Below are 230,686 nucleotides of genomic sequence, written 5' to 3' on the forward strand. Positions count from 1 at the left end.
GCACCCGGTGAGGTGCTCGGCCGGGTCCGGGCCGTCCCCTTCGAGGAAGTAGTCGGTCTCGTCCTGCACCTCGCCCCGGAGGTAACGCTCGCGCGCCGCGGACCACGCCGTGCCGACGAAGCGGTCCTCCTTCTCCGGCATGTTGAGCCACGGCTGAAAGCCGGTGTCCGTCATGCCCAGCGGGGTGAAGATGTAGGTCTGCATCAGGTTCTGGAGCGAGTCGCCGCCGACCGTCTCCAGCACGTGGCCCAGGATCCGAAAGCCGAGATCGCTGTAGACGACCTTCGTCCCCCGCGGGCGGGCCAGCGGCGCCTCGAGCATCGAGTGCCAGGGGTCGGCGTCGTCGAAGAGGCCGTTCGGGTTGCTGTCGTCGAAGTAGTCGACATCCTCCCCCGATACATAGCTCATCAGATCCCTGATCGTGACAGAGCTCTTGTTGTTGACCGAGGAGACGGCGAACTCCGAGAAATACGTCGCGACCGTGTTGTTGATGTTGAACCCCGGGTAATTCCCGGACTGTTGCATTCTCATCGCGAGAAAGACGGTGAACGGCTTGGTCATGGACTCGAGATCGAAGATCCCATCGAGCGGCATCGGCACCGAGGGCATGCCCGGATCGTCCTCGTTCAGGCCGTCTCTCGTCCCCACGGCGGTGTGGAGCACGATCCGGCCCCGGCGGGCGACCAGGAGGACCGCGCCGTTGATATCCCCGTCGTCGACCGCGTCCTCCAGCTCGTTGACCGCCTGGTCGAGGAGGACGCTGGACAGACCCGCCGAAGCCGGTGTGCCCGTGCGGAGGGGGTAGATTCCCTGCGACAGAGGGTACGTGTCTTGGGCGTGAGCCGACGGCGACATGCCGACGAAGGCGGCGGCCGCGGCTGCACAGAAGATCAAGCTACTGGCTCTCATGTTCGCGATTCCTTCCTTCAATGGTGCTGCAGCCCAGCGCGGCGCGGGGCGGGGCGGGGCGGGGCGGGGCGAAGGGCTATCGGGGTCATGGGCTGCGGTCTCGGAGCGCCTCTTCGCCCGCGCCCCGTCAGGGGCTTATCCACCCTTCGTGCCAGCGGGCCGCACGGCGCTCCGGCGAGCAGCGCACCCGCGCGGCGCGCGCGCCGTGGTGGCCGCGACGACGGCCGGGCGCGCCTCAGTGGCGGCCGCGGCGCCGCCTGGAGCCCGCGGAAATGGACTGCATATCAGCCACTTGCGAGCTCTTGACGCCCCCGGCGGCGCCGCGCCGGGCGCCGCCTCCGCCTGGCGCCGCGCCGTGCGCGAGGAGGAGGGGGAGAGGCTCGGGGCGCCGCTGCGGCGCGCGAAGGCACGCCCGCGGGGGCGTGACATCGTGACATTGTCACATCGTGACATCGTGACATCCGGCGGGACACCGCTCCAGAGCGGCCCCGCTTCGCCCCCGGCAGGGCAGCGCCGGGGCGCCGCTCCGGGCGGCGGTGGGCGGGCTGCCGGATCGGCGAGGGGCGGTGGAGCGCTTTCCAGGGGGAGGCCGCGGCGCGCGCCATCGCGTGGCGCGGAGCGCCGACGGCGCCGGGGCAGCTACCGCGCGCACATCGCCATGGCGATGCCCGACTGCAAGGTGCTGTACGTGGTGATGCCGCGCAGGTCGACGCCGAGCTGCACCAGGACCTGAGCCATCGACGGTTGAATCCCGGTGACCAGCACGCGGGCCCCGAGGAGCCGCACCGCCTGAGCGGCCCGCACCACGGCGTCCGCGGCCTGCGTGTCGATCGTCTCCACGCCGGTGACGTCCAGGATCACCATCGTGGCGCTCTCCTTCACGACCCCGGCGAGCAGACCCTCCATGATCTGCTCCGAGCGTCGGGCGTCGAGCGGCCCGATCAGCGGCATCGCCAGCACCCCTTTCGCGAGGGGCAGGACCGGTGTGCCGAGGACCCGGATGGTCTCCTGCTGCGCCGCGATCAGCTCGGCGCTCTGCTGCAGCTCCTCGGCCCTGGCCTCTGCCGCCCGCCGCGCCTGCACCTGCTCGGTGATCTCGACGCCGTAGTGGCACACGCCGACGATCTCCCCCGCGCCGCCGCGGACGGGCGCGTACACGATGTTGAACCACCGCAGCTCGTCGCGGCCTTTCTCCGCGTCGTGCAGCTTCACGGGCACCTCGCTGCCGAGGAACGGGTCGCCGGTACGATAAACGCCGTTCACGAGATCCCAGAACCCTCGCGCCTCCTCCTCACCGAGCACCTCGCGGAGCACCTCGCGGAGCGACCTGCCGAGAAGCTGACGGCCGGCGAACGAGGCGGCGTAGGCCGGGTTCACGAGCGAGTATACGAGGTCTTCGCCCCGCCACATGCAGATCGGCGTGCGCGCGTGCATGAGCATGTCATGCAGGCTCTGATGCGTTGCGCGTAGCTCCGCCAGCGCCGCCTGCGACTCCGCCAGCGCTCTCTCCAGCGCCGCTATCCGCCGCTCCGCGCGCTCGGAGGTGGTGACGTTCGCAGGCACCCCCTCTTCAACCCTATCTTCCCCCGTGACGCCGATGCGATCTCTCATCCCGCGATCCGTTGGTGCTCGCTTCTTGTTTGTTGAGCGTGAGCCAAGGTGAACGGCGGTCACGCCAGCGATGGTGCTGTGTCGTGGCGATGGTATGCGAGCGCTCGCCAGGTGTAAATTCTGGCACGGCGCAGCGCCCCGTGTGGGAGATTCTGCTCCTCATCGGGGCCTGCAGCGCGACCAGCGCCGTCTCCTGCTCTCGTGATGACGCGACGCGACCATCCGCGCTCGACCCGTGAGCTGCGCGAGAATGTCGCGGCGGGCAAGCGGCAGGGCAAGTGTCGGGCAAGGTGCTGTCGGCTTTCTGCTCGACGGCGAACTCCTGAGTTTGCTAGCCTGCTTCAGTTGGCCCGCGAGCGCCCAGAGCGCTCGCGAGCACGAGAGCCCTTGGGGACTGGACAGCGCGCGTGGCGCCGGGGACGCGGCGCCGGCGAGCGAACCGCCATCTCCGCAGTATTCTACCGAGAGGAGCTTGTAATGAGAGCTACCACCAGCCTTTCGACCGTCCTCGCGAGCTGCATGGCCGCGCTGCTCTGGACAGGCCATGCGGCGGCAAAAGACCGCGCGCAGGGCGCCGCCGACAACGCGGCGCACAAGGTCGCGTGCCACGACGACACAGAGAGTGTGTTCGTGCTCACAAGCATCGGAGAGGACCAGGTTCTGAGCTACCAGCGGGTGCTGATCGACGCTCCGATCGGCGAGGTCTGGCCGGTGCTCCGCGACGTGGAGTGGTTCGTCGAGGCCGTCCTCCCCGACGTGGCGCCGACGTTCCTGTGGCTGGACGGCGGTGGCCCAGAGACCATCCCGTCACGCTTCCAGTTCTCCGCAGCGGGCAACACGCTCCTCGAGGAGATCATCTACCGCTCCGAGGCGGAGCACCAGATCCTCGTGCGCCTCGTCGAGCCGGTGCTCGGCATGCAGGAGTATTACGCGTTCGGGGACCTGACCCGGGCCTGCGGCAACAAGACCGTGCTGGAGTACACCCGGTATCTCGAGCTGGAGCCCGGCACCGATATCGAGTTCTTCAGAGCCCTGTTCACGCAGGAGTTCATCGACATCCCGGCGTACTTCGCCGAGTAGCGCCGCCGGGCACGGCGATCCGGATCGAACAATCGCCACGACGCCAGGACGGTCGAGGATCGTCTCCTTTCGTCCTCGCGGCGGACCCCCTCCTCGTCACGCCGCCCGCGGCGGGCAGCGCCGGATCGTCACGGAACGACCTCGACCGCCGTCCCCTCGCTCAGCTCCGCGCTCGCGAGCTTCACGATGCGCTCGCTGCCGTCGAGCCCGGTCGACACATGGATCGTCGCGCCCGTGTCGCGCTCGACGACGATCGGCGCGAAGCGGATCCTGCTCCCGGGGTCGACGACGGCCACGCGCAGCCCCTTGGCGTCGTTGTAGAGCGCCGTCGCCGGGATCTCGAGCACGCGGTGCGGCGTGGGCAAGGTCAGCGCGACCTCCGCGTACATGCCCGCGAGGAGCCGGCCGTCGGGGTTCGGCACCCGCACCTCCGTGTTCATCGTCCGGGTCGCCGCGTCGAGCGCGCCGGCCGCGCGCGCGATCGTGCCCTGGAACGGCTGCCCCGCGAACTCGCGCACCGTGACCTTCGCCGGCGCGTCGACCCGCACGCTGGGCGCGACGTCCTGCGGGACGCCCACGAAGACGCGAACGGGGTCGATCGCGGCGATGGTGAAGAGCGGCGTCCCGTTGCCCGCCGTGACCAGCGCCCCGCGCTCGATCGTGCGCGAGGTGACCGTCCCCGCGAACGGCGCGGCGACCTTCGCGAACTTCTTCTGGTCGAGGATGCGCTGGACGTTCGCCTGCTGCGCGGTGATCGCGGCGCGCGCCACGGTGACGCTCGCCTCGGCGACGTGCGCCTGCCCCTGCCGCTGCTCGAGCTCCTCCTGCGGCGCCACGCCCGCGGGGACGAGCTGCTCGTAGCGCTTCACGCTCGACCTCGACAGGTCGCGGTTGGCCTCGGCCTGCACGAGGCCGGCGCTCGCCTGCACGAGCTGCGCGCGGGCCTGCGCGAGCTCCTGATCGAGCTCGGGCGTGTCGATCTCGGCGAGGATCTGCCCCTCCTCGACCTTGTCGCCGATGTCCACGGTCCACTTCCGCACGTAGCCGCTCACGCGCGGGTAGACGACCGTCTCGGCGAGGGGCTGGATGCTCCCGGGCAGGACGAGCGCCCTGTCGCTCGACACCGGCTGCGGCGCGACGACCCCCACGCGCGGGGCCGCGCCCTCGGCGGCCCGCGCCCCCTGCTCGAGCGCGGCGCGGGCGTTCCGGCGGGGCAGGTAGGCGGCGGCGAAGGCCGCGCCGAGCACGACGACGAGGCCCACGCCGAGGGCGAGGCCGCGCGTCCTCGTCAGCACGGCGGGCGGCGGCAGATCGAACCCGAGGTCGTCGGCTGGGCTGCCCGGAGACGGGGGAGCAGACGTCGGGGGGACAGGGGCGCGGCGGGCGGGGGAGCTCATACGTCCTCTGCGAGCAGGTCTCTGGCCGGGGCCTTGTTCCGGAGGAGGCTGTACATCACGGGCACGAAGAAGAGCGTGCTCAGCGTCGCGACGAGGAGACCGCCGATGACCGCGCGCCCCAGCGGGGCGTTCTGCTCGCCGCCCTCGCCCAGGCCGAGCGACATGGGCAGCATGCCGAAGATCATCGCGAGCGCCGTCATGAGCACCGGCCTGAGGCGCGTCATGCCCGCGGCGAGGGCCGCGGTGCCCGCGTCGCGGCCCAGCTTGCGCTGGTCGTTCGCGAACGTCACGACGAGGATGCTGTTCGCCGTGGCGACGCCGACGCACATGATCGAGCCCATGAGCGCGGGCACGCTCAGCGTCGTGTGCGTCACGAAGAGCACCCACGCGATGCCGGCCACCGCGCCCGGGAGCGCCATCAGGATGATGAGCGGGTCGAGCCACGACTGGAAGTTCACGACCATCAGCAGGTAGACGAGCACGACCGCGAAGAGGAGCCCGTAGCCGAGCCCCGTGAACGAGGTGTCCATGCTCTCGGCCTGCCCCTTGATGGTCACCTTCGTCCCGCGCGGCAGCTCGGGCCTGAGCTCGTCCACGACGCGCGCGACGGCGCCCGCGACCGAGCCGAGGTCGGTGCCGTCGACGTTCGCCTGGACGTCGAACGTCCTCGCGACGTTGTAATGGGTGATGTTCGCCGGCCCGGTCGTGCGCGACATCGACGCGACGTTGGACAGGAGCTGGGGGCGGCCGTCGCCGGTCGACAGCGGCGTCGTGTTCACGTCGTCGATGGACCCCATCGCGTACTGGGGCGTCTGCACGGCGACGAGGTACTGCACGCCGCGCTTGTCCAGCCAGTAGGTCGGCGACGTCTGTCCGCTCGACGAGAGCGAGACCAGCACGTCGCTCGCCACGTCCCGCTGGCTGAGCCCCAGCTGGTCGGCCATGGTGCGGTCGACGTCGATGCGGAGCTGCGGCCTCGCCGGCACCTGCGCGAGGTGGACGTCGACGGCGCCGGGGATCCTCTCCATGCGATCGGCGATCTTCAGCGCGACGGCGTAGGTCTCGTCCTCCTTGCCGATCGGGCCGACGACCTGGACGTTGATCGGCGCCGCGAGGCCGAAGTTCAGCACCTGCGTCGAGATGTCGGGGGCGAGGAAGAAGAACGTCGTGTCGGGGTACGCCGCGTTGAGCTTCGCGCGGAGCGCCCGGACGTGGTCGGCGGTGGGCCGGTGGTGCTCCGCGAGCGCGATGAAGATCTGGCCGTCGGCCGACGAGATCTGCGCGCCCTCGCTGAGCGACAGGTTGATGCCGCTCGCCGGGATCCCGATGCTGTCGAGCATCGTGCGGATCTCGCCCGGCGGGAGCGCCCCGCGGATGGTCTCCTCGATCCGGGCGAAGCGCCGCTCGCTCTCCTCGAGGCGGGTGCCCGGCGGGCCGCGCACGTGGAGCTTGATGAGCCCCGCGTCGACGGTCGGGAAGAAGTCGCGGCCGAGGAGCGGGATCAGCGCGACCGAGGCGGCGACGAGCGCAAGGAACGCCCCGACGAACAGGGCGCGGTGCGCGAGCGCCCACGCGAGCCACCCGCCGTACGCCGCCCGCAGCCGGTCGAAGGCGCGGTTGAACGCGGCGAAGACGCGCCCGAAGAGGCCTTGGGGAGCGGCGTGGCCGTGCGCGTGCTCCGCCGCCTCGCGCTCGAGCAGCAGGCGCACGAGCGTCGGGACGAGCGTCCGCGACAGGAAGTACGACGTGAGCATGGCGAAGACGACCGCCATGGCCATCGGCACGAAGAGCGACCGCGCGGCGCCGGTGATGAAGGCGACCGGCACGAAGACGATGCAGATGCAGAGCGTGGAGACGAGCGCCGGGACGGCGATCTCCTGCGCCCCGTCGACGATGGCGCGGAGGAACGGCTTCCGCTGCGCGAGGTTCCTGTGGATGTTCTCGATGGCCACGGTCGCGTCGTCGACGAGGATCCCGACGGCGAGCGCCATCCCGCCGAGCGTCATCACGTTGAGCGTGTGGCCGAGGGCGTTCAGGGCAATGATCGAGACGAGGATCGAGAGCGGGATGCTGATGACGACGATGAGCGTGCTGCGCCAGCTCCCGAGGAACAGCACGATCATGAGCGCCGTGAGCCCCGCGGCGATCAGCGCTTCGTGCACGACCCCGGAGACCGCGGCGCGGACGAACACGGACTGATCGAAGAGCAGCGAGACCTTGAGCTCCTTCGGGAGCTTCTCCAGCGTGGCGGGCAGCATCGCGTGGATGCGCGAGGCGACGTCGAGCGTGCTCGCGCTCCCGTTCTTGAGGATGCTCAGGAGCACGCTGCGCTTGCCCTCGACGTGCACCATGTTCGTCTGCGGCGCGCTCCCGTCGCGCACGCTCGCGACGTCGCGGAGGTACACGGTCCTGCCGTTCACGGTCCTGAGCGGCAGCTTGCCGAGCTCCTCGAAGGCCGCGGGGCTGCTGTTCAGGATGACGGGGTACTCGTTCTCCCCCATCTTCGCCGTGCCGGAGGGCAGGATGACGTTCTGCAGCCCGAGCGCCGCGTTCACGTCGCGCGGCGACAGCCCCCAGGCGAAGAGGCGCTGGGGGTCGATGTCGACCATGATCTGCCGCTGCTTCCCGCCGTAGGGGTACGGGATCTGCGTGCCCCGGATCGTGGCGATGTCGGCGCGGATGAAGTTGACCGCGTAATCGAAGAGCTGCTGCTCGCTCAGCGACTCGCTCTCCAGCGCGGCCTGGAGGATCGGCACGTTGGAGGCGCTGTAACGGATGATGAGCGGCGGGCTGATCCCCGGCGGCATCTGGCGGATCGCGGTCTGCGAGATCGCCGTGACCTGCGCCGTGGCGGCCTCGATGCTGGCCCCGGGCTGGAGGAAGATCTTGATGATCGAGATGCCGGTGAGCGACTGGCTCTCGATGTGATCGATGTCGTTGACGGTCGTGGTGAGGAAGCGCTCGTAATTGTTGACGATGCGCTTCTCCATCTCCTCGGGGGGGAGACCGCCGTAGTTGAAAATTACAGACAGGACCGGGATGTCGATGTCGGGAAAGATGTCCGTCGGCATCCGGGCGACGGTGAACACGCCCAGGATGACGATCAGCATCGACATCACGATGAACGTGTACGTGCGTTGAAGCGCGATCCGGACGAGCCACATGGGCCAATTCCCGTCCCCCTCCGGAGCGCCCCGGCCGGGGGTGGCGCCTGAGGGCAGGCTCCGCATTTAGGGTGCCCGTGACGTTCGTCCAATCTATTCTTTCGTATCACACGATACCTTCAAGGTATGGATCTGCGCCACCTCCGGTACTTCACGGCCGTCGCCGAGGAGCGGCACTTCGGCCGCGCGGCGCAGCGGCTCGGCATCGCCCAGCCGCCGCTGAGCCGGCAGATCCAGGATCTCGAGTCCGAGCTCGGGTTCTCGCTCTTCGATCGCTCGCGGCGGCGCGTCGAGCTGACGCCCGCGGGCGCGGTGTTCCTCGCCCATGTCCGGCGGGTCTTCGACGCGCTCGATCTCGCGGTGCACGAGGCCCGGCGCGCGAGCGTGGGCGAGACCGGGCGCCTCGTGGTCGGCTACCTGTCGTCGCTCGCGTACAGCGGCATCACCGAGCTGGTCCGCACCTTTCGCGGGGAGCTGCCCGCGGTGGAGCTCGCGCTGCGCGAGATGCCGCCGCAGGAGCAGATCGAGGCGCTCAAGGACGGGCGCATCGACGTCGGCTTCGTGAGGGCGCCGCTCCACGACGCCCGGCTCGCGTCCGAGTGCGTCCGGCGCGAGCCGCTCCTCGTCGCCCTGCCGGCCGACCACCCGCTCGCCGCGCGGAAGCGCATCCCGCTCGAGCTCCTGTCGCGCGAGCCGTTCGTCGTGTTCCCGCGCCAGCGCGGGTCGGCCTTCTTCGACCTGGTGATGGGGCTCTGCCGCGAGGCGGGCTTCTCCCCGCGCATCGCGCAGGAGGCGCTGCACCTCGACATCCTGAGCCTGGTGGCCGCGGGCTTCGGCGTCTCTATCCTGCCGGAATCCATCAAGAATGTCGGGCGCAAGGGGCTCGCGCTGCGGCCGATCGTCGGCGCGCCGTCGACCGACCTGCTCGTCGCGTGGCGCGCCGACGACGCCTCACCCACGCTCCGGCAGTTCCTGTCGTTCGTGCGGCGGGTCGGCGTCAGCGTCCGCGTCAAAAGGCGCAAGCCGCGCGCTGCGCGCGGCGCGCCGGGGGAAGCGGGGGAAGGCAAGCGCGGCCGCCGCGCCCGCGGGGCCGCCGCGGCGAGGCCAGACGCAGCGGAATAGCGGAGCCGAGGCGCGGCGCGCGCCGGGGGCTCAGGCGCGGGGGCCCGGCGGCGCCTTGAGCGGCTGCCGCCTGCCGCGCAGCGCCGAGAGCGCGCTGCCGAGGGTCTGGTGGAGCGTCATGCCCTGGAGGTCGATGCCGAGGCGGATGAACCCCTGCGCGACCTGCGGCCGCATCCCCACGACGATGACCTCGGCGCCGAGCAGGAGGGCGGCGCGGGTCGTCTTCATCAGCGACGCCGCGACCTGCATGTCGGCGAAGGGCACGCCGGTGATATCCATCAGCAGCACCTCGGCTTCCTGGCGGCTGAGCTCCGCGAGCACCACCTCGAGCACGTGGCGCGCGCGCTCCAGATCGATGGCGCCGACGAGCGGCACGAGCAGCACGCCCTGATCGAGCGGGATGACCGGGCACCCGAGCTGGCGCACGTTGTCCGCGAGGGCGCGCTCGCGCTCGTAGGCGGCGCGCGCCTGCTGCTCCTGCTCGATCAGCGACTCGATCAGCGCCGCGCGCTCGAGCGCCGCGGTGAGCATCGCCACCCACATCTCCATGTCCCGGTGATCCAGCCCGAGCGGGCTGCTCACCGGGGCGCAGACGGCGAGGACGCCGCGATCCTCCCCCTCGCCGCGGAGCGGGATGAGCCGGAGGACGTGGTCGTCGCGCTGGGCGGCGGCAGGCAGCCACTCGCGGCGCGGGAACGCCTCGGCCGCGACGCGCGCGCCCGCTTCCGGCGAGGCGGCCGTCGCCCCGGGGGAGCAGCTCTCGACGACCCGCAGCGCGCGGCCCGTGTCCCCGGGCGCTTCCCACACGGCGAGGCAACCCCAGCTCATCTGCACGGCGGAGAGCCAGCTCAGCTTGCTCCCGCCGCCGCCCGCGTCCTCCAGGAGCGTCTCCCGGATGACGAGGTTGATGTCGAGCAGGCCGTTCAGGTAGTCGGCGCGGGCCGCCTCGATGGCCACCCGGCCCTCCATCATGGCGCGCCGGGCCGCCCGGATGTACGCCGCGACGCGCCGCTCTGCGGCGGCGTCCCCCGCGCCGCGGAGCATCCTCTGGCCGGCCCGCTCCAGCCGGTCGATCATCTCGAGGAGCTGGTCGATGTCGGGCATCTGCTCCGCGGCCTCTCGCCAGGCCCTCTCCAGCTCCGCGACGGCGGGGCCGGGCCTGCCCCAGACGGCTGCCTCGAGCCCGAGGACCACCTCCGTCGCCCCGGGCCAGGCCTCTTCCGGCGGCGAGCTCGGATCGAGGGACGTCGAGGCGCTCGCGAGCGCGGCGAGCTCCCGCGCGAGCGCGCCGGACGGCGCGGCGGCGCTGCGGGACGACGGGGGCCCGCTGGCCGGCGCGGCGGCGCTGCGGGACGACGGGGGCGCGTCGCGCAGCGCCGGGGCGGGCGAGCAGCCGCAGGAGCGGCGCAGGACCAGGGTCGTCGGCGCGATGTGCCCCGCGCAGGGGAGCTCCCGCCCGGCGAGGAGGTCGATGAGCAGCTCGGCGGCCGTCCTGCCGAGCCGGTCGAACCGCTGGCGGACCGTCGTCAGCGGCGGCGAGGCGTACCGGGCCGCCTCGATGTCGTCGAACCCGACGAGCGCGATGTCCTCGGGGACGCGGATGCCTGCCTCGGCGAACGCGTCGAGGACCCCGAGCGCCTCCTTGTCGGCCGACATGAACATCGCGGTGCAGGTGACGCCGTCTTCCAGCAGGCGCTGCACGGCGAGCCGGCCGCTCGCCCGCTCGTTGTTCGGGAGATCGAAGACGAGGTCGGGGTCGAACGAGATGCCGCGCTCCTCGAGCGCGTCCCGGTAGGCCTGGAAGCGCTGCCGGATGTCCTCGTGCGCCATGTGGCCAGCGAAGACGATCCGCTCGTGCCCGTGGTCGAGCAGGTGGCGTACGGCCGAGAGGGCGCCACCGTGGTTGTCGGGCAGGACGTAGGGACAGCGCGCGTCCTCGTCTGCGCGCGCGCTGAGGGTCACGACGGGCCGGCCGTCGTCGAGGAAGGGATCGAGTTCCGCCGCGTCGATGAGCGCGATCCACCCGTCGACCTGGTCTCGCGCGAGCCGCAGCCTGTGAACGTCTCGCGGGGACGCCCTGATGGCGAGCACCCGATATCCGGCGCGCGCGGCGGCCGACTGGATACCGCCGAGAAGCTCGCAAACATAGCTGCCCCAGATGTCGGGGCACATGATGCCGATGGCTCTATCGGGCGACATGGTGGCAGGATCCTCGGTGGTCCTCAGCGCCGGCGCTCCGTCGTGACGCGATCCCAAGCGGAAATGGGTAGCACGGTGCACCCGTGTGGCCATGCCGCTTCTGCGGCGCGCCCGCGGCGGGAGCGCATCCGCGGTGTCACGTCCGGCTCCCGGTCGTCTGCTGATGGCTAGCGGCGCTGTGCGGCAAGCAGCGAGAGTATCGGACGGACGGCTTCGCTTGTCAGCACCGTTCGGCGGGGGGTGAGGGCGGTAGGCGAGGGCACGTCGGCGGGCGACCTCATGGCGCCGGAGCCCTGCTGGACGATGTCATGGCCTCTCGTGTCCGGCCTCCGACGCGCACTTCTCGTCCTCGGACGAGCACACCTTGCCTGTGCGGAGATCCACGAAGTACCAGGCCAGCGTCATCAGCATCGGGGAGGTGTTGCACGGCGGGGCGAGGTGCATCCGGACGTGCGCGCTCGCCCTGTCGACGCTCTCGGGCCGGAAGGCGATGCAGGAGGCGCCGGCGGGCCCTCGTCGCTTCAGCGCCCAGGCCCTGGCCAGGAGGACGGCCCTTTGCCCCTTCCGCTCCAGGTCCTGGAGAAATCGCTCGATGGGCACGTAGGCCTTGCCGTCGTGCCACATCGCCGCGCCGCGCCGCATATCGACGCGGAATCGCTCCGTCGTGCACAGGGTGCTCGCCGGGGAGCAGGTCTCGTCGGCTCGCGCGATGAGATCGAAGACGTGGCCGTGGGATGCCTCCAGCGTGAGCGAATCGACCCCGGACCACTTCCATTCGAGCAGCTGGCCGAGCGCGATGACCGCCGGGTGATGGTCCCTGTACCAGCTCGCCTTGAACGCTCCGTAGCCGCGGAGCTCGCCGTTGTCGTCCCACGAGAGCTCGTGCGTGCGCCTGTCGACGCGGAAGCGCGCGAGCCGTTTGCGGCCGTCGGACGAGAGCACGGACACGTGGAGGTGCGTGGCCGTCTCGTCCTCGACGTGGAGCGCGGTCGTGCCTCCCCAGTCGATGGCGTCGTCGATGAAGCGCTTCTCCAGCGCCGAGACGGCCGCTCTCAGCGACTCCTCGCGCGCCGCGAGGAACTCGCGCATCGGCCGGGGCGTAGCTTCGTCCCACCAGCGCACGGTGCCAGCGCGCCTGTCGACGGCGAACGTGGCGAACGGCGCGAGGCGCGCGCTGAACGGAGCGCACTGGACGGGGCCGCGTTCCCGCCGATGCAGCGCGACCATCGCCAGCCCGGCTGCGTCCTGCTCCGGCGCCAGCTCCCAGCACTCCGCCGGCAGCTTCTCCACGCTCACCCGCGGCGTCAGCCACGTGTCCTGATCGCCGGCCGCGCCCGATCTCGGGGCGGCGAAGAACGGGGCGAGCGCCTCTCTCACGAGGTCCGTGGCGTCGTCCGCCGGGGGGGCCGTTGAGAGGGCCGTGGGAGCGCCGTGCGTCACGTGCCGCGCTGCCGGCCGAGGTCCCAGAGGTCCTCTCGCCTCGGGCGCGGGCGCCGCGCACGCCGTGAGCGCGAGCGACAGGCAGGCCGCGCAAGAGAGGGCCAGTCCGCGCAGGCGCCGCCACGCCGGCCGCGCGATCGCCGCGGTGAGCGTCCTGCTTTCGACCGAGCCGCTGCCCGGACCTCTCATGGCTTCACCCTCGAAAACACGCGCTCGACGCAGCGGTCCGCGCCCTGCTTCGCCAGGAGGACGTGGGTAGTCGCGGTCGACCGGGCGAGGCCCGGGCGCGTCAGCCACAGCTCCACGTCCTCGCACGTCGTGGGATCCTCCCCGTCGGGGCCCCCGCACGCGCCGAGCTGCGGTGTCGACGCGAGCCCTGGCAGCGCTGCGCGCAGCTCCCGGTGCCAGCGCTCGCCTGCGGACGGCGATGCCGCTGGACAGAGCCAGCGCTCGGCCTCTGCCCACTCGAGCCCGAGCCAAGCGTACACGAACGACTCCGCGTCAGGGGCGAGGGGCGGCGCTCGACGCACGCTGTCGCCTTCCACCGTGTAGCGCGCGGCGAGGGCGTCCCAGCGCGGGTACCATGGGAGGAAGGTCGGGTCGCCTGTCCAGCGCAGCGTGAAGCCCCTGGCCGACACCGCGAGGGTGTAGCCGGCCGGCATGTGGAATCGGAGGCTGTTCGCGAAGGCCGCGCGCGGGTGCAGCGGGTCTGTTCCCTCCAGCAGCACCCTCGTGGTCAGCGTCCTCCAGAGCGAGACACAGGACGACTCCGCGCTCGAGACGGTCAGCGCCCAGCGCCCCTTCGGTTGGTCCGTGAGGAAGCCATAAGACAGCCGGTTCCCCTCGGACGTCCACTCCGACGGATCGCTCTCGTGGGCGAGCGCGAGGCGAAAGCCCGCCCGGCCCTGCTCGAAGACGTAGAGAGACGAGTCCTCGCCGCACGGGACCGCGAGCGTGACGAGCGCGACCCGGAGCTCGGGGTGCGCCGCGGGCTGCTCGATGCGGACGTCGAGCAGGCTGCCCCACCGCCGTTCCTCGCCGGCGGGGCGGACGCCGAGCCGCTCCAGCTCCGCCATCGCGCGCTCGCGTGCGGCGGCCGGCGCGCCCTCGGCCGCGTCGAGCGCGCGCCCGACGACGCCTAGGAGCTCGGCCTTCAAGGCGCGGAGCAGCGCGGGAGCTCCCGCGGGGGGCGCGCTCAGCCCGATCCCTGCCGCGCTTGTGTCGAGCGCGGCGAGCGCCTGCATCGTGGCCACGACATCGGGTGGAACCGGCGCTTCACCCGGGGCGGGAAGCGTCGCTTGCCCTGGCGGGGGCGCCGGCGTCCTCTGGCGCTCCGCGGGCACCGGGCGCGGTGGTGTTGAGCCTTCCTGCCGAGGCGGCGCGAGTGGCCGGCGCGCTCCGGTCACGGGCGGAGTTCCGGGTGGAGCTCCTCCCGTGCAGGCGAGTTGCCAGAGCAGCGCGGCGGCCAGGACGCCGCCTCCGGCGCGCAAGCGAGGAGCTCGGGATGGGCTCGGGGACATCGGCGCAGCCTAACGCCGATCCCGGGTCTCCGATTCCTTCGGCAGCGCCTTGGTCGCGGGTCAGGTCCCGTGAGGCGACTCTTGCTCGGAGTGCGGCGACCCTTGCTCGGAATCGCTCGAGAAGAGAAACGCCTGCTGTTCGAGGACCACCCGCCCCTTGCGCTTTGGCCGGCGCGGCGGCGCCCCGGCCTCCGTCGGCTCGCCCTCGGTCCGCTCGGCGCAGCGCGGGCAGACGGCCGGCGGCGGAGCGGGCGGCTCCGGCGCCGCGATCTCGAGCCGGGGAGGCGAGGGGGGTTCCGGCGCCGCCTCGGGCTGCGGCGCTTCGACCGGATCCGCCCGCTCGATCTCGGCGCGACCGCGCGCGTGCTCGGCGGTGACCAGGGCGCGGAGGGCGCGGGCGGCGGCGCGGTGCTCGGCGGCGGCCCGGCGCAGGCGCGCGACGAGCTCCAGCGCTGCCCGCGGCGGCGCGTGGAAGCGGGCGCGCTCGCGGTGCGCGCAGCCGTCGTAGGCGCCGCCGCTGCTGCCGCAGTCGATGCAGATGAGATCGAGCGCGAGCGGCTCCCGGACGGCGGAGATCGGCTCGTCCGCCGCGGTGTCGTCGGGCGGGATCGCGTCGATGGGTTCCTCGGCGGACGGCAGCTCTTCGACGACGACGGCGGCGGCGGCCTTGCGGGAGCGCATGCCGATCGGCTAGCAGATCATTGAACGGATGTACAGGTGTAGCTGGTGTTCGCGGCGCGGTGGGCCGTCCGGGAGCGGCGGACGCCCGGGCATGGCGTACCAAGGAAACGCCTGTGTCCGCCGTGTCCTCTGTGGTTGAATCCCTGTTCATGGCTCAGGATGCGGTCACGCCGCTCGGCAGGGAGGCGCTCTCGCAGTACACCCGCGATGAGCTGATCGACCTGGCTGACCGCGAGCTGGCCCGCACGGCGGAACCGCTCGTGTTCCTCGCGGAGGCGTCGCGAAGTGAAGCCGCGCTCGACGACCGGATCGCGTCGCTCTACGAGCGCGCGCTGCGGTCTCCGTCTCCGCTGGTCAGGTTCCATGCGGCCTGGTGCGTCTACGACACCAGAGCTTGTTGGGCCCGGTTCATCCCCGTCCTGCAGGCCGCCCGCGAGGCCGAGGACGACGAGCCGAACCGGGAGAACATCGATGTCGTGATCGACCTTCTGCAGACCGAGCTCCGTGAGGAGGAAGAGGAGCAGATCCGGTGGGCGCACCCGGGGCTCGCTCGCATCGAGTACGACGTGACCAGGCGACGATCGCTGTCCAGCGAGGAGCGCGCGGCGCTCACGCAGGCCGTCGACTTCCTGCGCATGCCGTACGATATCTACCATTGGTACTCCGAGCGAAGCCTGAACATGTCACTGGAGCGCGCGCTCACGTCGCTTCGCCAGCTCGAGCGCTGGTGGGACGAGATCGCGCCTTCGTTCCAGTCCGAGGCCCCCTATCGACACGCGGATCCGTTCATGGACGAGGACGGCATCCACCCGCTCGGGGCCTACATCATCAGCAGCCAGTTCCTGTGGCATTATCACGAATCGGACCAGGCGGAGCGCCATCTCCTCCGCTCCTTCCACCTAGCGGAGACGCTCATGACGCGGGGGCGGGGCGGAGCGGCTCAGGTCATGCCGCGCGCGCCTCTGAAGGAGCGATATCTGGACAACGTCTCGCGGGCCTACCACGACCCGCGCCTCTACACGGTCAATCAATTCTACCTGGGAGAGCTCTACGAGCGCCGGGGCGCTCATGAGCAGGCCGCGCGGCACTACGCGCGCTTCGCCGAGCTCGAGCCCGATTTCTCCCCGAGGAACTCGTACGCTTCCCACCCGGATTACTACGACGTCAAGCGGTTCTATCCGGGGACGGTCGAGGCGTACGGCAGGCTCGGGAACCTGTACCGCGATCGGCTGGGCAATCCGGATCGAGCGCGGTTCTACTATGAGAAGGCCCTGCGGCTGAGCCCGTCGCACCACACCCCTCATCGAGATTATGCGCGCCTCCTGCAGGAGGCCGATCCTTGCGGAGCGCTCGACCTCCTGCGGCAGGAGATCGAGGTGTTGACCTCCTATCCGGATCCCGACCCGAGCCCGAACTCGCGCTGTCTTCCGTTCGAGCCTCGGGAGGTGGTCGAGCGGTTCCATGCATGGCGCTCTCACCCGATGGCGCCGCGCCACGACGTGGACGTCATGGCGCGGTCGGTCCTCCGGTTCCTGAAGCGCCTGTCCGTCGAGCCGTACCGGTTTGCGTACTCCGAGTGGAATGAGCTCGCGCAGCAGGTGGAGAGCGCCTCGTCTCCGAGCGCGTGACCCCCGGCGCCGTCGTGGCGCTGCGTCCTGCGGGGGGCCGACGTGGTAGCCTGCCGGCATGATCCTCCCGCTCGCGCCGCTCGTGCAGAGGAGCGCGCTGCCCCGGCCAGCCCGGGGCGTCCGGCTCGCGCGCGGGGCCTTCCTCGCCGGGGCGGCCGCGGCCTCCCTCGCGCTCGGCTGCCAGGGCATCCTCGGCATTCACGACGTCTCGCGCGACGGGGCCGGCGGTGAGGGCGGCGCCGGTGGCGCGGCCGCGTCGGGCGGAGGCGGGGGCGGCGAGGTGTCCGCGCACGGCAGCGGCGGCAGGGCGCCCCAGGCGGGCTTCTCGATCGCGCTCGACCCGGCGGCGGCGCGCGTGGTGCGCGGCGGCTCGGTATCGCTCACCATCGCCGTCACCCGCTCGGACGACTTCGCTGGCGACGTCGAGCTCTCGCTGTCGGGCCTGCCGAGCGGCGTTTCGGCGAGCCCGGTCGTGGTCCCGGGCGGCGAGGCCACAGGCGCGCTCACGCTGAGCGCGGAGCCGCTCGCGACGCTCGGCGGCGCCGCGCCCTCGCTCGTGGCCAGCGCGCCCGGGCAGGAGGACCAGGTGGTGCCGCTCTCCCTCCTCGTCGCCGATCCACCGGGGACGCTCGATCAGTCGTTTGATGGCGATGGAATCGCGACCAGCGGAACGCCCCACGAGGCGCGCGCCATCGTCGTCCAGGAAGACGGCAAGATCCTCGTCGCCGGCAACGACGGAGAGACCTGGGGGCTCATGCGCTTCCTGCCGGGCGGCGTGCTCGATCCGGAGTTCGGCACAGCGGGCCTCGTCGTCGGCCAGGAAGGAACGGTCAAGTCGCTCGCTCTCCAGCCGGACGGGCGCATCCTGGCCGTGGGGACGCGGAAGGACCAGCTCACGGTGGTCCGATTCAACGCGAGCGGCGGGATCGATCAGGCCTTTGGCGCCAGCGGGGTCGCGAGGCTCGATCCTGCCTCGATCAGCGGCTCCGAGGGCTTCGACGCCGCCGTCGAGAGCGACGGCGGGATCATCGCCGCCGGCGTCGGGAAGCCGGGCAACCGCGGCATCGTCGTGCGGTTCTCTTCCATGGGCGATGTCGATCGCGACTTCGGCGGCTCGGGCCTCGTCTCGTTCGAGAATCGCCCGCTGCACTCGGTCGCGCTCGGAGAGGACGGGCAGATCGTCGCAGGAGGGACCGAGCGGGACGCGGGCCCGACCTTCCTCGCGGTGCGGCTCGATCGCGACGGGGCGCTCGATCCCGACTTCGGAATGGGCGGCATCGCCTATCTCTCGCAGACGCCGTACAACGATAACGACCTCGCCCTCGGGAGCGACGGCAAGCCGATCCTGATCGGATATGCGCTCGACGGCGTGAACCACTACGCTTTCGCGCGCTTCAACGCGGACGGCTCGGCGGACACGACGTTCGGCGGGACCGGCATGGTGAACGCGAGCGGCACGGAGAAGCCGTATGTGCGGGGCTATGGCGTCGCCCTCCAGGCCGACGGCAAGATCCTCGGCGCGGTCGCGGGAGGCACCGGGGCTTCGGGCATCACGGCCTCGATCCTGCGGCTCCTGCCGGACGGCACCATGGACGCCGGATTCGGCACCTCGGGCGCGGTCGTGCTCGACGACCATCCGGACGAGAACTACCTCTACGCCGTCGCCGTCCAGCGCGACGGCCGCATCGTGGCCGCGGGGAAGCGGTCGACCCTGGGGCTCATGGTCGTGCGCGTCTGGGATTAGCCCTCTCGCTCGGCGTGGGACGGCTGGTCGCGGGCGCCCTGCTCGTGCGCTGACCCTCACTCCTTCCGCAAGAGCCCGTATCGCGCGAGCTTCCGGTACAGCGTCATCCTCGGGATTCCGAGGCTCCTCGACACCTCGCACACGTTCCAGCGGGAGAGCTCGAGCGCGGCGCGGATCCGCTCCTCCTCGGCGCCCTGGTGCTCGGCGCGCGACCGGCCGCGCGGCGCGGGCGCCGCCGCCGGCAGCTGGATGTCGGCGGCGCCGATCTCCGGGCCCGGCGAGAGCACGCACGCGCGCGAGAGCACGTTCTCGAGCTGCCGCACGTTGCCGGGCCAGCCGTACGACGAGAGCCGCCGGAGCGCGCCCCGGGACAGCCGGAACGCCGGGCGGCCCTGGCGCGCCGCGAGCTTCTCGACGATCGCCTGCGCGATCGCCGGGATGTCGTCCGGCCGGTCGCGCAGGGGCGGCAAGCGGATCTCGATGACGCTGATCCGGTAGTAGAGATCCTCGCGGAAGCGCCCCCGGGCGACCTCCTCCCGCAGATCCCGGTTCGTCGCGCAGACGACCCGCACGTCGGCCACCGAGACGCTCCGGTCCGACCCCACCGGGCGGATCGAGCGCTCCTGCAGCGCGCGGAGCAGCTTCGCCTGCACGCCGAGCGGCACCTCCCCGAGCTCGTCGAGGAACAGCGTCCCGCCCCGCGCCGAGACGAACAGCCCGCCGTGATCGCGGACCGCGCCCGTGAACGCGCCCTTCACGTGGCCGAAGAGCTCCGACTCGAGCAGCGCCTCGGGCAGCGCGGCGCAGTTGACCGCCACGAACGGCCCGTCCCGCCGGGGCCCGCCCGCGTGGATCGCGCGCGCGACGAGCTCCTTGCCGGTGCCGCTCTCGCCGGTCACCGTCACGGTCACGTCGCTCTCCGCGACGCGCTCGCAGAGCGCGAGCACCGCGCGCATCGGCGCGCTCCTCCCCGCGATCTCCGGGAAGTCGCGGCGCGCGTCCGCCCGCGTCCGCTCGAGCTCGTGCGAGAGCCGCTCGATCTCGTCGGCCTGCGAGCGCATGAGCTCCGCGACCCGCCGCTGCTCCTCCTCCAGGGCCCGCGTGCGGTCCCGGAGCTCGGCCATCAGCCTGCCGTTGTGCAGCGCGACCGCGATCTGGTCCGCGAACGCGCCGAGCAGATCCGCGTCGCCCTCCGCGAACTTGCCGCGCTGGAACCGGTTGTCGAGGTAGACGGCGCCGAGCACCGCGCCGTGCGCGCGGATCGGCACGCACACGATCGACCGGAGCCGCAGGCCGTGCACGGACGCGTTCCCGTGGAACCGCTCGTCGGCCAGCGCGTCGACCGTGAGCACCGCCTCCCCGCGCTCGACCACCCGCTTCGCGATCCCGTGGCTGAACTTGAGCTGGCTCTTGCCGACGCGCTCGCGATCGAGGTTCCGCGCGACCGCGACCTCGAGCTTGCCCTTCGCGTGGCCTTCCGGTCCCAGCGACGGCGACGTCAGGATCACGAACCCCCGCTCGGCGCCGGTCAGCTCGATGGCCGCGTCCATGGCGAGGCGCAGCACCTCCTCCGCGTCGAGCGTCGAGCTCAGGCGCCGGTTCACCTCGAGCAGCTTCAGCACGAGCTCCATGCGGGCCCCCGGCGGCGCAGGCCCGCCGCGGAGCGCGGCCCGCCGGGGGTGCCGCCAGAAGACCTCGGCGAGCTCGGCGGGGAGCGTGCTCCCGATGCGCTCCCAGCACTCGAGCGCGGCCGTGCGGTGCCGCTCCGCCAGCGCCGTCGCCGACCGGAGGCGGAGCACCTCGGCGGACGCCTCCTCGTGCTTCGCGTGGAGCTCGAGCTGCGAGACCCTCGCCACGAGGCCCGCGCCCCGCTGCACCTCCGCGAGGGCGGCGTCCGTGTCGCCGCGGGCCAGCGCGAGCTCCGCGCCCGCCGTCGCGTGGCGCAGCGCGAGATCCGCCGCGTCGGCCTCCCGGAGCAGCGCCGCGGCCTCGGCCAGCCGCGCGCCCGCCGCGGCCCTGTCCCGCGCCGCGAGCGCGACCTCCGCGGCGTGGATCACCGCCTCGCACGCCTCGCGCTTCGAGCCGCGCGCCGCGTGGCCGGCGCGGGCCTCCTCGAGCAGCCGCGCCGCCTCGCCGAGCGCGCCGCGCGCGGCGGCGATCTCCGCGGCGAGCCCGAGCGCCGCCACGGCGATCTCCTCGGGGGCCCTCGGGCCCTCGGGCGCTCGCATCCGCGCGACGGCGAGCTCGGCGCGCTCCAGGAGGCCGACGTCCGCGTGGATCTTGGCGAGGTTGAAGCGCAGGGTCGCCTCGGTCCGCTCCTTGGCGAAGGCGATCGCCGCCCGGAGCCCGCGCTCGTAGCAGCGCAGCGCCGCGCCCCAGTCGCCGAGCTGGTGCCTCGCCGTCCCCAGGTTGAGCGCGGCCGTCGCGAGCAGATCGCCGAGGCCCTCGGCCTCGGCCAGGTCGAGCGCCTCCTGGAACCCGCGCGCCGCGAGGGCCGCGTCGCCGGCGCGGTAGGCGTGGAGCGCGTGGTAGCTGAGCGTGCGGGCGCGGGCGCGGGGCGAGCCCGACGCCGGCCGAAGCGCGACGGCGCGCGCCAGGCTCTGGAGCGCCCCGGCCTGGTCGCTCAGGTACCCGAGCGCGAGGCCCAGCGTCTCGGCGAGCTCCGCGGCGGCCTCGCGCTCCTCGCCGCTCGCGAGCGCGCCGTCGACCTCGCGCTCCTCGCCGCTCGCGACCGCGCGGGCGACCTCGCGTGATCCGGGCGCCGCGAGCGCCGCGAGCGCCCCCTCCGCCTCGCGCCGGGCCTCGTCGTAGCGGCCGAGGCGCAGCAGGCAGCGCGCGGAGAGGCTCGCGAGCCGCCCGCCCCAGGGCCCGGGCGAGAGGGCCCGCGCGCGCCCGAGCTGCCAGAGCGCCCGCTCGACCTTCCCGAGCTTCTCGTAGCAGCGCGCCGCCCGGTACGAGAGCTCCGCGCCCACGTCGGCGGGCGGCCCCGCGCGCCTCGCCCGCGCGAGCAGCGAGAGCGCGCGCCGCGGGTCGCCGGCGGCCTCGATCGCGGACGCCGCGGCCACGAGCGTCCTCGGCGCCGGCAGGACCTCGCAGGCGGCGTCCGCCGCGCGCACCCAGGCGCGCGGCGCCCACTCGAGCATCGGCCCGGACGCGGCGAGCGCCCGCCGCGCCGCCTCGTGGTCGCCCGCGAGCACGAGCGCCCTCGCCCGGTCCGCCGCGCGCTGGCTGCGGAGCGCCGGGGCGAGGGCCGCCTCGTCGGCGCCGGCGAGGTGGGCCGCCATGGCGGCCGCGACCTCGCGCACGGCGCCCGCGTCGAGCCAGGGCAGGAGCGCCCTCGCTTGCCCGGCCTGACCGAGGCGGAACCCCTCGCCGTCGAGCCGCGCGAGCCCCGCGGCCTCGAGCGCGTCGAGCGCCGCGCGCCCCACGCCGAGCGCGGCGGCGGCCTCGGGCCCGAGCGGATCGGCGACCGCGAGCGCCGCGAGGGCGCGCGCCTCGCCGCGGTCGAGCGCCGCCACGCGCCGGCGCCAGAGCTCCGGGGTGCCCGTCGTGTGGACGAACCTGTCGAGCTCCGCCTCGCTCAGGCTGCGCTGCGCCAGCGCGGCGCAGAGCTCCTTGAGCGCGCGCGGGCGCCCGCCGCTCGCGCGCAAGAGGTCCGACGTGCGCGCCGCCGTGGCGAGGGGCGCGGTCCAGACCCGGACGGCGTCTTCCTCGAGCGGACCCAGCGGGAGCTCGACGACCGCGCCGCCGCCCACGTCGAGCCGCTCCGCGGAGGCGATCAGCCAGAGGACGGCGTCGGTCGGCTCGGCCGATCGAACGAGCGCCTCGAGCAGCGCCCGGTCGTGCGCGCCCAGCCTGTGCGCGTCGTCGATCGCGAGCACGCGCGGCCGGTGCGGCGCGGGCAATGCCTGCGCATCGCGCGCATCACGCGGGGCGCGCGCCGCCTCGCCCTCGCGCCCGCGCGCCCCCGCGAGCTCGCCGCGGGCCCCGAGCAGCGCGTCGACGCCGGCCGGGAGCGGCGCGCCGCCGAGCGCCCGGACCAGCAGCGCGCGCAGCGGATCGTCGCCGCGGGGCGCGCCCTCGACGACCTGCGCGCTGAGCTGCGCGCGCCACTTGAGCTCGCGGAACAGCCGCGATTTGCCCGCGCCTTCCTCGCCCGTGACGATCACCGCGCGCGGCCCGCGCTCGCCGCGGAGCAGCGCCTCGAGCGCCGCGCCGAACGCCTCGACCTCGCGCTCCCGCCCCACGATCTCGCCCGGCTCGCTCACGACGGCGGGCGCGCGCCGCGGCAGGCCGCCGGCGGAGAGGGCCTCGAGGACCTCCTCCACCCCCGAGGGGCGGCTGGCCGGATCGTCCGCGGTGAGCCGCCCGGCGAGGCGGCGAACGGCGGCGGGCGGCGCCCCGGAGAGGAGCGGGAACAGGGCCTCGAGCGTCCGCCCCACGGCGAAGAGGTCGGTGCGCGCGCTCGGCGGGGCCCCCCGGAGGAGCTCGGGCGCGAAGAACCGCGCCGTCCCCGAGAGGTCCCCCGCGTCCGCGCGCATCCTCCGCGCCGCGCTGAGATCGATGAGCACGCCCGCGCCGTCGTCCCGCACGAGGACGTTCTCGGGCTTGAAGTCGCCGTGGACGATGCCGGCGCCGTGGAGCCACCCGAGCGCGTCGAGCGCGTCGAGCAGGACGGGCAGGGCCGCGCGGAAGGCGCGCCCCCGCGCGTGCTCGGCCAGCGTCCGGCCCCGGATGAGCTCCGTCGTGGCGTACGTGAGCGGCTGCCCCGGCGCGCCGCCGGACGTCGTCCGGGCGAAGTCGTACGCGCGTGGGAGGCGCGGGTGAGCGCAGGCCGAGAGCAGCGAGAACTCCCGCCGGAACGCCTCGAGCGCGCCCGCGGAGCCGAAGCTCAGCGATTTCATCGCCACGTCGCGATCGAAGAGCCGGTCGCGCGCCTCGTAGACCGAGGCGAGCCCGCCGCGCCCGAGCGCGCGCACGACCTCGTAGCGGCCATCGACCACGGCCCCTGGCGCAATGCCGTGGTGTACCATCGGTACAATATGGTACAGAATGGTACAACAAGGGGCCACGATTTCCGCGGAACGCCGCGGACCGCATTGGCGCGACTCTTGAACAGAGGAGCGTCGTGATGCGCTGGCTTGCGGTCCTTCTCGTCGCTTGCGTCGCCGGGTGCGGGGTGAACCCCATCCCGGAGCCGCCCTTCGAGCGGCCGCCGGCGCTCGCCGGCGACGTCGTCGGCGCTGTGTGCGACGAGTGCGACGGCGCCCCGCTGGAGCTCACCGGCGCGCCAGGGAGCGTGACCGACGCCGACGTGGTCTGGGCGGTGAACCTCGATGGGACCGCGCCTCCGGTCGTCGCGCCGGTCGCGGCCGACGGCAGCTTCGCGCTCGACATCGACGGCCTCCGGGGGGACGAGCTGCGCCTCCAGGCCCGGCGCGGCGCGCTGCGCTCCGAGCCGGTGGACCTCATCGCCGGGGTCGGCGCCCTCGAGCCGTCGCCTCGCCCGCTCGCAGGCTGCTTCGAGGTCGAGCGGGAGCTCGCCCTGCCCGAGGCGGCCGTCGGCGCGATGTCCAGCAGCGCCATCGCGCTCGCGCACTCCTGCGGCGCGCCGCTCGCGATCGACAGGATCGCGCTGCGCGCCCCGGCCCCCGAGTACAGCCTCGAGGGAACGGCGGCTCCCGTGGTCCTCGAGGCGGGGAGCGCCGGAGAGCTCCGCGTGGTGTACCGGCCGACCGAGGCCGCCGCGCGCGGCGAGGAAGTGGCGCTGATCGAGGTGTCTTCACCGGAGGTCTTCCGGCGGGCGGTGACGCTCTTCGTGGCCGGCGCTCCCTGAGTCGATTCGAGCTCTCTGCTCCTCCGGGAGGCTCGAGACGGGCCTCGAGGGGGAGCGCATCTCCCAACCCACACGAGAAAGATACGGAGACCAATATGCGAGCCTGTGCCTTGTTGCTTCTTGCGGCCTCTTCGATCGTAGGAATGTTCGGCTGTAAACCTCCCACGGGCGGCGGGGGCGGGGCGTGCCCGGATCCGAGCGATCCTGGCGTCCACTACGTCTCTCAAGATCCGGACGAGTGCGCGCTCATCGACTTCGTCTGCGCGGAGGGACAGACGCTGATGAACGCGCCGGGGTGCGGCTGCGGCTGCATCGACGAGGAGCCGCCTCCCGCGTGCCCGGATCCGAGCGATCCTGGCGTCCACTACGTCTCTCAAGATCCGGACGAGTGCGCGCTCATCGACTTCGTCTGCGCGGAGGGACAGCGGCTGATGACCCAACCAGGGTGCGGCTGCGGCTGCATCGACGAGGAGCCGCCTCCCGCGTGCCCGGACCCGGGCGCTCCGGGCGTCCGTTACGTCTCTCACGATCAGAACGAGTGCGCCCTCATCGACTTCGCTTGCTCGCCGCCCGAGAGGCTCTTCGGCGGCGAGTGCGGCTGTGGCTGCGTCGGCCCCGCGCCGGAGACCTGCCCCGACGCCGCGGATCCGGACGTCCGCTACATCTCTCACGACCCGGAGTACTGCCACCTCGTCGACTTCATCTGCGCGCCGGGAGAGGCGCTCTTCTCCGACGAGTGCGGCTGCGGCTGCGTCGGCTCGGACCTCCCTGTCGGGCACGCTCGTCAAGGCAAGTGACCGCGCCCACGATCTGCCGCCCTGACAAAGGTGCTCGCGCGGTCGCCCTGCGCGCTCCGCGGGGAGAGCCCGCCGCGCCCTGAAGCGCTCCCATCACCGACGTCGCCTCCTGCGTGGGGCTCCTCACGAACATCGATGCACGGCCGCCCTGCGCAGCCTGCGCCGCGCGTAAACCTCGGCCGAAGCGGCCGCTCCGGATTGTTTACATGCGCGCACCTGTCGCGTCACGCCGGGTCACGTGGGATCGAGCGCGGCGGTCGACACACAGAAGTTCTTGAGTCGATCCATCGAGGACGGTGATAGGCTCGCCTGGGGGATGCGGGGGCGAACGCGACCGGGATGAAGACTGGGCCTGTCGATCAGCGCACATCGAAGGTGATCGGCGTCGCGTCGGTCTTCCTCGACAATTCCTTCAACACAACGGCTTTTCGTGGCATGCACCGCGCCGCGCGAGCGCGGGGCTACGAGCTCCTCCTCATCTACGCGACGCCTCGGCGCGTCTTGGAGCGCGGCGTGGCGCTTCGCCACGTGGCCGGCTGGATCGCGATGTACAACATCGACGGGCTGGAGGAGCTGCTCTCCGACGGGAAGCCTGGCGTCATCTTCTGCGCGCCCACGCTCGGGACGCGCTGCCCGGTCGTCCGCGCGGAGAACCACGATTCGATTCACCTGCTCGTCGATCACCTCATCCGGCTCGGACATCGCCGGATCGCTTACATCGGCATGACCGGGTCGGACGATTTCCACGAGCGGAGCAGGGTATTCGATCAGGCGCTGCGCGCGCGCGGGATCGAGGCCGACCTCAACCTGCTCTCCGAGTTTCACGAGTGTACGATCTTATATACCGAGCAGCGCTTCCATCAGCTGCTCGAGCGCAACGGCAAGTTCTGTACGGCGCTCGTGGCGGGCAACGACGAGATGGCGATTGGCGCCATCAACGCGATCCGGGCGCACGGCTACCGCGTGCCCGAGGACATCGCCGTGGTGGGGTTCGACGACATCAACGCCGCCCAGCACTGCGATCCGCCGCTCACCACGGTACGGCAGGACCCGGCGCTCCTCGGGAGCATGGCCGTCGAGCGGCTCATCGATTTGCTCGACGGCCTCCCCCCTCGTGAGCTCGTGACCCGCGGCCCGGCCGAGCTGGTGGTGCGTCGCTCGTGCGGAAGCGGCCGCGCGGCGTGGAACACCGCGCCTGTCGCGCCGGCGATCGCGGCGCCGGAGGGCGACTGGCAGCGCGTGCTGTCCCGGCAGATGAGCCTCCTCATGGATGGGTGGGAGCTCCCGCTGTCCGACGACGCGCCGCTCGGCTGGCCGGAGGCGGAGGTGATCGCGCAGGGCCTCGGCGCGGCGCTCGCCGGGGAGGAGCCGCTGGACGTGGGGACGCTCCAGCGCGCTTTCGCCGCCGGGGTCACGCGAAACGACAAGATCGAGGTCCTGCTCGCGGTGGTGAAGCTCGTCGAGCAGACCGCGGCGCGGCGGCTCGCCGTCGCGCCGGAGCCGGAGGCCGCGCGCCGGCTGGAGACGTTCCTCGACCGCGTGCGCCTCTCGCAGCAGCGGGCCCTCGCCGCGTGGGAGCGGCGGAACGTGAAGAGCCTCGAGCGGCTGGTCCGCGCCAAGGTGCACATGAGCAGGCTCCTCGCCTCGAAGCACGCATGGACCCAGGAGCGCCTGGAGTGGCTGGCGCAGACCTCCATCGGTGTGGGGTGCATCGCGCTCTGGGCGGATGCGTCGGGCTCGGCCGAGCCGGAGTTCGTCGTCCACTCCGTGTACCCGTACGACACGGACTTGACCACGCTCGTGGGTCAACGGTATCCGGCCGGCGACTTTCCGCCGCCCGCCCTGAGAGCGGCGGCCTTGCCGGACGAGCCGGGCGGCTATCTCCTGCTGGTCCCGCTCGTGAGCGCGAGGCGCGACTGGGGGACTCTGGTGCTGGGAGGGCTGCACCTGGAGAGCTTCGTGGGCAACCTCCATCCGCTGGCCATGTGGGTGTCGCTCCTGATCGCCGCGTTCGAGCACCACGACATGGAGGCCACGCTGCAGGCGGAGCGCGACATGCTGGCCGCCGCCTACGAGCGCGAGCGCGCGCTGGCGAGCACGGTGCGGGAGCTCGGCTGTCCGGTCATCCCGCTGCTGCCCGGGGTGCTGCTCATCTCGCTGATAGGCGCGATCGACGCCGCGAGGGCGCAGCAGATCATGGAAGCCGCGCTCTCTGGCGTCGCGCGAGAGGGGGCCCGGTGGGTGCTGCTCGACGTGACCGGCGTGCCGTTCGTCGACGAGGAGACCGCGGCGTCGCTGGTGCAGACGGCGCAGGCGACCCGGCTGCTCGGCGCGCGCGTGAGCCTCGTCGGCGTCGGGCCCGGGATGGCGCAGGGCATGGTCGGCCTCGGGATCGAGCTGCGCGACATATCCATCTTCCAGTCGCTGGCCGCCGCCATCAGCGACCTGACAAGGCCAGAAAAGAAGAGGAAGATGAGGCGGGCAGAGTAGCGCCGCACGGGCGCGCCGAGATCGCCCGAATCACTTCATCAGGAGCTTGGCCGCCGCGCGCCCCGCGGCCTCGGTCAGCCGCCGCATGTAGTCCCAGTTGAGCCGATCGACCCGGTCGCAGCGCTGGTGGTAGCAGGGGTTGCCGTCATCGCCGAAGAAGTTCTGCGATATGGCCACGGCCGGCGCCCCGTAGCGCCAGAACGCCGAGTGATCGCTGCGGTTCGTGCAGGCGTCCACCCGGGTCAGGCCGAGCTCGCCGCGCGACGCGGCCTCCTCGACCAGCGCGGCCAGATCGGACGACGTGTTCTCGTTGCAGTGGATGACGTGATAATGCCCGTCGTCGTCGGAGTCGTAGCCCGTCATCTCCAGATCCAGGACGCCGACCACCTGAGCCATCTGCCCGTCCCGGTAGAGCTTGCTCGCATAGGCCTTTGAGCCGAGGAGGCCGTCCTCCTCTTGATCGAAGGCGACGACGCGCAGCCCGATGCTCAGCTTCGTGTCCTTCAGCGCGCGGGCGATGGCGAGCGACGACACGATGCCGGAGCCGTCGTCGTCGGCGCCGGCGTTGCTCATGGAGTCGTAGTGCGCCGAGAGGATGAGGACGCGTGACCGATCCGCGCCGGGTTTGTCGGCCGTCAGGTTGACGCCCTGGCTCCAGCCGCTTTGATAGGCGTGCTCCTTGACGGTGAACCCGATCGCCTCGTATTGCTGGCGCATCCAGCGGCGGGCCAGCGCGCGCCCGTCCTCGGACCCGCGCTCGCGGATGACCGCCGTGCGGCCATCGACGGTCACCGGCGCGGCGCCGGAGAGCTCCTTGAGCCGCGCCTCGAGGAACGCGGCGTCGATGTGGAGCTCGGGGAGCTCGGCGGCGCCCCCGTCGCGCGGCGCGCGCGTCCCGGCCGGAGCGCGGGTCCCCTGTCGTTCCGGAGCGCGCGACAGGACCACGTCGTGCTCTCCGATCGGCTCTGCGTGAAGGCGAGGCGAGCCGAGCCAGTCATGGGGGTCGCGGCCCGTCGGGACGGCGACGGCGGCGATCCCGCCGACGCGCGCGCGCTCGCCCGGGAGCGCCGCGCTGGGAAGCGGCCCCTCCACGAGGTAGAGCGAGGTCCCGCGCTCTTTTTTCAGAGTGACGCTCTGCCAGGCGTCATCGACGCCGGCGCGGGTCACGACGACCTGGCCAGCCTCCGTCGCGAGCCGGTTCAGGAACGTGCTGACCGTATCCTTGCCCACGTGCGAGACGTGGATCTCTTCGGCCGCCGGCGCGCCCGGATCGCCGGAGGCGCACGACGTCGAGACGAGCGCAAAGCCGGCACAAAGCGCGGTGACGGCGCTCGAACGATTGCGGCAGGTTGCCATGGCGTCTTCCCCTTTCGGCGACACCGTACGGATCTCAAACGGATTATCCAAGCACTATCTCGCGAGGAGTCGAGCTTCGGATGAATCGCGTCAAATGCAATGAGGGACACATGAGCGCTCCATATCGGAGCTCTGGAGTCATGGCCCAGCTCGTCAGGCCGTGAGCGAGCGATGACGAGGCCGCTCGGCCTGTTCGGGCAGGCGGGCGGTGCGCTGGCCAGCGCTCCAGGTGGCCTGGAGCAGGAGAGAGGGAGAGGAAAAGAGGTAGGCGTTAACCAAGCTTCCCGCCGCGTTCTCCCACATTCGAATGTTTACGTGGTCGTTTACGTGGTCGTGGTCGTGGTCGTGGTCGTCAACGATAGGCCGTGAACGACCACGACCACGACCACGTAAACGACCACGTAAACGACCACGTAAACGTTCACGCAAAACGTTTACGTAGACGTTCACGTTCACCTTGGGCCGGATCACTCCTCGGGCGGGGTTCCATCTCGCAGCGACAGCTGGCCTCGACGGCAGGTATCGATGGCGGACGCGAGGATGCGCATTGCCTCCTGGGGCGCGTGGAAGCCGGACGAGTTCTCGGCCTCGGCGAAGTCGACGAAGAACTGGCATTTCCGCTGCGCCGCGCGCGGCCCCGCGAGCGCCTCATCGGCCATCCCGGCCTCCTTCGCCCGGCGGATGTCGCTGATGAGCGCGACCACGGCGTCCATCGCCCGGTTGCGCGCCTCGAAATGGCGCGACTGGATCGTCTCCACGCGCTGCCGGAGCTCGTCCTCGGGCCACTTGTGGCACGTCTGGCACGCGCGGTTCACGTTGAGGAGCGGGCTCTGCACGTGGTGATCGCTGATCTTCGTCGCGCCGACCCGCTGGTACGGCATGTGGCAGTCGGCGCAGGCCACGCCGGAGCGGGCGTGGATGCCCTGATTCCACATCTCGAACTCCGGGTGCTGCGCCTTCAGCACCTTCGCGCCCGACTCCGCGTGCGTCCAGTCCGAGTGGCCGTTCTCCTCGTAATAGGCGTAGATCTCGTCGACCTTGATGCCCTTCGCCCACGGGTACACGAGGCGCTTCTCCGGGCCCTTGAAGTAATACTCCACGTGGCACTGCCCGCAGACGTACGAGCGCATCTCCTGGCGCGTTGCCATCGTGTTGACGTCGTAATTGGCCTCGCCCGTCGACGCCTTGAGCGCGCGGATCCCCTCGATGAACCCGGGCCGCGTCACCCGGAGCTGCATCGACTCCGGGTCGTGGCAGTCGATGCACGAGACCGGGTGCGTCACAAGCTTGCGCGCCTCGGGGAAGGGCATCTGGTTCATCGCCTCCCAGCCGCGCATCAGATCGCCGCCGCCGAGCTTCTTGTACGGCACGTACACGGACGCATGGCAGTGAATGCACGTGCCCGGCTGCTTCGTCGCGATCTGCCGCTCGGTGTACACCTGATCCTCGAGCATGTGGGCGTGCCCGCGCTCCTCCCGGAAGTCGCGCGCGAAGGCGTAGCCGGCCCACATCGTCTTCAGCCGCCCGTCCTCCTCGAGCTTCGATTGCGCGACCACGCTGCGCGGATCGGCCTCCGTCGGCGTGCGCGGCACCGCCTCGCTCCCGCCGAAGCGCGTGCGCTTCTGGTCGACCGTGCGCCGGTAGCCGTCGTACTGGAGGGGGAAGTTCTTCCCCCATACGGCCGGGTCGTCTATCGTGTCGTCAAGCTCGACGACGCGATAGAACGGGCTCTTCGCCTCCTGTTTGTGCTCGAAGATGTTCACGAGCAGCGCGGCGATCCCGGCGGTCGCGGCCGCCGCGGCGAGCGCCGCGAGCGGCAGGTAGCGCCAGCGCGCCGGCGGCCTGCCGGTGCGCGCGCTCTTCTGCGTGGATCCTTCGTCCTTCGGCTCCGTCATCGGTCCTTTCCCTCGTGCAGCGGGCGCCCCTCAGTGCAGGTGGCCCACCGATTCATGGCAGCGCACGCACGAGAGCCCCGCGGCGCCGTGGTGCTCGCTGTCGATCGCATCCACGACGTCGCCGTGACACCCGCGACAGGCCTCCTCCGTGATGCGTAGATTGCTGGGCTTGATCCGGATCGGGTCCGGGAAGCGGCCCGAGGTGAAGGCGAACGAGTGCCAGAACCCGTTCGACGCCTTCGTGGCATATTTCCCCAGGAACGTGTGCGGCGCGTGACAGTCGTTGCACCCTGCCACCGCCCGGTGGCTGGAGCGCTGCCACCCGGCGAATTGCTCGTTCATGATGTGGCAGTTGGCGCACGCCGACGGGTCGCTGCCCAGGTACGAGGCGCCCTTCGCATAAACGAAGGTGTACCCGCCGAGCCCGGCGGCCACGCCGAGCGCGACGCAGAGCGCGAGGAGCAAGGCCCCCGTGGAGCCGCGCCCGCCGCGCGCTCGCCCGCGCACCGGCGGCTCCGGCGGTTCATCCCGCCGTTGCCCTTCCGTCATGGGATCTTGCTCTTGTGTCATTCGTCGCCGCACCGGTTCACCGGTTCATCGATCCTCGATAGACTGCTTTGCAAGGCAGGTGCCGCCACGTCTCGGCTGGACCGGCGACCGGCGGCCTGGCGGCGGGGGGAGCCGACTCGGCTCGAGGAGCGACCGCGGGACGCCCCGGCGGGCCGGCGCGCTCGGCTGCAAGGCGTGCGCATCGGTGCAGATTCCGCGCTGGCGGGCGCTCCCTGCGGCCGCTGTTCCCGCCGCGGCCCGTCTGCGCTAGGGACCTGGCAGGAGACGTCACGTGAACGCCCCGCGCGACACGCAGCCAGCCGCCGCCACGCCCGCGAGCGCCGGCCTCCCTCCGGCGAACCACCGTATCCGGCTGCCGGATTTCGAGCTCGGCGGCGCGCTCACGGCCGAGCAGCGGGACTTCCTCGACGAGCACGGGTTCATCCGCTTCCGCGGGTTCGCCGATCGCGGCGCGGTGCGCTCGCTCGTCGAGGAGGTCGAGGCCATGGACCGCCGGCTCGTCGGGGAGGGCAGGGCGCACATCAACGGCGTCCCGCTCCTCTTCGGCACGCGGAAGGACGGCTCCCGCTACATCCAGCGCATGGTGTTCGCGTCGCTCTTCGGCGAGCGCCTCCGCGCCTTCGTGCGCGACCCTCGCTTCGGCGCCATCCTCGATGTGGCCGGGCCTGGCTACCGGATCGGCGAGCGGGAGCGCGACGGGCTCGTCATCAACCATTACCGCCACGAGGAGGGGTCGACGTACCAGCGCCTCGGCTGGCACACCGACAGCCTGCGCGACCTCTTCTATCTCGAGAAGCCGCGCCGGTACCTGAACGTCGGCTTCTATCTCGATGACTCGCCCCTCTCGAAGGGCGGCGTGCGGCTGATCCCGTCCTCTCACCGACAAGGCCTCTTCGAGATGATGACCCGCAAGGCCTATTTCCTCGACCACCGACCCGACCCGGACGAGTACGCGCTCGAGGCCGCGGCGGGGGACCTCACGATCCACGACGGCCGCATCTGGCACCGCGTCGCGCAGGCCACGGCCACGGGCGACGCCAGCCAGCGGCGCGTGATGTACCTGCCGCTCATGAGCGGGCCGCTCAAGGAGAAGCACGAGGGCAGCCCCACGCCGCTCTATTTCCGGCTGAAGCGGCTCGCGGGGTACTGAGCGCCTCGATGTCGATCACCGTCGAGGAGGCGAAGAGCGGCGCGGATATCACCGAGATCCTCGACCTGCCGCTGCGCCTCCACGCGGCCGATCCTGGCTATGTCGCGCCCCTCCGCCCGCTCGTGCTGCGGCGGCTCGACCCGCGAAACCCCTTCTTCCGCGACGCGCAGCTGCGCCTGTTCCGGGCGCGGCGCGGGCGCGAGACGGTCGGGACGATCTCGCTCCTCCTCGACGGGCGCCACGATCGCCACAGCGGCGAGCGCGCGGCGTTCTTCGGCTTCTTCGAGTGCGAGCGCGACCCGGAGGCGGCGCGGGCGCTCTTCGGCGCGGTGAGCGAGCGGGCGCTGGCGCTCGGCGCCACGTCGCTGCGCGGCCCGCGCAACGTGACGCGGGTGGAGGACATCGGGCTCCTTGTCGAGGGGTATGGCTCCCGGCCGCCGATGCTCGCGGGCCATCACCCTCCGTATTACCGCGAGCTCGTCGAGGCCGAGGGGTTCTCGAAGCGTTACGACATGCTCGCTTACGACACCCCGCTCGTCGACGCGGCGGGGCGCCGCCGCGAGCTCCCCGAGGCGCTGCGCCGGAAGGCCGCCGCGGTGAGCCTCCCGGGCCTCGAGGTGCGCCGCGTCGCGGTTCACCGCGTCTCGCGCGACATGGAGATCGCCCACGCGGTCTTCACCGAGGCGTACCGCGGCGTGCCGGAGGTCGTCCCGATGTCGCGCGCGGAGTTCGTGAACCTGGGGCGCGCGTTCGTCGCCCTGGCGAGCCCGCGCCTCTTGCAGATCGCGACGGTGCGCGGCGAGCCCGCCGCGTTCGCGGCGTGTTTCCCCGAGCTGAACGAGGCGTTCGCCGCGGCGCGCGGGCGGCTCCTGCCGCTCGGCTGGGCGCGCGTCCTCGGGGCGCTCCGCCGCGTCAGGACGGCGAGCTTCAAGCTGATCGGCGTCGTGCCGGCGTTCCGGTCGACGGGCCTCCACGCGCTCCTCGTGCGGCACGTGGTCGACGGCCTCTTCGCGGCGGGGTACGAGCGGCTCGAGGCCTCCTTGATCCACGAGGACAACGCGGCGATGCGCCATATCGTGGAGTCGGCCGGGTGCGTGCCTTACCGGCGTTATCGCGTCTACGAGCGCCCGCTCGGAGGGAACAGGTGATATGACGACAGCTGCCCCGCACCAGAAGACGCCGTTCACGCCGTACCAGCGGCGGCTGTTCTGGTTCCTGAGCGTGGCCTCGTTCTTCGAGGGCTACGACTTCCTGGCGCTCACGCAGATATTGCCCAACTTCGGCGCGCAGATGGGCCTCGCGCCCCGCCACGAGGGGCTCCTCGTCGGGGTCATCAACTCGGGGACGATGATCGCGTATCTCCTCGTGCGCAAGGCCGACCAGTGGGGGCGGCGGCGGGTGCTATCGGTCACCATTGCGGGGTATACGATCTTCTCCGTGCTGACGGCGTTCGCGCCGAACGTCTATGTCTTCGCCGTCTTGCAGCTCATCGCGCGCATCTTCCTCCTCGGCGAGTGGGCGGTCAGCATGGTGTACGCGGCCGAGGAGTACCCGAGCGATCGGCGCGGGATGGTGATCGGCGTCATCCAGGCGTTCTCGAGCCTGGGATCCATCGTGTGCGCGGGCGTCGTGCCGCTGCTCCTCGCGACGCCGTACGGGTGGCGCAGCGTGTACCTCGTCGGCGGCGTCCCGCTCTTGCTCATCGCGGTCGCGCGGCGCGGCCTGCGCGAGACGGCGCGGTTCGAGCAGGCGGCGGCCGAGCGAAAGGGGGAGGGGACGCCGCCGTTCACGCGCATCCTGCGCACGCCGTACCGCGGGCGGATGCTGCAGCTCGCCTTGATCTGGGGGCTCACGTACGTCTGCACCCAGAACGCGGTGACGTTCTGGAAGACGTTCGCGCTCCGGGAGCGCGGGCTCAGCGACGGCGAGGTGGGCGGCAGCATCACGTTCGCGGCGCTCGTCTCGATGCCGCTCATCTTCGCCTCGGGCAAGCTGCTCGACGTGGTGGGCCGCCGCAAGGGCGCGGTGATCATCTATGTGCTGGCGGCGGCCGGCGTGCTCGGCGCTTACTCGCTGGGCTCGCGGGGCGGGCTCACGGCCGCGCTGGTCTTCGCCATCTTCGGCGCGAGCGGGGTGCTCCCCGTGCTGAACGCCTACATGACCGAGCTCTTCCCCACGCACCTCCGGAGCGACGCGATCGCCTGGTCGAACAACCTGCTCGGCCGGATCGGCTACATGCTGTCTCCGATCGCCGTCGGCTTCGCCGCGGAGGAGATCGGCTGGGGACCGGCGGTGTCCGCGACGGCGCTCTTTCCGCTGGTCGCGCTCGCGCTCATCCTGTGGCTCCTCCCGGAGACGCGCGGTAAGGAGCTCGAGGAGACGGCGCGGGTATAGCCCAGCTCCGTGTGTCAGAAATCCGGCCGAGGATCGCCGACACGCTACAAGACGTCAAGAAGAACACAAAAATCTCGGCGTCCTGTGGCGTTTGCGGCGTTTGTGGCGTTGTGGTGTCTCCAGCATCCTGGCAGGCTGGGGTAAGCACCACGCCACACCACCGCGCGGTGAGCGCAAACGAGCGGGATGAAACGTGGTCGCTGTCGGAGGCTCACAGGCTGCCGAGCCGACCCGGCGGGTGAGCGTGACATGACTGAGCCCGCCCGCGAGCCTCGAGCGATCGCCGCGGCGCCCGAGCGATTTCGCACCAAGCAACAGGTTTGGAGTTCCTGCGGTCTGGCGCTCGTCATCAATTAATTTGGTGGGAGCGTTGGGCTGAACTAGATCCGCCCCGTCGGAACGATCCCGATCGGTCTGTGGGGACGAGCCCCACCAACGCGTCGTCGCACGTTCGCGTGCGAGCGGCCGAGGTGCGTCCGGAATACGGACCGCCGAGACATTCAGGTCGCCCGCGTCGCCCAACTCGACGTCGCGCGCGAGAAGTCAGCGAACATGCAACCTTTCACGCTGCCCGACTTCTACATGCCGCATCCGGCGCGCCTCAATCCGCACCTCGAAGGGGCGCGCGCGCATACCAAGGCCTGGTCCTACGAGATGGGTATCCTGGAGGAGAACCCGCAGGGAAAACCCATCTGGACCGAGCGCGACCTCGACGCGCACGATTACGCGCTGCTCTGCGCGTATACCCACCCCGACGCGCCCGCGCCCGAGCTCAATCTGATCACGGATTGGTATGTCTGGGTGTTCTTCTTCGACGACCATTTCCTCGAGATCTACAAGCGCACCAAGGACATGCGCGGCGCGAAGGCGTACCTCGACCGCCTGCCGCTCTTCATGCCCGTCGTGCCCACGGGCACGCCGCCGGAGCCGACGAACGTGGTCGAGCGCGCGCTCGCGGACCTCTGGGCGCGGACCGTCCCGCTCACCTCGGTCCACTGGCGCGAGCGCTTCCTCGTGGCGACGAAGAACCTGATGCTCGAATGCATGTGGGAGCTCGCCAATATCCAGGAGAACCGCGTCGCGAACCCGGTCGAATACATCGAGATGCGCCGCAAGGTCGGCGGCGCGCCCTGGTCGGCGGGCCTCGTCGAGATCGCCGTGGGCGCCGAGGTCCCGGCCGCCGTCGCCGCGACGCGCCCACTCGAGGTCCTGCGCGACACGTTCTCGGACGGCGTCCACCTGCGAAATGACCTGTTCTCGTACCAGCGGGAGGTCGAGGACGAGGGGGAGAACGCCAACTGCGTGCTCGTCCTCGAGCGTTTCCTCGGCGTGCCCACGCAAAGGGCGGCCGATCTGACGAACGAGATCCTGACGTCGCGGCTCCAGCAATTCGAGAACACGGCGCTCGTCGAGGTGCCGGCGCTCTGCGTGGAGCACGGGCTGACGCCGGCGCAGGCCCTCGACGTCGCCAAGTACGTGAAGGGGCTGCAGGATTGGCAGTCCGGCGGCCACGAATGGCACATGCGGTCGAGCCGCTACATGAACGAAAACGCGGACAAATCCGCGGGCGTCCCCGAGCTCGTCGGGGCGCCGACGGGGCTCGGCACCTCGGCGTTCCGGATCAGGCTCACGCCCGGCGCCCTGGGTTTGCAGCGGATCAAGACCCTCACCCACGCCCCGTTTCAGCCTGTGGGCAGGACGCCGCTCCCGAAGATCACCATGCCGTTCAAGCTCCGCTTGAGCCCGCATCTGCCCGCGGCGCGCCGGAACACCCTCGAGTGGGCCCGCAAGTTCGGGATGCTCGACGTGGTGCCGGGCATCTTCGGGTCCGGGATCTGGGACGAGCGCAGCTTCATCGGCTTCGATTTCCCCATCTGTGCCGCGGGCATTCACCCGGACGCGTCCCCGCACGAGCTCGACCTGAGCTCCGCCTGGCTGACGTGGGGGACGTACGGCGACGATTATTTCCCGCGCGTGTTCGGCGCGACGCGGGACATGGCGGGCGCGAAGCGGTTCAACGCCCGGCTCTCGATGTTCATGCCCCTCGACTGCGCGGGCGCCCCGGTGCCCGAGAACCCGGTGGAGAGCAGCCTGCTGGATCTCTGGATCCGTACGGCTTCCCCCATGTCGATGAACTCGCGCCAGTCGCTCCGCCGCAGCATCGAGACCATGACCGGGAGCTGGCTCTGGGAGCTCCTGAACCAGACCCAGAACCGGATCCCGGATCCGGTCGATTACGTCGAGATGCGCCGCAAGACGTTCGGCGCCGATCTCACGATGAGCCTGCCCAAGCTCGCGCTGGGCGATGTGGTCCCGGCCGAGCTCTTCCGCACGCGGACGATGCGAGGGCTCGACAACACCACGGCCGACGTGGGCGGGTGGATCAACGATCTCTACTCGTACCGCAAGGAGATCGAGTTCGAGGGCGAGCTCAATAACCTCGTGCTGGTCGCCGAGCGGTTCCTCGAATGCGACGCGCAGCGGGCCAAGGAGGTCGTCAATGACCTGATCACGGCGCGCGTGCTGGAGTTCGAGCACATCGTCGCGACCGAGCTGCCCCGCATCCTCGACGAATTCGACCTCGACAAGGCGGCGCGCGAGGCCGTGCTCGGATACGTCGAGAAGCAGCGATCGTACATGGCTGGCGTCCTCAACTGGCACGTCGTGACGAGCCGGTACGTGGACGCGGAGCTCGAGCGCCACCCGATCGAACGGGCGATCGAGGGCGCGCGTGGGTTTGGCGCCTCTGCGGCGCGTATCAGCAGTCTCTTCGGCGCCGGAAAAGCCGGCGCCGCGGCTCCTGCTGCGAAGGCGGATCTTTCAATGGGTACGGCGCGGTCCGTGCCGGTGAAGCACGGGCGGCCCTAGCCGTCCGGGAAAGAGGGACTCATGTCTATCACAGGTAATCTGGGTTCGATCGATCAGCACCAGACCAGCCTCGCGACGGCGGCCGCGAGGCAGCTCGCGACGACGACCAAGTCGGCGCCGCAGATGCAGGGCATCTCGTCGCGGTGGCTGGTCAAGCTCCTGCCGTGGGTGCACGTCAACGGCGTGTACCGCGTGAACCGCCGCCTGAGCTATGCGGTCGGCGACGGGCGGGTGACGTTCACCAACACCGGCGCGAAGATCCAGGTCATCCCGCAGGAGCTCGGCGAGCTGCCGCTCCTCCGCGGTTACGATGACGTCGAGGTCCTCACCGCGCTGGCGAGCCGCTTCGTGCAGCGTGAATACAAGCCGGGCGACGTCATCACCGAGCGCGGCAAGGAGGCCGATCACATCTGCCTCATCGCGCACGGCAAGGTCAACAAGATCGGCGCGGGCAAGTACGGCGACGAGACGGTGCTCGCGGTCCTCGCCGACGGCGACCATTACAGCTACCAGGCGCTCCTGGAGACGCAGGATTACTGGACGTTCACGGCCAAGGCCGTCACGGCGGTCACGGTGCTGACGCTCCAGCAGAACGTCTTCGAGGAGCTCGTCGCCCAGCACCCGTCGCTGAAGAAGCACCTCGACAACTTCAAGGCGCTCGCCACGAAGAAGCAGGACAACACGGGCGAGGCGGCGATCGAGATCGCGGCGGGCCACTCCGGCGAGCCCGTCCTCCCCGGCACGTTCGTCGATTACGAGACCTCGCCCCGCGAGTACGAGCTCAGCGTGGCGCAGACCGTGCTCCAGATCCACACGCGCGTCGCGGATCTGTTCAACGAGCCGATGAACCAGACGGAGCAGCAGCTCCGCCTGACCATCGAGGCCCTGAAGGAGACCCAGGAGCACGAGCTCATCAACAACCGCGAGTTCGGTCTCCTGCACAACGCCGACCTGAAGCAGCGGATCCACACCCACAGCGGCCCCCCGACGCCGGACGACATGGACGAGCTCCTCGCCACGGTCTGGAGGGAGCCGTCGTTCTTCCTCGCGCCCCCGCGGGCCATTGCGGCGTTCGGCCAGGAGTGCAGCCGCGTCGGCGTCTATCCGCAGAGCATCGAGGTGAACGGCCATCGCGTCCCGGCGTGGCGCGGCGTGCCGATCTTCCCGTGCAACAAGATCCCGGTCTCGGAGACGCGGACGACCTCGATCCTGCTCGTGCGCGCGGGCGAGAAGAACCAGGGCGTCATCGGCCTGCACCACGCCGGCATTCCGGACGAGGTCGAGCCGAGCCTCAACGTGCGCTTCATGGGGATCAACGACAAGGCCATCATGTCGTACCTCGTCAGCCTCTATTACTCGGCGGCCGTGCTGGTCCCCGACGCGCTCGGCGTCCTGGAGAGCGTCGAGATCGGACGCGCCCACGAGTGAACCTCGAGCGGTAGGCGCTCCGCGTGTGCCCCTGCAAACGCGGGGGATACGCGGAGCGCTCTGCTCTCCGAAGCGCGCAGAAGGAAAGGTACATCATGGCAGACGCCGAAATACCTGGGATCGGGAACGATGGTGAGCGTTCGAGCCTCGGGACGCTGGGGGCGCGAAAGCTCGCGACGACGACCAAGTCGCACCCGCAGATGCAGGGGATCACGCCCCGGTGGCTCTTGCATGTCTTGCCCTGGGTCGAGGTCACTGGCGGCACGTATCGCGTGAACCGCCGCCTGAGCTATGCCGTCGGCGACGGGCGGTTGAGCTTCAGCAACGTCGGGGCGAAGGTGCAGGTGGTCCCGCAGGAGCTCGGCGAATTGCCGCTCTTGCAAGGCTTCTCGGACGACGCCGTGCTCGACACCCTGGCGAGCCGGTTCATCCAGCGGGAGTACAAGCCCGGCGCGCTGATCGCCGAGCGCGGAAGACCAGCGGAGACGATCTTCCTGCTCGCGCACGGAAAGGCCCAGAAGCTCGGCGTGGGCAAGTACGGCGCCGACACGATCCTCGACGTCCTCGCGGATGGGGACCATTTCGGGGATCAGTCCGTCATCGAGTCGAACGACGTATGGGCCTATTCGGTCAGGGCCGTCACGCCGTGCATCGTGCTCGAGCTCCCGCAGCGCGTCTTCGAGGAGTTGATCTCGCGATCCCCGGCGCTCCACGCGCACGTCGAGTCGCTCAAGGAGCGGCTGAAGAAGCCGCAGGACAAGCTCGGACAGGCGGCGATCGCCCTCGCCGCCGGTCACAAGGGCGAGCACGCGCTCCCGGGGACGTTCGTCGATTATGAGACCGCGCCGCGTGAATACGAGCTCAGCGTCGCGCAGTCGATCCTCCGGCTCCACACGCGCGTCTCGGATCTCTTCAATGATCCGATGGATCAGCTCCAGGAGCAGCTCCGCCTGACCGTCCAGGCCCTGCGCGAGCGGCAGGAGTACGAGCTCATCAACAACCGTGATTTCGGCCTCCTGCACAACGCCGACCTGAAGCAGCGCCTCCATCCTCGGAGCGGCCCCCCGACGCCCGACGACATGGACGAGATCCTCTGCCGGCGCCGCAAGTCGCAGTTTTTCCTGGCGCACCCGCGCACGATCGCCGCCTTCCACCGGGAGTGCAGTCGCCGCGGCGTCTACCCGACCACCGTCGAGCTCTCCGGCGTGCAGGTCGCGGCGTGGCGCGGCGTCCCGATCCTGCCTTGCGACAAGATCCCCATCAACGAGGACAAGACGAGCTCCATCCTCGTCATGCGCACGGGGCAGGAGCATCAGGGCGTCATCGGCCTCCACCGCACGGGCCTCCCCGAGGAGATCGAGCCCGGTGTCTCCGCCCGCAGGATGGAGACCGACGGAAAGGCCATTACGTCGTACCTTGTGAGCACCTATTACTCCGCCGCGGTGCTGGTGCCCGACGCTCTCGGCGTCCTTGAGAACGTCCAGATCGGGCGGTAGCCTCGACCGCATCGATGACTCTGCATCTCGACCTGCTCCTCCACAACCTCGTCGCGCTGTGCATCGCGATCGTGGCGCTCCTGCTCCTCTCGGAGCTCGTGGTCAGGCTGATCCATCGGGGCTACGCCTTCGTCTTGCGCTCGCCGACGCTGGAGCACGTCACGGCCGACGAGCGCAGGTCGTTCCGGCGTCGCGTCCGTCGCCGCGCGCTCGTCTGGGTCGCGCTCGTCGGGGTCGTGCTCGTGGGCGGCGCGGCGTTCGCCGTGGTCCGCGGGATTCGCGCCCTCGACGTGGCGAAGCGCGCGCTCGTCGGGCTCGTCGGAGACGAGCCCGCGCTCGCCAAGATGCGGTTGCTCACCGCGCTCGGCATCGCCGTCGGCGCGCTCTTCGTCGACGCCCTCGCCCGGGGGCTCGCCGATGGGCTGGGGAAGGCGGTCGCGCGCTCGGACTGGCTGGCGAAGCGGCGCGAGCCGGTCGCAGAGGTCACGATACGCCTGCGCAAGGCGCTCCGCGTGATTGTCCTCGGCGCCGCCGCGGTCCTCCTCGCCGAGAAGCTCGCGCTCGCGCCGGGGACCCAGCGCGCCGTATTGCTCGCCAGCTACACGCTGGGCGCGTTTTACGTGAGCCGCCTCGCGACCGGGATCGGATACCTCCTCCTCGACGTCATCTTCGACAACTCCACGAGGCTCGCCCATCTCGAGAGCCCGCTCAGGTACCTCGGGAACCTGTCGCACCTGCTCGGGATCACGAAGCGCGTCGTCGATTATTGCGTGTACATCACGGCGGCGACGTGGGTCGCGGACGCGCTCACGCCCGACACGTGGCTCTCGCAGGCGGGGCGGGTCGGGCTCCGGATCATCGCGATCGTTTATGCCAGCCGGGTCCTCGTCGAGATCTGCGTGCTCCTCATCAACGACCTCTTCCTCGGGAAGGTGGCGGAGGAGAACCCCCAGACGCTCCAGCAACGAAAGACCCTGGTCCCCGTGGCCATGGGCTTCGTGCGGTACGCGATTTACTTCTCGGCTCTCGTGCTGGGGCTGCGCGAGGCTTCCATCGATCCCACGCCGCTGCTCGCCGGCGCCGGCGTCATCGGCGTGGCCATCGGCTTCGGCGCGCAGACGTTCGTGGGGGACATCGTGGCCGGCTTCTTCATCCTCTTCGAGAACCTGCTCCTCGTCGGGGATCTCGTGGAGATCGGCGGCATCCAGGGGCGCGTGGAGGAGATCGGCGTTCGTATCACGAAGATCCGCGACGAGATCGGCGTGCTCCATTCGATCCCGAACGGCGAGGTGCGCAAGGTCGCGAACCATTCGCGATCCTACGTGAACGCGGTGGTCGACGTGCACGTGCCTTACGAGGAGGACGTGCAGCGGGTGCGTGAGCTCCTCGCGAGGGTCGCCGAAAAGGAGGTCGAGCTGCAGACGGGCGCTCCGGGGCAGGTGGAAGTCGGCGTGGAGGAGCTCAACGAGGGATCGATCGTCCTGCGTATCAGCGCGCGCGTGCCGCCCGGCAAGAACAAGGAAGTGAACGATGCGCTGCGCGGCCGCGTCGTCGAGGAGCTTTGCAAAGCTCAGGTCAGCGCGCCGCGCCCGCGTCGAGCCGTCCTCATCGACAGCACGCTTTCCGTCAAGAACCCGCCCAGGCGAGAGATCGAGGAATCCGCGCCCGTCACGCCTTTCTCGCCCACGAGCGACGACTGACGAGCGGTTCGTCCCGTGGCCCCACGAGTTCTAGGAAGAAACGAGGAGGACAAGGATGCCCACCATTGCAATCGTCGGCGCCGGCGTGGCCGGCCTGCACCTCGCGCTGCACCTCCAGAAGGAGGGCCTCGACGTGAGCCTCTACGAGGAGCGCACGCCGGACGAGATCCGGACGGGGCGCCTGCCCAGCACCGTCGGGCTCTCCCCGCCGACCCGGGCGCGCCAGCGGGCGCTCGGCGTCGCGCACTGGGAGGGGCCCGAACATGCCACCAGGACCATCCGGATCCGCGTGGCGGCCGCGCCGGCGCTCGACTTCGTCGGTCGCCTCGCGGATCAAGCGCTCTTCATCGACATGCGCGTCTATCTGCCCCAGCTGCTCGAGGACTTCGTCGCGCGGGGCGGCCGCGTGGTGAGGGCCTCGCTCGACGCGGCCGGCGTCCGCGGCCTCGCCGCCGGACACGACCTCGTGGTCGTCGCCACGGGCCGGGCGGGCCTCACGGAGCTCTTCTCGAAGGTCCCCGAGCGAAGCCCGCACGCCGCGCCCATGCGGCGGCTCTTCGCGGGCATCGTCCGAGGGCTCCGCATGCCGCCCGGGCCGATGGAGTTCATGTTCCAGCTCTCCCCGGGGCACGGCGAGATCTTCGAGAACCAGTACATCACGCTCGGCGGGATCGCGCCCTCGCTGCTCATCGAGGCGATCCCCGGCGGCGCGCTCGAGCCGATCACGCGGATGCGCTACGAGGACGATCCGGCGCGGTTCGACGCGGCGCTGCTCGACGCGGTGCTCGCGCACGCGCCGCTCACGGCCGAGCGCGTCGATCGGGCGAGCTTCGGCCTCACCGGCCCGCGCGACTACCTGACCGGCGCCGTGACGCCGGTGGTGCGGCGCGCGTACGCGCCCCTCGGCGGCGAGAGGTTCGCGCTCGCGCTGGGCGATCTCCACATCACGTACGATCCGATCACGGGCCAGGGCGCGAACATGGCCACGCTCGCGGCGTCGCTGGCCGCCGAGCAGATCGCCGGGCAGGCGGCCGCCGGCGCCGCGTTCGACGAGGCGTTCTGCGCGGACCTGGAGGATCGCCTCTGGAACGCGCTCCGGCCGGCCACGGAGTGGACGAACGCCTTCCTCCTGCCGCCGCCGGACCACGCGCTGGCCCTCCTCGCCGCGGCCGCGCGCAGCCAGCCGGTGGCCGACGCGTTCGCCACGAACTTCTCGTACCCGGAGCGCCAGTGGGCGATCCTCTCGTCGCCCGAGGCGACGGCCAGCTTCATCGCGAGCCACGCCTGACGATCAGCTGAAGCGCGCCCGGATCGGCGCCGGGCTCTCGCAGATCGGGCACGCGTCCGCGCGCTCGGCGATCTTGCCGCAGTCCTTGCAGTCGACGCGATAGCCGTGGAAGCCGGGGTCGTGCAGCTCGACGCTCGTCTGCGCCCTGTCCGCGCGCTTTCCTTCGTACTTCACGCGCATCGGCACGAACGCGATATAGCGCACCTCGATGTGCTCGCACCGCGAGCACCGCTCCGGCACGGCGTACGTGTTGGTCGTCGTGAGCCCGCGCGCGAGGCCGCCTCCGGCGTGGCACCGGGGGCAGCGGTCGTCGGTGAACAGGAGGTGCTGGCACGCGCCGCACGTGATCTCGTACAGCCCGTCGACGAACATCTCGCCTTTGTAGACCCACTTGACCGGCCCGACGGGCTCGCCCTCCATGAGCGGCACGAGCCCGTCGACATACGAGCGTAGGTTGAGCTGTCGTCCCCCGCACGCGGGACACCCCGCCTCGACCATCTCGGCAAACGCGCGTTCGGAGAGCCTGCTCATGATCGTCGCCTTCTAGCACGCCTCGGCTGCGGGAGGACCGAAATGGCCGGGCCGCGCCTGCCACGCCAGCGCCGGCCATTGCGGGCGCTCGCGTCGCGCTGGAGGGGCCAGCCTCCACAGATGGAGGCCCCGGCCTCCAGGGCATGGCCTCCGAGCGGGGCCCGGACCATTCCAACAGGCGCCCGGCATCACGCGAAGCCGGCGCTCGCTCCACGACCAAGCGCTGCGAACCCGGGGATATGCCGCCCAGCGCGCGGCCTCCGGCGGCGCGGCGCCGGGCCGCCCAGGCGTGCCTTCGGCGCATGGCCTGACGATTGCAATTCCGTAGAACTGTCGAACCGTTAATCCGTAGCTCGCACGGTCGGTCAGGCGATTCCCACCATGACGTCGAGGGGTGGGAAGAGCGCCTGCCCAGCATCCATGTCGCGCTCGCGTTAGACCAGCGCGCAGGCCTGCCGACGCGGAGGCGCTGCGACCGTGTGCGCCGTCGAGAGGGCGAGAGCGCCCGAGCACGAACCGAACCCGAGGTGAACCATGTCGTCGGTCTCCATCAGAACAACGATGATCTTCATTCTCATCGGCGCGGCCGCGGGCTGCGCCGTGCCCGCCGAGAAGGACGCGCCGGAGGAGACGGCGGTCGAGTCGCAGGCGGTCGAGTGCAGCAAGGAGTGCATCCTGGCGATGGTGAACAGGCAGCTCTCGCTGATGGGCGAGTTCGGGAACGAGGAGGAGTTCGTCCGTGCGCTCCGGGAGCTCGTGGCCGTCGGCCCGGCGGTCGTCCCCGTGGTCGCCGAGGTCTACAAGGCGTGGTCGGTCTCGGTCCCGCCGGACAAGGCCGAGTCGGCGAGGCCCGGCGAGATGCGCTGGCGGGCGGCTCACCTCCTTGGCCTGCTCGGCTCGCGCGACGGCATCAAGCCGCTGAACGAGATCGCCACGACGAAGCTCCCCGACCCCGAGGTCGACGAGCAGCTCTTCGCGGATGAATACCGCGTTCGCCTGCGCGCGATCGCCGGGCTCGAGGCGCTCGGCGCCGCGGAGCAGCTGAAGGCCATCTACTCCGCCGGCGACCTCCTGCGCAACCCGGCGGCGGCGAGCCTCTACGCCCTCGGGATCGACGTCGGCGGGATCCAGCTGATCGACGCGCGCAAGGCGCTCGCGGAGGACGTCGCCGACGCCAAGGATTACAACCCGAACAACGGTCGACCGGCGCAGCCGGAGAAGCCCGGATCACGGGCGTTCAAGGTGGCTCCTCGGACCGACACGCCTGCCATCACTCGTTGAGGGATCGATCATGAAAAGCACGATCAGCGCCATTCTTGCGTCTTGTTTGCTCCTCGGCGTCGCCTCCGAGGCCCGCGCCGACACCTGCGACACCGTGCGGGGGACCGATCCCGGGGTGATGACGAGCTTCTGGTGCACGCAGCCGTGGATCGACTTCTACTGGGATGCGTACGACTTCGACAAGGGGGACTGGGACGACGGCTTCGGCTGGGAGGCCGCGTGCGACCGGAGGCGGCCGCTGGCGCGCACGTTCCAGGCGATCCAGCTCCTCAACTATGCGTCGCCGAACGAGCCGCTCAAGACGAACGACTTCAACGGCAACATCCTGCGCTGGGGCGGCAACTACACCATTCGTGAGTTCGACGAGCTGGACGCGCGGTGCGGGGACGGGTCGAAGCGGGCGTACACGACCTGGGGCGGGTTCGATGACTACACGGAGCTCTACATCCCGTTCTTCTACAACGAGAACGTCGTGGAGCGCGCCGGGACGTTGATCCACGAGTCGCGGCACGCGGACTGGTGCGGCCACAGCGGCAACGACGGCAGCAACAAGTGCCCTGCCAAGAGCGAGTCGTGCGACGAGAAGTACCTGGATGGGTGCTCCGGGATCGGATCGCCCAGCGGGCGGGGCGCGGACGGCTACCAGGTCCTGTGGCTGTGGTGGTACGCTTTCGAGGCCGACGCGCAGCACAGCTCGTCGACGATGAAGGCCTTCGCGAGGGACGAGGCGAACCGGATCCTGAACACGATGTTCGACGTCAATCCCTGCTTCAACATCACGAGCAATGGCAGCAAGATCATCACGTGTTAGGAGGGCGGCGCTCGGCGCCTTCCTGTGGGGCGCGCTGTGCCTCGCGGGGTGCGCCGGGCACCCCGGCTCGGACATCCCGCCGGCGCCCTGGGCGCAGCTCGAGGTGAACCGCGGCGCGGGCGAGGAGACCGTCGTCTGGATCGAGCTGAGCGGCACGTTCGACGGGCACCAGGGGAAGGCGGCGCTCCGCGGACAGCTCAGCGCCGAGCAGATCTCGGGTCTTCGAGGGCTGTTCCGGGACGAGCGGCTCGCGATCTACCGGAGCGACGCGCTGCCCGCCGACGGCAGCGTCGACCTCGCGGGCACCGCCGAGCGGCCGATCTTCCGCGTCGTGGTGCGCGAGGAGAGCGACGCGATCCGGGCGGGCTCCGAGAAGCTCTCGGCGTATTTCGCCGAGGGGGCGCAGCGCGCCGAGACGACCGAGATGCTGCGGGAGGTCAAGGCGATCCTCGCCGCGGCGGCGCCGGCTCCCTAGCGCTGCCTCAGGGGCTGCGTCACTCCTCCCGGATCAGCGCCTCGATCGCCTCGAAGACGCGCGGCACGACGGGCAGGTCCGGATCGGTGTACGCCGCGGCCTGCGACTCGTTCGACAGCGTCGCCTCCTTGAGCGTGTGGCTCATTCCCTCGACGATGACGAGCGTCGCGTCCGGCCGCGCCTCCGCGAGCCGCTCCGCGTCCTCGACCTTGGTCTGGAGATCGGTCGTCCCTTGCAGGAGGAGGATCGGCGCCGTCACGGCCGCGAGCTCCACCGCGGGGTCGTGCTTCATCCAGGAGATGATGAACGGCTGCACGCTCGGCCGGAACAGGCTCATGAACAGCCGGGTTTGCGGGATGTCCGCGACGAGCTCTCCGGCCTCGAGCTGGCCGAGGATCGCGTCTGCCTTCTCGCGATCCTCGTTCGGAAGGCCCTCGAGCTGCTCGCGCAGGACGTCGCCGATGGGCCTGCCGGCGCCGGCGATCGAGACGAAGCCGTCGATCGCGGTCTCCCGGGCGAGCAGCATCCCGAGCAGCGAGCCCTCGCTGTGCCCCACCACCGTGATCGTCGCGAAGCGCCCGTCCTCGCGGAGCTTCTTCACCCACAGGCCGGCGTCGTCGGCGCCCATCTCGAAGAGCAGCTCCTGCTCCGTCGGGGGGGCCGCGGAGACGCTCGCGCCGATGCCGGCCTTGTCGTAGCGAATCGACGCGATGCCCCTGTCCCGGAGTCCATCCGCAAGGAGCCTGTACGTGTCCGGCTCGATGTCCGCGGCGAGCTGATTGCCGTCCCGGTCGGTCGGCCCCGACCCGGGGATGATCACGACAGCAGGGAACGGCCCGCACCCGGCTGGCACCACGAGCGTGCCAGACAGCGTGCCCCGCGCGTTCTCGACAGTGATCTTGGCGCTGGCCGCCTCCGGACACTCCGGCGCGTCCGGCGTCGTCGGCACCTCGGTGTCATCAGGGTGCGCGTCGCTCCCGCCGGCGGACGAAGCGCGCTCTCCGGCGCCGCAGCCCGCGCCGAGGGGCGACCACGCGAGCGCGGCGACACACGAGACGGCGAGCGCTGCGCGGCGCGCCGGGACCACGAGACACGATCGAAATGACATGACGAGCCCTCCGAGCATGAGAGAGAGGTGCAGCGCCGCCCGGGGCGCACCGATGCGCCCTCGCGGTCGCGCGAGCACCGCAGAGCGCGCCGCGCGAGCCGGGCGGCGCACCGGGGAGATCGATGACTCAGCCGAGGTGCGCGAGCGCGACCTTCGAGAGGATCTCCGACAGGAGCACGAGGCCGATGAGCCCCGCGATCAGAGGCGCGCCGCGCAGGCCGGAGGCGTTCCTGAAGCCCCGAACGAGGAGCGCCAAGGACCACACGAGACACACCGTTCCGACGATGGCGATGACGGCCAGCTCGGGCGTGAATGCGGGCACGCCCGCCGGCAGCCGCGGGGCGAGCAGGCCGAGCGCGGCGGCGGCGAGCGCGATCGGCGCGCGCGACAGGCCGATCACGCCGAGAAAATCGATGAGCCGCACGCGGCGCCGCAGCAGCCGCGCATACGTCCAGAAGAGCAGGGCGGGCAACGGCCACGCGACGACCTGCTCGAGGAGCGCCGTCCGGTACGAGATGACGGCGGGCGCCGCGTGCAGGTCGAGGAAGCCGTCAAAGCGGACTCCGAGCCTCGTGAGGGCGACGTTCAGCGCGGCGACGGCGAGCCCCGCCGCGGCGGCGGCGCCCCCGCCGAAGCGCTCGAACGGATTCAGCGCGAGCCGCCATCCGCGCTGGGGAGGCCGCGGCGACATCGTGGCCAGCAGCCGCTCGCCTTCCGCGGGGTTGATGACGTTGTCGCGCACGAGCGCGCGCACTCTCTCGTCGGGCGTGGTCATCATCATAATCCCACCTTGCGCAGAGCCTCCTCGGCCTCCTTCGCGGAGAGCCGCCCCTTCTCGAGCGCATCCAGGATCTCGTGCCGGCGCCGCGCGACGCCCTGCTCCAGCGCATCGAGCCGGCCGATGATCTCGTCGAGCCGATTTCGCACGGTCGGATAGCTGATCTGAAGGACCTGAGCCATCGCCTTCAGGCTGCCTGACGAGCGCACGAACGCGGTCACGAAGGCGAGATCGTCCGGCGACAGCTGGAGCAGCGCGGGGATCTCGAACTGGCCGTCCAGGTTGGTTCCGCAGCTCTGGCAGCCGAGCCGCGTCGCGCGCAGCTCCCCATCACAGCTAGGGCATCTGACGACAAATCTTGCCACGGGATGAGCTTAATATCCTCACCGAGGTCAATATTGTCAATGTTGAGATGATGAAAATTGATCCGAAAATCAATTTTGTTTAAGAACCGCCCCTGTCATGTGTTCGGCGCGGCTCTGGCCCGCCCGGGGCGCTGCGGCTCGCGCCGCTCGCGACGGCTCAGCGCCGCTCGCGACGGCTCAGCGCCGCTCGCGCCGCCGCGCGAACGCGAGCGCCGCGATGAGGCCGAGGCCGGTGAGGGCCATGGGCGTGGGGGCCGCGGGCGAGCCGGCGGCGCGGCAGCTGCAGCCGCCGTCGTCGCCCTCGTCGGCCTCCACCTCGTCCGTGCCGCCGGTCCCCGCGCTGGTGGAGCCGGCGCCGGAAGAGGCGGAGGAGGAGCTCGAAGCGCTGGGGCCGGGGGCCACGTCGCCGCCCGCGCCGTCGCTGCTGCCGCTGCCGCCCGCAGCGTCGCCGCCCGCGCCCACGGTGCTCCCGGTCCCGCCGGAGCCGCCTTCGCCGCCGGAGCCGCCGGCGCCGCCCGCGCCACCGGCGCCGCCTTCCCCGGAGGAGGGCAGCGCAGGGCGGACGTCGTCGAGGGTGTCCCCCTCCACGGCGTCATCGAGGACGATGACGGGGCTGTCGGTGAACTCGGACGGGTTGCGCAGCAGGCCGATCTGCGTGAAGTGCGCGTTGTTGTCGGCGAGCGTCTGCGCCTTCCCGCCGGTGACGACCTGCTTGCCGTCGAACCACACGTCGACGGAGCCCTGGCTCGAATTCGTCGACCACCGGATGTGCAGCGCGATGCGGTGCCACACGCCGGGCGTCACCGCGCCGTCCGCCTCCCAGTGCACCTTGTTGTCGGGCTTGCGGGTGGCGAAGCTGATGTGCTGTCCGACGACCTCGAACGACATCATCTGGTTGTAGCTATTTTCGGACTCCCAGTATCCGATCTGCGTCGGCGGGTCGGCCGCGAGCGCCTCGGGGAGATAGAAGCTCCAGGCGAAGTAGGTCTGGGCGCCCTCGGCCGTTCGCCCGGCGGCCGGCTTGTGGTTCAGCTCGACGCGCTTGATGCCGTTCGACCACCTCGCGTCGTTGGTGAGCTGGACCTTCCCGGCCCTCGTGCCCTGAAGGACAGGCGACGTCACCACGGAGATGTGCTCGCCGTTCAGGGTCGTGTTCCACTGGTTCAGATTGCCCGTCTCGAAGTCTCCGGTCCAGACCGGCGCCGCGGAGGCGCCCGCGGTGAGCGTCGTCGCCAGCGCGGCTGCGGCCAGGGTGGAGAGCGAGCGGCGAGGTCGCCGCCCGAGGAGCGCTCGGCAGGGGGCGAGCGGGGATCGATGTGGGGTAAGGAGATCGGTAGAAGTCATGGCGGGATTCGACGCGTGTTCCGGCCGGCAGTCAACCGAGAAGCCGCGCGTCGCCGCCGACGCGGCGCGGCTCCTCGGTCTCTCCAGCGCGCCCTCCAGCGCGTTGCGGGGGGAGCGCGGCCGTCATCGGTTCAGGCGGAGAGCTCGATCCAGAGCGCCCGAGTCTCGTTCGACCGGAGGTGGATGAGGCGCTCTCCGGTGTTGAGGGCGTCGCCGGGGCAGGTCCAGGGCTCGAGGCAGACGAAGTCCTTGCCTTGCAAGGTCCACACGACCCAGTGGGTGAACTCGGGCGAGCCGCGGACGGCGATGCGCACCCCCGGGGTGCCCTCGATCGACAGCGAGCTCTCGGTGGAGCCGTGATCGAGCAGGTGGAGGTCGACCTCGGGCCGGGTCAGGTCGAAGCCGGAGAAGGGCGCTTCCCGCTTCGTGGTGTTGTCGAACGCGCGCGTCGCCCGCGTCTCGATCGAGGTCCGGGCCTTGTCCGCCTGCGAGACGGCGAAGTAGGGGTGAAACCCGGCGCCGAAGGGCATGGGCGGGGCGCCTGCGCCTGTCTCGTTGGTGATGCGCAGATCGATGCGGAGCGCCCTGCCGAGCAGCGTGTAAGTGAACTCGGCGCGGAAATCCCAGGGGTACTGGGCGCGCGTCGTCTCGCTCGACCGGAGGACGAGGCGCGCGTATGCGCCGCCCGACTCGAGGGTGCCATGGTCGTCGAGCGACCACGGCAGGGTGCGGGCGAAGCCGTGCTGGCGCATCTGGCCCGCTGCTCCGGCGGCGGACCAGGCGTCGCCGGCGAGCTTGCCGGGGGAGGGGAAGAGCACGGGGTTGCCGCCGCGCACGTTGGCGCTGCGATCCTCGAAGGTGGCGCGATCGAGGTAGAGCAGCTCGCGCCCGCCGAGGGCCAGCTCCGTCAGGATGCCGCCGCGCGCCGGCGCCAGCACGGCGCGGCTCGCCGAGCCGCCGTCGACGAGCTCCACCGTGGGGATCGCGCCTTCGATTTGCTTCACGCTGAACATGACACCTCCGGTCTCTTCAGTTGCTTCGCAGCCACTCGAGCAGCCCGACGATCAGCGCGAGCGCCGCGATGGGCAGCGCGATCCACCCGAGGACCGTCGCCCAGCCGCGGCGGAGGGAGCGGCCGCCGCGATCCTCGCACGCGAGGCAGATCGCCCAGACGCGCGCGCCGCCCTCCGTGAGCACGCAGCAGTCGCCGCACACGGGCGCGCCGCAGCGCGCGCACGGCCCCGCCGCCTCGGCGCCGCAGCGCGTGCAGCGCGCGACGGCCCCGCCGCCGCCGTCGTGGAAGATCAGGCCGCCGGACATGGGGCTGCGCCCTTCGGCGGCGGAGACGAGCGCGTCGATGACCGCGGGCGCGCGTGAACAGGGGGCTCCTCGTGGACGGGCACGGACGTCTCCTCCGCCGCGATTCTGCAAGCTTTGGGGGCTCGAGACAACGCTGGAGACCGCGGGGCGCGCCGGGCCCTCGACACGGTACGCCGGGACAGGAAGTCCTGGGTCGTGTGGCAAGAGAACGGCAGGAGGCCGGATGTGGTGATCGAGCTCCTGTCGGAGAGCACGGAGTCGATCGACCGCGGCGAGAAGATGCGCATCTATGCGAAGGTGCTGCGCGTGCCGGAGTACTTTCTGTTCGATCCGATGAAGAACACCCTGGAAGGATATCTGCTCGACATCGCCTCTCGGGCCTACGAGCCGATGGCCTTGAGCGCGGAGGGTGAGCTGGCAAGCCAGCAGCTCGGTCTGCGCCTCGGCGTGCGGGATGGCTTGTACCTGGGCAGCAAAGGGAGATGGCTCCGGTGGCTCGACGCCGAGGGACGCGTGCTTCCGGCGGCGGAGGAGCAGGCCCGAGCGGCGGAGGAGCGGTCCCAGGCGCTTGCGGAGAAGCTTGCAGCTTACGAGAAGCGCTTCGGACCGCTCACGTGAGGTCCACTCACGCGAGGTCGGTCCGATCGGGCGGCTTCGGCGATGATGGGGGACCTCGCTCAGCGCAGCCCGCTGCCGCCCTCCTCAGCGCAGGCCGGGGAGAGGCAGGCCCGGGAGCGAGTTGCCGATCGCCGTGACGAGCTGCTCGTGCGTGATCGTCCCCGCGAGGCGGAACGGCACATCCACGTTGAGCGTCTCCCCGCCGATCGCGACGGTGCCGCTCACCTGGTACGGGATACCGCGGCTCTGCGCCGCCAGCGCGGCGATGCTCGTGAGGTCCTTCCACTTCACCGAGAGCGGCGCCTCGATACGGGTCCACTTCTTCGCGGGCAGATCGAGCGGCGTGAGCGCGGTGACGGTGCCGACGTCGTACTTGCCGTCGAGCAGCACGCTCGCCTTCATCGAGCGCGTCGAGAGATCGATGCTGTTCGGGTTGTACGCCTGGATCTGGACCCGCAGATCGATGCCCTGGGCGGTGACGGCGGTCACCGCCGCGAGCTCGGGCTTGAGCGTCGGCGGCTCGGGGCGCGAGCACGCGATCAGGGTGACGGCGGCGGCGAGGAGGGGCGATCGCACGGCGGGAGATGTGGCGCGGATCTCCATGGAGCTCAACGGAAATCGGGCGCGCCCCCGGACCTCGTCCGCAGCCCGCCGAGCGCTCGACAGCCCGCGCGCGCGCCCGTGCTTCCGCCCCCGCGGGAACCCGTTCGATCTGCTATGCCCGGCGCATGGGCATCCTCCCGCTCGCCGAACGCCTCGCCAAGAAGGCGCTGAACAGGTCCGGGGTGCAGAGCCGCTGGGTCGACACGTCGGTCTGCCGGCTGCACCTCTACGATGCTCCGGGCACGGGCCCGCTCCCGACGGTGGTCCTGCTCCACGGCATCGGCTCCTCGGCGCTCCCGTATGCGCCGGTGCTGCAACGACTCCGGCGGCACGCCCGCCGCGTCATCGCCGCGGAGTCGCCGGGGCACGGGTGGAGCGCGGCGCCGGCGTCGGCGTTCACGCCGGAGTGCCTCGCCACCGCGATGCACGAGCTGCTCGACCGCGAGCTCGACGAGCCGGCGATCGTCGTTGGCAACTCCCTCGGCGGCGCGGTCGCGGTGAGCTACGCGCTGAGCTCGCCTGGCCGCGTGCGCGCGCTGGTGCTCGCGTCGCCGGCCGGCGCCGGCATGGAGCAGGCTGAGCTCGCCGAGCTGCTCGCGGTGTTCAACCTGCGGTCACGGGCCGACGCCCACGCGTTCTTCGCGCGCCTCTACCACCGCGTCCCGTGGTTCACCCCGCTCATCGCAGGCGACGTCGTGCGGACGTTCTCGCGCGAGACCATCCTCTCCTTCAGGCGCTCGGCCCGGTGCGACCACGCGTTCACGCCCGAGCAGCTGGGCGCCCTCTCGATGCCGATCCTGCTGATCTGGGGCCGCTCGGACCGCCTGATGCCGAGCGCCAACCTCGAGTACTACCGGCGGCACCTCCCTCCGCACGCGGAGATCGAGGAGCCCGAAGGCATCGGGCACTGCCCGCAGGTCGACGACCCGCGCCGCTTCGCCGAGCGGATCGCGGCGTTCGCGTGGGCGGTGCGCTCCACGGCGTCACCTGGCGTCGCGCCGCTGCCCCCGAGCGCAGCGCCGGCGGCATAGGGGACGGCGCCGGCGCCGGGAGAGGCGCCGGCGGCATAGGGGGCGGCGCCGGCGCCGGGAGAGGCGCCGGCGTCAGGCGTCTTCGGGGAGCGCGCCGTGCCGCTTGAGCAGGGCGCGGGTCAGGCTGCGGCGCAGCGGCATGATGCGCTCGCCGTCGCTGCCTGCGCCGAGGAGCACGGTCGCGAAGAAGTAGGTGTCTGCCCCGCGCTCGACGTAGCCGACCAGCCAGCCGGTGCTCGATCGCTCGTCCATCTCCATCCCCGTCTTGCCGCGCAGCGTGTAGGCCGGCGTCTGCTCCAGCACGAGGATCCGCTTCACGATGTCCAGGCTCCGCGCGGAGCAAGGCAGCGCGCCGGCGTGGAGCCGCCGCAGGAAATCGATCTGCTCGTGCGGGGAGATGCGGAGCCCCCCGGTCAGCCAGAACTGATCGATGCCCCCCGAGATGTCGCGGTTTCCGTAGCCGAGCGCGTCCAGGTGCGCCTGCATGCGCTCGGCCCCGATCCGGCGCGCGACCTCCTGGTAGAACCAGACGACCGAGTGCTTCATCGCCGACGCGAGATCGTGATCGCGGTTCCAGTCGGGCACGCGGCGCTGCACCCCGTCCCACCGCAGCGTGAAGCGCTCGTCCGGGATGACCCCGGTCTCCAGGCCGATGATCGTGTTCGGGATCTTGAAGGTCGAGGCGGGCACGTACCGCGCCGCCGCGCGGTCGGGGTTCACGACGCGGGTGACGCCCCGCGCGGCGTCGAACAGGACGAACGCGCCGTCCACGCCCTCCGCGCGGAGGAGCGCCGCCCCGTCCTCGTCGATCTCGGTCGGCGTCGCGGCCGGCGCGCTCGCTCCCGGCGCGCTCGCTCCCGGCGTCGCTGCCGGCGGGGCCGCCCCGCCGCTCGCTGGCGGGGGAGGTGGTGGCGGTGGCGGCGCCGTGGCGCAGGCGCTCGCTGTCGCGACGATCGCGAGGAGCACGCAGGAGAGCAAGGGACGCGCCGAGACGAGGGCGCGGCGCGAGAGGCATCCAGGGAGCAGAGAAAGCATGGCGCCCTCAACGCGGGCGGGGGCCGCCCTCATTCCCGCGCCGCTGCCGCGGCCGGCGCGCTCGCTCCCGGCGCCGCGGTCGCTGCCGCCGCCGTCCGCTCCCCCTCCGAGAAGTCGACGTCGATCCCGACGATCTTCATGAGCCGCAGCGCGTTCGCGCTCGTCACCACGCCGGGCTTCAGCTTGTAATCGAAGGTCATCCTGTCCTCGACCACGAGCTCCTCGAAGTGCATGTTGCGCACCCGTCCCGCGGTCTCCTGCTCCAGCACGGCGAGCCCCATGTCGTGGGACGACACCGCGCCGATGGCCCCCCGCGCGACGAGGTGCCGCACGACCGCCCTCGCCCCGATCTGGCGCTCCCGCGCGTTCGTGCCGTGGAGGATCTCGTCGAGCAGGAACAGCACCCGCTCGCCGCCGTTCGCGCCGTCGACGACGCGCTTCAGGCGGGTCAGCTCGGCGTAGAAGTGCGAGACGCCGTGCTCGAGCGAGTCCTTGATCCGCATGCTCGTCCGCACGCGGACCGGCGACAGCGACAGCGACGACGCGCAGACCGGCGCGCCCGCGAGGGCGAGGGCGGCGTTCACCCCGACGGCGCGCAGCAGCGTGCTCTTGCCCGACATGTTGGACCCCGTCACGAGCAGCGCGGCGCCCGCGCCCTCCAGCGAGACGTCGTTCGTCACCCGCCGGTCGCGCGGGAGGAGCGGGTGGCCGAGCCCCGCCGCCGTGAAGCGCGGCTCGCCGTCCTTCACGTCGGGGTACGCGTAGTCGGGGTTCTCGTGCGCGAACGTCGCGAGGCTCGCGAGCGCCTCCATGTGCCCGAGCGTCCGCATCCACGCCTTCACGTGCCGGCCCGCGCGCAGCTTCCACCGCTCCAGCGCGAGCGCGCACCACACGTCCCAGAGCAGGAAGAGGTCGGCGAGGATGTGGATGAGCCCGCTGTGGCGCAGGTCCGAGTAGCCGACCCGGGTCTCGAGCGCCGTCATCTCCCGCGAGGCGAGCACGCCCGAGGGCCCGGCGAGCTCGGCCTTGAGCTCGCGGAGCAGCGCCGACGAGAACGCCTGCTCCTCGATGCGGGCGAGGAGCGGCCGGTACCGCGCGAACGGCGCCTCGCGCGACGAGGCCGCGGCGAGGATCGGCTCGAACGCGGGCCGCAGCAGGACCAGCACGAGGACCTGCGCGGCCAGCGGCAGGAGGAACGCGTGGCGGAGCAGCCCGAGCTGCTCCGCGGGGATGAACCGCGGCGCCGCGAGCAGCGCCAGCGTCAGCGGCACGAGCACCTTCGCCGCGGTCAGGAGCGCGCTCACCGGCAGGCCGCCGGAGCGCGCCTCCGGGCCGAGCAGCGTCGGGGGCGCCTCGGCCCACGCGATGAGCGGGCCGGCCTCGCGCCCGCGCGCCCCCGCCTGCATGCCCACCACCGCGAGATCCTCCCGGAACGCCCCGAGGCCGGCGAGCTCGCGCACCGCCTCCTGCCGCGCCGCCACGGCGGGCGCCGGGGCGGGCTCCGCGAGGAAGGCCGCGAGCGTGGCCTCGCCCTCGCCCGTCTGGGCGACGCTGAGCAGCTGGAACAGCGACGCCTGCCCGAACACGTCGAGATCGCCCGCATAATCGTGGTCCGGCGCGGCGAAGCGATCGCCGCGCTCCGGGAAATCGGCGAAATCGCCGGCGACCCGCCGCTTCCCGCGCACGTAGAGGCCGATGCGCTGCTCGAGCTCCGTCATCCGGGTGACGAGGCGCGCGTGCGCCACGAGCAGCCCGAGGAACACCGCGGTCACCGCCCCGGCGGCGTACGCGACCCACCGCGGCACGTCGCCGAAGAGCGCGTACCCTCCGGCCACGGCCGCCGCCACGAACGAGATCCCGCGCAGCAGCGAGAACGTCTTCGATCGGCGATCGAGCGCGCTGGCCTCGGCGCGCAGGACCGAGAGGCGGTCATCGTAGGCGGACAGGACGCGCTGCGCGGCGGCGTTGGGGGGCGGCTCCACGGGGCCCTCTCCATAGGCCACCGCCGGCCGTGCATCCAGCCGGAGGGGGGTCCTCACACGAAGGCCACGAAAGCTTTGAAGCGTCCTGGCTGGCTGCTCGTACAATGGCGCCCATGGACCAGAACCTGCTGGAGCGCCTCAAGGCGTACACCGTCGTCGTCGCGGACACCGGCGACATCAACTCGATCGAGAAATTCCGCCCCCAGGACGCGACGACGAACCCGTCGCTCATCACCGCGGCGGCCCAGATGCCCGAGTACGCCGACATCGTGAGCGGCGCGCTCGCCTGGGGCCAGAAGGAGGCCGGCCGGGGCAAGGAGCCGGGCGACGTCGTGAGCCTCGCGTTCGACCGGCTCGCCGTCGACTTCGGCCTGCGCATCCTGAAGATCATCCCCGGCCGCGTCTCGACCGAGGTCGACGCGCGCCTCTCCTTCGACACCCAGGCGACCATCGAGAAGGGCCGGAGCATCGTGCGCCTCTACGAGGAGGCCGGCATCTCGCGCGAGCGCGTCCTCATCAAGATCGCCTCGACGTGGGAGGGCATCCGCGCGGCGGAGGTCCTCGAGAAGGAGGGCATCCACTGCAACCTCACGCTGCTCTTCGGGCTGCACCAGGCGATCGCGTGCGCCGAGGCCGGCGTGACGCTCATCTCGCCGTTCGTCGGGCGCATCCTCGACTGGTACCTGAAGGACACCGGGCGCACGAGCTACGCGCCGGCCGAGGACCCCGGCGTCGTCTCGGTCACGAAGATCTACAACTACTACAAGAAGCACGGCTACAAGACCGAGGTGATGGGCGCGAGCTTCCGCAACATCGACGAGATCAAGGAGCTCGCCGGCTGCGACCTCCTGACGATCTCGCCGAAGCTGCTCTCGGAGCTCTCCTCCGCGCGCGGCGACCTGCCGAGGAAGCTCGACCCCGACGCGGCGCGCGCCATGCAGATCGCGAAGATCCCGATGGATGAGGCGGCGTTCCGCGCCATGCACACCGCCGACCGGATGGCGAGCGACAAGCTGAGCGAGGGCATCGACGGCTTCGCGAAGGCGCTCGCCTCGCTCGAGGTCCTGCTCCGCGAGCGCCTCCAGAAGGGGGCCGCCTCCTAGCGCTGGCGACGCGCGACCGCCACGCGCGGGGTGGATGGAGCTCCGGGGAGCGGGCCCGGGCGCCCCGCGCAGGCGCGGCGACCCCGCGCCGCGTGGGTGCGCCTGCGTGCGCCTGCGTTGAAGAACGCTGAAGAACGTTGAAGAACGCTGAAGAACGTTGAAGAGCGGAGGCGCGGGAAGAAGGCGGAGGGCCGGCTTGCATGTGAGCCGGCCGGTCCTTTAGGATTCGTCAAACTGGACGAATCTCGGGCAGCATTCGATCGCCCGCGCCGCGCGTGGTCGACTGCGGTTCTCCGGGAGGCTCCTCGTGGAGCCGCCCTTTTCGCGATGGCATCGAGGAGGCGACGTTGAAGCTCACGTCACAGGAGTACTGGGAGAACCACTGGAAGGGCTACATCGGCACCGACGATCTGGGTGGCGGCTGCGAGATCTACGACGACGTCGCTCCCTTCCTGCCGCGCGGGGAGGGGTTGTCGTTCTTCGAGATCGGCTGCGCGCCAGGCCGTATCCTGGTCGACTTCTGTGGGCGCCTGGGGTTCACGGCGTACGGCCTGGATTACGCCTGCGACCCGGAGGTCGTCGAGCAGGAGATCCGGAAGCGGGGCATCAAGGTCGGCAAGATCGAGAAGGGGGACTTCTTCAGCTGGAAGCCCCAGCAGAAGTTCGATATCGTCGCTTCCTTCGGGTTCATCGAGCACTTCGATGACGCGGCGGCGGTGATGGATCGGCACTTCGAGCTGGTGAAGCCGGGAGGCACCGTGGTCGTGGGCATGCCGAACTTCGCCGGCGGGCAGAGGGCGCTCCACTGGCTGCTCGATCGCAAGAACCTGAAAGGCCACAACACCCGCATCATGAATCTGCCGTTCCTGGAGGCCGCCGCCCGCCGCAATGGCGCCGAGATCGTCCAGGCCCGATACACCGGCGGCCACTTCGATTTCTGGCTGGACGATGAGGCGCCGCTCCTGGCGCGGCGTGCCGTATGGAAGCTCGTCGGGCCCCTCAAGGCGATCGCGCGCCGGGTGGTCCCCGGCGAGACGAACCCCTGGTTCTCGCCCTTCCTGTTCGCCATCTACCGGGCGCCCCTGGTGCCCGCAGGGACAGCCGACGCTTGATCCTTTCCCCGATGAGCGAGCCGAGCCAGAGCGTCGCCACCCCGCCGGCTGTCCGAGACGCAGACGCCGATCGCCGCTTCCGCGAGTGCGCGCGGCGCCACGGCTGGGATCCCGACGATCCGTGGGTCGGGGGGTATGCCACGTGGGAGTGGCGGCGCAGCCGCCACGCCTACGACGACCTCTTCACGTCGGTCCGCGGCAAGAAGGTGCTCGAGTTCGGCTGCCACTTCGGCGGGACGGCGATCGTGCTCGCCACCCTTGGCGCCGACGTGACCGCGCTCGATGTCGACCCCATGTACGTCGAGCTGGCGCAGCTGAACGCCGAGCGCCACGGGCTGTCGGACAGGATCCGTGTTCATCACGTCCCCGACACGACCGCGATGCCGTTCGCCGATGCGGAGTTCGAGCTCGTCTCCTGCAACAGCGTGCTCGAGTACGTCCCGCCTGAGCGCCTGCCGATCGTCCAGCGCGAGATCGATCGGGTGCTCGCGCCGTGGGGGTTCATCGTCATCCTGGGCACGAGCAACCGCCTGTGGCCGGTCGAGTGCCACAGCGGCCGCGCCCTGATCAATTATGTACCTCGGCTGCTGCGCCCGCTGTTCCCGGGCAGGTCGGTCTACAGCGTATTTCCCTGGCAGCTCCGGCGCGGGTTCGGCGATTATGTCGACATCTCGCAGCAGGATCGGGGCCGGCTGATCGTCGACCTGAAGGCCAAGATGGGGCTGTCGGGGCCGCGGCGCATGGCCTTCTCGGCAGCGAACCGGCTGCTCGGCCCGCTCGGGATGCACGTGGGCTTCGTGTCCCCGACGATCACGATGGTTCTTCAGAAGCGCGGTGAGGGAGGAGCTGGCGATGGCTGACGGGAGGACGCGGGTATACATCACCGTGGACGTGGAGTGCGCGGAGGAGCGCATCCTGGGCGATACCAAGTCTCCCGCGATGGGCTACGACCTCCGGATCTGGGGCCGCTTCGTCAACCAGCGCGAGCCCCTCGGGATCGAGCTCATCATGCGCGAGCTCGAGGCGTACGGCCAGCGCGGGACGTTCTTCGTCGAGGCCATCGGCTCGTACAGCTTCGGGATGGACGGGCTGACGAGCGTGTGCCAGGCGCTCCACAGCCGCGGCCACGACGTGCAGCTGCACGTGCACCCCGTGCAGCGGCGCGCGGACTGGCACACCCGGGGCGAGCCCCGCGTCTCCGACGACATCGCCGACTACCCGGTCGAGGAGCAGACGCGGCTCCTCCTGGAGGGGCGCGACCTGCTCGTGCGCGCGGGCGTCCCGGCGAGCGAGCTGCTCGGCTACCGCGCCGGCAATTTCGGCGCGAACAACGACACCTGGCAGGCGATGAAGCGGGCGGGGCTCGTGCTGAGCAGCAACTACAACCCCTGCTACTTCAGCAAGAACTGCAAGATGCAGTATCCGGGCGCGCGGCTCGGCCTCTTCGAGACGCCCGAGCCCGGGGTGTACGAGCTGCCGGTCACGAACTTCATCGAGCCCACGAAGCGCTTCAGGCACCTTCAGATCACGGCGGTGACGCTCGACGAGATCAAGCACTGCCTCCTCCGCTACCGCGCCCTCGGGGTGAAGGAGGTCACGCTGGTGACGCACTCGTTCGAGTTCTATTTCCTCGACTCGGCCGAGGCGCGCCGCGGCTTCCCGAACCGGCTGAACGTCGAGCGGCTCCGCGGGCTCTGCCGCTTCCTCGACGAGAACTCGAAGGACTTCGAGGTCGACACCGTGGGCGCCCTCGCGCGCCGGCTCTCGGACGCGGCGTCTTCCACGCACGGCGTCGACGAGGTCGCGCCGCCCTCGCTGCAGTTCCCCCACTCCAACCCGATCCACCATGCCCGCCGCGTCGTCGAGCAGGCGTACAAGCGCGTGGCGCAGCGGTTCACGTTCGGCTAGCTCCGTCGGCCATCGGGCAGGGGCGGCCGGGCTCCTGCGCCGCCGTACGCCGCGCGGCGCGCGGCGCGTCGTCGAACGCTCAGCCGGCGCTCGTGCCCCTGCTGCCCTCCACGCTCGCGAGCGCCGTCGGCGATCGCGCGCCGCCGCGGTGCTAAGTAGCGCGTATGCGGCTCATCGGACAGATCCACGTTTCGCTCAAGGGCAGCATCATCCAGCGCAACCCCACCGTCTGGGAGAAGCTGAAGCGCAGCTTCGGCGCCACGGTGGATCTCGACACCGATCGCGTGCGCGTCGAGCTCGAGGCCACCGCGGTGGTCGATCAGGTGCGGCGGGCGCTCGTCCAGCTCGGGGTCACGAACGCCCTCTCGCTCGTCATCGATGACACCGTCATCTTCCAGGACACCGACGGGAAGCCGGACGATCTTCCCGATCTCGTGCTCGCGCTGTCCGAGCATTCCGCCGTGTTCGGGCGCGGCTTCAGCGAGCTCCGGTTCGCCGCCGAGCACGAGGAAGCAGGGCTGCACCTCGTCATCGAGACGCGGGCGCGCACCGAGCACGCCGACGACGAGCCGGCGGGGCTCGTCTCCATCGGCGGGCGCCTGCGGGATCTCGAGCCGAGAGCCGGCGAGTCCGGGGAGGACTACCGCCGCCGCGTCGAGCCCCTGGCGAAGGATCCGGCGCTGTTCGAGGCGGCGCGGCTGCAGTTCGAGTCCTTCGTCGGTCGGGTCGAGGGCGCCCTCAAGGCCACGATGCCGGAGGCGCGCGTGGAGCATCACCACGCCGACGCGCGCGTCGTGCACGCGCCGGCGGCCGACGGCGCGGGCGACGCCGCGGGCGCCGAGCGGCCTCCCGTGAGCCCCACGCACCCGGGTTATGACCCGTTCGTCGTCTATTACCCACCCAGCCCGCTCGGGATGATGCTGGACGTGATGCTCATCACCTCGTTCATGCACATGCTCACGCCGCCACACGTCCTCCTCGTGAACCCGGCGGGAACGATGCTCGGCACAGCGCAGGAGGCCGCCGAGAATCCTGACCTCTTGAACGACGCGGATCGCGGCGGCGACGACGTCTCGGCGGGCGACGAAGGGGACGGGGCGGATGACGACGAGCCGTGGGGCGATGACGGCGGCGGGTTCGATGATGGCGGCGGGGTCGATGACGGCGGCGGGATCGACGGCGATTTCGGCGATTGAGCCGCTCGCGCCGGGCCGCGGCGAGGCGCCGCGGCAGGGCCTCGCGCGTCCGTCGCGCGTCTGTTGCGCGTAGGTTCCGGCGCGCAGCACGCCAGCCCGCCCGCGACGCGCTGACCTCGCGATCGAGCGGGCTCGTCCGGCCATGGACGACGACTGGCGATCATGGTACGTCGCGCTACGGCCGTGACCGGCGCTGGCATGAGCATCTATCGCGCTGGCGTGCTGAAGGTCGCGCGCGCCGAACCCTGGACTGGAGAGCGCGATGAACAAGAGCGAGGCGGCGCTTCGGAAGCAGCCGCAGGCGGCGGGCGGGGGAGATCCGGAGATCGCCAGAGAGGTCCGCACCATCATTGCAGAGCGATGTGGGATGAGCGTCGATGCCGTGACTCCCGACCTGTCGCTCGAGAGCGGCCTCGGCGTGGATTCACTGGCGCTCATCGAGGTCAACGTCGCGCTCGAGGAGCGATTCCAGATCGTGGCGCCCGATTTCGCGGCGCCCGATCAGGCGCAGATCAGCACGGTCGGTGACGTCATCGCCTTCGTCGAGGCGCAGATCGCGGCGCGAGGCGGCCGGGGAGGGGCGCCTTGATCGCCCCGCGCACGCGCGCCGAGCGCGAGGCCGCCGTCCGGACGCCCGAGGAGCAGCGGGAGCACGAGCGGCGCGAGGTCGCCGCGCATTACCAGAACGACCCGGAGATATTCTCCATGGTCCTCGACAGCCGGCTGGCCTACGCGACGGGCATCTTCCTCGATCCCGCCGAGAGCCTCGAGGCGGCGCAAGAGCGGAAGTACGACTGGGTCCGCCGCGAGCTCGACATCCACCCCGGAGAGCGCGTGCTCGACGTGGGGTGCGGCTGGGGCTCGAACCTCATCTATCTCGCCGAGCGCACCGGCGGGAGCTTCCAGGGCGTCACGCTGAGCGACAAGCAGCGGCAGGAGGCGCTCCGCCGCGCCGATCGGGCAGGGGTCGCCTCGCGGGTCCGCATCGATCTCGCGCATATCGAGGACATCGACCTCGCGCCCGAGTCGCTCGACGCCGTGCTCTTCGTGGGCAGCATCGTGCACATGCACAACCGCGAGCGGATCCACCAGAAGATCGCCGCCGCGCTGCGCCCGGGCGGCAGGCTGCTCATCTCCGACTGCTATTTCCCGGCGCGCGCCCGCGGGGACCGGGAGAGCGCCGCGACGCAGTACATCTTCGTCGAGGCGCTCGGCTATTGCCGCCTGATCTCGCTGGCCGAGGAGCTCGGGCTGATCGAGCAGGCCGGCCTCGATGTCCGGCGCGTCGAGGATCTCACGAGCTCGTACGTGCACACGGTCGCCCGGTGGATCGACAACGTGCGCGCGAACCGCGCCCGGATCGACGCCCGCGCGCCCGGCTTCTCGCGGCTGCTCCAGACGTACATGACCGTGGGCCGGCTCTCTTTCGCGCGACGCACCGCGCTCGAGTACATGATCGTGGCGACGAAGGGCGGCGGCCGCGAGCGCCTCGGCGTCGCGCCCTCGCCCGAGCCGAGGCAGGCGCCGTGAGCCGCGGGCTCGCTGCGCGGACCGTCGCGGGCCTGCTCAGGGCGCGCGCCGAGGCGACGCCGGATCGATTCGGGTTCTATCACAAGCAGCGGGGCGAGTTCGTCGGCTGGTCGTGGGCGGAGTACTGGCGCCGCGCGTGCGCGGCGGCGTCGGGCCTGCTCGCGGCGGGGGTGCGCCCCGGCGATCGCGTGCTCCTGCTCGTGACGGACGTGGAGGTGGCGGTGCCGTGCCTCTTCGGCGTCTGGGTGCTCGGCGCGGTGCCGATCCAGGTCGGGGTGCCCTATCGGCTCACGGACGTGCCGGCGTTCCTCGGCGAGCTCCGGCGGACGGCCGCCCGCGTCGGCGCGCGCGCGCTCGTTGTCTCGTCCGCGCTGCTCGGCTTCGCGCAGGGCGAGGAGGGGGCGGACGGCCTCCTCCAGCTCGCCGCCGAGCCGCTGCTCGACGCGCCCCTCACGGGCTCGCTGCCCGATCCGGAGCGCGCGCCCGGGCCGGCGCTCATCCAGCTCACGAGCGGCAGCACCGGGCACCCGCGCGGCGTGGTGATCCCGCACGAGCGGCTGATGTTGCACCTCGACGCGATGAGCCAACGGCTCCCGGTGCGCGGCGAGGGCGCGGGGGGCGTCTCGTGGCTGCCGCTCCACCACGACATGGGCCTCGTCGGCGGGCTGCTCTTCCCGCTCTTCAACGACTTCCCCGTCCACATGCTCTCGCCGCTCGAGTTCCGGACGCGGCCGTTCTCGTGGCTCGCGGACATGTCGAGCATCCGGGGCGCCATCTCGCTCGGGCCGCCGAGCGCTTATGCGATCTGCATCGGCCTCGCCCGCCGCGCCGTCGAGGCGGGCCTCGATCTCGGCGCGTGGCGGTGCGCGATGATCGGCGCCGAGCCGATCTCCCCCGCCTTGCTCCGCCGCTTCGCCGAGGCGTTCGCGCCCTGCGGCTTCCGCGTCGAGGCGTTCTTCCCCGTCTACGGGCTGGCCGAGGCGACGGTCGCCGTGACCTTCCCGGACCTCTACGCCGAGCCGCGCGCCCTCACGGTGGATCGCGGCCTGCTGGAGCGCGAGGGCCGCGTCGAGGAGGCGGCGCCTGGCCCGCTCTCGCTGGAGCTCACCGGCGTCGGCAGGCCGATCCCGCACACGGAGATCCGGATCGTGGACGCCCAGCGCAGCCCGGTTCCGGAGCGCACGGTGGGGGAGATCGAGGTGCGCTCGGAGACGGTGATGGAGGGGTATTTCAACGAGCCCGAGGCGACAGCCGAGGCGCTCGTGGGCGGGTGGCTGCGCACGGGCGATCTCGGGTTCATCGATCGCGGGACGCTGTTCGTCACGGGCCGGAAAAAGGAGGTGATCATCAAGGGCGGTCACACGATGATCCCCGCCGTGATCGAGGAGATCGCCTCCCGGGTCGACGGGATCCGGGCCGGCTGTGTGGTCGCGGTCGGGCTGTTCGTCGAGGAGCGCCAGACCGAGTCGGTCTATGTCGTGGCCGAGACGCGCGCCGAGGCGTCCGAGCACGCCGGCCTCGCGGAGCGCGTGCGGGAGGCGCTGCGGGCGAACGGCGTTACGATCGACCAGGTCGTTTTGGTTCCGCCGGGCGAGCTGCCCAAGACGACGAGCGGCAAGCTGCGACGGAGGGAGGTCGCTGAGCGGCTGCGCGCGGGGGGGCTTCGCTGAAGAGCGCGCCGGCCCCTCCACCCCACCATCCGTCACCAACGTGAACGTGAACGTGAACGTGAACGTTTACGTGGTCGTAGTCGTAGTCGTGGTCGTGGTCGTGGTCGTGGTCGTTCACGGCCTATCGTTGACGACCACGACCACGACCACGTAAACGACTACGACCACGTAAACGACTACGACCACGTAAACGACTACGACTACGACTACGACCACGTAAACGTTCGGATGTAGGAGGACGCGGCGCGAAGCTTGGTTAACGAGCTTCCGGGGGAGCGTCCTCCAGAGGTCTTTTCCGTTCGTCTCGACCATGGACAGACGCGGCGCGGCAGGGCCGATTTCGCGGGCGCTGCAGGGCTGTGCGCGATAGATCCCGGAATCGCTCTCCGGAGCACAACCGAACGGGACCGTCCATGTTGAGCAGCCTGAGAGACCACAAGTCCATCTGTCCCGCCCCGCTTTCGCCCGAGGCGCGCGCGTGGGAGCTGGAGCAGCTACGGGCGCTCGGCCTCGAAGACGACGACTGGTGCTCGGACGATCAATGCCCCTTCTGTGCCGGGCGGCCCCTGTCCGTGGAGGGCAAACGAGCGCACGGGTGAGCGGTGCGGCGCCCTCGGTGGGGGGCGGGTCACCGGCGCGAGCGCCCGGTGACCCGCGCGCGGATCACTCCGCCATCTGCCCCTTCACCCACTTGCCCGACTCGGTGAGGTCGTTGTCGCTCCAGTTGCCCATCGGGTTTGCGTTGGGCCTGAGCGCGGAGCACGCCTCGGCCTTGTCGCCCAGCGACCAGTTGGCCCAGCTGATGTTGTGCGCGTCCAGGAAGTCGAGCCAGGTCTGCGACTCGCCGAGGTTGAGCTGGCCGTTGCCGTCGGCGGAGCAGGTCCCCCACTCGGTCACGAAGAGCGCCAGCTTCTTGTTGATGGCTTTCTGGGCCTTCTCGCGGAGCGACGCCTTGTGCGTGTTGGCGTAGAAGTGGAGGGTGTACGCCACGTTCTGATCGCTGAGGGGATTGTCCGCGGCGATGTCGACGTCCTGCGACCAGTTCGGCGAGCCGACGATGATCAGGTTGTTGGCGCCCTGGCCGCGGATCTCGGAGATCACCGCCTCGGCGTAGGACTTCACCGCGGGCCAGGTGTTGGTGTTGAGGGGCTCGTTGAAGACCTCGAAGATGACATTGGGCACGTTCTTGTAGGCCTGCGCCACCTCGCGGAAGTAGTTCCTCGACTGATCCAGGTGCTGGTGCGCGTTGTGATCGTGCCAGTCGAGGATGACGTAGATGCCCTTGGCGATCGCCGCGTCGGCGATGGTCTTCGCCTTGGCCTTCTGGGCGCCCGCGTCCTGGAGGTACCCGTCCTCGCCCTCGATGCCCATGGCGGCGCGGACGACGGTCGCGTCCCAGTTGTCCGCGATCGAGTTGACGACATTGCCGTTGTAGTAGTTGCTCCACTGGCTCCAGAACAGGCTCATCCCCTTGAGCTGGACCGGGGACCCGTGCTCGCCGACGATGTTGCCGTTCATGACCCGGAGCCGGCCATGACGCTCGACCGGCGTGCCGTCCGTGGGCACCCCCCCGGTGCTCGCGCTCGTCGTGGACGAGGCCGAGGTCGTCGCCGAGGTCGTCGAGGCCGATGTCGTCGAGCTGGCGGAGGTCGTCGAGGCCGATGTCGTCGAGCTGGCGGAGGTCGTCGAGGCGCTCGATGTCGTCGAGCTGGCGGAGGTCGCCCCGCCGCCGCCCGCGCCGCCCGCGCCGCCCACGCCGTCGCCCGTCGCCGCGTCACCGCAGCCGATCAGCACGGTGGCTTGCAACGCAACCACCGCAAGGCCGAATGACCACCTCGACCTGCCAAGCACACCGCGAAGCAAAACACTTTTCATCATGTCCTCCAAGGAAAGTATCCGGATGGCGCGGCATTAAAAGGGCAGTTCCGCGCCATGGCAAGCCCTCTGCGTGCCCCGGAATAAGAGACAAACTCCATGCTATTTGTGTGATGAAATACAGTGCCAGTGCGTGCAGGGCCCAACTGCGGCCGGTGGTCTCCGGCGGGAGCGTGAGGCGAGGCCTTCACGGGCGCCGATTCGAGTGAGCTGTGCTGTGCGGGCAGCAAAAATTCCGCAAAAAATATGCCAGTTGGCGGAGCTCGTGGAGCGGGCGCTGCTGCGCTGCGTCTCTGGCCTGTGTGGGGGGCTGCCCCGCGCGGGTCCACGCAGGCTACGGTGCTCCCCTTGGTGGTCGGGTGACCACCCTGGGCAACCGCGTATCCATGCGCAGGGCGTCAATATCGCTCAGGAAATCGCGAGCGAGCGCCCCGGAATGTCAGGCCTCCAGCGCCGCGCCCGGCTCGTCTCGGCGCACGCCGCCGTGGTCCGGCTCGCCTGGCGTCCGGCGCCTTTTCGTCGACAGCCACCATGACCACTGCAGGGCCCGGAGAGGGAGCTCGCCGCGCCGTCGAGGCGCGCGTCACCTCGGCACGGGCACCGGCGGCGGCTCGTCGTCCGGCGCGATGCAGGCCGACAGGTCGAACAGCATGAAGAGCAGCGCCTTCTCCTGGGCGGTCAGCTCATGCGTCGCCCCGCCGCGGTCTTGACAGCCGCTCGGGAACGGCGCCCCGGCGACGTCGCTCGCCGCCACGTGGATGTCCGTGTACACGAACCTTCCGCACTGCTCCGCTTCCGGCGCGCCGATGGGCGTGTTGAACGTGAAGTACTTGACCCCCGCGGGCGCGTCGAAATCCGCGTTGGCGTCGTTGTAGAGCCACCGCGTCGCGATCTCCTCGTTCACCGAGTCGACCCAGTGCTGCGGATCGTTGATCTCGATCTGCCCGGGCACGGTCGACGCTCCCACGTTGGCGAGCCAGTCCCGGAGCGCCAGGCCCTTCGGGAACGTGGTGTCGACGAGCACGGGGAGCCCGTCGTCGGGATCGCTCTCCTCGTCCCATGTCGCCGTCTCCGGGAACCGCTCCGGGCCGAGCCGGAGCCAGGTGTTGTGCCAGTGCGACGCGAACACGCGGCCTCCCGCGGAGGCGTAGTTGAACATCGCGCGCCGCGCGGCCTCCGGCTTGTCGTCCCCGAACTCGGAGCCTTCACACGACAGGATCACCATGTCGTATTGCCTCAGGTTGTCGAGCGAGCTCCAGAACCCTCGCGCCGGCGAGAAGGGCGCGCCGTCGTTCAGGCCGTCTCGGTACCTGCTCGTCGCGCTGTCGCCCTCGATGGCGCGCCCGACGAACAGGTTCACCCGCCCGTCGCCCGCCTCCGGCGTGAACTCCGACGCGTCGATTCCCATCTTGTACAGAAGGCACTCCAGCACGTCCGAGCCGCCGGTCGTCAAGGCGATCTTCGGGAGGTGGCCCTCGGCCTTGCTGCGCGGCAGGCGGACCGTCCTGTCCACGGTCGGGTTGTCGACGCACCCCTCGACCTTCGGCAGCGTGATCTGGCGCCGCCATTTGCCGAGCTGGACGACCAGCGGGATGTCCTCCCCGACCGGCACGTTCTCCAGCACGAAACGCCCGTTCGTGTCGGTCAGCGCGGTCGCGATCGGATCGCCGGAGAGCGTGACATCGCACCGATCGCAGCTCGCGCCGTCGGTGATGGGCTCGAGCGCCCTGTTCGGGACGTACACCGTGACGTTGTACAGCGGGAGTTTGCCCCCGGGCTCGTACACGGTGCCGCTCACGGTGGTCTTGCCGCCGCCGGGACAGGCGATCTGCTGGCACTCGAGCCCCTCACACCCGCCGCCCCCGACCCCTGACCTGCCGCTCCCCGCCAGGAAGGGGATTCCCCCGGAGCCGCCGCCCCCCGCGCTCTGGCCCCCTGCGCCCTGGTCGGCTCCGCCGCCGGACGTGGCGCCGAGCGTCCCGCTGGCATCGCCGCAGGAGCATCCGCCAGCGACAGCCGGCGCCGTGGCCGCCACGGCCAGGAGCCATCGGGCGCTGCCGTGCAATATCCCCATTTGATCCTCCAGGCGCAGAAGGACGAGTGTGCCCTGTTCCGCCCATTCCCAGAGTAATCGATACGCAAGGATGCGGGAAGGGACAAGCATGCAAGGATGCGAGCGAGAACACGCTCTTGCGTGTGTTGCCGGAGGCCCTCCTCTCCGTCTGCGCCGCTGGGGGCGGCGCGGGGCAGTCGGGTGTCATTCTCTCGGTCTCGCGCGGTCTCGCGCGGTCTCGCTAGGTTGCCGCGCGATCGCGCGGGCCGTGAGGAGATAGGCGACAGCGGCACCAACCTTCGTTCCGCGTACGACGCGTACGACGCGTACGACGCGTACGACCACGGCCGCGCTGCGCGCGACGGCGCTCGCGTGGTCATGCTCCGTCGTGGCGAGATGCCTCTCGGCAGAGTAGGATGCGGCGCTTTGCAATCGGTCCTACCTGCCCCCGCTCTTCCTCGCCCGCGTTTGCTGGAGATCACCTGGCCCATCTTCAGCGAGAACCTGCTGCACATGCTCGTCGGCGTGTTCGGCGTATGGCTGGTCAGCCGCCTGTCGGACGAGGCCGCCGCCGCGTACGGGCTGTCCAACCAGATCATGTTGACCTTCATGATCACCTTTCGCTTCGTCAGCGTCGGCGCGAGCGTTGTGGTCACCCAGTATCTCGGCGCGCGGGACCGGGCCGGCGCGGAGCAGGTCGCGCGCGCGTCGCTCGCGGCCAACCTCTGGCTCGGCGTCTTCAGCTTCGCCGTCATCGCGATCGGCGCGAGGCCGCTGCTCGAGCTGATGCGGCTGCCGCCGTCCCTGTTCCCGATCGCGGAGCCTTACCTGATCGCGGTCGGCGTGATGCTGGCGTTCGACGCGGTGAATTTCTCGATGGGCTCGGTGCTGCGCGCGCACACCTACACCCGCGACACGCTGCGCCTCATCGTCGTCATGTACATCGTGCAGCTCGCGCTCAGCCTGCCGCTCATGTTCGGTGTCGGCGGGGCTCCTGGGCTCGGCATGATGGGGCTCGCGCTCGCCGCGGTGGTCGGACGCGCGCTCTCGTTCTGGATGCACCGGCAGCTGTGGATCTCGCGCCTCGGGATCCGCCCGACCTTCGAGGATTTCTGGCGCATTCGCCCCGATCGTCTCCGCGAGATGCTGCACATCGGCCTGCCGGGGGCGGGCGAGAACGTGGTCTATCGCATCAGCTTCATGATCATCCTGGCGATGGTCGCCAACATGGGGCAAACGGCGCTCACCACGCATACGTACACGATGCAGATCGTGCACTTCCTGCTCCTGTTCGGCATGGCGATCGGCTTCGGGACCGAGATCGTGGTCGGGCACCGCATCGGCGCCGGCGATCTGCAGGGCGCCGATCGCCTGGTGCGCGGCGGCCTGGCGATCGGGTTCTGCGTGTGCGTGAGCCTGGTGATCGCCACCGCGCTCCTCGGCCCCCACCTGCTCGGCTTTTTCTCGCGCGATCCCGAGGTGATCGCCACCGGCTCCCGGCTGCTCTGGCTGACCCTCCTCGTCGAGCCGGGCCGCACGCTCAACCTGGTCGTCATCAACGGGCTCCGCGCCACCGGCGACGCCCGCTTCCCGGTCGGGTTCGGCGTCTTCTCGATGTTCGCCGTGGCCGTCGGGCTGTCCTGGCTGCTCGGGGTCCACCTCGGCTGGGGGCTCGCCGGCGTCTGGGTCGCCTACGCTGCCGACGAGTGGGTCCGCGGGCTGGTCATGGCCGCGCGCTGGCACTTCCACGGCTGGGTGCCCCACGCGCGGCGCACCTTCCGCCGGGTACGGCTGAGCAGCCGCCCTGCGTGAGCGCTTGCGCTTGCTGACCGACCGCCCCGAGCGAGGGTGAAGCGCCGCCCCGCGGAGGGCGGGCGGGGAGGCCGGGCGCCGGTCATCCCGCGGGCGCGCTCACCTTCTCGGTGACGGCCATGCACAGCGCGGCCACGCCGCGCCTCGGGACGGTCACGAGCTTCTCGCGGAAGCTGGCGCGCTGATCGGTGTAGAGCTTCGACACCTTGTGCGAGAGGATCGTCGAGCTCCAGACCGCGACCACGTCGGCCCAGCGGAGATCGGCGTCGGCCTTCGCCGCATTGCGGTGACCCTCTCCGTCCACGATGCGGATGTCGACCTCGCCCGCGAGCAGCTGCCGCAGGTCCTCGGACGTGCCTGGTCCGCCGCCGACCACGAGCAGCCTCCGCAGCCCGCGCGCGCGGAACGCCCCGATCATCGCGAGCGCCGCCCGCTTGTTCGCGGAGCTGCCGCACAGGTCGCAGACGGCGTCGGCGCCGACCTCGACCACGCGGAGCCCGGCCTTCGCCGGGAGCTTCACGCACTCGGCGCAGCGGCGCTCGATCGGCTCCTCCGCCGGCGCCGACGGTGGGGCGCGGCCGAGCGCCTGCTGCGCCTGCCCCGCGAGCTCCGCCGGGAGGAAATCCGCGGGGTGGCGGAGCTCCGTCGTTGGCGCATGCTCCGCGAGCCAGAGGAGCAGATCGGTTTCTGAAATATTCAGAGATTTTGCGAGGTTGCGCACACGGACGGATCGCGCCATTGCGACGCGACTGTGACATGTGCAGCACCGCTGCGCCCTGTTCTATCGCAAGAGCGGCGGCCTCCGGTTGGCCCCGCTACAGCTGGCGCGGGTGGTGGCCGCCCGCGCGCGGTTCAGTCGAGGGCGGCGGCGCGGCGCAGCCCGTGGCGCTGGAGGAGGCGGTGGAGGTACATCCGGTCGAGCCCTGCCTTGCGGGCGGCGCGGCTCACGTTGCCGTTCGACCACTCGAGCAGGGCCGCGAGGTAGCGCCGCTCGAACTGGTCGATGATCGCGTCCTTCGCCTCCTTGAAGGGCATCTCGATGTTGGCGGCGGGCTCGCCGGGCGCGGCGCCCTGCGGCGCGGCGCCCGGCGGCGGCGCGGAGCTGCGCTCGGACGGCGCCGTCGCGCCCATGGCGGCGCCCTCGCCGAGCACGACGCGGCGCTCGACGTAGTTCCTCAGCTCTCGCACGTTGCCGGGCCAGTCGTAGCGCTTCATGTCCTCGATGACCTCGGGGGGGAAGAGGTGCACCTTGTCGATGGCGCCGAGCTCGTTCAGGAAGCAGTGGACGAGGAGGCCGATGTCCTCCTTGCGCTCCCGGAGCGGCGGGACGCGCACGGTGAGCACCGAGAGGCGGTAATAGAGGTCCTCGCGGAACCGGCCGCTGTTCACCTCGCGCTCCAGGCGCCGGTTCGTGGCGGCGATCACCCGGATATCGACCTTGCGCACCCGGCTCTCGCCGAGCCTGCGCACCTCGCGCGAGGCGAGGGCGCGGAGGAGCTTCGGCTGCATCTCCAGCGGCAGCTCGCCGATCTCGTCGAGGAAGACGGTGCCGCCGTCGGCCTCCTCGAAGGCGCCGGCGCGGTCGCGCGTGGCGCCCGTGAAGGAGCCGCGCACGTGGCCGAACAGCTCGCTCTCGATGAGGCTCGGCGAGATGGCGCCGCAGTCGACGATGACGAGCGGCTTGTCGGCGCGGGCGCCGCGCTGGACGAGCTCGGTGGCGATGACCTCCTTGCCCGTGCCGTTCTCGCCCTCGATTAGCACGTCGGGCGCGCTCTTCGCCACGCGATCGAGGACGGGGAAGAGGCGCCGCATGGGGACCGACACGCCCTGGAGCGCCCCGAAGCTGACCGCGCGCGCCAGCTCGGTCTCGGCGACGGCGTCGGCGTCGCGGATGCGCACGACCGACTCGCCGAGCTCGATGCGGCACTCCGGCAGGATGGCGTCGGCGTCCCGCACGCGGACGCCGGCGATGGTCGTCCCGTTGAGCGAGCCGACGTCCGTCAGCCGGAACGTGGACTTCACGCGCTCGAGGATGCAGTGGAAGCGGGAGACGGCGCGGTCGGCGAGCACGAGGTCGTTGCTCTGGTGGGAGCCGATGCGGATGAAATCGCCGTCGAGCACCATGACCCGGCTCGCGGGCTTGCCCCCCTCGCGCTCGACGCACAGCTCGATCCGGGGCACCGCCAGCACCTCGCCCTTCGTCATGCGGGGCTCCGTGGAGGCCGCGAGGCTCGGCGGGCCGGGGTCGTCGGGCGTGGCGGGGGGGCGCGGCATGCGCGCCATCTTACGCGTGAGCCTGGGGTCGTCCAGAGGAGCGCCGCGCTTGCAGGCGCGGGGGGCGTTTGCGCCGCTGCCGCAGCGCGATCACAGCTCGTCCCGACGAACGGGTGGTCCGCTCGCGGGCAAGCTCAGTCGGAACGTCGCGCCGTTTCCAGGAGGGGAGCTCACGGCCAGCGTGGCCCCGTGGGCGGCGGCGATCCTGCTCGCCAGGTACAGCCCGAGGCCGATCCCCGATGCGTGGCCGTTCGTGACGAAGCGGTCGAAGATGCGGGGAATGATCTCCGGCGGCACGCCGGATCCGCGGTCGACGATGTCGACGTGGGCGTACTCCATCCCCTTTATCAGCTCGCTGGTGAGCTTGAGGAGGACCCACGTCCCCGGGGGCGAGTGCTTGATCGCGTTGCTGACGAGGTTCTCCAGGGCCTGGCGGAGGCGATCCCTGTCCGCCACGATGACGAGCTCCGGCGGGCTCTCGACGCGGATCTCGACGCTGGGTGTACCGAGCGCAGCGGCGATGTCCCGCGCCAGCGAGGCGAGGTTCATGGGCGCAGGGGCGATCTCGAAGAGCCCCTGCTCGATGCGCCCCACGTCCAGCAGATCCGAGATGAGCTGGCCGAGCCGGGCGACGGAGCCGGTCGCCCGGTCGGCGTCGCGCATGTCGTCGACCCGACCGTCGAGCTCCGCGCGCCGGTGGAGCATACCAAGGCGGCCCATGAGCGGGCTCAGGTAGTTCCGTAGATCGTGCGCCAGCACGGTGATGAGCTCCTCCGCGGCCTGGCGCCGGCCCTGCGCGAGCGCGGCGGAGGTGACCTGCTCGACGAGCTCCGCCCGGTGCGTCAGGGCGCCGATCCAGTGCGTGACCGCGCCGAGGAAGCGGAGATCCTCGTCGGAGAAGAACTCCGGCGCGGCGGAGTGAGCAGAGACGACCCCGCGCCGCTCGCCCTCGACGACGAGCCGGACCGCGATGTGCGACCGCACGCCGAGCTCGTGGACAAGGCCGGGCAGCTCGCCGGGCTCCTGCTCCGAATGCCCGGTGATGTAAGGATCGCCGGTCGTGAAGACGCGGGCGATCGATCCGCCGTTGGCGACCGGGTGGATGTCGAGCCCGAGCGATCGCTGGAGCCGGCCCATGGGCGTCATGCTCGTCCCCAGGGCACGCAGCGTGTTCCTGCTGGGGTCGAAGAGGAAGATGTCGATCTTGTCGGCGCCGAGAGCGCCGGCGAGGAGGTCGCTCGCCTGGTTGAGCGACTGCCTCAGGTTGGCCGCCGGCAGCTCGAGCAAGCGCTCGAGCGTCGATATCAGCCTGCCTTCCTTCGAGGAGGCTTCCTTTCCGGACATGCTGTTTTCTCGCTCCGTGATCCGCTCGAGACCGTACGCTCGGCAGCAGAAGCGCGAGCCGGCGGTGGACGGTGGATTGGGTCGTTATGACGACGCTGTCGCCCGATCGGTAGATGTACGCGGCGCTGGCCGCTGCTCCGGCGCAGGGCAGCGCGCGTCTGCGCCGGTATCAGCCGCCCGCAGCGCGCCGTCGAGCTCACCCCGCCCGCGAGCCGGGCGCGCCCCCGTCCGCCCGGCGCCGCGCGCTCGGCTCTCCTCCCCGAGGTCGATTTCTACCGTGGCGCCGGCTGGCGGTGGGCCGGGAAGCGGAACAAACCGACATACGTGACGCCCGGCGCCTGCGCCTCGACGCCGAGCGGCACGGGCTTGCCGTCGGCCCCGATACGGAATGCCACGAGCTGACCGGAGCTCTGGTTGGCGGCATAAAGGAGGTGGCCGTCAGGCGATAGCGCGAAGCTGCGCGGATTGTGCGGACCGTCGCCGCGCCCCGACGGCACATCGGCGAGCGGCGAAAGCTTCCCGGACGAAGCGTCGACCGAGAAGACGGCGATGCTATCGCGCCCGCGATTGGAGCCATAGACGAACCTGCCGGTCGGGTGCACCGCGATCTCGGCCCCGGTGTTTCGTCCCGAGTACCCCTCGGGCAGGGTCGAGGCCGTCGCGATGGGTGTCAGCCGGCCCGAGGCTCGCTCGAATCGAAACGACGTGATCGTGCTCGCGGTCTCGTTGATTCCAAACGCAACCGCGCCCTGCGGATGAAATACGAGGTGCCGCGGACCGGAGTTTGCCGGAAGGCCCGCGCTCGGGACCGCGTTCGGCTCGAGCAGACCCCGGATGCTGTCGAACGCATACTGGGCGATCCGGTCTGCGCCCAGGCAGGGCACGAAGGCATAGGCGCCGCTCTGATCGGTGATCGCCATGTGGGCCCTCGCGCCTGGACTCTCGGTATCGGTGGCGTTGCCCAGAGCCCCGTTCCGCGCGACAGGGATCACCGATACGCTGCCGCCCTCGTAATTGGCGACCAGAAGCCAGTTCCCGGCCGTGGAGAGCGACAGGTGGGCTGGGCCGTCGCCCTGTGCGCTGACCGTGTTGATCGGGGTGAGGACGCCGCTCTCCGCGTCCAGCTCGAACGAGCGGATCAGCGCGTTGTCCTCGTCCACGGCGAACAGCAGGGCCCGCGCCGGATCCACGGCCAGGAAAGACGGCAGCCCGTCCGTGGCGTTGGCCTGGAGCAGCGCCAACCCGCCGCTGCGCTCGTCGACCGAGTAGACGCGGATCTTCCCCTCCTTGCCGCTCACGAAGGCGAGGAGCGAGCCTCCCGCGGCGGTGGTGGCCGGCGTCGCGTCAGGCGCGGACGCGATCTCCCCCGGGCCGCCGGCCGGCTGGTTGCAGGTGGTGCTCCCGCAGGCGGCTCCGAGGAGCGAGATCGCGCAGAGCGCGTACCCACCGCCGAGACGAGCCCTGGCAGGGGCATGGCTACGCGGCATGCCGCCCCGACGCGCGGCGTGGCGTCCCGCTTGCCGCGCGCGCTCCTCCACACCACATCCCCACGACCCGCATGGCCTCAGAACGCACGACCCACCGCGCCCTCACCGTCGCCGGGCTGATCCTGGCCCTCGCCATGGCCGCCCTCGAATCTACCGTCGTCGCCACCGCGATGCCCACCGTGATCGGCGATCTCGGCGGCATTCACCAGTACGCCTGGGTCACCACCGCCTACCTGCTCACCTCGTCGGTGCTGGTGCCCATCTGCGGCAAGCTGTCGGACATCTACGGCCGCAAGCCGATCATGCTCTTCGGCATCGCCGTCTTCCTGCTCGGCTCGATCGCGAGCGGCGCGGCGCGATCGATGCCGCAGCTCATCGCCTTCCGCGCCCTCCAGGGGGCCGGCGCCGGGGCGATGCAGCCGATGGCGATGACCATCTCGGGCGACATCTTCGATCTCAAGGAGCGCGCGCGGATCCAGGGCGTCTTCGGGGCCGCCTGGGGGCTGTTCGGCATCATCGGCCCGATGGTGGGCGGGCTCATCGTGCACTACTTCTCGTGGCGCTGGGTCTTCTACATCAACATCCCGTTCGGCGCCGCGTCCGTCGCGCTCGTGGCGACCTCGTTCCACGAGCGCATCGACAGGCGGCCTCACGAGCTCGATTTCCTCGGCGCGGCGCTCCTGACCGCCGGCGTGGTCGCGCTGCTGCTCGCCACGGGGAGGCTGGGCGGGGAGACGACGCTGCTCGCGGCGGTCGCGTCGGCGGCGCTGTTCGCCGTGTTCTTCGCGGTCGAGCGCCGGGCCCCCGAGCCGATGATCCCGCTGCCGCTCTTCCGGCGCCCGGTGATGCTCATCTCCAACGTGGCCGGCGCGATCCTCGGCGGCGCGATGATGGGCACGATCACGTTCGTGCCGCTCTTCGTGCAGGGCGTGCTCCGCGGCAGCCCGACCGACGCCGGCAGCGCCATCGCGCCGATGCTCATCGGCTGGCCGATCGCGAGCGCGATCGGCGGGCGGCTCATCCCCCGGGTCGGGTTCCGCCCGCTCATCTGGATCGGCCTCGGCGTCACGGCGGCGGCGGGGCTCGCGCTCGCGCTCGGCGGGACGCACGACACGCCGCTGATGCTCCGCGCGACGACGCTGGTCTTCGGCGTGGGCATGGGGCTGTCCAACGTCGCGCTGCTCATCGCGGTGCAGAGCAGCGTGGCGTGGGAGCAGCGCGGGATCGCCACCGCGAGCACGATGTTCTCCCGGCTGCTCGGCGGCGTCGTGGCGGTGGGCATCATGGGCGGCGTCCTGACGGCCCAGCTCGCGAAGGACCCGTCGATCCCCGCGGACGCGGCGAGCCGGCTCCTGACGGCGGAGGGGGCGCGCGGCCTCGATCCGTCGATCGTCCAGCACCTCGGGGAGGCGCTCACGTCCGGCCTCACGACGGTGTTCTGGATCATCGCGGCCATGGGCATCACCGGCTTCATCGCGGCGCTGTGGTTCCCCCGCGTGCCGATCGAGGCCGCCGGGGGAGACGCGGCCGTCGGGCCGCCCAGCGAGGCCGGCATCGGGTGAGGCGACCCGCCCGCGCCGGCAGGGACGGGGCTCGATCCAGCGCACGTGGGCGCGTATGAACGGGGGTGGATGAGGTGCCGGTCCCGGGGGATCGCGGTGGCGTGCGGGCTCTGGCTCGCGCTCGGCGGGGCCGGGTGCGAGGACCAGCGCTTCGTGATCGGCGTGCTCGCGCCCGGGCAGGGCGGGGGAGGGGGAGCGGCGGGCGCGCCGGAGCGGCCGAGGTTCGATGCGCCGGCGGCGGTGACGGAGCTGAACAGCGATTCCAGGGAAGAGGACCCCACGCTGACAGGCGATCTCCTCGAGATCTACTTCATGTCCGATCGCGCCGGAAGCCGCGATATCTGGGCGTCGCGGCGTGCTGCGCCGGGCTCGCCGTGGGAGGCGCCGCGGGCCGTGGAGGCGCTCAACGGCGCCGATAGCGTCGAGGACACTCCCTGCGTCTCCGAGGACGGGCTGAGGATCTGGTTCTTCAGCGAGCGCGCTCCGAAGGGCATCTGGCGCGCCGAGCGCGCCAGCCGGGACGACCCCTGGGGCGCGCCGGCCCGCGTGGACTCGCTCGTCGCCGGCGACGGCGAGGTGATGTCGCCCCACGTCGATCCCTCCGAGCTCCGCGTCGTGGTCGGCGTCGAGCCCCCGGCCGCCGAGACGTACATCGCCATCGCGTCGCGCGAACGCCCGGAGGACCCCTGGGGCGCGCTCGCCCCGCTCGCCGGGCTGGACGGCGCGGGCGACGAGCACGCTCCGTTCCTGTTCGACGAGGGCCGCCAGATCCTGTTCCGATCGAGCCGCGAGGGCGGAGGAGACCTGTTCTGGGCGCGACGGCCGTCGACCGACGCGGCCTTCGAAGAGGCGGAGTCGCTCGGTGAGCCGCTCAACCTTCCGGCGGAGCGCGACACCGATCCACACCTCTCGCCCGACGGGGCCGTCCTGTTCTTCGCGTCGACGCGGAGCGGGGTGGCTGACATCTACGAAGCTCGGCGCGTCGCACGATGATTCGAGGCAACGCCGTCTCGGTGTAAAATTTCTTCGAAGACGGTTTTTGGCGCTCCACGAGAAGCTCGAGCAACCCGTGATTGATCGTGGGCGCTCCGGCCCACGTGGGAGAGCGGGAAGACTCGGTGCGGAGGACATCGAGCCGACCCCATGGCCAGCACCTCGACGGACGATCCGCCCATGGAGCCTCAGGAGTCCAAGATGCGTCTCACGCTTTGCAGGTCACGGCGACGAAGGGTGTGCGCGCTCGCGTGGAGCCTCCTGCTCGGCGTCGTCGCGTGCAGCACGGAGACCTCGGTGCAGGGCTCCGGTTCAGGCGGCCAGGGCAGCGGCGCCACCGGCGCCGGCGCCACGACCACCACGTCGGCCACCACGGCGAGCAGCGGCGCGGGAGGCCATCCGAGCGCGACGGCCGGGGTGGGTGGCGCCGAGGGCGCGGGAGGCAGCGGCGGCGCTGGCGGGAGCGGCGGCGCGGGAGGCAGCGGCGGCGCTGGCGGGAGCGGCGGCGCGGGAGGGGCCGCGGACAGGTGCGCCGATGCCTTCTACGACCCGGCGAGCCCGCCCGAGGCGCTGCCCCTGTCCGGGAACCTGGGGACCCACGACCCGGCCATCATCCAGGCCGGCGACCGCTACTACCTGTTCCATACGGGGGACAGGCTCCCGATGAAGAGCTCGTCGAACCTCACCGCGTGGCAGGCCGCCGGTCGGGTGTTCGACAAGAAGCCCGCCTGGCTGGAAGAGAAGGTCCCGGGCGTGAGCGACCTGTGGGCGCCCGATATCTCACGCTTCGGGGACACCTACCATCTCTACTACTCCGCCTCCACGTTCGGCAGCAACCGATCGTGCATCGGGCACGCGACGAAGGCGTCGCTCGACTCGGCAGGTCCCTGGACGGACCGCGGCGCCGCCATCTGCTCCAACGACGGCGCGGCGCGGGACGACTGGAACGCGATCGATCCCAACGTCGCGATGGACGAGGAGGGGACGCCGTGGCTCGTGTTTGGGAGCTTCTGGAGCGGTATCAAGATGGTGAAGCTCGCCCCGTCGGGGGAGCGGGCCGACGAGGAGCTCCACGCCCTCGCCTCCCGCCCCGACGCCCGCGGGGCGCTCGAGGCGCCCTTCATCGTCCGGCGCTGCGGCTTCTATTACCTGTTCGTCTCGTTCGACACCTGCTGCCGTGGGGCGGACAGCACGTACAAGATCGCCGTCGGTCGTTCGACGAGCATCACCGGCCCGTACGTCGACAAGAAGGGGACACCGATGATGTCGGGCGGCGGCAGCATCGTCGTGGAAGGAGGCTCCCGCTGGCGAGGGCCCGGGCACAACGCCGTGCTGTTCTCCGGCGATCGCTCCTACAACGTCTATCACGCCTACGACGCGCAATCGAACGGCGCCCCCACGCTGCGGATCTCCGAGCTGGCGTGGGACACCGACGGTTGGCCGCGCTCCGGAGGGCCCTAGTCGCGCCACCGCCGCCGGGCTCCGCGCTGCGCGCCCTGATGATCGGGACTCATGGCCTCAACCCTCGTCGCCAGAATGCGAAACCCCGTGACTGACCTCCACGCGCCGCCGGAGGGAGCGCCTCCGCGGGCGGACGAGCTGCTCGGGCTCGCGCGCGCCGCGGCGGCGCGCGATCCGGCGGCGATCCGCACGCTCATCACCGAGCTCGGCGGCGCCATGCTGCGCAGCGTGCGGAAGGTGCTCGGCGCTCATCACCCCGACGTCGAGGACGTGACCCAGGAAGCCGTGCTCGCGCTGCTCCAGGCGCTGCCGTCCTTTCGCGCGGAGTGCACCGTGCTCCACTTCGCCAACCGGATCGCCGTGATGACCGCGCTCGGCGCGCGCCGGCGCCTCAGCGTGCGCGCGCGCTTCGACGAGCCGGACGCGCCGATCGACGTGGCGCCGGACGAGAGCGGCGCGTCCCCGTTTGCCGAGGCGGTCTCGAGCCGGCGGCGTAAGATGGTGCTCGAGGTGCTCGACAGGATGCCCGAGGCGACCGCGGAGGCGCTGGCCCTCCATTTCGTGCTCGGCTACACGGTCGACGAGATCGCGGCGCTCGCCCGCGTCTCTCCGAACACGGTCTGGAGCCGGCTCCGCCTCGGCAAGGAGGCGCTGCGGCGCGCCCTCGCCAACAACGCGAAGCTGGCCGAGCTCTTTCGGGGGAGAGAGCCATGACCGCCGACTGTCGGAGCGAGCTCCTCACGCGGGTGCGCCGCGGCGTCGCGACCGAGCCGGACCGGCTCGCCCTCGACGCCCACCTCGGCACCTGCGCGTCGTGCCGGATCAGCTGGGTGCTCGCGCTGGACTTCGACGCCGCGGGCGCGGCGGAGCCCGGGGACGCAGAGCTCCTCGCGCGCATCGCGAACGCCGCGATCGGCGGGGCCGTGATCGACCTGCCGTGCAGGGGAGCGCCGGCGCGGCGGCGGCGCGGAGGCGCGCCCGTGCGGCTCGCGAGCGCGCCCGTGCGGCCCGACAACGACGTCCGGCGCGGAGACGACGACGCTCAGCCGGGGACCCTCCTCCCGGGGCGGCGCTGGGCCCGAAGGACGCGGAGCGCCTGGCTCTACGCCGCGGCGGCCGTCCTCGTCGCCGGGGTGTCGCTCGCGACCTCGGCGCTCGTCCAGCCGCGCCCGGCGGCGCAGGTAGGGGCGTCCGCTCGCCCGCTCGAGCCCTCGCTGCGCGCGGCGGTGGCCCGTCCGCGCGCGGTCGCGCCCTCCGTGGCCGCTCCGTCCGAGGGCGAGGCCGCGCCGGCGCCCACCGGAGCGGCGTCGCCGGAGCTCGCGCCGGCCGCTCCGAAGCCGCACGAGGCCGCCCGCGGGTCGAGCGCGGCGGCGTCCTCCCCGAGCGCTTCTCCGAGCGCCTCGACGGCGGAGCAGCTCTTCCGGGAGGCCAACGACGCGCGGCGCGCCGGCCGCTCCCGGCGCGCCATCGAGCTCTACCGCGCGCTCCAGAAGGGGTTCGCGTCGTCGCCCGAGGCCACGCTCTCCCTCGTGTCGCTGGGCGGCCTGCTCCTGAGCAGCGGCTCGGCTGCCGCGGCGCTCGCGCAGTTCGACCGGTACCTCGGCGTCGCCGGCCCGCGCCCGCTCGCGGTCGAGGCGCTCTACGGCCGCGGGCGCGCCCTGCGGGCGCTCGGGCGCACCGGCGACGAGGCGCAGACCTGGCGGCGCCTGCTCCGGGAGCACCCGGGCTCGCCGTATGTCGAGCACGCCCGCCGCCGCCTCGCCGAGCTCGGAGGGTGATCACGGGGCGAGCGCCGATCTGGCTCGGGTTCGCCGCGGCGATCGCGCTCTCCGCGGCGCGCGCCCTGGCCATGGAGGAGGGGCCTCCGGCGGCGTCCGCGTCGCCCGGCGCGCCGCTGGTGGAGATCGTGCTGACGGGCCCCGCGCCGAACCTCGGCGTGATCCGGGCGGCGCTCGAGTCTCAGGCGCTCTCCGCGTTCACGCTCCGGTTCCGCGTCGCGCCGACGTTCGACGCGGCGGCGCTCTTCGCGGCGCGGGCCTCCTCCGGCGTGGCGCTCTCCTGCTGGATCGACGTGAGCGACCCGCGCCGCGCCGCGCTCTACTTCACCGACCCCGTGGCCGATCGCTTCCTCGTGCGCTCGATCGAGCTCTCCGGCCGCTTCGACGAGCTCGATCGCGAGTCCGTGGCCCAGGTCGTGGAGCTCTCGCTGCGGTCGCTGCGCGGGGGCGCGCGCGCGTCGCTCGATCGGGACCAGGCGCTCGCGCTCGTGCTCCGCCAGGCGGCGCCGGCGGGCCAGGCGGCGCCGGCGGGCCAGGCGGCGCCGTCGGGCGGCATGCCGGGCCAGGCGGCGCCATCGGTCGGCGCGTCGGGCCAGGCGGCGCCATCGGGCGGCGCGCCGGGCCACGCGGCGCCGGCGCTGCGCGGCGCGCTGGAGCTCGGGGCCTTCTACGGCGTCACGGTGCACTCGGCGGAGATCGGCTGGACGCATGGCCCCGGCGTTCGCGTCGCGCTCGGCGAGAGCTCGGGGCAGCAGCGGCTCGCCCTCGACGCGCGCTTCCAGTACCAGTTCGAGCGCCGCTACGAGGAGCCGCGCATCGGCCTCGATCTCCGCACGATAGCGCTCCGCGCGGACGCCTCCTGGCTCTACGCCCTCGCGCCGGGCGCGGCGCCGCTCGAGCTCGGCGCGCGGCTCGGCGCTGGCCTCGATCATGTCGAGGCGGCGCCGCGGCCAGGCAGCGCCGGCGCGCCGTCGTTCGTCCCCGCCGGGGCGAGCGCCTCGAACGCGCTCGTGCTCGTGGCCGGCGCCGTCGCCAAGCTGCCGCTGTGCCGCGATGTCCGGCTGTTCACGGAGCTCTTCGTCGAGCTCGATCCCGCGCGCGTCCGCTACGATCTCGCGCTCGAGCAGGGCACCGAGACCGTCCTTGCGCGGTACCGTTTCCGGCCTGGCGCGCTGCTCGGCGTCGAGCTCTGACCGGCGTCGCGCCGGACTGCGTCGAGCCGTCGAACGGTCATTCTCGTGAAAATTTGCGCTTTGGCGCGACGGCCCAGGCCCCCGCGAGAAAATCGAACGACGCGTGATTGATCGCAGCCGCCTCGGCGCACGTGGGGAGGATCGAGCGGTGCTCGGTGGTCGCTTCGCGCTCTCTCCACCCACGTTGGCCACGTACGTCCTTCCGGGCACGCAATGACGCGTGCTCGCCGTGCACTGTCTTCCTCCAGGAGCTCGTCATGCGAATTCGGCCCATCTTCATGATCGTCGTGCTTCATTCTTTCGCCGCCGGCATCGGCCTCGCGTCGGGCGGTTGCAGCTCGGGAGGCCCCGACGAACACCCCGCCGCGCAGACCACAGGCAGCGGCGGTGGCGGCGCCGGCACCAGCGCAAGCACAAGCGCCAGCAGCGGTGTGGGCGGAGCGAGCAGCGCTTCCGGCACCAGCGCCGCGGGGGCGGGCGGCGCGGGAGAGGGGGGCGCCGGCGGCGCGGCCGGGGGGGCGACGAGCGCTTCAGGCGGCTCGGAAGGCGGCGGCGGGAGCGCCGAGCTGCCCGACGTCACGGTGTACATCGCCGGCGACTCGACCGTTCAGACCTACGTGAACAGCGCCCTTCACCAGGCGGGCTGGGGCCAGATGCTGGGAGAGTTCTTCGACGAGCGGGTGCGCGTCGACAACCGGGCCATCGGCGGCCGGACCGCGCGCCGGTACATCGAGGAGGGCCGCCTCGACGACGTCCTCGAGGACATCCAGCGCGGAGACTACTTCCTCGTGCAGTTCGGCACGAACGACAGCAACAAGACCGCGACGTACGAGCATAACGGCGAGACCATTCCCTATTACCTGGACCCCGCGACGGACTTCAAATCGTACCTCGAGCAGTACATCACGGGCGCGCAGGCGCGCGCCGCGACGCCGGTGCTGGTCACCCCGCCCCCGCGGCGATCGTGCTCCGGGGACAGCCACGAGTTCGGCAACGGCCTGAGCGCCTATGCAAAGGCGATGCGGGAGCTCGGAGACGAGCTGGACGTGGCCGTCATCGATCTCAACGCGAAGACGCTCGCCCACCTGAACTCGATCGGGTGTGTGGCGGCGGGCGAGGACTTCTTCCTCGTCCGGGCGGACGGCTCGGTCGACGGCACCCATTTCAACGAGACCGGCGCCCGGGTCATGGCGGGCCTGGTGGCTGACGGCACCGAGGACGCCGGCCTGACGCTCGCGCAGTACCGGAAGTGACGGACTCGCGCCACACGATGGGAGGCGGCCTGAGCGACGCCGCCGACGACCTACGTCAGGACAGCGCGCGGATATCCATCGTGATGTCGCCCATGACGTCCGCGTAGCGGAGCGCGATGTCCTTGGCGTCGTCCAGAGACGGCACATCGACGATGACGTACCCGCCGATCAGCTCCTTCGCTTCGGCGAACGGCCCGTCGGTCACCTTGTGCTTGCCGCCGGTCGACACGATACGAGCGCCCTTCGCGCTCGGCTGCATTCCCTCGGTCGCGAGCAGCACGCCGGCCCGGGTCATCTCCTCGATGAGGCGACCCATCGCCGCCATCAGCTCCGGCGCGGGCGGCGCGTCGCCTCCCGCCTCGTCGTGGCAGTGGACCGCCATGTACCGCGTCGTCGTGAGCCCCTCGGGCTTCGGCGCCACCCCGAGATCCCACATCTCCGTCACAGGCCGGATGTCGATGTCGACGTCGCCGATCAGGGCCGCGAACCGCGACACCCAGTCGATCGCCTCGTCGAGCGACGTCACGCGCAGGGTCGCGAAGCCGGCGGGGACCGCCCTCGCGCCGCCGAAGGGCCCTCGGGTGATGGTGCGCCGGCCGCCGGTGAACTGGAGGCGAACGCCCTCGGAGCTGGGGCGGAGCCCTTCGCCGTCGCGCAGCACCCCCGTCTTCACCAGGTCCCCCATCATCTGCCCCACGCGCTCGATGAACTCGGGGCTCGGCATCGCGCCGGCTTCGGTTTTTGCGTCGGTCCTGTGCATGATCATGAAACGCATGTCCACATTCTCCTTGGGTTAGGCCGACAGGGAGCTCACGAGCTGCCGTCGTCCAGCTCGACGCTCTTCTCGATGTCTCCCGGAGCGGTGGCCCTCACGCGCCGGCGTGCTCGCTGCAGCCCTGCTCGTTCGTGCCCTCGCTCCGGTCCTGACGCTGTCTGCTTGTACACTCTCCCTACTACGGGGTCGTTACCGGGGAAGCCCGGCGCTCAGCAGGGCGACGAACGGAGGCGCGCCGGATCGACACGGGGGAGCGTTTTTTTTCGCGCCGCCGCGGGGGCGCGCCCGGGCGCGCCGGCCGTACCCTCACGGGCCGCGCGCCTCCGCGGCGGCGCTGGCCGCGGTCAAGCCGCCAGGCGGTGCTCGATCTCGATCGGCGTGAGCGGCGGTGGCAGCTCGTCGATGACGACCGCGCTGCCCGGGTGCCGGCGGACGAGCTCCTCCGTGGACTCGATCGCTTCCTGCACCGTGCCGTACGGGAGCGAGCGGGTGACGTAGCCCTCGGCCGCGACCACCCAGCCCCAGCCGTCGGGGTCCGGCATGACGTGGTAGGTGAGCCTCTGTGTCATGGTGTGTCCTCCCTCCGGGAGGGTGAGCTCGGCGCGCGCGAGCAGCAAGAGATCGGCGCTCGCGAAGGCCCTACCGCTGGCGGCGCTGCACCTCCTTGAGGGCGAGCTTCGAGATCGCCCTCAGGGTGTCGAACACGCCGCGGCCGCTCGCCGCCGCGGCCTCGAACTCGGGCGCCCCGTCCGGGTTGAGGAGCTCCCGGAGCTCCGCGACATCGGCGATCCCGTCGAGATCCCGCTTGTTGTACTGGACGACGAACGGCAGCCGGCCGGGCGAGCGGCCCTCCTCGGCGAGGTTGTCCCAGAGGTCCGCCATCGACTCGATGTTCGCGTCGAGCCGGGCGCGCTGCGAGTCCGCCACGAACACGACGCCATCCAGCCCCTTCAGGATGAGCTTCCGGCTCGCCCTGTAGAAGATCTGGCCCGGCACCGTGTAGAGCTGAAGGCGCGTCCGGAAGCCCGACAGGCCCCCGAGATCGAGCGGCAGGAAATCGAAGAACAGCGTGCGATCGCTCTCGGTCTTGAGCGAGATGAGCCGCCCCTTGGCGGCCGGCACCGTCCGGTCGTACACGTACTGAAGGTTCGTCGTCTTGCCGCAGAGACCGGGCCCGTAATAGACGATCTTGCAGTAGATCTCCCGGCTCGCATAGTTGATGAACGCCATCGGCGTGCTCCTCCAGAGTCGACGTTCGAGGGGAGGCAAGGCCGGCCCCCGCATTGAAAAAGAAGGCGACCGTCGTCCATCGCCTTGGAAGCGATGGCGGCCGTCGTGAAGCGCATTGGAAACGAAGGCGATCAGCGGCCGCCGCGCTCGACGCTGCGGCCGTTGTCGACTCCTGCGCTGGGAGGGGAGGCGGCGGCCGCTCTCCCCACGATTCCATGCGCCGCGCCGGGGGCGCCCCGGCTCGCCCACGGCGCGCCGCGCCCCGCTCGCTGCTCCCCGCGCTACGTCACGCGCGGCCGGCGGCGAGCGGGCGCGCCGCTGCTGCCGCCGCGAGCGGCGCCGCGCCGGCGGCGATCACGAAGACGCGTCGGCGATCGCGTGGAGGGCGGCCACGAAGCCCTCCAGGGAGGCGTCGCGCGCGTCGCTGTGCTTCACCAGCCGCTCGTTCACGGCGATGAGCTCCACCACGTCCGGGCTCGCGCCCGGGACCCGCCGGAGCTCGTGCACAGCGCGGCTCACCCGCGACGGCGGGTCGAGGCACGCGAGCGCCGACAGCGCCGCCGTCGCGCCCGCCTCGCGGCCCGCCGCGAGCGCCTCCCGCGCCATCCCGAGCAGCACCAGCGCGAAGGCGACCTGGATCGCCTCCAGGAAGCCGCGGGAGACCTCCTTGCCGCCCTGGCTGGCCTCGCTCCACGCGAGCGTCACGAGCTCGCCTATCTCCGAGAAGGCGCGCCTCGACATCAGCGTGGAGAGCGTCTCCAGGCCGTGTTTGTCCCACGCCGCCCGCGTCGTCAGCTGGCGCGCGAGCCAGGAGAGCGCGGCATACGCGTCGTCCCCCGCCCGGATCGCGCCGAGCGCGATGTCCATCAGCGTGGCCCGCCCCACGCCGTGCGCCTCGAGCCAGCCGAGCAGGTTCGCCCGCTCCGCGCCCCGCGGCGTCCGGCGCGCCTTCTCGAGGATCGCGTCCCGGAGCGCCGGGGGAAAATGGAGGATATCGACGCTCCAGTCCTCGTCCGAGCCGCGCGCGCGCTCCATCGCCAGCGCGGCCAGCGCGTCGTCGTCGAGCGAGAGCGCCCCGGCCCGCCTCGCCGCGAGGATCTTCGGGACCGGAAGATCGCGCAGCGCGGGGCGCTCCCCGTTCAGGCCGTCGAGCTCGTCCCCGTCGAGCAGCGGCGGCAGCCCCTTGTGGACCTTGGGCACGAGGATGAACTCCGAGGGCCACTGGACAGGCTCGCGCCGGCAACGCTCGAGCACGCGCTCGTAGATCCCCGCCGGGACCTTGCCGCGCACGAGGTCCGAGAGCTCGATCCACTCCTCCTCGTCGAGCACGAGGCGCGGCACGCCCAGCACCTCATGCTGGAAGTGCGCGGGATCCTGGATCGCGAGCCGCGCGAGCTGCCGGATCACCGGCCCGCTGAACCCGCTCTCGCAGCGCGCTCTCCAGCGCAGGAGATCGGATGTCCCGAGCTCGTCGATGTGCTCGGACAGGAAGGCATGATCGTCTGGCTCCAGCGACGGCTGACGGAGCACATGAAAGAACGCGACGGGACGGGCACGGCCTCGGTGCGCGCGCACCAGGGCCTCGATCTCCGCCTTTCGCATGGCGCGACCTCATCACCCGAGACCCCATGTGGGATCAGGGACGCTCTCAGGTCCATCGTCGCCAGGCGCTAGCGCGGCCCGTCATGACTCGTCGGTCGGTGGAATGACGGATCCTGTTCCTGACCGGTGTGCCCAGGGTAGCGCCAGCGCGCCCGCTGTCAACGCCCTCGTCGCTACTCAACTACTCAACTACGCTAGTCTAGCGCCGCCGCCGCGGCTCCCGGCCGCTCGTGGGTGGCTTGATGTCGCGCGAGAGCGGCAGCTCGACGGAGAAGGTCGAGCCCTCGCCGATCTCGCTCGCCACGCTCACCCGCCCTCCGTGCGCCTCGACGATGGTGCGCGTGATGTAGAGGCCCAGCCCGAGCCCGCCGTAATGACGCGACGAGACGCCCCGGCGATACCGCTCGAAGACCTGCTCTCGCACGTCGGCGGGGATGCCGATGCCATGATCGGTCACCGAGAGACGGGCGATCTCTCCGTCCGATGCGATGGTGAGCTCGAGCGGCTTTCCCCCGCCGAACTTGATCGCGTTGCTCAGCAGGTTGGTCACGACCTGCTCGATGCGCTGCGCGTCCCAGCGGCCGACGACCGGCCCGGCGGCGCGCACGTCGAGCGCGCAGCCTGCCCGCGCGAGCTGGTCGTCCAGGTACGTGGCGACCTCTCCCACGATCGCGCGGAGATCGATCTCGATCGGGTCGAGCTCCAGGCGCCCCGCCTGGATGCGGGAGACGTCGAGGAGCATGTCGACCAGGGCGACGAGGCGCTTGATCTGCCGCTGCGAGAGATCGACCGACGCGCGCGCCCGCTCGATGCCCTCCGCGCCTCGCGAGAGCTTCTTCTCCATCGAATGGACGGCGAGCTGCAGGCTGGTCAGCGGCGTCCGGAGCTCGTGCGAGGCGACGGAGAGGAACTCGTCCCGCGCGCGGACGGCCTCCTCCGCGCGGGCGCGCGCTCGCTGCTCGTCCGCCAGCAGGCGGTCCCGCTGCTGCTCGGCCTGCACGCGCGTGGTGACGTCGCGGAAGCTCCAGACCCGCCCGACGATGCGCCCGCTCACGCGCTGAGGCTGGGAGCAGCGCTCGAAGACCCTGCCGTCGTCGAACGTCAGGGTGTCGACGCCGCTCGCCTCGCGAGGATCATCGACGCTCGTCGTCGTCCTCGTCATCCTCGCTGTCTTCGCTGTCTTTCCTGTCTTCGTTTCTTGCAGGAGCTGCTCCGAGTCCGCGAGCTGATCGACGCAGAGCGCCAGGCGGTCGTCCTGCGAGAGGAGCACCTGCTCGGGGATCCCCCACATCTCCCTGAACCTTCGGTTGTGCCGCACGGGGCGGCCCGCGTCGTCGACGACGAGGATGCCGTCCGCCGTCGAGTCGAGCGTGGCCTCGAGCAGCGCGTGCGAGTGGCGCAGCATCTCCTCGGCGCGCTTGCGCTCGGTGACGTCCGTCGAGATCCCGCACACCGCATACGACGTCCCGTCCGGATGGCGCAGCGGGAACTTGAGGGAGAGGAACACGTGCATGCCGTCGGGCGCCGAGACGAACTCGTCCCTCTCGATGGGGTTGTCCTCCCGCAGCGCGGCGAGATCGTTGGCGCGCACCGCGTCGGCGATCTCGGTCGGGAACAGCTCGTGGTCGGTCTTGCCGAGGATGTCCTCGCGGCTCACGTGCACGACGTCCTCATAACGGCGGTTGACGAGCAGGTACCGCCCGTCCGGGGCCTTGACGAACACGACGGCGGGCGTGTTGTCGAGGATGGCCTGCAGGAGCGAGCTGCTGTCGTGCAAGGACGCCTCCGCGCGCCGGCGCTGCGCGTTCTCCAGCTGGAGCTCGCCGTAGAGCCGCGCGTTCTCGAGCGAGATGGCCGCCTGCGACGCGAGGACATCGAGGACGCCCAGCTCCGCCGTGGAGAAGGCGCCCGGGACCAGGTCGTTCTCCAGGTAGAGCAGGCCCACCGCCTCGTCCTGGCGCACGATGGGCACGCCGAGGGCCGAGCGCCGGGGGCGCAGCGCATCGCCGAAATAGGGATCCATCGCGAACCGGTGCGGCGCAGCCGCGTCGTCGATCGCGATGGGCTTGCGGGCGCGGACGACGGCCGTGCAGAGCGACAGGGGCACCTGCGACGGCGCCGCGAGGCGGCCGGCGGGGCCGAAGGCGCGCTCGCCGTCGCCGCTCGCGTCCGCCAGGACGAGGCCCTCCGGCGACGAGAGGAGCAGGCAGCCGCGCTGCGCGCCCACGTGCTCCATGGCCACGCGCAGGAGCCGCGCGTGCAGCTGGGGCAGGACCAGCGCGCTCGAGATCTCCTGGGAGGCCTTCAAAATGCCGAGCATATCCAGGTACTTGACGTCGCCAACCCCGGACGCGGGCCGCCTCGCGAGCTCGGGGTGCCGCTGGAGCAGGGCGCAGACCTTCGCCCGCGCGCCCCAAGCCTCGTAGCTGTCGCGGGCGCGCGCGAGGTAGGCGCTCGCCGCCGTGTCGAGCCCCCGCTGCTCGTAGAAGCGCGCGCAGAGCTCGCTGGCGAGCCCCTCGACCTCGAGGAACCCGCCGGCGCGGGCGTCCTCGAGGGCCTGCTCGTACGCGCGCTCCGCGGCGAGCTCATCGCCCGAGAGGCGCGCGAGCTCGGCCGAGACCAGGGCTGCCTGGTGTGCGAAGTTCGCCGGGGAAACCTCCGCGAGCGCCGTCAGGTGGGCGAGGTGCGCGCGCACGGCCTCGAGGCAGGCGGGCGGGGGCGCGCGAGCGTGGCCGGCAGAGCGCGCGACCGCCGCGTAGAAGTGAAGCTGGGCGGCCCCGAGGAAGCCGCGCGCGGCCTGCAGCAAGGCGCCCGCGCGCTCCGCCGCTTCGACGGCCCCGCCCGGATCGCCGAGGTGCAGGCGCGCCTGCAGCTCGAGGAGGTGGCCATGGAAGCCCCTGATCGGCGACCTCTGCGCGAGCTCCTCGGCGGAGCCGTCCGCAGGGCGATCGGGCGCGGAGGGGTCGCGCAGCCGCGCGAACAGGCGTAGCTGGTCGCGGAAGGCCTCCTGGTCGAGCCAGCCGCTCGTCCGCTCGGCGAACGCGAGGCGCCGGGTCGCCTCGTCGGCGACGTCGTCGAGGGAGTCGCCGACGAACAGCCGGAGCGCGACGAGCTGATGGCCGAAGTAGCACGCGAAAGGGTAGTTGCCGGCGGAGATCGCCGCGTCCAGCTCGCGCTGCATGAGCTCCAGACAGCGTCGGACCGGCATCTTCAGGTAGCCGAGCAAGACGATGAACGTGAAGCTCGCCCTGGGCCTGTACGGCGAGTGCTCCTCGCGCTGGGCGAGCCGATAGCCCGCCTCGCCGAAGGCGAACGCGTCCGCGGGGCGCCCGCGCCGCTCGGCCAGGACGAGCCCGAAGGTCGCGTAGGCGGCCGCGGAGCTGCCCGTGTTCCCGTGCGTCAGCGAGAGCTCCACGGCGACGCTGGCGGCGGCCGCCATGACGTCCCAGCTCGCGTGGTAAGCGGGCTGGTAGAGCGTGGCGGCGAGATCGCAGACGGCCCGGGTGCGCGGGTCGGTCATGGGCGGCAGGTCCGGGAGGGCGGAGATGGCGAGGGCGCGGCCCTCGAGGCGACCCAGGACCGCTGCGACGGCGGCGTCGACCGCGGCGGCCTCCGGGTGGCGCGGCAGGGGGAGCCCGCAGTGGCCGAAGCCTGCGACGCAGCTCTCGACGGCGGCGTCCATCGCGCCTTGCGCGACCTGGATCTCGGCGAGCAGGGCGTACACGGTCGCGGCCGCGCACCGCCCGGAGGCGCGCTCGCACAGCGACGCGCAGATGCGCTCCGCGGCCGCGAGCTCGCCGGTCGCGAACCGGCACTGGGCCAGCGCGAAGTCGAGCTCGAACGCGAGCTCGGCGCGCGCGCCCCCGAGCAGCTCGGCGCCCTGCAGGAAGAAGCCGATGGCCGCGGCGTGGTGGGTCGCGGCCTGGGCCTTCCGGCCCGCGCGCAGGTCGAGCTCGGCGGCCCGCGCGCGCTCCTCCGGCGACGTGATCCGTGACGCGCCGCGGGTGATCTGGCGGACGATCTCGAACAGCTGGGCCTCGATGCGGTCGGGCGGGAGGCCGTCGAGCAGGGCGCGCGCGGCGGCGAGGTGCGCCTCGGGCCGCTGCTCGGCGGGGGTGAGCTCGTAGGCGACCTGATGGATGCGGTCGTGAAGGAAGCGGATCTCGCGGTCGATCCGGACGATGAGCCGCAGGGCGAAGGCCGCTTGCAGGCGCTCGATGACGGCGTCTTCCGGGCAGCCGAGGAGGAGCGCCAGGGTCGCCAGATCCGCGGCGTCGCCGAACACGGCGAACCGCCGCAGCGCGTCCTGCGTGCCCGCATCGAGGCTGCGGAGGTTCGCGGCGATGATCTCGGCGACGTCGTCCGAGCACCGCTTTGCCCGGATCTTCTCGAGATCCCACCGGAACGCTCGGGCGGTGGTCGAGAAGCGGATCAGCCCTTCCTGGTAGAGCGTGCCCGCGAGCTGCGCGACGAACAGCGGATTTCCCCCTGTCTTCTCGTGGAGGCTCGCCGCGAGCGGGGCGACCTCCTCCCGGGGGGCGCGCAGCGAGTCGGCCACCCACGAGGTCACGGCGTCGGCGGACAGCGGGGCGATCGCGAGCTCGGTCACGGCGACGTCCTGCTCGCGGAGCCGGCGGATCATCCGGCGCACCGCGTGGGAATCGGAGACCTCGTTGCTCCGGTACGCGCCGAGGATCAGCGTGTCGCGGGCGCCGGGGTCGGTCGCCCAGCGCTCGACGACCTTCAGCGTATAGGCGTCTGTCCACTGGAGATCGTCGAGGAAGACGATGAGCGGCTTCCCCGGCCGCGCGAGCGCGCCGAGGAGCTGGCTGAGCGCCAGCAGGAACCGGGCCTCGGCCTCGGGGGGCGGGATCTCGGGCGGCGGGCTCTGCTGGCCGAGGATCCGGGCGAGCGCCGGGAGCATGCCGGCCAGCAGCGACGCGTTCGCGCCCAGCGCCCCCGCGAGGCCGTGCTGCAGCTCCGCGCGCGACGCCTCACCCTCTTCGAGGGCCTGGACGAGCGCGCCGTCCAGCGCCGCGAGGAGCGCCTCACACGGGGCATGGCGCGGGGCCGCCTCGCACCTGCCGCCCGTGAAGCGCGCCGCGGGCGCGCGGACGGACTCGCCCAGGCGATGGACCAGGCGCGTCTTGCCCACGCCCGGGAGGCCGGAGATCAGGACCAGCTCCGTCCGGCCATCGCTCCCGACCCGCGCCACCGCGCCCTCCAGCCGCGCGACCTCGCCGGCGCGGCCGTAGAGCCCGGGGGTCAGCCGCAGAGGGGGCGGCACGTCGGCGAGACCCGGCTGGAACGGAGCGATCCGCCCCTCGGTCCGGAGCGCCTCCCTGCACCGGACGAGATCGTGCTGGAGGCCGGCGGCGCTCTGGTACCTGTCCTCGGGGAGCTTCGCGAGCAGCTTCAGGACGAGCTCGGCGACGGTCGAGGGCAGCGCGGGCACGGACGCGAGCGGCGACGGGGGGACCACCGCGGCGTGGCAGTAGAGCCATCCCAGCAGATCGTTCGCGGCGAACGGCAGCCTTCCGGTGAGGAGCTCGAACAGGATCACGCCGAGCGAGTAGAGGTCCGACCGATGATCGATCGCCACGCCGAGGCGCCCGCCCTGCTCGAGGGACAGGTACGGCCAGGTGCAGGGGGCCGGACGGGCGGATCGGGGGCTACACCGGCCCGGCGAGAGCGACCAGGGGCTGAACCCGGTCAGCTTGATGTCGTCGCCGGGCATGAGCATCACGCGGTGCGGGGTGAGGCCGAGGTGGACGATCTGCCGCCCGTGGATCGTCGCCAGGGCGTCGGCGATGGCGATGGAGAGCCTCAGGAACCGGCCGAGATCCATGGGGGTGCCCACGAGGCGGGCGAGCGGCGTCGCACCGTCGTCCTGGATCACGAGCGCGGGCTGGCCATGGAACGTGCAGATCCGCACCGCCTCCATGGCCACGTCGCAGCCGACCAGCCGGGTCGCCTCCAGCTCGCGCCGCAGCGCCTCGTACTCGGCCGTCGAGGGGTGAGCGGCCTTCAGGGCCTTGACGAGGACGCTCCGCCCCGCCGGCTCGCGCGCCCGGTAGAGCGCGAAATCCGGTCCTTCGTCCAGCACGGCCTCCGCGAGGTATTCGGTCGCTGTCTGCATGGCTCTGGCGTGCTGGGCGTGACACACGTCTCCGGGGCGCAGCTGCGCTCGAAAGCGCCTGCGCTGCCGACCGGCAGGCAGGCAGGATCGGTACCAGAGGTGAGCGGTCGGCTCCGCGGCGGATCCAGGCATCCGGGCGACTCGATGCGCCGGCTGCGGCGTGACGGCCGGTCAGGGTGAGCCGCGTCGATCGCGGAGTCGTCGGACGCTGTCTGCCGAGCTCAGCCTTGAGCGGAACGCTCACCGTATCGTCCGCTGGCGCGCAAGTGCGCGAGTGACGGGGGGCGAGACGACGAGAGAGGCAGCGGAGGAGACGTCAGGTCACGAGCGCCCGCAACCCCGCCTCGCGGGCGCGTCGGGCGCCGCTGGTCTGGAGTCGATAGGACATGACAGCATGTCGGGGTCGGCCGGCGAAGGACGCCCGTGATCGGTGAGCCAGCCTCCAGACGAGCTCGGAACGGGGCGGAACGGAGCGGAACGGAGCGGTACGGAGCACAACGGGAACAGCTCGTTCATTCGTCCGCGGTCGTCCACGGTCGTCCAGGATGTCATCTGCTTGCGTCATCCCGCAATCGATTGCGCTTCCATTCCAGTCGTGCCAACTCCATTGGAGGGGACGCGCCGGACCTCTCAGCTGAAACCAGCGGCCAGGTGGAAGCTCTTTTTGGCGGTGCAGCTCGAAGGGGAGACGGCAGGTCACGCTGGCGTACATATTGCGAGCCTTCACGCCAGACGCCCACGCTGAATGCGCCTCCGGCCCTCCGGGGGGCAAACGCCGTGGAAGGATTCGTTCTTCATGAAAGCAAGGTTGGGAAGAGCCATGATCGATCAACCACGAGCGGTCAACCGCAGGACGTTCTTGCAAGGGATGACCCAGATCGCCTCGCTGGCCGCCGCGGCGCCCGCGCTCGGTTCGGACCCATGGAGAGGCGCCTGCTCGACCACGCTCACCACGGGGCGGCCCGAGGACGTGAACATGAGCTCGGAGCGGCTGGACGACGTCTTCGCGCGGATCCAGCGCCGCGTGAACGACGCCCTGTTTCCCGGCGCCACGGCGCTGGTCGCCCGGCACGGGGTCATCGTGGGTCACAGGGCCTTCGGCAGCAAGGTCGCCGGCGCCGACGAGCCGGTGACGCTCGATACGATCTTCGACGTCCAGTCGATGAGCAAGGTGCTCTCGACCGCGGCGACGGCCCTCGCGCTCGTGGAAGAGCGCGTGATCCGGCTGGACGCGCCGGTCGCCAGGTACCTGCCGGAGTTCGCCGCCAACGGAAAGGGGGCTGTCACCGTCTACGACATGCTCCGTTATTCGTCCGGTCTGCCGCTGGACAACCAGTGCTTGGATGAGGACGTCGAGACGGCCTGGTGCATCATGGCCGAGACCCCGCTCGAATACGCGACGGGCAGATCGGCGCTGTACAGCGATCTCACGTACCGCCTCCTCGGCCGCATGATCGAGGCCGCCGCGGGGGACGATCTCGACGCCATCGCGAGAGAGTGCATCTGGCGTCCTCTCGGCATGAGCGACACGATGTACAACCCGCCTCCGGAGCTCGTCGAGCGCGTCGCGGCCACGGGGTACTCCGCCCGCCGGGGCTGCCTCGTGCGGGGCCAGGTGCAGGACGAGCAGGACTTCGCGCTGGGCGGCGTCGCCGGCTGCGACGGCGTGTTCACCACGGCGCGCGACGTGGCCGTCTTCTGCCAGATGATCTTGAACGGCGGCGCCTACGGCAACGCCGAGGTCTTGCGGCCCGATCTGGTCCGGCAGATGAAGAAGAACAACACGCCCTACGTGACGGAGGCGGCGACCGACACGTCGCCCATCAACAACCTGCTCCTCGCCCCGAAGGGCCTCGGGTGGGAGCTCCGGACACGGCGCTTCTCGAACGGCGGCATGCGCCTGTCGCCGCGCGCCTACGGAAAGGCGGGCGGCGCCGGCACGTTCATGTGGGTCGATCCGGATCTCGAGATCATCGGCGTCCTCCTGACCAACCACGGCCTGCCGCAGCCGTTCGATGAGCTCGGCTGGAACCGCATGCTCGACAGCGTCGGTTGCACCGAGTTCTTCGACGGCATCATCAACGCCGTGCACCACTGATCGCCGTCGCGGCCGAGCGGCGCTTCTCCAGGTCGTTCAGGCGGCTTCCACGGGGAGCGGCTCCTCCGGCTCGGCGGCGGCGGCGGCGAGCGTCCGGCGCAGCAATGGGCCGATGGTCAGGCCCTGCACCACGATGGAGACGACCACCACGACATAGGTGATGGTCAGCACCATCTCGCGCTCCGGAACGAGCGTGCCGTCCGCGAGCTTTCCGGGGATGGAGAGCGCGAGGGCCACCGAGACGCCGCCGCGCAGGCCGCCCCACGTGAGGATACGGATCGCCCCCGGGGTGAAGACCCTGCGCCTCTTCATGAGGCTCACCGGCAGCGCGACCGCGATGAACCGCGCGAGCAGCACGACCGGAAACGCGAGGAGCCCTGCGAGCAGCGACTGGGCGTCGAAGGCGACGATCAAGAGCTCGAGGCCGATCAAGACGAACAGCACCGCGTTCAGGATCTCGTCCATCAGCTCCCAGAAGTCGTCCAGGTGCTCGCGGGTCTTCTCGCTCATGGCGCCGGCGCGCGCCTCGTTCCCGATGAAGAGCCCGGCCACCACCATGGCGATGGGGCCGGAGACATGGATCGCGTACGCCAGGGCATAGCCGCCCGCCGCGGTCGCCAGCGAGAGCAAGACCTCGACCTTGTAGTCGTCGACCTGCCGGAGCATGGCGAGCGTCACGAAGCCGAGCGCGAGGCCGTACAGCACGCCGCCGATCGCCTCCTGGACGAACAGCAGGGAGAGCCGCTGCAGATCGAGGCCCGACGTCCCCGACGCGATCTCCAGGAGCCCGATGAACGCCACCACCGCCACGCCGTCGTTGAAGAGCGACTCTCCGGCTATCTTCATCTCGAGCTCCTTGGGCGCCCCCACGTGCTTGAGGACCCCGAGCACCGCGATGGGATCGGTGGGGGAGATGAGCGCGCCGAAGAGCAAGCAGTAGACCGGCCGGATGTGCACGCCCATCAGCGTCATCAGGGCGTAGGTCATGCCGCCCACCAGCACCGTGGACATGAGCACACCCCCGGTGGCCAGGACGCCGATGACGACCCGCTGCTTCTTCAGATCCGCCAGGTTGACGTGCAACGCGGCGGCAAACAGGAGAAAACCGAGCATCCCCTGCATCAACGTCTTGTTGAAGTCGATGCCATGGAGGTGCTCCTTCGCCTCGGCCTCCACCTCCGGAAACAGCTCTCCGATGGCCACCATGACGAGGGACGTCGTCATCGCGATCAGCATCAACCCGATCGTCGTCGGCAGCTTGAGGAGCCGATGGTTGAAGAAGCTGAAGATCGCAGCGAGCGAGAGCAGCGCTGCCGAGACTTGGAATAGATCCATGCTCCCAGGCTTACAGACGGACGCGCGCCGGCTCAGGCGAGGCGCGGCGACGTCCGGATAAAAAGTTGCACGTCAAAGTTTCCCCAAGGGAGAAGGAAATCCAAGCCGACTCAAAATGTCAAGCCTCGACCGCGGGACCTGCGCCGGGCTGCCCGAACGCCGGGGGTCGCGACAGAAAGCCCCGCCCGTCGGATCGAAAGCCGTGCCCTGTCGAGACGGCACGAACGACGCTACTCCCCGCTGCAGGCGGACCGAGCGACCGTCGGCCAAGTAGAAGGTAGGATGAAGACACACGAGCACGGAAAGCACGCAGTGGGATTCGAGCGCGAGCGAACCCTGAGCTACGACCGGCGACTGACCTCGCGGAGCGGGGAGCGAGGGAGTTCAAGCTCCCGCTCCGCGAGGCTGGCTTGCAGGCGGAGAGGCGAGGTCGTCAGGGATTGAACGTGGCGACGAAGATGTCGGTCGCCGCTGCGTAGGGGATCGGGCCGGTCCCGAAGTCGACCGGCGCGCGCGTGCTGCCGGTGATCGCAACCGTGCCATTCGGAGACACGGCGATGTCCTCCACGAGACGGTCGTGTGAATCGCTGCTGGGCGGGTCGAAGGCGACCGACCAGAGCTTGGTCCCGTCCTCGTCGAGCTTGGCGAGCCCCGAGGGGCCGGCGACGAATAGTCCGCCGGCAGGATCGAGGGAGATCCTGTGGAAGGGAGCGCTGATCGTGTGGCTGGAGAGCACCTCTCCTGCTGCGTCGAGCTTGACCAGCACGGATCCCCCCACCGCGCCGCCGCCGAAGTCGACGGTGCCGTCCGTGAGGCCCGTCACGAGGACCTCGTCGGCCGCGTTGACCGCCACCGAATAGGCTGCCGCCAGGGGGTACGTCGCCATCGACGGAAACAGCTTTTCCCACAGCACGGCCCCCGCCGGGGCGAGCTTGGTGACGTTGAATGTCGGCCACGGGGGCAGGCCCGTATCGAAGCTCGGGGTCACCGCGAGCACGTTGCCAGCGCTGTCGAGCGCGATGCGTCCCGCTCCATTGACCAGTGTATAGTTGTACATCCCTTGCAGGTGGGCTGTCCAGAGGACGGCGGTACCTCCGGCGCCCACCTTTGCCAGTCGATAACCTTCATCGACGACATAGAGCACGTACACATCGCCGGCGCCGTCGACGGCAGCCTGCTGTACCATCCAGGGCCAGCCCGAGGTGCCGAGTCTGCCTGGGAAGCCGTTGCTCCAGATGTGATTGCCCTCGGAGTCGAATGCGGCCACGAACAGCGTGCCCTCATCGAGAACGGGCGGGAGGGGACCCCCACCGAGATCCGGACCTGGCGTGAGAGTTTCACCGTCATAGACCCCGACGAGCACGATATTGCCGCTTCCGTCGACGGCCATGGTGGCGTTCGCGTCGTTGTATTCGGTCCCGAAGCGCTTGCTCCAGATCACCGAGCCAGCGGGATCGAGTTTGAGGAAGAAGACGTCCGACCCCCCTGCGCTGGTGACGGGGCCGGCGCCGAAGTCGACCGTTCCTCGGAAGCTACCCGAGACGTAGAAGTTGCCAGCGGCGTCGCTCACGATGGACAGCCCCAGGTCGTCGCCGGACCCCCCGTATCCCCGCGCCCACGGCGGGAGCTGGGGGCAATCGGGCACGCCGTCGCAACTCTCGTCCACCGGGGTGGCGCAGAGCTCTTCGGTGGGCGCCACCGCACCTGTGCAGGGGCCGTAACCCAGCCCGTCGGAGCGGCACGTTTGTGTACCTGTCACGCACGGCCCGACGCCGACGGTCCCTACGGGGCCGGTGTAGCAGGTGAGGACCGAGCCCGGCACGCACGTGCCTTCCGTGCTGCCACCGCCGCCCGCGCCGCCGCCGCCCGCGCCGCCGCCGCCCGCGCCGCCGCCGCCCTCGCCGCTGCCGCTGCCGCCGCCGCTGCCCGCAGTCTCGCAGTCCCACTCGCCGCCGTCGCAGGGCGGGCTGAACATGGCGACGAAGATGTCGCGACCCGCTGCGTAGGGGATCGGGCCGGCCCCGAAGTCCGCCGGCGCGAGCGCGCTCCCGGTGACGGCCACGGCGCCGTTCGGAGAGACAGCGATGTCCTTCGCGAGAGGATCGAAGTCGACCGACCAGGTCTCCGACCCGCTCGCGTCGAGCCTGGCAAGGCCGTGCCCGGCGACGAACATGCCGCCTGAGGGGTCGAGGGTGATCTCGTCGCCGAAGCGAACAGAACGGCTCATGAGAGGCTGGCCTCCGGCGTCCAGCTTCACGAGCGCGGCCCCACGGGCGAGCACGCCGCCGCCGAAATCGATGGTTCCGTCCGTGAAGGTCGTCACGAGGATCTCGTCCGCCGCGTTGACCACCACCGACGCGGCCAAGGGCACGGCGGATCTGTCGGCCGAGGTCGACGCGAACGATTGTTGCCACGACAGCGCACCGTAGTAGCTGAACTTGGCGACGATCAGCTCGAATGGAGGGAAGTCCGTACGGCCATAATGCACCTCGGCCGCCACGATCACGTTGCCAGCGCCATCGACCGCAAAGCCTGCTGCCCTGGTGTCAGGATAATCATAGGGATACACTTCGCCCCACCCGCGAAAGAAGCCGGCCGCGAAGCTCACGAACCCTATGATGCCGCCGCTGTCATAGAGGATGTACGCATCGCCGTCGCCGTTGACAGCGACTCGTTTGAGCTCCCAGCTACCCGCTCCGACCTCGAAGCCCGTGTTCTTGATGCGGTTGCCTTCGTGGTCGAACGTGGCACCGATGACCGAGGGCTGGTCGCTCGACGGCAGGGGCCCGTCGCCGAAATCCGGACCTGGCGCCGAAGCATGTCCGGGACCGCCGTTGTAGATTGCGGCGAGGACGATGTTCCCGCTCCCGTCGACGGTCATGGCGGCGTTCTCATCGTCGTACTCGGTTCCGAAGCGCTTGCTCCAGATCACCGAGCCGGAGGGATCGAGCTTGAGGAAGAAGATGTCGGAGCCCCCTGCGCTGGTGAGGGGGCCGGCGCCGAAGTCGACCGTCCCTTCGAAATCGCCCGCGACGTAGTAGTTGCCCGAGGCGTCGCTCACGATGGATAGACCCTCGTCGTCGCCGGGGCCGCCGTACCCTCGCGCCCACGGCGGGAGCCCCGGGCAATGGGGCTCGCCGTCGCAGTTCTCGTCCACCGGCGTGGCGCAGATCTCCTCGGCGGGCGTCACCGCCCCCGTACAGGGGCCGTAGCCCAGCCCGTCGGAGCGGCACGTCTGCGTCCCGGTGACGCACTGTCCAATGTGGGCGACCCCGACGGGGCCGGTATAGCAGGTGAGGACCGTGCCCGGCACGCACGTGCCTGGCGCGCTGCCGCCCGCGCCGCCGCTGCCACTGCCGCTCGCGCCACCATTGCCGCCGGGCTCGACGCTGCCCCCGCTGCCGCTGGGTCCGATGCCGCCGCCCTCGCCGCCACTGCCGCCGCTGCCGCTGGGTCCGATGCCGCCGCCCTCGCCGCCGCTGCCGCTCTCGCCACCACCACTGCCGACAGCACCGGCGCCGCCGCCCTGATCACCGGTCGTGGAGCCGCCGCCCGTTTCGGCGCCGCCGCCCCCGCGCACCACGAGATCGCACGCCGTGGAGGTGAGGACCACCGCGATGGTCAACGCTGCCGAGACACCGCCGCCTGACCTGGATGGTACTGAAACAAGCTGCTCAGGGTCTCTGATCATGCCGCCTTCGATGCCCGGCATGACCAGGACATTCACGCTCCGCCACGAGCCCGACGAGAGGCAAGGTGCTCCGACGCGGCAGACGGCGGCCGTGAACATCACGATGAGGATCTGCTGGCCTCGCTGCGAGGTCAGGAAGATGTTGCTGCGGCAGGGCCCACCGGTGACCATCGCGAGCTCGACAGAGACGATGATGCCGGTCGCAAGTGCCTTGAGCGACAGCGGCCCAGGCGACCGGAACCAGACCAGGAGACAGCCGAGCGACGCGCACAAAGCTGCGAGCTCGACGGAAGACGAGGTGAGGATCCGGCGGTTCGATGGAGAGCATGGCCGTGTGGGTGCCAGGGGGCAACATGACGTGGGGTTCCCTCACGGATCGTCGAAGACACGGTCGGCGCCGAAACCGCGCGCGCTGAGCGCCGTAGATGGGCCAGGAGCCGCGGGGCGAAGTCGGCCCCTTCGATGCGTGGATCGACGATCGAGATCGCGTAGCCGTCGCACGAGGGGGGCGGAGTGCATCAGGGTACGGTCGTCCGAGGTGGGCGTGGCGATCGCCGCGTGAGGCCCCGGGATCGCATCGTTTCCTCGTTCCACGCGGGACGACTGTTGCCAACGCGCCACCAATTGTCGGTATCCTGCTGTGCAATAGCTCGTTTCCCGTGAAGGCATAGGCTGGACGTGACGAATCGCGGCGTGCGTCTCGCGAGCCGTGCGACACTGGCTCACGACGCTCCCGTGGGGAGGAGAGTATGACCAAATCTGCAAACGTCGATGACTCGGGCGCTGCCGGGCACACAGGGGAGATCTCGCGCCGCTTCTTCTTGCGGGCGTTCGCCGGGAGCGTGGCGGCCCTGTCGGGCGCGTGCGATGGGATGACGCCCGTCGAGGAGCCTGCAGCGGAGGCGCTGTCGGAGCTCACGCGGGCGACCGGGGGGCAGCTGGCGGATCTCATCCGCCGGAAGCGGGTGTCGTCGCTCGAGGTCGTGGAGGCCCACCTCGCGCGCATCGCGCAGATCAATCCGCGGCTGAACGCCGTGGTGAAGCTCCGCGCCGACGAGGCAAGAGCGGAGGCGCGGGCGGCGGACAAGGCCCTGGCGAGAGGCAAGCCGCTCGGCCCGCTGCACGGCGTGCCGATGACGATCAAGGATTCCATCGATACCGCCGGCGTGGTGACAACCGGCGGGACGGCCGGGCGAACGAATTTCGTTCCGAAAGAGGACGCCACCGTGGTCCGGCGCCTCAAGGAAGCGGGGGCGATCCTGCTGGGCAAGAGCAATACGCCCGAGATGACGTGGTCGTACGAGACGAACAACGCGGTTTACGGGCGCACCAACAATCCGTATGGCCTCGACCTGTCGCCGGGCGGCTCCAGCGGGGGGGCGGGCGCCATCGTGGCCGCGGGCGGCTCGCCGTTCGACGTGGGGAGCGACACCGGCGGGAGCATCCGCGTGCCGTCGCATTTTTGCGGGATCGCCGGGCTCAAGCCGACCTCCGGCCGCATCCCGCGGACGGGCCATATCGTGCCGGCGGAGGGGCTACTCCAATCGTTCACCGTGCTCGGGCCGATGGCCCGCTCGGTCGACGATCTCTGGCTGCTCTTCAGCGTCCTGGCGGGGCCCGACTGGCGCGACGCGGCGCTGATCCCGGCGCCGCTCGGCAACCCGAAGCACGTGCAGCTCAGGGAGCTGCGGATCGCGATGCACACCGACAACGGGATCGCGGCGCCGGACGCCGCGGTGCGCCAGGCGGTGGTGGACGCGGCGGCGGCGCTGGAGGCGGGCGGCGCGCGGGTGGAGTCGAAGAAGCCCGATGCGCTGAGCGACGTGCTCACGATAGACGCAGATATCTTCCGGGCGGACGGCGGCGCCTGGTTGAGGCGGCTCCTGGATCTGGCCGGAACCACGGACCCCGGCGCCGAGGTGGACGCCGCGCTCGCGAGCGAGCCGCTGTCGAGCGGGGAGCTGACCGCGGCAGTCGAGCGGCTGGACGCGTGGCGGGGGCGGATGCTCGGCTTCATGAAGGATGTCGACGCCATCGTCTGCCCGCCGTGTGTGCTCGAGGCGCTGCCCCACGATGCGTGGGTCGAGCACGGAGTCTACGCAGGATTCAGCTACTCGTTCGCTTACAACATGACAGGGTGGCCGGCGGTCGTCGTGCGCGCGGGCACCTCGTCGCGAGGAACGCCGGTCGGCGTCCAGATCATCGGCCGCCCCTTCCGCGAGGATGTCGTCCTCGCCCTGGCCGGCCACATCGAGCGGGAGCTCGGCGGCTACCGAGCGCCGATGATCTGACGGGAGCTCGGTCCGGTCTGCCGTGTCGGTCCGGGGGGCCTCCGCGGGTCCCTGCCCAACCCGTGTCGGGTCTCCGCATTCCTCGACGGGGCTTGTCTCGACGACGCTCCGGACGAGGGGGACGCGACTATCGGGGGACCAGCACCGACACGCTGTAGGCCGGCATCGCGTAGGTGAAGGCGTTCGTGGCGCGCGGCGCAATCGGATCCGCACGCACGAGATCGGCCTTGGTGGACGTGAGTTGCCACGCGTCGATGGCCGTGTAGCTCTCGTGGGCGGCGAGGGTCACCGCGGCCGTGAGCGGGGCCGCGGTCTTGTTGATGGCGACGAGGACCATCCGGCTCGGATCGGCCTCGTCGATGCTCGCATACACGGTGGCCTTGGCGACGTCGCTCGTCTCGGCGCGGACGGACGTATCGCCGAAGCGCGCGCCCTGCCCGTCGTAGCTCGTGAAGGCGCGCACGCCGGCCCGGAGCATCGAGACCTCTTCGCCGGGATCCCAGATCGTCGCGAGGAACACGCCCTCGCGGCCGAAGACGCCGAGGGCGTCGGCCTGCGCGATCGCGCCGGAGATGTGGTTGCCGCCCCCGTAGTTGTACTCGGTGATGCCGAGGAGGGTGCCCGGGTAATGGGCGTCGATGAGGCCCTGGAGCCAGGGGATGAGCTTGATTGGGCCGTTGAGGACGTCCTTCGCGATCCAGCTGTCCTCGACGAAGGAGGGATCCCAGAGCGAGCGCGGCGCCTGGACGCGGGCCTCGACCGACGCGGGGGACGCATCGGCGCCGATGATGCGCTCGCCGTTCGCGTAGATCTCTGTGTACCAGTGCAGGTCGAGCACGTCGACGAGGCGGCGCCCCTCGCTCACCTCGGCGGCCTTCATGGCGTCGAGCCAGTACTCGATGAAGTTGCCGTCCGCGTCGGGCGCGTCCTGGAGGCTGACATAGCCCGAATACCCGTAGGAGACGAAGCCGGTGACGAGCGCGTTGGGCGCGACGTCCTTGATCGCGGACGCGAACTCGATGTTCTTGTCGACGAGCTCGGCGTAGCGCACCGGCTCCGGGTGGATGCGCTCGTGGCTGTGATTCCAGAGGTCGGGCTCGTTGTCGAGCGAGAACAGGACGCTCGCGACGTCGCCTTCGAAGGCGCGGGGGAAGGCCTGCTTCATCCAGGCGACGAACTCGTCCTGGTACACGGCGTTGTCGCCGAGGTTGGGCGACGAGGAGAAGGGCGCGCCCTTGCGCGCGATCGTCGGGTGAAAGCGGGTCTTGAGGTAATTCTGGGTCTGAGCGACGTCGCCGCCGGGGGCCTTGTCCGCCGCGACATAGCCGCAGATGGGGATGGTCGCGATGAAGGCGGCGCCGTGCGCCAGCGCGCCCTCGGCGTGCATGCGCACCGCCTCCCCGGGGACATCGCCCTTCGGGCTGTTGTCGACGAGGTACGCGTCGTTCTGGTGCATGTAGTCCGAGCCCGCGTTGGAGGCGTTGTTCTCCCAGTTGTACGCGGTCATGCGGTTGCCGCCCATGCGCACGACGGTGGTGCCGCGCTGCTCGCCGTCCAGGTCTTCGGCCCAGTTGGCGCCATAGATGAGCCGGCTGATGGGGCGCACGTCCCGATCGGCGCGCACGGTGAAGGTGACATCACCCGGCCCGGGATCGCCGGGCTCGACGAGGTCCGCGGGAGGATGGCCGCCGGACCCGCCCTGACCGCTGCTGGCCGTGCCGGTGCCGCCGCCGGAAGCGCCGGCGCCGCTGCTGGTCGTGCCGGCGCCGCTGCTGGTCGTGCCGGCGCCGCCGCCAGAAGCGCCGGCGCCGCCGCTGCCAGCAGAGGAGGTGTCGGGGTCGTCGCCGCAGGCGAGGAAGGCGGCAGATGCGAGGAGGACCAGCGTGACGTGCGAGAAGGGAGCGTGTCGAGAAAGCATGCGGTGCATGTACTCCATCGTCCGCGGGATCGCGGCGCGTGCTGGCGCGGTCAGACCTGGATGCCCGCGAGCGGCGACGTGACCCGCCCCGCGTCGATGCCGATCTCCTTGATCGGCAAGCCCATGATCTGGGCGACCGTCAGGAGCGCCTTGCTCAGGTTGTCGCCGGGGAAGTTGTGGTGCTCGTCGCCGCGCAGCCGCCCTCCGGCTTTCCCCGCGAAGAGCACCGGCCATTCCGTCCTCGTGTGCACCTTGCCCCACGCGGTGTCGGACGTGACGTACACGAGCGAGCTGTCGAGCAGGTTCGAGCTGCCATGCGGCGTGTTCTTGAGCTTCGTCAAGAACTCGTTCAGGCAGCGCATCGTGTAGATCACGCCCTTGTCGACGCGAGGCTGACTCGATTGATCCCCGGCATCTCCGTGGCAGATGGTGTCGTGGAAGTCGTCGTTCATGTCCTGCGCGAGGTGCCGGTAGTAGACGTGCGCGGCGGGCAGCGAGAACATGAACGAGAGCACGCGGGTCCTCTCGCACGCGAGCGCGAGCGCCGAGAGCTCGACCATGGCGGCGTTCACGTCGGGGGGCGCCTCGCTCCGCGCATCCTTTCCGGCGGTGGGGGCCGTCGGGCTCTTGCACGCTGACGTCGAACCGCCGCCGGACGACATGGTCTCGAGGCGCTGCTCGATGGCCCGGATCGACTCGAGGTGCTCGTCGATACGATGCCTGTCGGCCTCCCCGAGCCGCTGCTTCAGGCTCGCGCCGTCCTGCAGGATGGAGTCGAGCACGCTCTTCCGGACGTTCGCGATCTTCGTGGCCTGAGCCGCGCCGTCGTCGCTGGGCTCGGGCAAGCCGCTCATGAACAATCGATTGAACACGGCCTTCGGATCGAACTCCGGGTTGTTGCGCGCGTTCGGCCCCTTGTGCGAGACCGTGTGCAGCGAGTCCTGAGGGCCGTTCGGCGTCGCCGGCGTCACCCCCACCTCGAGGGAGCGGTACGGCGCCCCGGCCGAGATGGCGTCCGCGACGACCTGGTCGATGGACGCGGCCCGCACGGCGTTCCCGCTGAGCGGCGCGCCGGTCGTGACCCCCGCCGACCCCGAGGGGTGCTCGACGCCGGATACCACGAGCTTGTTTTCGAGGCCGCTGATCACCGTGAGGTACGACTTGAGGTCCGCGAGGGGCTGGAGCTGGGGGCTGAGGTCCCAGGCCTGACCGGAGCCCGTGCGCGTCGGCTTCCAGCGACCGGGAAGCGTGCCGTTCCCGAAGAACCACGTGACGTAGAGCGGTGAGACCGGGGTCTTCGTCTGAGCGAGCGCCGTGCCGCTCTCGTTCAGCATGATCTCGAGCAGGGGGAGCGGGATCGTGACGGCGGCGCCCGTCGCCAGAATGCCCCGGAGAACAGTTCGTCGGTTCAAGGCTTTGTTCGTCATTGGGGTACCTGCGATCAGGGTTGGGGGGCGACGGACGAGAAAGCGTCGTTGGTCACGACGTCGAGGACCAGCTCGCGCAGCTTGTACCCCGACCCTTCGAACGAGGCGGTCAGCGCGTTGAGCACGCTCTCGTCCACCTTCCTCTCCTCGTGACCCGCTGCGTACATGTAGTACTTGCGGACGAGGCATTCCGCGACCGAGGCGTCCGCGCTGAGGGTCACGCCGAGCGCGCGCGCGTCGGCGACCGGCTGCCCGTCGAACTCGCCGCTCGGGTCGATCGGCAGGCCGTGGTCGGTGGTGCGGAAGCGGCCGATCGCGTCGAAGGTCTCGAGCGGCAGGCCGAGCGGGTCCATGTACGAGTGGCAGCCGGCGCAAGCGGGCTCGGTCCGGTGGATCTCGAGGCGCTGACGCTTCGTGAGGGGCTTGTCCGCAGGCGGCTCCGGGAGCTCGAGAGCGACGTCGCCGGGCGGCGGCGGGATGGGCGTGCACATGAGGGCGTCGCGCATGAACTTGCCGCGCAGGGTGGGAGAGCCCTCCTTCTGGTTCGCGAACTGCGAGAGGAAGCCCGCTTTGCTGAGGATCCCGATGCGCGGGCCGTCCGCGGGCAACGAGCGGACCTCGAAGGCGCCCGAGCCGAGGCCGGCGGTGTCGAGACCGTACAGCTCGGCGAGGTCGCTGTTGACGACGACCTTCGTTGTCGCGAACAGGTCGAGCGCGCTCGCTTGATCGTCGAACGCGAGGACCTCCCAGGTGCCTCGCATATCGCGGACCATCGCCGCTTGCAGCGCGGGGTTGTACTCCGGAAAGAGCCCCGAGTCCTTTGCCTGGGTGCCGATCCGATCGAGCCGCATGTACTCCTCGGCGAAGGCGCCGACCGCCTCGCGCCCGGCAGGCGTCTCGAGCAGCCGCGTCGCCGCCGCGCGGATCCCCTCCACCGTTCCGAGCGCCCCGCTCGCGGCCTCGTCGAGCAGCTCCTGGTCCGGCAGGCTGTTCCACAAAAGGAACGCGAGCCGGGACGCCATCTCGTAGCCCGTCAAGCGAAGCGACCCGTCGGCGCTCGGAGCTCCGAGCTCCGGGCGATACAGGAAGTTCGGAGACGTGAAGAGGGCCACGGTCGCCCAGCGGGCCCCCTCGACGGGGCTCTCGAGCTCGGTCGCGGCCTTCGCGGCGACGGCCGCGAGCCGGTCGAGCTCGGCGGCCTCGAGCGGGCGGCGCCACGCTCGAAGCCCGAGCGTCTGGAGGAAGCCACGCACGCAAGCGTCGTTCTCCGCGCCGCTGGGCGCGCAGCCGATGAACTGGTCCCGCTTCGCGCGATCCGCGAACACCGCGTCGACGGCGCTCTCGATGGCCGCGTGGTACTGCTCGACGCCTCGCTCCGAGGTCACGACGGTCGATGCGCCGATGACCGCAAAATTCCCGTTCCAGCTGTCGGCGTCGAGGTCATTGATATTGACTTCCACGCCGAAGACGTCGCGCACGGCGTTGCGAAATTGCGTTCTCGTCAAACGGCGCAACATCCCGGCCGCGGGCTGGAACGGCGGCGGGTCCGAGTCCGTCGGTGATCCGCCGCTGCCGACATCCGAGCCCGTCGGTGGTCCGTCGCCGCCGACAGAGGATGATCCGCCGCCCTTCGTCGTGTCACCCAGCGCGCCCGTGCACGCGGCCGCGAATGCGAGCGCGCAAACGGCGGCGCCTTCTCTTGAGAAACGGAGCTCATGCCAGGACGGCTTCTTCATCTTGCTCTCCGATGATGCGACGGGGTGACCCCGCGGACCGTACCGAGGATTTCTCGACCCTCATCGAATCGACGAGGTCTGTGGTGTCCTCCGGTGGCTCACCCTCGGTAAGAACACCAAGCACCATCGCTCGGCCATCGCTTTCGCGGCGGTCGGGCGAACGGAGCTCTGGAATCGACAAGAACTCGATTGGATGACGAAGGGCGCGGCGCGCAGGGCGACCCGCTCATGCGCGAAGTAAAAGGATACCCCTTGAACCAAATGTGAACGATCACATGGCCGAGGTCAATGCCAATCGACGGGCCCGTGCCGCTCCGCGAGGCCGAGGGAGGGCAGGGCCGGCGAGCTCCTCCGGATCACTGCGTCAAGAGGGCGGGCGCCGGCCGTCGCGAGCGCGCGAGGTGCGCCTTGCTGCGCGGCGTCGATGTCGTCGCTCGGAAGTGACGTTATTTGTGAACGTTCACAATATGGCGGAAGCGGTGCCATCCTTCCGGCAGGGCGGGGGGAAGTCCCACCATGCGCTGGCGGGCGCGGGCGCGCTGGGCCCCCTTCAGTCCGGATCGAGCGCGTACACGGCCGTGGTCGTCTTTCGCCCCGTGAGGTTGCGCTCGCCCAGCGCGCGCAGCGGGAAGGCGTCGCCGGCGAGGTCCCTCGTCGCCGCGGAGACCAGCACCTGGTTCGGCGCCGCGATCGCCTCGAGCCGCGAGGCCACGTTCACCACGTCGCCTATCACGGTGTACTCCATCCGCTTGTCGGAGCCGATGTTGCCGACGATGGCCTCTCCGGAGTTCACGCCCACGCCGAGGCGCACCTCGACGTCGTACCGCTCGCGCCACTCCTCGTTCGCCGTCTCGAGGAAGCGCATCATGTCCTCCGCGGCCGCGAGCGCGCGGCGCGCGTGATCCTCCTGCGCGATCGGGGCGCCCCAGACGGCCATGACGCAGTCGCCGATGAACTTGTCGACCGTGCCCCCGTGCCGGAACACGATCTCGGTGAGCATCGAGAAGAGCTCGTTGAGGAGGGCGACCATCCGCTCGGCGTCGCGCGACTCGGCGAGCGGCGTGAAGCCTACGACGTCGGCGAAGAGCACCGACACGGACGCCCGCTTGCCGCCGAGGGCGAGCGGGTGCTCGCCCCGCACGATCGCGTCGACGACCGCCCTGTCCATGAACCGGCCGAGATCGCCCCGGAGCTTCGCCTCCCGGGCGATCTCGGCCTCGCCCTGCTCGAGGTCCTGGGCCATGCGGCCGAGGGAGGTCGTGAGCTCGCCGATCTCGTCGCGCCGCCCCCGCAGCGCTTCGCCGAGCGCGATCTCGCGCCAGCGCCGGGCGCCGATGAGCCGCGCCTGCGCGACGAGGTGCAGGATCGGGCGCGTCACGTGGCGGGCGGTGACGAGCGCGAGGGCGAGCGCGAGGACGAGCGCGCCCGCGGCGACGGCGAGGCCGCGGCGCCGCATCTCGTCGAGCGCGGCGAAGGCCTCCGGCTCGGGGCGCCAGATCGCGACCGCCCAGCCGAGGTCGGGCACCGTCTCGATGGCGCCGATCATCTGCCGGCCGCCCTCGTCGTGCGGGGCGAGCACGGTGATCCTGTCGTTCAACCCCGCGCCCGGGGGGAGGTTGCGCCAGATCGGCAAGGACGAGGCGTCGCTGCCCGGCGCGACACCGGGCACCCCGAACGTCGCGATCGCCCGGCGGTCGTGGCCCGCGATGAGCAGGCGCACGGCGCGGCCCCCGAAGCGGCGCCCGGCGATCACCTCGAGGTCGCGTCCGAGCATGTCGAGCGCCACCTCGGCGACCACGTAGCCGGCCGGGCCGCCCGCGGGAGGCGGCGCCGCGGCGCCTGCGCCTGCGCCCGGCGCGGCGCCAGCGTCGCCGGCGGGCCGCACGCGGGCCACGAGGAGGCCGCGGGCCGGCCCGATCACGCCGAAGCCGACGCCGCGCTCGTCGGCGAGCCTGCGCAGCGCAGCCGGCGCCGCGGGCACGTCCGCGTCGGACGACGCCTTGCGGATCAAGGTGCTGATCCCCGCGTCGGGCACCTCGAGCCGCACCGCGTCGATGAGCGCGCGCGTCGCGACGAGGGCGCGCACCGAGGCGACAGCGTCCTCGTCCCGGATGGCGCCGCTCGCGGCGTGGCCGAAGATGGCCGCCGCGGCGACGGCATCGCTCTCGACATCCCGGACGAGCTGGATCGAGGCCGAGGCCACCTCGGAGAGGATCGCCGCCTGCAAGCTCTCCTCGGAGGTCCGCACGGCGCGCTGGTTCACGTCCGTGAGGAGCGTGACGGCGACGGCCACGGGGACGAGCGCGATCGCCGTGAAGAGCGCGATCGCCTTCGTCTTGAGCGAGAACGCCCTCACGCGGAGGCCTCCGCGGGCGATGCGTCATTCAAGAGGGCCGTCCCTCCAGCCGGCCGCGCCCTCGTCGGTGCGCTTGCGGATCTGGAACTCCACCCTGCGGTTTTTGGCCCGGCCGTCGCGGGTGCGGTTGTCGGCGAGGGGGCGGCGCGCGCCGAAGCCGCGCGCTTCGAGGCGGCGGGCGTCGATGCCGTGCGCGGTCAGCCACGCGACGACGGCGAGCGCGCGGCGCTGCGAGAGGCTCAGGTTCGCCTGGGCGGAGCCCTGGTTGTCCGTGTGGCCGTCGACCGCGACCCGGGCGATCTCGGGGTGCTCCTCGAGGACGGCCGCGACCTCGGAGAGCAGCTCGAAGCTCTCCGGCTCGATCTCGGCCCTGCCTGTCCGGAACTGGACCTGCTGCAGGATCACGATCTGCGAGCCCTCGATGCGCACCGCGAACGGGCAGCCGTGCGTCGCGCGATCCTCGCTCGGCTTGCCGCGCTCGTAGGGGCAGGCGTCCTCGGCGTTGGGGATGCCGTCGCCGTCCGTATCCGCGGGGCACCCGTGCTTCGACGCCGGCTGGGACCCCGCGTTCGCGGGGGCTGCGGACGTGGGTCCGGACCCCGCGCCGCCCGGTCCCGCTTCGGCGGCCGCGCTGCTGACCCCCGGCACGTCCGGGCAACGATCGTCGACATCGTAGATCCCGTCGTCGTCCCGGTCCGGCGGGCAGCCGCGGCGGAACGCCGGTCGGGTGCCCGCCGCCGCGGCCGGCGGGCGCGCCTCGCCGATGACCCGGGGGCAGGCGTCCTCCGCGTCGGGGACCGAGTCCCCGTCGAAGTCGGCGGCCGGAGGCGCAGCCCGCGTCGCGCCGCGAGCGCCCTTCGTCGCGGCGGACGCGCCGGCGATGGCCGCGGGGGCGGCGGCGGGGGGCGCCGACGGAACGACGTCCGCCGCGATGCCGAGCGCCGCGAAGAAGCGCGCCTTCGGTATGCCGGGCAGCCGCCCGAAGCCGGGGCCCGCGCCCGCGTCGAGCGTGAGGGGACCGAGCGACCAGCGCGCGGTGAGGAGGAGCTCGGCCCCCGCGCGGCCCGGGACCTCGAGCGCCGAACCCTCGCCGGCGGCGGCCCAGACGGAGAGCTCCGACCCGAGCTGCAGCGGGCCTTTGCTGACGCCCGCGCCCGCGGCGAAGAGGACCTCGCTGCCCGTCAGGCTGTCCGACGAGGCCTTCTGGAACCGGCCCCCCGCCGAGGCCGACCAGCGGAAGCCCGGGTGCTCGGCCCCCACGATCACCCGCGGCGCATAACGCACGGCGCCCGCGCCGGCGAACGCCGCCTCGTCTCCCGTCGGCAGCCAGACGGAGAGCCCGAGCGCCGCCGCCGGCCGGAGCCCCTCCTGGGGCAGGAGCGTCACCCTTCCTCCCGCCTGCAGATCGGCGAGCGTGGCGCCGCCGGCGGGCGCCGTGACGCGGATGCCCCCGAGCGCGCCGGACGCGCCGCCCTGCTCCAGCACGAACGGCGCGTCGAGATCGAGCTTGATCCGGCGCAGGAGCTCGACGCTCGCGAGCGCGTGGAGGATCGCCTGCCGGCCCACCCACGTTACCGAGCCGGCAGGCGCGGTCCCGCGCAGGCTGAGCGGTTGATGAGAATAGGAGAACAGAAGTCCGACCGCGGGCCGGAGCTCCCCCGATACGCCGGCAGAAGGGACAGTGGATAGCCCGTCGCCCGCGGGCGCGGGAGCGAGCCTGTCGAGCGCTGTGGCCTCCTGCGCTGCGGCCGGCATGGAAGCCGTGGCCGCGGCGACGAGCAGCGGGGAGGCCAGGAGGGGCGCGATGACGCGCGCCGACCAATACGCCATCGGTCTGCTCGTATCCTATTGCCTGGTCCCTTGCAACGCCGATCTCGATCCGGTAGCGTGCCACCGGCGTGGCACCGTCAAATGGCCAGTCTGTCGCTATCGCGGTGCTCCTCGGCTGCGCCAGCCACGCTGCGATCCACGTTGGATACGTCGGCGTGGCGAGCGCCGGAGAGCCGACGCCCGGATATCCGGAGGCGGTCATTCAATGGGGCGTGCAGGCGGGAGAGACGTGCGACGACATCGCGGCGGTCCTCTACGGCTCGTCCAAGCATGCAGCGCTGATCCAGCGGTACAACCGCGTCGCGTGCGGCCCGGGCACGACGCTCGCCGAGGGGCTCACGCTGGTCCTCCCGGCCGAGGTGACGTCGATCCCCGACGCGAAGCTCCGGTCGATGCACCCGGACGTGCGCGCGCGCCCGGCCGGCGGCGCCTGGTCGCCCGCGGCCCAGGGGATGCCGCTGCTCACGAACTCGAGCGTCAACACGCTGGATGAGGGGAGGGCAGATATCGAGTTTGTGGACCGGACTCGGGTGCTCCTCGCGCCGAATACGCTCGTCGTCATCTACGGCACGGCGAGCCGAGCGCGGGTATCGAAGACGCCGCCCGCGGCCGTCGAGCTCGCGGACGGCGAGGTGAAGGCCGCGCTCGCCGCGCTGCGGGGACAGTCGGTCGAGGTCGCCGCGAGCGGGGGCGGCCGCGTGAGCGCGTCGTCGCGCGACACGGTGGTGCAGCGGCGCGGGGAGCGAACGACGGTCGCGGTGTTCGACGGCAAGGCGGGCGTCACGTCGGGCGGCCTCTCCGTCGTGGTCCCGAAGGACCACGGCACCCGGTTCGTGGGCAAGGCGCCGCCCGCGCGCCCGCGCCCGCTGCCGGCGCCTGTCGAGTGGACGACCGCGGACGCCGCGCAGATCGCGCTCGCCCCGGAGGGGCTCGGCGTCCTGTCGGCGTCGTGGAAGCCGGCGCCGGCCGCGGCCGGTTATCGCGTCGAGATCGCGCGCGACGCGGAGTTCAACGATCTCATCGCCCGCGAGGAGGTGAAGCCGGACGTCCTGTCGTTCCGCGCGGAGAAGATGCCGGCCGGCGCCTATTTCCTCCGGGTCCGGGTCGTCGATCGCGAGGAGTACCTCGGCGTGGGCGCGGTGCGCAGGTTCCACCTCGTCGCCGCGCGGGCCGCCGGGGGCGTCGTGCCGGCGGCGCAGGAGATCACCGCGAACCCGTACGGGATCATCGAGCTCACGCCGTCTCCCGCGCTCGAGCTCTCGCTCGACGACGGCCCGTTCGGCCCCGTCCCCGAGCGCATCGATCTGCTCCAGCGCGCCCCGCGCGCGCTCCGGCTGCGCGAGCGGGGCAGCGCCGCGGCGGAGCGTGGGAACGACGCGGCCACGTCGCTCCCGGTCCGGTACACGAAGGTGGGCGCGGTGATCTTGGCCTCGCGCGCGGCGTCGACGGCGACGTCGCCGACGCCGACGGGCGGGCCGGCGCTCGAGGCCCGCGTCGAGCTCGAGGGGCTCGCCGGGGTCGACGTAGGACGGCGGGTGGCGCCGCGGCTCGTCGCCCACCTGCCGGGGGGGGTGCGCTCCGTCGCGCTCGCCGGCGGCGATCGCGGCGGCGCCCTGACGGCGCGGATCCCGCTGCCCCGGGAGGCGCTGCGCCCCGGCGAGCCGCTGCGCGTCCGGCTCGACGTCGCCGATGGCCGCGGCGGCGTGATCGCGACGAGCGACGCCGAGCTGCCCGCCGCGCCGGAGGCGCCGCGAGCCGCGCCTCCGCCTGCGCCCCCGGCCGCGCCCGTGCTGGGCGCGTACCTCCCGCTCCTCCCGATGTCCGGGGTGGCCGACGGGCTCTGGCTCGCGCCGACGCCTCCCGCGGTCGCCGCTGTCGGCGCGGCCGCGGCGCGCTCCGGGGGCGGCTGGGTCGCCGCGGGGCAGGTGCGCGCGAGCGGCGCGATCGGCCCGCTGGGCCTCGACGTCGCGCTCCGCTCGAACCCGGCCGGAGAGGGCGACGGCGCGGGCGTGGGCAGCACCGGCTGGTTCGGCGCGCGCCTGCGCGTCCTGCGCCTCGGGCGCTCGGAGCTCGAGCTCGGCCCCACGCTCCGCCTGGGCGTGCCCATGGCCGACGGGAGCCCGCCTGTCCGCATCGAGCCCGGGATCGCGCTCGGCGGCGCCGCGGGCCGGTTCACGTGGGTGGCGGATACCGGGGCCCGCATCCGCGCCTCGGGCGACGGCGCGGCGGTGGGCGCGGGCGACGGCGCGGCGGCGGGCGACGGCGCGGCGGGCGGCGAGCCGGCCACGCCGGACGTGCAGGGCTTCCTGCTGGCGGGGGCGACGGCGGATCCGGCGCCGTGGCTCCGGCTGTACGGCGCGCTGGATCTGCACCTCGTCCACCGGGAGGTCAGGGCGGACGACGTGCTCGGCGGGCTGTCGGCGGGCGTGGAGGCGGGCGGCGCGCTCTTCGGGGCGCTGTCGGTGCGGGTGAGCCCGTGGCGCGACGAGGGCGAGGGCCTGGTGACGGGGCAGATCGCGGTGGGCTTCCGCGAGGCGTCGCCGTGAGCGCGGGCGACGGCGAGCGCCCGCCGCCGGCCGGGGACCCGGACCGCACCGTGCTGAAGGGCCAGCGGGCGCCGGACGGGCGGGCGCCCGCGCCTCGACCGGGCGCCGACCCCTTTGCAGCCGCGGAGACGCTCGCCTCGGATGATCCTGGGGCGGACGCGCGGCAGCGGACGCGCGCCGGGCGGGTCCTTGGCGGGAAGTACAACCTCGTGCGGCTCCTCGGCGCCGGCGGGATGGGGGAGGTCTACGAGGCGGAGCACGTGCTCCTCGGCGTTCCGGTCGCGGTGAAGACGATGCACCCGCACGTCGCGATCCTCCCCGAGAGCCGGCGGAGGTTCTTCCGCGAGGCGCGCGCGGCGTCGCGGCTGGTGCACCGGAACGTGGTCAAGGTGCTCGACCTCGGGGGCGACGAGGACGGCGGCGACGGCTCGATCTACCTCGTGATGGAGCTGCTCAAGGGGCAGTCGCTCGGCGCGCTGCTCCGGGCGTCGCGCGAGCTGCTGCCGCTGGCGGAGGTCGCGGCCCTGTTCGCGGACATCCTCGACGGCGTGGGCGCCGCGCACGCGAGCGGCATCGTCCACCGCGACCTCAAGCCGGAGAACGTGCTGCTCGCCGAGCAGGACGGGGAGCGCGTCGCCAAGGTCGTCGACTTCGGCCTTGCGCACCTCGACGACCCGCTCGACGCAGGGCCGACGCTCACCTCGAAGGACATGGTCGCGGGCACGCCGGAGTACATGAGCCCGGAGCAGTGCCGCTCGCTCGCGGTGGGCCCGAGCACCGATCTGTACGCGTGCGGCTGCATCCTGACGGCGCTGTTGCAGGGAGCGCCGCCGTTCGTCGGCCTCCCGGCGGTGGAGCTCATGGCGATGCACATGTTCTCGATCCCGCCGCCGCTGCGGCGGCCGCCCGGGGCTCCGCCGGTCCCGCCGCTCCTGGAGCGGCTCCGGCTGGATCTGCTGGCGAAGCTGCCGGAGAAGCGCCCGGAGAGCGCCGCGGCGGCGCGGTCGCGGCTCGACGAGGCGATGTCGCGGGAGGCCGAGGCGCGGCGGCTGCCCGCGCGCAAGGCGGGCGCGCCGCTCGGCGACCGGGCGGAGCGGGCGCAGGCCTGGCCGGAGGGCGAGACGGCGGAGCTCGCGCCCGTGCCGGAGCGGACCGTCGCGCTGCTCCGGCTCACGCCGGCGGGGCAGGGGCTCAGCGAGGCGTGTGAGATCGGGCTCGACGCGCAGGGGATCCACCTCGCCGAGGTGCCGGACGCCGCAGCGCTGATCGAGGCGGAGCTGGGCGTGGCGGTGATCGACGCCGGCGCCGACGTGGAGGGCGCGTGCGCGCTGCTCGAGGCGCTCGGCCGCGCGGCGCCGGGCGTGCGCGCCGTCGTGTGCGCTGCCGGGCTCTCCTCGGACCGGATGAACGCCCTCGTCGCGGCGGGCGCCGCGGACGTGGCGCGTTATCCGGTCGCGCCGGACGCGCTGTCCCGAAAGATCGCGCGGGTGGTGCGCCGGGGGCGCTGATCCGCGGGGCGGAAATCCCGCCAGGATTTCTGCGACGACGAGGCGGATGCGGACGAAATATCAATAATTTCAATCTGTTCTGTCTGATTCGCGGCCGGGTCGCTCGCCGGCGTGGCCCAACGCGGGCCCAACGGGCCGCCTGCAGCCACCGGGGCGCCCGCTGCGGGCTGGCCGGCGTGGTCAACGACCGCGCCCGGCGCTCGGTGGTGCAGCGCGCGGACAAGGGACGCGCCGTTGCTCGGTGACGGCGAGCCCGCCTCCGGTGCCGCAGACATGGGATCACTTCCATCTAAACGGCCGCCCCTGCCGTTCAGCTCGGGGATCGCCTCGTCCAGAGGAGCGAAGTCCCCCAAGCCGAGCTCAGCGACCTTGCGCGCCGCGCGCTTGTAGTGGTGAATCTGACGGCTCGACTTATGCCCGGTCCGATCGGAGATCCACGTCTCCGTGCGGCCGTTCGCGAGCTTGATCGTGATGAAGGTCGCGCGGGTGTCGTGCAAGCGGATATTCAGCCGTGACTGCGTGGTCTCGAACAACTCGGGCCGATCGATGCCAGCACGGCGCAGGTGATTTCGAAAGTTGTGCGCCCCACTGCGCCCCGGCAGGGGCCCGCTCGGCCCAATGAAGACACGCTCCTTCGGGGGACATATGGCGAAATAGGTCCGAAGCGCGCGCACGACGTCGGGTGAGAGTGCCCAGGCGCGAGGGTCATCCGTCTTGTTCTCGTCGAGCACCACGGCGCCGCGCTCGAGATCGAGGTCGGACGGCTCCAGCCTTCCGGCCTCGTCCGCCCGCATTCCCTCGCGAATCAGGAAGCCATAATAGATCCGATAGGACAGCGGAATAGTCACCGCCGCCATGAGGCGCCTATCCTCGTCGGGATAGAGGGAGCCTTTGGCCTTGTTATCCTCCGCCTTGGGAATCCATCCACGCGGCAGCGGATTGCTGGCGATGATGCGCGCCGGATAGGTCGCGAGCGCGAGTATCCGATGGATGACCTTTGCGACTCCTTGACGCGAGGAGTCCTCAAGATGTCCTGGCAGCATGGAGATCGCTCGATCCGCATGATCGAGCGTCAAACGAGAGAGTGGAACGGGGCCGAGTACCCCTAGAACATGATTGAGCTTATGCCGGTATTGCTCCGGATGGCGAAGTGCTTTCACATGCAGTGGGTATTGCTCGGCGAGCCTTCCAGAAACAACCAACTCGGCGAACTCAGCGAAGGTTGTTTCCCCGGACGCGCGAGCACGCGCTTCGCCCCTGCAGAGCTGCTCGATGGCAAGCCGGACGTCGCGGAGCGCGCTGCCCTCGCGCGCCGCAGCCCGCTCCAGGAGCGGCAAGCCGAGAACGATCTGGCCGGCTGCGAGCAGGCGCCCGGCGAGGTCGGCCAGCACCTCCAAGCGCGCATTGGCTTCCTGCTCGGTCCGGCATGTCGGCAAGCTGAACGTGGAGCGACCGGCCTCGCCGAGGCTGAGGCGCGCGGTCCACGTCTTCCCGCGCAGCCGGACGGACCCGGAGCCGTTGGCGCGCTTGTCTCCTGCTGGGCTGCCAGGGGCGCGGGCGGCCAGCTTCGGGCGATCCGTCGTGCTCGCCGAACTCGGCGAGTCTGCGACGGGCACAGCTGCCTCCGCGGCCGGAGAGGGGCGCCCGCCAGAGCGGCTCGGACGCGAACGCCGGTCGGTCGACGCTGGTGCAGGGAGGGATGAGGCGGGGGACGACGCGGAGCGCTTGGCGCGCGCCCGTCGCTGGGGTACGTCGGTCATGGGTCGGTCTCCGGTGATAGCGGGGCTCGATCAAGGGCCCGTCCGGCGTTCCACCGCCGAGCGGGCCCGCTCTACTTCGGCGGCAGCCTAGCACGGCGTGTTCCTGCGGGAGGAGCGCTCGCCCGGTCGGAGTTCGGGCATCGGACAGATTCAAGGCCGACAGAGGCCAGCACCGCGGCAATCCGTGTGCGCTCATCCACCTCTGCGTCACGGCGCGATGGTGGGTCACTGGCCAGCGCCTGGAGGTAGGCGACGAACGCTTCGCGCTGGACGAGGCGCAGCTTGCCAAGCCTCGTGACCGGCAGCGGGAAGCCCGGCCCGCGGATCGTGTCGAGGAAGACGCGTGCCGGGATCCCGGTGACCGACTCGACGTTCTTCTGCGAGAGCATCTCCGGGTGCGGCGCTGTGAGCGTGAGCCCGTCCAGCGGGATCGCGAGCGTCGCCGTCGCTGTGATGGGATGGGCAAGCCCCCTCCGGGGGCACGATCCTCGGGCAGGCACGTCCGGGAATGTCCTCTCGACCACGCGTGTGCCGTGTTCCACCTGACGAAGCGCAAGGGGTGCCGATACACGGGCGAGAGCCGCTCGTGTCATGATGTACCTCCATCCGTATTGGGTTCGTTCGCAACCGTGACCGACGCCGCCGGAAGGGGCACGAAACGGTAGTTCTGCGCTCCCGGTAGTTCGCCGCGAACTACCGGGATACGCGCTCGGAAAGAACATCGAGCCGTATCGCGGGGTTAGGTGTTCTGGGAAGCGTCGCTGAGGGGCCGAAAAACGGGGAAAATGAAGGGCTCGATTTGGTAGTTCTGCGCGCCCCCTCAGCGACGCGCGCGGAGGTGACACCGAGGGGCCCCAAGGTAGGCACACCGCGCAGAACGCGACCCACGCGCACCGGGCGAGAGGGGTTCGGCCGGTCCGCCGTCGCCTCCGAAGCCCCACGCCCCGGTGCCGGCCACCGTGTCAATGATGCCGTCGGGCGCCACACGACGGACGCTGTGATTGCCCCTATCGGCGATGTAGACGCTGCCGTCGAGCCCCACCGCGATGCTGAACGGACTCGTCGATGTGGCCAGCGTGGCGGGGCCGCCGTCACCGGAGAACGGCTCCGAGAGAGCGGATGCCCACCCCCGGCCCGTGCTCGGCGCTCCGCGCCTGCGCGCGGTCCGCCCCTCCCTAATCGCGCGCTCCGCGCGCTCAGGGAGGGGTCTGCCGTCTGGCTCGTACTTCCTGGGTGCGAAGTCCGGAGATGGGAGAGCGTGCACGACCTGCGTCAGGACATCAGGCCGAGCACGAAGAGGGCGTCGGACCAGAGAGGCCAGAGCGAGCGGTACGGGTGGGTCGCGAGCACCACGCCGCCGCTCGGCAGGCGGCGCACGCGGAATGGGGCGTGCTCTTCGAGGAAGCGGACGTGCCTGCGCGTGGTCGTGTCCACCCGCCAGGTGGGGAGGCCTTTGATCTCCTCGATCTGCTCTGTCAGGTCCAAAATCTCTCTCGCGCGCGGCGCGGCGGCGCGCCACGCGTCGTCGGGCACCGCCGATGCTTCGAGCGCGTCGAGCAACGCGGAAGGCGGTGCTGCCAGCGCCTTGAGCACGGTCTCGCGGGAGAGCGAACGCGCGTGCTCGCTGCCACCTTTCATGGCGACGCGCGCACCGGCCGGCGCGGCTTCTACCCGCGCGCGGAGCGCATCGAGCGACATGCCTGCGGCGCGCTGGATCTTGCCCTTGTCGTGGAGTTGCACCCATGACAGGGCGAGATCGCGCGCGAGCTCCGCGGCGTTCGCGTTGTACGTGGCGCACATTTCGACCGGCGCGCCCCAGTCCCAAGCGTTCGTGCACGCGCCGGTCGGGATCCGTCCGCTCGCGTCTGGCGCGCAGAAGCGGAGCAGGAGGTCCTCGAGGTCGTCCTCAATCACGAGCCACGCCACCGCAGCCTCGGTCTCGATCGAGCGCGGGCCCCCGCCCAAGACGAGATCGAGGTCAGGACTGAGAAAGTCCGACTTGTCGCACACCCGCAAGACGAGGGGGCCGGATGCATGGCGACGTTCGTATTCTTCCGCGAAGCATGCGATGCCGAAGCAGACGTCGCGCTCCGGGTGGCGCAGCATGACACCGGAGGCTACATCCGCGTTGATCCATCCGGAGAAGTGGGCGCGGACCGTCGCGACCGCCTCGTCGATGGAGTGCGTTTTGTACCGGATGTCATTGTCCATTGCCACGCGGATGAGGTCCCCTGGGATCATCACCGCAGACAACGCTGCCGCGAGCGCGTCGACCCGGTCTGCCTCCTCACACCATGCGTAGAACATGGGACCTGCTTCGCTCATAGCCGGATCACCATGATGGACTTCTTGCTCACGGTGACGGGTTTGCCCGTGAGCAGGTTGACCATGTAGCCGTCCCGCACGCCGATGTTCTTGTTATTAAACGTCGCCACCTGCTTCATGATGAGCTCCAAGCGGGCAACGTCGCCATCGAGCCCCCACTTCGTCTTCAGCGTGTCCATCGCGTTCGTCAACTGGTCGATCACGTCCTCCACGATTACGCTGTCCCCACCTTTTGCCTCGCTGAGAATCAGATCGTTCCCTCCGCGTAGCGAGACGAAGTCGGGCGCCATCCCCTCGATAGTACGAGGGCGTGACTCCTTTGGTATGCGGAGCACCCTCCGCACTCCATCATCGCCGACCCCGATGAGCGCTCGTCCGTCGTCCACCAGGAACTTGGCCGCCTTCTTCTCGAAGATATTCACCGCCTTGGTCGTGATCGCCCCGGTGAGCGTCTTGTACCCCCTGACGCGGTTCGTCTTCACGATCTTGGCGAACGCCTCCTCGATCTCGGCGATCTCCCCGGCCACCCGGATCGCCGCCGGCCGCAGCCCGCTGCTGGTCTTGACCGCACGCCACATCGGCCCGACCGCGCCGAGCCCGAACCCCATCCCCGAGAAGATCCGCTCCTCGGTGCTGAGCTCCTGCCCCGACGGCAGGCACCAGGCCTTGCCCGTCACCGCCTCGCATAGGTCGAGCGCCGGCCCGACCACCGGCACGAACCCCACCCCGATGCGCGTCGTCGCGTGCACCAGCGTCTGCATCACCTCCGCGTACGCCTCGAAGCCCTCGCCGACCGTCGACATCGCCCCCGCGAACGCGCTGATCGTCTGGTAGAGCTGCGTCTGCTCCAGGTCGAGCCCGTCCCCCGTCCACAGGTTCAGGTTGTCCTTCATCTGGTCCGCGAGCGCGTCGAACCGTGGCTTCAGCACCGTGTCCACCTGCACCCGCAGATCCGGCGGGATCGGCGTCTCGATGAACCAGTCCGACGCATCCATGAACTGCCGCACGAACCCGGTGATCCGGTTCTGCGCCTTCAGGAACGCGTTGGTCTCCGCCAGCGACACCCCCATCCGGTCGCGCAACGCGATCTCGAGCGCCGCGCTGTTGGCTCGCCACGCCCTCACGTTCGCCACGAAGTCTGCCCGAAAGACCACCACCCGGCCGCTCACGTCCGCCTCCAGCGCCGCGAGCACCGCGTCCGCGTACGCTTCGTAGGGATCCCTCCCCTCGTCGAACGCCCCCTCCACCTCCGCGATGTCGGGCACCTCGACCCACGGCACCTCGCTCTCCCCGAGCGCGTACGCTTGCGGATCGTCCGGATCCCACCCTTCGGCGCGCGCGTCTTCCGTCGCTAGGTCCGCCACCTCGTCCGCCTGCGCGCCGAACTCGTCCATCAGCCGCGCGAGCTCGTCCTCGAGATCGCTGACGCTCCGCTTCAGGTCGTCGACGAGCTGCTCCATCGCTGCGCGCGTCTCCGGCGCGACCGCGTCCTTGTACCGGTCCAGAATCGCCTCGAGGTCGGTCCGCGAGATCTCATCCAGCGGCCGGCTGACCAGATCCTTGAGCTCGGTGTCGAGTTGCTGGAGCAGGTCCATCTTCTCCGCCAGCAGGCTCACCGCCCGTGCGCTCGCCACGAGCGCCTCGCGCTCCTTGGCGATCTCGGCTAGCAGGATCTCGATGTCGCGCGCCAGCGCCGGGTTGATCTCCGCGAGGCTCAGGTCGACCTCGGTGTTGCCGGAGAACTTCTCCCCGCGGCGCTGGACATCGAAGAGCGGCTTGTTCAGCCCGAGCGGCTCCGAGACGAGGTGCACCACCTCGTGCGACTCGGTGCACCAGTCCTCGCCGGCGGAGTTCTTCACATGGAAGTGGAAGTCGTTCGCTCCCATCTGGAGCAGCACCGAGTCGAACTCCGTCTCCGCCCTGTTCGTCTGCGTTCCGTCGGGGAGCTCCACCAGCGCGCCGGGGACCTCGTACGTGGTCAGCGGCGTGTCGTTGACGCTGAAGAAGTTGTGTCCGACGAGGAACGCCCCTTCGCACGAGGAGCTGAGCTCCGTGCGCTCCCAGTCCAGCCTGTACGGCGTACCGGCCCACGCGAACGAGGGCGCCACCAACACCACCGCAGTGATCAGCGCGACGAGCTTCTGCAGCGCCGCGGCGCTCCGACCGCGCCGCGCAACGTCCTTGGAGCCTCTCATGTCCCCTCCGCGCCGCGCACGGCGGCGTCATACGCGATCGCGGCGCCCTTCACGTCCCCTGCGTCGAGCCTCGCCTGAGCCGCGTCGAGCTCCGCCGCGGCCATGCCCTTCTCCCGCAGCGCCGTGAGACCCGCCGCGATCTTCTGCGGCACCCCCGTCCTGAGCTCGGCCTCCGCGGCGTCGAACCTTCCTCGAAGCTCCACGCACCCGGCCTCGCGCCAGGACGACCCCGCCCCCTCGCAGAGCGGTCGCAACTGCGCCAGCGCCAGGAGCTCGCCGCACCGCTCGGCCAAGAGCGGCAGCCCGAGCTTCTCGCTCACCGGTGGCGCCGCCGACAGCGCCGTGACCTGCGCGCGCGCACGCTGCTCGAAGGCATCCGACGCCTTGCGCGCCCGCGCCCCTGCGACGGCCTCGCGCGCCCCCTCGTCCATCTGCAGCACGCGGAGCGCCTGCCGGCGCAGCGCGATGCCGCCGAGCAGCGCCGCCGCGGTCGCGTCGCTCCGGGCGACGCGACCCTTCACGTAACCCAGCATCGCGTTCAGCGAGCGCAGCGCGCCCGACGTCATGTCCGGCAGCACGGCGCCGTGCGTGGCGAGCAGCTCCCTGTGCGGCGCCATCGCCTCATCGAAGGAGGCCGCGAAGACCTGGAGCGTCGCCGACCACCCCAGGATATCCGCGGTGAGCTCGCCGGGCGCGCGGCTCGCCTCGCGCGCCGCCGCGAGCACGGCCTGCTCCACGCCGTCGAGGCCGTCGATGTCCGACTGCGACGCCTGCGCCGAGAGCGCCGCGTACGCCGCCGTCTCCGCCGCCTCGGTCGCGCGGTACGCGGCGAAGCGCGCCACGACGCCCGCGTATTTCGATCGCAGCGGGGCGGCCTCATCCCGGGCCTGGTCGAAGATCACCTTCACGGCCGCCATCGCCTGCCTGTCGGTCGCGAGCGTGGCGGCGAGCGGCTCCCTCTCGGCGCTGGCCTTGTCGAGCATCGCCGCCCTGAAGTTGCCGGCCGCGTCGACCGGTGCCTCCGCGAGCAGCACCCTCTGGCGGTCCCTCGCCTCGTCGAGCAGCCGCGCGAGCTTGCCCCCGAGCGTCGCCCGGAGCGACTCGGCGTTCCTCGCGTCGTCGCGCACGTACGCGATCGCCTCGTCGATGTGGCCGAACCAGACACCGAGCGAGGTTTCGCTCGCGACGATCTCCTCCGGCGTCTTGTTGTTCGGCCAGGTGGCCCACAGCTCGATGGGCAGCGCGCCGTCCTTCTCGGCCTGGGCCCACGCGGCGCCCGGCCCCTGATTCTCGCCCACGCAGTGCTCCTCGCCGCCCACCGCCGCCGCGCAGAAGCTCCCGAACGTGTCGTCCCCGAACTTCCACAAACAACCTGCCCCCGCGGCGCCGAACGCCAGGGCGGCCACAGCGACCGCAAGGATCGTCCTCCGTCGCCTCGGTCTGGATCTTTCGCCCATGCTCATTGCCTCCACCCCGCGATTTTTCTCGCTCGCGCACGCTCGCCCGCACGTTTTCCAGAAGCAAGCGTCCCCACCAGAGCGCTAGGACATTGCTCGGCCGTGGATCGCGCCCCGAGCGCCAGGTTGTCCGTCCTCAATGCGCGGACAGTCGCGGAACCGGAGAGGTGTGCTTGGGGGTGCGTGACGCCACGGCCTGCGGACCGGCCGCGAGGTCGAGGCGGAGGCCGCTGAGCTCGTGACCCTCGCCGGCGAGCTCCGCGAGCGAGGTCTCGGCGTCGTGCTCCTGGGGCGCCGTGCGGCTGTCTACGTCGCCACCAGCAGGCCCGCGGGCGCCCTCGTGGAGCTCCGAGCGTGCCACCGTCGGCGCCCTGTCACACCAGGGTTCGCCTGAAGTGTCGTGATCCTATTCAGGGAAACGCAGCGTCTCGACCCGGGTGCCGTCCTCCCCCCGGATCTCTTCGCCAGACCAATCCCAGCTCACGCCGCCCTTCCCCGGCGGTCCGAGAGTATAGGTGACCCCCTCGAGCGTGAGCCGAGCTTCGTCGAGGTAGGCGATGCCGATCGAGTCGCCGCCGCGCCCGGGGCCGCCGTAGCCGCCATCGCCCCCTAGGCCGCCGTCGCCACCCTTGCAGGACCAGGTGCCGTCTCCCACGGCGCCGCCCAGTTCGCCTCGACCACCTTTGCCCCCTTGCTCGGGTGGCCCGCCGTCGCCACCCGGTCCCCCTGCGCGCGTCTCGATCACGGTGTCGCGTACCGTCAGGTTGGCGTGGAGCGCGACGATCCCGATCGTCGGGTGGCCGTTCTCACCCCCTCGACCGCCTCGCCCACCGCAGCCACCAGCGCCTCCGGAGCCGCCGCCGGCGCCTCCCTTCGAGGCCACGCCGCACACGGCGAGGCCGCCTCGACGGCCACCGCCCCCGCCGCCGCCTTGACCCGGCATGCCCCTATCGCCGTCGCCTGCCCAGTCGGCCTCCCATCCTGTCTCGGTGATGCGCCCGATGCCCTGACCCGCGGCGCCGACGGTACCCCACATGCCGTTTTTCCCGGTGAAGCCGCCGCTGCAACCACCGTCTGCCCGGTTGCCAAGTCCTCCCTGCCCATCGTGGCCGGGGTCCGGCTCGGGTACGGGCTCGCCGGCCTCCCCATCTCCAGCGCCGTCGGCGCGCCCGTCGCCTCCCTTGCCACCCGCGCTCGGGATTCCGCCATCGCACGGATTCATCACCGCCGGGCCGCCGGGGACCGTGTCTGCCGAGCACGCATCGCCGCCATACACGCCATCCGGTCCGCGCGGTGCCTGGTTTAGCCCGCCCCATTTCTCGCCATCGTGGCCTGCCCATCCGTAGGAGGTGCGGAGCTCGCTCCGGATGAGCTCCACGGCCGTGTTGGAGCGAACAAGCATCGTGATCGGGCCCCACCCATCCAAGATCATGTCGACGATTGTCGATACCCCGTCCGCGGCGCCGCTGTCGCCGTCGCTCGCCGGCACAACGGTCAGGACGATGTCCGGCCTGTCCGAAATCTGAAGCACAGAGCGCGTGTCGGCCTGGCGCTTCCAGCTCACGCAGCCGAACCCCCCGATGAGATCCACGCCGGAAGGCAGCGTCAGGGGCCCGAAGAACCCGTCGGCGCACGCGAAGACGCGCCCTCGGCCGGTACGCGCGAGCTCCACGCCGCGCTGCAGCGTGCGCACCGGCTTGTCTTTGGTCGTGCCGGGGTTCGCGTCGTCGCCGCTGCCCCAGACGCCCCCCACGAACACGCCGCATCCATCTTCCCACACATCGGCGGCGAGACGCTCGAGACAGACCGACTCCGGCGGCGGCTCGCCTTGACACGACGAGGTGCCGTCGCACGCCGGTCCGCCAGGCTCGTTGGGGCCCGGCGCGGTGCCGCAGCCGGCCAGGGCGAGCAGCAGCGCGGGGGACAGATGGATCGCTCTTGTGGTTCGCATCGTTCTTCCTCGATGTCGTGTCGTAGCGAGGGGGACAATCAGCGGGGCGGGGCGGGATTGGGCACGTCGAATTGACGGTAAGGCATGGAGTCGCCATCCTCGCCCATCCCCACCTCGTCATCTGGTCCTGCATTACCTGCGCTGCCGCCCTGGCCAGGGTTTCCAAGCTGTACAGGGGAGTCCGGCCCGATGCCCACGTAGGCGCTGTGAGCAGCGACGCCGTAGGACGACCCCCCGAGGCCGCCGCCGGCGTCGCCCCCGCGACCGCCGTGGCCACCCGCGCCGCCGGAGCACGCGGGCCACATCTCACTGACACCGGGAGGAGGCTTTCCACCATAGCCGCCGACGGAACCCCCGCCCCCCGGTTGGCCCGTGCCGCCGACCCCGCCGTTGCCGCCGTTGCCCGTAGTCACCCGAGTCGCCTCGAGCGTCACCGAGCTCCCCTGCAGGGCAACGACGCCGATGCTCGACCCGCCATAGCCACCGCCTTTACCCCCGAGGCCACCGCAGCCGCCGCTGCCACCTGAGCCGCCACCTGCGCCGGCCTGCGGGCGGCTAGCCGGGCACGCCCCCATCGCTCCCCGCGATTTGCTGCCGCCACCGCCGCCCCCTCCTTGACCGACGCCGCCCCTCTTTCCATCATCACCGCGGATTCCCATCCAGCCGTCTTCGGTGAGGTAGCCTGCGCCAACAGCACCGTCCGCGCGACCGGCGTCAGGGCCGTCCATCCCGTTTTCGCCATCACCGCAACGCGCGCTAGCCGCGCCAGTGCCTCCAAGGCCGTTGCCTTCTGGATTCTCCGCGGGCCGCGGCTGCCCAGGAGCGCCATCGCCCCCCGACTCGAGCCCACCGTCGCCCCCGTAGCCTCCGGTGGACTCGACGCCATCGTCGCACACGGTCACGACTGCCAGCGCGCCCGTCGGGGAGTCCGTGGTGCAGGCGTTCGCGCCGTCGTTCCCCACCATGCCGGCATTCGCGCGGAAGCTCGGCGCGTCCTTCCCCGGCTCCCCGTCCTTGCCGTCGCCCGCGGCGATCACGCTTTCCCGCACGATCGCCCTGGCCCCCGTGCTCAAGATCACCGCGATCGACGACTTGCCGTCGGGTGCCGAGGCGCCGGCCGCCTTGACGCTCGCGCCGAAGACCGTTGACGTCTTGCCCTCTTTTTCGCCTGCGATCACCCTCAGCGGGATCCCCCCAGACGGAGCGATGATCGTCGGGTGCTCCGGCCCGCCGAATGCCCCCTCGTAGGACCAATCCCCGCCGTCACACAGGCGCCCGCCCCAGAGGTCGACCCCCGAGGGCAGCGTGATCGTCTCCGCAAACTCCCCTCCGCACGCGTACACGCGCCGGGTCGGCTCCTCGTCGTGGCTTCGCCCATGCGCGGCGAGCCCAATCGCGTGTTGCAGGGTCTTCACCGGAGCGTCCTTCGTTCCGGGGCTGTTGTCGTCGCCCTGCTCGCTGACGAACACCCCGCACTCGTCGAGCGCCATTGCGGTCGCTGGGTCGCCGTCACAGAAAGTCGGCTCAGGCGCCGGGGCGCACTCCATCACTTCCCAGCAATCGTCGCGGTACGAAGTGCAAGCTAGCAGCGTGCTGCTCGCGCCCCACGCACAGACCACGACAGCAACGGCGGCGGCCAACGCTCTTCGGTCTTCCCGTGGCCGCATCCCCTCGGTACCCGGCATGGTCACCACACCCCCTCGATGCTCACGCCCGTCTCGTGCCCGGTCACGACGGGCGATACATTGACCCCTTCCTGAGCTGGCGTGCGTCCCAGGAAGGAGAAGTCGGTGAAGAAGGACGCGGCGGTGGCCGCGCCGATCACACCGCCCGTGATGACGAGGGCCGTACCCGCCCGGTCGGACAGGTTGCGCGCGTCGCGCAGGCGCCGCAGCTCGCCGCACGGCGAGCGCTCTGGCGCTTGCCAGCACATGGACGAGCTCGAGCTTGGGTCGCTCTTCAGCTGGTCCCGCCGAGCGCTCATATCCTGGTCGAGCTTGCTGGCGCTGATCATGAGGATGGCGCCTGCCGATACGGTGCCCGTCGCGAGCGAGATTCCCACGACACGCAGCGTGCCCGGCCAGGAAGCCCACGGACTGGGGGCCTGCACGCGTGGAGGGGGCAAAGCGCGCACGGCAGTCGGCGTCGCGGTCGCGGTCCCCTTGGAGCTGCTCGCCTCCTTGGTGCCGCTCGCCGCTGCACACAGCAACGGCATCGTGAACTCGTGCTCCGCGCCCGCCACGGCGCGCAGCGAATGAAGCGCGTCCTTACAGCCCGGTGCACGGCCCCGTACCATGTGTTGGCCCGGCTCGAAGAACAGCGTGTACGTGCGCGCGGTCCGGCCGATGCGCTTGCCGTCGATGAGCACCTCGGCGTCGGGCGGATCGACGCCGAGCACGAGCCGCGCGACGTGCGGCGCTGCCTTGCGCTGCCCTGCCTCGAATCGCTGCTGGAGCGCTTCCGGCAACGCTTCGCGCTGTTCTAGGCTCCTGGCCAGGTGCTCGGCCGCGTCGCGGTACTTGTGCAGCGCGAGCTCGGAAAGGCCGAGTTCGCCGGCGAGCTCCGCGCGCTCCACCTCGGTGCTGGTCGCCGCGTCCGCGGCCTCCAAAGCTGCGTTGTATTCAGCGGTTGCCTCGGTCCACAGCCCGGCCTTGCGCGCTTTCTGACCACGGCGAACATGCTCCTTCACCGTCGATCGGTCGCTCGGTCCCGCCTTCGGATGGATATTGTCCGCGCTGGCCGAGTTCGGGAAGCCTGTTGCGGCCCCGAGCGCAAGAAAAATCGAGAGCGAATGCGCAATGCAACGCATGCCGCGACGGTACCGACGCCGGCTGCTAGGCGTCAACCGGCAGAAACCGCCACGTCTCGGCGGCTTCGGTGGGAATTGACGGTCGGATGAGGGAATGCGTTCAACCATCCGTCAGACATGGCCAAGCGTAGTCCAAGAAACTACATAGCAGCACATTGTCCGACCGAAGTTGCTCCTCGACTCATTTCTCTGAACCTTTTGGGCCGCCTCGCGTGTGCTGCTTACCGTGGCCAAGCCAGAGACCGACTCCCCCGGCTTCGAGCTCTTCCGGCGCCTGGCCAGGCGCCACGGTGTACCGGCGCGAAACGCCGAGGATATCGCCCAGGAAGCGCTGCTGCGGGGGCTCGACGCCGACCAACGGATCGGGCCGGGCGGAGATCCGGGGCCCTACCGCGTCACGATCGCCGTCAACCAGGCGCGCAATCACGTCCGGGACGCGCGCTGCCGCGGCGAGGTGCTCACGTCGTTCGATGAGCGCGAGATCCGAGATGAGCTCCCCACGCCGGAAGAGCTGCTCCGCAGACGGCAGCGGGAAAAGCTCACCCGGCAGCTGATCGACCAACTCGATCCCAAGTACCGGGATCTCGTGATCAAGCACGACCTCGAGGAGATCCCGCTCGCCGAGATCGCCGCCGAGCAGGGGCTCCCGCTGGACACGGTGAAGACGCGACACCGGCGGGCCCACAAAGAGCTCGAGGTGCAGGGGGGACGGTGGCAGGCGCAGGAGCGCTCTCAGGGAAGGGACGGGAGCATTTGCGTGCCGCTTGCACTGGGCTTCGGCCGTCGTGCGTCGTGGGTGGCCTCGCTGCGCCGGCTGGGCCTGAGGATCGTCGTTCAGGCCGCGCTCGTCCTGCTGACTGGCGCGCTCGTCTCCGCCGTGCCGCCCATGCCCGACCTGGAACCGTGGATTAGGGCGGCGGCGCTCCGCGCCCCTGCCACCGCGCCCGCGGAGCAGAACGCCGTGGCGCCCCCCGCGCGAGATGGCGCCCAGAGCGCCGCGGGGCCGGCCGGTGGAGACGGGATGCCCGGCGCAGCGGCGCCCGCCGCGGCGACCGCGCACGAGATCTCTTCGCGGACGGAACACGGAAGCGCGCGCGGCGAAGCGATGGCGACCGGCACGCCCGCTCCCTCGAACGCGAAGACGAGAAGTCACCGGGCCGCGCCTCCGGCGAGCGCCGTTCGACCGACCGCCGGCGAGGTCGAGAGGAGCCTGGTCAACCAGGCGCGGAGGGCCATCGAGGCCAACGACGTCATGGCCGACGTCGAGGCTCGCCGGCTGCTCGAGGCCCACGCGCGGCAGTTCCCGCGAGGGCGGCTCGCCGCCGAGCGCGAAGCGCTGCTCAGGCAGCTTCGCTGAATCGTCGGCTACCCATCAACAGCTATGCAGGCGGGGATAGCGGTGCTGCTTTCGCGCAGCGCAACGCCGAGATCCGCCCTGCGTCGGACAACAACGCTCAGGTCCAGGAGGCGAAAGTTCATGGAAGACATGTTGGGGGCGATGTGGCTGGTGTCGCCGCTCGGGCTCGCGATGATCGCGTGCGTCGCGATCGGCTTCGCGGTCACCGCGCGCGAAGCGCTGGGACGCGAGCGCGGGCTTCGCGAGGCGCGCGAGCACGCGCACGATGACGAGGAGGCAGCCCTCACCGATGCGAAGGAGCAGGCAGCGGGCGAGCGAGACCGATACCGGCGCCTTCTGGACTGTCACGTCGATGCGGTGCTCGCAGAGCTGGCGGAGGCCCGCACGCGCCCCGTCCCCTGGCCGGGAAGGGTCCTCGAGTCGTTCTGCGCGACGACGCCTTCGTGGAGGAGAAAGCTGGCCGAGAGCACGGGGTTGGAACCCAGGGAGGTGGAGCGGCTGCTGAGGAGCGACCTGCCGATGACGACCGGCCTTGCCCGGCAGCTGGAGTCCTTCACCGGTACGCCGGCGCGGTACTGGGAGCGCCTGTGGCGGCTGCACGACGACCACCGAACGGACGCGGAGACGACGGTGGTGATGCAGATCGGTGCGCCCAGCACCAAGCGTGAGAGCTCGGCGCTTCCCGAGTCGTCGTCGGCGCCGAGCTCGGCGCCACCGACTCCGCCGACGATACCGCCCCGCGCGCTCGACGTTCCTCCGCCCGTGGTGCCGTCTCCCGAGCTTGCAGCCAGGAGCCCGCGGGCGAAGCTCCCGCCGCCTCCACAGCTGCGGCTTCGGTCGCCGCTTCCTGTTCGCACAGCCACGGGGCCAGAGCCCGCCCGTCGTGCTGCCACGCTGACGAGCTTCCCGCTACAGCGCGACGAAGGAGGGGCGAGCTCCGCCAACGGGTCCGATTGGGAGGAAGCAGAGCGCTCGCTGCTGAACACGACCCTTCCGGGAGTAGGGAGCCATGGATGAGAGCCACCGCGCCTCGCAGCTACACGCCATCAGGCGCCTGCTCGCGAGCATGCAGGCGCAACGGGAACTGAGCAGCTACGGCTGACGTCTTCCTTTGGTAGCGGACAGCGAAGACCGCGAACCGGTGCCGCACAGTGCGGACACGCAGCATCGTCAGATTACGGGCGATTGCCCGAGGGGGAGGGTAAAGCCATGGGTCGTCCGTTGAATGAAGACGAGCGAGCCGCCGCGTACGCGCGCCTGTTTTGCCCGTCGCAGGTTCGTGCCGTGCTGCGCTGGCTGGGGAGGCTGGGGGTCCGGCGGTGCCATCGTACCGACGTCGCAGGCCAAGTCTGGCTCACTGTCTGGGAGAGCTGGCCCAGGTTCGATCCGAGACGCGGCAGGCCGGAACGCTGGTTGAACGCAATCACCGTACACGTTGCTTCACACTATCACGAGCGTATGGAGCGCCGCAGGGAGGAGCTCGTCGATTTGATCGATGTGGCCGATTCAGCGCCGGACGCCGCTGCCACGATGGAGTCCGACAGCATCAGGACGGGCACAATCGACGCGGTGAACGCGCTCGATCCGAAGCTGCGCTTTGTTCTCGTGGCGCATGATCTCAACGGAGTCTCGATGGCCCAGATCGCCGAAGACGCAGGGCTACCTCTCTCTGTGATTTACAAGCGACGCGCCAAGGCGATCGGTGCGCTGCGCGACATCATCGGACTTCGGGAAAACACGGAGGACTTCTCCCGGAGAGTGGGGCCGCAATGACCATCAAAGGCCTGGTTGTTCACTTCCGGCGCAACTTGGACGATCACGAGGCCGAGCGAACAATCGACGCTCTCATGATGATCAAAGGGGTTAGCAAGGTGTCACCTATCGCAGCCGGTTACGAGGACGACCTGAACCGGCAGCGGGTCAAGCGAGAGCTGCGCGACAAGATCCTCGCGCTTCTGGGTGAAGAATAGGCGTCGGGCTCGGATCGAGCGCCGCCGAGCCGAGCTCGTTCGGCCTCGGAGGGCAGCGGGAAGCAGCCGCTGACGACGCGGCGCAGCGCCAGCCTATCGAGCTGATTCATGTCGTCGAGCCCATGGTGCGCCGCGATCCGCACCGCGGCGAGCAACGGCTCGCACAGCTAGTCACGCATCATGACCGCCAGACTGCGCAGGGGGCGCAGCGACCGGCCGCGCCGCTTGAGCAGCGCGACCTACGCGATCTCCTCGTCGCCGCCGCGCGAAAACTCGCGCTCCTCGGAAGGCGGCGCGTCGCGCGCGAAGACCTTCGCGCTGCGCGGCGGGCGGTGCTCGGGCGCGCTCACGCGCGCGTCGACGGGCTCGGGGATCGGCTCGTGCGTGGCGACGCGGCGCGGGCCATCCGACGGCGAACAGCTCTCGCTCGCCCTCAGCACGGTTGGCGCGCGCCAAGGGCACCAGGCATTCCATCGCAGTGTTCGCTCCGAGCGTCACCGCGCGCACGTGCGCCTGCACCGCCTCAGGCAGCTCTGCGACCGGCGATAGACGCCAGCTCACCCAGCTCGGCGTCCGGCCGAATCCCTTGCTCAGCTCCTCGCCGCAGAGGCCGAATCGCTCCCGCAGCTCGCGCCGAAACCAACCCAGTTCGAGCGCGTTGTCCGCGTCGCCCGCGCGCAGCAGCCGCTCGAGCAACAGCGCATCCGCCGCGCCAAGAGCCCACGCCGGTGCCCACACCGTGTCCTGCCCAGGCGACGAAGCAGCCGCACCCGCTTGTAGCCGTCGATCACCACGGGCCGCTCGGACGCGGCCGGGCTCACCACGACGATCGGCGCCTGCTGTCCGACCTCCACGAGCGACGAGAACTGGCGCCGCTCCCGCGCCGGCCTGCGGCTGCGAAGCTCTTCGTAGCGAAGGTCGACCTGGTGGAGTTCCAGATCCATCGGGTACGGGAGCGCCGCTGCTCCGCGGCGCAGGCCAACCCTCGCACACCCGGGCTCGGGTCTTTTCGGCGACCCCTGGGGTGTCCGCCCCTTTTCTCATGAAGTATCCATGACTTGCCTGCGTCTGGTCTTGCGCGGCGCCCACCAGAACTCGACCGAATACCCCAAGGAAATCCGCGCCTTGGACCCCGAACTCGTCGTGCGCGATGTCCCAGGGAAGTCGGTCGAGCGGCGGCGGCACCCGCAGCGGCGCAGGCGGCCGCCAGGTCGTCGCCGTCCGCTGCTCAGCCGTCGCGCTACGAAGTAGTCCGGATTCCGCTCCGGCCACGACCCCTGCGTCTCCTTCCGCCTCGCCACCTGGAACGACGACGATGGGCACACGTGCTGCCGATCGCCAACGCGAGGATCAGGCAGGAACGATCGAAGGCAGACCCGGCGCGGCTGCGCGCGACGCATTCCCCGAGCGTCGCACCTCGCCCCCCGTCGCGGCCCGCGCGCTCACCACCGGCTCGCTCCCGAACGCGCCGGCGGCGCGCTCGACGCGACCACCCTCAGCCGGGGGGTGGACCAGTTTTCGCAACCAGAGGCGGGTCGAATCATCGACGATGAAGCACGTGCTGAACGCGGCGGCCTGCCCGTCCGCAGCCCCCTCGACGGCCCCTTCGGTCCGAGATTGTGAACGGACCGGCATGTGTCGGGCAGCCTCCCGATGAGGCGGCCGCGCCGTGTCACCCAGGCGCGACGCGGCGCGACGCCCCCGGCCGCGCGTCCGCCGCGCCCCGAGCCCCGGGAAAGGTGGCGATTGCCGCTGGTGTTACACGGATCTACCCTATGGCGCTGGACAGCATTTGAGCCTTGCGGCGCAGAGCCGATCCATGAGACTTTTCGTGGGGGACGTCACAAAAGGCGACGATCTCGACAGACCTGGTCCGGCGGCTTCGGTTGAACAATCGACTGATAGTTGGGCATGTAACCAAGAACAGTCGGACCTTGTCACACATCTCTTTGAATCAAGAGCCCAGGGATTGAGCATGCAATATTTCATGGACACCGCGGTAAATATCCTCACAAACTCCAAGCTCCGCAAACCTCAGCTTGAAGCCTATATCAAGATTCAGGAGTACTTCACGCGATGTCCGCAGGGCGAAGCACTCGTCGTTCTGCCCACTGGCACCGGAAAGACCGGACTCGTCTCCATTGCCCCTTTCGGCGTATCCCAAGGGCGGGTCCTCATCGTCACTCCAGGACTTGTTACCAAGCAGAGCATCCGGAAGACCCAAGAATCATTGCAGGATAACTTCTGGGTCAATTTCGACGTGATCTTCGACCCCGATCACCTACCTATTGTCAACGAGTACCACTCGGACATTTCGGACGCTCACCTAACCAGTAGCCACATCGTCTACTCCAACATTCACAAGATCAATCGATCAAGTTCGCGCGGACTCCTCAGTCGCGTCAAGCGGGACTTCTTCGACATGGTGATCATTGACGAGGCGCACCATGCGCCGGCGGATAGCTGGCGAGAAGTGTTGGCCTATTTTTCCTCCGCGAAGAAACTCCATGTCACCGGAACCCCATATCGCGGAGATAGCCAGGAGATCCCAGGCGAGCGAATCCACGAGACTCCGTTGTCGGAAGTGATGCGGGATCGTTACGTCAAGTGGCTTCGTAAGGAAACAACGAATGCCCACGAACTCTATTTCACGATTCCTGAACAGCCTGGGCGGAAGTTCTCCAAAGACGAAGTCCTCGAACTCAAGGATCGTGAGTGGATCGAGAAAAGTGTCGCCCTGGCCGAGTCTTGCTCACAAGACGTTATCCAGCACAGCATCCGAAAGTTGAGAGAGTTCCAGGCAACATCACCGAAAGTGCCTCACAAGGTACTGGCCATCGGTTGCAGCATCGCACACGCTAACGACCTCTGTACATGGTATAAGCAAGCCGGTCTTGAATCAGTTATTGTCCACAGCGACATGTCAGAGGACGAACTCACATCGTCCTTTCGAGCCATTGATACCCATTCCTGCCAAGTCGTCATCTCCGTCAACATGCTAATGGAGGGGTATGACCACCAGTACCTGTCAACGCTCGCGATATTCCGGCCTTATCGAAGTCTCAATGCGTTTGCTCAGGTGGTAGGCCGGGTACTCCGAGCGATTCCCAACGACGAAATCACGGCCTTCGAAGTCGACAACAACGCCGTGGTTGTGTACCATGAGGAGATCGGGCTCGATGCGATGTGGAAGATTTTTCAGAAGGAAGTCGAGCGAGCAAAGCGTTCCCGTATGGGTGAGCACGTCATCTCCGATGCCGAGTATACTGAGCGCGACAATACCCTTGCCAGCGTAAGATCAGACGCTGCCTTTGTGAGCACCGCTGACTCCTATCTTGTAGACATCGATTTTAACGAAATGTTTGCGACTGCTCGTCGACAAATCGAGATCGAGGCGGACGCAGAAATTCAAAAACTCCGTGGCGCAGGTGTCACTGAGGAGACCTTGGAAGCCTTGAAGGTCACGCTCATCAAGAAGAGCACCACCAAGGCAGCACTGCTAATTGATCCACGGCTAATGGAGAAGCGCCCCGCACTGGCGAGAAAGCAGATGCGCGAGCTCCTCACGAAAAAAATCGAAGACGAGGCAACCAGCTTGCTCAGCGACTGTGGTATAAGCGAAAAAGGCACGGAACTCGTACGTAAGTTCAGGAAAGTCGTTCATAATCTGAATGAGCAATCGCAGAACGATGCGACGCTGGTCCGTTACATCAATGCCAAGCTGTACGAGAAGTTCGGACCTGTCAAAGATCGTGATAATGCCGTACTTCTCCAGTCCATCAATACCGTCACAAAAATCGTTGCCGAACTGAGGAAAATCTTGCCATGAGAACGAATCCCCACATCGATGGCTTACTAGACACGCTCCTGTCGATACACGCGACTCTAGGCGTTCAGCCGTCCGACTTGGCCGACGCGGCCTTCGAGGACCCTTATCAAAGCATTGAGGTGGTGAAGAACGATGACCTCGTATGCACGACTGTCACCTTCCTCGACATGGACGACCCGTCCGCCACGCGTCACAAGATGCGTTACGTGTATGCCAGCGACAGGCGGCTGCTCCGCATCGAGCAAAAGGTGGGATCTAAGTCCTTCAAGGTTCAGTGGGATCGGAACGAGGCAGTGGATCGCGTGCTCGTCGAACTAGTACAGCAACTCCGTGCACTGAATTCGTCCAGCAATGTTGAGCGGTTCATCTCGACTGTGCCAGAAGAGCTGAGAGAACGATTCCTCAGCAAGGTCCGAGCCGTCGCGTAAGAACAATGCCCAACCAGAAATTGGATCTGACGGTCGGGGCCGCTTCGCATCCCCGACCGCAGCTCAATTTCGCGTTCGGCGGGCTGACACCTCGCAGCACTTCGCAATGATGCCCGGGTGGTGGGCGTCAATACGTTGGAATGGGACGCGCAGAGGTCACAGGCGGCTCAGGAGCCGCGGGAGCGGCGCGTCGACTTCCCCTTCCGCGGCTGGGAAGCCCGCGTGGTCTTCGACGCTTCCCGAGTTTTCCCGGCAAGTCGGGCAGCGCCTTCGCGCGCCTTCGCCTTGGGCGTGGGGCGCTCGCGCTCGTCCTTAAGCACCTTCCGCTGGCCACGCCAGCGCGTGGTCATGTCGAACACGTAGGACGCGAGCGTGACGGGGCGCCTCTCCCCCACACTTCGCCGCCTGTCTTCGAGCGCCGCCGCAAAGGCCGCCTTGTCGCTCCAGGCAGCGGGGTAGTCATACCGATCGCATTTGAACCAGAGGACGATGAACGCGCCGTGGCGCGCTCCGGTCGGGAGCATGTACCTCTCGACGAGCTGCTCTTCGAGGCGATCGATCAGCTCGCGTTCTCCGTAGCATGCATGTGCGACCTTCAGCTCCAGGATGACGCGGAACGGCGGATCTTCGCCCATGGGGCGCTGGATCAACAGGTCGCAGTAGCCCTCTCGGATCGGAATCTCGTCGTCGATGGTGGCAACAAGCCCGGCGCTCTGGAGCTCCTTCCTCAACAGGGGCCAGAGGACGTTCTGGCAGTCCGTCTCCTGTTTCGGGCGCTGGTCGTCCCAGAAGCCTGCGACCGCCTCGGCGCGCTTCTCGAATCCTTCGGCCAGGCGGTCGAGGGCGTCGCAGGTCCACTCGAAGAGGTCGCGCTCGGTGTGCACAGCGCCGACGCGCTCTCGATTGATGAAGTCGAGCAGGCCTCCGGCCGACCAGGCCGACATCGACAGGCGGCTCTCGACGTCCTCGCTGACGTGGCCCAGCCAGCGTGCATCCACGTAGTTGGCCGCTGCGCGCAGGCGCGCCAGTTCGCCGACGGTGCTTGCGCGATCAACGGCCTCCATGATGCCGAGGAGGAACGCTTGCAGCGAGTCCGACCGATGCCAGCGGCTCGTCGTCGAGGTCGCTCGAACGAGGGCGTACCAATCGGCTAGCATGCGCACGGCGTTCGCAGAGGCGCGGGCAGCGGCCGTCATGCAGAACGACGCGCCGCCTTTCTGCGAATGGGATCTGGGAAAGACGATGTCGTCATCGAGCAGCGGGACGCGTCCCTGCGAGATCCGCTCCTGCAACTCGGACCAGGCCCAGGCGTCACCAACCTCTAGCAGGAGGAGCAACGCCAAAAAGGTGACTGCGTCGTGATGGCGCGGGTTCATCTCGTCGCTGCGGATGACCTCGCGACGATAGTGTTCTTTCAGCGCCCCTTCATACCCGGAGGGCTTGAAGCGCTCCAAATAGGACACCATCTCGTGATCTCCAAGGGGCCGGACGTCTCCTCGCTCCAGCCGCTCCAGGCATCGGTGCACATAGAGATCGCAGCCGAGATCACGCAGGTAGGTGAGCACGGTGCCGGGCATGAAGAAGTCGTCCTCGCCTTCGAGAATGTGGAAGATACATCGGCGCCATAGATCCGGGTCGGCCTGCCGCAAGTCGTCGAGGACCACGGCCCGATCCTGACCGGTACCGCGGGATAGGAGCTTCCGACATATGTTTTTGAGCTTCGTTCGCTCGTTCGCGTTGGCCCGAACCATCTCCGCGAGCTTTGCTCGCCATTCGAGCAACCTTTGCCCCGATGACGGCGTGACATGCTGCGGGATCAACCAGAAGCGTGACGAAAACGCGGGCGCACGAGAGCGAGCAAGGCTTACGGCCTCTGCGGTGCGGTGTTCCTCCAGCCATCGACAGATCGCATGAGACAAGAAACTATCCTGGGCTTCTGTGAGTCCTTCGCAGGAGCCCGGCAGCAGATCGAGCAGGGCATCGCCGGCCGCATTGGCAAGCCCCCACGACACCTTGTAGACCTCGAACGAGGCGCTCCCCGTCGAAAGGGATTGCATCGCATGATCCCAGACGCGGCGAAGCAAGTCCGGGTTTGCTTGAAGAAGCCGGCTCGCGGTCGCATCACCGAACTCAGAGCCGTAGTCTGCCTGAGACCAGTCCTTTAGGATCAGGTCTACAGGTACGTCGTAGAAGCCGATTTTCTGAGCGTGTTGGTACAGTCCTTGGAGGGCGCTCCGCCACAAGTCGCCCATTTGCTCCTGAACGGAGGGCATGACGGAGAACGCTTCCGTCAGCGCTTCGGGCGTGAGTCGCAAGCAGTAGCGGTAGATCTCTCCCTCCAGCGGACCGTGCATCGTCGTGTCTCTTCTTCCGCGAAGAATCTTCGAGAAGTAATCAGCAGGCGAGGGCGCCTCCACGAGAGCATACGCCTCGAGAGCCGTCGCGCGGATGTTATCGGAGTCGTCGTCGAACAAGCCGTGCAGCCGACGTACCGACGCAATATCTCTCGTCGCGGCGACCACCCTGAGCGCTGTGTTTCGTACGTTGACGTTCTGCGTCGTGTCGAGCGCGAGATTCACCATGATCGGGTTCAGGTCCAGTGCCCCACCCCACGTTTCTGCGACGGCCACGCCCCAATCTCGCGCTCGGGGATCATCGCTGCTCAGGTAAGGCGTGAGCAACGCGGCAACATCATGCGGGCGGAGCTTCCGCAGAGCATCCTGAGGCGATCGACCATGAGGTCGCACGCCGACCCAAGGGATGAGATCCTGGGCGATGCCCCGATCGATGATCTTCTTCGCCAGGGTGTCAAGCACCTCGTGTGGTAGAGCCGCGGGCTCTGCGAGGCCTGCAATGAGAGGCTCGTCTTCAAGCAGGTGGTCACGGTAGCGGTCATTGCGCTCCGCCAGCGCCATCGCGACGCCCCGAAGATTGACATGCACGCGCTCCGGGCCGTCCGCCGGGACGCGCAGGAGTTGCCGCTGCTTGCGCAACGGCATCCGGTTGAGCGCTTCGGCGGTCAGGTGCTCGTGATAGAGCTGGTGCACGAATCGGCAGCGCCCGTCCTGCTTCACGAAGAGGGGCTGCTGGACCAGCGCGCTCACCGCGTCCGGCGACGGTCGGTGCCGGTGCTCTCCGACAGAGCGCGAGTCGTCCAGCCGGTCGACGATCTCTTGCTCGGAGAACTCCGCGTTGACAAAGGTTGCAAGACAGGCGACCTGGATGGCCAGGAACCGAAGTTGCTCAACGGAAGGCCCGGGGGCACGCGCCACATCCTTCGGCTTCCGTCGCAGCATTTCCTCCAAGCGCTGGTCGACGCAGATCCTCCTGGAAGGAGGGAGAGGACGGCCGGCGGCGAACTCGCGGGCCAGGTAGAAACCGTCGAAGGGCGTCTCCAGCAACCCTTCGATCCCGCGCTCGTAGCACTGCTCCCTGAAGCGGCGCAGGTCTGCGGCGTTCGGCACGATCTGCGCGTATGCTGCGTCGTCGAGGCGGTCCGCGCCGTAGGTGACGAACCCCTCGTCGACCAGCCAGCGCGGATCGTACGCCACGCGCCGGCAGGTCACGCTCACATGGGCAAGCGTGGCTGCGTGCGTGCCGAAGAAGTGTTCGACGTCGACAATGCGCCCAGCGTCCGGCCGTGCCTCATCGAGGGCGTCGAGGAAAAGCGCACATCCGGCGGAGTGCTCCTGCCGTGCGCGCCGGAAGAGCCCGCCGCTCTTGCGGTCCAGCACCTCTTCGATCGGCGTCTGCGAGCTGAGCAGCTTCAACCACTCACCGAAGAGAGGAAGCGGGGCCGCCTCGTCGGCGAGGAACCGCTCCGCAGCCTGCTCGAACGCGAACTGGAGAATGCGGCTCTTGCCTGCCCCGGAATTCCCGAGCAGGATGAGCCGCCTCTCGCGGTGCAGCTCGTCGTCCGGCAGCACGCCCAGCGCCCGGGCCCTGTCACGATCATGCGCCCACCAGACGAGTGGGTTGCTGATCCCGTACTCGTCCACCGGACGCTGGTCCTTGAGCACCAACCGGCGGACATAAGGCTCCCGGAGCCTTGCAAGTTCGCGTCGCACCTCGGCCAGGCGCTCACGCACGAACTGCCGCGCGTTCTCCAGGAAGGTCATGACCGCGCCGGGGATCCCGGAACGAGTCGAGCACCGAAGGGGCGCCCACGCTTCCCTGGTCCGGCGCCTGATGCCACGGACGTGTCGATGAGCTTGTCCATACGCCTGCCTGCCCGCATGTTACTCGTCGCGATGCGCGGGCCGGAAGCGTTTTCGAGGAGGAGCCATTCGCCAAGCGCCGCCCGCTGCACGGCGAAACGCTGCCAGCGGGCGTCGATCGCCTTCCATGGCGCGGCGAGAGGCCGACTACGATCGACGCAGAAGGTGCGCCGATCAGCCGTCCACCATCGACGACCGCCAAACCCGCGGCGACATTCGCCGCCCCTCCGCCGACGATCGCCTGTCGCCGACGCGCGCGCCTTCGCAGGCAGCGTGCCGACGCGAGTCGATGGGATCTCAAGTGGAAGCTCAGGCATGGCGGCTCCCCAGGCGGAGTGCGGCGCCGTCGCCTGGGAAGCCGAACAGGCCGATGGATCCGACGGGCGCTGCGCGCCCGCGGCGCATCGGCCGAACGTTCGGCGCGTCGCTCAGACTGGGGGTTGAGCCGGACCCGCTGATGGGGACAGGGAGACAGAACCGCCGCCAGCAGGAAGCCTGCGTCGCCTCCAGATGCGTCCAGGCGCCAAGCTCCTCGCGTCACAGCGCGTACCCCTTGCCTCGGCGGAGCCGACCATGGTAACGGTAACCGACGCGGCTAACCCGGGGGCGGCGGTGGCGCCTCTGCTTGTACTGGATGCAACTAACCGGCCACGCGCGTCGAACTGTGATCCGCCCACGGACCGCAGGCGGACGTTCGGTTTCGACGCATCCCGTCACGGACTCCAGGGGCCCGGATATGCAACAGTCATCAGACCCGTGATCGATGCAGTCCTGCCAAGCCGTCGGACCTGCAGGGGGCTGAGGATGCGGAGCCCGTGGAGCTGAGGTGACATGCCCCAAAGCTTCGTATGAGTTCTCAAACGTACACGCGCTCCGGTGCACGTCGCGCAGGCGACGAATACCAGGACATCGTCGCCCTCGATCTGCTCGTGGAGTGGCTCGAACACCCGGACCGGTTTTCTTGGTTTGAGCTCGAAGCTGCCGACACAGGCGCTCTCGATGACGTCGTCGCGCTCCGTGCCGACGGCGCTCTCGTTACGCGGCAAGTCAAATTCTCGACGAACCCCGCGGACGCGGATGACGCATGGAGTTGGACCGAACTCACGGACCAGAGGAAAGCCAAAAACGGCGCTGCGCTCCCGTCTCTCCTTCAACGATGGGCCACATCGCTTGAGAAGGTCGTTGCACAAGGCGTGGCACGCGTTGACGCAGCCATGGTTACAAACCGCATGGCCCAAGCGGATATCGCGAATGCGCTCGGTGTCGACAGGCGTGTCAACCCGGCGAAGCTACCGGTATCCACTCGCACGCTGATTGAGACGCAGCTCGGCGGAGCTGCAGCCGCGGGCAAGTTCTTTGCGAGCTTTCAATTCCAATTCGACGGACCGGGGCTCGAGACTCTCGAGCAGGCGGTTCGCCGTCGGTTCAGTGCCCTTGGAGGAACCGACACAAACTGGTTCCGACTGTGCAGTGAGGTCCGACGCTGGGCGCGTTTCAAGGATGTGCCAGCCCCCGACGGCCGCATCTCGCTCACTCATCTGCGCAACGCAGCCGGTTGGACATCGCTGCGCTCGCTGCCGCAAGACGTTGCGGTCCCGAGGGACTACGTGCTCCCTTCGAAGGAGTTTCACGCGAGCGTTATGCAGGATGTTCTTGCCCGGACAAGCGGAACAATCGTTCTTGCCGCGCCGCCGGGTGTGGGAAAGAGCACCTACGCGAGCTACCTGTTTCGTCGTCTCCGTGCTAAGCGAGCCGTTCTTCGACACCACTACTATCTCTCGGTGCGTGATCGCGACTCAGCATTGCGCCTCGATCACATCCGCGCCGCTGAATCACTCATGCACGACCTCGCCGAGGACTACGCGGAGGCGCTCGGGGAACTCACCGGGAGAAGCCCGAATCCCCACGACCTCCGAAAGTGGATTGAGGCGTGTGGTGAATATTATGCGAAGCGCAACGAGGCACTCGTCGTCATCATCGACGGGCTCGACCACGTCTGGCGCGAGAGGCGCTCCGTCGACGAACTGTCCCAGCTCTTCCAGTTCCTCCTACCCGCCCCCGATGGCGTGGTGATCATCGTCGCGACGCAGCCAGTTGATGACCATCAACTGCCTCCGGCACTTCATCGCGCCGCGCCGCGCGAGAGATGGCGCAGGCTCCCCCATCTTGATCGCGCTGCGACAACGAGGTGGCTGCTTCGTCATCGAAAAGACGTGCTCGTGCTGAATCGCGATGCGTCCGCCAAGGTGGTCTTTAATGATCTAGCTGAGGCGCTCTTCGATCGAAGTCAGGGGCATCCGCTGCACCTTCACTACACGCTCCATGCACTGCAGGAGCAGCATCTCCCGTTCACAGCAGCGGTTTTGCGCGCGCTCCCGCCGTGCAGCCATGAAGATATTCGAAGCTACTACCGCGAGCTGATTCAGGGATTGCCGGAGGCTGGACGGGAAGTGCTTCATCTGCTCGCGGCGTGCCCGTTTCCCTGGCCCATCGACGGTCTCGTCGCCTGCTTGGCCGGAGGCGGGCGTCCGGAGTCCGAGATCGTCGACGCACGCCGCCAAGTTCGGCACCTTCTCGTAGATGATGGTCTCGGGCTACGTCCGTTCCACAGCAGTATCCTCGCGTTCGTCGAGGGGCTCGATGACCATGCCGCATACGCGACTCGGATGCGCGGTCGAGCGTTGGAATGGCTGCGCGGCCCCGCGCCCGCGTACTGGCGCTGGGCGTTTCGCTGGTTCGTGGAGGCGAAACTCGGCGACGACCGCGGCCTACGCGACGGCCCCACGCGAGAGTGGGCGGTCGAAGCCCTCGCAGTTCGACGGTCGAAGGCGGAGCTTGACGAGATATTGCGTCGAAGCACATGGGCGAATCTGAAACCCGCGTACCTCCCTCGTGCGGCCCGCGTAGGACTGCTCAGAGACTATTGCGCTACGAGCTTCGATCAGCCCGGCCGCGAGGTGCTCGAACGCCTGCTGCCTAGCCAGCTTGAACTCGGCGAGGATCCGCACCTCGCGGCGCGCTTGTGGACATCGTCCGACTCGTTGTCGGTCCGTGAGCTCTGCGCCATCGGAACCTGGATGTCCGGCCGCGGAGCGGCGCCGCTGGTGCAAGCATGCGTCCGGGAGCTGCGCGAGCGCGCGTTGCGTCGGGTGCGTGGCGACGAAGGACACGAGAGTTTCGAGTGCTACATCGAGTGCGCCGCGTTGCCCGGTGGACGGCCGAAAGAACACATTGCGGGTCTCGCCCGTGCCAATGCATCAAACATCTACGCTCGCTTAACGCTCGACGCTTGGATGCGGGTCATTGGTCGGCTTCGCGACGTTGGTAATGCGCGCTTCGTCCTGGGTCTTCTCAAGGAGTTCAACCCGTCCATCGGTCGAGGAGCCATTCGTCGAGCCATCCTGCTTGCGCTCGATGAAGGCGTAGACATTGCCAAGTTGGTAGAGGAATCGAACGCCTCGACGCCCTTCTCGGAGGTCTATTGCCATCTTTTCGGAAACGCCTGCGCAGTCGCGGATGTCGCTCCTTTTCCGGCGACCAGTCCATTCGAGGCCGGGCACCGTATTGAATACGATGCGCGTAACAGGGTCCTCGGGGCGGTTTTTGAGGACACGTTCTTCACATTGCTCTTGAACCATCTGCGCGGCCACATCAGCGAGAACACTGCATGGATTGCCGGACTCCCGGCCGACCGGTGGTGGGCCCGCGCAATCCGCGTGCTGGCCGAGTTGGCGGCGCTCGCCGCTCCCGCGCTAACTGGAGCGACGACAGCCGACACGGCCGCGATCTTTGAGTGTTTGCGAGCGCTCTCATCACCTGAATTCGGAGTCGAAGACGGCCGCGACGCGTTCATGGACGGGCATGCCCGTGCGGCATGTCTCACGATCTGTTTCATCTCTGTGAGCCTCGCGAGGTTCCTCGTTGCCTCGGGACGTATCTCGCGGCTAGGGCGGGAAGCTGTGCGGACGCTCGTCTCCTCGTGGTGCGTTCCGGCGCATGACTGGGTCCACGAGTATCTCGATCAGGGCGCGGTTGATCTCGACGACGAGGCACTCGTGTGGCTGCTATCCTACGAGGAGAACGCCATCCGTCTGAGCAGCGATGGCCTGAGCGAACGCGCAAAACGATTCGCCTCGCTCGCGGCACTTGCGCTTCGCCATGGCCGGCATGCCGAATCAAAGCGGTACGTTCGTGAGTCGTGCGAACGGCTACTCGCCCACGGCTACCACAAGGACATGCTCATCTTCTGCGCGCTCGATGTTATCGAGAGCTGCGGCAAGATCGGCATTGGCTCCGGCCGTGCATGGGCACTCTCCCTTGCGCCAGCAGTTGACCGCATCCGGGATTTCACCGATGGAGACGAAACCAGGCACTTGCCGGCAAGCTTGGCCGTGACGCTTGCAATCGTGGCGCCGGACATGCTGGGCCCGTACTACGAGTGGCAGTGTCAGGTCGAGGACCACCACTACGCGACATCGACGCGTGCATCCGTGCTTCGCACCGTAGACTTGCAGACGCCGATGTACCAAGCGTTCGCAAGAACGGTCGTCGACAAGGACTGCCTCACAGCGCTCGAGGAGCGTGCTGCAAAGGGCGAGCAGGGTGCGATGAGCGCCGTCGGGGTGCTGAAGGAGTACCTCGGACCGCACGCGACGTCTTGGCCACCGGAGGAGAAGTCGAGCTCGTCGTACTCGGAGCGCACACCCACGGTGCCGCCGGAGCCGAAGGACTATCCGCCAGAGAGATTCGACGAGTACATGAGCGCCGTGGGGTTCTCTATGGGATCGGACCGCGAGACCATGGCCCGAACGTGGCTATCGCATTGGTCATTGAGCCCGGGCAACGCCGCTGAGGCGTTTCGCGTCGTTTCGGAGGCGGCGGAGAGGAACCCATGGCGCGGCTACTCGGCGGCGCTCTATGAGCGCGTGAAGGCTGTCGACGGCAAGTCGGCGGCGTTCCGCTGGCTGGTTCGTGCACAGGCTGAGGATCAAGGCTGGGAGCGATATTGGTCCCAACGGCAGAGGTTCGAGAGCCGTACGGCGGAAGTGCGGAGGTTCTTCCCCGAGCGGTGGTTCGACTTCCTTCGGGAAAGTCTCGACACTGAGACTGGCGGTGAGCTGCGGAGCGGATACCTGAGCTATATGCGGTTTCCGCGGCTTGTGGACTACCTGATCTCGATGGGGCAGACTGGCCTTGCGGCGCGCGTCGCCGAAGAGGTCATGGCGGGGACTCTTGAGCTTATCGGCCCTGCCGAATTGCCTCCAGCGCCCTGGACCAAGGATATACGCGACGAGGCCGAACGGGCTCGCTCAATGGTACTGTCGCAACTCACCTGGCCGTCAGTGATGGTTCGCGAGCGTGCGTGTGCGGCTATCAGCGAGCTCCTGATGTCCGGAGAGGACGGCGGGATGTATGACGCCGTAATCGACTGGATCGAGAAGCAAGAGCTAGCAACGCTACGGACCAACGGGCTACTCGCCCTCGTTCGTGCAGGAAGATCTTGGCCTCCTTCGCGACGACTCCCTGCCGGGGACCTTCTCTCGTGCTTGCTGCTTCAGGAGCTTGGCGCGAGCGGGTGGTCTGAGGGTACTCTAGAGTACTCGCAGGCCGTGCCGGCAAGTTTTGTGCCCGGGCGCTTCTTCCGAAGATACGTTCGGAACTTCCTTCCTCCTTCATACGCGACGCGTGCCGACAGAATTGAGGAAAATTTTGCACGTGGTTTCTGGCGGCAATGGGGGTACGAGTGGAGCGTACTCTGCGAACGGACATCGGTAGAGGTGTCTGAGGAGTCGCTCATGTATTGGGCGCGGAGAGAATCGAGTCGTGTAATCGTCGATATTGCGCTGAGTGACGTCTATCGCTCGTCGTTCTTGCGAGCCATCGCGTGGGCGCTCTCGTCGAAGCGCATCAAAGCTGACGATGCAAGCTACTTCGCAATTTTGGCGTGCCCCGTCGACTTGGGCCTCTGGCGTGTCCGGCCCGGTCGGATGCCTGCATGGTGGCCGCACACTACTGTTGACGAAGGGCCGATCGATACGACGGTCGCGAGGGTCTGGCGTGATGTGGAGGACTTGTGGAAGGCGCAACAGAGCGTGGCCTCGACCTCATACATAGCGCACGCGAGCGGTTTCGTTGCTGAGTCCGCGAACGGGAGGATTGTTTACCAGCTTGAAATCCACGGCTTCTTTCAGCAGTGCTACGGCACCGATACACCTGAGCCGGCGAACGTTGTTGATGCGGTTTCCGGGGCAACCGGTCGGGTGGCCGGGGTGCCGTCGTTTTTACACTTCGCGGGGCCGGTGACCGATAACGGCTTCGGGGAGCTCGCGGACCGCATCGCGGATTGGGGAGTCGCACCCGCAGCCATTCAGGTAGATGGCCTTCCGATCCAGCGCTGGCAGTTTTGGCGCGGCATGCGCGGGGTTTGGTTGCCCCCGACCTACATGTCGGACGAGCCGGCCATCGCGACGTGCTATGAGACGGGAGTAGAAAGCCGGGCTGGCGACGAGCTACTCGGTCAATGGTTTGACTGGACCGACGCGTTGCGAGAGCACATTCATGATTTTGACGTCAAACCGCGGACTGGCGAGATCTTGGAGGCGCCGAAGGCGGTCGTAGACCGGTTTGTATCTCGTTCTCGAAGTAGGTTCTGTTGGGCCGTTCGCCTGACGTGCACTCACAGGGAGCGGTCGTATCAGAAGCGCGAGGCGGCGACCACAGAGCGTGTATTCGGCGCAACGTCACTCATCACGTGAGCCCGTTCCTTGGGACGCCGAGCGAAATAGCGTTTTAACGCCGGTCGGCACGCCGCTCGCTTCGCGAGCGCCGCGCCGCCGCCGCGAAAACGCTATTTCGTTAGACCTCCGTGAGGATAAGGCGAACAACGGCGTCTCGGTGCATCGAGCGCCTAGGAGCGCGAGCGTCTTGAACGGGACGGTGGCGATATCGAGCAAGGCGCGAGACCAGGATATTACGATGCTAGAGCGTGGCACTGGATTGCCTCAGGTGAGAAGGAGTAGCGAAATCCCAGGCTTCGGCGAGCTGTTGAACGGCTCGATCCATGATTGGATCGGCATGGGCCACGAGAATTCGCTGGGGTGGCAGCGCGCGCATCTACGCGATTGATTCAGCCACCGCCGTGCTCGCACGAGCATGCATCCTGACGTCAGGGGGCGTCCTGGCTTTTCCGTAGCGTCCGAAGATGCGTGCTGCAATTCGCCAAGTCCAGTGGTCGCCACGCGCGGGCGATCTCAGCAGAGCCTGCGGGCGCTGGCGAGCGGGAAGGCGTCGGCAGCGAGTCGACGCGAGCGGCGGGCTCGACGTTCGGTCCAAGCTTGCTCACGCCTCCGTTGCAACCGGCAACCCGAGCAGGCGACCGATCGCCTCGTGAACGACCCGGGCCGCCACCTCGTCCCCGAGGGCGACGGCGCGGCTCAGGGAACTGGCGAGCGAGGCGACCACGGCCGCCCGAGGCGACAGCCCGGTCACGGCGAGCTCCCCAGGCTCGACGCTTGACGCTTGGGCCCGGGTTGGGCCCACGCCTTCCGAGGGGCTGCGATCCGTCGTCACGCCCTCCCAAAATCCCGGGGCATCCGACGGATCGCGACGGTTCGCCCCCGCGGAATCGTCCCGCCAGCAAAACCGGTCGATGACCGCTCGGCAGTCTCTTTCTGCCCAACGACGAAGATCAGCAGCGGCGGGGGCCGAGTGAGCTACGAATCTGGGAAAGCCTACCTGCCCCCGCCGTCTGCCGCAGCGCCTGGTTCGACCTCAGAAACTTTCGCTCGCGAGCAGCGCTTGTAGGCCATCGAGGACCTGCTCGTTGGCGGGTCCGCTAAAAGCCTATCCCAGTAGGCGCATAGGCAAGTCAAGCCAGATCGCAGCGCGAGGAAGTGTAGCGCGGCAGAGCGAAAGGGTGGGACCGCGAGCGTCGCGATGGCTCGGTCCTGGGTCGAAAGAGCGTGGTCCGGGCGGCGCCGCGCGCTAAGGGGCGCAACGGCGTGCCGTGGGCACACGTGTCCGTCCGGGCGTTGGTCTGGCCCGGGAGGCGCGTCGCGAGACGCTCTACGGCGTCACCGAGCGCCTTGCGGCTCACAACGGTGCTTTTCCAGTACGGTGGTCCCCGGTTGGGAGAGCGTGCTGGAACATCGGTCGGCTCGCCGAGCGCACAGAGGAAGCGGACGATGTTCCGGGGCTCGGTCACCATGGCGACGAGCTTCATTCGCCCCTTGCAAGTTGGGCACTCGAGGACATCGAGCCCGGGCCCGAGAAGGCCTCGAGGGGAGGCGAGGAGGCCTCGAGGGGAGGCACGAGGAGGGTGCTGGCGTAGACCAGCGACCCGCCGCCCACGCCCGCGCCCGACAGGATGAGCGTGTCCCGGAGCAGGGTCAGCCGCTGGATACCGTGACACAGCAGCCTGGGCGCCCAGAGGAACTGCCGTACATTCCAGCCGGCCTCCGGCGCCCACGGCGGACGCAGATCCGTCCCGCCGCTCGCCCGCCCCGCGCGCCGAGGAGCGCTCGGCCGCCGCGCGCACCAGGAGTCACAGAGAGCCTGCCCCTGCGCCACGCGGGAGGGCATCGATCCGATGCGTGCTGTCGACGGGATGTCAGTACCAGGTGGTGGTGAATCCCAGCTGACCGCCTCGTGCGCGGTCTTCTTTCCCTTGCGGCCCGCCGTCAGATCACGCCGAGCGCGATCATGGCGCGCGCGACCCGCAGAAACCCCGCGACGTTCGCGCCCACCACATAGTTGCCCGACACGCCGAGCTCCTCCGCCGTGTCGTAGCACGTGCGATGGATGTTCGTCATGATCTCGGCGAGCCGCTTTTCGGTGTGCTCGAACGACCACGAGTCGCGGCTCGCATTCTGCTGCATCTCGAGCGCCGAGGTCGCCACGCCGCCGGCGTTCGCCGCCTTGCCGGGGCCGAACGCTACCCCGGACTCGAGGAAGACGCGCACGCCGTCGGGCGTGGTGGGCATGTTCGCGCCCTCGGCGACGGCGCGGCATCCGTTTTTCACCAGCGTCGCCGCGTCGCGCGCGTTCAGCTCGTTCTGCGTCGCGCAGGGGAGGGCGATCTGGCACGGCACCTCCCAGACATTGCCGCCCGGCACGAAGCGCGAGCGCCGGCCGCGCCGCGTCGCGTACTCGCTGATGCGAGCGCGTTCGACCTCCTTCACTTGCTTGAGCAGCGCGAGATCGATGCCGTCGGGGTCGTGCACGTAGCCGCTCGAGTCCGAGCACGCAACGACGTGGGCCCCGAGCTGCTCCAGCTTCTGGCTCGCGTAGAGCGCGACGTTGCCCGAGCCCGACACCACGCACGTCTTGTCCGTGAGCTTCTCGCCGCGCACCCGCAGCATGTCGGCGACGAAGTAGACGGCGCCATAGCCGGTCGCCTCCTTGCGCACCAGCGAGCCGCCCCACGCGAGGCCCTTGCCGGTGAGCACGCCCGACTCGTAGCGGTTCGTGAGGCGCTTGTACTGCCCGAACATGTACCCGAGCTCGCGCTCGCCCACGCCGATGTCGCCCGCCGGCACGTCGGTGTGCTCGCCGAGGTGGCGGTGGAGCTCGGTCATGAAGCTCTGGCAGAAGCGCATGATCTCGCCTTCGGACTTCCCCTTGGGGTCGAAGTCCGCGCCGCCCTTGCCGCCGCCGATCGGCATCCCGGTGAGCGCGTTCTTGAAGACCTGCTCGAAGCCGAGGAACTTGATGGTCCCGAGGTAGACCGTCGGGTGGAAACGGAGGCCGCCCTTGTAGGGACCGAGCGCGCTGTTCACCTGCACACGGAAGCCGCGGTTCAGCTGCACCTCGCCGCGGTCGTCGACCCACGGCACGCGGAAGATCACCTGGCGCTCGGGCTCACAGATGCGCTCGATGATCTTGTGCCGCGTCAGCTCGGGATGCTTGGAGAGCACCGGGCCGAGGGACTCGAGGACCTCACGGACCGCCTGGTGGAACTCCGATTCGCCGGGGTTGCGGCGAACGATCTGCTCGAAGAGTGACTCAACTTTCTCGTCCAAATGCACCATGTCGAGGGGGGTATACACCGGCGCGGCGCGCGGTGCAGTCGTCGTCGCCATCGCCCACGGTTGTTCGGAGTATGCAGCCCGCCCACCGGGGCAGTATCGGTGTTAAATTGTTGATGCAGTGTAATTCAGGAGGGAGGCGGACCGCAAAGGGACCTTCTGTCACCTGACGCGGGCGTGGCGGGTTCGCCCTTGACATCGCATGGCGTCGAGCATTGTTGAGAGCACTAGTGACCGAGCTTACGGCGCTCAGGCGAGAGAGGAAGGGGGCGGCGACGGCCCAAGCCGCGGCGGCCTTCGAGCTCTGCTTCGGCGAAACCGCCCCGCACGGCCTCATCGCAAGATGCGCTAACGAGGCTGCGCTGCGAGGCGGAGGCTCCACTGTGCCCGCTGCGCGCGAAGCCCTGAAGGCGACTCTCCTGCTCGTCCCGTCGGTGACGTCCAGCAGGAGGAGGGCGGCAGCGCCAGACGGTATGTCCGTGATCGGGACGGTGAGCGTCGGCTCGCCAGACCAGGGTCACGCCGCCTGCGGCCGGTGCCGAGAGCAGCTATCGCCGGTGCGGATAGGACAAGCAAACGCCTTCCGCAAAGAAGATTCTCGGAGCCGTTCCTGACTCGTGCAGTCCGACGTACGAACTCATTGACAGAACGGGCCTTATGCGATCAGGCAGGTCTTCCACGCCTGAAACGCCCGGGATTGCCGCGACGTAGCACCAAGCGGAAGGCATCCTACCGTATAGCTGTACCCTACTGAGCCTCCGCAGTTGCGCCAGGGCGTCGCCAGGCATCATCGCGGAGAGAGGTGGATCGCCCGCGCACGCCCTCGCGCTTGCCTCCCCGGCACAGGACTGCTGCATGCCGACAGCACTTTGCCGGAGGCCTCCGGGGCGCTTCGGCACGCAAGCACCACGCGCGGGCGATCTCAGCAGAGCCTGCGGGCGTGGGCGAGCGGCAAGGCTCCGGCAGCGAGTTGACGCGAGCGGCGGGCTCGACGTTCAGTCCAAACTTGCTCACCCCTCCGATGCCACCGGCAGCCCGAGCAGCCGGCCGATCGCCCCGTGAACGACCCGGGCCGCCACCTCATCCCCGAGGGCAACGGCGCAGCTCAGGGTGCTGGCGAGCGAGGCGACAACGGCGGCGCGACGCGACTGGTCGGTCAGGGCGATCTCCCCGGACCTAGGGCTTGGCCCTTGGGCCCGGGTTGGGCCCATGCCTTCCGAGGGGCTGCGATCCGTCGTCACGCCCTCCCCAAATCCCCAGGGATGCGACGGTTCGCGACGGTTCGCCACCGCGGAACAGTCCCGCTAGAGAAGCCGGTCGATGGCGAGTGGTCGCTGGAAACAGCAGCGATTTTCGGACTGTGCCTCGAGGACGCGTTCTACCGCTTCTGCGAGTACGTCACGTCCGCCTGGGGCGACGACGCGCTGGCCCGCGAGCTGGGCGCGATGGGGCTCCTCTGAGTCAGCGCGCGCGCCGGTAGTGCATCGCCACCGCGCCGCAGCGGAGCGGCTTGGCCGAGACCAGCTCGAGCCGCCGCGTGGCGGGCAGCCCGCTCTGGTACAGGGTCGGGCCGTGGCCGGCGAGCCTGGGGTGGACGAGGAGCTTGTACTCGTCGATGAGATCCAGCCGATCCAGCTCGGTCGCGAGCTTGCCGCTGCCGAGGAGCACGCCGGCCGGGGTCGCGTCCTTGAGCTTCTGCACGCCCATGCGCAGATCGCCGGCGATGGGGTGGCTGTTGGTCCACGGGAAGTCCTTGCGCGTGGACGACACCACGTACTTCGGCTTGGTCTCCAGCTTGACCGCCCACTCGCGCAGCGCCGGAGGCGCCTCCTCGCCGCCGCGGGCGACCGCCGGCCAGTAGCTCTCCATCATCTCGTAGGTGACGCGGCCCCACAGCATCGCGCCGCTCTCGTCCAGGAGGCGGGTGAAGAGGGCGTGCGTCTCGTCGTCGACGATCCCCTCCTGGTGGTCGACGCAGCCGTCCAGGGTGACGTTGATGGAGAAGGTCAGCAGTCCCATGCGGCGAGTCTCCTTCGGAACGAGGCATCGGTCAATGTTCCGGTAGTGCAATGCGCACCGCGAGGCTCTCCGGCTTTGTCATCTCGCAAGACTCTCGAGTCCGTGTAGTCGAAAAGCACGTCGTGATGGCTCGGTCCTGGGTCGAAAGAGCGTGGTCCGGGCGCCGCCGCGCATCGCCCAGGCCCTGGCGAGCATCGCGGCCAAGTAGGTCGCCCTCATCGCCCAGGGTCAATCCACGTAAACGCCGTCGCATAGCGCACATCGACGGCCGAGACCGTCGCCCGCGCGGTCTCGTTCAGCGCGCCGTCGGGCTGCCTCCGGGTCGCGAGGAGCTGCCAGAGGCTAGCTGTGCTAGCCTGACGGCGATGGCCGACGTCAAGGATAAGTTGCTCGCCGTAGCGTACCGGGTACTCGAGAGCGAAGGCCCAGCAGCGCTCACGACGCGGCGGGTGTGCGAGGAGGCCGGCGTGACGATGCCGACCCTCTACCACCACTTCGGCAGCCGGGACGGGCTCGTGGCTGCGGTCCACGCCGTCGCGCTCGAGAAGTTCATGGCGAAGAAACGGGCGCTCACGCCGACAGACGACCCCGTCGCGGATCTCCGCACGGGCTGCGAGCACGTGCTCGAATTCGTGCAGGCCCACCCCTCCGTCACGGCCGCGTTGATGGCGCGCGGCATCGAGCAGCCGTCGATATTCGAGCCGAGCTACGCCCTGATGCGGCACCGCCTCGAGCGTTGCGCCAGGGCGGGCGCCCTGCGCGTGCCGATCGAGCGCGCTGCCGAGCACGTCTGGGCCGTCGTCCAGGGCCTCGCGCTGAGCATCGTCGCCAGCCCTTCCGGCGCACCACCGAGCCGCGCCACCTCGGCGGGGGCGCTCGACGCGGTGTTCCAAGCGATCGCCGACCAATTGTAGCACCGCTATAGACAAGTCGTGTAGCGATGCTATAGATGATCCTGGAGGGCGCGCCGGAGCGGGCCCGAACAGGAGAGATTCGTCATGGCAGAGACCGTGTTCGTCACCGGAGGCAGCGGCTTCGTGGGCCGCGCCATCGTCCGTGCGCTCATCGCGCGTGAGTACCGCGTCCGTGCCCTCGCGCGAAGCGCCGCCAGTGCTGCCAAGCTCGCCGCTCTCGGCGCCGAGCCCGTCCGCGGCGACCTCCACGACGCCGCCGCGCTCACCGAGGGTTGCACGGGCGCCGCGGTCGTGGTGCACGCGGCCGCGTCCCTCACCTCGGCCCTGCGCTGGGGCGAGCACGCCCGCACCAACGTCGAGGGCACCGGCGGCTTGCTCGCAGCGGCGCGCGCGGCCGGCGTCCGCCGCTTCATCTACCTCGGGGCTGCGTCGGTTGTCATCGAGGGCTCTCGGCCGAGCGAAGGGGAGGAGGACGCTCTCCCGCCCAGGGTCGACCGCTCCTTGCCGTACAGCGCGACGAAAGCGCTCGCCGAGGCGATGGTGCTCGAGGCAGACAGCCCCGCGATGCGCACCGTGAGCCTCCGCCCACCGATGATCTGGGGCCCGGACGCGCAGACCCTTGATATCATCGCGGAGGCCTTCCGCGCCGGGCGCTTCGCCTACGTCGGCGGGGGCAAACACCTCTACAGCGTCGCCCACGTCGACAATGTCGCCGAAGCGGTGAGCTGCGCAGTGCGCAGTGACGTCGGCGGGCGCGCGTATTTCGTGACCGACGACGAGGTCACGCCGATGCGCACCTTCTTGACGGAGCTCATGGCGACGCGCGGCGTGGACGCGAAGGCCTGGTCCGTACCCCTCCCCCTGGCGGTGCTGTTCGGGTGGCTCCTCACCAACCTCTTCGGGTGGTTCGCGCCGCGACGGCGCCCACCGCTCACACTCGAGGACGTGCGGCTCCTCGGGCAAACGCTTCACCTCTCGTCTGCTCGGGCGAAGAAGGAGATTGGCTACCGCGCCGTGCGGAGCCGCGCGGAAGGCCTCGCCGCGCTCCGGGTCCATGGCAGCGCCGTTCGGCGGAGCGGCGAGAGCCCCGCGCTCGCGCATTGAGGCGCGGTCGGTGCCTGTACTGGTTCTCCGTGAGGGTGACAGCGGCTGGCAGAGAATAAGAGAGAAGATGGAGAAGGCAAGAGGGCGCACGGTGGCGAGAGCGAGCTGCCATCGCGCCGAGGAGAATGCCACCGCGCTCGCTTCGGGCAACGTCGCGCCCTCGCCATCCTCGCGGTGCTCGGCAAGCGCCTGCGGGCGGCTGCGGGCGGCTGCGGGCGCTCGGTTGCCCTGCATTGCGCGCGGCGGCCCCGCGACAGCGCTCCGGCGCTCGCTCGCCGGCGCCGCGCTGGCAGGCGCGCTCGCCTGGGGCTCCCCCGCCCGCGCCGCGGAGACGCAGAGCCTCGCGGAGGCGGGGATAAGCCCCAACCTCGCCTGGGCCGCGTCGCAGCTCATTCCGAGCCCCACCTGGCACCTCTACGCCGACGACACGCGCTTCGGCCTGCGCTGGCAGCTCACCCCACTGCTCTACTCCTTCGGCAGAAATCGGAGGCTGTCTCCCTGGCGCAGCCTCCTCGCCGAGCCGCTCGCGCGGCATGCCGGAGCGCTCGAGATCCATGTCACGCCCGAATACCTCTTCTCCGGCGCCGGCATCGAAGATCACGTGCAGCTGACTGGCGGTGTGCGCGCCTACTTCCCCCTGCTCCACCGCGGAGAGTACCTCTCCTGCTCGCTCGGCGGCTCCGCCTTCACGCTCGGCGGCGAGGTCGCGGCGGCGTACGAGGCCGGCCTCTACACGCTCTTCGGTGTCATCGGCGTGCAGGTCGCCTACTCTCCGACGCGCGCGCTGCGCGGGACCACGTTGACGCTCAACCTCAGGTACTTCTGACCCCATGCTCCGCGCGGCAAGCTCCACCGCTCTCATGGCGCTCCTCGCCGCCTCGGCGCTGTCCTGCAACAGCATGCCGGGGCGCGTCCTGTCAGGCAACACGGGCGCGCTGTTCGGCGGCCCGGCGCCCGTCGCCAACAAGGTGCGAGAGCCCTACCGCAAAGACGCGCGCCTGGCCGTCCTCTGGGTCGGCCACGCGACGGCGCTCGTCCAGATCGACGACAAGCAGATCCTCACGGATCCGGTCTTCACCTCGACCGTGGGCCTCCTCTCCGCGCGGCTCGTCGAGCCGGGCCTGGACCCGGAGCACGTGCCGCCCCTCTCGGCGGTGCTGGTCTCGCACACGCACTTCGATCACCTGTCGCTCGGCTCGCTCGAGATGATCGAGGAGAAGACACCGGTGCTCTTTGTCCCCCGCGGCGCCCTCCCCTACGTGCCCGATTTCGCGTTCGACACGATCGAGCTCTCCACGTGGCAGCGCTGGGAGCACGACGGGCTGCGGATCACCGCCGTCCCGGTGAAGCACGGGGGAGGCCGCTACGGAGTCGACATCGCCCTCGGCTGGGGTGGATTCACGGGGTACGTCGTGGAATATCATGGGGTCACCGTCTACTTCGGCGGGGACACCGCTTACGATCGCAAGGTGTTCACGGAGACGCGGGCGCGGTTCCCCGCGATCGATCTCGCGCTGATGCCGATCGCGCCGATCGGGCCGCGCGATTTCATGCACTCGCGCCACGTGGACCCGGCAGAGGCGCTAGAGGCCTGCGAAGAGTTGGGCGCGAAATGGGTGGTGCCGATCCATTTCGACACGTTCATCAACTCCTCGGACGAGCCCGGCCAGGCGGTCTCCGAGCTCAAGCGCGTGATGGCGGCCCGGCGGATCGCGCCTGGGAAGGTCCACATCCTCGCGCCGGGAGAGCAACGGATCTTGCTCGGCCGCTAGGATCGAGCGCCGGAGGGAGGTCGCTCCTACGCGCTCGCGAACGGCAACACGACGCTGAACGTCGTCCCGACATCGAGCTCGATCCGGACGTCGATCATTCCGCCATACAGCGTGACGAGCCGCTCGACCATGCACAGGCCCAGGCCCGTGCCGGAGCCCTGCCTCCACCATCGTGCTCGCCCCGCACCACGCTCGGCAGTCACCCCGGCGGCTTGCACCTCGCGTCTCCACCCCGCCCTTCGCCGAACCCATCTCGCAGCCTCGTTCCCGCGCCGCGTTCTGAATTGACGCTGTACGCCGTAGCGCGTAGGCAAATCAAGCCGGATCGCAGCGCGAGGAAGCGTAGCGCAGCAAATCGAAAGGCGGGCCGCGAGCGTCGTGATGGGCTCGGTCCTGGGTCGAAAGAGGTGGTTCGGGCGGCGCCGCGCGCGCTAAGAGGCGCATCGGCGTGCCGTGGGCATACGTGTCCGTCCGGGCGTTGGTCTGGCCCGGGAGGCGCGTCGCGAGACGCTCTACGGCGTCACCGAGCGCCTTGCGGCGCACAACGGTCATCGCGCCGCTTTTTACCGCGCCGCACGCGCCTCGGCGCGCGGCGCGCTCTTCGTAGAACCGCTCCACGCTCTCGACGAAGATGCGGGTCAGCACGCCGAACGACGCCCCGTCCTGGGCGAGCCTGCGCCGCCACGGAAACGGAAACGTCAACACCCACGGACGGTGCGCCACCTCGGGCAGGACGTCCTCGATCAGGTTCGCCGCCGTGGCACACATGCGTCGGCCCAGACACGACGGGCAGAAGCCGCGTCCTTTACAGCTGAAGGCCACCAGCCGACTCTCTTCGCAGCGCTCGCACCGGAGCCGCGCGAACCCGCGGCAGAGCAGTCCGCAGTCGAGGTAGGCTTCGAGCTCCTTCTTCGCGTGCTTGGGTGTCCGGACGGCGATGGCGCCGTCGTCGATGGCCCCGTACAGCGTCTCCACGTTGTCGCGGGAGGCGCGGGCGGCGTGGCGCCGGGGGGGCGTCAGTCCTTGTCGTCCGGCTGCGCCACATTGTCCGGCACGCCCAGGGCGACCGGGCCCATCCCCTTGCTCTTGAACTGGTTGTGCCAGAGGCTCTTGCCGGTGAGCGAGAAACACTCCACCTCGCCCTGCTTGGCGACGAAGAGCCGGTCTCCCTCCAGGAGGAGCGTGGCGCGGCCCTGCGTGGCGGCCTTCACCTCCCAGAGCAGCTCGCCCGTCGGGTAATGCAGACAGGCGACGCGGCTGAAGCTCGCCGCGTAGATCGCCGCAGGCGTGATCAGGAGCGCTGTGGAAGAGAAACCGACCCCGGCCTGCTTGTACTCCCAGAGCACGCGCCCGGTGGCCGGGTCGACGCCGAAGATCTGATCCCGGAACGCCGCCACCAGCACCGGCGCCGCCGCGATTGTTCGGTATTCGCTCATACGTCCCCTCGCTTCCTGATTGCGTCCAGCGAGCTATCAGCGGGGGGGCGGCGCGGCAAGCTGCGAGCACGTGCGGGGTCGCGAGCCGCGCGCACGGCGAAGATGCGAGCTCGCATGGGCTCCTGGCGGAAAGGTGATGCGGGGAGCGAGCTCATCTCAAGCGGCTCCTCGCTGCGCTCCTCCGGCGCAATGGTAGTCTATCGGAACACCTCGGAGAGCGCGGGGGTGGCTCCGCTCGCGGAGGGCTCGGGGCCGCTCGCGGAAGATCGACAGGTCGCCCGCGTTCGCTCTACTCTCCTCCGCCTCCCGGGCTTCGATGAAAGACACTGCACCGACGCAAGATCAGGCCATGTGCTTCTATCGAGCCGCGCTCCCGGCGGCTGGCCGAGGAGCGCGCCGTGCTCGCGCTCCACGATGGCCAACGTGAACGGCGCCGCGCTGGCGCAGATCCGGACGGAGTTCGCCAACATCACGCCGTTCTGGATGGCGAACGCCGCGTTCGCGTCCGAGTACGCCGCCGAGCATCAGCCGGGCGATCCCGAGCTCGTCGCCCTCGGATACACAGGCGGCAAGCCGCTCATCTGGTTTGCCACCGTCCCCGCCGCGTGTGCCGCGCCGCCTGCGCCCGGGGCCGGCGGCCGCCGGAGCCGGGGCGAGCGTCGGGGCGGGGACGCAGCGGGCCGCGGCGAGCGAGGCGAGGACGGCAGCGCAGGTGCGTCGGGAGGGCATGATTCGGCGACACGCAGGGAGACGACCGCCTTGGGCTGCGCGAGGGCTGGCCGTGTGGATCGGCGGAGGAGATCGGCAGGATACAGCGATCGTGACGGAGCGGGGCGGGCGATGTCGGTCAGCAGCGCTCCTCGGCACGCGCGCACGCGCAGGCGGCGTGGCAATGACGGCCGAGCTCGAAGGCGGCGGCGAGCCGGGTCGCGTCGAACAGCGCGATCCGGGTGCGAGGTCCATCTCTCAAGCAGGTTATTGCGAGCCGAGCTTCAAAGCGGCCTCCGCTTGCGCGCGCGTGAGGAGGTCATCGACGCGAGGCTGCTCAGCCCGCGTGCCGAGATGGTGGTCGTTGATCTCGGCTCCGCTGACTCGGAGTACCTCGACGACGTCGCGCCATTGCCTGGACGAGACTTCACCACCCTCGTGGTACCAGAGCAGCGCGCCGCTCTCCGCCGCTTCAGGCGCCCTGGAAGCCGCCCGCGCGGTACGTCAGCACCAGCGTGTCGCGATGGCCGAGCTCGCCGGCGGGCTGGATGGGCGTCGTCTCGTGGATCACGCGCTCGTCGTCCAGCAACAGCAGGCTCCACGGCTCGGTGAGCGTGAATCGCTGGCCTGCGGGCCCGTCCGCCTGGAAGACCCGCGTCTCGCCACCCTTGATGCCCTCACGCCCGACGAGGAACACCGCCACGAGATCCACGCCGTCGCGGTGCGCGCCTTCCGGCGTGGGGCGGCCGATCCCCCCTTGCGTATCGATGCGGAACTGGTGCGCCTCGACGAACCAGGGCTGCTCGCCCTTGCGGCCGGAAGCGACCTGCCCGAGCGCACGCAGCAGGCGCGCCCAGGCGGGCGGATCCACCACCTGCGGCTGCATCGGCTCGAACCACCGCTGCATGCCGCCGTGCAGCGCGTTGTATTCGACGGGCTGCCAGTGCGCGCGACGCGGCGCCTGGCGCACCGCGCCGCCTTCGACCACGAAGCACGAGTGCCGCCGGCTGCGGTAGCGCCCGCCGTCCTTGAGGTAGCGGTCCGGCGGCAGGTCGTCCCAGGAGGGCCGCAGCGCATGCAGCTCGCCCAGGTCGCAGCCCGTGAGCTCGGCGACGCCCTGCGGGCTGAGCACCGCATAGCCCTGCTGGCGCAGCAGCACGGGCACCTGCGCGGGATAAGTGAAGGCGGGCGTGAGTTCCATCGCCTGCGAGTTTACCAGGCAGCCGGCCGCGCTGCCCGCGCTGCACCTGCGCAGCGCGGGCTTCGGCGGTCGCGCGGGCCGCTGATAGACCCGCCACCCTCCCTCAGCCACGCGGGCAACCGAGCGCGGAGTGACGATCCAGAGCGCGCCGTTCGGGCCGATGGAGACGTCGTACACGGGTGCGGGCTCCGGGAACGGGATGCGCCGGAGGCTCCGGCGCCTTGGTCTTGGTGGTCATCGCTGTACGATGGGCCTCGCGCAGCCACTTCGACAGGTGGGCTGGGTGACGCCGACCTGCTTGGCCAACTGCGTGGCGTGTACTCGCACACATCTGATCCCGATGTCCTGTTCCACGTTGACGGCAAGGACCTCATCCGCTACCACGTCGGCGCCGGGACGAAGGACGTCGTGACGACGTTTGACTTCTGCTCGGGCGGCGCCTGGAGCCGTACGGCCACGCGTCGCTGAGCATGGTGAACGGTCACGACACCTGGAGCGGGGCTGTCTACGATCCCAGTCCCGGCGGCAATGCCGCCATCGGGCTCATCGTGACATGGGATATTGCGGAGGGCACCTCGAAGGGGCCGGGCCGCACACCGTGCCCAGCCCTAGTGGCGCGCGCGCCGTGTTCGGGAGCGACTGGGGCAACGGTGGTACCGTCGACACCTAGGGATGGAAGCATGCACAATCCAGGCGATGTAATCGGCACCTACGGCAAGAGTCGTTCGCTTCTTTTTACCGGATGGTTTCTGGCAGCGCTGCTCGCCGGTGCGGGCGCCCTGGTGCTGTCCCTGGTACCAGGGCCGGGCAGCACGGTGCGGTTCGAGGGGGATGTGTCGGTGCTGTATCGCGCTGGCTACGGGGCGATCGCGCTGGGCGTCGTGATCGCGCTTGGCACGTGGTGGGTCGTGGGCTCGCAGCCCGTGTTCGTGCTGCACCAGAACGCGATTCAGGCTCGGGAGCGCAAAGGCACCCGGACCGACTTCTACGCCGACATCGAGGATCTCTACACGTTTTACTTCGGCGGTATCGGCTACCGAGCGACACCACAGGCGCCGTGGGTCTTCATTGGAGCACGCACCTCGCGCTATGCCGAGCTGAGCAAGACGTTGCGGATGCGCCATGTAGAGCAGCGCGGGGAGCGGCTCTACCACGAGCTTCAGGCCGGTCGCTCGGTCGGCTTCCGGGCTCTGCCCGACAGCGTGGCGTTGTCCAAAACCCTGTTCGCCTCCCGCAACATGAACCATCCGATGCAGAGGATCGAACTCACCCGCGGCCACCTCACGATCGAGGGGAAGACCATCGCGATCGAACGCATTGCCGACGTCGCATCCAACCTCTGGGCAGAGCGGTCGCAGATTCTGGATGTGGATGGCAGGGTGTTCCACACCATGCACTCGAATGCCGTGATGTCGTTCGATGTGCTGGTGACGCTGATCGCCCGCTTGCAGCAGGACGCCGCCTCTGCAGCCCGCGTCTGAGAGCGGGCATGGGCAACGCACGCGCCGGAGGGGCCGGCGCGAGCGTGATCGACCGAGGGAGTCGGGGCCCTGCGGGGCTGGGCCGCTCAAGCCTGCGCAGTACGCCTCTGATCAGCAGTCCGACCGGTGACTCCGATGTGGCCCAACGGGGCGCCCTCCGCCGCCGCGTCGTCAACCGGGCCGCGTTCATTCCACAGTCTGCGGCGGCAGGAACAGGGTGGGCCGCCGGTGCCGGCGCTCGATCAGCGCATGGCCTCGCTCCGCTCGATGCTCAGCTCAGGGTGGTTCGCCTGGATCCATGCGAGCGCCTGCTCGATCACCGCAGGTTCGTCCGCGTAGAGGATACAGGGGGACACGCTGAACTCGAGGTAGGCGGGCGTCGACCAGATCACCAGGTCGTCGCTCGTCCAGAACGACTGCGTCCGGTCGCTGAGCTCGGGTGCGCGCGGGACGCCGAGAGCCCGCGCCAGCGCCTCGCCCACGTCCTCGGAAAGGCTCGCGCGATGGCGGGCCGGCCACCCCGGGATCACGTCCGGGGCCTCGTGCCCCAGGGCGAACCGCTCCAGGAAGATACGCCACGAATCCGCGAAGACGAAGCGCTCCATCACGCCGTCGTCGGCGAGGATCGCGCCGTCGGCGGCCATGAAGTACAGACCCCTGGAGAAGGCGCCGATCGGCACCAACCCGCCGCGGGGCAGGACGCCGCCCTCGAGCTCGAGCGCGGGGCCCAGCCAGGTGTGCTCTCCCTGGTCGCGGGATACACAGAGGCCGCCCGCGTGCTGCTCGAACGCGAGCAGCGACTCGCTGGCCACGACGCCGTGAGGTGCGAGCAGCTCCTCGAGGCGGGCGCGCGAGGCGGCGCGCTGCGGATCCCTGAGTACCCCCCGCGCGCGCAGGGCGTTTACCGCGCGGTCGGTGAGCACGCCCCGAGACCCCTCGGCAGCGAGCATCCATCGCGTGTGCGCGAGCCGATCGCCCACCGGCGGGAGCTCGTGGCGCTCGAGCACACGCCCGGCGAAGTCGCGCTCCTGGACGAGGGAGGCGCCTGATGCGGTGCGCTCGATGCGCAGCGCTCCCCGCTCCTCGGGCCGGTCCAGGCCGACGGGCACGAGCCCGCGGCTCGCTGGCGCAGGGGCTTCGCCCGGATCGCGAAGAGCCACAGTGACCTCGTCGCACGCGATCGCCGCGACCGCCGGCGAGCCCGCGAGCGCTTCGACTGCCCGGGCGAGCCGCTCGACCGACCTGGCGAAGACGAGCGTCCGGTCCGGAGCGGCGCCCGAGGGGTGCCCGTCGAGGATGACAAGATCCTCGGCGTCCCAGACCGTGTGGTAGGCATCGCTCGCCACCACCACAGGCCGGGCGCCGAGCGCCTCCGCGAGCCGGGCGCCAGTGCGCGGGCGGGCTTCGAGGCGCAGGTGGTGGAGGCCGCGCTGCGCGATGTCGAGGAAGCGCGCGAGCTTCTCGACCAGGATCACGGGGGACGTTGCGTAGGGCACCAGTGCGTATCCCGTCGAAGAGCCCTCCACGGAGACCGTTCCGTCGTCGCTCAGCAGGACGTCGACCATTCCCAGCGAGCGTTCCGCGCGGTCATGTGAGACGTGCAGGTACGGATCGAGCCCCGCGAATGCTGCGAAAGGCGCGCTGATCCCGATGGGCCAACAGCCGGCGCGGGACAGCGCCCTCGTCATGTTGCGTTCCAGCAGCGCCGCTGGGCCGAGGAGGATCTCCCACCAATCTCGCGATGGGGGATCGAAGGAACCGCCGCTCGCAAGCTCCAGCGGGTCCCGCGCGCGGTCCGAGCCGGCGAAGCCGCCGATCGCAGCCTCGGCGGCGAACAGCGCCTCGTGGGTGGGAAGCCCGTTCAGACGCAGCAACTTTTCCAGTCGATCGCGTCCGACCCGACGCGCCTCGCTGCGGACGATGCCACGGCGGGCGAGGGTCTCGATGGCGAAAAGAGAAATCTCCATGGTGGGCCCTCAGCGCGGCATCTGCACCCGCATGTTCGCTGCATTGCGTGGGTTCATGAGGCTCCTCGCGCTCCTCGTCGGCGCGCCCTGGTTCATCGCTTGTTGCCATCCGGGGCTCGGATTGTCGATGCCCGGCGTGGTGCGGCCCACCGCCGCGCCCACTTGGGCCGCGGTCAGGCCCATCTGAGCATGCAGGAGAAAATAGGCTGCTATGCGCAGCAGGATCGGCTGGGCCGCGATGACGGCCACGAACCGCACCGCCGCCTCCAGCAGGACTTGCTGCGATCGTGTCGCCCCCTCCAGCACGTCCGCATGCTCGCGCTGCCAGCGTATCCACGCCTGCTGCGGCGCCTCGCTCGCCTGGGTCGTCGCCGTGTCCGTCGCCATCGTCCCCTCCTCACAACAAGCATCCCACAGCGACGAGAGCCCGCAGCAGCCGGGCTCAGGCGTCGATCATGCGTTGAGGCGGAAGTCGTCGGTGAACGCTCCGAAGGGCTCGGGGGCGTTTGGTGTTAGCGAGTGGTCGCTGGAAATAGCAGCGATTTTCATAGTTTCCGCCTGCTTCGCCGCCGAGGGCGGCTCCGGTGTGGCCCAACGGGGCGCTCTGCGCCGCCGCGTCGCCCGCGGTGAAGGGCTCGCGGCATCACCGGTCCCACCGTACAGCAACCCATAGATGGGCCTTTGGCGGCACCTTGTGAGCCGACTTCTTGCTGCCATCCGGAGCCTGGAACCCCCTCCGGTGGCATCCGTATGCCCATCACCCGGGGCGCCACCCAGCGGGCGCACGCAGGGCGGACCAAGGGCGCGTAGCGGCGACCGGCAGGTAGCGCACCCTTGACGCGCCCGAGTACGCCCGCACCATCGCGTCCGTGGTGGGCGTGCAGCCGCGCAATGATGGCCATCATCCAAGCGGTCTTCATGGCCATCAATGAGCTGGCTCGGCAACACCGCGCTCACCAGTGCGGCCACACCTCCACCGGGACCCCGACGGACGATCCTACATCGTGGTAGCCGAGCTGCCCGCTGTCGTTGTCGCCCCAGGCCCAGCGGGTCCCGTCGGCGCGCAGCGCCAGCGCGTACATGTCGCCCGCGGCGATGGCGGTGATCTGGTCGAGGAGCACGGGCACCGGGGTGGGATGCGGCTGCGACCACGAATAGCCCGGGTTGCCGAGCTGCCCGCTGCCGTTGCTCCCCCAGGCCCGGGCGGTGCCGTCCGAGCGCAGCGCCAGCGAGTGCCCCATCCCGCCGGGGTCGCGCGCCAGCCGACGGTGCCGTCCCCGAGCTGGCCGGAGGAGCTATCGCCCCAGGTCCAGACCGTGCCGTCCGACCGCAGCGCCATCGAGTGATATCGCCCCGCCGCCACGTCGATCACCTGGTCGAGGCCGGGCACCACGACGAGATCGGGGATGGTCGTGGTGGTCCCGAGCTGGCCGCCGTAGTTGGTGCCCCAGGCCCGGACGGTGCCGTCCGCGAGCAGGGCCAGCGAGTGCCCGTAACCCGCGGCGACGTCGGTCACGCCGCTCAGCTCCTGGACGAAGAACGGATCTCCATAGACCCCGGCGTTCTGGCAGACGCTGACCTGGTAATCGCCGTTGTCGCCCCAGCCCCAGATCGTGCCGTCGGAGCGCACCGCGAGCGAGTGCGCGCTCCCCGCCGCCAGCGTCACCGGCGCGCAGGCGGGGTTCACCAGCCCGTCGCAGTTCTCGTCCTGGGGGCTCGCGCACCACTCCACCTCGTCGGGCACCCTCTGGTCGGTGCACCAGCCATAGCCCGTGCCCTGCGCGTTGCAGGTGCGCACGCCCGCGTGGCAGACGCGTGCTCGGCGTTCGTCCAGACCTCGACGACGAGGTCACGCGGTGCACCGAAGACACGGCTGACGGCCTCGCTGCCAGGGGGGATCACGTCACTACCGCTTCTTCGCATGGACATTTCCCTTCTCTGGGCGAGCGGGAGCGGAACGAACCGCATCGCGGATGTCATCCGCGACGACCTTCCGCAGCTACCTCGAGATAAATGTGAACGTTCACAAATCGACGGTCAATTCGAAACGACCGCCGGCGACCGCCCTCGCGCTCTGAGGGCAGACAGGTCTCCTCCCGGAGCGCCGCGTCGAGAAGGATGGGCATCGGGCCGCGGTTACGCAGGCGCTGCAGCGCCGCCACACCGGCGCGCGGCGGCGCGACCTCGAGCTGGCGATGCGGTCGCCGCGCGCCAGCCGCCGATGCGCCGATCGGCTTCGAGCTCGTCGATGGGGCCGGCGATGATCGAGGTAAGGCGCCCGCCCCTCTAGCCGCAATGCCGGTCAGTCAAGGCGGCCGCTGGCGGCCAGCGCCCGCGCAAGTGCCCGAAATTACAGGGCGCCACCGGTCCGCGAAGCGCTCAACTGACCGGCATTGCCTCTAGCCGCGGCGCTCCGGAGGAGCCCGCCAGCCTCCTGATCCCTCGGGATCGAGGCACTTACAGACCCGTCGTTTGGCATTGACGGTAGCCATGTGATCGTTCACATTCCCGCCGAAGGGTATCCCTGTTGCTGCGACTTGCTCGGGTCGCCATGCGTACCGAGGCCTTCGTCGTCTGATCGATTTTTTGTACCAGCTCTGTTCGCTCGGTGGTCGCGGAAGCGATCGCTGAACGATGGGGATTGGCATCGGGCCGAGGGGGCTCCACCAGAGAACACGGCATACCGCGCTTGTTCGGCGGCTGTCGTGACATCTCGAGTGCTGTTCACCGGAGACGATTCTTAGATCCGGCTGTGCTGGCGACGTGGCCGGATCACGACGCCTCGCGGCGTCTGTCTCGTTCTGCGCGATGACGGGGCACCTGATCCATCGGTTTCCTCTGCCCCCGTTCCTGGTGACGCTCGCGGGCACGTTCTTCGCCCGCGGCGCGGTGTTCCTCGTCAGCACGCGGCCCATCGGCATCGATCACATGGTTGATTCACCAACCCCGAAGAGCGGCCTGAGCAGCGCTTGATCGCGATGGTGCGACGGCTGCTGAGTGGACAAAGAGGAGACCTCGTCGCTGTGTGGCGCGGCGTAGTCTCGTCTTGAGCTTCCTGGATACAACGCATCCGAGATCTGAAAGGATCTGTCATGAGCAAGAGAATCCTGCAGTACCGGCGCTCGCTCTCGGGCGCCACCGCGTTGACTGTTTCGCTCCTGTTCGGAGCCCTCGCTCCAGGGGTGGCGTCCGCCGCGGACCCCGTCGAGAAGCTGCAGGAGTTCGAGCTGGACGAGGTGAGCGTCACCGACGCGTACTACCAGAACATCTCTTCGAAAGAGATCGCGTACATCATGAGCCTCGACCCCAACCGACTTCTGGCAGGCTTCAAGGCGGTGTCGCAAGGGAAGGACCCTGGGAATTCGCCCGGCCTCACTCTCTACGGCGGGTGGGAGGGTGGCTGGAGCCTCCTGCGCGGGCACACGATAGGCCACTACATGTCCGCCATGGCGCAAGCGTACAAGCAGCTCAACGGCTCCGACGCGGAGCAGAGCGCCGCCATCGCGCAGAAGATCGACTACACGATCGGTCAATTGAAATCATTTCAAGACGCGAGTCCCAAAGGATACCTGTTCGCGTCGCCGGAGACGCACTTCGACGTCGTCGAGGGGAAGGCCAGCGGCTCCAGCTGGGCGCCATGGTACACGATGCACAAGATCATCGCGGGCCTCATCGACGTCTACAAGTTCGAAGGAAATGCGACGGCCCTCGAAATCGCGAGCAAGCTGGGGGACTGGACGTACAATCGCAGCTCAACCTGGAACGCGGACCTGCGAAGGAAGGTCCTGGGCGTCGAGTACGGCGGCATGAACGACTGCCTGTACGATCTGTACAAGCTGACGAACAACGCCAATCACCTGGCGGCAGCCCACATCTTCGACGAGGACTCGCTCTTCACTCCGATTTCTCAAGGCAACAACATCCTGCCAGGCAAGCACGCCAATACGCAGATCCCCAAGTTCATCGGCGCCCTGAACCGCTATCGGACGCTGGGCGAAGCGGAGAGCTTCTACTACTCCGCGGCAGAAAAGTTCTGGACCATCGTGCTGAGGGATCACACCTACGTCACCGGTGGGAATAGCCAGCTCGAGCACTTTCACGAGCCCGGGAAGCTGGACGCGCAACGGGACAATGTGAACAACGAGACGTGCAACGCGTACAACATGCTGAAGCTCTCGAGAGGGCTCTTCAAAGCCACGGGGGACGTCAAGTACGCCGACTACTACGAGCAGACCCACCTCAACGAAATCATGTCTGCCGTCAATCCGACGAACGGAATGACGACCTACTTCAAGCCGATGGGAACAGGGTACTTCAAGGTGTTCGGCAAACCGGAGGACACTTTCTGGTGCTGCAACGGAACCGGCATGGAAAACTACACCAAGCTCAATGACAGCTTGTACTTCCATGACGACACGGATCTGTACGTCAACATGTTCCTCAGCTCGACGTTGTCCTGGTCCGCGCGGGGGCTGTCGTTGAAGCAGACCTCGAATTTCCCGCTCTCCGACAAGGCGGTTTTCGAGATTACCGCCGCCCCGGCCGATGCGGTCACGATCAACTTCAGAAAGCCCTCCTGGGTTGCTCGGTGCCAGCCCGTGACGATCACGGTCAACGGTCAGGCATGCGACGCGACGGAGGCGAACGGCTACCTCACGGTAGGTCGCACCTGGAAGCCCGGAGACAAGGTGGAGCTCACGCTGCCAATGGAGGTGAAGGTGTCGAGGCTCCCCGACAACCCCAACGCGGTGGCGTTCGTCTACGGACCGGTCGTCTTGAGCGCCGGCCTCGGGACGGAGAAGATGCTGTCGGAGCCCCAGTGGGCATCCGAGAAGGCTACCATTCCCGCTGGTGTCGTCATCAAAGACACCATCGGCATCAACAACGGCGTCACGATCAACGAGTGGATCGCCGACATCGAGAACAACTTGGTTCAAACCCCGGGCAAGGCGGAATTCACGCTGCGGAACACAGATTCCAATAACACGTTGACGTTCACTCCGCACTATCAGCGGTACGCAGACAGGTACGGCATCTACTTCCGTCTCACGGGGACGGCGGGCGAAAACATCCCGGACGCCGGCGAATGCTCGCCCGCTCCTGGAGCTGGCACGCTGTGCGATAGCGTCTCGTCTTCGGATAGCGTCGGATCGGCTGGCAGCGGTTCGACCGCCAGCAGCTCGACCGGCAGCGGCTCGACCGGCAGCGGCTCGACCGCCAGCAGCTCGACCGGCAGCGGTGCGACCGGCGGCGCGTCCGAGGGCAGCTCCGGTGGATCGGGGGGCGCGGATGGTGGCACCACGGACCAGGGCAGTTCGGGTTGTTCCTGCAGTGTCGGTCGTGATTCGTCGGAACGCTGGCACTTCGCCGCGCTGCTCGGCCTTGGCCTGGTCGCGTGGCGCCGGGGGAAACGTCGTTAGGCGCCGCAGCGCCGCCGGCCCGGAGCAGCTCGCTGGATGGCGCGTCGCCTGGGGGAATTGCCCGTTGGTCGAGCCGTTTGCGGGCGGAGCTGGCCTTGGTCAGGTCGCCGCTGCGGCGCCGGCGAGGCGGGGGAGCCCGGCGCACCAGTCGAGCACCTCGGCGAACCGGCGCGTGATGAGGACGCCGAAGAGCGGATCGCGCGCGAGCTTGGCGTGGGTGGTCGCCGGGCTCGAGAGGCCGCAGAGGAAACGCGCCGCCTGGCGAGGATGGCCCAGGGCGCCCGCGTGCGCAGCGCGCAGCGCCGTGAACGCGGCGACGTCGAGCCCCACCGGCATCGGCGGCGCGTGCGCCGGCTCCGGCAGCGTCACGGCGACGCCGGCGCGGCAGAAGGTGCAGCGCCCGCACGCGGCGTCGAGGCGTTCGCCGAAGTACGCGGCGAGCGCGGCGGCGTGACAGCGCTCCGAGGTGAGCAGCTCGATCACCTGCCGCACGCGCCCGATCTCGGCGTCCTCGCGCCTCGCGAAGCGCGCGAGCAGCTCGCCGACGAGGGCGCCCGCGTCGTCCGTCGAGGCGACGCGCACGAAGCGGTGCCGGATGTCCGACGCCTTGAGCTCCGCGAGCCCCTGCCGCTCGAGGTACTCGAGCGCGCGCACCACCCGCTCGCGCGGCTGCTCCAGCGCGGCGGCGGCGGCGGCCGGGTCGATCGCGTACAGGACTCGCCCCTTCCTCGCATGGCCGAAGAGCGCCTCGAGGAACCGCGCCGGCTCGCCCTTCACCGACGCGATGACCTCCTCGAGCCTGCGGTGGAGCCGCACCTCGTAGCCGGCGTAGTATGGCGTGAGCTGCCGGACCGCGCCCATCAGCTCGAGGTAGGTCAGCGCGGTGCGGAGCACGAGCGGCCGGACGTCGTGGCGCGCCCCCAGCGCGTGCAGGCCGAGCTCCACCTGGGGCGCGGCGAGCACGGCGCCGACCACCCCGTGGAGCGCGTCCTCGGTCGGCGTGTCGCCGTAGGCGAAGTTCTCGAGGACCGGCAGATCGTCGCCGCACACGAAGACCTCGACCACCGAGCGCGCCTGATCCCTGCCGGCGCGGCCGATCTCCTGACTATAACTCTCGAGGCTCTTCGGGAGATTGTAATGGTCGACATAACGCACGTCGGGCTTGTCGATCCCCATCCCGAACGCAATGGTGGCGACCACGATGCCGCGGTCGCTCTGCATCCAGTCGTCCTGCACGCGCGCGCGCTCCGCCGCCTCCATCCCGGCGTGGTATGCGCGCGCCGGCAGCCCCGCAGAAGCGAGCTTCTCGGCCACGTGCTCGGCGGTCTTCTGGAGCGTGACATAGACGATGGTGGAGCCGGGCGGCCGGGATCGCAGGCGCTCAATCAGGACCCGGTCGCGCGCGGTCGCGCTCACCGCCGTCGCGCGGAGCTCGAGGTTCGGTCGGTAGAAGCCGGTGATGACCGTGTGCTCCTCGCGGATGCCGAAGGTGGCGCAGACGTCGCGCACGACCCCGGGCGTCGCGGTGGCCGTCAATGCGAGCACGCGCGGCACGCCGAGCGCCCGGGCGGTGTCCGCGAGCCTCAGGTAGTCGGGGCGGAAGTTGTGTCCCCACTCGGATATGCAGTGGGCCTCGTCCACCGCGAAGATGGCGATCTTGAGCCCTTTCAGCAGAGCCATGAACCGCTCGCTCACGAACCGCTCGGGGGCGACGTAGAGCAGCTTCGTCTTGCCCGAGCGCAGATCCCTGTGCGCCTCCGCCGCGCCCTCGGCTGACAGCGACGAATCGAGCCGGACCGCGGCGATGCCGCGCGCGCTGAGGAAATCGATCTGATCCTTCATCAGCGCGATCAGCGGAGAGATGACGATCGTGACCCCGTCGAGCAGGAGCGCGGGGAGCTGGTAGCAGAGCGATTTGCCGCCGCCTGTCGGGAAGACCGCGAGCGCGCTGTGGCCCGAGAGCAAGGCATCCATGACCGCGCGCTGGCCTGGGCGGAGCTCGCGGAAGTTGAACCGCGCCTCGAGGACGTCGAGCAGATCGGGGCCGGATGGTGCGGGCTGGTTCAAGGGGGCATCCTACTCCTCGCTCGCGCCGAAGAACACACCGCCGTTGCGCGCTGCGCGCGACGATCGAGTGGTCCGCCGCCGGAGCGCTCGGCATGACGGCGCCTGCCGCCAAGGTGCTGCTCCATCGCGAAGCCCTCGGTGGTGCACGTCGCGAGCTTGTGTCCGCAAGCGCGCAGGAGCCCGCGCGGCCGCCTCTCCTCACGTCGGCCCGGCGGGGCTCGCCCCGACTCCCCCTCGCCTCCTCGGGTCAGGTGCGCGTGATGGAGAGGCCGCCGTCGACCAGCGCGGCCGTCCCGGTGACGAAGGAGGCGTCGTCCGAGGCGAAGTAGAGCACGGAGCGGGCCACCTCCTCCGGGGTCGCGACGCGCTTGAGGGCGTGGAGGCTCGTGATGAACGCCTGCGATTCCTTCGTGCTGTTCGCCTCGTGGTACATCGCGGTGTCGACGGCGCCCGGGAGGATCGCGTTGACCCGCACGCCTTGCGGCCCGAACTCGGCGGCGAGGGCCTGCGTCAAGCCGATCAGGCCGGACTTGCTCGCGGCGTACGCGGCGGTGCCCGGGAACGCGACGGTGTAGCCGACGAAGGTCGAGGTGAAGATGACCGACCCTCCGCCGTGCTTCAGCATCGCGGGGATCTGGTGCTTGGCGCCGAGGAACGCGCCGGTGAGGTTCACGGCGAGGGTGTCGCGAAAGCCGGCCTCGGAGACCCCGGTGCTGGGGCCACCCTCGCCCAGGACGCCCGCGTTGTTGAAGGCGATATCGAGCTTGCCGAACTTCTCTGTCGCCCGCGCCACGAGGGCCTTGGCGTAGTCTTCCGAGCGCACGTCGCCGGCCAGCGCGGCGGCGCGCCCGCCGCTCTTCTCGATCTCGTTCACCAGGCGTGCGAGCTCGCTCTCGCGCCGCGCCCCGAGGACGACCTTCGCCCCCTCGGCGGCGAAGAGCTTGGCGGTGGCCTCGCCGATACCAGCGCTTGCGCCCGTGATGATAGCCACCTTGTCTTGCAAACGTCCCATGATCCTTCTCTCCTGTCCGGCGCGCGGCGTCCCAGGGGCCGAGTGACAGACGGTCAGCGTTGCTGCTCGAAAGAGGGGAGAGGGCGCCGCCACCAGCCAGCGCGTCAGCCCCTCTGACAGGCGAGAGGGTAGAGCGCGGCGCGCGTTCGCAGTAGGCTCCCGTCGGTGGAACTGGATTTCGGAAACGCCGAACGATGAAGCTCGAGGGCATCGCGACGTTCGTGGCCGTCGCCGAGGCGCGATCGCTCAGCGAGGCGGCGCGGCGCCTGCGCCTGTCGAAGTCCGTCGTCAGCGAGCGCCTGGCCGAGCTCGAGAAGAGCGTGGGCGCGAGCCTCATCCACCGCACCACGCGCAAGCTGTCGCTCACGGAAGATGGGGCGGCGTTCCTGGAGCGGGCGGTCCGGATCGTCCGCGAGGTCGAGGACGCGACCGCCGATCTCGCCGCGCGGCGCGGCACGCTGGCGGGCCCCCTCCGGCTGTCGGCGCCGGTGACCTTCGGGCGCATGCACCTCGGCCCGGCGCTCTACCCCTTCCTTTTGCAGCACCCGAGGATCGAGCTGACGCTCGATCTGGATGACCGCCGCGTGGACGCTGCCGCCGCCGGCCACGACGCGGTGGTGCGGCACGGGCCGATCGTCGACTCGCGCCTCGTGGTCTGGCGCCTTGCGCCGAGCCAGCGCGTCCTCGTCGCTTCGCCGGATTACCTGGCGCGCCACGGCGCGCCGGCGTCCATCGCCGAGCTGGAGAAGCATCGGGGCATCTTCTACACGAACCGCGGCATCGCCGACTGGCGCTTCCCGGGGCCGGACGGCGCCGTGCTCGTGCGGGCGCGCGTCGGCCTCCGCGTCAACAACGGCGACATGATGCGGGACGCCGCCGTCGCCGGCCTCGGCGTCGCTCTTCTGCCGATGTTCATCGTGGGCGCGGCGCTCAGGGCAGGTGAGCTGCGCGTCATCGACGTCGACGCCCAGCCCGAGCCCGAGTTCCTCTTCATCGCGCACACGGAGGGGCGGCGCCCCTCGGCCAAGCTCCGCGCGCTCGCCGACCATCTCGTCACCGCCTTCGGGAAGCCGCCGTACTGGGATGAAGACGGGGGAGGGAAGAAGGGCTCCTCCGCGAAGCCGAAATGAACCCGGAAGGCTGACGGCTCTTCCGCCCTCCCGTCTGCGGCTCGCAACCCACGAAGCGCTCGACGCCGCGCACCTGCGGGGCCTGCTGCGCGACCCGCTCGTGGATGTTCGTCGACGTGTGGCGCGGCGCCGCGCGCTCCGCGCCGAGCAGCTCGAAGCGCTTGCGAATGATGACGACGACGTAAAGCTCGAGCTCGCGAATCGACCCGATTGTCCCGAAGCGTGGCTACGCCAATGGTGCCGTGCCCCGAGCGAATGGCTCGCGTCGCGCCGTGTTCATGCATCCAGGCGTGACGCCGGACATCCTCGCCACCGCGAGCGCCCTGCCCGACAACCATTGCGAGATCGCAGAGCACCCGCTCACACCGGAGCAGATACTCGCCCGGCTGGCCGACGCCGCCGCTCCATGACGACCGGCCGCCGGAAAATAAGCGGCCCGTCCGATGGGCGTACGTCTTGCTGCCCACGAGCGCGAGGGGCGCGAACGACTCTTTCGCTACGGCGCTCGGCCACCCTTCGCGCTCGAGCGCTTCTCGGAACTTTGCTCGCCGCCGCCGAAGGCTACGGCTGCATCCCGCCGGAGATCGACAGGCTGATCCGGCAGGCGTAGGCGAGGCGCGGCGCGTCGAGGAGAAAGAGTCAGCGGGCGGCTCGGGCGTACGCCCCCGGCGTCACCCCGGCGATGCGCTTGAAATGCCGGTGGAGCTGGCTCTGGTCGTAGAGCCCCACGCGCGCAGCGACCTCCGCCTGAGGGACTCCCCGGGCGAGCAGCGCCCCTGCGAGGCCGACGCGCCGGTAGGTCACGTACGCGTGCGGGGGAAGCCCGACCTCCTCGCGGAAGGCACGACAGAGGCGGAACTTGTCGAGTCGCGCGTGGGCGGCGAGCTCGTCGAGCGCGATCGATTCGGTGAACCGCGCATCGAGGAGCTCGCGCGCGCGCGTCACCGCGCGAGCCCACGCGCTGCGCGGACGGGGCGGATCTCGGCGCATGGTGGTGAGCTCGCACAGGGCGGCGAGCGCCTCGGACGACACACCCGCGAGCTCGAGAGGCGTCGCGTCGCCGCGAAGCAGCGAGCGATGCAACGCCGCCAACGGTGCAGCGCGCGGGTCGTGCGCGCAGAGCGCGTTCTCCGTCGGGGGCGACGCGGGAGAGTCCAGCGTCGCGCGCGCCTCGTCGACCATGCGCGCGTCGAAGATCACGACTTGAAACCGCCGCTGGCCTTGGCGGGCGTGCTCTGCGAAGACCTCTCCGGGGACCTTCACGTCGATCGTGCCCGGGCCGCTCGACCAGCGCGCGCCTCGAAGCGACCACTCGGAGCGGCCACTGAAGTGGAGCGCGGTGGCGTAGCGGTCCGTCACGCAGGTGAACAGGGGCCCGTCGCTCCGGAACTGACCGACGGTGAGGCCGGGGAGCGCAGCCGGGCGTGAGAATGTGATTTGGCTCCGCCCGCGCTGCGCCGCCGAGAGATCCACGACGAGGACGATACCGCGCGGCCCTTCTCGGCGCTAGGGCGTTCTCGGGCTGCTCCCTGCTCCCCAAGCACGCGCGTCGAACCAAGATCGCCCAATCTCCTCTGGGCGCTCGGTCGTAGAGGGAGGGCATGAACGTCCAGCGAACAGCGCTCGTCACGGGCGCGAACAAGGGGATCGGCCTCGAGACCGCCCGCCAGCTCGGCCGCGCGAGCATGACGGTGCTCGTCGGAGCGCGCGACGAGGAGCGCGGCGCGCGAGCCGCTGCGGCGCTGCGCCGAGAAGGCATCGACGCGCGCTTCATCGCGCTCGACGTGACGGACGCCGCGAGCGTCGCCGAAGCGGCTCGCACGATCGAGCGCGACCTCGGGCGGCTGGATGTCCTCGTGAACAACGCGGGCATCCTCCTCGGCCGCTCCACGCCGAGCGCGACGCGGCTCGACGAGGTGCGCCACGTGTTCGAGGTCAACGTCTTCGCTGCCATCGCCGTGACGAATGCGATGCTCCCGCTGCTCCGACGAGCGTCGCCCGCGGCGCGCATCGTCATGGTGTCGAGCGGGCTCGGCGGGCTCGCGAACCACGGCGACCCAGCGTGGGAGTACGCGTCGTTCAACGCCATCGCGTACCCCGCCTCCAAGGCGGCGCTCAACATGGTGACGGTGCAGTATGCGAAGGAGCTCGCCCCGACGGGCATCAAGGTCAACGCCGCGGACCCCGGTTACACAGCGACCGACCTGAATGGCCACCGCGGCACGCAGACCGTCGAGGAAGGCGCCCGCGCGTCCGTGAGGCTCGCGCTCCTCGACGACGCCGGCCCGACCGGCGGGTTCTTCGACGCGCGCGGCCCCGTGCCCTGGTGAAGAGAAGTGAGTGACGAAAGGAGCAGGACAACATGACGACGATGGTGACGTTTTCGTTGGGGAACGCGGGGCAGATGAAGGGCGCCCTCTCCGAGCCGCCTGGCTCGGGCAAGGTCGGGGGGCTCGTCGTGGTCCACGAGTGGCACGGCCTCAACGAGGTGATGCGAGCGCACTGCCAGCAGTTCGCGCAGGCGGGCTTCCTCGCGCTCGCCCCCGACCTCTATCACGGCAAGCTCGCCGAGAACGACGAGGAGGCGGCGAAGCTGATCGGCGCCTTCGACTTCCAAAGGGCCGTAGGTGAGCTCGGCCACGCGGTCGGCTACCTGCGCTCGCATCCCCGGTGCAACGGGAGGGTCGCGGTCGCGGGCTTCTGCTTGGGTGGCGCGCTCACCCTCGCTGCGGCACGTTACGTGCGGCCAGCCCTGGAGGCGGCGGTCCCGTTCTACGGTCTTCCGCGGATCGCACCGGAGCAGTTCGCCGAGGTGAAGACGCCCATCTGCGGGCACTACGCCAAGGTGGACGACTGGGCGAACCCTTCCGTAGCCGAAGAGATCCAGAAGGCGGCGCGCTCCGGTGGAGGCGCGATGGATCTCTACGTCTACGACGCCGGCCACGCGTTCATGCGCTCGACCGATTCGTCCAAGTTCGAGCCGAAGAGCGCCGCGCTCGCGTGGCAGCGCACGGTCGAGTTCCTCCACAAGCACATTGGCTGACGCGCCAGGCGGTGCCGGGCGATGGCTTCAGGACGATCGCGCCGTCGTACCAAGCGTGACGAGAAGCTCATCGAGCTGCTCGAACGTCTCGCCCATCCCGCTGTACGCGCCCGAGGCCAGGGCGGCGTCGCGCGCTTGCTTCGATCGATAGAGCTCGTGCAGCACCTGCAGCGTCTTGCCGCCTTTTTCCTCGAGGGTCACGGTCGTGACGGCGCCATCGTCGCCCGCTTCGTCGTTCGTCCATACGATGCGCGAATGCGGTGTCACTTCGAGGTACGTGCCGAAGAACGCCATCGGCTGCGCGGCATCGTGACCAAAGACCAGGCGGTAGCTGCCGCCGGCGCGAATATCCGCTTCGTAGGAGAGTAGAGGCACGGGCATCGACTTCGGTATCCACCACCGCCTGAACAGCTCCGGCGTGGTCCACGCCTGGAACACGATGCGCGCCGGGGCATCGAAGGTCCGTGTGACGACGATCTCGCGATCGGACTTCGGCTCCACCGTCGTGCGATTGCTCGTCAATTGGGGCTCACTCTCTTTACTTGCGTCCATCGACGTTCTCCTTTCGTTTCAGCTCCTCGATGACCTTGTCCAGCTCGTCGAAGCGTGCGGCCCAGATCTGGCGGTACCTCTCGATCCACGCCGTCTCTTCGTCGAGCTGGCGCGGGCCGAGCTTGCAGGTACGCACGCGGCCGACCTTCTCGGTGGTGACGAGCCCGGCCCGCTCGAGGACGCCGACGTGCTTCTTCATGCCCGTGAGGGTCATGTGAAACTTCTCGGCGAGGTCCGTGATCGAAGCGTCGGCTCGTCCGAGCTGCTCCAGAACGCCGCGCCGGGTCGCGTCGGAAAGCGCGGCGAAGGAAGCATCGAGGCGGGCGCTCGAACACTGAACCATGTGGTTCAGTGTCTAACGCGCGAGTCGGCGTTGTGCAAGAGGAGATCGAGCGCGTGCTCCGTCGCGAGCCGACGTTGATTCAGAAATTTGCGGTAATTGTAGTGACAGCGGAATTTGGCTCGGCGCCGCCACCTTCGTGCCAGCATGCAGGAGCCTCTTCGCCACTCGTTTTTCCACCGCTCCTCGTGGCGTCGTCAGTTCTAAGCGCTCAGAGATGGCTTCGGGAATGGGGTTATTGCGCTGCACACCGCTCGCCTTGGTCATCGCCTGCGCGGGCGAATCCTCGCGCGCGCCCGTCGACGCGGGCTCCGACGCGCCGCCCGCGGGCACCGTCACCGCGCCCCCACCGCTCCCGCGTGAGGCCGCCCTCGACGCACGCTTCGTGAAGATCACGCTGCACCGCGAGTTCACCTGCGAGGGGGCGAGCTTTGCGGACTTCAATCACGACGGGGTGACGGATGTCATCGCGGGCCCGGATTGGTACGAGGGTCCGGGATACGGCACGAGCCATCCCGTGTGGCCGAAGGAAGCCTTCGATCCGCACGGCTACTCGGATTGCTTTTTCGAGTTCCCCTACGACTTCGATCACGACGGGTTCACCGACGTCCTCGTCGTCGGCTTTCCGGGTGCGCCCGCGGCTTGGTACCAGAACCCGCGCGACGGCGACGCGCTCTGGGCTCGTCACGACACGCTGCCATGGCCGATCGACAACGAATCGCCGCTGTTCGCCGACATCACCGGCGACGGCGTGCCCGAGCTCGTGCACATGTCGGGGGGCGTGCTCGGAACGTCATCGCCCGGCGTGGACCCGACCGAGCCGTGGGTCTTCCGGGCGCTCACCGAGAATCGGGGGTACGGCGCGTTCACGCACGGCCTCGGTGCAGGCGACGTCAACGGGGACGGCGCAAGCGACTTGGTCGAGGCGAGCGGCTACTTCACGCGGAGCCCAGAGTCGCCCGACGGCTTGCCGTTCACGCGCGTCGAGCAGCCGTTCGGCGCCGGGGGAGCGCAGATGCTGGTGGTCGACGTGGACGGCGACGGGGACGCGGACATAGCGACAACGCTCGCCGCTCACGGCTACGGGCTCTCCTGGTTCGAGCAGGTTCCGAACGCGGCCGGCGCTGCGTTCGTGGAGCACGTCGTCGTTCCGGGGACCACACCCGACGCCGCGTCGAGCGTGTTCATGCACGAGCCGCACGCGCTCGCTCACGCCGACATCGACGGTGACCGGCTCCAGGACCTCGTGAGCGGCGAGCGCTTCTGGGCTCATGTGCCTGACGGCATGCCGGACTTCGGCGCGCCGGCCCGGCTCTACTGGTTCGAGCAGGCGCGAGCGGCGGAACGCGTCGACTTCCAGCCCGTTCTCATCGATGACGATTCGGGGGTAGGCACCCAGCTCACGGTCGCGGACGGCAACGGAGACGGCCGGCCGGACATCGTCATCTCGAACAAGAAGGGCGCTTTCGTCTTCCTGCAACGCTAGGGCAGGATCCTCGCGAGAAGCTCGCCTTTGCGGCGCGCCACAGCGCCCATCGAAGCCCGGCCCCGCCGAGGCCGAGCGTCAGGGCGACACCCAGCGCGGAGAGGAGCAGGGCTTCCACGAGGGCATGATCGCTCAGAGGACCTCGCCCGGCCAGGGCGACGCCCGATCGCGCGAGGCGGCCGACGGGAGCCGCGCCGGGGTATAGTCGCCGCCTATGCTCGATCGCCAACAAGTGGTGCGTCAGACGCGGGCCCGGTACGAGGTCCCGACCGCCCGCCGCACATGACACCTCGCCCGCGCCATATGGGAGATGACACCACATGAATACGCCGCTGTCGCCACCTGGAGCGGAGCAGACCGACGGATCATCCGTCCAGATCGGCGCTCTCGTTCCGCTGACTCGGCCCGGCTGGATCGAGGCAGGCCGGCACTTGCTCGCTGGGCTCGAGCTGGCCGTTCGCGAAGTCAATGACGCCAGCGGGATCGTCGGAAGACCCCTCGAGCTGGTGGTCCGAGACACCGCGGCTGATCCACAGAGGGCCGCGGCGGCCGTCGATGAGCTGGCTCGCCTGGGCGTGGCTGCCTTGGCGGGGGAGTATCACAGCGTCGTCGCTCGCGCCGCTGCCGCCAGGGCCGACGCCCTCGGCCTGCCGTTCCTCTGCTCGTCAGCGGTCCTCGACGCGCTCACCGAACAGCCAACGGAATGGGTCGCGCGCCTCGCCCCGGCGCAGTCCCACGGCTGGCGGATCTACGCGAAATTCCTCCTCAACGCGGGCCACAGGCGCATCGCCGTAGCCGCTGATTCGAGCGTCTACTGGGCGTCCGGCGCCCGCATCCTGCGGGACTACCTCGCTCCACGCGGCGGCACCGTCATCGAGCTCGACAGGCGCGCGCTCGCCCCCGCGGCCATGTGCGACGAGCTCGTCGACAGCCGCGCGACAGCCCTCCTTCTTCTGGTCGGCTACCCGGAGCCGGCGGTGTCGATCGTCAAGTCTGTCCGCCGCGACCAGCGCCTCGCCGAGATCATGATGGGTGCTCCGGCCGGGCAACCGGAGTTCGCCGAATGGGCGACGTTGCTGGGCGGCGACGGCGCCGCGATCCCGTTCTTGCGCTACCGGCCCGAGCGCCTCAGCCCGCTCGGTGCCCGAGTCGAGACGGCCCTGCGCGAGCGGCTGGCCGAAGCGCCCTCCTTCGTCGCCTTCGAGGGCTACGACACGGTCGCCGTCCTCGCCGATGTGCTGCGTTCTCAAGGCGCGGACCGGGCACGCGCCGCCGAATCCTGGGCGCGCGTCGCAGTCGAAGGCACCCGCGGGCAGATCCAGTTCTCCCGCACGCCAGGGATCAGCGTTTGGCAGTGGGCTTGGCCGCCGGTCCAAGTCGTTGATCGAGATCCGGCGGAGCCCGATCGCTTTCGGATCCTTCACGCCGGCTGAGAGGGCACGGAGCTCCGACTGCCGGAGGCGCCGCTTGAAGCCGACATGGCCCCGCAACCCAGCGGGGTTGGCGCGATCGGACTGGTCGTGACGGCTCGATCTCGGTAGGTTTTTCGCGGTGAACGGTGACGTCGTCCGCCTCTCGTCAGGGGTGCGCGCTCGGCTCGCGCGCCTCGGCGCGAACGTGCCCCATGCGACCGCCGCCGCGCGGGCGCCGTCCAGCGGCGAGCTGAGCACCGCGCAGTTTTTCACCTTCTGGGAAGCGCTCGGCGCGTCGTCGCCGCGCGACGTCGGGCTTCGTCTGGCGACGGAGACGCAGGTGCACGAGTACGACGTCTCGTCGCTCGCGGCGCTGCACTCTCCCGACCTCGGCACCGCCTTGTCCAAGCTCGCCCGCTACAAGCGGCTTTGCGGGCCGAAGGACATGGCCATCGACACGACGGGGAAAGAGGTGGCGATACACACGACCTACCAGCACGCGCCGGGCCCCATGCCCCCGCGCCTGGTCGACGCATCGCTCGCCTCGCTCCTCGTGCTCTTGCAGCGAGGCAGCGGGCTCGCGCTCGCGCCGAAGCGCGTCGAGCTCTCTCGCGCGCGCAGCGACGAGCCGATGCTGCTGCGTTTCTTCGGCTGTCCGCTGCGGTTCCGCGCGAAGCGCGACGCGCTCATCCTCGAGGCGCGCCTCCTGACGACGCCGTTCATCACGCACAACGCCGACCTGTTGCAGGTGCTCGTCCCCAGCCTCGACCAGAAGCTCGCGCCCCTCGAGCATGGTTCGTTCGTCGAGCAGGTCCGCGCGGTGGTCGCTCGCCGCATGGCGGGCGAGCGGCCGAGCATCGCGAAGGTGGCGCGCGAGCTGTCGCTCAGCACGCGCACGTTACAGCGGCGCCTGGGCGAGCTGGGGGTCAGCTATCAGCGCGTGCTCGACGAGGTCCGGCACCACGCCGCGCTGCGCCTCCTGCGCACCGACGACGTCGACGTCGACGAGATCGCCTTCCTGCTCGGCTTCGACGAGGTCAACTCCTTCAAGCGGGCGTTCCGAGCCTGGGAGGGGACGACCCCGAACCGCTGGCGCGATTCGATTCATTTGTGGCGCGATCGGATTTGATCGCTGGCGCCTCGCGCACGATGTTTCGTGCATGACGGAGAACAACTCGCAAGTATGGTTCATCACCGGAAGCTCGCGGGGGCTCGGCCGCGCCCTCGCCCTCGCCGTGCTCGCCGCCGGGCACCGCGTCGTCGCCTCGGCGCGCAAGCCCGCCGATCTCGATGACCTCGTGAAACAGCACGGCGACCGCGTGAAGACGGTGGCGCTCGACGTCACGCAGCCCGAGCAGGCCGTGCGCGCGGTCAAGGAAGCGGTCGACGCCTTCGGTCGCATCGACGTGCTCGTCAACAATGCGGGTTACGCGAACGTCGACTCGGCTGAAGATATCCCGCTCGACGATTTCCGCGCGCAGATCGACACCAATTTCTACGGCGTCGTACATGTCACGCGCGCGGTGCTGCCCGTGATGCGCGCGCAGCGCAGCGGGCGTATCCTGCAGATCAGCTCCATCGGCGGACGGCGCGGCGGCACGCCGGGGCTGAGCGCGTACCAGGCGGCGAAGTTCGCCGTCGCGGGCTTCAGCGAGGTCGTCCTCAACGAGGTCGCGCCGCTCGGCATCCAGGTCACCATCGTCGAGCCGGGCGGCTTTGGCACCGACTGGGCTGGCAGCTCGATGACGATCTACCCGTCGCAGCTCGACTACGAAGCCACCGTGGGCGCGACCAACAAGCGGCTCCGGGGCAACCCCGGCGCGGCGCGCGGCGTGCCCGAGAAGGCCGCGAAGGCGCTGCTCGAGCTCGCGTCGATGGAGAGGCAGCCGCGGCGCCTGCTGCTGGGGAGCGACGCGTACGTGCTCGCCAAGCTGACGCTGCAGGAGCTCGGCGCCAGCGATGATGCCCACCGGGCCCTCAGCGCGAGCACCGACGCCGACGGCATACCCGACTTCGCCGACACCGACGTGGGGCGAGCGATGCTGAAGCTGCACCACGACTGACGAGAGCGCAAAGCGAGGACACCATGGAACTTCATCTGAAAGACAAGCGCGCGCTCGTCACCGGATCGAGCTCGGGCATCGGCGCGGAGACGGCGCGGCTCCTGGCGCGCGAGGGCGTCGAGGTCGTCGTGCACGGCCGCAACGCCGAGCGCGCACAGGGCGTCGCGAACGAGATCACCGCGGCGGGAGGGCGCGCGGCCGTCGCGATCGGTGACCTGTCGACCGTCGATGGTCTGAGCAGCGTCATCGACGCCGCCGAGCGTGCCTTTCGCGGCATCGACATCCTGGTCAACAACGCGGGCGGCGCGACGAACGTGGCCCACGCGTCGTGGTTCGACGCGCCGATCGAGGAGTGGCTCGACGAGTACAAGAGCAACACGATGCCTGCCGTGCGGCTCGTGCAGGCGTTCGTGCCGGGAATGCGGGAGCGTCGGTGGGGCCGCGTCATCCAGATCTCGTCGCGCAACGCGATCTCACCGCACGCGCAGCTCGGTGCCTACGGCGCATCGAAGGCGGCACTCAACAACTTCACGCTGAGTTTGTCGAAGGCCCTTGCCGGGACCGGCGTGACGTCGAACGGCATCATGCCCGGGCTCATCTATACGCCCAGCCTCGACGGGTGGTTCCGCGAGGTCGCCGCCAGGCAAGGCGTGACCGATCCCGCCGAGGGGCGCGCGTGGGTGTTGAAGAACGCGGTTCATCAGACGGTGGATCGCCTCGGCATGCCGGCCGACATCGCTGCAGCGGTGTGCTTCCTCGCGAGTCCGCTGACAGACTTCATGACGGGCACGACCTTTCGCATCGATGGAGGGGCCACGCCCACGTTGTGACGCCGAGGAGGGCGGCGCACGGGCGACGCGGGGTCGCCCACAGCCTGCGGAGCGAGGCTATCCGGAGGCGCGCCGGGCGCCGCCGGGCGATCTCGAGCGCGGGCGCGGGCCGCTCTTCGCCGCCCGCTTCGGCTTCGGCGCGTCCGCCCGCGGGAGGAGATTCTCCCCTCCCCACGCCATCACCGCGTCGATGAAGGCGCGGAGCTGCGGCGGCATGAACTCCCGCTCCGCGTAGACCACCGCGATGTGCGAGTCCGCCTGGATCGCGCCTGGCAGCACGTGCCGGAGGGCGCCGCTCTCGAGGTGAGGGCGCACGACCTGCTGGGGCAAGAGCGCGATGCCGAGGCCCTGGAGCGCGGCGTCGCAGAGCAGGAGGAGGTCGTTCGTGAAGAGCGCGCCTTCGACCTGGAACTTACCGCCGGAGGACGGCCAGTGCGTCTGCGGCAGCTCCCCCCGGGCGAAGCCCATCATGCAGCGGTGGCTCCGCAGATCGCGGCGCGTGCGCGGCGTGCCGCGGGCCTCGAGGTACGCGGGCGAGGCGACCGCGAGGAGCGGCATGCGCGCCAGCGTCCGGGCGACGAGGCCGGGCTCGTGCGCGCTGCTCGCGCGGAGCGCGACGTCGTAGCCGCCGCGCTGGAGGTCGACGTACTGGGTCGCGCTGTGGACGTGGAGGCGGACCTCGGGGTAGCGCCGCCCAAAATCGCAGATCATCGCGTTGAAGCTCGTGTCCATCATCGGCGGCACCGAGACGCGCAGCTCGCCGCGCACGGCGCCGTCGGCCTTGCGCACGCTCGCCTCGGCGTGGTGGACGGCGTCGAGCACGATGCGGGCGTGGCGGTAGAGCGCCTCGCCCGCGTCGGTGAGGGCGAGGCTGCGCGTCGTCCGGCGGAGCAAGCGCACGCCGAGCCGCTCCTCCAGCCGCGCGAGGCGGCGGCTGATGGTGGCGCGAGGGACGCCGAGCTCGGCGGCGGCGCGGGACAGGGATCGGGCCTCCACGGTCTTCGAGAAGGCGAGGAGCTCGGAGGTCTCGAGGGGGTCGTCCATTTGGATCAAATCCTGGCAGATGCTTCCAACTGTTGATGCATTGTTGCAGGCGTGTCCAGGCCTCAGAATGCCCGCTCATGAACGACAAGGCACGCACCATCGGCTACTGGATCGCGAGCGCCCCGAAGCCCGAGGCCGAGGCCCGCGTCGGCGAGCACGCGCTCGCGACCTGAGGCGGGATCTCACGCAACGACTCGCCCCACCTCACCCACGTACCACCGAGCAAGCATCATGAGCGACCAACTCCTCCAGCAAGTCCTCCTCGAAGCCCGCACCCACAACGGCTGGCTCGCCGAGCCCATCGACGACGCGACCCTGCACCGCCTCTACGAGGCCCTGCGCCTCGGCCCGACCGCGGCCAACAGCGTGCCGGCGCGGATCGTCTTCGTGAAGAGCCCTGAGGCCAAGGAGCGCCTGCGCCCCTGCCTCGCGGAGGGCAACGTCGAGAAGACCATGAGCGCGCCCGTCACCGCGATCATCGCCCACGACACGCGCTTTCACGAGAAGATGCCGAAGCTCTTCCCGGCGCGCCCGACGATGGGCGAGGCCCTCGCCGCGATGCCGCAGGAGCAGCGCGACTTCTTTCTCCTCCAGAACGCCTCGCTCCAGGCCGGCTACCTGATCCTCGCGGCCCGCGCGCTCGGGCTCGACTGCGGGCCGATGGGCGGCTTCGACCGGGAGAAAGTCGACGCCGCGTTCCTCGCCGACGTGCCCTGGAAATCGATCCTCCTCATCAACCTGGGCCACGGCGATCCGGCGAAGCTCTACCCGCGCAACCCGCGCCTCGATTTCGAAGAGGCCTGCCGTATCGCGTAGTCGACCGGCCCCCGCCGGAGGTCCACGCGATGCTGCTGTCGCGCGGCGTCTGTCTCGCCTCCATCTGCGCGATGTACCTTCCGTGGCGACGAGAGCGGAGTGGGCCGACTCTGCTCATCGGTCATCCCTGTCCCTTGTACGCCGGTGTGATGACCACGCCGGGGCCGATGGCGTTCACGCGAATGTTGCGCCGCTTCAGATTCCCGGGCAGCCGACCTGATGGACGTGTCAGGGCCTCAACTGCACGCGCGCCCAGTCGGCGAACGTCGTGAAGCCGCCGGGCACGAGCGCGTTCGCGGCGGCGATGTGCGCCTCGTGCTGCGGGCCGAAGTAGGTGTGCTCCGCGAAGTACTCGAGCATCTCGCGCATCTCGCGCGCGCCGGGATAGAAGCCGTCGTAGACCTCCGCCGGCACCTGCGCCGCCTCCACGCGGTGCCCGAGCGCATTGAGGGTGCCGGCGAAATCGTCCCACGAATAGGCGCCGCCGCTCACGGCGAGCACGCTTCCATCCGGCAACCTGTCTCCCGCGCCGAACGCGGCGGCGGCGGCCCGCCCCACGTCGGCGGCATCGCCGGCATGGATGACGCGCAGCGCGGGATTCATCGGCACCGCCCAGCCGCGCCGGCCGCTCGGGAGCGGCTGCGGCGCCATTGACGAGAGGAAGTTCTGGAAATAGAAGGGCGCCTGCACGAACGTGTGGCGCGCGAAGCCGGCGCTCCGGACCACGTCGTCGACCCGGGCCTTGCCCGTGAAATGCGCGACGTTGTAGCGCCCGCCGCTCACCCTGGCGACGTCCGGCAACGTGGACCAGATGAGGTGCTCGACTCCGGCCGCCCGCGCCGCCCTCACGGCTGCGGCGCCGATCTCGGTCTCGCGCGCCCCCTGGCTCGGGTCCCAGAAGTTGGTGACCACGAAGGCGCCGTGCGCGCCCGCGAGCGCAGGGACGAGGCTCTCGGGATCGAGCAAGTCCGCCTTGACGAGCTCGACGCCGCGCGCGGCGAGCGCTCGCGCCGCGTCGCTCGCGGGGTTGCGGCTCGCCACCCGCACCGTGAAATCGCCCCGGGCGAGCAGCGCGTTCACCACGCCGCCGCCCTGAGCGCCCGTGCCGCCGATCACGCCGATTACCTTCCTTGCCATGGTCGTCTCCTCGATAGGCATCACGGCAGCTCGTGCTCTCCGCGAGCAACGAGCGCCGCTGTCATGGGAAGACCGTACGGCGCCGCAGACCTTCGTGGAAGTTGATGATCGACAGGCGTATGCTTCACGGCGTGAATGTCTCCGCGTTCGATCTCAACCACGCGCGCGCCCTCCACTTCCTGCTCGAGGAGGCCCACGTCGCTCGCGCCGCGCGGAAGCTGGGGATCACGCCGGCAGCGGCGAGCAACGCGTTACGTCGGCTTCGCGACGACTTCGACGATCCCCTGCTGGTCCGGGCGGGACGAGCGCTCGTGAGGACGCCGCTGGCCGAGGCATTGAGGGGCCCGGCGCGCGAGGTGCTGGCCGCGGCGGAGCGCCTCTTCGACGCGAGCGCTCCGTTCGATCCTGGCACGTACGATGGAGAGTTCACCGTCACCACGTCGGACAGGGTGGCCGAGGTCCTCCTGCCGACGCTCGACCGGCTCCTCGCCGAGCGCGCGCCCAGGGCGAGCCTGTCCGTGCGGACGGTCACGGTCGAGGTCGAGGTGTTCTTGCGAGATCACGGCGGTATCGCCGTCATCCCGGACACGTCGCGCGCGCGGGGCCTGTGCGCCGAGGAGCTCTTCACCGACGACTTCGTCTGTGTGCTCCGGAAGGGGCACCCGCTCGCGAAGGGCCCCTGGACGGCGCGTCGCTTCGCGGGGGCCGAGCACGTCATGGTCGCGCCGCTCGCCGCCTCCCGCCGGGGCGTGGTGGACGACCGGCTCGCCGAGCAGGGCCTCACCCGGCGCGTGACCCGCGTCGTGACCACGTTTGCGCTCGCGGTCCCGCTCCTCGTCGCGTCCGACCGGATCGCGATCCTCCCCCGGAGCTTCGCGCTCGCGCGCGCCAAGGAGCTCGAGCTCGTCGTGCGCGCGGCGCCGCTCGAGCTGCCGGCCATCGAGATGCAGATGGTCTGGTACCCCGGACACGAGCGAGATCCGAGGCACGTCTGGCTTCGAGGGCTCCTGCAGGACGCGGCGCGCGCGTCCGGGCTCCGGCCGCTGTAGGTCCGGGCAGGAGCGCGTCGAGGACCGCTCACCAGGGGAGCGGCTCGCCGTCGCGGAAGAACCCGCCCGAAGGGCCGCCCTCGGGCAGCGTCGCCGCCCAGATCACGCCCGCGGCGCCCTCGGGCACGGGCCGCGCGCCGAGCTCCGCCAGGCCGGGGTGGGTAGCGACGAATCCCGGGCAAACGGCATTGACGAGCACGCCGCTGCTCCGCAAGGCCGCCGCGAACTTCACCGTGAGGGCGTTGAGCGCCGCCTTGGCCACCGCGTAGCTGACGAGGGTATCGGGGTAATCCGCGTTGCCCAGGCCGCGCGGCGAGCCGAACGAGCCCGCCTCGCTGGAGACGTTGACGACCCGGCCGCGGCCGCTCTGCCGGAGGAGCGGCGCGAACGCGCGGATGGTGCGCCACGCGCCCAGCAGGGTCGTCTCCAGCGCGGCCCGCGCGTCGCCGAGGGGCACCTCGAGCGAGGGGGTATGCGGGTCGAAGCCGCCGACCGCGTTGTTCACGAGGACGTCGAGGCGGCCGTAGCGGTGCGCCACCTCGTCCGCGGCGGCGCCCACGCTTGCGTCGCTGTCGACGTCGAGCGCGAGCGCGTGCACCTCGCCCTCGCCCGCGAGCTTGCTGCTCACCGCGCGCGCCTTCGCCTCGTCGCGCGCGGTGAGCAGCACCGTCGCGCCGCCGCGCGCGAGCTGCCGGCAGACCTCGAACCCGAGCCCTTGCTCGCGCCCCGCGCCCGTGACCAGGGCGACCCGCTTCGTGCTCTCCTTCGTCGTCATCATTCGCTCCTTCTCCCGGCACGCTTGCACGAGGCGGCGGACCTGTCGACGAGCTCCCGGGACGGCGAAGTGGCGTCCCCGCGTTGCGCTTGACGATCACCCCTCGCTCGCTTCTGGAGACGAGACGTACGAGGACCCTCGCGAGCGTCCAGGAGACCGGACTCAACCTAGCGCGTCGGTGAGCGCGCGTGGGGTGATCTGCCAGGAATAGGCCCCAGCGGTCCTTGCACCAGCCGCAGGCGCTTTCCTGGCCTCCGTTGTTCACCATCGCATTCCAGTAGCGGTCCGTCTCCTCCTGGCGAGCTTCCATCCCAGGTTCACGGCGTCCTGGACGCCGATGTTGAGTCCCTGTCCACCTGCCGGCGCGTGCACGTGCGCCGCGTCGCCCGCCAGGAGCAGACGCCGGTCTCGGTAGGACGCCGCTTGCCGAGCCATGTCGACCAGGTAATGGGTGACCGCCGGGGTCGGCTCTTGCGCTTGCGTGACCGACGAGCTCACGCGGCGCGCAGCTGCTGCCGTCGAGGGCGATCTCCGGCGCGGGACCTCATGCGACCAGTGGCCGGGAGATCTCGCCGGCCTGCTTCGCCTGGACGATGGCCTGAGCGAACCACAGGTACTCGTCGAGGAACCTGTCGGCCGCCTTCACGACCTGCTCGCTCCTGAGCTGGAGCGACTCGTCAAAGACGTTCTGGACCTCCGGGACGAGCAGCTTGAGCGGCAGCGGGAATGCTCCCAGGCTCAGGATCACGTGCTGCAGCTGCGTCGAGGCGTTGATGCCTCCGAGCTTCCCCGCGGAGACCGCGACCACGCCGATCGGCTTCTTGTTGAACTCCTCCCAGAAATAGTCGAGGGCGTTCTTCAGCACGCCCGAGAAGCTCCCGTGGTACTCCGGCGTCACGAACACGAGCGCGTCCGCCCTGCGGAGGCGCGCGCTCAGCCCCTGAACCGTCGCCTGGAGCTGCGGGGGGCGACCCGGCCGGTCCTCCAGGATCGGCAACGGCGTCTCCGCCAGATCGATCAGGTCGGCCTCGGCGCCCCGCTCCCGGAGCTTCCGCTCCAGGTGATGGGCGATCTTGTGCGACTGTCTCCCGCTCCTCACGCTGCCGGTCAAGATGGCTACCTTCATGGTGGTGCTCCCCAGGAGGACGATCTCCCGATGCGATGAGGGTAATCCCGGGATGTCCGCCTGCTGGAGGCGGCGCCAATCCATTGGACAATGGTCAATCCGTCGTCAGGGGCACGCCCCCGCGTGCGCTCGCGCCCTGGGCCGCCCCGGCTCGATGCAGCGTGTGCATGAGGTCCATGGCGCATACGAATTGGTGCGCGCCGCACGAAGAAGTAGATCCCCCTCGCTGCGAACGGAACGAGCGTGCCACCCGGGGGTCCTTGCTCGTCGGGCGTCAGATCCTTGCTCGACGCCGGCCAGGCGTTGACACGTCGTCATCGGGCCCGCCGGGTGATCCTCGCTCTGCCTCGAACACTTGGAGCTTGTCATGAGAGCGAACCGCTTCATCATTGCTGCTGGCTTGTCGTCCGTGTGGGCTGCCGCGGGGTGCGCGGCGCCTGCGCCCGCCGGGGAGGAGGCCGTGGGCGAGGCCCGCTCCGAGGTCATCTATGGCCAGGATGACCGCGAGGAGTCCTTCACGTACGCGGATCCCGCCTGGGCCGCGCGGGCGCTTGACTTCACCGTGGCGCTCATCCCCGCGTCGGCCGTCGACGACTCGGACCCGAACAACATCCAGATCGCCGGGCCCACATGGGCGCAGCGCGACGACGTGTGCCCCGACGAGCGCTTCGCTTCCCAGCCGGCGCTCGCCGACTGCAGCGGAACGCTGATCGACGACGACCTGGTGCTCACGGCCGCGCACTGCATCAACAACTGCCGCGACAGCCGCTTCGTCTTCGATTATGCGATGACGCCGTCCGGCCAGCTCGGCCAGATCACCAGCGATGACGTCTACAGCTGCGTGGATTTCATCACCTATTACCAGGACCGGCGGGGCGCGGACTATACGGTCGTGCGCCTCGATCGGCCCGTGGTGGGGCGGACGCCCGCCGCGGTGCGTGTGTCGAGCGATCCCCTGGCCATCGGCACGCCGCTCGTTGTGCACGGGTTCCCCCGCGGGTTGCCGCTCAAGCTGGCCGACGGGGCCGCGGTCCGGAGCAACGCGCCGAGCCTCGACTTCTTCGTCGGCAACCTGGACACGTTCGTGGGCAACTCCGGGTCCGGGGTGTTCGACACGAACACGAAGGAGCTCGTGGGCATCCTGGTGCGCGGCGAGCGCGACTTCGTGCAGGACGGCGACTGCGTGCGTCCGTTCACCTGCGCCGACGACGCGTGCCGCGGCGAGGACGTGACCTATGCCTTCCGGGCCATCCAGGCCATGTGCGAGCGCACGGTCTCCGACCTGTGCTCCTGCGGTGACGGCGCCTGCGGCCCGCTCGAGAGCCCGGCCTCGTGCGCGAGCGACTGCTCCTGCGGCGACGGCGTCTGCAGCAGCGGCGAGAGCACCACGTCGTGCCCTGCGGACTGCCAGCTGGAGGTGCTGTACGACTCCCACGCGCCGCAGTCGAACTGGGTCACGCCCGGGATCCAGGTGCGCAACACGGGAAGCGAGAGCGTGTACCTCGCGGGCTCGACCGTGCGGTACTACTTCAGCCAGGAGCCGCCCGGCACGCTCGAGGCGACGTGCTGGGGTTGCTCGAGCGAGCTCGAGATGAGCTTCCACGAGGTGCCCGGCGGCGGTTGCGCGGGCGCGACGCATTACCTCGACGTGCGCTTCCCGTTCCTCTCGGTCGATCCCTCGTCCTCCACCGACCGGTTCAACATCGCGTTCCACGCGTCGAGCTGGCAGGCGTTCAACCAGTCGAACGATTACTCCCATGCGGGGGGCAGCTGGAACTGGGCGCCGAACCCGAAGATCACGATGTACCGGCTCGGCACCAGGGTCTTCGGCGACGAGCCCTGCCCGGGCCTCTTCATCCCGCCCGCCGACTGACCGAGGCTCCTCGTCGTGGAGCGGCCTGCCCCTAGCTAGCGGCCGCTCGCAGGTACCGGCAGCCCTCCGCGCACGAGCGCCGCCTCGGGTACGCGCGTGCGCCCGGCCACGGCCGCCATGAGGCTTGGGCAAAGGCGCGCCGCCGCGCCGAGCGCCGCCTGGCCTGGCCGCCGCACGAGGCCGTGAGAGAGACCGGTCGCGAGCAGCACCTGCCCGAGCACGTCGCGCGAGAGCCGACGCTGGAACGCCTCCGCGCTCGCCCCTTCGAGGTACGCCGTGGCCGCGAGCCGCGCGCTGTGCAGCGCGATCGACATGCCGTCTCCGGAGAAGGAGGGGATGACCGCCGCCTGATCGCCGAGGCGCCATATCCCGTCCGCGCGGCGCTGGACATGGCCGTACGGGATCGTCGAGAGCGCGAGCGGCCGCGCCCGGCACGGCTCCGCGCCCGCGAGCCGCGCGTCGAGGTGCGGCGACCCCTCGCGCATCGCGAAAAGGAGGCGGTCCCAGCGCTGCCCGAGCGCGGCGAAGCGGCTCTTGCGGACGAGGAGGCAGAGGTTCGCCCGACCGCCCTCGACCGGCTGCATGCCGGCATAACCGCCCTCGAACAGCACGAGCTCAACATGCCTGTCGAGCTCCGCCGCCTGCCGCGGCGACAGCCACCAGTACAGCTTGAAGGCGACGAGATCGTCCTGCAGCCCGGAAGGCCGCCTCAGGCCCCGGACGTCGTGCTTGCCGGTCGCGAGGAACGCGGCGCGCGCCTCGATCGCGCTGCCGTCCTCGAGCCGCGCCCCCCAGCCCGCGCCCGCCCGCGTGAGCGCCTGGACCCGGACGCCCCGCCGGATCGACGCGCCCGCCGCCGCGGCGCGCGCGAGCAGCGCCTCGTCGAGCACGCGGCGCGACAGGCTGAGCGCGGAGAACGGCAGCGCCGCGGCCGCGACCCGATCGCGCTCGACCAGGCGCACGGCCTCGATCGGCACCGCGCCGAGCGCCCGCAGATCGAGGCCGAACGACGCAAGGTAGAGCGCGGCCTCGCGCGACAGGAACTCGCCGCAGACCTTGTCCGCCGGGCCGGCCTCGCGCTCGATCAGCGCGACCTCGCGCCCCGCCTGCGAGAGGAGCAACGCGACCGCCGCCCCGGCCAGGCCTCCTCCGACGACGACAGCGTCGTTCACGGGACCTTGAGCCTCCCGACGGCGAGCCGGAACGGCATCCACCATCGAACCTCGACGGCGCGCGGATCGAGCCCGGCCTCGGCGATGAGACACCGCCAGTCGCTCGCCGAGAAGGCGCGGGCGATCGACACCGGCCCATCGTGCTGCACGAAGCGGTGCCAGCCCGCGAATCGCGAGAGGTGGCGGAAGAAGTGATATGGCAGCGGGTGGCGGTGCAGATCGTTGATGAACCAGCCGAGCCGCGCCTTCGCATCCATCCAGGCGAGGAAACGGACGACCGCCGGATCGGGGAGATGATGCGTGAAGAGCGAGCTCAACACGACATCGATGCCGCCGGGCGGCTCGTAGGCGAAGGCGTCGGCGGTGACCCAGCTGATCGGCCGGCCCGGCGGGGTCGCCTCGGCGGCCGACCGGCGCGACCACGGGTTGAGGTCGACGCCGGTGAGCGAGACGGCGATGCCGCGCTCCCTGGCCCACGCGTCGATCCGACGCAGCATGTCGCCGTAGCCGCTGCCGACGTCGATCACCTCCAGCGGCCGGTTCTCGGGCAGGCCGCGCGCGACGAGGCGCTCGAGGAACGCGAGCGTCGGCCGGTAGGCGAGCGTCAGCCGGTTGACCCGCGCCAGATCGACCAGGCAAGCGCGGAATTCCTCGAAGCCCACGGGCTGGGTATCCATCAGCTCGTCGAGCGTGGAGCGACGCGAGAAGTCCAGGGCGCTCATCGGTCTAGTCCGTATGGAACAGCATCGTCTCGGCGGTCAAACCTGGGCCGAACGACATGGCGCATCCGCGCATGCCCGGCCGCGCGTCAGCGACGATCGACTGCAGCACGAACATGATGCTCGCCGAGGACATGTTGCCGAAGCGCGCGAGCACGTCGCGCGACGCCGCGAGCGCGTCCGGCCCGAGCTCGAGCGCGTGCTCGACCGCGTCGAGCACCGACCGCCCGCCAGGGTGCACCGCCCAGAGGTCGATCTCGCCTGGCGCGGCGCCGTCGAGGATCGCGCCCGCGGCGGCCTTGAGCCCCCGGTCGATCGCGCCCGGCACGCGGCCGGACAGGAACATCTCGAAGCCGAGGTCGCGGATGTTCCACGTGATGAGCTCGCGCGTCCCGGGCACCACGACGGCGTGCAGCCGGTCGAGCGCGAGCCCGGTCGGCTCGGCGCTGACCACGGCCGCGGCGCAGCCGTCGCCGAACAGGAGGAACGACAGCATCTGATCCATGGCGATCGCCTCCTGCAGGTGCAGCGTGCACAGCTCGACGTTCACAACGAGCACGCGCGCCTCGGGCGCCGACCGCACGATATGCCGCGCGAGCTTCAGCGCGTTGATCGCCGCATAACACCCCATGAAGCCGATCGTCGTGCGCTCGACCGATGGATCGAGGCCGAAGCGCTCGACGAGATCGAGGTCGATGCCCGGCGCGGAAAAGCCGGTGCACGACGTCACGATGACATGGGTGATCCGGCCCGCCGTGGTCCCGAGATCGAGGCCCGAGACGGCCTGCGCGGCGAGCTCCGGCGCGTGCTTCTCGTACAAACGCATGCGGTCTGCGGTCGTCGGGAAGCTGCCGCGCAGGTAGAACCGCCCCGCGTCGATCGAGGCGCCGCCCACCTCGACGCTCGGGGCCAGCACGGAGAACCGGTGTGAAATCTGCGCCTTGTCCGCCATCCGCCCGAACAGCACGCGGCTGCGCTCGTCGCTGAACAGCGTCCTCGCGAAGCGGACAAACGAGGAGTGCACGTCGTTCGGCGGCACGGCCGTGGCAATGCGGTTGATGTAGGCGGTTACCGGCGGCCGTCCCTTCGCGTCCGAGCCTCGGCAGGCATCGTCGCCGTGCACCAGGCCTCTTCGTGAGTCGTTAATATTGATCACGCTCGCACGAAGCAGGCACGGAGCATGCCATCTGCGGAGTCGCGCTGCCGACCGACGGAGGCGGAACGTGGCGTCCGCAACGTCGATCCTGCTGGTGCTGCAGCTGCCGACTGCGTATTCCGGGCGGACGTGACGGCCGATTCCGAGCGCACGCCAACTCGCGTTCTAGTTGGACTTCTTGTTCTTTCCGGGACCTCCGCTCCTGGATTGCCGAGATGGATCCGGTGAGCCGTCGGCCCTCCGCGCTCTCCGCGCGCGAGCTCGCCCCTCGCTGCGCGGTACGTCCGATGTTCGCGCGGTGAGGCGAGGGGGGAGCAGGACCTCTCGCGCGACCTCGGCGCCCGCCAGCCTCTGAAGGAGCAGCCGGACCGCTTCGCGCCCTATCCCGCCGACGTCCTGATCGACCGTCGCGACGGGATAGCGCAAGAGATCGGCCATCAGGATGTCATCGAATCCGACGACATCGATCTCGTCGGGTACGGAGAGGCCGGCGGCGCGAATGCCCCTCAGGGTCCCGACCGTGGTGCAGAAATTGGCTGCGTAGACCGCCAGAGGTCCACGCAGCCGCTGGAGGAGCTCGACCATGCGCGCCTCGGCCGCTTCCGGGGTGGCCTCCTTCAACTCCTCGATGGCCGCCGCCGTGACGCCGCTCCGCGTCAACTCCGCCTGGAACCCGTCGAGACGATGTCGGTAGGTGGCGATGTCGAGCGGGCCGCCGATGTAGACGAGCGACCGATCCTCGTGCCTGAGAAGGTGGCGGAGCGCCAGCACCGAACCGGCCGCGTGATCGGTGCGCACGCACGCCACGTCGAGGTCCGGGACCGCCCTGTCGATCTGCACGAAGGGAAGTCCCTGCTCGTGCGCCGCGATGAGATCACAGTCCCCTCCGGAAATCGGGGACACGATGAGCCCATCCACCCGGGACTCGTGCACGAGCTGCAACGCGCGACGCAGGCGCCCCGTGTTGCCGGCCAGGTGGCTCACCACGAGGGTGTAGCCGTGGAGCTCGGCCTCGCGCTCGGCGCCGACGGCTATCCCGGCCCAGAACGGGTTCGACAGGTCCTCGACGGCGAGGGAGATGGCGTACGACTTTTGCTCCCGGAACGCCTGGGCCATGGCGTTGGTCCGGTAGCCCAGCTTCTGGGCCAGCGCCCAGACCCGCTCCACCGTGGCGGCGCTGATGCGAAATTTCGCATGCTTGCCCGTCAGGACGTGAGACACCGTGGTCTGGGACAACCCCAGCTGTTCGGCGATGTCCTTCATACGGATCGGACGCAGACCGGGCACGTGCGGGGGGTCGGGGTCGGGGGGATCGTTCAAGCGCGCGCTTCCTTTAGCTAATTCGGATTAGCTGTTGACGCTAGCACGGACATGCATAGTATTGAAGCGGAATACGCGGCCGGTGTTTGCGGTCCCCCGCGCGCGAGGGAGCCATGGCCGCGATCCCACGGATCCGCCAGACCGAAGAGTCGTTCGGCGGCGTCGAAGCGCTGGCGGGGGTCCAGGGTCATTCTGGCTCGGGCCCGCCTGCTCCAGGAGACAGCAATGGCACAGAGTGAACCGGTGATTTTGGGCTTCATGGGCAACCGGGGCTTCTTTCCGACGGAGTTCGCCGAGGAGGGAGCGAAAGCCACCCAGTCGGCGGTGGGCCGTGTGCTCGGCGAGCGCGTGCGCTACGTCGATCTCGGCAACGTCGAGACCTACGCCGACGCGCGCGCGGCCGCGGGCGTCGCCCAGCAGTACCGCCGCGATCCCGACGGCGGCGGGGCCATTGGCGTCATCTGCTCGATGTACAATTTCTCCGATGAAAACGGGATCCGGGACTTCCTGCGGCTGGCCGACCTCGATGTGCCGGTGCTGCTGCACACCGAGCCTGACGTGCGCGGTCTGGGGCGCATGGGACAGAAGGGCCGGCGGGACGGGGCGTGCGGGCGCTTTTCGGCCGCCAACGCGCTCCGCCACATCGGCTATCCGTACACCCTCACGTCCAGGCATTGCGAGGCCGTGAGCTCGGCGGCCTTCGCGGACGATCTCCACGCCTTCTACGCGAGCTGCGTCCTGGCATCGAAGTTCCGTCGCCGGGGCCGCGGCGTGCGCCTCGGGCTCGTGGGCTCGGGGCCCGACGCGTTCCAGACGGTCACCAACGTCTCCACCGAGCTGCTGGGGCACATGGGCCTGAGCACGGTCGGCCTGGAGCTCATCGCGCTCGATCGACAGATGCGCAAGGTCTCGCCGCGCGAGCTATCCACTCAGCTGGAAGCGGTCTCCGGCTACATGGCGGCGGCTGACGTTCCGCGCGCCTCGCTGGAGGCGATCGCCCGGATGGGCGTCGTCTTCGATCGCTTCGTGAAAGAGAATGACCTCGACGGGATCGCGGTGCGCTGTTGGACGGAGATGCAGAAGTACCAGATTGGCGGAGAGGTGGGCGTGATGCCCTGCACCTGCATGAGCATGCTTTCCGACAAGCTCATCCCCGCCGCCTGCGAGACCGACATCGCGGGCTGGATGGGGATGTACATGCTCCAGTGCGCTTCCGGGCTCGTGCCGCTGCTGGGCGACTGGAACAACATGTACGATGACGAGCGCGAGGAGGTGGATCTCTTCCACTGCGGCGTCTGGGCCAAGAGCGTGATGCGCCCCGGCGCCCGCATCACCCGCCAGGAGATCCTGGCCACCCAGGCCGACATCGGCGCGGAGAACACCTGGGGCGCGGTCGACGGCGAGCTCAAGGCGGGCACCTGCGCTTTTCTGAGACCTTGCACCAACGCGCGCGAAGGCAGCGTGTTCCTCTACGGCGGGGTGGGCCGGGTCAGCGAGGAAGGCATCGACACGTTCGGCACGCGCGGCCGCATCCACATCCCGCGCATTCAGGAGCTCTTTCGCTATCTGACGCAGCCCGAGCGGGCGGTGGAGCACCACACCGCCCTCGTGGTCGGGACGCACAAGAACATCGGGCTGACGATGAAGGCGATTCGAGACGCGGTGCCCTACATCAATGCCCAGGCGGGCCTCGGTCGCGGCGGCCAGGCGCTGGTTGATTTCTACGAGCACAGCCAGGTGGGCGAGCTCTGAGGTCGCGCCGCGCAGCTCGTCCTTCGCCGAGCGCACCCGCGCGGCGCGTGGCAGGACATGGCGACGCCGGGACCGAGCCCGTCCGGGATGGGCGGGCGCGCGTCGCTGGTCCCGATCGCCGACGTCACGGAGGAGCCCGCCGCATGAACGCCGAAGCCACGCCGTTGCGCCTGCGGACGCCGCCCGGCGCGCCGTTCGCCTTCGAGATCGCGGTCGACGTCCGGGGGCCCCGCGGCTTCCGGGTGATCGAGCCCGGGCAAGGCGCGCGGAGCTATGCTCTCGTCCGGGCGGAGCAGCCGGACTACCTCGACCTCTTCGAGGCGCTGGCGCGGGACTTCGGCTCCCGCATGCCGCTGGCCCGCACCCCGCCGCCGCCGCGGAACGGCGGGCCGACGCTGCGACCCCTGCTGACCGAGCCGGTCGCGCCGGAGATCCTCTACGGCTATGGCGACCCCTGCGTGGTGCGGGTGGGCGAGGGCGAATGGCGCTTGCTGGTGACCTCGAACGACGCGCCGAACGCCTTTCCCATCCTGGCCTCTCGCGATCTGGTCACCTGGCAGCTGACCGGGTTCGTCTTCCCGGAGGGACGCGCGCCCGCCTGGGCGCTGACAGGCCCCAACCAGGCAGACTTCTGGGCTCCGGAGATGCACCGGGTCGCGGACGCGTACTGGCTCTGCTTCACGGCCCGCATGCAGGACCGCTCGCTCGCGATCGGCCTCGCCAGATCCGAGGGCCCGGATGGCCCGTTCAACGCGGATGAAGCGCCGATCGTCACCGGGGACGTGATCGACGCCCACATCCTCGTGGACGCCCGCGGCGCGCCCTGGCTGATCTGGAAGAAGGACGACAACGGCGTGTGGCCGCGCAAGCTGGCCGCCTTGCTCCACCGCGAGCCCGCCAGGGTGAACGAGCTCTTCGCCGCCCCGGAGGACCAGCGCACCGCCGTCCTGGCGCTGACGCTGTGGCCGTGGGCGGAGACCCTCGAGCCCATGGAGCAGTTCTTCGTCTTGCAGCCGCTGATCGAGGCGGCGACGGCGGAGTTCACGGGATTCGCGGAGCGGCTCGAGGAGCTCGAGGCGCGCGCGCGCGGCGCGGAGGCGGCGGAGATCGCCGCGATCGCGCGGGCGCTCAGGACCCGCATCCACGCCCAGCGGCTGTCGGCGGACGGCCGCTCGCTGGAAGGGGAGCCCGTCGTCATCCTCGAGAACGATCAGCCCTGGGAGGCGCACCTCATCGAGGGCGTCTGGATCACCCAGGAGGGCGGGCGCTATCACCTGCTCTACGCCGGCAACGACTTCTCGACCGCGCGCTACGGCATCGGCGCGGCCGTGGCGGACGCGCCCACGGGGCCCTACCGCAAGTCGTCGGAGGTCCTCCTGAGCTCCAGCGCGGAATGGTGGGGGCCAGGGCACCCGTCCGTGGCGATCGGCCCCGACGGGCTTCACCACATCTTCCTTCACGCCTTCCGCCCGGGGGTGGTGGGATACAAGGCCTTTCGCGCGTTGCTCGCCGCCCCGAGCCGCTTCGAGGGCGGCGTCATCTCGCTGGACGGATCCTGGCTCCGGCGGACCTGCCTCGGCCGCGAGCGGCCGGCGTGAAGCGCGCCACACGCGCGCGAAGACGCGAAGACTGGCCACCAAACGTCCCGGCGCGCCGCTGCACGGCGCCGTTGCGCTCCACGAGCCCGCTCGGTACGCTCGGGGGAAAAATGACGTCCACCGCGCCGCGGGGCTGCTGCGAGAGGAGCCATGTCCACCGTTCGGCTCCCCCTCTGACCAGAGCCCTGCCTCCCGCCGCCGCTCTCCCCGGCCCGATGAACAAACGGCGCGGCGCCCCGTCCCCCTTCAAGGCATGTTGCGCTCAGCGGCGCACACCGACATGCGGATCAAGCACCACGCCAGGGCCGAACGCCGTGGCTTCGTAGACCGATGAAAGGAGTTCTGACGACATGAAGAGGTTCCTGGCTCTTTTGGCCGCCTTGGGTTGCTCCCTCACCACGTCGCTCGTGCTCGCGGACCCTCTCCCTGTGACCGGGCAGTGGCGGACGATCGATGAGCAGGGGGTCGAGCAGTCGGTGGTGGAGATCTACGAGAAGGGCGGGAAGATCTTCGGCAAGATCGTGAGCCTGAAGCAGCCGCTCGACGAGAAGGGGAAGCCGAAGATCTGTACCGCCTGTGAGGGGGCCGACAAGAACAAGCCCATCGTGGGGCTCGTCATCATCAAGAACATGGTCCGCGATGACGACGAGTACGATGACGGTACGATCCTCGATCCGAACAACGGCGAGACCTATAGCTGCAAGCTCGAGGCGATCGAGGGCGGGAAGAAGCTGAAGGTGCGCGGCTTTTTGGGCATCTCCCTCCTCGGCAGGACCCAGACCTGGCTGAAGAAGTAAAATCCTTAGATAACGAGTGAGGTGAGTGGCGTGGGATGTGCGGTGCGACTCTCACGACCGTGGGGTTGCTGCTGGGGATGTGTCCGCACGGCGGCGACGTGGTACGTGAGAGGCGGCGGCCACCGCCACGCTGCCTCCATCATTTCGTACGTCACCCGGCCAACGAGGAGGGCGTCGGCCTGGGCGATGTTCTCGACCGCGTGACGATGCAAGTCTTCGTCCGCGGGGATTGCACGATGATCGCAGCACCCGTCCAATGTGCCGTTGGATCAAGGCGCGCCGCGAAGCGGCGTCGGCTTGAATGAACAGTACGCTACTGGCGGTAGGAGTGAAATCGCACTTGCGACCCGTAGATGATCTCGCCTTGGTTGATTCGATGCTCCAGGTCGTCGAGCTGACGCATGATGGCCTTGTAGTGTCGCACCCAATGAACGACGTTGAACAGGCCAAGGACGACGAAGACGCCGCTGCACATGGTTGCAATGGCTACGAGCTCGGGGCCATACAGGGCATAAGTGAGCCCTGCTGCCACAGCAGCGACAGCAAGCCAGCACAAGGCGGCTGTTGCAACGACGCGCCGAGCGGTGCGGCCCGTGATGCTCCGCACCCGGTCCAGGTTATCAAGCTTGATGATGTCGCTGTCTTCCATGGCGGCCCAACTATCCGTCGATCGGTCGACCGAAGCCGCCGGACCAGGTCTGTCTAGCTCGTCGCCTTTTGCGACTCCCTGACTTCTCCGGCGTCCAGGAGGGCTTCGGGATCGCGTCGCGCGTGCCCATGGGAGCTCACCATGTGACGCGGTAGGTACAGGAGTCGGCGCCGTGCTTCCGCGACGGGCGGGACTCGTCGAGCACGACATCGACGCGCGGCCTGACCCCGCGCGACGCCGCTCGCCGCGCCGTGCCGAGCAGGATCCCACGATCGAGCTCCGAGGGATAAGGCGTATCGCAGACGATGATGATCTGGTGCTTCTCCGGATGACAGCGATAGTGGCCGATCCCCTCCCGCATGACGCCGGTCGCCGGATCGAACATCACCTCTCCGTCAAGCCTGTGATTCATGTGGTATGCCACGTCGATCATCTGCACGTCGATCATCTGGAGGGCGTCCACCATGGTCGGCGGCATGGCCGGCCACACGGCGTGATCCACGAGCGCCTTCCCGATGGCGAGCAGCGTATGGTCGCCGCTCGCCCGGGCCACGCCCTTCAGCAGGTCGAGGAGCATCTGGAGCGGGTACCACTCGCCCGCGACCAGCTCAGGTACGCCCAGCGTCGAGAGCACCTTCTTCCCGATGTCTCCGTGCGCCCCGAGAGCCGCGGCGACCGACGCGAAGGCGGACCCGGAGCCCTCGAGCCCGGGATGAGGAGAGACGTAGTGAGCCATATTTGCTGGTGGTTGAGGCGCTGCTTCTGCCGACGATATCGAACATCGCGCGACACCGCAAGATGCGCTGCTCCCGAGCGCCGGAGCCCTGGCAGCCCCGCCGGCGAGCCAAGCGACGTTCGTGAGCTCGACGCCTGGCCTCGTCCGGTCATCAGCTGTCCGGGGCGTTCCCTCGTTTGCCCGCACGCCCGAGAGCGGCGCTGTCGCAGCAGCCCTCACTTGGGCTCGTCGCGCTTCCGGAACCACTTGGAGAGGTAGCGCTCTCCGAGGTCGATGAAGGCTTCGCGCATCATGGCCTCGTAGACGATGGCTTCGAGGATCCCAGGGCGCGGGGAGGGGGTCTGCTGCTGGATGAGCCCGGCCGGGACCCGCCGCGCGCTCTTGTGGCTCATGAGCAGCGGCTCCGCGTCTCCGGGCAGGATGAACTCCGCTTTGAAGAAGAACTTGAGCCCCATGATGATGATCTGCGGCTTCTTGCTGGCATGGGCGATCCCGGACGGCTCGACGCGATAGCTCACCACGAGGGAGGGGGAGGTCACCGAGAGCTGCTCCTCTGCGGAGCCCTCGAAGGGCGGGCCCGGCTCGAAGGTGACGAGCTCCGGCTGGAACCCCCGCGCGAGCCCCTCCGCCAGGGCCGTCGCGGTCCGCTTCTCCTGCGGATCGAGGCGGGTCGCGTCCACGTAGCGCGAGGGCAGGGACGCACCGCCGCTGAACATCGGGATCTTCCGGACGATATCGTCGGCGCGCTCCATGTCCTGCGACGGAAGCCGCCGGAAGCGGACCTGGACGGCCGGGCCGCGGAGGCCCTGCGGCGTGCTCCTGGGCCCCACGCGCTCCGCGTAGGCGAGGAGCCGCCGCGCGAAATCCGCGTTCTGCTCGCTCCCTTCGGGCATCTCGCTCTTGTACCGGTCGAGCGCGCGCACATAGAGCGCGTGCCTGGCGTCATTGAAGGTCTTGTCCAGGCCGTGCTTCGGATAGCGCTCCGCGAACGCCAGCAGCGCCGCGAGCGTCCCCACCTCCCGCGCCCGCTCGAGCTCCGCGGCGAGCGCGGCGCGGCGGGCCGCGGCGACCTCGGCCTGGATGCCCGTCCTCGGGTAGGCGCGGATGAAGTCGTCGATGGCCTCCACCGAGCCCCTCGCCGCCGCTAGGCGCAGCTCGGCCCGCGGCAGCAGCACCTGCGAGACGGCGTCCCCGTGGCCGCGGCCGCGCGTGAGGTAGCTCTGGTACGCGGCCACGTCGTCGCGCGCCCGCGCCGCGGCGTACATCCGAGCGTCGCTCATCCGGTTGCGGAGGAAGAAGAGCCCCAGGCCGAGGGCCACGCCGACCGCGGCCGCGAGGAGCCATGCATAGCTGTGCCACCCCGGGGCCTCGCGCGAGAGCGGGATGGGCGACGCGAACGGGCTCTCGATGGCAGGCGGCTCGAACGGATCGAGCCGGCGCAGCTCCGCGGGGTCGGGCTTCGCTTTCATGCGGCTGCACGCCGCTTCGACCTCCCGGATCACGTCGCCCGAGCGCGACGGGTCCTCGAGGGGAAAGGCGTGCTGCGTGCCGCCGAACGTGAGGACCACGGCGCCCCGAGGGGTCGCCGAGACGCGCGAGAGCTCCGCGAGCGAGAAGACCCGGAGCCTGTGGTCGCGCGCGTCGACCAGGTTCGCGGGGAAGACGAACAGGCCGGGCGTGAACGGCAGCGTGATGAGGTCGGCGTTGTAGGCGAGCGCCCGGAGCACGCCGATGACGGTGGTCGCGGCGAGCAGCACGTACGCGGCGGCCGCCGCCGTCGGGTGGAGCGCGAGAGCGCTGTTGACGTCGCCGAAGCCGGCCGCACAGAGCGCCGCCAGCAGGAGGCCCGCCGCCGCGCTGACCGCGAGCCAAGCCACGATGGTGTGCCGAGTCCCGAACCGGCTGACGATCGGCGCCGGCGCGAACCGCCCGCGGAACGCCTCGATCACGCCGTCCTGAATGGCACGCGGAAGCTTGTAGAAATTGATCTCGTTCATCGCGCTGCTCCCACCCGGCGCCGGAGCCTGGCGCCCTTCCACGCCTCGACCTGCCGATCGACCCTAATGCATTTCGCCCCGAGCTCCGAGACCGGAGATGGCCACTCCTTGCAGCAGGAGTGTGCAGCAATGCATCGACTTCTGCTCCTCTGGCACTTGTGCAGTCTCGTCGGCGCGGGCGCGGCGTCGGCAACGGCGCTGCGGCGGCGACGAGCCCCGGGAGGGCGGCTGGAGCGCGCCGGGGCTGGCGGCTCCGGCGCCGCCGCTTCCGGGAGCGGCGCGCCGGGCCGCAGCGGCGCCGGCCGGTGAACCTTCGAAGGCAGGAACGCCCCTCGCCGCAGCCCGTGGCGGAGCCGCGCCGCCGGGTCGCGGGCGGAGCGCCACCGCGCCGTGCGCCGCGAGTGTCATGTTGCAAATTCGCAACTCCGATCGGCGTGGGTATGCGTTCCTGACGACAACGCCGATGGGTATCTTCTCTGCCATGAAGATCGCGATTCTGGGGCCTGGCGCCATCGGGAGCACGTTTGCGTGGCATCTGTCGCGGGCTGGTCACGACGTCACGGTCGTGGCTCGTGGCGCGCGCCTCCGCTGGCTCGAGGAGCAGCGAACCATCGTGCGAGGCGACGGCGAACGCGCAGGCGTGACGGTCGCCTCCTCGCTCGACGCCGCCACGCCGTGGGACCTCGTGCTCGTCACGGTGCTCTCACCGCAGGTCGCGGCCGTGCTGCCGGCCGTGCGCGCGAGCGCGGCGCGGCGCGTGATGTTCATGTTCAACACCTTCGAGCCCCTGGAGCCGCTGCGCGAGGCCGTCGGGGCCGAGCGATTCCGCTTCGGGTTCCCGGGCGGCGTGTTCACGCTGCTCATCGACGGTCGGATTCACCCGCAGGTGCGGGCGGGCACCACGGTCGACGACGCCGACGTGGCGGAGCTGTTCAACGCGGCCGGCGTCCCCACGGTCGTCGAGCGCGACATGCAGAGCTGGCTTCGCAGCCACGCGGCGATGGTCGCGCCGCTGATGTCCATCGGCGTGCTCGTCCATGCCCGCGGCGCGGGCGTGACGTGGGAGGAAGCCGCGACCCACGCGCGCGCCTTCGCGGCCGGATTCGAGATCGTGCGCGCCCACGGCAACGCCATCCTCCCGGCGGTTCTCGGCATGTCCGCGAGGCTCCCCCGCGTCGTCGTGACGGCGCTGCTCTGGATGATGAGCCGCACGAAGATGTCGAGCGATCTCGGCAGGCTCGGGGCCGCGGAGCCCCGGATGCTCATCGACATGATGAACACGGCCTCTCCCCGGCTCGCGGCCCCGCTCCTGGCCATCCGGCCGTAGCGTCCAGCTCAGCCGAGCTGCCGGCGCGTCTCCGCTTCGATCTCCTTCACGACCACGCGGACTCGCGGCGTTTTCCTCGCGTCGCGATGAAAGGCGAGGAAGACGTCCACGTGCGGAGGCGACGCCTCCAGATCGAGCTGCACGAGGCCGGGAAACGTCCTGCCCTGCATCTCGCTGAGCAGGCCGATGCCCATCCCCTCCAGCACCGCTCGTTCGATGGCGATCGCGGAGTTCGAGCGGAACACGAAGCGGCTCGCGCCGTACTCGCGGAGCCACACCTGATGGGGCAGGCGATCGAGCGAGTCGTCGAAGCCAATCCATTCTTGCAGGCTGGCCATGTCGCGCGGGAGCTTCGCGCCCGGGAGCCTCCGGTCGACGTAGTCGCGCGACGCGAACAGCCCGGTGCTCGCTCGCCCTAGGAATTTGGACACGATCGACGGCGACGTGGAGCGGACGATCCGGATGCCCACGTCGGCCTCTCCGCGCGCGAGATCGGCGACGCGCGACTCCGAGATGAGCTCGACGGCCAGCGCGGCGTGCTTGGCGCGCAGCCTCGCGAGCGCCGGCACGATGGGGCGCACGAAGCCTTCGGGCAGCGACACGCGCACCGTGCCCGAGACATCTGCGTCGCCACCGTCGCGGACGAGCGATGCGAGCCCGAGCTCGAGCTCCTCGGCGAGCGCCACCAGCCGGAGCGCGTAGGCGTCGAGCCGCGTACCGTCGTTGGCGCGATGCACGAGGGCGCGTCCGAGCGTGCGCTCGAGCGCCTCGACGCGGCGAGCGACGGTCGAAGGCGCGACGCCGAGCGCCTTGCCGGCGGCGAGGAAGCTCTTGTCCCGGTGGACCGCGAGCAAGATGCGGAGGTCGTCCCACGAGGGGGTCCTGGTCTTCATCTTCGCAAAACGACCCTCGCACGAGTCGCGGCGGCCGTCATCGCCGGCTGCACCCTCAGGTCAGCGGCGGGAGGAGACATCCGTCGAACGCCTACGAACAAGCCCTTGATGGCTGCACGGTAGATCAGAAGTAGTGAGCGCGCATGTCGTCGAGCAGGCCGGGCTGCTCCGTCTTCCAGCCGAGCAGCGCACGCGTCGCCTCGCTCGAGGTCCGGTTATCGAGCCCGACGACCATCGACATCCATCCGAAGTGAGCGCCTGCCTCCGCGGCCGGCACGCTCTTCGTCGGCACGCCGGTGCCTTTGCTGATCGTCTCCGCGATCGCGCGCATCGTGATGCCTTCCTCGGCGGTGCCGTGCAACACGGATCCCGGTGGTGCGCTCTCCACGGCAAGCCGGTACAACCGCGCCGCGTCGTCGCGATGCACCGCGGGCCAGTGATGGTTGCCATCGTCGACATACCCAGCGATTTTCTTCTCGCGCGCGAGCTTGATCAACATTGCGATGAAGCCCTTGTCGCCGGCGCCGTGCACCGTCGGAGCCAGCCGGATGACACTGCCACGCACGCCGCGCTTCGCAGCATCGACCACGAGACGCTCGGCTTGCAACCGGACCGAGAGCGGCGAGCTCGCCGGCGACTCGTCCGCCTCGAACGCGACCTCGCCGGGCCTCGAAACCACCAGCGTGCCGTTCGTGCCGACGAACGCCTTGTTCGTGCCCGCCATCGCATCGAGCATCGCGCTGATCGCGTCGCGATCGATCTGGTTGATCCTCGGGAAATCCGAGAAGTCCATGTGGAACGCCAGGTGGATCGTCGCATCGGTCGCACGGACGCCCTCGACAAGGCATCTCGGATCCCTGATGTCGCCGCGAACAACCTCCACGCCCTGCGCCTTCAACTTGTCGGCGCCCGCATCGCTGTGCGCCATGCCGAGGACGCTGTGGCCGGCCCCGCGCAGCTCCTTCAGCACCGCCGTGCCGATCCAGCCGGTCGCGCCGGTGACGAACACTCGCATTGACTTGGTCATGCGAGGACCGTACGCTCGGACTGCTCGTCCGAAAAGACGAGCGCCTATACTGGTATGGCGGCTACCACCCTCCCCGCGTTCCTGCGCGACCGCCGCGAGCGCGTCCATCCCGGAACGACCGCACGCCGACGCACCCCCGGATTGCGCCGCGAGGAGGTCGCCGCTAGAGCCGGCGTGAGCGTCACCTGGTACACGTGGCTCGAACAAGGTCGCGGCGGCGTGCCGTCGGACGACGTGCTCGAGCGCCTCGCCCGCGCCCTCGAGCTCGACGACACGAACCGCGAGATGCTGTTCCTGCTCGCGCACGACCGTCCGCCGCCGCGCAAGCCCGCGCCGCCCGTGGCGGTCACGCCGTCGCTCCAGCTCGTGCTCGACAACATCTCCGTCCCCGCCTTCGTGAAGACGCCGACGTTCCAGATCGTCGCGTGGAATCGCGCGGCGGTCGCGGTGATCGGCGATTATGCGGCGGTACCGGAGCGCGACCGCAACTTGCTGCGCCGGGTCTTCCAGCCGGGTTCAGAGAACAAGGTGCACAACGTTGAAGACGTTCGCCGTACCTGTCTCGCGTCGTTTCGCGTCGACATCGCGCGTGCCGGCCAATCCGACGAGGCGAGGGCGCTGATCGACGAATTGATGGAGACGAGCCCCGACTTTCGCCGCCTGTGGGACGAAGGTGAGATCCGGTCGCACGGCGGGTTCCAGAAGCGGCTCGTCCGTCCCGATGTCGGCGAGATCGTGCTCGAGTCGTCGGTGTTCCACGTCGAAGGCAGCGACGGCCTCTCGATGTTCGTGTTCTCACCCGCGAACGAGGCAAGCGCGCGCGCCATCGCGCAGCTGGTTCAACGGTCCGGAGCCTGATCGAGAATCCGCGCGAGCAGGTCGCTCAAACAACCCGGAGCTCACCAGCCTCGATGGACTTTCTTCGCTCGAGCAGATCCACTACGGTCTCGAGATCACGACGAACCCGAAGCTCCCCACCTGTGAAGCGGAAGAGCTCCGTGAGCGGACCGGCGTTCCACAAGCGTCCGTGATAGGCAACGACGACTCGGCGACGTGCCCCTGACTGTGGGGCTGCCCGTCCGCTTTCAAGGCGGCGGCGGGGCGGCTGCCTCCCGGCAGATCACGGCCAGCGCAGGGCATGGCGGGCCCGCCTACCTGCGCAGGAGGCGCCCCTGCCGGGTCTTGCTGGTCAGCGCGCCGTCCTGCGCCACCACCTCGCCGGTGATCAGGACGACGCGGATCCCCGAGGGCGGCGCGTCGGCCCGCCGCGGCGTCGTGTTGTCTGCCACCGTGGCCGGATCGAACACGACGAGATCCGCCCAGTGCCCAGGCAAGATGCGCCCCACATCGCGGAGCCCGATCCGCTCGGCGGGCAGCGAGGTCATCCTCCGCACGGCCTCCTCGAGCCGGAAGAGGCCGAGGTCGCGGCTGTAGTGACCTAGCACCCGCGGGAACGTGCCGAACGACGCCGGGTTGTGCCGGCCGCGCCGGGTGAGGATCGCGTCGGTCTCGAACGCGCAGAGCGGGTGCGAGAGCACGGCCCGGAGCGGCTCGTCCTGCGCATCGACGCCCGAGTACGTGTTCAGGAGGACGCGCGCCTTGCCGTCGCTCACGCGGGCGACGTGCACATAGGCGTCGAACTCGCTCGCGCCGAGGCGCCCCGCGATCGCCTCGAAATCGAGCCCCTCGAGCTCCGCGAGCTCCGGCGCTCCGCCCCAGAGCAGCCGGATGTCGGCATAGGAGAGCCCGAGGAGCCGCCGGAACATCGCGAACTCCCGCCGGAGGCGGCGGAGGATGGCGGGGTCGTCGATGCGGGCGCGGAAGTCGTCGAGCACCCAGGCGGGGAAGAGGGCGTTCACCGTGGTGTTGCCGACCGTGTAGGGGAACGCGTCGAAGGCGGCGTCGACCCCTCTGTCCACGGCCCGCTCGATCGCCCGGAGCACCCACGGCACCGTGGGCCACGTCCGCCGGCCGATGAAGATCTGGTGCGAGAGCTGGATCTTCGCGCCGCTCTCCTCGGCCAGGCCGAGCAGCTCGCGGACGGAGCGGAGGTTGTGCGGCGGGCCGAGGAGAAGCGGCCTGTAGAACGGCGATATCCACGTGTAGGCCCGGCCGTGGACCGTGAACACGCCCCCTTCGTCGGCCACCGTCCGGAGCAGCGTCAGGAGCTCGTGCCTTCGCGCGAAGACCCCGGGCGTGTAGGCCAGCCCGGCCGAGAGCCCGAACGCGCCCTCGCGCATCGACGCGCGCGCGAGCGCGCAGAGCGCGTCGATCTGCTCCGGGCTCGGGGGAGCGGCGCTGTTGCCCATGACCGCCTGGCGGAGCGTGCCGTGGCCGACCAGGAGCGCCGCATTGACGAGCAGCCCGCCGGCCTCGAGGGCGGTCAGCAGCTCGCCCATCGAGCGCCACCGATAGGCGAGCGCTCCGTCCTTCATGATCTCCGCGGAGTGCTCCACCAGCGGAATCGACGCCTCGGTGACCGGGGCAGGGGAATGACCGCAATTGCCCGCCACCACGGTCGTGATGCCCTGGGCGACCATCGGCGCGAGGACGTCCTCGTGGTCCGGCAGCGCGAGGAGCCAGTCGATGTGCGAGTGAACGTCGATGAAGCCGGGCGCGACGGCGAGCCCGCTCGCGTCGAGCGTCCGCCCTCCCGCGAGCGCGCCTGGCCCGGCGATCGCGGCGACCCTGCCCTTCTGGATCCCCAGGTCCGCCATGTAGCGAGGCTGGCCGCTGCCATCGAGGATCGTTCCCCGCGAGATGACGAGATCGAAGTCCATCTGCACGCCTCCTCGAGAAGCTCTGTCGCGGACCACGCGGAACCGTGGGAAGCCCACGGAATCGGGGCGTGGCCGTGCTGCGGAGCATGAGCTCCGCGCGGGCCGTGCGCTCCCCGATTCCTGGCTCGTTGGCCCTCGTGCCCCGGCGGACGCGCCCTTCGGCCGCTGCCCTGCCAGCACGAGGCCGAGCTCGTCTGTTCGCGTTGGCGTTCGCGTTCGCGTCGCGCGCCCCTCGCATGAGCCCGCCGGTGTGCAGCCCGAGCCCAGCGGCCTGCCCCGGCCGGGTCCAGGCCGCGTCGCGCAGTGCAGTTCGCTCCGGGCGACCCCGCGAGATCGCCTGGCCCCGCGATTGTATCTGCTGCTGTCGCAGTCCTGCGTCGGGTCGACTCGACCCGCGAGAGACCGGGGGAGTCCATGGATCGAACAGCGAGCGCGCCTCGAGGCGGGCGTCTCTCTCTGCGCCCGCTCGCCGAGCGGCCGCGGTGCAGCATCGTCATTCCCTGTTACAACGAGGAGCGCTACATCGAGGACGTCCTCCGCTGCGCCCTCCAGCAGCGTTATCCTCCAGAGCTCCTCGAGATCTTCGTGGTCGACGGCGGCTCGACCGACAGGACACGGGAGCTCGCCGGCCGCGTCGCGGCCAAAGATCCACGGGTGACGCTCCTCCACAACCCCGACCGGATCCAGGCCGCGGCGATGAACATCGGCATTCGCCGGGCGCAAGGTGAGGTGATCGTCCGGATGGACGCCCACGCCGACTACGCGGGCGACTACGTGGCTGCGTCGGTCGCGGCGCTCCGGAGGACCGGCGCCCTCAACGCGGGCGGCGCGGCGCGGCCGCGCCACCGGAACGGCTTTCAGCGGGCGCTCTGCGTCGCTCTCTCGAGCCCTCTCGGCGTGGGCGGCTCGGCGTACCGGGACCCGTCGCGCGAGGGGTTCGTCGAGTCCGTGTTCAACGGGGCTTTCCGGCGCGAGGCGTTCGAGATCGCCGGCCTCTACGACCCGGCCGCCATCACCAACGAGGACGCCGAGCTGAACCAGCGCATCATCGAGGCCGGCGGCGCGGTCTACCTGTCCCGGGAGATCGTCGCCTATTACTACCCGCGGTCGTCGTTCGCCGCGCTCGTCCGGCAGTATTTTTCGTATGGCAAGGGGCGCGCGCGCACGCTGCTGTGCCGCCGCAGGTTCCTGTCGCTCCGGCCGGCGCTGCCGTTCTGCATGGTGACGGCCTTCGCGCTGCTCGCGGTCGCGTCAGCGCTCCTGCCGGCGGTCCGCCCGGCGCTGGCGCTCGCCTCGCTCGCCTATGCCGCGCTCGTGATCGCGGAGTCGCTCCGGCTCGCGCGGCGCGCCTCGCCGCGCGATTTCCCCCTGCTCTGCGCCATCTTTCCCGCGGTGCACGCCGCGCACGGGCTCGGTTTCTGGGCCGGCCTGCTCCGCGGCGCGAGGGACGGCGCCGGCCGGCGCGACGCCGAGCGCCTTCCGGCGCCGTGAGCGCGAGCCGCGCGGCGTCCCGGGTTCAGCGGCTCGGACGCGGCTCGACCGGCGGCGCGGCGCGTTGATCACCCGCGTTCGCTTTGGTATGTTTGCGCCGTGAGCGTACGCGGGACGTCGTTTGCATCGTTCTCCTCGGTCGCGGCCGAGCTCATCGAGCTGTCCCGCTTTTGCCATGAGCGCGGCTGGACGCCGGCCACGAGTGGCAATTTCTCCGCGCGGCTCGGCGACGGCACCCTCGCGATCACGGCGTCCGGGCGGCCCAAGGGCGCGCTCGGCGTGTCGGACATCGTGGTCGTCAATGCGGACGGCCGCCTGACCGGGCCCTCGGCGGCCCGCCCGTCGGCCGAGACGGCGCTGCACTGCCAGCTTTACCGGCACGACAGCGAGATCGGCGCCGTCGCGCACACCCATTCGCGGGCCGCGACGGTGCTGTCGCGGCGGTGCGCGCAAGAGGGGTACGTGACCCTCTCGGGCTACGAGGTGGCGAAGGCGCTCTCCGGGATGACGACGCACAGCGCCACGGTGCTCCTCCCCGTCTTCGTCAACACGCAGGACATCCGGAAGCTGGCCGAGGACGTCGATGCGTTCATGTCGGCGCATCCGCCCGTGTACGGGTACCTCATCGCAGGTCACGGGCTGTACACGTGGGGATCGGACATCGCCAGCACCATCCGCCACATCGAGGCGATCGAGTTCATGCTGGACTGCGCGCTGCTGGAAGGAGGGCTATCATGAGCCGATTGCGGGTTTACCGGGAGAGCGACCCGACGAGGGCCGACGAATACACGACGCTCGAGGACATCGCCCGCGTCGCCGCCGGGGCGCAGATCCGCTTCGAGCGCTGGTCCGCCGAGCGCCCGCTGCCGCCGGGGACGGCGCAGGAGCAGGTGCTCGAGGCGTACGCGGGGCCGGTGAAGCGGCTCTCCGAGGCGTGCGGGTTCGTGACGGCGGATGTCGTGTCGGTGTCGCCGAGCACCCCCAACCACGCCGACCTCAGGCGAAAGTTCCTGGACGAGCACATCCACACCGAGGACGAGGCGCGCTTCTTCGTCGAGGGACGAGGGCTGTTCTGCATCCATCACGGCGAGCGCGTGCTCTCGTTCCTCGTCGAGAAGGGCGATCTCATCAGCGTACCGGCCGGGACGCGGCACTGGTTCGACATGGGGCCGGAGCCCTCGTTCACCTGCATCCGGTGGTTCTCCGACCCGAGGGGGTGGGTCGCCGAGCACACCGGGTCGGACATCGCGTCGCGCTTCCCGCGGCTCGAGGCGTGAGCGTGGCGGCCCCTGCGCGCGCGGTGCTCGTCGACATCGAGGGGACGACGACCGACGTGCGCTTCGTGCACGACACGCTGTTCTCCGTGGCGCGCCGGGATCTGGCCGCGTACGTCTCGGCGCACGCCGGGAGCCCGGAGGTCGAGGCAGCCCGGCGCGCCGTCGCGCGCGAGCGGGGCGAGAGCGAGCAGTCGGTGAGCGACGGCGAGCTCGCGGCGGCGCTGCTCGCGTGGATCGACCAGGATCGCAAGGAGACGACGCTGAAGGCGCTCCAGGGCAAGATCTGGCGCAGCGCCTACGAGTCGGGGGGGCTCCGGAGCCACGTCTACGCAGACGTGGCGCCGGCGCTGCGGAGATGGCGAGACCTCGGGGTGACGCTCGCCGTGTTCAGCTCCGGGTCCGTCGAGGCGCAGGAGCTCCTCTTCCGGCACACGACGGCCGGCGATCTCACCGGCCTGTTCACGGCGTTCTTCGACACGACGACCGGGCCGAAGCGAGAGGCGGGCGCTTACCAGCGGATCGCGGAGGCGCTCGGGCTGCAGCCGGGAGAGGTGCTGTTCCTGTCCGACATCGTGGCCGAGCTCGACGCGGCGGCGGCGGCGGGGATGCGCACGGCGCAGCTGCTCCGGCCGGGGACGGCGCGGGACGCGGAGAGCCGCCACGCCGTCGCGGAGCGCTTCGACGACATCGCGCCGTAGCTCGCCGCTCGTTCCGCTTGGCGCGTGGGTGAGCGCGGGGACATCCTTGGCGCGCATGCTCCACGGCAGACTGCTCGCCGACCGGTTCGAGGTGGTCGACCTCGCGGGAACGGGAGGAATGGGCACCGTCTACCGGACCGTGGACCGCGCGAGCGGCGATGTCGTCGCCGTGAAGCTGCTGGGCGATGTCGACGCGCAGGCAGCGGCGCGCTTCGGTCACGAGGCGCGGGCGCTCGCCACGCTCGATCACCCGCACGTCGTGCGTTACGTGACGCACGGGGTGGCGCCGACCGGGGAGCCTTACCTGGCGATGGAGTGGCTCTCCGGGGAGAGCCTCTCGGCCCGGCTGTCGCGGGGACCGCTGGACGTGGAGGAGAGCGTCGCGCTCGTGCGCGCGGTGGCGGACGCGCTCGGCGCGGCGCACGCCCGCGGGATCGTCCACCGCGACATCAAGCCGAGCAACCTGTTCCTTCCGGGCGGGGCCGCCGACCGGGTGAAGGTGCTCGACTTCGGCATCGCCCGGCTCTCGGGCGCCTCGGCGCGGCTGACGCGGACGGGGGCCCTCGTGGGCACCATCGGCTACATGGCCCCGGAGCAGGCCAGCGGGGAGCGCGCGCAGCTCGACGCGCGCGCGGACGTCTTCTCGCTCGGGTGCGTGCTCTTCGAGTGCCTGACGGGTCGTCCAGCGTTTCAAGGGCGGCACCTCATGACGATCCTGACCAAGCTCCTCCAGGAGGAGCCGCCGCGGGCGAGCGCGCTGCGGCCCGAGGTGCCGCAGGCGCTCGACGAGCTCGTGGCGCAGATGCTGGCCAAGCGCCCGGCGGAGCGCCCGGCCGACGGCGCGGCGGTGGTGCGCTGCCTCGACGCGCTCGGCGCCTCGACGGCGGGCGGCGCTCGCTCCAGCCTGGCCGCCGTCGAGCTCGTGACCGCCGCGGAGGTGTGGCTCTGCTCGATCGTGGCCGTCGGGCCGACGGACGTCAGCGCGCCGGCGTCGACGGGGATCGTGCCTGCCGATCGATCGCAGCGGAGCGCGGTCGCCGCCGTCCGGCACGAGACCTCGCCCCTGGGCGCGGCCGTACAGGAGCTGGCCAGCGGGGCGGTGGTGGCGATCCTGGCGGCGGGGGCGGGCGCGGGCAGCGCGACCGACCAGGCGGCGATCGCGGCCCGCTGTGCGCTGCGGATCCGCGCGTCGGTCCCCGGAGCCAACGTCGTGCTGGTGACGGGGCGCGGCGAGGCGACGGGACGATCGCTGCTCGGCGAGGTCCTGGACAGGGCGGCCGCGCTGCTCGACGACGCGGCCGCCCGGGGCCGCCCGGGCCGGCTCCGCGTCGCGGTCGACGCCGTGACGCGGGCCCTGCTCGACGCGCGCTTCGAGGTCGCGGAGCAGGACGGGCTCTCCTGGGTGGAGGCGGAGCGCGAGGTCGCCGACGGCGCGCGCAGGCTGCTGGGCAAGCCGAGCCCCTATGTCGGGCGCGCTCGGGAGCTGCGCAGCCTGCTCGATCTCGTCGAGGAGAGCTTCACCGAGCGGCGCGCCGCGGTGGCGCTCGTGACCGCGGCCGCGGGGGTGGGCAAATCCCGCCTGCGTCACGAGCTGGTCCAGGCGCTGCGGCCGCGCCACCCCGAGCTCGTGCTGGGCGTCGGCAGCGGGGACTCCATCGGCGCGGGCTCCGCGTTCGCGATGCTCGCCGGGTCGCTCCGGGGCGCGCTCGGGATCGCGGCCGGCGAGGCCCCCGAGGCGCAGCGGGAGAAGCTCGCGCGGGCCGTGGGGCAGCTGTTCGCAGGGGAGCAGCAGCGGCGCGTGGCCTGCTTCCTCGGCGAGCTGCTCGGCGTTCCTCTCACCGACGACGGGCCGATGCTGCGGGCCGCGCGGCAGGACCCGGCGCACATGGCCGACCGGATCCAGGAGGCCTACCTGGACTACGCGCGCGCCGTGACGAGCGCGCGGCCCATGCTCGTCGTCCTCGAGGATCTGCACTGGGGAGATGCGCCTTCGGTGAAAATTTTCGATCACGCGCTGCGGGCGCTCTGCGAGCGCCCCTATGCGGTGCTCGCGTTCGCCAGGCCCGAGGTCCACGAGCTCTTCCCCCGGCTCTGGATCGAGCGAGGGCTCACGGCGATGCGGCTGCGCGAGCTGCCCGCGCGGGCCGCCGAGCAGCTCGTGCGCGGCGCGCTGGGCGCGTCGGTCGAGCCGGGGACCGTGGCGGCGATCGTGGAGCGGGCCGCGGGCAACGCCTTCTACCTGGAGGAGCTCGTCCGGGCCGTGGCGGAGGGGCGCGGCGGCGCGTTGCCGGAGACGGTGCTGGGCATGGTCGAGGCGCGCCTCGCGGCGCTCGAGCCCGAGGTGCGGCGGCTGCTCCGGGCGGCGAGCGTCTTCGGGGACGTCTCGTGGATCGGCGGCGTGAGCGCGCTCGTCGGCGCGCGCACCCTGGCGTCGGGGGCGAGCGACGCGGACGCCTTGGCGGAGCTCTTCGATCGCGAGATCCTCGAGCGCCGCCCGAGCTCGCGCCTCGCGGGACAGGAGGAGATCGCGTTCCGTCACGCGCTCCTGCGGGAGGGGGCTTACGCGATGCTCACCGAGCGAGACAGGGCGGTCGGGCACAGGCTCGCCGGGGAGTGGCTGCTCTCGGCCGGCGAGCAGGACCCGATGGTGCTGGCCGAGCACTTCGCGCGGGGCGGGGACGGGCCGCGCGCGGGGGGGTTCTACCTGCGCGCCGCCACCCTGGCGCTCCACGGGGCGGACGTGCAGGCGGCGCTCGCGGCGGTGGAGAAGGGGATCGCCTGCGGGGCCGAGGGCGAGCCGCTGGCCGAGCTCCACCTGCTCCGGATGAACGCCTTCATCTGGACCGACGACGCCGCGCATGCCCACGCGAGCGCGCTCCAGGCGCTCGAGCTCGCCGCGCCCGGGAGCCTCCTTTCCTGGCGTGCCCTGAGCGGCGCGATGTACTGCGTCGCGCTCTGCGACGACCGGCGGGCCGTGGAGGTGCTGGTCCCGCGCCTCCTGGCCGAGGAGCTCCCCGTCGACGTCCTGAGCCCGGAGCTCGCGACCCGGATCGTCTTCAGCCTGCTCTGGGACGGGAGGACGGCGCTGGCGGAGCGGATCGTGCGCCGGCTCGAGCTCGTCATCGCGCCGGCCGTCGAGGGCGATCTCCATGCGGCGCTCTGGATCGAGTTCACCCGCGGCTTCTGGCGCTGCCATGCGGCGCGGGACCTGTGGGGAGCGCTCCAGGCGAACCTCGCCGCGGCGCGGCGCGCCGAGTCCCTCGGCAGCGGGCTGTTCGTCCCCTGGGCGTGGATGCTGGTGGCGATCGATTACACGAGGCTCGGCGACATGGCCGCCGCCGATGAGTGCCTCGATCGCGTGCTCGCGACCGAGGGCCTGCTCGACTACGTGTTCACGACCTCCGTGACGTGCCGGATCCTGTCGCTCCTCGAGCGGCGCAGGATCACCGAGGCGCTGGAGATGGGCGGCAGCCTGCTCCAGCACATGCTCGCGCGCGGTGATCGCAGCCGGAGCGTGATCCCGCGGCAGCTCCTCGCCGAGGGGCGGATGCTCCTCGGCGAGCTGGCCCAGGCGGAGGAGGAGCTCTGCGCGGCGGGGGATCCGGCGGCGATGGCGCCCTTCTCCGGGGCCGTGCATCTCTCGTTGTTCGCCGAGATCCGGCTGCGGCAAGGGCGGCCAGAGGAGGCCTGTGCGATGGCCGGCGAGGCGCTCGCGCTCCAGCGGCAGGCCGGCACGGTCTTCCTGCTGCGGCAGGAGGTGATCCCTGCGCTGTACGCCGAGGCGCTGCACGCGAAGGGCGACGCGGAGGGCGCGCGCGCGGTCGTCCGCGAGGAGCGCGCTGCGCTGCTCGCCCGGGCGGCCAGGATCGAGGAGCCTGCGCTCCGGAGGAGCTTTCTCGAGAACGTGTCCGCGAACGCCCGGACTCTCTCGCTTGCGCGCGCGTTGCTCGGGGAGTGAGCTCGGCCGGCTGCAGCGGAGCCAGCGGTGGAGGGCGTGCTGCGCGGGGGGGCGGCGGGGCTGTCCCACAAACTCGCGCCTTTGGGGGGCTATTGCCTTGTACACGGGAGGCGAGATCGGGGGGCGACCGGCTGCGCCGCGGGCCGGCGCTCGGGGTTTGTGGGGGCCTGCCCCGCCGCCCCCCCGCGCAGCACGCCCTCCACCGCTGGCTCTTTCCAAGGGGCCTGGCTGGTCGAGGTGCTGTAGAGTGACGCGCGACTGGCCGCGTGAAGAAGGATGGCTGATGAAGGAGCTGGAGAATTTGAGACCGCCTGCGGTGCTCGAGGAGATCGAGCGGGCCACCGCGGAGATCGGGTTTACCATGGCCAGTGACAGGCAGACGGGCTCGATGCTGCGCACGCTCGCGGCCGCCAAGTCCGGCGCTTTCCTCGAGCTCGGGACGGGCACGGGCATCTCGACGTGCTGGATCCTCGATGGCATGAACGCCATTTCTACGCTCGTCTCTGTGGAGCACGACGAGAAGGTCCAGGCCGTGGCGCGCCGGCACCTCGGAGGCGACCCCCGCCTCACGCTCAAGAACATGGATGGCGAAGCGTTCTTGCGCTCGGTCCAGGGGCAACAATTCGAGCTCGTTTTTGCCGATACATGGCCGGGCAAGTACTACGCCCTCGACGAGGCGCTGAGCCTGATCAAGCCCGGCGGGCTCTATGTCATCGACGACATGCTCCCTCAGCCCAACTGGCCTGATGACCACGCTCCCAAGGTGGCGGAGCTGATCGCCGCTCTCGAGCGACGCCAGGATCTCGTGCTGACCAAGCTCTGCTGGTCGTCAGGGCTCATCATCGCGACCAGGATCGGTCGCGCCTAGAGAGCGGCCGCGCCCGCAAGGCGGCTCGGCCCCCGCCGCCACGGGCTGACGCGCGAGGTGCGCCCCGTGCCTCAGCGTGACAGGCGCGCCGTCAGGTAGTGGCGCATGGACATCGGCGCCCGGCCGAGCAGGCGCTCCAGGGTCGGATCCACCGCGGCGAACTCGCGCTCCCGGCTCGCCGCGAACATGCCCAGGAGCAGGTCCGCGCGTTGTTCGGGGACGCCGTGAGACAGCATGTCTTCCCTGAACGCTCGATCGCTGACGGTCACCCGCGTGATCGGGCGCCCCAGGAGCTCCGAGGCGATCGCCGCGACGTCCGCGAGGTCGAGGGCCGCGGAGGCGGTGAGCGGCGGTGTCAGCCCGTCGAGGCGCGCCTCGTCGGTCAGCGCGATCGCCGCCGCGTCGGCCAGGTCGCCGTGCTCTGTCCACGAGACCGGGCCGTCTTCTGGCGCGACGAGCTTGCCCGTCTCGAGCGCCCGCTCGAGGAGCATGAGCGCGGACGCCGCATAGAACCCGTTGCGAAGCGAGGTGAAAGCGACCCCCGACCTTCGCAGCAAGGCCTCGGTGGCCGCGTGGTCGCGCATGGGCTCGAAGCGGGACGCCGGGCTCGAGCCCATGTGGCTCGTGTAGAGGACGCGGCGGGCGCCCGCCGCGCGCGCCGCTTCGAGCGCGGCTTCGTGCTGGCGCACCGCGGCCTCGCCTGCGCTGTTGATCGAGACGATCAGGACATGCGAGGCGCCCTCGAACGCGTGACGCAGGCTGGCGGCGTCCTCGAAGGCCCCCCGGCGCACGCGGACGCCGCGCTCGGCGAGCGCGCTGGCCTGCTCCGGGTCGCGCACGCTGACGCCGAGGCGAGCGGCGGGCACGCGCTGAAGGAGCCGCTCCAGGATGGCTCGGCCGAGGTGACCGTTGGCTCCGGTGACGATGATCATGACAACCTCCTGTTGCGCTCGGCGCAGCGACCCTGCGCGGTCATCCCAGGGATCACGCGGACGCGGCGCTCCGTGCTCCGCGTGGCCCGGTGACGATGGGGCTCTTGACGTGGTCGAGCCTAGCGCCGGCCACCGGAGCGCATTAGTGTGCCTGGAGGGAAGGGACTGTTGTCGTGGACGCACGAATCGATCTGGACCTGAACGACGCCGCGCTCCTCGTGCGGGTCGTCCGGACGCGCAGCTTCTCGGCCGCCGCCCGCGAGCGCGGCGTGCCGGTCTCCACGGTGAGCCGGCGCATCGCGCGGCTCGAGTCCGCGCTCGGTGTCCGGCTCCTCGAGCGAACCACGCGGCGGCTGGAGCTGACCGAGGCTGGGCGCGCGTACTTCGGCCACGCCGAACGGGCGATCGACGATCTCACGAGAGGCACGCATCACGTCCGCGAGCTCCAGAGCGAGCCGCGAGGCCGCGTGCGGATCGTGGCGCCGATCGCCCTCGGCGCCGCGGTGGCGAGCGTCGTCTGCACCTATCTCGCGAAGCACCCTCACGTGTCGGTCGACCTCGAGATCGATTCGCGGCGGGTCGACCTCCTCGCCGGGGGCTTCGATATCGCGATCGTCCCGGGCCACGTGGACGACACCACCGACTTCGTGGCGCGGGAGCTCTGGCGGGCGACGCGGAAGCTGCTGTATGCGAGCCCGCTTTACCTCGAGGCGCGGGGCGTTCCCCACCGGATCGAGGACCTCGCGCGTCACGATTGCATCGCGGTGCACGCGACCGACGGAATGGCGACGTGGACGCTCGGGCAGGGGCGCCGGAGGCGGCGTGTCGCCTTCGAGCCCCGCTTCTATGTGAGCGAGTCCTCCGCCGCCTACCGCGCGACGCTCGCGGGCGTCGGTATCGCGATGCTTCCAGAGGTGTTCTGCGCCGAGGACGTGGCCGCGAAGCGTCTCGTCCGCGTCCTCAAGGGCTACGAGGCCGAGGCCGGAGGCGTCAGTCTCCTCTATCGCGCGCATCGAGCCCTGACGGCCGCCGTCCGGACCTGCATCGACCACCTCGTCGGGGAGCTGCCGGCGACCGACCCGGCGCGCGCCGGCCGCAGCCGCCGCGAGTAGGTTGTCTTGGCGCGGAGGTGACGGCCCCGGCGAGATCCGTCGCGGTCGAAATGGCCTCGGTGATTGCACACCGCTCGAAGCGCGCCTGGCGCAGCACGACCAAATCGATGATGAATTTGATGTGCCTGTAAGGAGCGTGCGCCTCGGCTTGGCATTGGCCGCTCGAGAGACGATGGGGTTCCGGCATCAGCTCCCTGGATTTCCGCTAGCTTCGGCAGCTAGCTTTCCGCAATGGACCGTTGCGTGACAGGGCGGGGGACTTTCCGAGTCCACGGGCAGTTCAGCCTTGACTTCAAAAAAAAGACGGCTTCACATGGTGTAGAACGCACTATCGCGCGTTCCATTCAACACCCGTCGGTCACCGGCCCCAAGGGGGAGCGCACGCCGGATGGCCCATCACCATTCGAAGCAGTGAAGTAGGGTCTTGATACTATCTCACAGGCGGGCACCGGCCGTGCTCAGCCGATGAATGCCGGAGGCAACATGCCGCTGAAGAGCTATGGCGTATTGAAGGGTACAGTGATCGATCGGCGCCTCGCGTCGGGAGCGAACCCGCACTATCAGATCCACGTCGTGGACGACACGATCGACTACCGCATCGCGGTGAACGTGCAGTCGCAGGACGGCTCCCAGGTCGAATACGTCGTCAAGTCACATTTCGCGCACCCGCTGCTTCAAGAGATCCACGAGCTGAAGCCGGGCTTCCAGCGGTTGGAGAGCAAGCCGGGTGGGCTCGGGCTCGACTTCATCCGGGGCAACCTCGTGGATCGGGCGGAGTTCGTTCCGCTGCCCTTCTCCGCCCCGGGCCCTGACAACGACCTCAATGAGAAGCTCGATCACTACGTGCAGCGGGCGATGGCCGACGAGACGGCGCTCCTGTACGCCTTCGGGGAGCGCTGGGGCCCGGAGAACGGGACCAAGGACAAGATCTTCGGCTTCCTGCCCGGAAACGGCATTCACGATATCCACATGAACCAGGGCAACGACGCCCGCTTCAAGAAGGACGATGGTGTCTGGCAGGACGGCGGCCTCCTCATCCACTTCCCGCGTGGGGACCAGTGGGTCGCGATCTTCATGAGATTTCAGACGCAGGCGTGGCACACCGATGACCAGACAGGGCACACGCTCGACGTGCCGGTATCCGGACCGCCGTCGGATGTGACCGGTGGAGGTGGCGGACTCCCCACGGTAGAGCAGCCCGACGGGATCGTGCGGATCGTCGCTGCCCTCGTGAACGACGTGCGCACACCCGAACGGGAGACCGTCACATTGCTGAACACGTCGAACCAGAAGATCAACCTCGCCGGCTGGTCGCTGGCCGACAAGGCCAAATCGAAGATGGCGCTCACCGGAGAGCTCCAGCCCGGTGGGGTGACGACGGTCGTCGTCCAGGCTCCGATGGTCCTCTCCAACAAGGGCGGGATCATCACGCTGCTCAACGCGGAAGGGCTGAAGGTCGACGGCGTGTCCTATACCAAGCAGCAAGTGAGCAATCCGGGCTGGACGATCGTGTTTTGAGGCCAGTCCAGGGCGGGGGACAGCTGCCATGATGGCCTGCGCGGGCCCCCGCGGGAGCTCCGGGAGCACGGAGGCGGCGCTGCCCCCTCCGCGCCAATGCGCCTGAGACACCGGGCTCCAATCGACGTTCCGCCGCTGCCCCGAGCCTTCACTCCACAGCCAGCTGTATGGCGCCCTTCCACGCGCTCCTTCGCACGTGGCGAGCGTTAACGAGACTGTTGCCAACCGTCCATCGGATTGACGCAGCGGCGCGCAGCGGGCGCGCCGTTCAAGCGTTCTTCCGCCGCATCGCCTCTCCGGTGCTGCTGACATGCCGAGAATTCCATCGAGGCCCTTGATCCGGGCATGCATAGGTGCCAAAACTCGACCGCCCCGATTCAACATGGCTGTATTCGCGCGAAGAAGCATCGCGCCGAGGCGGCGCTCGGAAAGGTGTTCACGATGACAGGTCGAGTCGGACGGATAGCGTCGGTTTCCTCGGTGATTCTGGCCATGACCGCGCTGACCGCGTGCGGCGATGACCAGGGCGGCACGGGCTCATCGACCTCCAGCTCAGCAGGCTCAGGCGGAGCGGGAGGAGGCGGTACGGGGGGCGGCGGCGCGGGTGGAGGCGAGCAGGGCGGCGGCGGCGCGAGTGGAGGCGAGCAGGGCGGCGGCGGCGCGGCAGGAGGCGAGCAGGGCGGCGGCGGCGCGGCAGGAGGCGAGCAGGGCGGCGGCGGCGCGGCAGGCGGCGAGCAGGGCGGTGGCGGCGCGGGAGGAGCCCCGGCGACGCCGAGCGGAGCCACGGCGGACCTCGCGCTGCTCGAGACCACCGATCTCCACACCAACATCCTCGGCTTCGATTACTTCAAGCTGGTCGCTGATCCATCGATTGGCCTCGAGCGCACCGCGACCCTCATCAACCAGGCGCGGGCCGAGTTCACGAACAATCTCCTGATCGACAACGGCGACACGATCCAGGGCACCGTCCTCGCCGACTATCAGGCGCTCGTCGAGCCGATCGCGTGCGGCGAGACGCTGGCCATGTACAAGGCGATGAACCACCTGGGGTTCGACGTCGGCGGGATCGGCAATCACGAATTCAACTTCGGCCTCGCCTTCCTCTCGCAGGTGACCCACACCCCGTTCGACGTCGAGGGGCTCGATCTCGCTGGCTCGGCGGACTGCGAGGGCCCTCGGTTCCCGCTGGTGAACTCCAACGTCTTCAGCCTGAAGACGAACGAGACGCTCTTCCCGAGCACCGTCATCCTCGAGAAGACCATCAAGGCGGCGGCGCCGGGCGGCGGCGCCATCGAGAGCACGGTCAAGGTCGGCTTCATCGACGTCACGCCGCCGACGATCCTGAGCTGGGACAAGAAATGGCTCGACGGCAAGGTCTTCACGAAGGGGGTGAAGGAGGTCGCTGCCCCGCTGGTGGACGACCTCCGCGCCAGGGGGGCCGAGCTGGTCGTCGCCATCATCCACGGCGGCCTCGACGACTCGCCGTACACGCCCACCCTCGAGAACCAGGCGTGGCACCTGGCCCAGGTGCCCGGCATCGACGCGATGCTCATGGGCCACTCGCACCAGATATTCCCCAACCCGAGCAGCACCGTGGCGCAGTTCAGCCTGCCGGAGGTCGACAAGGACGCGGGCACGGTCGACGGCGTCCCCGCCGTCATGGCGAATTTCTGGGGCCAACACCTCGGTGTCATCAAGCTGGGGCTCACCCACGACGGCGAGGGCTGGAAGGTCGACAAGGCGAAGACGGTCGTCGAGGCCCGGCCGATCGCCACGACCTGCAAGGGTGGGCTCCCCGAGGCGTGTGATGCAACGGAGCGCTGGCGCACGGGGGCGCCCTGCGCGTTCGCGACGCTCTGCGACGCGCAGCCGGACAAGACGAAGGTCGTCGTCGCGGCCGAGGCTTCCATCGCGCCGCTCCTCGACGCCGAGCACCAGGCGACGGTCGCCTACGTCAAGACGCCCATCGGCACGAGCGATTTCGCGATGTCGTCGATGTTCGCCGACGTGGGGGACGCCAGCGCGATCCAGATCGTCAACCAGGCCCAGGCCGACTACGTCGCCCGCTACGTCCAGGAGAACCTGCCGCAGTACGCGTCGCTGCCCGTGCTCTCGGTGAGCGCGCCGTTCAAGTCCGGCTTTCAGGGCGGCAACGACTACACCGACGTGCCGGCGGGGAGCATCGCGATCAACAACGCGGCCGATCTCTACCTGTACGCGAACACGGTCCAGGCGGTGAAGGTCACCGGCGCGGACATCCTCGACTGGCTGGAGAGGGCCGCGACGCGGTTCAATCAGATCGATCCGAGCAAGACGGAGCCGCAGCCGCTCATCAACACCGCGATGCCCGGATACAACTTCGACATGTTCACGGACAGCAGGATCACGTACGAGATCGACGTGACCCAGCCGCTCCCGCCCACGGGGATGAAGGCCAGCGGCCGGATCAAGAACCTCCAGTGGAACGGGGAGCCCATGGATCCGGCCGCGGAGTTCATCGTGGCCACGAACAACTACCGCGCGAGCGGCGGCGGCAGCTTCCCTGGCCTCGACGGCTCGAAGACGATCTACGCCGCGCCGGACACGAACCGCGACGTGCTCATCACGTACATCAAGAAGATAGAGAACCTCACGCGGGCCCAGAACGGCGCTGCCCGCAGCTGGCGCTTCGCCCGGGTCACGACGATGGGCCCCGTGACCTTCACCTCGGCGCAGAACGCGCTGCCGAAGGCGGAGGCCGCCGGGCTGACCAACCTCTCGCTCGTCGCGCAGGACGACGGCAGCGCCAAGATGCTCTCGGTGTACTCCATCGACCTGAGCCGGTGAGCGTCCCGCCTCGCGTGCGGCTCGCTGTGCTGGCCGGCGGCGCCCTCGTGGTAGGCGGCGGCGCCGCCCTTTGCCTTGGAGGGCTGCGCGAGGGCGGTCATCCCGAGGCGGACCGCCCCACCGCCGCCGCGGCGCCCTCGCCGCCGTCGCGCCCTGGGGCATCGCCCCCGAGCGGCATGGAGGCGCGGGCGCTCGGCTTTCGCCTGCTCACGCTCGCAGATCCCGGGGAGGTCCTCGCCGGGATGGATTCACTCGCGCGGGCGGCCGAGCAGGGAGACGTTGAGTCGCAGGTCTCGCTCGGAAGGATCTACCTGAAGGGGTTACCGTCGGTCCCCAGGGACGCGGCGCGCGCCCGCGCCTGGCTGCTGCGAGCCGCCGCCTCGCAGCACCCGAGCGCCGCGTATTTCCTCGGCGTGATCAGCCAGAACGGCGATGGCGTGACGGCGGACCCTGCGGAGGCTGCGCGCTGGTTCGAGATCGCGGCGCGCGGAGGGTCGCCGGACGCGATGTTCCTGCTCGCCAACGCGTATCGCGCAGGCGCCGGCGTACCGAGGAATGACAGAAGAGCCGTGGAGCTCTACGAGAGCGCCGGCGAGCGGGAGCACCCCGCGGCGCTCCAGGCGCTGGCGATGGCCTATCGCTACGGTGAGCTGGGGCTCGAACCCGACGAGGCCGAGAGCCGCCGGTACACGATGGAGGCCGAGCACGCCATCCAACACCGGCAGGCTCCTCCGTAGGCCGCAGGTCCCGAGGAGGCGTCACCATTGCAGTGCTGGGCGGAGACGCCCCGCGCGGCCGCCAGGCACCCGGGCGGTGGTCCAGCGGCCAGCGCTGCCGCTCGTGCCCCCGCTACCGCGCCGGGGTGATGGTCACCTTCAGCATCTGGTTCGCCGCAGGATACAGATAGCCGTCATCGACGGTGCGCACCTGGTCCGTGGGATCGTCGGCGCCCATCTGCGGCCCGGCCTGGCGCGGCGCCTGGTCGGGGCCCACGCCGGGCCACTGGTTGGCCTCGGTGCCCGCGTCCCAGATCGTGACCTGGTCGGAGACATCGCCGCTCACCGGCTCGCCGCTCGCGTCGAACAGCGCGATCCCCGCGTCGCGCGGCCCGAAGAACAGATCGTTCGATTGCCCCAGCATCGACGCGAAGCTCAGCCGCTCGCCGGGCCGCGCGGTCACCGTGAAGCTGAACTTCGCGCCGGGCAGCAGCGGCCCCGGCGTCGGGGCGTCCACGGGCGTGTTGTAGACAAGCACCGACGAGATCCCGCTCTCGCCCCCGACCTCGGCCTCCAGCGACGCCGCGAGCTCGGTCGGATTCCCGTCCTCGGCCAGCATTTCGAGGCCCTTGCCCCGGTCCGCCTCGCCCGTCCTGAACAGGGGCGCTCCGGACCCGTGCACCACCGCGACGCCCGGCGCCACCGGCGAGGTCAGCCCGGCGCGGGGAATGGCCCCCTCGTGCAGCATCATCGGGTTCCCGTCCTCGGCCTGCGCCTCCAGCCCGTTGTCGGGGTACGCCTGCCCGACGGTGAACAGCGGGTTGTCCATCGTGTGCACCACGAAGAGCCCCGGCGACAGCGGCACGGCGGCCGGCTCCCCGCCCTCGGGCATCAGCGTCCCCACCTCCGACATGTTGGTGATCCGGATCGTGAACTCATTGCCCGGCTCCGGCGTCACCGTCACCTGGATGACCTCCTCGACCGCCGGGTAGGTATAGTCATCCTGGACCAGCCGCACTGTGTTGTCCGGGTCCGGAGCGCCCGTGTTCGCGCCGCTCTGCCGGGGCGCCTGGTTCGGCCCCGCGCCCGGCTCCTCGTTGGCCTCGCTGCCCGCGTCCCACAGCAGGACCTGGTCGGTCACGTCCCCGCTCACCGGCTTGCCCGACTCGTCGTAGAGTGCGATCCCGGCGCCATCGGGCGCATAGAACAGATCGTTCGACTGCCCGAACATCGTCGTGAACGACAGTTTGTCGCCCGGCAGGGCGCCGACGCGGAATTCGAAGCTCTTCTCGGGGAAGAGCGGCCCGGGCATGCTCTCGCCCACGGGCGTGTTGAACACGCCGGCCACCCGGTAATCCCGCGCGGGCGTCACGTTCTCGAGGGTCACGTCGAAGCTCGTGGCCGCGTCCCCGCCGCCGGGCCCGCTCGCGCCTCCCCCGCCCATGCCACCGGCGCCGGTGGTATCGCCGCCTTCGCCGTCGCCGCAAGCGGCGGCGAGGGTGAGGACGAGGGGCAGAGCCGACAGCGCGCGATTCCGAATCTTCATGACCATCCTCCAGAAGCGGTGCTTGAGATGACGCGACCTGGATCGCCTCCGCCGCGGCGAGCCGCGTGACGGCGATCGGTCCTCCGACACACCCCTGAGACCGGAGCGGCCGCGGGCGCCCGCATGGCGCCCGGCTCGACCCGCGATGGCTCGGGGCGCGTCGTTCGATGGTGCTACGCGATGGAGGGCAGGTCGGTTTCGCGACTTTCGCGCGCGCCCGTTCGATCTTGCTATGGAGGAATTTTTCAGCGCTGCCGGCGGCCGCCGGCGCGCTCGCCTCGGATTCCGGCGGTCAGGCGTGGCTGGACAGCCTGCGGCGCGTCCGCCTCGGGGAAGAGCGCGAGATCGAGGCCGGCGCCCACGTACAGGTCAACGCGAAGCGCGTCTTGCTCGCCGCCGACCTCAACCCTGCGATCCGCGGAGCGTCCCCGGGGACAAGGGGGACGGCGTGGCCGGGTAGCTGAGCATGCGCTGGCAACCGAGGACGGTTGTGGCCGGGAAGCCGACCATGGTTCTGGCAACCGGAACTGGTTATGGGCAGGCAGCCGAAGGCGAGCATGATTATCCCTGCCGGAACGTCCGGTGTGTTCCGGGCGTTCATATCCTATCCAGCGCGGGGGTAGGGGGATAGCGGTGCCGAGACGTCGAGATCTGGCATTTTTGCCGGGATTTCGGAGGAGCGTCACAAGACGACGGATCGCACCTCCTCGGAAAACATGGATCCAACCCGGGCCCAGCCGCCGACGTCCCAGCCTGGAGAGCGCGCCGTGCTGAAGCGCCCCCGGCGAAGGCTCACCGCTCCGTCGAAACGGATCGTCCGCCTTGCTGCTCCGCGGTGGGTCACCCGCGGTCGCGCATCGCGTGGTCGAACCGGCTATCGCTCCTGGCATACGGATGTCGTAAGCGACATTCGCGCGCAGGAGTATCGGTGATTCCCGCTTGACGGGGAAGTCTCATCAGGCCTTAGTAGAGCGCTCCTGGAGCTTTTGTGCGGTGGGGCGATTATCCGTTCGCCCTGCCGTTGGCCTCTCGGAGCGGGGGGACACACATGAAAGCGAGCGCTTTGGTGGGCGGATGCGCCCTTGCGGCATCGGCCTTGTTCGCGGAATACGCCGGTGCGGCGGGGAGCGAGCTCTGTTTCGTGCGGCGGAACCTCGTCGCGAATCGGACTGGTTTCGACGCGCAGTTCGTCGATCCCAACCTCAAGAACTCTTGGGGGATCCGGGCGTCGGCGGGGGATGTGCTCTGGGTGGCAGACAACGGGACGGGCAAGGTCACGGCTTACCAGAGCAATGGGCAGCCCCTCCTGTTCGGCAGCGAGCAGGTCATCATCGATATTCCGGCCGGGGTCCTGAGCTCTGGTTCGGCGCCGACGGGCCTCGTCCTGAACAAGACATCGAGCTTCCCGGTACCCGGCAACTTCGACTTGCCGGCGCTCTTTCTCACGGCGAGCGAGGACGGGGCCAGCGCCGCGTGGAACCCGTTCGTCGATCCGGACGAGGCCCGGATCGTGATCGACAACTCCAACAAATCGGCCGTCTACAAGGGCCTCACCATCGGGCACAGCGCCCAGACAGGGCGCGACTTCCTCTATCTGGCGAACTTCGTCAGCGGGAAGGTCGAGCGGTACAGCGGGCGGTACAAATTTCTCGATACGTTCACCGACGATTGCATCGCCTCGCTGACGGAGCCTTGCACGCCCGGCGTGCCGGCAACGGAGAACAGCCGGTTCGCGCCGTTCAACGTCGAGGTCATCAAAGGTCATGTGTTCGTGGCCTTCGCGCTGCGGGAGGAAGGAGGCATCGACAACGAGCCCGACAACGGCTTCATCGACGAGTTCTCGCTGACCGGAAGGTTCATCCGGCGCTTCGCCTCGGAGGGGCCGCTCAACGCTCCATGGGCGATGGTGAGGGCGCCGCGCAGGCTGGGCCGTTTCAGCGAGAGCCTCCTCGTCGGGAACTTCGGCGACGGCCACATCAGCGCCTTTGACCTCGACTCGGGCGAGTTCATCGATCAGCTCCGGTTCTGCGACGATGGCAGCGGCGAGCCTGTCTTCATCGACGGTCTCTGGGGGCTCACCTTCCTGCCCGTCCCCGGCCGCACACCCAAGCTCTTCTTCGCCTCGGGGCCGAACGAGGAGGAAGACGGCGTCGTTGGCAGTCTCCGGCCGAAATTCTGAGCGCCGGGGCCGAGGCGACGGCGACGATCGGACAGCTCGGTTGCCAGAGGTCACGCGGTGAGCTCATGCCTGGCAGCAGAAGGTCGACGGCTCGGCTGGCAAGCAGCTCGCGTGGCGCCGCGGGACACGGCGGCGCCGGCGGCGTCCGGCGCTGCACCGCTCGGCGCGGCGGCGTCCGGCGCTGCACCGCTCGGCGCGGCGGCGTCCGGCGCGGCGCCCAGCGGCACGCCCACCGCTTGACGCCCGAGCCCCACGGTCGTGCCCGGCGGCGCCCGCTGTGCACGGCGTGGCCATCGCCCCCCTGGGCCACGGCCTGAGCCCGCGGCGCGGCGCGTGGCACCCTCCGTGCTCTCGCCGCCGCCGAGGCGCCGGCGCTCGTCGCCGCGCCGGTCAGGAGCTCGCATGCCGCTGCGGATCGAGGACTATGCGTTGCTAGGGGACACACAGACGGCGGCGCTGGTCGGGCGCGATGGATCCGTCGACTGGCTGTGCCTGCCGCGCTTCGATTCGCCCGCCTGCTTCGCCGCCCTGCTCGGCACGCCGGAGCACGGCCGCTTCCGGATCGGGCCGAAGGACCCGGCGCCCCGCGTCGCGCGCCGCTACCGCGAGGGAACGCTCGTGCTCGAGACCGAGTTCACGACGGCCGAGGGCGCGGTGCGGCTCGTGGACTGCATGCCGCTGCGCGGGAGGGCGCCGGACGTCGTGCGCGTCGTCGAGGGCGTGCGCGGCCGGGTCCCGGTCTCCCTGGAGCTCATCATTCGCTTCGACTACGGCTCGATCGTGCCCTGGGTGCGGTCGAGCGGCGGCGCGCTGCGCGCGGTGGCCGGGCCCGACGCGCTGATCCTGCGCGCGGGGGTGCCGGTCCACGGCGCAGGGCTCACCACGGTCGCCGAGTTCGACGTCCACGAGGGCCAGCGCATCCCCTTCGTGCTCACGTGGCACCCGTCGAACGAGCCGCCGCCCGAGGCGATCGACGCCGAGCGCGCGGTGGAGCACACCGAGGCGTGGTGGCGCGCCTGGTCGAGCCGCTGCGCCCACGCCGGACCCTGGAAGGAGGCGGTCGTCACGTCGCTCGTCGCGCTCAAGGCGCTCACCCACGCGCCCACGGGCGGGCTCGTCGCGGCGCCGACGACCTCGCTCCCCGAGTGGATCGGCGGCGTGCGCAACTGGGACTACCGCTACTGCTGGCTGCGGGACGCGACCCTGACGCTCTACGCGCTGCTGCTCGGCGGCTACAGCGAGGAGGCCGCGGCCTGGCGCGACTGGCTCCTGCGCGCCATCGCGGGCGACCCATCGAAGCTCCAGATCCTCTACGGCATCGCGGGCGAGCGGCGGCTCCGCGAGATCGAGCTCCCCTGGCTGCCGGGCTACGAGGGCTCGCGGCCGGTGCGCGCCGGCAACGCCGCGGTCGAGCAGCTCCAGCTCGATGTCTACGGCGAGGTGATGGACACGATGTACCAGGCGCGCCGATCCGGCCTCGCCCCGGAGCCGGAGGCCTGGCGCCTCCAGCGCAAGCTGATGGACTTCCTCGAATCGAACTGGCGACGGCCCGACGAGGGCATCTGGGAGGTGCGGGGCGGGCCGCGCCCCTTCACCTACTCGCGGGTGATGGCCTGGGTCGCGTTCGATCGCGCCGTGAAGACCGTGGAGCAGCTCGGGCTGGACGGCCCGGTCGATCGCTGGCGCGCGCTGCGCGACGCGGTGCACGCGGAGGTGTGCGAGAAGGGGTTCGACCCGGGCCGCGGCACGTTCACGCAGTCGTACGGCAGCCAGGAGCTCGACGCGAGCACGCTGCTCATCCCGCTCGTGGGCTTCTTGCCGCCCGGCGACCCGCGCATCGCGGGCACGGTGCGCGCCATCGAGCGCGAGCTCGTGCGCGGGGGCTTCGTGCTCCGCTACTCGACCGGCCCTGGGAGGACGCCCGACGGCCTGCCCGGCGCCGAGGGGGTGTTCCTCGCGTGCAGCTTCTGGCTCGCGGACTGCTATGCCCTCATGGGCCGCGCCGGCGAGGCGCGGGCGCTGTTCGAGCGGCTGCTCGCGCTGCGCAACGACGTCGGCCTGCTCTCGGAGGAGTACGACCCAGCGAGCGGGCGGCTGCTCGGCAACTTTCCCCAGGCGTTCAGCCACCTCGCGCTCGTCGGCTCCGCGTTCAACCTGATCCCGGGCCGCTCCGGTCCCGCGGATCAGCGATCCCGTTGACGCTCCGAGGAAAGGAGAGCTGGATACGCGCCATCACGGTCCGTCGCGGCGGTGTCCGGCGCAGCGCTCGGCGGCGCGCCGCCTCTCATTGCCCGGCGCTGCGGTCGAGCTCAGCCACAATGACAGAAGAGCCGTGGAGCTCTACGAGAGCGCTGGCGAGCGGGAGCACCCCGCGGCGCTCCAGGCGCTGGCGATGGCCTATCGCTATGGTG

Annotated in this window: 173 protein-coding genes and 5 pseudogenes (2 of these 178 only partly in view); 90 read left to right on the forward strand and 88 right to left on the reverse strand. The window is 70.2% G+C overall.

Going from position 1 to position 230,686, the window contains the following annotated elements:
• Together WMF29_RS07440 and WMF29_RS07445 are read right to left on the reverse strand one after the other, a co-directional pair.
• Positions 1-909: the 5' portion of a serine hydrolase domain-containing protein gene (locus WMF29_RS07440; protein ID WP_437328172.1), read on the reverse strand. The gene continues 510 nt to the left of window position 1, outside the view; only the first 909 of its 1,419 coding nucleotides appear in the window; the start codon lies at positions 907-909; the stop codon falls past the left edge of the window.
• A 639-nt stretch (positions 910-1,548) separates the two neighbouring features.
• Positions 1,549-2,520, reverse strand: coding sequence for an STAS domain-containing protein (locus tag WMF29_RS07445; RefSeq protein WP_437328173.1), 972 nt, complete (start codon positions 2,518-2,520; stop codon positions 1,549-1,551).
• Between the two features lie 477 nt (positions 2,521-2,997).
• Here WMF29_RS07445 and WMF29_RS07450 point away from each other — a divergent pair, with 477 nt between their 5' ends.
• Complete coding sequence (locus WMF29_RS07450) at positions 2,998-3,600, forward strand: hypothetical protein (RefSeq protein ID WP_437328174.1); 603 nt, start codon at positions 2,998-3,000, stop codon at positions 3,598-3,600.
• 128 nt (positions 3,601-3,728) lie between these two features.
• Here the strand turns inward: WMF29_RS07450 and WMF29_RS07455 are convergent, their stop codons facing one another.
• Both WMF29_RS07455 and WMF29_RS07460 read right to left on the reverse strand, forming a co-directional pair.
• Positions 3,729-4,997, reverse strand: a complete 1,269-nt coding sequence (locus WMF29_RS07455; protein WP_437328175.1) for an efflux RND transporter periplasmic adaptor subunit — start codon at positions 4,995-4,997, stop codon at positions 3,729-3,731.
• Positions 4,994-8,161: an efflux RND transporter permease subunit gene (locus WMF29_RS07460; protein WP_437328176.1), complete on the reverse strand. Its 3,168-nt coding sequence runs from the start codon at positions 8,159-8,161 to the stop codon at positions 4,994-4,996. Before WMF29_RS07460 ends, WMF29_RS07455 begins: the two co-directional genes overlap by 4 nt.
• 126 nt (positions 8,162-8,287) lie before the next feature.
• Here WMF29_RS07460 and WMF29_RS07465 point away from each other — a divergent pair, with 126 nt between their 5' ends.
• A complete protein-coding gene (locus tag WMF29_RS07465; protein ID WP_437328177.1) occupies positions 8,288-9,283 on the forward strand; it encodes a LysR substrate-binding domain-containing protein in 996 nt (331 codons plus the stop codon).
• 30 nt (positions 9,284-9,313) lie between these two features.
• Here the strand turns inward: WMF29_RS07465 and WMF29_RS07470 are convergent, their stop codons facing one another.
• The 4 genes from WMF29_RS07470 to WMF29_RS07485 form a co-directional block, all read right to left on the reverse strand.
• Entirely contained in the window at positions 9,314-11,482 is a 2,169-nt protein-coding gene (locus tag WMF29_RS07470; protein WP_437328178.1) for a substrate-binding domain-containing protein, read from the reverse strand.
• A gap of 306 nt (positions 11,483-11,788) precedes the next feature.
• Positions 11,789-13,111, reverse strand: coding sequence for a hypothetical protein (locus WMF29_RS07475; RefSeq protein ID WP_437328179.1), 1,323 nt, complete (start codon positions 13,109-13,111; stop codon positions 11,789-11,791).
• Positions 13,108-14,175: a hypothetical protein gene (locus WMF29_RS07480; protein ID WP_437328180.1), complete on the reverse strand. Its 1,068-nt coding sequence runs from the start codon at positions 14,173-14,175 to the stop codon at positions 13,108-13,110. The genes WMF29_RS07475 and WMF29_RS07480 overlap by 4 nt, the downstream gene beginning before the upstream one ends.
• Positions 14,176-14,502: 327 nt before the next feature.
• A complete protein-coding gene (locus WMF29_RS07485) occupies positions 14,503-15,123 on the reverse strand; it encodes a hypothetical protein (protein ID WP_437328181.1) in 621 nt (206 codons plus the stop codon).
• Positions 15,124-15,272: 149 nt separating this feature from the next.
• Here WMF29_RS07485 and WMF29_RS07490 point away from each other — a divergent pair, with 149 nt between their 5' ends.
• Positions 15,273-16,751 carry a hypothetical protein gene (locus WMF29_RS07490; protein ID WP_437328182.1) on the forward strand — a complete coding sequence of 493 codons (1,479 nt, stop codon included), beginning with the start codon at positions 15,273-15,275 and terminating at the stop codon, positions 16,749-16,751.
• A gap of 58 nt (positions 16,752-16,809) precedes the next feature.
• Positions 16,810-18,495: a hypothetical protein gene (locus WMF29_RS07495; RefSeq protein WP_437328183.1), complete on the forward strand. Its 1,686-nt coding sequence runs from the start codon at positions 16,810-16,812 to the stop codon at positions 18,493-18,495.
• A gap of 56 nt (positions 18,496-18,551) precedes the next feature.
• Here the strand turns inward: WMF29_RS07495 and WMF29_RS07500 are convergent, their stop codons facing one another.
• Positions 18,552-23,528 carry a sigma 54-interacting transcriptional regulator gene (locus WMF29_RS07500; RefSeq protein ID WP_437328184.1) on the reverse strand — a complete coding sequence of 1,659 codons (4,977 nt, stop codon included), beginning with the start codon at positions 23,526-23,528 and terminating at the stop codon, positions 18,552-18,554.
• A 98-nt stretch (positions 23,529-23,626) separates the two neighbouring features.
• On the opposite strand from WMF29_RS07500, the gene WMF29_RS07505 reads away from it, so the two are divergent.
• From WMF29_RS07505 to WMF29_RS07515, 3 genes are all read left to right on the forward strand, one after another.
• Complete coding sequence (locus WMF29_RS07505; protein WP_437328185.1) at positions 23,627-24,331, forward strand: hypothetical protein; 705 nt, start codon at positions 23,627-23,629, stop codon at positions 24,329-24,331.
• 143 nt (positions 24,332-24,474) lie between these two features.
• On the forward strand, positions 24,475-25,128 hold the full coding sequence (locus WMF29_RS07510) for a hypothetical protein (RefSeq protein ID WP_437328186.1): 654 nt from the start codon (positions 24,475-24,477) through the stop codon (positions 25,126-25,128).
• Positions 25,129-25,467: 339 nt separating this feature from the next.
• Entirely contained in the window at positions 25,468-27,618 is a 2,151-nt protein-coding gene (locus tag WMF29_RS07515) for a substrate-binding domain-containing protein (protein ID WP_437328187.1), read from the forward strand.
• A 30-nt stretch (positions 27,619-27,648) separates the two neighbouring features.
• On the opposite strand, the gene WMF29_RS07520 is transcribed toward WMF29_RS07515, so the two are convergent.
• From WMF29_RS07520 to nrfH, 3 genes are all read right to left on the reverse strand, one after another.
• Positions 27,649-28,974, reverse strand: a complete 1,326-nt coding sequence (locus tag WMF29_RS07520; RefSeq protein WP_437328188.1) for a M28 family metallopeptidase — start codon at positions 28,972-28,974, stop codon at positions 27,649-27,651.
• 467 nt (positions 28,975-29,441) lie between these two features.
• On the reverse strand, positions 29,442-30,869 hold the full coding sequence (locus tag WMF29_RS07525) for an ammonia-forming cytochrome c nitrite reductase subunit c552 (RefSeq protein WP_437328189.1): 1,428 nt from the start codon (positions 30,867-30,869) through the stop codon (positions 29,442-29,444).
• A 30-nt stretch (positions 30,870-30,899) separates the two neighbouring features.
• Positions 30,900-31,418: a cytochrome c nitrite reductase small subunit gene (gene nrfH / locus WMF29_RS07530; protein WP_272101110.1), complete on the reverse strand. Its 519-nt coding sequence runs from the start codon at positions 31,416-31,418 to the stop codon at positions 30,900-30,902.
• A 292-nt stretch (positions 31,419-31,710) separates the two neighbouring features.
• Here nrfH and WMF29_RS07535 point away from each other — a divergent pair, with 292 nt between their 5' ends.
• The 8 genes from WMF29_RS07535 to WMF29_RS07570 all read left to right on the forward strand — a co-directional run bounded on the left by WMF29_RS07535 (position 31,711) and on the right by WMF29_RS07570 (position 43,763).
• Positions 31,711-32,589: a phytanoyl-CoA dioxygenase family protein gene (locus WMF29_RS07535; RefSeq protein WP_437328190.1), complete on the forward strand. Its 879-nt coding sequence runs from the start codon at positions 31,711-31,713 to the stop codon at positions 32,587-32,589.
• A gap of 8 nt (positions 32,590-32,597) precedes the next feature.
• Positions 32,598-33,737, forward strand: coding sequence for a hypothetical protein (locus tag WMF29_RS07540; protein WP_437328191.1), 1,140 nt, complete (start codon positions 32,598-32,600; stop codon positions 33,735-33,737).
• A gap of 1 nt (position 33,738) precedes the next feature.
• Complete coding sequence (locus tag WMF29_RS07545) at positions 33,739-34,983, forward strand: MFS transporter (protein ID WP_437328192.1); 1,245 nt, start codon at positions 33,739-33,741, stop codon at positions 34,981-34,983.
• 552 nt (positions 34,984-35,535) lie between these two features.
• Entirely contained in the window at positions 35,536-37,851 is a 2,316-nt protein-coding gene (locus WMF29_RS07550) for a family 2 encapsulin nanocompartment cargo protein terpene cyclase (protein WP_437328193.1), read from the forward strand.
• Between the two features lie 21 nt (positions 37,852-37,872).
• Positions 37,873-39,279 (forward strand): family 2B encapsulin nanocompartment shell protein, encoded by a 1,407-nt coding sequence (locus WMF29_RS07555; protein WP_437328194.1) that lies wholly within the window; start codon positions 37,873-37,875, stop codon positions 39,277-39,279.
• Positions 39,280-39,374: 95 nt separating this feature from the next.
• A complete protein-coding gene (locus WMF29_RS07560; protein ID WP_437328195.1) occupies positions 39,375-40,775 on the forward strand; it encodes a family 2B encapsulin nanocompartment shell protein in 1,401 nt (466 codons plus the stop codon).
• Positions 40,776-40,789: 14 nt separating this feature from the next.
• On the forward strand, positions 40,790-42,475 hold the full coding sequence (locus tag WMF29_RS07565) for a mechanosensitive ion channel family protein (protein WP_437328196.1): 1,686 nt from the start codon (positions 40,790-40,792) through the stop codon (positions 42,473-42,475).
• Positions 42,476-42,530: 55 nt separating this feature from the next.
• A complete protein-coding gene (locus WMF29_RS07570; RefSeq protein ID WP_437328197.1) occupies positions 42,531-43,763 on the forward strand; it encodes a styrene monooxygenase/indole monooxygenase family protein in 1,233 nt (410 codons plus the stop codon).
• A 3-nt stretch (positions 43,764-43,766) separates the two neighbouring features.
• Here the strand turns inward: WMF29_RS07570 and WMF29_RS07575 are convergent, their stop codons facing one another.
• Positions 43,767-44,294 carry a hypothetical protein gene (locus tag WMF29_RS07575; protein WP_437328198.1) on the reverse strand — a complete coding sequence of 176 codons (528 nt, stop codon included), beginning with the start codon at positions 44,292-44,294 and terminating at the stop codon, positions 43,767-43,769.
• 561 nt (positions 44,295-44,855) lie between these two features.
• Here WMF29_RS07575 and WMF29_RS07580 point away from each other — a divergent pair.
• Genes WMF29_RS07580 through WMF29_RS07590 form a run of 3 tightly spaced genes read left to right on the forward strand, consistent with a single transcriptional unit; the run spans position 44,856 to position 46,861 of the window.
• Positions 44,856-45,575: a hypothetical protein gene (locus tag WMF29_RS07580; protein WP_437328199.1), complete on the forward strand. Its 720-nt coding sequence runs from the start codon at positions 44,856-44,858 to the stop codon at positions 45,573-45,575.
• A 10-nt stretch (positions 45,576-45,585) separates the two neighbouring features.
• Positions 45,586-46,386, forward strand: coding sequence for a hypothetical protein (locus WMF29_RS07585; RefSeq protein ID WP_437328200.1), 801 nt, complete (start codon positions 45,586-45,588; stop codon positions 46,384-46,386).
• Positions 46,361-46,861, forward strand: a complete 501-nt coding sequence (locus WMF29_RS07590; protein ID WP_437328201.1) for a hypothetical protein — start codon at positions 46,361-46,363, stop codon at positions 46,859-46,861. Before WMF29_RS07585 ends, WMF29_RS07590 begins: the two co-directional genes overlap by 26 nt.
• Before the next feature lie 19 nt (positions 46,862-46,880).
• Here WMF29_RS07590 and WMF29_RS07595 read toward each other — a convergent pair whose 3' ends face one another.
• The 6 genes from WMF29_RS07595 to WMF29_RS07620 form a co-directional block, all read right to left on the reverse strand.
• Positions 46,881-47,969: an alpha/beta hydrolase gene (locus WMF29_RS07595; RefSeq protein WP_437328202.1), complete on the reverse strand. Its 1,089-nt coding sequence runs from the start codon at positions 47,967-47,969 to the stop codon at positions 46,881-46,883.
• 127 nt (positions 47,970-48,096) lie between these two features.
• On the reverse strand, positions 48,097-48,750 hold the full coding sequence (locus tag WMF29_RS07600; RefSeq protein ID WP_437328203.1) for a YIP1 family protein: 654 nt from the start codon (positions 48,748-48,750) through the stop codon (positions 48,097-48,099).
• Positions 48,747-49,112: a DUF2089 domain-containing protein gene (locus WMF29_RS07605; protein WP_272101125.1), complete on the reverse strand. Its 366-nt coding sequence runs from the start codon at positions 49,110-49,112 to the stop codon at positions 48,747-48,749. The genes WMF29_RS07600 and WMF29_RS07605 overlap by 4 nt, the downstream gene beginning before the upstream one ends.
• 177 nt (positions 49,113-49,289) lie before the next feature.
• A complete protein-coding gene (locus WMF29_RS07610) occupies positions 49,290-50,456 on the reverse strand; it encodes a heparin lyase I family protein (protein WP_437328204.1) in 1,167 nt (388 codons plus the stop codon).
• A 131-nt stretch (positions 50,457-50,587) separates the two neighbouring features.
• A complete protein-coding gene (locus tag WMF29_RS07615) occupies positions 50,588-51,469 on the reverse strand; it encodes a galactose mutarotase (protein ID WP_437328205.1) in 882 nt (293 codons plus the stop codon).
• Positions 51,470-51,485: 16 nt separating this feature from the next.
• Positions 51,486-51,776, reverse strand: a complete 291-nt coding sequence (locus tag WMF29_RS07620) for a hypothetical protein (protein WP_437328206.1) — start codon at positions 51,774-51,776, stop codon at positions 51,486-51,488.
• A gap of 114 nt (positions 51,777-51,890) precedes the next feature.
• Between WMF29_RS07620 and WMF29_RS07625 the strand changes: the two genes are divergently transcribed.
• Positions 51,891-52,394 (forward strand): Uma2 family endonuclease, encoded by a 504-nt coding sequence (locus WMF29_RS07625; RefSeq protein WP_437328207.1) that lies wholly within the window; start codon positions 51,891-51,893, stop codon positions 52,392-52,394.
• An 84-nt stretch (positions 52,395-52,478) separates the two neighbouring features.
• Here WMF29_RS07625 and WMF29_RS07630 read toward each other — a convergent pair whose 3' ends face one another.
• Positions 52,479-52,970: an LEA type 2 family protein gene (locus WMF29_RS07630; RefSeq protein ID WP_437328208.1), complete on the reverse strand. Its 492-nt coding sequence runs from the start codon at positions 52,968-52,970 to the stop codon at positions 52,479-52,481.
• A gap of 152 nt (positions 52,971-53,122) precedes the next feature.
• Here WMF29_RS07630 and WMF29_RS07635 point away from each other — a divergent pair, with 152 nt between their 5' ends.
• Complete coding sequence (locus WMF29_RS07635) at positions 53,123-54,028, forward strand: alpha/beta fold hydrolase (RefSeq protein ID WP_437328209.1); 906 nt, start codon at positions 53,123-53,125, stop codon at positions 54,026-54,028.
• Between the two features lie 72 nt (positions 54,029-54,100).
• Here the strand turns inward: WMF29_RS07635 and blaOXA are convergent, their stop codons facing one another.
• Together blaOXA and WMF29_RS07645 are read right to left on the reverse strand one after the other, a co-directional pair.
• Positions 54,101-55,063 carry a class D beta-lactamase gene (gene blaOXA / locus WMF29_RS07640; protein ID WP_437328210.1) on the reverse strand — a complete coding sequence of 321 codons (963 nt, stop codon included), beginning with the start codon at positions 55,061-55,063 and terminating at the stop codon, positions 54,101-54,103.
• 29 nt (positions 55,064-55,092) lie between these two features.
• Positions 55,093-57,045 carry a MutS family DNA mismatch repair protein gene (locus tag WMF29_RS07645; protein WP_437328211.1) on the reverse strand — a complete coding sequence of 651 codons (1,953 nt, stop codon included), beginning with the start codon at positions 57,043-57,045 and terminating at the stop codon, positions 55,093-55,095.
• Positions 57,046-57,158: 113 nt separating this feature from the next.
• Here WMF29_RS07645 and WMF29_RS07650 point away from each other — a divergent pair, with 113 nt between their 5' ends.
• The 9 genes from WMF29_RS07650 (at position 57,159) to WMF29_RS07690 (ending at position 66,163) form a co-directional block, all read left to right on the forward strand.
• Positions 57,159-58,148 carry a transaldolase gene (locus WMF29_RS07650; protein WP_437328212.1) on the forward strand — a complete coding sequence of 330 codons (990 nt, stop codon included), beginning with the start codon at positions 57,159-57,161 and terminating at the stop codon, positions 58,146-58,148.
• 347 nt (positions 58,149-58,495) lie between these two features.
• Positions 58,496-59,260 (forward strand): class I SAM-dependent methyltransferase, encoded by a 765-nt coding sequence (locus WMF29_RS07655; RefSeq protein ID WP_437328213.1) that lies wholly within the window; start codon positions 58,496-58,498, stop codon positions 59,258-59,260.
• 11 nt (positions 59,261-59,271) lie between these two features.
• Complete coding sequence (locus WMF29_RS07660; protein ID WP_437328214.1) at positions 59,272-60,120, forward strand: class I SAM-dependent methyltransferase; 849 nt, start codon at positions 59,272-59,274, stop codon at positions 60,118-60,120.
• The gene (locus WMF29_RS07665) at positions 60,113-61,168 is read left to right on the forward strand and encodes a polysaccharide deacetylase family protein (RefSeq protein WP_437328215.1); all 1,056 of its coding nucleotides are present in this window, start codon (positions 60,113-60,115) and stop codon (positions 61,166-61,168) included. The genes WMF29_RS07660 and WMF29_RS07665 overlap by 8 nt, the downstream gene beginning before the upstream one ends.
• A 164-nt stretch (positions 61,169-61,332) precedes the next feature.
• Entirely contained in the window at positions 61,333-62,364 is a 1,032-nt protein-coding gene (locus WMF29_RS07670) for a hypothetical protein (RefSeq protein WP_437328216.1), read from the forward strand.
• Positions 62,365-62,626: 262 nt separating this feature from the next.
• Complete coding sequence (locus WMF29_RS07675) at positions 62,627-62,953, forward strand: acyl carrier protein (RefSeq protein WP_272101138.1); 327 nt, start codon at positions 62,627-62,629, stop codon at positions 62,951-62,953.
• A complete protein-coding gene (locus WMF29_RS07680; RefSeq protein ID WP_272101139.1) occupies positions 62,950-63,894 on the forward strand; it encodes an SAM-dependent methyltransferase in 945 nt (314 codons plus the stop codon). Before WMF29_RS07675 ends, WMF29_RS07680 begins: the two co-directional genes overlap by 4 nt.
• Positions 63,891-65,564 (forward strand): AMP-binding protein, encoded by a 1,674-nt coding sequence (locus tag WMF29_RS07685; RefSeq protein WP_437328217.1) that lies wholly within the window; start codon positions 63,891-63,893, stop codon positions 65,562-65,564. The genes WMF29_RS07680 and WMF29_RS07685 overlap by 4 nt, the downstream gene beginning before the upstream one ends.
• A 413-nt stretch (positions 65,565-65,977) precedes the next feature.
• Complete coding sequence (locus tag WMF29_RS07690) at positions 65,978-66,163, forward strand: hypothetical protein (protein ID WP_437328218.1); 186 nt, start codon at positions 65,978-65,980, stop codon at positions 66,161-66,163.
• 64 nt (positions 66,164-66,227) lie between these two features.
• Here the strand turns inward: WMF29_RS07690 and WMF29_RS07695 are convergent, their stop codons facing one another.
• On the reverse strand, positions 66,228-67,130 hold the full coding sequence (locus WMF29_RS07695) for a glycoside hydrolase family 5 protein (protein ID WP_437328219.1): 903 nt from the start codon (positions 67,128-67,130) through the stop codon (positions 66,228-66,230).
• A gap of 7 nt (positions 67,131-67,137) precedes the next feature.
• Here WMF29_RS07695 and WMF29_RS07700 point away from each other — a divergent pair, with 7 nt between their 5' ends.
• On the forward strand, positions 67,138-67,479 hold the full coding sequence (locus tag WMF29_RS07700) for a hypothetical protein (RefSeq protein WP_437328220.1): 342 nt from the start codon (positions 67,138-67,140) through the stop codon (positions 67,477-67,479).
• A 543-nt stretch (positions 67,480-68,022) separates the two neighbouring features.
• On the opposite strand, the gene WMF29_RS07705 is transcribed toward WMF29_RS07700, so the two are convergent.
• Positions 68,023-69,513 (reverse strand): carboxypeptidase regulatory-like domain-containing protein, encoded by a 1,491-nt coding sequence (locus WMF29_RS07705; protein ID WP_437328221.1) that lies wholly within the window; start codon positions 69,511-69,513, stop codon positions 68,023-68,025.
• Positions 69,514-69,693: 180 nt separating this feature from the next.
• Between WMF29_RS07705 and WMF29_RS07710 the strand changes: the two genes are divergently transcribed.
• Positions 69,694-71,304, forward strand: coding sequence for an MATE family efflux transporter (locus WMF29_RS07710; protein WP_437328222.1), 1,611 nt, complete (start codon positions 69,694-69,696; stop codon positions 71,302-71,304).
• 82 nt (positions 71,305-71,386) lie between these two features.
• Here the strand turns inward: WMF29_RS07710 and WMF29_RS07715 are convergent, their stop codons facing one another.
• From WMF29_RS07715 to WMF29_RS07730, 4 genes are all read right to left on the reverse strand, one after another.
• The gene (locus WMF29_RS07715) at positions 71,387-72,025 is read right to left on the reverse strand and encodes a hypothetical protein (RefSeq protein WP_437328223.1); all 639 of its coding nucleotides are present in this window, start codon (positions 72,023-72,025) and stop codon (positions 71,387-71,389) included.
• 131 nt (positions 72,026-72,156) lie between these two features.
• Complete coding sequence (locus WMF29_RS07720; RefSeq protein WP_437328224.1) at positions 72,157-73,578, reverse strand: sigma 54-interacting transcriptional regulator; 1,422 nt, start codon at positions 73,576-73,578, stop codon at positions 72,157-72,159.
• Between the two features lie 90 nt (positions 73,579-73,668).
• Positions 73,669-74,922 carry a GAF domain-containing sensor histidine kinase gene (locus tag WMF29_RS07725; protein ID WP_437328225.1) on the reverse strand — a complete coding sequence of 418 codons (1,254 nt, stop codon included), beginning with the start codon at positions 74,920-74,922 and terminating at the stop codon, positions 73,669-73,671.
• Positions 74,923-75,194: 272 nt separating this feature from the next.
• Positions 75,195-76,409 carry a lactonase family protein gene (locus WMF29_RS07730; protein ID WP_437328226.1) on the reverse strand — a complete coding sequence of 405 codons (1,215 nt, stop codon included), beginning with the start codon at positions 76,407-76,409 and terminating at the stop codon, positions 75,195-75,197.
• A 71-nt stretch (positions 76,410-76,480) separates the two neighbouring features.
• On the opposite strand from WMF29_RS07730, the gene WMF29_RS07735 reads away from it, so the two are divergent.
• The 7 genes from WMF29_RS07735 to WMF29_RS07765 all read left to right on the forward strand — a co-directional run bounded on the left by WMF29_RS07735 (position 76,481) and on the right by WMF29_RS07765 (position 84,649).
• Positions 76,481-77,971, forward strand: a complete 1,491-nt coding sequence (locus WMF29_RS07735) for an MDR family MFS transporter (RefSeq protein ID WP_437328227.1) — start codon at positions 76,481-76,483, stop codon at positions 77,969-77,971.
• A gap of 69 nt (positions 77,972-78,040) precedes the next feature.
• Positions 78,041-78,964, forward strand: coding sequence for a TolB family protein (locus tag WMF29_RS07740; RefSeq protein ID WP_437328228.1), 924 nt, complete (start codon positions 78,041-78,043; stop codon positions 78,962-78,964).
• A gap of 201 nt (positions 78,965-79,165) precedes the next feature.
• A complete protein-coding gene (locus WMF29_RS07745) occupies positions 79,166-80,425 on the forward strand; it encodes an arabinan endo-1,5-alpha-L-arabinosidase (protein WP_437328229.1) in 1,260 nt (419 codons plus the stop codon).
• A gap of 87 nt (positions 80,426-80,512) precedes the next feature.
• Positions 80,513-81,139, forward strand: a complete 627-nt coding sequence (locus WMF29_RS07750; RefSeq protein WP_437328230.1) for an RNA polymerase sigma factor — start codon at positions 80,513-80,515, stop codon at positions 81,137-81,139.
• Positions 81,136-82,203, forward strand: a complete 1,068-nt coding sequence (locus tag WMF29_RS07755; RefSeq protein ID WP_437328231.1) for a tetratricopeptide repeat protein — start codon at positions 81,136-81,138, stop codon at positions 82,201-82,203. Before WMF29_RS07750 ends, WMF29_RS07755 begins: the two co-directional genes overlap by 4 nt.
• Positions 82,200-83,396 (forward strand): hypothetical protein, encoded by a 1,197-nt coding sequence (locus tag WMF29_RS07760; protein WP_437328232.1) that lies wholly within the window; start codon positions 82,200-82,202, stop codon positions 83,394-83,396. Before WMF29_RS07755 ends, WMF29_RS07760 begins: the two co-directional genes overlap by 4 nt.
• A 257-nt stretch (positions 83,397-83,653) precedes the next feature.
• On the forward strand, positions 83,654-84,649 hold the full coding sequence (locus WMF29_RS07765) for a rhamnogalacturonan acetylesterase (RefSeq protein WP_437328233.1): 996 nt from the start codon (positions 83,654-83,656) through the stop codon (positions 84,647-84,649).
• Positions 84,650-84,704: 55 nt separating this feature from the next.
• On the opposite strand, the gene WMF29_RS07770 is transcribed toward WMF29_RS07765, so the two are convergent.
• The 5 genes from WMF29_RS07770 to WMF29_RS07790 form a co-directional block, all read right to left on the reverse strand.
• On the reverse strand, positions 84,705-85,424 hold the full coding sequence (locus tag WMF29_RS07770; RefSeq protein WP_437328234.1) for a YciI family protein: 720 nt from the start codon (positions 85,422-85,424) through the stop codon (positions 84,705-84,707).
• 344 nt (positions 85,425-85,768) lie between these two features.
• On the reverse strand, positions 85,769-85,993 hold the full coding sequence (locus WMF29_RS07775) for a DUF2188 domain-containing protein (protein ID WP_437328235.1): 225 nt from the start codon (positions 85,991-85,993) through the stop codon (positions 85,769-85,771).
• A gap of 70 nt (positions 85,994-86,063) precedes the next feature.
• Entirely contained in the window at positions 86,064-86,654 is a 591-nt protein-coding gene (locus tag WMF29_RS07780) for a GTP-binding protein (protein ID WP_437328236.1), read from the reverse strand.
• A gap of 354 nt (positions 86,655-87,008) precedes the next feature.
• On the reverse strand, positions 87,009-88,256 hold the full coding sequence (locus tag WMF29_RS07785) for a hypothetical protein (protein ID WP_437328237.1): 1,248 nt from the start codon (positions 88,254-88,256) through the stop codon (positions 87,009-87,011).
• Positions 88,257-88,455: 199 nt separating this feature from the next.
• The gene (locus tag WMF29_RS07790; protein ID WP_437328238.1) at positions 88,456-94,395 is read right to left on the reverse strand and encodes an ATP-binding protein; all 5,940 of its coding nucleotides are present in this window, start codon (positions 94,393-94,395) and stop codon (positions 88,456-88,458) included.
• An 820-nt stretch (positions 94,396-95,215) separates the two neighbouring features.
• Between WMF29_RS07790 and WMF29_RS07795 the strand changes: the two genes are divergently transcribed.
• On the forward strand, positions 95,216-96,493 hold the full coding sequence (locus WMF29_RS07795) for a serine hydrolase domain-containing protein (RefSeq protein WP_437328239.1): 1,278 nt from the start codon (positions 95,216-95,218) through the stop codon (positions 96,491-96,493).
• A 36-nt stretch (positions 96,494-96,529) separates the two neighbouring features.
• Here the strand turns inward: WMF29_RS07795 and WMF29_RS07800 are convergent, their stop codons facing one another.
• A complete protein-coding gene (locus tag WMF29_RS07800; RefSeq protein ID WP_437328240.1) occupies positions 96,530-97,828 on the reverse strand; it encodes a cation:proton antiporter in 1,299 nt (432 codons plus the stop codon).
• Positions 97,829-98,261: 433 nt separating this feature from the next.
• A complete protein-coding gene (locus WMF29_RS07805; protein ID WP_437328241.1) occupies positions 98,262-101,792 on the reverse strand; it encodes a hypothetical protein in 3,531 nt (1,176 codons plus the stop codon).
• 476 nt (positions 101,793-102,268) lie between these two features.
• Here WMF29_RS07805 and WMF29_RS07810 point away from each other — a divergent pair, with 476 nt between their 5' ends.
• Positions 102,269-103,810, forward strand: coding sequence for an amidase (locus WMF29_RS07810; RefSeq protein ID WP_437328242.1), 1,542 nt, complete (start codon positions 102,269-102,271; stop codon positions 103,808-103,810).
• 127 nt (positions 103,811-103,937) lie between these two features.
• Here the strand turns inward: WMF29_RS07810 and WMF29_RS07815 are convergent, their stop codons facing one another.
• The 5 genes from WMF29_RS07815 to WMF29_RS07835 form a co-directional block, all read right to left on the reverse strand.
• On the reverse strand, positions 103,938-105,728 hold the full coding sequence (locus WMF29_RS07815) for a glycoside hydrolase family 44 protein (protein ID WP_437328243.1): 1,791 nt from the start codon (positions 105,726-105,728) through the stop codon (positions 103,938-103,940).
• Positions 105,729-105,778: 50 nt separating this feature from the next.
• A complete protein-coding gene (locus tag WMF29_RS07820) occupies positions 105,779-107,140 on the reverse strand; it encodes a DUF1552 domain-containing protein (protein WP_437328244.1) in 1,362 nt (453 codons plus the stop codon).
• A gap of 29 nt (positions 107,141-107,169) precedes the next feature.
• Positions 107,170-108,891 (reverse strand): DUF1592 domain-containing protein, encoded by a 1,722-nt coding sequence (locus tag WMF29_RS07825; protein WP_437328245.1) that lies wholly within the window; start codon positions 108,889-108,891, stop codon positions 107,170-107,172.
• Between the two features lie 550 nt (positions 108,892-109,441).
• Positions 109,442-111,247 (reverse strand): adenylate/guanylate cyclase domain-containing protein, encoded by a 1,806-nt coding sequence (locus WMF29_RS07830; protein WP_437328246.1) that lies wholly within the window; start codon positions 111,245-111,247, stop codon positions 109,442-109,444.
• 24 nt (positions 111,248-111,271) lie between these two features.
• Positions 111,272-113,077 carry an OmpA family protein gene (locus WMF29_RS07835; protein WP_437328247.1) on the reverse strand — a complete coding sequence of 602 codons (1,806 nt, stop codon included), beginning with the start codon at positions 113,075-113,077 and terminating at the stop codon, positions 111,272-111,274.
• Between the two features lie 155 nt (positions 113,078-113,232).
• Here WMF29_RS07835 and WMF29_RS07840 point away from each other — a divergent pair, with 155 nt between their 5' ends.
• Both WMF29_RS07840 and WMF29_RS07845 read left to right on the forward strand, forming a co-directional pair.
• Positions 113,233-115,623 (forward strand): FecR domain-containing protein, encoded by a 2,391-nt coding sequence (locus tag WMF29_RS07840; protein WP_437328248.1) that lies wholly within the window; start codon positions 113,233-113,235, stop codon positions 115,621-115,623.
• A complete protein-coding gene (locus tag WMF29_RS07845) occupies positions 115,620-117,131 on the forward strand; it encodes a protein kinase domain-containing protein (RefSeq protein ID WP_437328249.1) in 1,512 nt (503 codons plus the stop codon). The genes WMF29_RS07840 and WMF29_RS07845 overlap by 4 nt, the downstream gene beginning before the upstream one ends.
• On the opposite strand, the gene WMF29_RS07850 is transcribed toward WMF29_RS07845, so the two are convergent.
• From WMF29_RS07850 to WMF29_RS07890, 9 genes are all read right to left on the reverse strand, one after another.
• Positions 117,068-118,747, reverse strand: coding sequence for a tyrosine-type recombinase/integrase (locus WMF29_RS07850; protein ID WP_437328250.1), 1,680 nt, complete (start codon positions 118,745-118,747; stop codon positions 117,068-117,070). The two genes, WMF29_RS07845 and WMF29_RS07850, sit on opposite strands and share 64 nt — an antisense overlap.
• Positions 118,748-118,962: 215 nt before the next feature.
• Complete coding sequence (locus WMF29_RS07855) at positions 118,963-119,484, reverse strand: hypothetical protein (RefSeq protein ID WP_437328251.1); 522 nt, start codon at positions 119,482-119,484, stop codon at positions 118,963-118,965.
• Positions 119,485-120,163: 679 nt separating this feature from the next.
• Positions 120,164-121,198, reverse strand: coding sequence for a hypothetical protein (locus WMF29_RS07860; RefSeq protein ID WP_437328252.1), 1,035 nt, complete (start codon positions 121,196-121,198; stop codon positions 120,164-120,166).
• A gap of 14 nt (positions 121,199-121,212) precedes the next feature.
• Entirely contained in the window at positions 121,213-123,411 is a 2,199-nt protein-coding gene (locus WMF29_RS07865) for a hypothetical protein (protein WP_437328253.1), read from the reverse strand.
• A complete protein-coding gene (locus tag WMF29_RS07870) occupies positions 123,408-124,817 on the reverse strand; it encodes a hypothetical protein (protein WP_437328254.1) in 1,410 nt (469 codons plus the stop codon). Before WMF29_RS07870 ends, WMF29_RS07865 begins: the two co-directional genes overlap by 4 nt.
• A 187-nt stretch (positions 124,818-125,004) precedes the next feature.
• On the reverse strand, positions 125,005-125,229 hold the full coding sequence (locus WMF29_RS07875) for a hypothetical protein (RefSeq protein ID WP_437328255.1): 225 nt from the start codon (positions 125,227-125,229) through the stop codon (positions 125,005-125,007).
• A gap of 45 nt (positions 125,230-125,274) precedes the next feature.
• A complete protein-coding gene (locus WMF29_RS07880; RefSeq protein ID WP_437328256.1) occupies positions 125,275-126,819 on the reverse strand; it encodes a hypothetical protein in 1,545 nt (514 codons plus the stop codon).
• A gap of 38 nt (positions 126,820-126,857) precedes the next feature.
• Positions 126,858-128,486, reverse strand: coding sequence for a hypothetical protein (locus WMF29_RS07885; protein WP_437331094.1), 1,629 nt, complete (start codon positions 128,484-128,486; stop codon positions 126,858-126,860).
• Between the two features lie 20 nt (positions 128,487-128,506).
• On the reverse strand, positions 128,507-129,628 hold the full coding sequence (locus WMF29_RS07890) for a hypothetical protein (RefSeq protein WP_437328257.1): 1,122 nt from the start codon (positions 129,626-129,628) through the stop codon (positions 128,507-128,509).
• Between the two features lie 226 nt (positions 129,629-129,854).
• On the opposite strand from WMF29_RS07890, the gene WMF29_RS07895 reads away from it, so the two are divergent.
• The 4 genes from WMF29_RS07895 to WMF29_RS07910 all read left to right on the forward strand — a co-directional run bounded on the left by WMF29_RS07895 (position 129,855) and on the right by WMF29_RS07910 (position 132,955).
• Positions 129,855-130,985, forward strand: coding sequence for an RNA polymerase sigma factor (locus WMF29_RS07895; protein ID WP_437328258.1), 1,131 nt, complete (start codon positions 129,855-129,857; stop codon positions 130,983-130,985).
• A 120-nt stretch (positions 130,986-131,105) separates the two neighbouring features.
• Positions 131,106-132,002, forward strand: coding sequence for a helix-turn-helix transcriptional regulator (locus WMF29_RS07900; protein WP_437328259.1), 897 nt, complete (start codon positions 131,106-131,108; stop codon positions 132,000-132,002).
• A gap of 192 nt (positions 132,003-132,194) precedes the next feature.
• Positions 132,195-132,758 carry a sigma-70 family RNA polymerase sigma factor gene (locus WMF29_RS07905; protein WP_437328260.1) on the forward strand — a complete coding sequence of 188 codons (564 nt, stop codon included), beginning with the start codon at positions 132,195-132,197 and terminating at the stop codon, positions 132,756-132,758.
• The gene (locus tag WMF29_RS07910) at positions 132,755-132,955 is read left to right on the forward strand and encodes a hypothetical protein (RefSeq protein ID WP_437328261.1); all 201 of its coding nucleotides are present in this window, start codon (positions 132,755-132,757) and stop codon (positions 132,953-132,955) included. The genes WMF29_RS07905 and WMF29_RS07910 overlap by 4 nt, the downstream gene beginning before the upstream one ends.
• Positions 132,956-133,194: 239 nt before the next feature.
• On the opposite strand, the gene WMF29_RS07915 is transcribed toward WMF29_RS07910, so the two are convergent.
• Together WMF29_RS07915 and WMF29_RS07920 are read right to left on the reverse strand one after the other, a co-directional pair.
• Positions 133,195-133,395: a hypothetical protein gene (locus tag WMF29_RS07915; RefSeq protein WP_437328262.1), complete on the reverse strand. Its 201-nt coding sequence runs from the start codon at positions 133,393-133,395 to the stop codon at positions 133,195-133,197.
• Between the two features lie 150 nt (positions 133,396-133,545).
• Complete coding sequence (locus WMF29_RS07920; RefSeq protein WP_437328263.1) at positions 133,546-133,899, reverse strand: hypothetical protein; 354 nt, start codon at positions 133,897-133,899, stop codon at positions 133,546-133,548.
• Positions 133,900-134,930: 1,031 nt separating this feature from the next.
• Between WMF29_RS07920 and WMF29_RS07925 the strand changes: the two genes are divergently transcribed.
• Entirely contained in the window at positions 134,931-136,784 is a 1,854-nt protein-coding gene (locus tag WMF29_RS07925) for a DEAD/DEAH box helicase (protein WP_437331095.1), read from the forward strand.
• Positions 136,781-137,212, forward strand: coding sequence for a hypothetical protein (locus WMF29_RS07930; protein WP_437328264.1), 432 nt, complete (start codon positions 136,781-136,783; stop codon positions 137,210-137,212). Before WMF29_RS07925 ends, WMF29_RS07930 begins: the two co-directional genes overlap by 4 nt.
• A 167-nt stretch (positions 137,213-137,379) precedes the next feature.
• Here the strand turns inward: WMF29_RS07930 and WMF29_RS07935 are convergent, their stop codons facing one another.
• Positions 137,380-141,330, reverse strand: coding sequence for an NACHT domain-containing protein (locus WMF29_RS07935; protein WP_437328265.1), 3,951 nt, complete (start codon positions 141,328-141,330; stop codon positions 137,380-137,382).
• Between the two features lie 947 nt (positions 141,331-142,277).
• Between WMF29_RS07935 and WMF29_RS07940 the strand changes: the two genes are divergently transcribed.
• A complete protein-coding gene (locus WMF29_RS07940) occupies positions 142,278-148,184 on the forward strand; it encodes an ATP-binding protein (protein ID WP_437328266.1) in 5,907 nt (1,968 codons plus the stop codon).
• 583 nt (positions 148,185-148,767) lie between these two features.
• On the opposite strand, the gene WMF29_RS07945 is transcribed toward WMF29_RS07940, so the two are convergent.
• The 3 genes from WMF29_RS07945 to gdhA form a co-directional block, all read right to left on the reverse strand.
• Complete coding sequence (locus WMF29_RS07945) at positions 148,768-148,917, reverse strand: hypothetical protein (RefSeq protein WP_437328267.1); 150 nt, start codon at positions 148,915-148,917, stop codon at positions 148,768-148,770.
• Between the two features lie 729 nt (positions 148,918-149,646).
• Positions 149,647-150,009, reverse strand: coding sequence for a hypothetical protein (locus WMF29_RS07950; RefSeq protein ID WP_437331264.1), 363 nt, complete (start codon positions 150,007-150,009; stop codon positions 149,647-149,649).
• Between the two features lie 98 nt (positions 150,010-150,107).
• Positions 150,108-151,457 carry an NADP-specific glutamate dehydrogenase gene (gene gdhA, locus WMF29_RS07955; protein ID WP_437328268.1) on the reverse strand — a complete coding sequence of 450 codons (1,350 nt, stop codon included), beginning with the start codon at positions 151,455-151,457 and terminating at the stop codon, positions 150,108-150,110.
• Between the two features lie 1,259 nt (positions 151,458-152,716).
• Here gdhA and WMF29_RS07960 point away from each other — a divergent pair.
• Positions 152,717-152,914, forward strand: coding sequence for a hypothetical protein (locus tag WMF29_RS07960; protein WP_437328269.1), 198 nt, complete (start codon positions 152,717-152,719; stop codon positions 152,912-152,914).
• Position 152,915: 1 nt separating this feature from the next.
• Here WMF29_RS07960 and WMF29_RS07965 read toward each other — a convergent pair whose 3' ends face one another.
• The gene (locus WMF29_RS07965; RefSeq protein ID WP_437328270.1) at positions 152,916-153,473 is read right to left on the reverse strand and encodes a dihydrofolate reductase family protein; all 558 of its coding nucleotides are present in this window, start codon (positions 153,471-153,473) and stop codon (positions 152,916-152,918) included.
• A 365-nt stretch (positions 153,474-153,838) separates the two neighbouring features.
• Here WMF29_RS07965 and WMF29_RS07970 point away from each other — a divergent pair, with 365 nt between their 5' ends.
• From WMF29_RS07970 to WMF29_RS07985, 4 genes are all read left to right on the forward strand, one after another.
• On the forward strand, positions 153,839-154,387 hold the full coding sequence (locus WMF29_RS07970; RefSeq protein WP_272102961.1) for a TetR/AcrR family transcriptional regulator: 549 nt from the start codon (positions 153,839-153,841) through the stop codon (positions 154,385-154,387).
• A gap of 84 nt (positions 154,388-154,471) precedes the next feature.
• Complete coding sequence (locus tag WMF29_RS07975; protein ID WP_437328271.1) at positions 154,472-155,491, forward strand: NAD-dependent epimerase/dehydratase family protein; 1,020 nt, start codon at positions 154,472-154,474, stop codon at positions 155,489-155,491.
• Positions 155,492-155,558: 67 nt separating this feature from the next.
• On the forward strand, positions 155,559-156,317 hold the full coding sequence (locus tag WMF29_RS07980; protein WP_272102963.1) for a hypothetical protein: 759 nt from the start codon (positions 155,559-155,561) through the stop codon (positions 156,315-156,317).
• A 4-nt stretch (positions 156,318-156,321) separates the two neighbouring features.
• Complete coding sequence (locus WMF29_RS07985; RefSeq protein ID WP_437328272.1) at positions 156,322-157,263, forward strand: MBL fold metallo-hydrolase; 942 nt, start codon at positions 156,322-156,324, stop codon at positions 157,261-157,263.
• 26 nt (positions 157,264-157,289) lie between these two features.
• Here the strand turns inward: WMF29_RS07985 and WMF29_RS07990 are convergent, their stop codons facing one another.
• The 4 genes from WMF29_RS07990 to WMF29_RS08005 all read right to left on the reverse strand — a co-directional run bounded on the left by WMF29_RS07990 (position 157,290) and on the right by WMF29_RS08005 (position 160,608).
• A complete protein-coding gene (locus tag WMF29_RS07990; protein ID WP_437328273.1) occupies positions 157,290-157,466 on the reverse strand; it encodes an ATP-binding protein in 177 nt (58 codons plus the stop codon).
• 112 nt (positions 157,467-157,578) lie between these two features.
• Positions 157,579-158,238 (reverse strand): transposase zinc-binding domain-containing protein, encoded by a 660-nt coding sequence (locus WMF29_RS07995; protein ID WP_437328274.1) that lies wholly within the window; start codon positions 158,236-158,238, stop codon positions 157,579-157,581.
• Positions 158,239-158,279: 41 nt separating this feature from the next.
• Positions 158,280-158,699, reverse strand: a complete 420-nt coding sequence (locus tag WMF29_RS08000; RefSeq protein WP_437306528.1) for an outer membrane protein assembly factor BamB family protein — start codon at positions 158,697-158,699, stop codon at positions 158,280-158,282.
• Positions 158,700-159,879: 1,180 nt separating this feature from the next.
• Positions 159,880-160,608, reverse strand: coding sequence for a 2OG-Fe dioxygenase family protein (locus tag WMF29_RS08005; protein ID WP_012234178.1), 729 nt, complete (start codon positions 160,606-160,608; stop codon positions 159,880-159,882).
• 315 nt (positions 160,609-160,923) lie between these two features.
• Here WMF29_RS08005 and WMF29_RS08010 point away from each other — a divergent pair, with 315 nt between their 5' ends.
• Both WMF29_RS08010 and WMF29_RS08015 read left to right on the forward strand, forming a co-directional pair.
• A complete protein-coding gene (locus tag WMF29_RS08010) occupies positions 160,924-161,076 on the forward strand; it encodes a hypothetical protein (RefSeq protein ID WP_437280536.1) in 153 nt (50 codons plus the stop codon).
• A gap of 212 nt (positions 161,077-161,288) precedes the next feature.
• Positions 161,289-162,089, forward strand: a complete 801-nt coding sequence (locus WMF29_RS08015; RefSeq protein WP_437328275.1) for a hypothetical protein — start codon at positions 161,289-161,291, stop codon at positions 162,087-162,089.
• A 242-nt stretch (positions 162,090-162,331) separates the two neighbouring features.
• Here WMF29_RS08015 and WMF29_RS08020 read toward each other — a convergent pair whose 3' ends face one another.
• The 4 genes and pseudogenes from WMF29_RS08020 to WMF29_RS08035 form a co-directional block, all read right to left on the reverse strand.
• The gene (locus WMF29_RS08020) at positions 162,332-164,056 is read right to left on the reverse strand and encodes a hypothetical protein (protein ID WP_437328276.1); all 1,725 of its coding nucleotides are present in this window, start codon (positions 164,054-164,056) and stop codon (positions 162,332-162,334) included.
• A gap of 9 nt (positions 164,057-164,065) precedes the next feature.
• On the reverse strand, positions 164,066-164,443 hold the full coding sequence (locus WMF29_RS08025) for a hypothetical protein (protein WP_437328277.1): 378 nt from the start codon (positions 164,441-164,443) through the stop codon (positions 164,066-164,068).
• A gap of 566 nt (positions 164,444-165,009) precedes the next feature.
• The gene (locus WMF29_RS08030) at positions 165,010-165,297 is read right to left on the reverse strand and encodes a hypothetical protein (protein WP_437328278.1); all 288 of its coding nucleotides are present in this window, start codon (positions 165,295-165,297) and stop codon (positions 165,010-165,012) included.
• Positions 165,298-165,380: 83 nt separating this feature from the next.
• Positions 165,381-165,722 (reverse strand): annotated as a pseudogene (locus WMF29_RS08035) (RCC1 domain-containing protein); the annotation flags it as partial.
• On the opposite strand from WMF29_RS08035, the gene WMF29_RS08040 reads away from it, so the two are divergent.
• From WMF29_RS08040 to WMF29_RS08050, 3 genes are all read left to right on the forward strand, one after another.
• Positions 165,649-165,825, forward strand: coding sequence for a hypothetical protein (locus WMF29_RS08040; protein WP_437331265.1), 177 nt, complete (start codon positions 165,649-165,651; stop codon positions 165,823-165,825). The pseudogene WMF29_RS08035 and the gene WMF29_RS08040 overlap by 74 nt on opposite strands.
• A 994-nt stretch (positions 165,826-166,819) precedes the next feature.
• On the forward strand, positions 166,820-167,029 hold the full coding sequence (locus WMF29_RS08045; protein WP_437328279.1) for a hypothetical protein: 210 nt from the start codon (positions 166,820-166,822) through the stop codon (positions 167,027-167,029).
• Between the two features lie 119 nt (positions 167,030-167,148).
• Positions 167,149-169,476, forward strand: coding sequence for a beta-L-arabinofuranosidase domain-containing protein (locus tag WMF29_RS08050; RefSeq protein ID WP_437328280.1), 2,328 nt, complete (start codon positions 167,149-167,151; stop codon positions 169,474-169,476).
• Positions 169,477-169,575: 99 nt separating this feature from the next.
• On the opposite strand, the gene WMF29_RS08055 is transcribed toward WMF29_RS08050, so the two are convergent.
• Positions 169,576-171,543: a RecQ family ATP-dependent DNA helicase gene (locus WMF29_RS08055; protein WP_437328281.1), complete on the reverse strand. Its 1,968-nt coding sequence runs from the start codon at positions 171,541-171,543 to the stop codon at positions 169,576-169,578.
• Between the two features lie 247 nt (positions 171,544-171,790).
• Complete coding sequence (locus WMF29_RS08060; protein WP_437328282.1) at positions 171,791-172,555, reverse strand: SDR family oxidoreductase; 765 nt, start codon at positions 172,553-172,555, stop codon at positions 171,791-171,793.
• Positions 172,556-172,749: 194 nt separating this feature from the next.
• Here WMF29_RS08060 and WMF29_RS08065 point away from each other — a divergent pair, with 194 nt between their 5' ends.
• The gene (locus WMF29_RS08065) at positions 172,750-173,685 is read left to right on the forward strand and encodes a LysR family transcriptional regulator (RefSeq protein ID WP_437328283.1); all 936 of its coding nucleotides are present in this window, start codon (positions 172,750-172,752) and stop codon (positions 173,683-173,685) included.
• A gap of 639 nt (positions 173,686-174,324) precedes the next feature.
• Here WMF29_RS08065 and WMF29_RS08070 read toward each other — a convergent pair.
• Positions 174,325-175,158: a helix-turn-helix domain-containing protein gene (locus WMF29_RS08070; protein ID WP_437328284.1), complete on the reverse strand. Its 834-nt coding sequence runs from the start codon at positions 175,156-175,158 to the stop codon at positions 174,325-174,327.
• Positions 175,159-175,286: 128 nt separating this feature from the next.
• Here WMF29_RS08070 and WMF29_RS08075 point away from each other — a divergent pair, with 128 nt between their 5' ends.
• The gene (locus WMF29_RS08075) at positions 175,287-176,015 is read left to right on the forward strand and encodes an SDR family oxidoreductase (RefSeq protein WP_437328285.1); all 729 of its coding nucleotides are present in this window, start codon (positions 175,287-175,289) and stop codon (positions 176,013-176,015) included.
• Between the two features lie 32 nt (positions 176,016-176,047).
• Positions 176,048-176,728, forward strand: coding sequence for a dienelactone hydrolase family protein (locus WMF29_RS08080; protein WP_437328286.1), 681 nt, complete (start codon positions 176,048-176,050; stop codon positions 176,726-176,728).
• Positions 176,729-176,755: 27 nt separating this feature from the next.
• Here the strand turns inward: WMF29_RS08080 and WMF29_RS08085 are convergent, their stop codons facing one another.
• Entirely contained in the window at positions 176,756-177,280 is a 525-nt protein-coding gene (locus WMF29_RS08085; RefSeq protein WP_272102524.1) for an SRPBCC family protein, read from the reverse strand.
• Positions 177,267-177,623 (reverse strand): ArsR/SmtB family transcription factor, encoded by a 357-nt coding sequence (locus WMF29_RS08090; RefSeq protein ID WP_437328287.1) that lies wholly within the window; start codon positions 177,621-177,623, stop codon positions 177,267-177,269. Before WMF29_RS08090 ends, WMF29_RS08085 begins: the two co-directional genes overlap by 14 nt.
• Before the next feature lie 226 nt (positions 177,624-177,849).
• On the opposite strand from WMF29_RS08090, the gene WMF29_RS08095 reads away from it, so the two are divergent.
• The 5 genes from WMF29_RS08095 (at position 177,850) to WMF29_RS08115 (ending at position 183,411) form a co-directional block, all read left to right on the forward strand.
• Positions 177,850-179,106 carry an FG-GAP repeat domain-containing protein gene (locus WMF29_RS08095; protein ID WP_437328288.1) on the forward strand — a complete coding sequence of 419 codons (1,257 nt, stop codon included), beginning with the start codon at positions 177,850-177,852 and terminating at the stop codon, positions 179,104-179,106.
• A gap of 320 nt (positions 179,107-179,426) precedes the next feature.
• Positions 179,427-180,539 (forward strand): ABC transporter substrate-binding protein, encoded by a 1,113-nt coding sequence (locus WMF29_RS08100; RefSeq protein WP_437328289.1) that lies wholly within the window; start codon positions 179,427-179,429, stop codon positions 180,537-180,539.
• Between the two features lie 118 nt (positions 180,540-180,657).
• Positions 180,658-181,647 (forward strand): AraC family transcriptional regulator ligand-binding domain-containing protein, encoded by a 990-nt coding sequence (locus tag WMF29_RS08105; RefSeq protein ID WP_437328290.1) that lies wholly within the window; start codon positions 180,658-180,660, stop codon positions 181,645-181,647.
• A gap of 31 nt (positions 181,648-181,678) precedes the next feature.
• Positions 181,679-182,581, forward strand: a complete 903-nt coding sequence (locus WMF29_RS08110) for an SDR family NAD(P)-dependent oxidoreductase (protein WP_437328291.1) — start codon at positions 181,679-181,681, stop codon at positions 182,579-182,581.
• 23 nt (positions 182,582-182,604) lie between these two features.
• Positions 182,605-183,411, forward strand: a complete 807-nt coding sequence (locus WMF29_RS08115) for an SDR family NAD(P)-dependent oxidoreductase (protein ID WP_437328292.1) — start codon at positions 182,605-182,607, stop codon at positions 183,409-183,411.
• A gap of 57 nt (positions 183,412-183,468) precedes the next feature.
• On the opposite strand, the gene WMF29_RS08120 is transcribed toward WMF29_RS08115, so the two are convergent.
• On the reverse strand, positions 183,469-184,455 hold the full coding sequence (locus WMF29_RS08120; protein ID WP_437328293.1) for a LysR family transcriptional regulator: 987 nt from the start codon (positions 184,453-184,455) through the stop codon (positions 183,469-183,471).
• A 231-nt stretch (positions 184,456-184,686) separates the two neighbouring features.
• Here WMF29_RS08120 and WMF29_RS08125 point away from each other — a divergent pair, with 231 nt between their 5' ends.
• A complete protein-coding gene (locus tag WMF29_RS08125; RefSeq protein WP_437328294.1) occupies positions 184,687-185,271 on the forward strand; it encodes a malonic semialdehyde reductase in 585 nt (194 codons plus the stop codon).
• Positions 185,272-185,499: 228 nt separating this feature from the next.
• Here WMF29_RS08125 and WMF29_RS08130 read toward each other — a convergent pair whose 3' ends face one another.
• A complete protein-coding gene (locus WMF29_RS08130) occupies positions 185,500-186,408 on the reverse strand; it encodes an NmrA family NAD(P)-binding protein (RefSeq protein WP_437328295.1) in 909 nt (302 codons plus the stop codon).
• Positions 186,409-186,512: 104 nt separating this feature from the next.
• Here WMF29_RS08130 and WMF29_RS08135 point away from each other — a divergent pair, with 104 nt between their 5' ends.
• Positions 186,513-187,457 carry a LysR family transcriptional regulator gene (locus tag WMF29_RS08135; protein WP_437328296.1) on the forward strand — a complete coding sequence of 315 codons (945 nt, stop codon included), beginning with the start codon at positions 186,513-186,515 and terminating at the stop codon, positions 187,455-187,457.
• A gap of 28 nt (positions 187,458-187,485) precedes the next feature.
• Here the strand turns inward: WMF29_RS08135 and WMF29_RS08140 are convergent, their stop codons facing one another.
• The 4 genes and pseudogenes from WMF29_RS08140 to WMF29_RS08155 all read right to left on the reverse strand — a co-directional run bounded on the left by WMF29_RS08140 (position 187,486) and on the right by WMF29_RS08155 (position 189,358).
• A complete protein-coding gene (locus tag WMF29_RS08140; RefSeq protein WP_437328297.1) occupies positions 187,486-188,235 on the reverse strand; it encodes an SDR family NAD(P)-dependent oxidoreductase in 750 nt (249 codons plus the stop codon).
• Positions 188,236-188,400: 165 nt separating this feature from the next.
• A pseudogene (locus WMF29_RS08145) lies at positions 188,401-188,530 on the reverse strand (VOC family protein); the annotation flags it as partial.
• A pseudogene (locus tag WMF29_RS08150) lies at positions 188,527-188,760 on the reverse strand (FAD-dependent monooxygenase); the annotation flags it as partial. The pseudogenes WMF29_RS08145 and WMF29_RS08150, both read right to left, overlap by 4 nt.
• 16 nt (positions 188,761-188,776) lie before the next feature.
• A complete protein-coding gene (locus tag WMF29_RS08155) occupies positions 188,777-189,358 on the reverse strand; it encodes an NADPH-dependent FMN reductase (RefSeq protein ID WP_437328298.1) in 582 nt (193 codons plus the stop codon).
• 367 nt (positions 189,359-189,725) lie between these two features.
• Between WMF29_RS08155 and WMF29_RS08160 the strand changes: the two genes are divergently transcribed.
• Positions 189,726-191,231: a trypsin-like peptidase domain-containing protein gene (locus WMF29_RS08160; protein ID WP_437328299.1), complete on the forward strand. Its 1,506-nt coding sequence runs from the start codon at positions 189,726-189,728 to the stop codon at positions 191,229-191,231.
• Positions 191,232-191,266: 35 nt separating this feature from the next.
• Here the strand turns inward: WMF29_RS08160 and WMF29_RS08165 are convergent, their stop codons facing one another.
• From WMF29_RS08165 to WMF29_RS08180, 4 genes are all read right to left on the reverse strand, one after another.
• Positions 191,267-192,403, reverse strand: a complete 1,137-nt coding sequence (locus WMF29_RS08165) for an NAD(P)/FAD-dependent oxidoreductase (RefSeq protein ID WP_437328300.1) — start codon at positions 192,401-192,403, stop codon at positions 191,267-191,269.
• Entirely contained in the window at positions 192,400-193,125 is a 726-nt protein-coding gene (locus WMF29_RS08170) for a methyltransferase domain-containing protein (protein WP_437328301.1), read from the reverse strand. The genes WMF29_RS08165 and WMF29_RS08170 overlap by 4 nt, the downstream gene beginning before the upstream one ends.
• A gap of 4 nt (positions 193,126-193,129) precedes the next feature.
• A complete protein-coding gene (locus WMF29_RS08175) occupies positions 193,130-194,245 on the reverse strand; it encodes a type III polyketide synthase (protein ID WP_437328302.1) in 1,116 nt (371 codons plus the stop codon).
• Positions 194,246-194,443: 198 nt separating this feature from the next.
• Positions 194,444-195,598: a LacI family DNA-binding transcriptional regulator gene (locus WMF29_RS08180; protein WP_437328303.1), complete on the reverse strand. Its 1,155-nt coding sequence runs from the start codon at positions 195,596-195,598 to the stop codon at positions 194,444-194,446.
• A gap of 225 nt (positions 195,599-195,823) precedes the next feature.
• On the opposite strand from WMF29_RS08180, the gene WMF29_RS08185 reads away from it, so the two are divergent.
• The 3 genes from WMF29_RS08185 (at position 195,824) to WMF29_RS08195 (ending at position 199,745) form a co-directional block, all read left to right on the forward strand.
• Positions 195,824-197,350, forward strand: coding sequence for an L-fucose/L-arabinose isomerase family protein (locus tag WMF29_RS08185; RefSeq protein WP_437328304.1), 1,527 nt, complete (start codon positions 195,824-195,826; stop codon positions 197,348-197,350).
• Positions 197,351-197,493: 143 nt separating this feature from the next.
• Positions 197,494-198,948 carry a family 43 glycosylhydrolase gene (locus tag WMF29_RS08190; protein WP_437328305.1) on the forward strand — a complete coding sequence of 485 codons (1,455 nt, stop codon included), beginning with the start codon at positions 197,494-197,496 and terminating at the stop codon, positions 198,946-198,948.
• A gap of 350 nt (positions 198,949-199,298) precedes the next feature.
• Positions 199,299-199,745 (forward strand): DUF2147 domain-containing protein, encoded by a 447-nt coding sequence (locus WMF29_RS08195; RefSeq protein ID WP_437328306.1) that lies wholly within the window; start codon positions 199,299-199,301, stop codon positions 199,743-199,745.
• Between the two features lie 116 nt (positions 199,746-199,861).
• On the opposite strand, the pseudogene WMF29_RS08200 reads toward WMF29_RS08195, so the two are convergent.
• The 4 genes and pseudogenes from WMF29_RS08200 to WMF29_RS08215 all read right to left on the reverse strand — a co-directional run.
• A pseudogene (locus WMF29_RS08200) lies at positions 199,862-200,002 on the reverse strand (dihydrofolate reductase family protein); the annotation flags it as partial.
• A 56-nt stretch (positions 200,003-200,058) separates the two neighbouring features.
• Positions 200,059-200,394: a hypothetical protein gene (locus WMF29_RS08205; RefSeq protein ID WP_437328307.1), complete on the reverse strand. Its 336-nt coding sequence runs from the start codon at positions 200,392-200,394 to the stop codon at positions 200,059-200,061.
• A gap of 136 nt (positions 200,395-200,530) precedes the next feature.
• Positions 200,531-201,130, reverse strand: a complete 600-nt coding sequence (locus WMF29_RS08210; RefSeq protein WP_437328308.1) for a hypothetical protein — start codon at positions 201,128-201,130, stop codon at positions 200,531-200,533.
• A 215-nt stretch (positions 201,131-201,345) separates the two neighbouring features.
• The gene (locus WMF29_RS08215) at positions 201,346-203,127 is read right to left on the reverse strand and encodes a hypothetical protein (protein WP_437328309.1); all 1,782 of its coding nucleotides are present in this window, start codon (positions 203,125-203,127) and stop codon (positions 201,346-201,348) included.
• 481 nt (positions 203,128-203,608) lie between these two features.
• On the opposite strand from WMF29_RS08215, the gene WMF29_RS08220 reads away from it, so the two are divergent.
• Entirely contained in the window at positions 203,609-204,454 is an 846-nt protein-coding gene (locus WMF29_RS08220) for a ketopantoate reductase family protein (protein ID WP_437328310.1), read from the forward strand.
• Between the two features lie 8 nt (positions 204,455-204,462).
• Here WMF29_RS08220 and WMF29_RS08225 read toward each other — a convergent pair whose 3' ends face one another.
• Both WMF29_RS08225 and WMF29_RS08230 read right to left on the reverse strand, forming a co-directional pair.
• Positions 204,463-205,347 (reverse strand): LysR family transcriptional regulator, encoded by an 885-nt coding sequence (locus WMF29_RS08225; protein ID WP_437328311.1) that lies wholly within the window; start codon positions 205,345-205,347, stop codon positions 204,463-204,465.
• A gap of 124 nt (positions 205,348-205,471) precedes the next feature.
• On the reverse strand, positions 205,472-206,362 hold the full coding sequence (locus tag WMF29_RS08230) for an SDR family oxidoreductase (RefSeq protein WP_437328312.1): 891 nt from the start codon (positions 206,360-206,362) through the stop codon (positions 205,472-205,474).
• 66 nt (positions 206,363-206,428) lie between these two features.
• On the opposite strand from WMF29_RS08230, the pseudogene WMF29_RS08235 reads away from it, so the two are divergent.
• Both WMF29_RS08235 and WMF29_RS08240 read left to right on the forward strand, forming a co-directional pair.
• Positions 206,429-206,647, forward strand: a pseudogene (locus WMF29_RS08235) (helix-turn-helix domain-containing protein); the annotation flags it as partial.
• Between the two features lie 12 nt (positions 206,648-206,659).
• The gene (locus WMF29_RS08240) at positions 206,660-207,232 is read left to right on the forward strand and encodes an MmyB family transcriptional regulator (RefSeq protein WP_437331096.1); all 573 of its coding nucleotides are present in this window, start codon (positions 206,660-206,662) and stop codon (positions 207,230-207,232) included.
• Positions 207,233-207,525: 293 nt separating this feature from the next.
• On the opposite strand, the gene WMF29_RS08245 is transcribed toward WMF29_RS08240, so the two are convergent.
• A complete protein-coding gene (locus tag WMF29_RS08245) occupies positions 207,526-209,154 on the reverse strand; it encodes an N-acyl-D-amino-acid deacylase family protein (protein WP_437328313.1) in 1,629 nt (542 codons plus the stop codon).
• Between the two features lie 414 nt (positions 209,155-209,568).
• On the opposite strand from WMF29_RS08245, the gene WMF29_RS08250 reads away from it, so the two are divergent.
• The 6 genes from WMF29_RS08250 (at position 209,569) to WMF29_RS08275 (ending at position 217,446) form a co-directional block, all read left to right on the forward strand.
• The gene (locus WMF29_RS08250; RefSeq protein WP_437328314.1) at positions 209,569-210,645 is read left to right on the forward strand and encodes a glycosyltransferase family 2 protein; all 1,077 of its coding nucleotides are present in this window, start codon (positions 209,569-209,571) and stop codon (positions 210,643-210,645) included.
• A 99-nt stretch (positions 210,646-210,744) separates the two neighbouring features.
• On the forward strand, positions 210,745-211,383 hold the full coding sequence (locus WMF29_RS08255; protein ID WP_437328315.1) for a methylthioribulose 1-phosphate dehydratase: 639 nt from the start codon (positions 210,745-210,747) through the stop codon (positions 211,381-211,383).
• On the forward strand, positions 211,380-211,922 hold the full coding sequence (locus WMF29_RS08260) for a 1,2-dihydroxy-3-keto-5-methylthiopentene dioxygenase (protein ID WP_437328316.1): 543 nt from the start codon (positions 211,380-211,382) through the stop codon (positions 211,920-211,922). The genes WMF29_RS08255 and WMF29_RS08260 overlap by 4 nt, the downstream gene beginning before the upstream one ends.
• Positions 211,919-212,620, forward strand: coding sequence for an acireductone synthase (mtnC, locus tag WMF29_RS08265; RefSeq protein WP_437328317.1), 702 nt, complete (start codon positions 211,919-211,921; stop codon positions 212,618-212,620). The genes WMF29_RS08260 and mtnC overlap by 4 nt, the downstream gene beginning before the upstream one ends.
• Before the next feature lie 55 nt (positions 212,621-212,675).
• On the forward strand, positions 212,676-216,578 hold the full coding sequence (locus tag WMF29_RS08270; RefSeq protein ID WP_437328318.1) for a protein kinase domain-containing protein: 3,903 nt from the start codon (positions 212,676-212,678) through the stop codon (positions 216,576-216,578).
• Between the two features lie 283 nt (positions 216,579-216,861).
• Entirely contained in the window at positions 216,862-217,446 is a 585-nt protein-coding gene (locus tag WMF29_RS08275; RefSeq protein ID WP_437328319.1) for an O-methyltransferase, read from the forward strand.
• Positions 217,447-217,517: 71 nt separating this feature from the next.
• Here the strand turns inward: WMF29_RS08275 and WMF29_RS08280 are convergent, their stop codons facing one another.
• Positions 217,518-218,378, reverse strand: coding sequence for an NAD(P)H-binding protein (locus tag WMF29_RS08280; RefSeq protein ID WP_437328320.1), 861 nt, complete (start codon positions 218,376-218,378; stop codon positions 217,518-217,520).
• Between the two features lie 173 nt (positions 218,379-218,551).
• Here WMF29_RS08280 and WMF29_RS08285 point away from each other — a divergent pair, with 173 nt between their 5' ends.
• From WMF29_RS08285 to WMF29_RS08300, 4 genes are all read left to right on the forward strand, one after another.
• Positions 218,552-219,490, forward strand: a complete 939-nt coding sequence (locus tag WMF29_RS08285) for a LysR substrate-binding domain-containing protein (RefSeq protein ID WP_437328321.1) — start codon at positions 218,552-218,554, stop codon at positions 219,488-219,490.
• A gap of 483 nt (positions 219,491-219,973) precedes the next feature.
• Positions 219,974-221,008 carry a DUF2278 family protein gene (locus WMF29_RS08290; protein ID WP_437328322.1) on the forward strand — a complete coding sequence of 345 codons (1,035 nt, stop codon included), beginning with the start codon at positions 219,974-219,976 and terminating at the stop codon, positions 221,006-221,008.
• A gap of 492 nt (positions 221,009-221,500) precedes the next feature.
• On the forward strand, positions 221,501-223,834 hold the full coding sequence (locus WMF29_RS08295; RefSeq protein ID WP_437328323.1) for a 5'-nucleotidase C-terminal domain-containing protein: 2,334 nt from the start codon (positions 221,501-221,503) through the stop codon (positions 223,832-223,834).
• A complete protein-coding gene (locus tag WMF29_RS08300; RefSeq protein WP_437328324.1) occupies positions 223,831-224,571 on the forward strand; it encodes a tetratricopeptide repeat protein in 741 nt (246 codons plus the stop codon). Before WMF29_RS08295 ends, WMF29_RS08300 begins: the two co-directional genes overlap by 4 nt.
• A 112-nt stretch (positions 224,572-224,683) precedes the next feature.
• On the opposite strand, the gene WMF29_RS08305 is transcribed toward WMF29_RS08300, so the two are convergent.
• Positions 224,684-226,096: a spondin domain-containing protein gene (locus tag WMF29_RS08305; protein ID WP_437328325.1), complete on the reverse strand. Its 1,413-nt coding sequence runs from the start codon at positions 226,094-226,096 to the stop codon at positions 224,684-224,686.
• A gap of 1,141 nt (positions 226,097-227,237) precedes the next feature.
• Between WMF29_RS08305 and WMF29_RS08310 the strand changes: the two genes are divergently transcribed.
• The 4 genes from WMF29_RS08310 to WMF29_RS08325 form a co-directional block, all read left to right on the forward strand.
• Positions 227,238-228,275: a TIGR03118 family protein gene (locus tag WMF29_RS08310; protein ID WP_437328326.1), complete on the forward strand. Its 1,038-nt coding sequence runs from the start codon at positions 227,238-227,240 to the stop codon at positions 228,273-228,275.
• 111 nt (positions 228,276-228,386) lie between these two features.
• Entirely contained in the window at positions 228,387-228,515 is a 129-nt protein-coding gene (locus tag WMF29_RS08315) for a hypothetical protein (protein WP_437328327.1), read from the forward strand.
• A gap of 162 nt (positions 228,516-228,677) precedes the next feature.
• Positions 228,678-230,474 carry a glycoside hydrolase family 15 protein gene (locus tag WMF29_RS08320; protein WP_437328328.1) on the forward strand — a complete coding sequence of 599 codons (1,797 nt, stop codon included), beginning with the start codon at positions 228,678-228,680 and terminating at the stop codon, positions 230,472-230,474.
• Positions 230,475-230,607: 133 nt separating this feature from the next.
• Positions 230,608-230,686 carry the start of a hypothetical protein gene (locus WMF29_RS08325; RefSeq protein WP_437328329.1) on the forward strand. The gene runs 125 nt beyond the window's last position, so 79 of the gene's 204 nt are visible here — the first part of the coding sequence; its start codon is at positions 230,608-230,610; its stop codon lies beyond the right edge, outside the window.

The sequence above is a fragment of the Sorangium sp. So ce381 genome, from assembly GCF_051473845.1.
GTDB classification, from domain to species: Bacteria; Myxococcota_A; Polyangia; order Polyangiales; family Polyangiaceae; genus Sorangium; species Sorangium atrum.

Bases quoted from the DNA above. Each gene is read 5' to 3' on its own strand.
- WMF29_RS07445 (WP_437328173.1), bottom strand. From the start codon at position 2,520: ATGAGAGATCGCATCGGCGTCACGGGGGAAGATAGGGTTGAAGAGGGG.
- WMF29_RS07450 (WP_437328174.1), top strand. From the start codon at position 2,998: ATGAGAGCTACCACCAGCCTTTCGACCGTCCTCGCGAGCTGCATGGCC.
- WMF29_RS07455 (WP_437328175.1), bottom strand. From the start codon at position 4,997: ATGAGCTCCCCCGCCCGCCGCGCCCCTGTCCCCCCGACGTCTGCTCCC.
- WMF29_RS07460 (WP_437328176.1), bottom strand. From the start codon at position 8,161: ATGTGGCTCGTCCGGATCGCGCTTCAACGCACGTACACGTTCATCGTG.
- WMF29_RS07465 (WP_437328177.1), top strand. From the start codon at position 8,288: ATGGATCTGCGCCACCTCCGGTACTTCACGGCCGTCGCCGAGGAGCGG.
- WMF29_RS07470 (WP_437328178.1), bottom strand. From the start codon at position 11,482: ATGTCGCCCGATAGAGCCATCGGCATCATGTGCCCCGACATCTGGGGC.
- WMF29_RS07475 (WP_437328179.1), bottom strand. From the start codon at position 13,111: ATGAGAGGTCCGGGCAGCGGCTCGGTCGAAAGCAGGACGCTCACCGCG.
- WMF29_RS07485 (WP_437328181.1), bottom strand. From the start codon at position 15,123: ATGCGCTCCCGCAAGGCCGCCGCCGCCGTCGTCGTCGAAGAGCTGCCG.
- WMF29_RS07490 (WP_437328182.1), top strand. From the start codon at position 15,273: ATGGCTCAGGATGCGGTCACGCCGCTCGGCAGGGAGGCGCTCTCGCAG.
- WMF29_RS07495 (WP_437328183.1), top strand. From the start codon at position 16,810: ATGATCCTCCCGCTCGCGCCGCTCGTGCAGAGGAGCGCGCTGCCCCGG.
- WMF29_RS07500 (WP_437328184.1), bottom strand. From the start codon at position 23,528: ATGGTACACCACGGCATTGCGCCAGGGGCCGTGGTCGATGGCCGCTAC.
- WMF29_RS07505 (WP_437328185.1), top strand. From the start codon at position 23,627: ATGCGCTGGCTTGCGGTCCTTCTCGTCGCTTGCGTCGCCGGGTGCGGG.
- WMF29_RS07510 (WP_437328186.1), top strand. From the start codon at position 24,475: ATGTTCGGCTGTAAACCTCCCACGGGCGGCGGGGGCGGGGCGTGCCCG.
- WMF29_RS07515 (WP_437328187.1), top strand. From the start codon at position 25,468: ATGAAGACTGGGCCTGTCGATCAGCGCACATCGAAGGTGATCGGCGTC.
- WMF29_RS07520 (WP_437328188.1), bottom strand. From the start codon at position 28,974: ATGGCAACCTGCCGCAATCGTTCGAGCGCCGTCACCGCGCTTTGTGCC.
- WMF29_RS07525 (WP_437328189.1), bottom strand. From the start codon at position 30,869: ATGACGGAGCCGAAGGACGAAGGATCCACGCAGAAGAGCGCGCGCACC.
- nrfH (WP_272101110.1), bottom strand. From the start codon at position 31,418: ATGACGGAAGGGCAACGGCGGGATGAACCGCCGGAGCCGCCGGTGCGC.
- WMF29_RS07540 (WP_437328191.1), top strand. From the start codon at position 32,598: ATGTCGATCACCGTCGAGGAGGCGAAGAGCGGCGCGGATATCACCGAG.
- WMF29_RS07545 (WP_437328192.1), top strand. From the start codon at position 33,739: ATGACGACAGCTGCCCCGCACCAGAAGACGCCGTTCACGCCGTACCAG.
- WMF29_RS07550 (WP_437328193.1), top strand. From the start codon at position 35,536: ATGCAACCTTTCACGCTGCCCGACTTCTACATGCCGCATCCGGCGCGC.
- WMF29_RS07555 (WP_437328194.1), top strand. From the start codon at position 37,873: ATGTCTATCACAGGTAATCTGGGTTCGATCGATCAGCACCAGACCAGC.
- WMF29_RS07560 (WP_437328195.1), top strand. From the start codon at position 39,375: ATGGCAGACGCCGAAATACCTGGGATCGGGAACGATGGTGAGCGTTCG.
- WMF29_RS07565 (WP_437328196.1), top strand. From the start codon at position 40,790: ATGACTCTGCATCTCGACCTGCTCCTCCACAACCTCGTCGCGCTGTGC.
- WMF29_RS07570 (WP_437328197.1), top strand. From the start codon at position 42,531: ATGCCCACCATTGCAATCGTCGGCGCCGGCGTGGCCGGCCTGCACCTC.
- WMF29_RS07575 (WP_437328198.1), bottom strand. From the start codon at position 44,294: ATGAGCAGGCTCTCCGAACGCGCGTTTGCCGAGATGGTCGAGGCGGGG.
- WMF29_RS07580 (WP_437328199.1), top strand. From the start codon at position 44,856: ATGATCTTCATTCTCATCGGCGCGGCCGCGGGCTGCGCCGTGCCCGCC.
- WMF29_RS07585 (WP_437328200.1), top strand. From the start codon at position 45,586: ATGAAAAGCACGATCAGCGCCATTCTTGCGTCTTGTTTGCTCCTCGGC.
- WMF29_RS07590 (WP_437328201.1), top strand. From the start codon at position 46,361: ATGGCAGCAAGATCATCACGTGTTAGGAGGGCGGCGCTCGGCGCCTTC.
- WMF29_RS07595 (WP_437328202.1), bottom strand. From the start codon at position 47,969: ATGTCATTTCGATCGTGTCTCGTGGTCCCGGCGCGCCGCGCAGCGCTC.
- WMF29_RS07600 (WP_437328203.1), bottom strand. From the start codon at position 48,750: ATGATGATGACCACGCCCGACGAGAGAGTGCGCGCGCTCGTGCGCGAC.
- WMF29_RS07610 (WP_437328204.1), bottom strand. From the start codon at position 50,456: ATGACTTCTACCGATCTCCTTACCCCACATCGATCCCCGCTCGCCCCC.
- WMF29_RS07615 (WP_437328205.1), bottom strand. From the start codon at position 51,469: ATGTTCAGCGTGAAGCAAATCGAAGGCGCGATCCCCACGGTGGAGCTC.
- WMF29_RS07620 (WP_437328206.1), bottom strand. From the start codon at position 51,776: ATGTCCGGCGGCCTGATCTTCCACGACGGCGGCGGCGGGGCCGTCGCG.
- WMF29_RS07635 (WP_437328209.1), top strand. From the start codon at position 53,123: ATGGGCATCCTCCCGCTCGCCGAACGCCTCGCCAAGAAGGCGCTGAAC.
- blaOXA (WP_437328210.1), bottom strand. From the start codon at position 55,063: ATGCTTTCTCTGCTCCCTGGATGCCTCTCGCGCCGCGCCCTCGTCTCG.
- WMF29_RS07650 (WP_437328212.1), top strand. From the start codon at position 57,159: ATGGACCAGAACCTGCTGGAGCGCCTCAAGGCGTACACCGTCGTCGTC.
- WMF29_RS07660 (WP_437328214.1), top strand. From the start codon at position 59,272: ATGAGCGAGCCGAGCCAGAGCGTCGCCACCCCGCCGGCTGTCCGAGAC.
- WMF29_RS07665 (WP_437328215.1), top strand. From the start codon at position 60,113: ATGGCTGACGGGAGGACGCGGGTATACATCACCGTGGACGTGGAGTGC.
- WMF29_RS07670 (WP_437328216.1), top strand. From the start codon at position 61,333: ATGCGGCTCATCGGACAGATCCACGTTTCGCTCAAGGGCAGCATCATC.
- WMF29_RS07675 (WP_272101138.1), top strand. From the start codon at position 62,627: ATGAACAAGAGCGAGGCGGCGCTTCGGAAGCAGCCGCAGGCGGCGGGC.
- WMF29_RS07690 (WP_437328218.1), top strand. From the start codon at position 65,978: ATGTTGAGCAGCCTGAGAGACCACAAGTCCATCTGTCCCGCCCCGCTT.
- WMF29_RS07705 (WP_437328221.1), bottom strand. From the start codon at position 69,513: ATGGGGATATTGCACGGCAGCGCCCGATGGCTCCTGGCCGTGGCGGCC.
- WMF29_RS07720 (WP_437328224.1), bottom strand. From the start codon at position 73,578: ATGCCGCGCCCCCCCGCCACGCCCGACGACCCCGGCCCGCCGAGCCTC.
- WMF29_RS07725 (WP_437328225.1), bottom strand. From the start codon at position 74,922: ATGTCCGGAAAGGAAGCCTCCTCGAAGGAAGGCAGGCTGATATCGACG.
- WMF29_RS07730 (WP_437328226.1), bottom strand. From the start codon at position 76,409: ATGCCGCGTAGCCATGCCCCTGCCAGGGCTCGTCTCGGCGGTGGGTAC.
- WMF29_RS07735 (WP_437328227.1), top strand. From the start codon at position 76,481: ATGGCCTCAGAACGCACGACCCACCGCGCCCTCACCGTCGCCGGGCTG.
- WMF29_RS07740 (WP_437328228.1), top strand. From the start codon at position 78,041: ATGAGGTGCCGGTCCCGGGGGATCGCGGTGGCGTGCGGGCTCTGGCTC.
- WMF29_RS07745 (WP_437328229.1), top strand. From the start codon at position 79,166: ATGCGTCTCACGCTTTGCAGGTCACGGCGACGAAGGGTGTGCGCGCTC.
- WMF29_RS07755 (WP_437328231.1), top strand. From the start codon at position 81,136: ATGACCGCCGACTGTCGGAGCGAGCTCCTCACGCGGGTGCGCCGCGGC.
- WMF29_RS07765 (WP_437328233.1), top strand. From the start codon at position 83,654: ATGCGAATTCGGCCCATCTTCATGATCGTCGTGCTTCATTCTTTCGCC.
- WMF29_RS07770 (WP_437328234.1), bottom strand. From the start codon at position 85,424: ATGCGTTTCATGATCATGCACAGGACCGACGCAAAAACCGAAGCCGGC.
- WMF29_RS07775 (WP_437328235.1), bottom strand. From the start codon at position 85,993: ATGACACAGAGGCTCACCTACCACGTCATGCCGGACCCCGACGGCTGG.
- WMF29_RS07780 (WP_437328236.1), bottom strand. From the start codon at position 86,654: ATGGCGTTCATCAACTATGCGAGCCGGGAGATCTACTGCAAGATCGTC.
- WMF29_RS07785 (WP_437328237.1), bottom strand. From the start codon at position 88,256: ATGCGAAAGGCGGAGATCGAGGCCCTGGTGCGCGCGCACCGAGGCCGT.
- WMF29_RS07790 (WP_437328238.1), bottom strand. From the start codon at position 94,395: ATGCAGACAGCGACCGAATACCTCGCGGAGGCCGTGCTGGACGAAGGA.
- WMF29_RS07795 (WP_437328239.1), top strand. From the start codon at position 95,216: ATGATCGATCAACCACGAGCGGTCAACCGCAGGACGTTCTTGCAAGGG.
- WMF29_RS07800 (WP_437328240.1), bottom strand. From the start codon at position 97,828: ATGGATCTATTCCAAGTCTCGGCAGCGCTGCTCTCGCTCGCTGCGATC.
- WMF29_RS07810 (WP_437328242.1), top strand. From the start codon at position 102,269: ATGACCAAATCTGCAAACGTCGATGACTCGGGCGCTGCCGGGCACACA.
- WMF29_RS07815 (WP_437328243.1), bottom strand. From the start codon at position 105,728: ATGCTTTCTCGACACGCTCCCTTCTCGCACGTCACGCTGGTCCTCCTC.
- WMF29_RS07825 (WP_437328245.1), bottom strand. From the start codon at position 108,891: ATGAAGAAGCCGTCCTGGCATGAGCTCCGTTTCTCAAGAGAAGGCGCC.
- WMF29_RS07835 (WP_437328247.1), bottom strand. From the start codon at position 113,077: ATGGCGTATTGGTCGGCGCGCGTCATCGCGCCCCTCCTGGCCTCCCCG.
- WMF29_RS07855 (WP_437328251.1), bottom strand. From the start codon at position 119,484: ATGACACGAGCGGCTCTCGCCCGTGTATCGGCACCCCTTGCGCTTCGT.
- WMF29_RS07860 (WP_437328252.1), bottom strand. From the start codon at position 121,198: ATGTTCTACGCATGGTGTGAGGAGGCAGACCGGGTCGACGCGCTCGCG.
- WMF29_RS07865 (WP_437328253.1), bottom strand. From the start codon at position 123,411: ATGAGAGGCTCCAAGGACGTTGCGCGGCGCGGTCGGAGCGCCGCGGCG.
- WMF29_RS07880 (WP_437328256.1), bottom strand. From the start codon at position 126,819: ATGCGAACCACAAGAGCGATCCATCTGTCCCCCGCGCTGCTGCTCGCC.
- WMF29_RS07885 (WP_437331094.1), bottom strand. From the start codon at position 128,486: ATGCGGCCACGGGAAGACCGAAGAGCGTTGGCCGCCGCCGTTGCTGTC.
- WMF29_RS07890 (WP_437328257.1), bottom strand. From the start codon at position 129,628: ATGCGTTGCATTGCGCATTCGCTCTCGATTTTTCTTGCGCTCGGGGCC.
- WMF29_RS07900 (WP_437328259.1), top strand. From the start codon at position 131,106: ATGGAAGACATGTTGGGGGCGATGTGGCTGGTGTCGCCGCTCGGGCTC.
- WMF29_RS07905 (WP_437328260.1), top strand. From the start codon at position 132,195: ATGGGTCGTCCGTTGAATGAAGACGAGCGAGCCGCCGCGTACGCGCGC.
- WMF29_RS07910 (WP_437328261.1), top strand. From the start codon at position 132,755: ATGACCATCAAAGGCCTGGTTGTTCACTTCCGGCGCAACTTGGACGAT.
- WMF29_RS07920 (WP_437328263.1), bottom strand. From the start codon at position 133,899: ATGGATCTGGAACTCCACCAGGTCGACCTTCGCTACGAAGAGCTTCGC.
- WMF29_RS07925 (WP_437331095.1), top strand. From the start codon at position 134,931: ATGCAATATTTCATGGACACCGCGGTAAATATCCTCACAAACTCCAAG.
- WMF29_RS07930 (WP_437328264.1), top strand. From the start codon at position 136,781: ATGAGAACGAATCCCCACATCGATGGCTTACTAGACACGCTCCTGTCG.
- WMF29_RS07935 (WP_437328265.1), bottom strand. From the start codon at position 141,330: ATGACCTTCCTGGAGAACGCGCGGCAGTTCGTGCGTGAGCGCCTGGCC.
- WMF29_RS07940 (WP_437328266.1), top strand. From the start codon at position 142,278: ATGAGTTCTCAAACGTACACGCGCTCCGGTGCACGTCGCGCAGGCGAC.
- WMF29_RS07950 (WP_437331264.1), bottom strand. From the start codon at position 150,009: ATGCCCTCCCGCGTGGCGCAGGGGCAGGCTCTCTGTGACTCCTGGTGC.
- gdhA (WP_437328268.1), bottom strand. From the start codon at position 151,457: ATGGTGCATTTGGACGAGAAAGTTGAGTCACTCTTCGAGCAGATCGTT.
- WMF29_RS07960 (WP_437328269.1), top strand. From the start codon at position 152,717: ATGCGACGGTTCGCGACGGTTCGCCACCGCGGAACAGTCCCGCTAGAG.
- WMF29_RS07965 (WP_437328270.1), bottom strand. From the start codon at position 153,473: ATGGGACTGCTGACCTTCTCCATCAACGTCACCCTGGACGGCTGCGTC.
- WMF29_RS07970 (WP_272102961.1), top strand. From the start codon at position 153,839: ATGGCCGACGTCAAGGATAAGTTGCTCGCCGTAGCGTACCGGGTACTC.
- WMF29_RS07975 (WP_437328271.1), top strand. From the start codon at position 154,472: ATGGCAGAGACCGTGTTCGTCACCGGAGGCAGCGGCTTCGTGGGCCGC.
- WMF29_RS07980 (WP_272102963.1), top strand. From the start codon at position 155,559: ATGGAGAAGGCAAGAGGGCGCACGGTGGCGAGAGCGAGCTGCCATCGC.
- WMF29_RS07985 (WP_437328272.1), top strand. From the start codon at position 156,322: ATGCTCCGCGCGGCAAGCTCCACCGCTCTCATGGCGCTCCTCGCCGCC.
- WMF29_RS08000 (WP_437306528.1), bottom strand. From the start codon at position 158,699: ATGAGCGAATACCGAACAATCGCGGCGGCGCCGGTGCTGGTGGCGGCG.
- WMF29_RS08005 (WP_012234178.1), bottom strand. From the start codon at position 160,608: ATGGAACTCACGCCCGCCTTCACTTATCCCGCGCAGGTGCCCGTGCTG.
- WMF29_RS08015 (WP_437328275.1), top strand. From the start codon at position 161,289: ATGCACAATCCAGGCGATGTAATCGGCACCTACGGCAAGAGTCGTTCG.
- WMF29_RS08020 (WP_437328276.1), bottom strand. From the start codon at position 164,056: ATGGAGATTTCTCTTTTCGCCATCGAGACCCTCGCCCGCCGTGGCATC.
- WMF29_RS08025 (WP_437328277.1), bottom strand. From the start codon at position 164,443: ATGGCGACGGACACGGCGACGACCCAGGCGAGCGAGGCGCCGCAGCAG.
- WMF29_RS08030 (WP_437328278.1), bottom strand. From the start codon at position 165,297: ATGGGGCACTCGCTGGCGCTGCGCTCGGACGGCACCGCCCGGGCCTGG.
- WMF29_RS08050 (WP_437328280.1), top strand. From the start codon at position 167,149: ATGAGCAAGAGAATCCTGCAGTACCGGCGCTCGCTCTCGGGCGCCACC.
- WMF29_RS08060 (WP_437328282.1), bottom strand. From the start codon at position 172,555: ATGGGACGTTTGCAAGACAAGGTGGCTATCATCACGGGCGCAAGCGCT.
- WMF29_RS08065 (WP_437328283.1), top strand. From the start codon at position 172,750: ATGAAGCTCGAGGGCATCGCGACGTTCGTGGCCGTCGCCGAGGCGCGA.
- WMF29_RS08075 (WP_437328285.1), top strand. From the start codon at position 175,287: ATGAACGTCCAGCGAACAGCGCTCGTCACGGGCGCGAACAAGGGGATC.
- WMF29_RS08080 (WP_437328286.1), top strand. From the start codon at position 176,048: ATGACGACGATGGTGACGTTTTCGTTGGGGAACGCGGGGCAGATGAAG.
- WMF29_RS08085 (WP_272102524.1), bottom strand. From the start codon at position 177,280: ATGGACGCAAGTAAAGAGAGTGAGCCCCAATTGACGAGCAATCGCACG.
- WMF29_RS08090 (WP_437328287.1), bottom strand. From the start codon at position 177,623: ATGGTTCAGTGTTCGAGCGCCCGCCTCGATGCTTCCTTCGCCGCGCTT.
- WMF29_RS08095 (WP_437328288.1), top strand. From the start codon at position 177,850: ATGGGGTTATTGCGCTGCACACCGCTCGCCTTGGTCATCGCCTGCGCG.
- WMF29_RS08100 (WP_437328289.1), top strand. From the start codon at position 179,427: ATGAATACGCCGCTGTCGCCACCTGGAGCGGAGCAGACCGACGGATCA.
- WMF29_RS08110 (WP_437328291.1), top strand. From the start codon at position 181,679: ATGACGGAGAACAACTCGCAAGTATGGTTCATCACCGGAAGCTCGCGG.
- WMF29_RS08115 (WP_437328292.1), top strand. From the start codon at position 182,605: ATGGAACTTCATCTGAAAGACAAGCGCGCGCTCGTCACCGGATCGAGC.
- WMF29_RS08120 (WP_437328293.1), bottom strand. From the start codon at position 184,455: ATGGACGACCCCCTCGAGACCTCCGAGCTCCTCGCCTTCTCGAAGACC.
- WMF29_RS08125 (WP_437328294.1), top strand. From the start codon at position 184,687: ATGAGCGACCAACTCCTCCAGCAAGTCCTCCTCGAAGCCCGCACCCAC.
- WMF29_RS08130 (WP_437328295.1), bottom strand. From the start codon at position 186,408: ATGGCAAGGAAGGTAATCGGCGTGATCGGCGGCACGGGCGCTCAGGGC.
- WMF29_RS08135 (WP_437328296.1), top strand. From the start codon at position 186,513: ATGATCGACAGGCGTATGCTTCACGGCGTGAATGTCTCCGCGTTCGAT.
- WMF29_RS08140 (WP_437328297.1), bottom strand. From the start codon at position 188,235: ATGATGACGACGAAGGAGAGCACGAAGCGGGTCGCCCTGGTCACGGGC.
- WMF29_RS08155 (WP_437328298.1), bottom strand. From the start codon at position 189,358: ATGAAGGTAGCCATCTTGACCGGCAGCGTGAGGAGCGGGAGACAGTCG.
- WMF29_RS08160 (WP_437328299.1), top strand. From the start codon at position 189,726: ATGAGAGCGAACCGCTTCATCATTGCTGCTGGCTTGTCGTCCGTGTGG.
- WMF29_RS08170 (WP_437328301.1), bottom strand. From the start codon at position 193,125: ATGAGCGCCCTGGACTTCTCGCGTCGCTCCACGCTCGACGAGCTGATG.
- WMF29_RS08185 (WP_437328304.1), top strand. From the start codon at position 195,824: ATGGCACAGAGTGAACCGGTGATTTTGGGCTTCATGGGCAACCGGGGC.
- WMF29_RS08190 (WP_437328305.1), top strand. From the start codon at position 197,494: ATGAACGCCGAAGCCACGCCGTTGCGCCTGCGGACGCCGCCCGGCGCG.
- WMF29_RS08195 (WP_437328306.1), top strand. From the start codon at position 199,299: ATGAAGAGGTTCCTGGCTCTTTTGGCCGCCTTGGGTTGCTCCCTCACC.
- WMF29_RS08205 (WP_437328307.1), bottom strand. From the start codon at position 200,394: ATGGAAGACAGCGACATCATCAAGCTTGATAACCTGGACCGGGTGCGG.
- WMF29_RS08210 (WP_437328308.1), bottom strand. From the start codon at position 201,130: ATGGCTCACTACGTCTCTCCTCATCCCGGGCTCGAGGGCTCCGGGTCC.
- WMF29_RS08215 (WP_437328309.1), bottom strand. From the start codon at position 203,127: ATGAACGAGATCAATTTCTACAAGCTTCCGCGTGCCATTCAGGACGGC.
- WMF29_RS08220 (WP_437328310.1), top strand. From the start codon at position 203,609: ATGAAGATCGCGATTCTGGGGCCTGGCGCCATCGGGAGCACGTTTGCG.
- WMF29_RS08225 (WP_437328311.1), bottom strand. From the start codon at position 205,347: ATGAAGACCAGGACCCCCTCGTGGGACGACCTCCGCATCTTGCTCGCG.
- WMF29_RS08230 (WP_437328312.1), bottom strand. From the start codon at position 206,362: ATGCGAGTGTTCGTCACCGGCGCGACCGGCTGGATCGGCACGGCGGTG.
- WMF29_RS08240 (WP_437331096.1), top strand. From the start codon at position 206,660: ATGCTGTTCCTGCTCGCGCACGACCGTCCGCCGCCGCGCAAGCCCGCG.
- WMF29_RS08245 (WP_437328313.1), bottom strand. From the start codon at position 209,154: ATGGACTTCGATCTCGTCATCTCGCGGGGAACGATCCTCGATGGCAGC.
- WMF29_RS08250 (WP_437328314.1), top strand. From the start codon at position 209,569: ATGGATCGAACAGCGAGCGCGCCTCGAGGCGGGCGTCTCTCTCTGCGC.
- WMF29_RS08260 (WP_437328316.1), top strand. From the start codon at position 211,380: ATGAGCCGATTGCGGGTTTACCGGGAGAGCGACCCGACGAGGGCCGAC.
- WMF29_RS08270 (WP_437328318.1), top strand. From the start codon at position 212,676: ATGCTCCACGGCAGACTGCTCGCCGACCGGTTCGAGGTGGTCGACCTC.
- WMF29_RS08275 (WP_437328319.1), top strand. From the start codon at position 216,862: ATGAAGGAGCTGGAGAATTTGAGACCGCCTGCGGTGCTCGAGGAGATC.
- WMF29_RS08280 (WP_437328320.1), bottom strand. From the start codon at position 218,378: ATGATCATCGTCACCGGAGCCAACGGTCACCTCGGCCGAGCCATCCTG.
- WMF29_RS08290 (WP_437328322.1), top strand. From the start codon at position 219,974: ATGCCGCTGAAGAGCTATGGCGTATTGAAGGGTACAGTGATCGATCGG.
- WMF29_RS08295 (WP_437328323.1), top strand. From the start codon at position 221,501: ATGACCGCGCTGACCGCGTGCGGCGATGACCAGGGCGGCACGGGCTCA.
- WMF29_RS08305 (WP_437328325.1), bottom strand. From the start codon at position 226,096: ATGAAGATTCGGAATCGCGCGCTGTCGGCTCTGCCCCTCGTCCTCACC.
- WMF29_RS08320 (WP_437328328.1), top strand. From the start codon at position 228,678: ATGCCGCTGCGGATCGAGGACTATGCGTTGCTAGGGGACACACAGACG.